Annotated in this window: 185 protein-coding genes and 3 pseudogenes (2 of these 188 only partly in view); 134 read left to right on the forward strand and 54 right to left on the reverse strand. The window is 58.4% G+C overall.

Annotation, left to right across the window (positions count from 1 at the left end; genetic code table 11):
* The 3 genes in view from benB to GDV60_RS12890 are tightly spaced (at most 10 nt apart) and all read left to right on the forward strand, a layout consistent with a single transcriptional unit that may run on beyond the window.
* Positions 1-255: the 3' portion of a benzoate 1,2-dioxygenase small subunit gene (benB, locus tag GDV60_RS12880; protein WP_070994934.1), read on the forward strand. It extends 234 nt beyond the left edge of the window; the window shows 255 of its 489 coding nt (coding positions 235-489); the start codon falls outside the window, past its left edge; it ends in the stop codon at positions 253-255.
* 10 nt (positions 256-265) lie between these two features.
* Positions 266-1,288 (forward strand): benzoate 1,2-dioxygenase electron transfer component BenC, encoded by a 1,023-nt coding sequence (gene benC / locus GDV60_RS12885; protein ID WP_159907465.1) that lies wholly within the window; start codon positions 266-268, stop codon positions 1,286-1,288.
* A 10-nt stretch (positions 1,289-1,298) separates the two neighbouring features.
* Positions 1,299-2,060 carry a 1,6-dihydroxycyclohexa-2,4-diene-1-carboxylate dehydrogenase gene (locus tag GDV60_RS12890; protein WP_159907467.1) on the forward strand — a complete coding sequence of 254 codons (762 nt, stop codon included), beginning with the start codon at positions 1,299-1,301 and terminating at the stop codon, positions 2,058-2,060.
* An 87-nt stretch (positions 2,061-2,147) separates the two neighbouring features.
* Here the strand turns inward: GDV60_RS12890 and GDV60_RS12895 are convergent, their stop codons facing one another.
* Together GDV60_RS12895 and GDV60_RS12900 are read right to left on the reverse strand one after the other, a co-directional pair.
* Complete coding sequence (locus tag GDV60_RS12895; RefSeq protein ID WP_159907469.1) at positions 2,148-7,028, reverse strand: RHS repeat domain-containing protein; 4,881 nt, start codon at positions 7,026-7,028, stop codon at positions 2,148-2,150.
* A gap of 170 nt (positions 7,029-7,198) precedes the next feature.
* Positions 7,199-8,077 carry a LysR family transcriptional regulator gene (locus GDV60_RS12900; RefSeq protein ID WP_029290644.1) on the reverse strand — a complete coding sequence of 293 codons (879 nt, stop codon included), beginning with the start codon at positions 8,075-8,077 and terminating at the stop codon, positions 7,199-7,201.
* Positions 8,078-8,208: 131 nt separating this feature from the next.
* Here GDV60_RS12900 and GDV60_RS12905 point away from each other — a divergent pair, with 131 nt between their 5' ends.
* The 13 genes from GDV60_RS12905 to GDV60_RS12965 all read left to right on the forward strand — a co-directional run bounded on the left by GDV60_RS12905 (position 8,209) and on the right by GDV60_RS12965 (position 24,014).
* Entirely contained in the window at positions 8,209-9,075 is an 867-nt protein-coding gene (locus tag GDV60_RS12905) for a hydrolase (RefSeq protein WP_070994931.1), read from the forward strand.
* A 125-nt stretch (positions 9,076-9,200) separates the two neighbouring features.
* The gene (locus tag GDV60_RS12910) at positions 9,201-10,769 is read left to right on the forward strand and encodes an ABC transporter substrate-binding protein (protein ID WP_159907471.1); all 1,569 of its coding nucleotides are present in this window, start codon (positions 9,201-9,203) and stop codon (positions 10,767-10,769) included.
* Positions 10,770-10,780: 11 nt separating this feature from the next.
* A complete protein-coding gene (locus GDV60_RS12915) occupies positions 10,781-11,722 on the forward strand; it encodes an ABC transporter permease (protein WP_070994929.1) in 942 nt (313 codons plus the stop codon).
* Positions 11,719-12,588: an ABC transporter permease gene (locus GDV60_RS12920; RefSeq protein WP_159907473.1), complete on the forward strand. Its 870-nt coding sequence runs from the start codon at positions 11,719-11,721 to the stop codon at positions 12,586-12,588. The genes GDV60_RS12915 and GDV60_RS12920 overlap by 4 nt, the downstream gene beginning before the upstream one ends.
* Positions 12,589-12,590: 2 nt before the next feature.
* Positions 12,591-14,222, forward strand: a complete 1,632-nt coding sequence (locus tag GDV60_RS12925) for an ABC transporter ATP-binding protein (protein ID WP_159907475.1) — start codon at positions 12,591-12,593, stop codon at positions 14,220-14,222.
* A gap of 129 nt (positions 14,223-14,351) precedes the next feature.
* A complete protein-coding gene (locus GDV60_RS12930; protein WP_070994926.1) occupies positions 14,352-15,632 on the forward strand; it encodes an OprD family porin in 1,281 nt (426 codons plus the stop codon).
* 67 nt (positions 15,633-15,699) lie between these two features.
* On the forward strand, positions 15,700-17,217 hold the full coding sequence (locus GDV60_RS12935; RefSeq protein WP_070994925.1) for a serine hydrolase: 1,518 nt from the start codon (positions 15,700-15,702) through the stop codon (positions 17,215-17,217).
* Positions 17,214-18,539: an aminotransferase class III-fold pyridoxal phosphate-dependent enzyme gene (locus GDV60_RS12940; protein WP_159907477.1), complete on the forward strand. Its 1,326-nt coding sequence runs from the start codon at positions 17,214-17,216 to the stop codon at positions 18,537-18,539. Before GDV60_RS12935 ends, GDV60_RS12940 begins: the two co-directional genes overlap by 4 nt.
* Positions 18,540-18,553: 14 nt before the next feature.
* The gene (locus tag GDV60_RS12945; protein WP_159907480.1) at positions 18,554-19,972 is read left to right on the forward strand and encodes an aldehyde dehydrogenase family protein; all 1,419 of its coding nucleotides are present in this window, start codon (positions 18,554-18,556) and stop codon (positions 19,970-19,972) included.
* Between the two features lie 189 nt (positions 19,973-20,161).
* Positions 20,162-21,358 (forward strand): GGDEF domain-containing protein, encoded by a 1,197-nt coding sequence (locus GDV60_RS12950; protein WP_159907483.1) that lies wholly within the window; start codon positions 20,162-20,164, stop codon positions 21,356-21,358.
* A 57-nt stretch (positions 21,359-21,415) separates the two neighbouring features.
* Entirely contained in the window at positions 21,416-22,321 is a 906-nt protein-coding gene (gene gcvA, locus GDV60_RS12955; RefSeq protein WP_159907486.1) for a transcriptional regulator GcvA, read from the forward strand.
* A gap of 74 nt (positions 22,322-22,395) precedes the next feature.
* Positions 22,396-23,223, forward strand: coding sequence for a DMT family transporter (locus GDV60_RS12960; protein WP_159907489.1), 828 nt, complete (start codon positions 22,396-22,398; stop codon positions 23,221-23,223).
* A 29-nt stretch (positions 23,224-23,252) separates the two neighbouring features.
* The gene (locus tag GDV60_RS12965) at positions 23,253-24,014 is read left to right on the forward strand and encodes an SDR family oxidoreductase (RefSeq protein ID WP_159907492.1); all 762 of its coding nucleotides are present in this window, start codon (positions 23,253-23,255) and stop codon (positions 24,012-24,014) included.
* Between the two features lie 28 nt (positions 24,015-24,042).
* Here the strand turns inward: GDV60_RS12965 and GDV60_RS12970 are convergent, their stop codons facing one another.
* The gene (locus tag GDV60_RS12970) at positions 24,043-25,011 is read right to left on the reverse strand and encodes an AraC family transcriptional regulator (protein ID WP_159907495.1); all 969 of its coding nucleotides are present in this window, start codon (positions 25,009-25,011) and stop codon (positions 24,043-24,045) included.
* A 103-nt stretch (positions 25,012-25,114) separates the two neighbouring features.
* Between GDV60_RS12970 and GDV60_RS12975 the strand changes: the two genes are divergently transcribed.
* On the forward strand, positions 25,115-26,362 hold the full coding sequence (locus GDV60_RS12975) for an MFS transporter (protein ID WP_092236614.1): 1,248 nt from the start codon (positions 25,115-25,117) through the stop codon (positions 26,360-26,362).
* A gap of 39 nt (positions 26,363-26,401) precedes the next feature.
* Here the strand turns inward: GDV60_RS12975 and GDV60_RS12980 are convergent, their stop codons facing one another.
* Positions 26,402-28,000 carry a hypothetical protein gene (locus GDV60_RS12980; RefSeq protein ID WP_092236616.1) on the reverse strand — a complete coding sequence of 533 codons (1,599 nt, stop codon included), beginning with the start codon at positions 27,998-28,000 and terminating at the stop codon, positions 26,402-26,404.
* Between the two features lie 242 nt (positions 28,001-28,242).
* Entirely contained in the window at positions 28,243-29,157 is a 915-nt protein-coding gene (locus GDV60_RS12985; protein WP_070994887.1) for a LysR substrate-binding domain-containing protein, read from the reverse strand.
* A 247-nt stretch (positions 29,158-29,404) separates the two neighbouring features.
* Here GDV60_RS12985 and GDV60_RS12990 point away from each other — a divergent pair, with 247 nt between their 5' ends.
* The 4 genes from GDV60_RS12990 to pgm all read left to right on the forward strand — a co-directional run bounded on the left by GDV60_RS12990 (position 29,405) and on the right by pgm (position 35,747).
* A complete protein-coding gene (locus GDV60_RS12990) occupies positions 29,405-30,427 on the forward strand; it encodes a zinc-dependent alcohol dehydrogenase family protein (RefSeq protein WP_070994886.1) in 1,023 nt (340 codons plus the stop codon).
* A 700-nt stretch (positions 30,428-31,127) separates the two neighbouring features.
* Complete coding sequence (locus GDV60_RS12995; RefSeq protein ID WP_256679292.1) at positions 31,128-32,540, forward strand: hypothetical protein; 1,413 nt, start codon at positions 31,128-31,130, stop codon at positions 32,538-32,540.
* Between the two features lie 43 nt (positions 32,541-32,583).
* On the forward strand, positions 32,584-33,984 hold the full coding sequence (locus GDV60_RS13000; protein ID WP_092236620.1) for a PLP-dependent aminotransferase family protein: 1,401 nt from the start codon (positions 32,584-32,586) through the stop codon (positions 33,982-33,984).
* Positions 33,985-34,097: 113 nt separating this feature from the next.
* A complete protein-coding gene (pgm, locus tag GDV60_RS13005) occupies positions 34,098-35,747 on the forward strand; it encodes a phosphoglucomutase (alpha-D-glucose-1,6-bisphosphate-dependent) (RefSeq protein WP_092236622.1) in 1,650 nt (549 codons plus the stop codon).
* 58 nt (positions 35,748-35,805) lie between these two features.
* Here the strand turns inward: pgm and GDV60_RS13010 are convergent, their stop codons facing one another.
* Entirely contained in the window at positions 35,806-36,501 is a 696-nt protein-coding gene (locus GDV60_RS13010) for a pirin family protein (protein ID WP_070994883.1), read from the reverse strand.
* Positions 36,502-36,728: 227 nt separating this feature from the next.
* On the opposite strand from GDV60_RS13010, the gene GDV60_RS13015 reads away from it, so the two are divergent.
* Positions 36,729-39,194 (forward strand): UvrD-helicase domain-containing protein, encoded by a 2,466-nt coding sequence (locus GDV60_RS13015; RefSeq protein ID WP_159907501.1) that lies wholly within the window; start codon positions 36,729-36,731, stop codon positions 39,192-39,194.
* 272 nt (positions 39,195-39,466) lie between these two features.
* On the opposite strand, the gene GDV60_RS13020 is transcribed toward GDV60_RS13015, so the two are convergent.
* Positions 39,467-39,739, reverse strand: coding sequence for a DUF1652 domain-containing protein (locus GDV60_RS13020; protein WP_159907503.1), 273 nt, complete (start codon positions 39,737-39,739; stop codon positions 39,467-39,469).
* A 257-nt stretch (positions 39,740-39,996) separates the two neighbouring features.
* On the opposite strand from GDV60_RS13020, the gene GDV60_RS13025 reads away from it, so the two are divergent.
* From GDV60_RS13025 to GDV60_RS13040, 4 genes are read left to right on the forward strand one after another with little or no spacing between them, the layout of a single operon-like run.
* Positions 39,997-40,821, forward strand: coding sequence for an AraC family transcriptional regulator (locus GDV60_RS13025; RefSeq protein WP_029299987.1), 825 nt, complete (start codon positions 39,997-39,999; stop codon positions 40,819-40,821).
* A 49-nt stretch (positions 40,822-40,870) separates the two neighbouring features.
* Positions 40,871-42,277 (forward strand): FAD-binding oxidoreductase, encoded by a 1,407-nt coding sequence (locus GDV60_RS13030; RefSeq protein WP_029299986.1) that lies wholly within the window; start codon positions 40,871-40,873, stop codon positions 42,275-42,277.
* Positions 42,278-42,304: 27 nt separating this feature from the next.
* Entirely contained in the window at positions 42,305-42,646 is a 342-nt protein-coding gene (locus tag GDV60_RS13035; RefSeq protein ID WP_029299984.1) for a cupin domain-containing protein, read from the forward strand.
* Between the two features lie 60 nt (positions 42,647-42,706).
* Positions 42,707-43,786: a polyamine ABC transporter substrate-binding protein gene (locus GDV60_RS13040; RefSeq protein WP_092236628.1), complete on the forward strand. Its 1,080-nt coding sequence runs from the start codon at positions 42,707-42,709 to the stop codon at positions 43,784-43,786.
* Between the two features lie 183 nt (positions 43,787-43,969).
* Here GDV60_RS13040 and GDV60_RS13045 read toward each other — a convergent pair whose 3' ends face one another.
* Entirely contained in the window at positions 43,970-44,764 is a 795-nt protein-coding gene (locus tag GDV60_RS13045; protein WP_092236630.1) for a helix-turn-helix transcriptional regulator, read from the reverse strand.
* Between the two features lie 297 nt (positions 44,765-45,061).
* Between GDV60_RS13045 and GDV60_RS13050 the strand changes: the two genes are divergently transcribed.
* From GDV60_RS13050 to GDV60_RS13095, 10 genes are all read left to right on the forward strand, one after another.
* On the forward strand, positions 45,062-46,426 hold the full coding sequence (locus tag GDV60_RS13050; RefSeq protein ID WP_159907505.1) for an APC family permease: 1,365 nt from the start codon (positions 45,062-45,064) through the stop codon (positions 46,424-46,426).
* Positions 46,427-46,435: 9 nt separating this feature from the next.
* The gene (locus GDV60_RS13055) at positions 46,436-47,530 is read left to right on the forward strand and encodes a P1 family peptidase (protein WP_092236632.1); all 1,095 of its coding nucleotides are present in this window, start codon (positions 46,436-46,438) and stop codon (positions 47,528-47,530) included.
* Between the two features lie 532 nt (positions 47,531-48,062).
* A complete protein-coding gene (locus GDV60_RS13060; protein ID WP_133714360.1) occupies positions 48,063-49,511 on the forward strand; it encodes a serralysin family metalloprotease in 1,449 nt (482 codons plus the stop codon).
* A gap of 216 nt (positions 49,512-49,727) precedes the next feature.
* A complete protein-coding gene (locus tag GDV60_RS13065) occupies positions 49,728-50,096 on the forward strand; it encodes an AprI/Inh family metalloprotease inhibitor (RefSeq protein WP_154905912.1) in 369 nt (122 codons plus the stop codon).
* 177 nt (positions 50,097-50,273) lie between these two features.
* Complete coding sequence (locus tag GDV60_RS13070; RefSeq protein ID WP_070994875.1) at positions 50,274-52,025, forward strand: type I secretion system permease/ATPase; 1,752 nt, start codon at positions 50,274-50,276, stop codon at positions 52,023-52,025.
* On the forward strand, positions 52,022-53,344 hold the full coding sequence (locus tag GDV60_RS13075; RefSeq protein ID WP_070994874.1) for an HlyD family type I secretion periplasmic adaptor subunit: 1,323 nt from the start codon (positions 52,022-52,024) through the stop codon (positions 53,342-53,344). The genes GDV60_RS13070 and GDV60_RS13075 overlap by 4 nt, the downstream gene beginning before the upstream one ends.
* A 2-nt stretch (positions 53,345-53,346) precedes the next feature.
* The gene (locus GDV60_RS13080; protein ID WP_159907507.1) at positions 53,347-54,684 is read left to right on the forward strand and encodes a TolC family outer membrane protein; all 1,338 of its coding nucleotides are present in this window, start codon (positions 53,347-53,349) and stop codon (positions 54,682-54,684) included.
* Positions 54,685-54,777: 93 nt separating this feature from the next.
* A complete protein-coding gene (locus GDV60_RS13085; RefSeq protein ID WP_159909219.1) occupies positions 54,778-57,702 on the forward strand; it encodes an autotransporter serine protease in 2,925 nt (974 codons plus the stop codon).
* A 115-nt stretch (positions 57,703-57,817) separates the two neighbouring features.
* Positions 57,818-60,895, forward strand: coding sequence for an autotransporter domain-containing protein (locus GDV60_RS13090; RefSeq protein ID WP_371923827.1), 3,078 nt, complete (start codon positions 57,818-57,820; stop codon positions 60,893-60,895).
* A 102-nt stretch (positions 60,896-60,997) separates the two neighbouring features.
* A complete protein-coding gene (locus GDV60_RS13095) occupies positions 60,998-62,845 on the forward strand; it encodes a polyurethanase (protein WP_159907513.1) in 1,848 nt (615 codons plus the stop codon).
* Positions 62,846-62,932: 87 nt separating this feature from the next.
* Here GDV60_RS13095 and GDV60_RS13100 read toward each other — a convergent pair whose 3' ends face one another.
* Positions 62,933-63,157 carry a YgdI/YgdR family lipoprotein gene (locus tag GDV60_RS13100; RefSeq protein ID WP_070994870.1) on the reverse strand — a complete coding sequence of 75 codons (225 nt, stop codon included), beginning with the start codon at positions 63,155-63,157 and terminating at the stop codon, positions 62,933-62,935.
* A gap of 188 nt (positions 63,158-63,345) precedes the next feature.
* On the opposite strand from GDV60_RS13100, the gene GDV60_RS13105 reads away from it, so the two are divergent.
* From GDV60_RS13105 to GDV60_RS13115, 3 genes are all read left to right on the forward strand, one after another.
* Positions 63,346-64,995 carry a VRR-NUC domain-containing protein gene (locus GDV60_RS13105; RefSeq protein ID WP_029299957.1) on the forward strand — a complete coding sequence of 550 codons (1,650 nt, stop codon included), beginning with the start codon at positions 63,346-63,348 and terminating at the stop codon, positions 64,993-64,995.
* Positions 64,992-67,244 (forward strand): ATP-dependent DNA helicase, encoded by a 2,253-nt coding sequence (locus GDV60_RS13110; RefSeq protein ID WP_159907515.1) that lies wholly within the window; start codon positions 64,992-64,994, stop codon positions 67,242-67,244. The genes GDV60_RS13105 and GDV60_RS13110 overlap by 4 nt, the downstream gene beginning before the upstream one ends.
* Positions 67,245-67,324: 80 nt before the next feature.
* The gene (locus GDV60_RS13115; protein ID WP_159907516.1) at positions 67,325-68,260 is read left to right on the forward strand and encodes an alpha/beta fold hydrolase; all 936 of its coding nucleotides are present in this window, start codon (positions 67,325-67,327) and stop codon (positions 68,258-68,260) included.
* On the opposite strand, the gene GDV60_RS13120 is transcribed toward GDV60_RS13115, so the two are convergent.
* From GDV60_RS13120 to GDV60_RS13130, 3 genes are all read right to left on the reverse strand, one after another.
* Complete coding sequence (locus GDV60_RS13120; protein WP_159907518.1) at positions 68,257-68,688, reverse strand: nuclear transport factor 2 family protein; 432 nt, start codon at positions 68,686-68,688, stop codon at positions 68,257-68,259. The genes GDV60_RS13115 and GDV60_RS13120 overlap by 4 nt on opposite strands.
* Positions 68,689-68,895: 207 nt before the next feature.
* The gene (locus tag GDV60_RS13125; protein ID WP_029299950.1) at positions 68,896-69,846 is read right to left on the reverse strand and encodes an alpha-E domain-containing protein; all 951 of its coding nucleotides are present in this window, start codon (positions 69,844-69,846) and stop codon (positions 68,896-68,898) included.
* Between the two features lie 2 nt (positions 69,847-69,848).
* Positions 69,849-71,258: a circularly permuted type 2 ATP-grasp protein gene (locus GDV60_RS13130; protein WP_092236667.1), complete on the reverse strand. Its 1,410-nt coding sequence runs from the start codon at positions 71,256-71,258 to the stop codon at positions 69,849-69,851.
* A 375-nt stretch (positions 71,259-71,633) separates the two neighbouring features.
* On the opposite strand from GDV60_RS13130, the gene GDV60_RS13135 reads away from it, so the two are divergent.
* From GDV60_RS13135 to GDV60_RS26810, 3 genes are all read left to right on the forward strand, one after another.
* Positions 71,634-72,179: a hypothetical protein gene (locus GDV60_RS13135; protein WP_029299945.1), complete on the forward strand. Its 546-nt coding sequence runs from the start codon at positions 71,634-71,636 to the stop codon at positions 72,177-72,179.
* A gap of 85 nt (positions 72,180-72,264) precedes the next feature.
* Entirely contained in the window at positions 72,265-72,483 is a 219-nt protein-coding gene (locus GDV60_RS13140) for a hypothetical protein (RefSeq protein WP_154905920.1), read from the forward strand.
* Between the two features lie 4 nt (positions 72,484-72,487).
* Complete coding sequence (locus GDV60_RS26810) at positions 72,488-72,619, forward strand: hypothetical protein (RefSeq protein ID WP_256679293.1); 132 nt, start codon at positions 72,488-72,490, stop codon at positions 72,617-72,619.
* A 2-nt stretch (positions 72,620-72,621) separates the two neighbouring features.
* Here GDV60_RS26810 and GDV60_RS13145 read toward each other — a convergent pair whose 3' ends face one another.
* The 3 genes from GDV60_RS13145 to GDV60_RS13155 form a co-directional block, all read right to left on the reverse strand.
* On the reverse strand, positions 72,622-73,851 hold the full coding sequence (locus tag GDV60_RS13145) for an alpha/beta hydrolase (protein WP_159439628.1): 1,230 nt from the start codon (positions 73,849-73,851) through the stop codon (positions 72,622-72,624).
* Positions 73,844-77,725, reverse strand: coding sequence for a CHAT domain-containing protein (locus tag GDV60_RS13150; protein ID WP_159907520.1), 3,882 nt, complete (start codon positions 77,723-77,725; stop codon positions 73,844-73,846). The genes GDV60_RS13145 and GDV60_RS13150 overlap by 8 nt, the downstream gene beginning before the upstream one ends.
* A 99-nt stretch (positions 77,726-77,824) precedes the next feature.
* Positions 77,825-78,268 carry an Lrp/AsnC family transcriptional regulator gene (locus GDV60_RS13155; protein ID WP_070994865.1) on the reverse strand — a complete coding sequence of 148 codons (444 nt, stop codon included), beginning with the start codon at positions 78,266-78,268 and terminating at the stop codon, positions 77,825-77,827.
* Positions 78,269-78,399: 131 nt separating this feature from the next.
* Between GDV60_RS13155 and GDV60_RS13160 the strand changes: the two genes are divergently transcribed.
* Positions 78,400-79,308 carry a DMT family transporter gene (locus GDV60_RS13160; RefSeq protein ID WP_159907521.1) on the forward strand — a complete coding sequence of 303 codons (909 nt, stop codon included), beginning with the start codon at positions 78,400-78,402 and terminating at the stop codon, positions 79,306-79,308.
* Between the two features lie 38 nt (positions 79,309-79,346).
* On the opposite strand, the gene GDV60_RS13165 is transcribed toward GDV60_RS13160, so the two are convergent.
* Positions 79,347-81,350: a U32 family peptidase gene (locus GDV60_RS13165; protein WP_159907522.1), complete on the reverse strand. Its 2,004-nt coding sequence runs from the start codon at positions 81,348-81,350 to the stop codon at positions 79,347-79,349.
* Between the two features lie 94 nt (positions 81,351-81,444).
* Positions 81,445-81,825, reverse strand: a complete 381-nt coding sequence (locus GDV60_RS13170; protein WP_092236676.1) for a RidA family protein — start codon at positions 81,823-81,825, stop codon at positions 81,445-81,447.
* 139 nt (positions 81,826-81,964) lie between these two features.
* On the opposite strand from GDV60_RS13170, the gene GDV60_RS13175 reads away from it, so the two are divergent.
* Together GDV60_RS13175 and GDV60_RS27090 are read left to right on the forward strand one after the other, a co-directional pair.
* Positions 81,965-82,435: a VOC family protein gene (locus GDV60_RS13175; protein WP_159907524.1), complete on the forward strand. Its 471-nt coding sequence runs from the start codon at positions 81,965-81,967 to the stop codon at positions 82,433-82,435.
* Positions 82,436-82,448: 13 nt separating this feature from the next.
* On the forward strand, positions 82,449-82,565 hold the full coding sequence (locus tag GDV60_RS27090) for a hypothetical protein (protein ID WP_371923359.1): 117 nt from the start codon (positions 82,449-82,451) through the stop codon (positions 82,563-82,565).
* Here the strand turns inward: GDV60_RS27090 and GDV60_RS13180 are convergent.
* Positions 82,519-83,178: a TetR/AcrR family transcriptional regulator gene (locus tag GDV60_RS13180; protein WP_205345767.1), complete on the reverse strand. Its 660-nt coding sequence runs from the start codon at positions 83,176-83,178 to the stop codon at positions 82,519-82,521. The two genes, GDV60_RS27090 and GDV60_RS13180, sit on opposite strands and share 47 nt — an antisense overlap.
* Before the next feature lie 114 nt (positions 83,179-83,292).
* Between GDV60_RS13180 and GDV60_RS13185 the strand changes: the two genes are divergently transcribed.
* Together GDV60_RS13185 and GDV60_RS13190 are read left to right on the forward strand one after the other, a co-directional pair.
* Complete coding sequence (locus tag GDV60_RS13185) at positions 83,293-83,673, forward strand: lysozyme inhibitor LprI family protein (RefSeq protein WP_159907525.1); 381 nt, start codon at positions 83,293-83,295, stop codon at positions 83,671-83,673.
* Positions 83,673-84,302: a dTMP kinase gene (locus GDV60_RS13190; protein WP_159909223.1), complete on the forward strand. Its 630-nt coding sequence runs from the start codon at positions 83,673-83,675 to the stop codon at positions 84,300-84,302. Before GDV60_RS13185 ends, GDV60_RS13190 begins: the two co-directional genes overlap by 1 nt.
* 932 nt (positions 84,303-85,234) lie before the next feature.
* On the opposite strand, the gene GDV60_RS13195 is transcribed toward GDV60_RS13190, so the two are convergent.
* The gene (locus GDV60_RS13195) at positions 85,235-86,146 is read right to left on the reverse strand and encodes a hypothetical protein (RefSeq protein WP_159907526.1); all 912 of its coding nucleotides are present in this window, start codon (positions 86,144-86,146) and stop codon (positions 85,235-85,237) included.
* Positions 86,147-86,388: 242 nt separating this feature from the next.
* On the opposite strand from GDV60_RS13195, the gene GDV60_RS13200 reads away from it, so the two are divergent.
* Positions 86,389-87,312, forward strand: coding sequence for an ABC transporter ATP-binding protein (locus GDV60_RS13200; RefSeq protein ID WP_159907530.1), 924 nt, complete (start codon positions 86,389-86,391; stop codon positions 87,310-87,312).
* Positions 87,309-87,683: pseudogene (locus GDV60_RS13205) on the forward strand (ABC transporter permease); the annotation flags it as partial. The gene GDV60_RS13200 and the pseudogene GDV60_RS13205, both read left to right, overlap by 4 nt.
* A 322-nt stretch (positions 87,684-88,005) precedes the next feature.
* Here the strand turns inward: GDV60_RS13205 and GDV60_RS13210 are convergent.
* The 3 genes from GDV60_RS13210 to GDV60_RS13220 all read right to left on the reverse strand — a co-directional run bounded on the left by GDV60_RS13210 (position 88,006) and on the right by GDV60_RS13220 (position 90,757).
* Positions 88,006-88,974, reverse strand: coding sequence for a DUF4145 domain-containing protein (locus tag GDV60_RS13210; protein WP_159907532.1), 969 nt, complete (start codon positions 88,972-88,974; stop codon positions 88,006-88,008).
* Between the two features lie 34 nt (positions 88,975-89,008).
* On the reverse strand, positions 89,009-89,890 hold the full coding sequence (locus GDV60_RS13215; protein ID WP_159907534.1) for a hypothetical protein: 882 nt from the start codon (positions 89,888-89,890) through the stop codon (positions 89,009-89,011).
* A 552-nt stretch (positions 89,891-90,442) separates the two neighbouring features.
* Entirely contained in the window at positions 90,443-90,757 is a 315-nt protein-coding gene (locus GDV60_RS13220; RefSeq protein ID WP_017530066.1) for a hypothetical protein, read from the reverse strand.
* Positions 90,758-91,472: 715 nt separating this feature from the next.
* Here GDV60_RS13220 and GDV60_RS13225 point away from each other — a divergent pair.
* Positions 91,473-91,772 carry a hypothetical protein gene (locus GDV60_RS13225; RefSeq protein WP_056789366.1) on the forward strand — a complete coding sequence of 100 codons (300 nt, stop codon included), beginning with the start codon at positions 91,473-91,475 and terminating at the stop codon, positions 91,770-91,772.
* 101 nt (positions 91,773-91,873) lie between these two features.
* Here the strand turns inward: GDV60_RS13225 and GDV60_RS13230 are convergent, their stop codons facing one another.
* Both GDV60_RS13230 and GDV60_RS13235 read right to left on the reverse strand, forming a co-directional pair.
* The gene (locus GDV60_RS13230) at positions 91,874-92,278 is read right to left on the reverse strand and encodes a hypothetical protein (protein ID WP_256679294.1); all 405 of its coding nucleotides are present in this window, start codon (positions 92,276-92,278) and stop codon (positions 91,874-91,876) included.
* Between the two features lie 141 nt (positions 92,279-92,419).
* On the reverse strand, positions 92,420-92,656 hold the full coding sequence (locus tag GDV60_RS13235; protein ID WP_094774137.1) for a hypothetical protein: 237 nt from the start codon (positions 92,654-92,656) through the stop codon (positions 92,420-92,422).
* Between the two features lie 213 nt (positions 92,657-92,869).
* Between GDV60_RS13235 and GDV60_RS13240 the strand changes: the two genes are divergently transcribed.
* The 3 genes from GDV60_RS13240 (at position 92,870) to GDV60_RS13250 (ending at position 96,107) form a co-directional block, all read left to right on the forward strand.
* On the forward strand, positions 92,870-93,652 hold the full coding sequence (locus GDV60_RS13240) for a DUF4253 domain-containing protein (RefSeq protein ID WP_159907539.1): 783 nt from the start codon (positions 92,870-92,872) through the stop codon (positions 93,650-93,652).
* Between the two features lie 420 nt (positions 93,653-94,072).
* Entirely contained in the window at positions 94,073-95,290 is a 1,218-nt protein-coding gene (locus GDV60_RS13245) for a DUF1444 family protein (RefSeq protein WP_159907542.1), read from the forward strand.
* 451 nt (positions 95,291-95,741) lie between these two features.
* Positions 95,742-96,107, forward strand: a complete 366-nt coding sequence (locus GDV60_RS13250) for a histone-like nucleoid-structuring protein, MvaT/MvaU family (protein ID WP_159907544.1) — start codon at positions 95,742-95,744, stop codon at positions 96,105-96,107.
* Positions 96,108-96,158: 51 nt separating this feature from the next.
* On the opposite strand, the gene GDV60_RS13255 is transcribed toward GDV60_RS13250, so the two are convergent.
* Positions 96,159-97,037: a LysR substrate-binding domain-containing protein gene (locus GDV60_RS13255; RefSeq protein ID WP_159907546.1), complete on the reverse strand. Its 879-nt coding sequence runs from the start codon at positions 97,035-97,037 to the stop codon at positions 96,159-96,161.
* A gap of 154 nt (positions 97,038-97,191) precedes the next feature.
* On the opposite strand from GDV60_RS13255, the gene GDV60_RS13260 reads away from it, so the two are divergent.
* The 10 genes from GDV60_RS13260 (at position 97,192) to GDV60_RS13305 (ending at position 104,406) form a co-directional block, all read left to right on the forward strand.
* Positions 97,192-97,617, forward strand: a complete 426-nt coding sequence (locus GDV60_RS13260) for a VOC family protein (protein WP_159909225.1) — start codon at positions 97,192-97,194, stop codon at positions 97,615-97,617.
* A 113-nt stretch (positions 97,618-97,730) separates the two neighbouring features.
* A complete protein-coding gene (locus GDV60_RS13265) occupies positions 97,731-98,990 on the forward strand; it encodes a cation:dicarboxylate symporter family transporter (RefSeq protein WP_159907549.1) in 1,260 nt (419 codons plus the stop codon).
* 98 nt (positions 98,991-99,088) lie between these two features.
* The gene (locus GDV60_RS13270; protein ID WP_159907551.1) at positions 99,089-99,670 is read left to right on the forward strand and encodes a TetR/AcrR family transcriptional regulator; all 582 of its coding nucleotides are present in this window, start codon (positions 99,089-99,091) and stop codon (positions 99,668-99,670) included.
* Between the two features lie 57 nt (positions 99,671-99,727).
* A complete protein-coding gene (locus GDV60_RS13275) occupies positions 99,728-100,834 on the forward strand; it encodes an alkene reductase (protein WP_159907553.1) in 1,107 nt (368 codons plus the stop codon).
* Positions 100,835-100,913: 79 nt separating this feature from the next.
* Positions 100,914-101,657, forward strand: a complete 744-nt coding sequence (locus GDV60_RS13280; protein WP_159907555.1) for an SDR family oxidoreductase — start codon at positions 100,914-100,916, stop codon at positions 101,655-101,657.
* 68 nt (positions 101,658-101,725) lie between these two features.
* Positions 101,726-102,106 carry a nuclear transport factor 2 family protein gene (locus GDV60_RS13285; RefSeq protein WP_159907557.1) on the forward strand — a complete coding sequence of 127 codons (381 nt, stop codon included), beginning with the start codon at positions 101,726-101,728 and terminating at the stop codon, positions 102,104-102,106.
* Positions 102,107-102,165: 59 nt separating this feature from the next.
* A complete protein-coding gene (locus tag GDV60_RS13290; protein ID WP_159907559.1) occupies positions 102,166-102,552 on the forward strand; it encodes a nuclear transport factor 2 family protein in 387 nt (128 codons plus the stop codon).
* A gap of 69 nt (positions 102,553-102,621) precedes the next feature.
* The gene (locus tag GDV60_RS13295; protein WP_159907561.1) at positions 102,622-103,290 is read left to right on the forward strand and encodes an NAD(P)-binding oxidoreductase; all 669 of its coding nucleotides are present in this window, start codon (positions 102,622-102,624) and stop codon (positions 103,288-103,290) included.
* Positions 103,287-103,916, forward strand: a complete 630-nt coding sequence (locus GDV60_RS13300; protein ID WP_159907563.1) for an NAD-dependent epimerase/dehydratase family protein — start codon at positions 103,287-103,289, stop codon at positions 103,914-103,916. Before GDV60_RS13295 ends, GDV60_RS13300 begins: the two co-directional genes overlap by 4 nt.
* Before the next feature lie 49 nt (positions 103,917-103,965).
* Positions 103,966-104,406 (forward strand): SRPBCC family protein, encoded by a 441-nt coding sequence (locus GDV60_RS13305; RefSeq protein ID WP_159907564.1) that lies wholly within the window; start codon positions 103,966-103,968, stop codon positions 104,404-104,406.
* 459 nt (positions 104,407-104,865) lie between these two features.
* Here the strand turns inward: GDV60_RS13305 and GDV60_RS13310 are convergent, their stop codons facing one another.
* Entirely contained in the window at positions 104,866-105,261 is a 396-nt protein-coding gene (locus tag GDV60_RS13310) for a helix-turn-helix domain-containing protein (RefSeq protein WP_159907566.1), read from the reverse strand.
* A gap of 112 nt (positions 105,262-105,373) precedes the next feature.
* Between GDV60_RS13310 and namA the strand changes: the two genes are divergently transcribed.
* From namA to GDV60_RS13330, 4 genes are all read left to right on the forward strand, one after another.
* A complete protein-coding gene (gene namA / locus GDV60_RS13315) occupies positions 105,374-106,414 on the forward strand; it encodes an NADPH dehydrogenase NamA (protein WP_159907569.1) in 1,041 nt (346 codons plus the stop codon).
* 73 nt (positions 106,415-106,487) lie between these two features.
* Complete coding sequence (locus tag GDV60_RS13320; protein ID WP_159907572.1) at positions 106,488-106,871, forward strand: nuclear transport factor 2 family protein; 384 nt, start codon at positions 106,488-106,490, stop codon at positions 106,869-106,871.
* A gap of 69 nt (positions 106,872-106,940) precedes the next feature.
* Complete coding sequence (locus tag GDV60_RS13325) at positions 106,941-107,960, forward strand: alpha/beta hydrolase (protein WP_159907575.1); 1,020 nt, start codon at positions 106,941-106,943, stop codon at positions 107,958-107,960.
* 287 nt (positions 107,961-108,247) lie between these two features.
* Positions 108,248-108,631: a nuclear transport factor 2 family protein gene (locus GDV60_RS13330; protein ID WP_159909227.1), complete on the forward strand. Its 384-nt coding sequence runs from the start codon at positions 108,248-108,250 to the stop codon at positions 108,629-108,631.
* A gap of 48 nt (positions 108,632-108,679) precedes the next feature.
* Here the strand turns inward: GDV60_RS13330 and GDV60_RS13335 are convergent, their stop codons facing one another.
* The 3 genes from GDV60_RS13335 to GDV60_RS13345 are packed head-to-tail and all read right to left on the reverse strand — an operon-like array spanning position 108,680 to position 109,961.
* Positions 108,680-109,225: an SH3 domain-containing protein gene (locus tag GDV60_RS13335; RefSeq protein WP_159907578.1), complete on the reverse strand. Its 546-nt coding sequence runs from the start codon at positions 109,223-109,225 to the stop codon at positions 108,680-108,682.
* A gap of 53 nt (positions 109,226-109,278) precedes the next feature.
* Complete coding sequence (locus GDV60_RS13340; RefSeq protein ID WP_159909229.1) at positions 109,279-109,755, reverse strand: hypothetical protein; 477 nt, start codon at positions 109,753-109,755, stop codon at positions 109,279-109,281.
* On the reverse strand, positions 109,752-109,961 hold the full coding sequence (locus tag GDV60_RS13345) for a hypothetical protein (RefSeq protein WP_159907580.1): 210 nt from the start codon (positions 109,959-109,961) through the stop codon (positions 109,752-109,754). Before GDV60_RS13345 ends, GDV60_RS13340 begins: the two co-directional genes overlap by 4 nt.
* A 187-nt stretch (positions 109,962-110,148) precedes the next feature.
* Between GDV60_RS13345 and GDV60_RS13350 the strand changes: the two genes are divergently transcribed.
* The 3 genes from GDV60_RS13350 (at position 110,149) to GDV60_RS13360 (ending at position 112,420) form a co-directional block, all read left to right on the forward strand.
* The gene (locus tag GDV60_RS13350; protein WP_159907583.1) at positions 110,149-110,397 is read left to right on the forward strand and encodes a CsbD family protein; all 249 of its coding nucleotides are present in this window, start codon (positions 110,149-110,151) and stop codon (positions 110,395-110,397) included.
* 428 nt (positions 110,398-110,825) lie between these two features.
* A complete protein-coding gene (hchA, locus tag GDV60_RS13355; protein ID WP_159907586.1) occupies positions 110,826-111,704 on the forward strand; it encodes a glyoxalase III HchA in 879 nt (292 codons plus the stop codon).
* A gap of 23 nt (positions 111,705-111,727) precedes the next feature.
* Entirely contained in the window at positions 111,728-112,420 is a 693-nt protein-coding gene (locus GDV60_RS13360) for a PA1136 family autoinducer-binding transcriptional regulator (RefSeq protein WP_256679296.1), read from the forward strand.
* A gap of 262 nt (positions 112,421-112,682) precedes the next feature.
* Here the strand turns inward: GDV60_RS13360 and GDV60_RS13365 are convergent, their stop codons facing one another.
* Positions 112,683-112,925, reverse strand: a complete 243-nt coding sequence (locus GDV60_RS13365; RefSeq protein ID WP_159907591.1) for a hypothetical protein — start codon at positions 112,923-112,925, stop codon at positions 112,683-112,685.
* A gap of 766 nt (positions 112,926-113,691) precedes the next feature.
* Positions 113,692-114,300: pseudogene (locus GDV60_RS13370) on the reverse strand (histidine phosphatase family protein); the annotation flags it as partial.
* Positions 114,301-114,573: 273 nt separating this feature from the next.
* Here GDV60_RS13370 and GDV60_RS13375 point away from each other — a divergent pair.
* Positions 114,574-115,578: a metallophosphoesterase gene (locus tag GDV60_RS13375; protein ID WP_159907596.1), complete on the forward strand. Its 1,005-nt coding sequence runs from the start codon at positions 114,574-114,576 to the stop codon at positions 115,576-115,578.
* Between the two features lie 440 nt (positions 115,579-116,018).
* Here GDV60_RS13375 and GDV60_RS13380 read toward each other — a convergent pair whose 3' ends face one another.
* Positions 116,019-116,843: an inositol monophosphatase family protein gene (locus GDV60_RS13380; protein WP_159907599.1), complete on the reverse strand. Its 825-nt coding sequence runs from the start codon at positions 116,841-116,843 to the stop codon at positions 116,019-116,021.
* A gap of 200 nt (positions 116,844-117,043) precedes the next feature.
* Here GDV60_RS13380 and GDV60_RS26820 point away from each other — a divergent pair, with 200 nt between their 5' ends.
* The 3 genes from GDV60_RS26820 to GDV60_RS13390 all read left to right on the forward strand — a co-directional run bounded on the left by GDV60_RS26820 (position 117,044) and on the right by GDV60_RS13390 (position 118,329).
* The gene (locus GDV60_RS26820) at positions 117,044-117,262 is read left to right on the forward strand and encodes a hypothetical protein (protein WP_256679297.1); all 219 of its coding nucleotides are present in this window, start codon (positions 117,044-117,046) and stop codon (positions 117,260-117,262) included.
* 70 nt (positions 117,263-117,332) lie between these two features.
* Entirely contained in the window at positions 117,333-117,743 is a 411-nt protein-coding gene (locus GDV60_RS13385; protein ID WP_159907602.1) for a hypothetical protein, read from the forward strand.
* Between the two features lie 67 nt (positions 117,744-117,810).
* The gene (locus tag GDV60_RS13390) at positions 117,811-118,329 is read left to right on the forward strand and encodes a hypothetical protein (protein WP_159907604.1); all 519 of its coding nucleotides are present in this window, start codon (positions 117,811-117,813) and stop codon (positions 118,327-118,329) included.
* An 869-nt stretch (positions 118,330-119,198) separates the two neighbouring features.
* On the opposite strand, the gene GDV60_RS13395 is transcribed toward GDV60_RS13390, so the two are convergent.
* Both GDV60_RS13395 and GDV60_RS13400 read right to left on the reverse strand, forming a co-directional pair.
* Positions 119,199-119,798 carry a hypothetical protein gene (locus GDV60_RS13395; RefSeq protein WP_159907607.1) on the reverse strand — a complete coding sequence of 200 codons (600 nt, stop codon included), beginning with the start codon at positions 119,796-119,798 and terminating at the stop codon, positions 119,199-119,201.
* Positions 119,795-120,115 carry a hypothetical protein gene (locus GDV60_RS13400; protein ID WP_159907610.1) on the reverse strand — a complete coding sequence of 107 codons (321 nt, stop codon included), beginning with the start codon at positions 120,113-120,115 and terminating at the stop codon, positions 119,795-119,797. The genes GDV60_RS13395 and GDV60_RS13400 overlap by 4 nt, the downstream gene beginning before the upstream one ends.
* 198 nt (positions 120,116-120,313) lie before the next feature.
* Here GDV60_RS13400 and GDV60_RS13405 point away from each other — a divergent pair, with 198 nt between their 5' ends.
* On the forward strand, positions 120,314-121,480 hold the full coding sequence (locus tag GDV60_RS13405; RefSeq protein ID WP_159909231.1) for a restriction endonuclease: 1,167 nt from the start codon (positions 120,314-120,316) through the stop codon (positions 121,478-121,480).
* Positions 121,481-121,816: 336 nt separating this feature from the next.
* On the opposite strand, the gene GDV60_RS13410 is transcribed toward GDV60_RS13405, so the two are convergent.
* Positions 121,817-122,089 carry a hypothetical protein gene (locus GDV60_RS13410; protein WP_159907612.1) on the reverse strand — a complete coding sequence of 91 codons (273 nt, stop codon included), beginning with the start codon at positions 122,087-122,089 and terminating at the stop codon, positions 121,817-121,819.
* Positions 122,090-122,323: 234 nt separating this feature from the next.
* On the opposite strand from GDV60_RS13410, the gene GDV60_RS13415 reads away from it, so the two are divergent.
* Positions 122,324-125,077: a UvrD-helicase domain-containing protein gene (locus tag GDV60_RS13415; protein WP_256679298.1), complete on the forward strand. Its 2,754-nt coding sequence runs from the start codon at positions 122,324-122,326 to the stop codon at positions 125,075-125,077.
* Positions 125,078-125,410: 333 nt separating this feature from the next.
* Positions 125,411-125,716, forward strand: a pseudogene (locus tag GDV60_RS27095) (hypothetical protein); the annotation flags it as partial.
* Here the strand turns inward: GDV60_RS27095 and GDV60_RS13420 are convergent.
* The 3 genes from GDV60_RS13420 to GDV60_RS13435 all read right to left on the reverse strand — a co-directional run bounded on the left by GDV60_RS13420 (position 125,709) and on the right by GDV60_RS13435 (position 129,764).
* Complete coding sequence (locus GDV60_RS13420; protein ID WP_159907615.1) at positions 125,709-126,776, reverse strand: hypothetical protein; 1,068 nt, start codon at positions 126,774-126,776, stop codon at positions 125,709-125,711. The pseudogene GDV60_RS27095 and the gene GDV60_RS13420 sit on opposite strands and share 8 nt — an antisense overlap.
* On the reverse strand, positions 126,773-128,401 hold the full coding sequence (locus tag GDV60_RS13425) for an AAA family ATPase (protein ID WP_159907616.1): 1,629 nt from the start codon (positions 128,399-128,401) through the stop codon (positions 126,773-126,775). The genes GDV60_RS13420 and GDV60_RS13425 overlap by 4 nt, the downstream gene beginning before the upstream one ends.
* Before the next feature lie 799 nt (positions 128,402-129,200).
* On the reverse strand, positions 129,201-129,764 hold the full coding sequence (locus GDV60_RS13435; RefSeq protein WP_159907617.1) for a hypothetical protein: 564 nt from the start codon (positions 129,762-129,764) through the stop codon (positions 129,201-129,203).
* Positions 129,765-130,705: 941 nt separating this feature from the next.
* Here GDV60_RS13435 and GDV60_RS13440 point away from each other — a divergent pair.
* A complete protein-coding gene (locus GDV60_RS13440) occupies positions 130,706-134,776 on the forward strand; it encodes a P-loop NTPase fold protein (protein ID WP_159907619.1) in 4,071 nt (1,356 codons plus the stop codon).
* Between the two features lie 287 nt (positions 134,777-135,063).
* Here GDV60_RS13440 and GDV60_RS13445 read toward each other — a convergent pair whose 3' ends face one another.
* Positions 135,064-136,011 (reverse strand): site-specific integrase, encoded by a 948-nt coding sequence (locus GDV60_RS13445; protein ID WP_159907620.1) that lies wholly within the window; start codon positions 136,009-136,011, stop codon positions 135,064-135,066.
* Between the two features lie 196 nt (positions 136,012-136,207).
* Here GDV60_RS13445 and GDV60_RS13450 point away from each other — a divergent pair, with 196 nt between their 5' ends.
* Positions 136,208-137,275 (forward strand): DNA-binding protein, encoded by a 1,068-nt coding sequence (locus GDV60_RS13450; protein ID WP_159907621.1) that lies wholly within the window; start codon positions 136,208-136,210, stop codon positions 137,273-137,275.
* Between the two features lie 296 nt (positions 137,276-137,571).
* Entirely contained in the window at positions 137,572-138,264 is a 693-nt protein-coding gene (locus GDV60_RS13455; protein WP_150635306.1) for an ImmA/IrrE family metallo-endopeptidase, read from the forward strand.
* A gap of 125 nt (positions 138,265-138,389) precedes the next feature.
* On the opposite strand, the gene GDV60_RS13460 is transcribed toward GDV60_RS13455, so the two are convergent.
* Positions 138,390-139,685: an ImmA/IrrE family metallo-endopeptidase gene (locus GDV60_RS13460; protein WP_159907623.1), complete on the reverse strand. Its 1,296-nt coding sequence runs from the start codon at positions 139,683-139,685 to the stop codon at positions 138,390-138,392.
* A 349-nt stretch (positions 139,686-140,034) separates the two neighbouring features.
* Here GDV60_RS13460 and GDV60_RS13465 point away from each other — a divergent pair, with 349 nt between their 5' ends.
* Together GDV60_RS13465 and GDV60_RS13470 are read left to right on the forward strand one after the other, a co-directional pair.
* Positions 140,035-144,621: an AAA domain-containing protein gene (locus tag GDV60_RS13465; RefSeq protein ID WP_159907625.1), complete on the forward strand. Its 4,587-nt coding sequence runs from the start codon at positions 140,035-140,037 to the stop codon at positions 144,619-144,621.
* Between the two features lie 120 nt (positions 144,622-144,741).
* Positions 144,742-145,758, forward strand: coding sequence for a hypothetical protein (locus GDV60_RS13470; RefSeq protein ID WP_159907626.1), 1,017 nt, complete (start codon positions 144,742-144,744; stop codon positions 145,756-145,758).
* Positions 145,759-145,845: 87 nt separating this feature from the next.
* Here the strand turns inward: GDV60_RS13470 and GDV60_RS13475 are convergent, their stop codons facing one another.
* Complete coding sequence (locus tag GDV60_RS13475; protein ID WP_159907628.1) at positions 145,846-146,583, reverse strand: hypothetical protein; 738 nt, start codon at positions 146,581-146,583, stop codon at positions 145,846-145,848.
* 37 nt (positions 146,584-146,620) lie between these two features.
* Complete coding sequence (locus GDV60_RS13480) at positions 146,621-147,445, reverse strand: HNH endonuclease (RefSeq protein ID WP_159907629.1); 825 nt, start codon at positions 147,443-147,445, stop codon at positions 146,621-146,623.
* A gap of 155 nt (positions 147,446-147,600) precedes the next feature.
* Between GDV60_RS13480 and GDV60_RS13485 the strand changes: the two genes are divergently transcribed.
* From GDV60_RS13485 to GDV60_RS13495, 3 genes are all read left to right on the forward strand, one after another.
* Positions 147,601-149,205, forward strand: a complete 1,605-nt coding sequence (locus GDV60_RS13485) for an ATP-dependent endonuclease (protein ID WP_159907630.1) — start codon at positions 147,601-147,603, stop codon at positions 149,203-149,205.
* Positions 149,198-150,265, forward strand: a complete 1,068-nt coding sequence (locus GDV60_RS13490) for a UvrD-helicase domain-containing protein (RefSeq protein ID WP_159907632.1) — start codon at positions 149,198-149,200, stop codon at positions 150,263-150,265. Before GDV60_RS13485 ends, GDV60_RS13490 begins: the two co-directional genes overlap by 8 nt.
* Before the next feature lie 436 nt (positions 150,266-150,701).
* Positions 150,702-151,835 carry a hypothetical protein gene (locus GDV60_RS13495; RefSeq protein WP_159907635.1) on the forward strand — a complete coding sequence of 378 codons (1,134 nt, stop codon included), beginning with the start codon at positions 150,702-150,704 and terminating at the stop codon, positions 151,833-151,835.
* Between the two features lie 215 nt (positions 151,836-152,050).
* Here GDV60_RS13495 and GDV60_RS13500 read toward each other — a convergent pair whose 3' ends face one another.
* The 3 genes from GDV60_RS13500 to GDV60_RS13510 form a co-directional block, all read right to left on the reverse strand.
* Complete coding sequence (locus tag GDV60_RS13500; RefSeq protein ID WP_159907638.1) at positions 152,051-153,094, reverse strand: hypothetical protein; 1,044 nt, start codon at positions 153,092-153,094, stop codon at positions 152,051-152,053.
* Positions 153,095-153,470: 376 nt separating this feature from the next.
* Entirely contained in the window at positions 153,471-153,905 is a 435-nt protein-coding gene (locus tag GDV60_RS13505; RefSeq protein WP_159907640.1) for a hypothetical protein, read from the reverse strand.
* 141 nt (positions 153,906-154,046) lie between these two features.
* Complete coding sequence (locus tag GDV60_RS13510) at positions 154,047-154,826, reverse strand: FadR/GntR family transcriptional regulator (RefSeq protein ID WP_029291706.1); 780 nt, start codon at positions 154,824-154,826, stop codon at positions 154,047-154,049.
* A 165-nt stretch (positions 154,827-154,991) separates the two neighbouring features.
* Between GDV60_RS13510 and GDV60_RS13515 the strand changes: the two genes are divergently transcribed.
* The 15 genes from GDV60_RS13515 (at position 154,992) to GDV60_RS13585 (ending at position 174,743) form a co-directional block, all read left to right on the forward strand.
* Positions 154,992-156,302: an MFS transporter gene (locus GDV60_RS13515; protein WP_159907643.1), complete on the forward strand. Its 1,311-nt coding sequence runs from the start codon at positions 154,992-154,994 to the stop codon at positions 156,300-156,302.
* A gap of 15 nt (positions 156,303-156,317) precedes the next feature.
* Positions 156,318-157,292, forward strand: coding sequence for a D-erythronate dehydrogenase (gene denD, locus GDV60_RS13520; protein ID WP_159907645.1), 975 nt, complete (start codon positions 156,318-156,320; stop codon positions 157,290-157,292).
* A 20-nt stretch (positions 157,293-157,312) separates the two neighbouring features.
* A complete protein-coding gene (gene otnK / locus GDV60_RS13525; protein WP_159907648.1) occupies positions 157,313-158,605 on the forward strand; it encodes a 3-oxo-tetronate kinase in 1,293 nt (430 codons plus the stop codon).
* Positions 158,602-159,240: an aldolase gene (locus GDV60_RS13530; protein ID WP_159907650.1), complete on the forward strand. Its 639-nt coding sequence runs from the start codon at positions 158,602-158,604 to the stop codon at positions 159,238-159,240. Before otnK ends, GDV60_RS13530 begins: the two co-directional genes overlap by 4 nt.
* Positions 159,241-159,279: 39 nt before the next feature.
* Entirely contained in the window at positions 159,280-160,086 is an 807-nt protein-coding gene (otnI, locus tag GDV60_RS13535; RefSeq protein ID WP_159907653.1) for a 2-oxo-tetronate isomerase, read from the forward strand.
* Positions 160,087-160,174: 88 nt separating this feature from the next.
* Positions 160,175-160,669, forward strand: coding sequence for a DUF4019 domain-containing protein (locus GDV60_RS13540; protein ID WP_092236701.1), 495 nt, complete (start codon positions 160,175-160,177; stop codon positions 160,667-160,669).
* Between the two features lie 100 nt (positions 160,670-160,769).
* Positions 160,770-161,495 carry a molecular chaperone gene (locus GDV60_RS13545; RefSeq protein WP_159907655.1) on the forward strand — a complete coding sequence of 242 codons (726 nt, stop codon included), beginning with the start codon at positions 160,770-160,772 and terminating at the stop codon, positions 161,493-161,495.
* 23 nt (positions 161,496-161,518) lie between these two features.
* The gene (locus GDV60_RS13550; protein ID WP_092236705.1) at positions 161,519-162,505 is read left to right on the forward strand and encodes a fimbrial protein; all 987 of its coding nucleotides are present in this window, start codon (positions 161,519-161,521) and stop codon (positions 162,503-162,505) included.
* Positions 162,506-162,569: 64 nt separating this feature from the next.
* Positions 162,570-165,380: an ATP-binding protein gene (locus GDV60_RS13555; RefSeq protein WP_104912387.1), complete on the forward strand. Its 2,811-nt coding sequence runs from the start codon at positions 162,570-162,572 to the stop codon at positions 165,378-165,380.
* Entirely contained in the window at positions 165,367-166,560 is a 1,194-nt protein-coding gene (locus GDV60_RS13560; RefSeq protein ID WP_029291689.1) for an EAL domain-containing protein, read from the forward strand. The genes GDV60_RS13555 and GDV60_RS13560 overlap by 14 nt, the downstream gene beginning before the upstream one ends.
* Positions 166,561-166,642: 82 nt before the next feature.
* Complete coding sequence (locus tag GDV60_RS13565) at positions 166,643-169,825, forward strand: hybrid sensor histidine kinase/response regulator (RefSeq protein ID WP_159907657.1); 3,183 nt, start codon at positions 166,643-166,645, stop codon at positions 169,823-169,825.
* Between the two features lie 40 nt (positions 169,826-169,865).
* The gene (locus GDV60_RS13570) at positions 169,866-170,513 is read left to right on the forward strand and encodes a response regulator (RefSeq protein ID WP_159907660.1); all 648 of its coding nucleotides are present in this window, start codon (positions 169,866-169,868) and stop codon (positions 170,511-170,513) included.
* A gap of 146 nt (positions 170,514-170,659) precedes the next feature.
* Complete coding sequence (locus tag GDV60_RS13575) at positions 170,660-171,265, forward strand: fimbrial protein (RefSeq protein WP_070994850.1); 606 nt, start codon at positions 170,660-170,662, stop codon at positions 171,263-171,265.
* A 74-nt stretch (positions 171,266-171,339) separates the two neighbouring features.
* Complete coding sequence (locus tag GDV60_RS13580) at positions 171,340-172,086, forward strand: molecular chaperone (RefSeq protein WP_029291681.1); 747 nt, start codon at positions 171,340-171,342, stop codon at positions 172,084-172,086.
* A gap of 89 nt (positions 172,087-172,175) precedes the next feature.
* Positions 172,176-174,743, forward strand: coding sequence for a fimbria/pilus outer membrane usher protein (locus GDV60_RS13585; RefSeq protein ID WP_159907662.1), 2,568 nt, complete (start codon positions 172,176-172,178; stop codon positions 174,741-174,743).
* A 617-nt stretch (positions 174,744-175,360) separates the two neighbouring features.
* Here GDV60_RS13585 and xerC read toward each other — a convergent pair.
* Both xerC and GDV60_RS13595 read right to left on the reverse strand, forming a co-directional pair.
* The gene (xerC, locus tag GDV60_RS13590; protein ID WP_159907665.1) at positions 175,361-176,275 is read right to left on the reverse strand and encodes a tyrosine recombinase XerC; all 915 of its coding nucleotides are present in this window, start codon (positions 176,273-176,275) and stop codon (positions 175,361-175,363) included.
* 108 nt (positions 176,276-176,383) lie between these two features.
* On the reverse strand, positions 176,384-177,178 hold the full coding sequence (locus tag GDV60_RS13595; RefSeq protein ID WP_159907667.1) for a M949_RS01915 family surface polysaccharide biosynthesis protein: 795 nt from the start codon (positions 177,176-177,178) through the stop codon (positions 176,384-176,386).
* Positions 177,179-177,631: 453 nt separating this feature from the next.
* On the opposite strand from GDV60_RS13595, the gene arnC reads away from it, so the two are divergent.
* From arnC to GDV60_RS13655, 12 genes are all read left to right on the forward strand, one after another.
* Entirely contained in the window at positions 177,632-178,666 is a 1,035-nt protein-coding gene (arnC, locus tag GDV60_RS13600) for an undecaprenyl-phosphate 4-deoxy-4-formamido-L-arabinose transferase (protein ID WP_029291673.1), read from the forward strand.
* Entirely contained in the window at positions 178,663-180,666 is a 2,004-nt protein-coding gene (gene arnA / locus GDV60_RS13605; protein WP_159907670.1) for a bifunctional UDP-4-amino-4-deoxy-L-arabinose formyltransferase/UDP-glucuronic acid oxidase ArnA, read from the forward strand. The genes arnC and arnA overlap by 4 nt, the downstream gene beginning before the upstream one ends.
* Positions 180,663-181,550 carry a 4-deoxy-4-formamido-L-arabinose-phosphoundecaprenol deformylase gene (gene arnD / locus GDV60_RS13610; RefSeq protein ID WP_371923828.1) on the forward strand — a complete coding sequence of 296 codons (888 nt, stop codon included), beginning with the start codon at positions 180,663-180,665 and terminating at the stop codon, positions 181,548-181,550. Before arnA ends, arnD begins: the two co-directional genes overlap by 4 nt.
* The gene (gene arnT, locus GDV60_RS13615) at positions 181,547-183,202 is read left to right on the forward strand and encodes a lipid IV(A) 4-amino-4-deoxy-L-arabinosyltransferase (protein ID WP_159907674.1); all 1,656 of its coding nucleotides are present in this window, start codon (positions 181,547-181,549) and stop codon (positions 183,200-183,202) included. Before arnD ends, arnT begins: the two co-directional genes overlap by 4 nt.
* The gene (gene arnE, locus GDV60_RS13620) at positions 183,199-183,546 is read left to right on the forward strand and encodes a 4-amino-4-deoxy-L-arabinose-phosphoundecaprenol flippase subunit ArnE (RefSeq protein ID WP_104912395.1); all 348 of its coding nucleotides are present in this window, start codon (positions 183,199-183,201) and stop codon (positions 183,544-183,546) included. The genes arnT and arnE overlap by 4 nt, the downstream gene beginning before the upstream one ends.
* On the forward strand, positions 183,543-183,956 hold the full coding sequence (gene arnF / locus GDV60_RS13625; RefSeq protein ID WP_070994844.1) for a 4-amino-4-deoxy-L-arabinose-phosphoundecaprenol flippase subunit ArnF: 414 nt from the start codon (positions 183,543-183,545) through the stop codon (positions 183,954-183,956). The genes arnE and arnF overlap by 4 nt, the downstream gene beginning before the upstream one ends.
* Positions 183,953-185,326, forward strand: coding sequence for a UDP-glucose 6-dehydrogenase (locus tag GDV60_RS13630; RefSeq protein ID WP_029291660.1), 1,374 nt, complete (start codon positions 183,953-183,955; stop codon positions 185,324-185,326). The genes arnF and GDV60_RS13630 overlap by 4 nt, the downstream gene beginning before the upstream one ends.
* Before the next feature lie 12 nt (positions 185,327-185,338).
* Positions 185,339-186,934, forward strand: coding sequence for a glycosyltransferase family 39 protein (locus tag GDV60_RS13635; protein ID WP_159909235.1), 1,596 nt, complete (start codon positions 185,339-185,341; stop codon positions 186,932-186,934).
* Between the two features lie 156 nt (positions 186,935-187,090).
* Positions 187,091-187,309 carry a type VI secretion system contractile sheath small subunit gene (locus tag GDV60_RS13640; protein ID WP_133714315.1) on the forward strand — a complete coding sequence of 73 codons (219 nt, stop codon included), beginning with the start codon at positions 187,091-187,093 and terminating at the stop codon, positions 187,307-187,309.
* Positions 187,310-187,533: 224 nt separating this feature from the next.
* Complete coding sequence (locus GDV60_RS13645; protein WP_029291657.1) at positions 187,534-188,238, forward strand: HPP family protein; 705 nt, start codon at positions 187,534-187,536, stop codon at positions 188,236-188,238.
* 158 nt (positions 188,239-188,396) lie between these two features.
* The gene (locus tag GDV60_RS13650) at positions 188,397-189,503 is read left to right on the forward strand and encodes an enoyl-CoA hydratase/isomerase family protein (RefSeq protein ID WP_159907677.1); all 1,107 of its coding nucleotides are present in this window, start codon (positions 188,397-188,399) and stop codon (positions 189,501-189,503) included.
* A 3-nt stretch (positions 189,504-189,506) separates the two neighbouring features.
* Complete coding sequence (locus GDV60_RS13655; protein ID WP_029291653.1) at positions 189,507-190,658, forward strand: acyl-CoA dehydrogenase family protein; 1,152 nt, start codon at positions 189,507-189,509, stop codon at positions 190,656-190,658.
* A 57-nt stretch (positions 190,659-190,715) separates the two neighbouring features.
* On the opposite strand, the gene GDV60_RS13660 is transcribed toward GDV60_RS13655, so the two are convergent.
* The gene (locus tag GDV60_RS13660) at positions 190,716-191,138 is read right to left on the reverse strand and encodes a hypothetical protein (RefSeq protein WP_133714313.1); all 423 of its coding nucleotides are present in this window, start codon (positions 191,136-191,138) and stop codon (positions 190,716-190,718) included.
* A 228-nt stretch (positions 191,139-191,366) separates the two neighbouring features.
* Here GDV60_RS13660 and GDV60_RS13665 point away from each other — a divergent pair, with 228 nt between their 5' ends.
* From GDV60_RS13665 to GDV60_RS13745, 17 genes are all read left to right on the forward strand, one after another.
* Positions 191,367-191,816, forward strand: a complete 450-nt coding sequence (locus GDV60_RS13665) for an SRPBCC family protein (protein WP_092236740.1) — start codon at positions 191,367-191,369, stop codon at positions 191,814-191,816.
* Between the two features lie 166 nt (positions 191,817-191,982).
* Positions 191,983-192,429, forward strand: a complete 447-nt coding sequence (locus GDV60_RS13670; RefSeq protein WP_029291648.1) for a DUF411 domain-containing protein — start codon at positions 191,983-191,985, stop codon at positions 192,427-192,429.
* 3 nt (positions 192,430-192,432) lie between these two features.
* A complete protein-coding gene (locus GDV60_RS13675; protein ID WP_029291646.1) occupies positions 192,433-192,864 on the forward strand; it encodes a YqaA family protein in 432 nt (143 codons plus the stop codon).
* A 64-nt stretch (positions 192,865-192,928) separates the two neighbouring features.
* Positions 192,929-193,942 carry an alpha/beta fold hydrolase gene (locus GDV60_RS13680; protein ID WP_029291643.1) on the forward strand — a complete coding sequence of 338 codons (1,014 nt, stop codon included), beginning with the start codon at positions 192,929-192,931 and terminating at the stop codon, positions 193,940-193,942.
* A gap of 26 nt (positions 193,943-193,968) precedes the next feature.
* A complete protein-coding gene (locus GDV60_RS13685; protein ID WP_159907679.1) occupies positions 193,969-194,922 on the forward strand; it encodes a D-2-hydroxyacid dehydrogenase family protein in 954 nt (317 codons plus the stop codon).
* A 560-nt stretch (positions 194,923-195,482) separates the two neighbouring features.
* Positions 195,483-197,042 carry a glycogen synthase GlgA gene (glgA, locus tag GDV60_RS13690; protein WP_070994839.1) on the forward strand — a complete coding sequence of 520 codons (1,560 nt, stop codon included), beginning with the start codon at positions 195,483-195,485 and terminating at the stop codon, positions 197,040-197,042.
* Between the two features lie 14 nt (positions 197,043-197,056).
* Entirely contained in the window at positions 197,057-198,814 is a 1,758-nt protein-coding gene (gene treZ, locus GDV60_RS13695; RefSeq protein ID WP_159907681.1) for a malto-oligosyltrehalose trehalohydrolase, read from the forward strand.
* Positions 198,811-200,895 carry a 4-alpha-glucanotransferase gene (malQ, locus tag GDV60_RS13700; RefSeq protein ID WP_159907684.1) on the forward strand — a complete coding sequence of 695 codons (2,085 nt, stop codon included), beginning with the start codon at positions 198,811-198,813 and terminating at the stop codon, positions 200,893-200,895. The genes treZ and malQ overlap by 4 nt, the downstream gene beginning before the upstream one ends.
* Complete coding sequence (locus tag GDV60_RS13705; RefSeq protein WP_159907686.1) at positions 200,892-203,639, forward strand: malto-oligosyltrehalose synthase; 2,748 nt, start codon at positions 200,892-200,894, stop codon at positions 203,637-203,639. The genes malQ and GDV60_RS13705 overlap by 4 nt, the downstream gene beginning before the upstream one ends.
* Positions 203,640-203,662: 23 nt before the next feature.
* A complete protein-coding gene (locus GDV60_RS13710; RefSeq protein WP_029291629.1) occupies positions 203,663-203,893 on the forward strand; it encodes a DUF2934 domain-containing protein in 231 nt (76 codons plus the stop codon).
* Between the two features lie 116 nt (positions 203,894-204,009).
* Positions 204,010-206,151 (forward strand): glycogen debranching protein GlgX, encoded by a 2,142-nt coding sequence (glgX, locus tag GDV60_RS13715; RefSeq protein WP_029291626.1) that lies wholly within the window; start codon positions 204,010-204,012, stop codon positions 206,149-206,151.
* A gap of 1 nt (position 206,152) precedes the next feature.
* Positions 206,153-207,154 carry an acyl-CoA dehydrogenase family protein gene (locus tag GDV60_RS13720; protein ID WP_029291623.1) on the forward strand — a complete coding sequence of 334 codons (1,002 nt, stop codon included), beginning with the start codon at positions 206,153-206,155 and terminating at the stop codon, positions 207,152-207,154.
* Positions 207,151-207,909, forward strand: a complete 759-nt coding sequence (locus tag GDV60_RS13725; RefSeq protein WP_159907688.1) for a PIG-L deacetylase family protein — start codon at positions 207,151-207,153, stop codon at positions 207,907-207,909. The genes GDV60_RS13720 and GDV60_RS13725 overlap by 4 nt, the downstream gene beginning before the upstream one ends.
* Complete coding sequence (locus GDV60_RS13730; RefSeq protein WP_092236778.1) at positions 207,906-208,505, forward strand: SAM-dependent methyltransferase; 600 nt, start codon at positions 207,906-207,908, stop codon at positions 208,503-208,505. The genes GDV60_RS13725 and GDV60_RS13730 overlap by 4 nt, the downstream gene beginning before the upstream one ends.
* A complete protein-coding gene (locus GDV60_RS13735; protein ID WP_159907690.1) occupies positions 208,502-209,161 on the forward strand; it encodes a glycosyltransferase family 2 protein in 660 nt (219 codons plus the stop codon). Before GDV60_RS13730 ends, GDV60_RS13735 begins: the two co-directional genes overlap by 4 nt.
* Before the next feature lie 174 nt (positions 209,162-209,335).
* Positions 209,336-210,097, forward strand: coding sequence for a PIG-L deacetylase family protein (locus GDV60_RS13740; protein ID WP_029291613.1), 762 nt, complete (start codon positions 209,336-209,338; stop codon positions 210,095-210,097).
* A 240-nt stretch (positions 210,098-210,337) separates the two neighbouring features.
* The gene (locus GDV60_RS13745; protein WP_159907692.1) at positions 210,338-212,914 is read left to right on the forward strand and encodes an autotransporter outer membrane beta-barrel domain-containing protein; all 2,577 of its coding nucleotides are present in this window, start codon (positions 210,338-210,340) and stop codon (positions 212,912-212,914) included.
* Positions 212,915-212,962: 48 nt separating this feature from the next.
* On the opposite strand, the gene GDV60_RS13750 is transcribed toward GDV60_RS13745, so the two are convergent.
* The 4 genes from GDV60_RS13750 to GDV60_RS13765 form a co-directional block, all read right to left on the reverse strand.
* Entirely contained in the window at positions 212,963-217,141 is a 4,179-nt protein-coding gene (locus tag GDV60_RS13750) for a hypothetical protein (protein WP_159907694.1), read from the reverse strand.
* 265 nt (positions 217,142-217,406) lie between these two features.
* On the reverse strand, positions 217,407-219,635 hold the full coding sequence (gene glgB / locus GDV60_RS13755; protein WP_159907696.1) for a 1,4-alpha-glucan branching protein GlgB: 2,229 nt from the start codon (positions 219,633-219,635) through the stop codon (positions 217,407-217,409).
* A 51-nt stretch (positions 219,636-219,686) separates the two neighbouring features.
* Positions 219,687-223,004, reverse strand: a complete 3,318-nt coding sequence (gene treS, locus GDV60_RS13760) for a maltose alpha-D-glucosyltransferase (protein WP_159907698.1) — start codon at positions 223,002-223,004, stop codon at positions 219,687-219,689.
* Between the two features lie 153 nt (positions 223,005-223,157).
* Entirely contained in the window at positions 223,158-225,131 is a 1,974-nt protein-coding gene (locus GDV60_RS13765) for an alpha-1,4-glucan--maltose-1-phosphate maltosyltransferase (protein ID WP_159907700.1), read from the reverse strand.
* A 200-nt stretch (positions 225,132-225,331) separates the two neighbouring features.
* Between GDV60_RS13765 and GDV60_RS26565 the strand changes: the two genes are divergently transcribed.
* The gene (locus GDV60_RS26565; RefSeq protein ID WP_166647845.1) at positions 225,332-225,490 is read left to right on the forward strand and encodes a hypothetical protein; all 159 of its coding nucleotides are present in this window, start codon (positions 225,332-225,334) and stop codon (positions 225,488-225,490) included.
* 9 nt (positions 225,491-225,499) lie between these two features.
* Here the strand turns inward: GDV60_RS26565 and GDV60_RS13770 are convergent, their stop codons facing one another.
* Complete coding sequence (locus GDV60_RS13770; protein WP_159907702.1) at positions 225,500-225,994, reverse strand: MgtC/SapB family protein; 495 nt, start codon at positions 225,992-225,994, stop codon at positions 225,500-225,502.
* Positions 225,995-226,114: 120 nt separating this feature from the next.
* Here GDV60_RS13770 and GDV60_RS13775 point away from each other — a divergent pair, with 120 nt between their 5' ends.
* From GDV60_RS13775 to GDV60_RS13790, 4 genes are all read left to right on the forward strand, one after another.
* Complete coding sequence (locus GDV60_RS13775) at positions 226,115-226,354, forward strand: DUF3203 family protein (RefSeq protein WP_070994825.1); 240 nt, start codon at positions 226,115-226,117, stop codon at positions 226,352-226,354.
* Positions 226,355-226,549: 195 nt separating this feature from the next.
* Entirely contained in the window at positions 226,550-227,965 is a 1,416-nt protein-coding gene (ccoG, locus tag GDV60_RS13780) for a cytochrome c oxidase accessory protein CcoG (RefSeq protein ID WP_159907704.1), read from the forward strand.
* Positions 227,966-228,098: 133 nt separating this feature from the next.
* Positions 228,099-229,508 carry a GntR family transcriptional regulator MpaR gene (mapR, locus tag GDV60_RS13785; protein ID WP_029291598.1) on the forward strand — a complete coding sequence of 470 codons (1,410 nt, stop codon included), beginning with the start codon at positions 228,099-228,101 and terminating at the stop codon, positions 229,506-229,508.
* 83 nt (positions 229,509-229,591) lie between these two features.
* Entirely contained in the window at positions 229,592-230,047 is a 456-nt protein-coding gene (locus tag GDV60_RS13790; protein ID WP_256679300.1) for a hypothetical protein, read from the forward strand.
* A 339-nt stretch (positions 230,048-230,386) separates the two neighbouring features.
* Here GDV60_RS13790 and GDV60_RS13795 read toward each other — a convergent pair whose 3' ends face one another.
* A protein-coding gene (locus GDV60_RS13795) for an SDR family oxidoreductase (protein ID WP_029291594.1) crosses the window boundary here: on the reverse strand, positions 230,387-230,686 show its final stretch. The gene runs 447 nt beyond the window's last position; the window shows 300 of its 747 coding nt (coding positions 448-747); its start codon lies off the right edge, out of view; the stop codon is at positions 230,387-230,389.

The raw sequence follows: 230,686 nt of genomic DNA on the forward strand, positions 1-230,686 counted from the left end.
TCCAGCGCCAGCACGCCCGAGCCACGCACCGTGCACATGCTGTGCAACCTCGAAGTGCTGGCCGACGATGGTGCCCAGGTCGAGCTGCGCTTCAATTGGCACACCCTCAGCCACCGCTACAAGACCACCGACAGCTACTTCGGCACCTCGTTCTATGCCTTGGATATACGCGGCGAGCAGCCGCTGATCACGCGCAAGAAGGTGGTGCTGAAAAACGATTACATCCACCAGGTCATCGACATCTACCACATCTGAGGACACCGCCATGACGTATGCCATTGCCCTGAACTTCGAAGATGGGGTGACCCGCTTCATCGACTGCAAGGTGGGAGAGAAGGTGCTCGACGCCGCCTTTCGCCAACGCATCAACCTGCCCATGGATTGCTCGGATGGCGTCTGCGGCACCTGCAAATGCCGCTGTGAAACCGGCGCCTACGACTTGGGCGACGACTATATCGAAGACGCCCTGAGCGCGGACGAAGCCCAGGAACGCCAGGTACTGACCTGCCAGATGGTGCCGCAGTCCGATTGCGTGATTGCCGTGCCCGTGCCGTCCAGTGCATGCAAGACCGGCACTACGCAGTTCGTCGCGACGCTGGCCGGCATCACCCGCCACGCCGATGCCGCACTGCAGGTGAGTTTCGAACTGGATCAGGCTCCGGTGTTTCTCCCAGGCCAGTACGTGAATATCGGCGTGCCCGACAGCGGGCAGACGCGCGCCTATTCATTCAGCAGCCGCCCTGGCGACACCCACGCCAGTTTCCTGATCAAGCATGTACCGGGCGGGTTGATGAGCGGCTGGCTGGAGCGTGCCCAGCCGGGCGATAGCGTAGCGATGACCGGGCCGTTGGGCAGTTTTTACCTGCGTGAGGTGCAGCGGCCGCTGCTGCTATTGGCCGGCGGCACCGGCCTGGCACCGTTTCTGTCGATGCTTGAAGTGCTGGCCATGGGTGGGGAAACCCGGCCGATTACGCTCATCTACGGCGTGACCCGGGATCAGGACCTGGTGCTGGTCGAGGCCCTGGAGGCCTTCTCCGCGCAGTTGCCCAACCTCACGCTTGTGACCTGCGTGGCCGACCCGCAGACCGCGCACCCGCGCCAGGGCTATGTCACCCAGCATATGGCCAGCGACGTTCTCAATGGCGGCGATGTGGACGTATACCTGTGCGGGCCGCCGCCGATGGTTGATGCGGTGCGCCAGCACTTCAAGCAGATGGGTGTGACCCCGGCCAGTTTTCATTACGAGAAATTTACCCCCAACGTTGTCGCCAGCTCTGATGCGGCCTGAGGAAATCAGCATGACTCCACGTTTTGACTCCAAGGTTGCGCTGGTCACCGGCGCCGCCCAGGGCATCGGTCGGCGCGTTGCCGAGCGTTTGCTTACGGAAGGTGCCTGGGTGGTCGCAGTCGATCGCTCGGAACTGGTGCACGAGTTGCAGCACGCCCGGGTGCTGCCCCTGACCGCCGACCTTGAGCAGCATGGCGAGTGTGCCGAGGTAATGGCCGCCGCCAAGGTACGGTTTGGGCGCATCGACATTCTGATCAACAACGTCGGCGGGACCATCTGGGCCAAGCCCTTTGAGTACTACGAGGTGGTGCAAATCGAAGCCGAAGTGCGCCGCTCGCTGTTCCCCACCCTGTGGTGCTGCCATTGCGTGCTGCCCTACATGCTGGAGCAGGGCAGCGGCGCCATCGTCAATGTGTCTTCGGTCGCCACGCGCGGGATCAATCGCGTGCCCTATGGCGCGGCCAAGGGCGGGGTGAATGCCCTGACCGCCTGCCTGGCCCTGGAAACCGCTGGCAGTGGCATTCGCGTCAACGCCACCGCGCCCGGTGGCACCGAGGCACCGCCGCGGCGCATCCCGCGCAATAACCAGCCGCAGAGCGAGCAGGAGCGCGTGTGGTACCAGCAGGTCGTCGACCAGACCCTGGATAGCAGCCTGATGAAGCGCTACGCCAACATCGACGAACAAGTGGGCGCAATCCTGTTCCTGGCCTCTGACGAAGCCTCCTATATCACCGGCGTGACTTTGCCGGTAGGCGGTGGCGACCTCGGCTGATTCGCGTTTTACCTGCAGACATTGACGCACAACACCAAGCGGGCAGGGCGTCAGGCCCTGCTCGCTTGTGTGCATCTGGGGCCTGCGTCAGCGGCCCCTGATCGTCAGCCATAACCCGCCCCAACTGCCGAAGGGCAGCCAGGTGATATCACCGACGAATGTGTCGGCCAGTTGAGCGGGTTCTGACTCCAGGAGCCCCAGATTTCCCAGGACGCCGGAGGTCACGAACGAGAGCGTATTCGCATCACCGAGGTCGAACAGTCCAGAAAGCCCCTTTTGTGACGTCAGTGAGCTTTCAATGTAGTAAGCACTCGTGGCGACGGCGGGCTTGGGCAGTACTTTTACCCAAAAGCGTTCAAGTCCCCGGCCCAGGCTGGACTGCTTCAGCGGGCTGATCACCGCCCTGGATGCCTTGCTGATCAGATCCCTGGCGACTGCCGGTAACGACCGTCCCAGGTACCCGGTCAACTGCGCTGCTTTGCCCGCCAGTGTTCCCAGGCCGCCTAATGCTCCGGTGCCCAGTGACACCCAGGCCAGGATGCTTGACGCGTCGGGGTCATTGTCTGCGACCAGCACGGAGGTGACGCCGGTCGCCAGCGAGGTCGCGGCGAGCCCGACAAGGGCCGCTGTCAGCAACAGCGAGGTACCGCCTGTCATCACTGCAGTCATCACGCCGATCCCACCCCATAGCAACGTGTTAATCAACGCTCCTTCTCCTCCCTTGAATCCCAACGGCTCTGGCAGCGTGTCCCCCCAGATCTCCCGTAGCCGCTTGTCCACGGAAAAGTGCCCAGTGGGGTCCTGATAATTCACGGGATCGCCTTCGGCACAGTAGGCATAGAGATTAGGCCCACCTTTGCCGAACGGGCTCAGTTCATCGGGGGCGTTAAAGCGCATGCTGGCGGCGTCATACCAGCGCACGCCCATCCCCAGGGGGTACTGGATGTCACGGTATTCACCGTTGAAGCCCAGCAGCGAGTCGGGCTCATCGCAAAAGTGTTCGCCATAGGCGGTGTAGGCGTGGTGCTTGAGGGTTTGTGCCTGTACGTCGTAGCTGGCCAACACGCTGCCACTCCTGTCCCGCAGTTCGAACAGTGTGCGCTCGACGCCTGAGCGCTTGACCCGTTGCGCGGTACAGGCGGTGCTGCCAGGGTTGAGGCTGCGGCTGTTGACGTTGGCCCCAGGCGAATAGTCGCCGCAGGCCTTGAGTCCGTCGTAGAGCACCTGTTGTGGGCCTGTGCCCTCATCACGGGTCATCAGGCGGCTGGCCGGATCGTAACGATAATGTGTGCTCCCGGCCCGGATCAGCCGGCCCAGCCAGTCATAGCTGTAGGTCTTGCCCGACTGGTCCTGGGTTAGCCGCCCGGCGGCGTCATAACTCAACGTGGCAGACGCGGTGTAATCCCCATGGCTGTTCATGACTTTGACCAGACGGTAGCCATTAAGCGCGTCGTAGGTGTAGGTGGCGGTGTTTTTCGCGGTGCCGAAGGTGGTCACGCAGGTGAGGACGTCACCCAGTGCATTGTAAGTAAATTCCTGCTTGTCGATGGCTTTGTGCGTGGGCGTCTTGGGCCGCCAGACGCCGGTGGTGGTACAGGAGTTGAGGCGGCCTGCGGGGGTATAGGTCAGGCTGCGCGAGCCCAACACAGTGGCGCCCTGTTTCAACTGCACCGACTTGAGTTTGTCGTCGGCGTAGTAGGTATTTTCCAGCAGCAGGTCGACTTGGCCGCTGAGGGTGAAGTGGCGGCGGGTTTCGCGCTGCTGGGAGTCGTGGGTGTACTTCACAAGAAAGGTGACGGGTGACGCGGGCGCGAGGTTATAGGGCCCAGCAATGATTTCTTCGTTAAACCGCCCCTGGTCATCGTAGGAATGACTGGTGGTGAAGTGAAAGTTGTTGGCCGCGTAGCGTTGCCCGGTCGAGCTATACGAGAACAGGGTCTGGTTGCCCAGCGCATCGGTGCTATTGAGCAGCCGCGAGCCCAGCGAGTGGGTGTAGAGCAGATCCTTGCTCTGACCAGGCGCGGTTTGCACATGCTGTCGGCTGACCCGCAGATAGAGGTCGTGGTCGTATTGCAGTAAACGGTCACCCTCGCTGGCCGTCGCGACACCTTGCGTGCCATAGGCATAGGCAAAAGACGTGTGCGCGCTGGCGTCTGCGGTGCTGGTCTTGGCCAGGCGATTGCCCAACTCCTTGATGTAGTCATGCTTCAGGGCCTGCCCATCGGCGGTCAGCGTCGTTGCCGGCACATGGCTGGTACCGTCGTAGGTATAGGTTTCGGTGCTACTGCCTCGGGTCAGCGAAGTGACACGCCCCCAGCTGTCAACGCTGCGCTTGCCGAGGATCTGCCGAGTGCCGCCCGTCTCGATCTCGATCTGCGTCGCGTCCAGCAACAGCCAATGCACTGGGTAGGTGTAGTGATAGGTGTAGACAAAGGGAAGGTCGAGCAGGCCCCGGCCTTTTTCGCTGTGTCTTTCACTCAGCAGGCGGCCGGCGCTATCGAAGGTGTAGTCGAGGGTGGTGAAACCGAACTCGTTGTCGATTTTCAGTTGCTTGACGCGCTTGGACGGAGTGTAGTCAAACGTCTGGGTCTGGTAGACCTGGCCGGCCTGGTCTTTCCATTCAATCTTTTTGATAGTCTCGTCCACGTTGTAGGACGTTACGATTGCATGCTTGTCAGTGGCCGTGCCGGTCCATTGGGCGCGAGTCAGGGCGATGGGGTCGTACAGGTTGAAGGTCTGCCGGCCATCGCTGTAACGCTGGCTGCTGACCTCGTTCCAGTCGTCATAGTGCGCTTGCTGCCAGTGCACCAGTTGGTTCCCGGCAGCGTCGTAATCGAACTCGGACCGGCGCAGTTCACGGCCCAGGCTGTCATAGGTGACGGCCTTGGTCTGCTTGCTCTGGTTACCCTGCAGCAGGTGCTCGCTGACCAATTGGTCCTGGCCGTCGTATTGGCTCAAGCGCGTCTGGCCGTTGGGGGCGGTGATCTTTATCTGGCCGGGGGCGGGATACGCATAGGTTGTGACCTGACGATAGGTGGTGCTTTGGGCGCAGACGGTCAGGGTGATCAGTTGGCCGAAGTTGTTGTAGGCATACTCAGTCCGGTTGCCGTCGGCATCGACCTGGCGCACCAGGCGCCCACTGAGGGTGCTCTGGGTTTGCGACGAGGTACGGGTTTTGCCGGTTTCATCGGTGTCGGTGATGGTGGTGGTCAACTCGGTGTTACCGGCGCCGCCCAGTACATAGCCAAAGGTACGCGCGGGGTCGGAAGCAATCGGTCGCCGGTCACGTGTCCCCAGCGTGCTGCGGGCCAGTGTCTTCACGCGGCCCTTGCGAAAGTCGTCGCCTTCGAAGTACTCGATACGCTGGCCGATCAGCGCGGCGCCAGAACGGGCTGCAAAGGTGAGGCTTCCTTGTAAAGTGCTGCTGATTTTCGACTCGCGCAAGCCTGGTATTTCTTTGTAGGCGTGATACTTGAAACTTGAGACGTTCAAAAGCTCAGGCAGTAAGCCGGGCAACAGTTCTGGAATGAGTGCCAGCAGGCCTGGGTTCTCGACGATTTCGGTGTCCAGATAAGTTGAAGTAAACAACTCATTAGGGATTAACCGAATAGGGGTCCATGAGGTGTCGACTGCTTGGTTGGTCTGCTGGGTTGACGCTGATCGGATCAAATTCAGCAAGCTGTGCAATGTAGTTTCGCTGTCTGAGGGGCCGTGACTCGAGCCCCCTGGAATCGCCACTGGGGCAGGAATGTAATCCAGTGCCGTGGTGATTCTTTCTTGCCGGTTTTTGACCAGCATGGAGTGAGCATTGAAGCGGTTTTCATTTTTTTCCTCTCTGCTTGTACCCGCCTTTGTATAGGTGGTGGAAATCGTGCGGCTAAGCAATTCTTCCTGCACCTGCATCGTGTATCTTTTTTCGGTTTTAGCCGTCCCCTGAACCAGGACTTGCGATGTGACGTCGTGTTTTGCGTTGTAGTTATAAGTCGTCGTGCGAATCGCCGGATCGCCCTCACGCACGATGGTGCGGTAGTTGTCTTCATCCTGGCGCTCATAGACATACCGGGTAATGACCGGCGTCCCGCCACCATTGGGGGTGCGGGTATGGGTGCTGACACAGGGCAGCGCCGATAACCTGGGGTTGTCCGGAAAGGTCAGGCCGTTGTCCTCGTATTGCACCTGCTCCTGGAGCCCCTCGAAGTGGGTGATTTTGGTCAACAGCCAGCCACAGGTGGGGTGATCGTCGTACTCGAAACTGCTTTTGATAGTCGCACCGAGGCTGACGGATTTGAGTGCGTAATTTTCGATGGCCAGGGCGTAGTCCAGGGTTTCACTTGCGTCATCGGGCCAGAACGTCAGGTTGGCTGCGCTGATGACCGTCGCGGCAGCGGGGTCGCCGGGGGTGTATTGCACCTTGAGCAGGCTGCGGGTGGCGTCGCGGATTTCGCTCAACTGGATCTGGTAATAGGTTTTGCCGTCAATGACATGGGGGGTATGCATCCAGCTCAGGGTCAGGCTGTTGTAACCATCGGTGGTCAGTGATTCGGGCACATAAATCCCTGTGTTCCCCACCGCCACCAACACTTCCTTGCGGCCACCTCTGCGCTGGACCGTCAACTTGCCTGCACTCCATTGCGCAATAATCGCGGACTGCTTGAGATCTTTATCTTTTTCCATTGCCAACACTTCACCGGAATGCAGCGTGAGCTTCTTGTGGTGCTCGCTGAAAGTGGTCATGCAATAGAACCAGCCGTCCCCCAGCGCGGCCTCGTTATTGACCACCGGCGTATTGTGCAGGCTCATTTCAATGACCGGTCCATTGCCGGCGTTGCCAATCACCGAGGGCAAGGGCACATAGACTTCAAATAGACCGGTGCGTGGGTCGACGACATTGCGCTTCTGGGTCGTCGCATTGAAGATCGGATCGTTTTCGTCGTCGGTTGGGTCGGTGCCCATAGGGTTATGCGCCATCATCCTCTCCTTGTGTGGGGTAGCCCTGTTTTTACCCAGAAACTACGGGCTCGGCGGCGAGGATGTAACTGTCATATTTCACAGTCGTTTATATCGTCTGGTAATAAAAGCGGGCATTTTTAAAGCTGGACTTTGGAGAGGGGGCTGCTCAGACCACCGCCCGGTCACGGTCACTTCGCCACCGCCGACATCAGCAACTTGCGAATCTCCCCGGTAATCGCGCTTTTGGTGCCTTGCTCCAAAATTCCCACCCGGCGTACCGCCAGGTCCCCTGGCAGCGGTAATACGCGCAGGCTGGGGTCTTTGTGCCAGTCAAAGTTCTTCAGCAGCGGCACGATCGCCACGCCAACTTGCTGGCGCACCAGGTCGGCGATGCCGATGATCGAGTTCAGTTCGAGGATTTCCAGCGGTTCGACCGATTCGCTCTTGATGATCGACTGCACCTTGCGGCCTACCGCGGTGGAGCGGTCATAGCGAATGAACGGCTGGGTCCTGAGCAATTCCACAGCGTCGTCGATGCCGGCGGTCTGGGCGGTGTTGGCGAGCATGACGATGGGCTCGTTGTAGAGCAGGGTCCAGCTCAATCCATCGAAGTTCTGCCGCGCCGTCTCGATCAGCAATGCCGCGTCGAGCTTGGCGGCGTGGACCAGGTTGACCACTTCGTCGGAGCGGGCGGTCATCAGGTTGACCGATATGCGCGGGTGCAGCTTTTTCAGTTGCACCAGGCAATTGGCGAGCAGGCCCATGCCGGAAGTAATGCCGCCGATGGACACTTCACCCTCCATGGCCATGCCATCGGGCGCCTCGGCAATCATTTGCTCGTAGTCCGCCAACAGGCGCTTGGCCTTGGGCAGCAATAACACGCCATCGCGGCTCAGCTTGATCTGCCGCTGGCTACGGTCGAACAGGGGGCGGCGCATCTCTTCTTCGAGGGCGCGCATTTGCTGGCCGACGGCGGCGTTGGTGAGGGCCACACGGTCGGCGGCGGCGGCAAAGCTGCCGTACTCGGCGACGGCGATAAACGTCTTGAAGAAACGAATGTTGCTCATGGGTAGGCCCGCGCTCATGGGTACGCCGGTATCGTAAAGCTTTTGTTTACTCTGGCTAAAGTTAAATTAGTTTTTCTTTTTATAGTGCTCGACCAATACTCAAGTCCGAACTGACTCGGCGAACTTTCCAAATGAGCAATCCAGATATCAGCCCTGAAGACGCAGCATTACGTGCGGCAAAAAACGTGTATCACCTCGGCGCCACCACCGTGTACTCCCACTATGAGGACAGCCGGTTTGCCTACACCCTTTATGTGCCTGAAAGCATCGAGGACCGCACCCGGCCGGTAGACCTGGTGGTTTCGCTGCACGGCTCGACCCGCGCGATGGAGATTTACCGCAATGGTTTCGCGGAATTTGGCCGCTGGAACGATTGTGTGATCCTGTCGCCGCTGTTCCCGGTCGGCGTGTTGGGCGACGGCAATGGTGATGGCTACAAGCAGATGGTCGAAGGCGATATCCGTTACGACCAAGTGCTACTCGACATGATTGCCAGCGTTGGCAAGCGCTACGGTCGCAGCTTCGATACCTTTGCACTGTTCGGCTATTCCGGTGGTGGGCAATTCACCCATCGCTTCTGCTACCTGCACCCCGAAAAACTCTGGGCGGCGTCCATCGGCGCACCGGGTTCGGTGACCCTGCTCGATGCCGATCAGGACTGGTGGGTCGGCGTGCGGGACTTTGCCACGCGCTTTGGCAAACCACTGAACCTGCCAGCCCTGCAGCGGTTGCCCGTGCATATGGTGGTGGGTGATTCAGACCTCGAAACCTGGGAAATTACCCACCGTGAAGGCGGCAAACACTTCATGGCCGGTGCCAACGCTGCCGGGCGTACGCGACCCGAGCGCCTGGCTACCTTGAAGGCCAGCTTCGAGGCCGCCGGTGTGCAGGTGCACTTTGACCTGCTGCCCAACGTCGCGCACCAGGGCATCAAGGCCATGCCGGCCGCCCAGGACTTTTTCGCCAAGGTGTTGCGCCACAAGCGCAGCCTGGGCTGATACACCGCAAGTGATGCACTCAGAACAGACCGCATAACAATAACCAAGGATTCACTCATTCTGATGCCGGTCCTGCCTTGGCTCCCGCCACTGACCGGAAAATTCCTTCAAGGAGTCTTTCTCCCGTGAATAGTTACGTAAAGACGGCATTGGCCGTCGTAATGTCGGCGTGCACCGTCTCCATGGCCGTTGCCCAGGACAAGGTCATCAGCGTTGGGATCAACGGTGATATCCGCAGCACCGACCCTGGCGTCAACCGCGACGACAACACCGACGCGGTGATGATGCATCTCGTCGAAGGGTTGGTGGCGCACCGTGAAGACACCAGCATCGCCCCGATGTTAGCCAGCGCGGTTGACGTGTCGGCGGATGGCCTGCGCTACACCTTTACCCTGCGTGACGGCGTGCACTTTCACAACGGCCAGCTATTGACGGCCAAGGATGTGCAATGGACCTGGCAGCGTTACCTGGACCCCAAGACCCAGTGGCGCTGCCTGGCGGAGTTCGATGGGCGCGGTGCGGCCAAGATCGTTGATATCGCCAGCCCCGACCCGAAAACCGTGGTGTTCACCCTGGATCAAGCCAATGGCTTGTTCCTGGCTGCCATGGCCCGCCCGGACTGCGCGGGCAGCGGCATCCTGCACCCAGACTCCCTGGCCGCCGATGGCAGTTGGCGCGCACCGATTGGCACTGGCCCGTTCACCCTGGGCAAATGGCAGAAGGGCCAGTACGTCGAACTGGATCGCTTCAAGCAATACACCCCACGTGCCGAAGACAAGGCGGACGGTTACACCGGCAACAAGCAGGCGTTTGTCGACACCGTGCGGTTTGAGGTGATCCCCGATTCGGCCTCGGCCAAGGCGGCGCTGCTGTCGGGTGGCGTGGACCTGCTGCCGGACGTGACCGCAATGGATGCCGCACAACTCAAGCAGGTCAAGAACCTGCAGATCCAGGTCAGCCCGATCATGACCATCAGCGGGCTGTTGTTCCAGACCCGCGACCCGCTGCTCAAGGACGTGCGCATCCGTCGCGCCGTGGCGTTGTCCCTGGATTACGCGCAGATGGTGGCGGCGTTGTCCGATGGTTTATCGGTGGTCAACAACTCAATCATTCCCACTGCGAGTCCGTACTACGACCGCACCGCGCACCAGGGCTATACCTACAACCTCGACGAGGCCCGGAGCCTGCTGAAGGAAGCCGGCTACCGCGGTGAAAAAATCCGCATGCTGGTCAACAAGCGCTACCCGCAGATGTTCGACATGGGCTTGCTCAGCCAGGCCATGACCCAGGCGGCAGGGCTGAACATCGAGATGGAAACCCTGGAGTGGGGCACACAGTTGGAGCGTTACCAGACCGGTAGCTACCAGATGATGTCGTTCTCCTACTCGGGACGTTTCGATGCCGCGCAAAGCTACGAGTCGGTGATCGGCGACAAGGCCAAGGAACCGCGTAAGGTCTGGGACAACCCCCAAGCCCTGGCCATATTGCGTGAGGCCCAGCGTGAAGTTGACCCAGCCAAGCGCCAGCCACTGTTCGACAAGCTGCACACGCTGATGCTCAAGGATGTGCCCATGGTGGTTATCTATAACGGCACGGCCATCGGCGCCATGGGCAAGCGCGTCGAGGGGTATCGCTCCTGGCCGGTTGCCAAGCCGCGCCTGTGGGGCGTGAAGCTGCTCGACACTTCCAAGTAAGGCGTAGCGCTATGTTTCGATTCATATTGCACAGGCTCGGCATGGCGGTGCCGACCCTGTTGCTGATCTCGGTGATTGTGTTTGCCTTGATCCGCCTGATCCCCGGCGACCCGGCACTCTTGATGCTCGGCGACATGGCCGACCCGCAAAGCCTGGCCGATATGCGCAGCAGCCTGGGGCTTGACCACTCAGTGGTGACCCAGTACCTGATCTGGATCAAGTCGGTGCTCAGTGGCGACCTCGGCGTGTCCATCAGCAGCCGCCAGCCGGTGTTGGAGTTGCTGCTCGAGCGGTTCAGCGTCAGTGCGACCGTGGTGCTGGTGGCGGTATTGCTGGCGACCCTGCTTGCAGTGCCGGTGGGTTTGCTCGCAGCCTGGAAGCAAAACAGTGCGATGGACCTGGGCCTGGTGGCGACGGCAACGTTATTGCTGTCGGTGCCCAGCTTCTGGTTGGGTTTGTTGCTGCTGTATGTCTTCGGCATTCAATTGGGCTGGTTGCCGGTGATCGGTTACGTGGGCTTTGCCACCGACCCGATGAAAGCGCTGACCTATGTGGTGCTGCCGATCATCACCCTGACGCTGGTGGAGTTCGGGGCCATTGCCCGGATGGCACGGGCCAGCACCATTGAGGTGCTACGCCTGGAGTACATCGCCCATGCCCGGGCCAAGGGGTTGTCGGAAGGCGCGGTGCTGTGCAGGCACGCCTTGCGCAACGCATTTGCACCGACCTGGACCCTGATTGGCCTGATCCTTGGCAACTTGCTGGGCGGCATTGCGGTGCTGGAAACGGTGTTCACCCTGCCAGGTATCGGCCGGTTGATGGTCGATGCGATCTTCTCCCGCGACTACCCGGTGTTGCAGGGTTGCCTGCTGCTGGTCACCTGCATTTATGTGTTGGTCAACCTGTTGGTGGATCTGCTGTATCCGCTGTTCGATCCAAGGGTGAAGCTATGAACCTCAAGACTCCTGCCTTGCCCACCGTGGCGGCGGTCCCGCCCCGGCGGCGCCGGCGTTACCCGCCGCTGAACGCCCTGATCGGCACCAGCCTGCTCGCGGCACTGGTGTTGCTGGCTTTGCTCGGCGTGGTGTGGACACCTTACGACCCGCTCAAATTGGACCTGCTCTCACGCCTGCACGCACCGAACGCCGTGCACTGGCTGGGTACCGACGAATTTGGCCGCGATGTGTTCAGCCGCCTGATCATTGGTGCGCGTACCAGCCTGTGGATCAGCCTGCTCTCGGTCAGCGTAGCGGTGATCTGCGGCACGCTGATCGGCATGCTCGCCGGTTACCTGCGTGGCTGGACCGACCGGGTGCTGATGATGCTCAACGATGCGTTGCTGGCATTCCCCGGCATCCTTATGGCCCTGGGCATTATGGCAATTGTCGGCGCCAGCCAGTACGGCATCGTGCTCGCCCTGGGTATCGCCTACACCCCTTCGGTGGTGCGGGTGGTACGCGGCAGCGTGCTGTCGCTGCGTGAGTTGGAGTTCATCGAGGCCTCGCGGGTGATCGGCAACTCCGAGCTGTACACCATGTTCCGTCACATCACCCCCAACTGCCTGGCGCCGCTGTGTGTCTTGGCCACCAGCATGTTTGGCTGGGCGTTGCTCTCGGAGAGTGCGCTGAGTTTCCTCGGCCTTGGGGTTCCACCGCCGGCCGCGACCTGGGGCAGCATGCTCTCGGCCAGCCGCACTTATATCTCGACGGCGCCGTGGCTGGGGATCTTCCCGGGCATCTTTATCAGCCTGACGTTGCTGGCTATCAATCTGTTCGGCGATGCCTTGCGTGATCGTCTCGACCCGCGCATGAGGAAATGAGCATGAGCGCTCCAGTGCCTTTACTGGCCGTTGAAAATCTACAGATTCGCGTCGGTGTGGACGGTCCGCTGGCCGTCGATGACTTCAGCTTCACCATGGCCCCCGGCGAGATCGTCGCACTGGTGGGCGAGTCGGGCAGCGGCAAGACCATGGCCGCGCGCGCTGCCATTGGTTTGCTGCCAGCACCGATGCAGGTGTGCGGTGGGCGCATCATCTTCCAGGGCCAGGCCCTGGACAGCTGCAATGCCAAAGCCATGCGTGAAGTGCGTGGTGCGCGGATCGGCATGGTGTTCCAGGAGCCGATGGTCTCGCTCAACCCCGCGCTGACCATCGGCCGGCAGATGAGCGAGGCACTCAAACTGCATACCACGCTGGATGCGGCGACGATCCGTGAGCGCTGCATCGCCATGCTGCAACGCATCGGCATCAAGGACGCCGAAAAGTGCCTGGCGTCCTACCCGCACCAATTCTCCGGTGGCATGCGCCAACGCATCATGCTGGCCTCGGTGATGTTGCTGCGTCCGGCGCTGCTGATTGCCGACGAACCCACCACGGCCCTGGACTGCCTGGCGCAACTGGACGTGATCGAGTTGATGCTGGAACTGACCCGCGAGCAGGGCACCGCGATTCTGTTTATCAGCCACGACCTGTCTTTGGTCGCGCGTTATGCCCACAAAGTCGTGGTGATGCGCTCGGGCAAGGCGGTAGAGCAGGGCCGTATCGAAGATATCCTCTTTGCCCCCAAGGCCGAATACACCCGGCAATTGCTCGAAGCGCTGCCACGGCGCGGGGAACTGGTGCCCGTGCCGGCGGTCGACAGCGCGTTGTTGCAGGTCCGGGATGTGTGTATCGAACACCCGGGGCCGCGCAGCTTCTGGGGGCGCAGCGTGCCCAAGCGCGTGGTGCACTCGGTGAACCTGAGTATCGCGCCGGGCGAGACCCTGGCCCTGGTCGGTGGCAGCGGTTCGGGCAAGACCACCCTCGGGCGTGCGGTCGTTGGCTTGGTCAACCCCTGTGCCGGGGCAATCCTGTTCCAGGGCGTGGATATCCTCAAGGCCGCCAACCGGGCACATCGCCTGCAATGCCAGATGATCTTCCAGGACCCGTATTCGTCCCTCGACCCGCGCATGACTGTGGGCCAGATCCTCGCCGAACCGCTGCGCCATGAACCCGCCCTGATGGCTGCGCAAAAGCGCCAGCGGGTCACCGACACCCTGGTCGACGTGGGCTTGCCCGAACAGTTTCGCGAGCGTTTTGCCCACCAACTTTCCGGTGGTCAGCGCCAGCGCGTGGCGATTGGCCGGGCGTTGGTGCGCCGGCCCAAGCTGGTGATTGCCGACGAGCCGATTTCGGCACTGGACATGACCATCCAGAAGCAGATCCTCGAACTGTTCGAGCGCTTGCAACGCCAATACGGCTTTGCCTGCCTGTTCATTTCCCACGATCTCTCGGCGGTGGAACGCATCGCCCACCGTGTGGCGGTGATGAACCAGGGCGAGGTGGTCGAAATGGGCCCGCGTGACAGGATTTTCGACGCCCCACAACACCCTTACACCCGTCGGCTACTCGCCGCGGCCAGCCCCTTGGAGAAACGTGCAGACGGCAGCTACCGCCTCCGTGCCAGCGTGATTTAGGTACTGCTGCACCCCAGGCCACGGCATTAAACCCAACCCTTCGCAAATCGACGATTTGCGAAGCGGGCGAAGCCATGGCCGAAGAAAACAAAAACAACCCCACTCAACCTGTCTGCCAGGAACCTACACATGAATAACCGCATCAACAAAGTTGTCGCCAGTGCCAGCGTCATGGGCGCCGGTTTCATGCCCTTGTTTGCCCAGGCCGACTTCGTCGCCGACAGCAAAGCGGCGCTGGAGTTGAAGAACTACTACTTCAACCGCGACTACCGCGAGTCCAGCGGGCAGAACAAGCGTGCCGAATGGGCGCAGGGTTTTATCCTCAAGATCGAGTCGGGCTTTACCGACGGTACCGTGGGTTTTGGCCTGGACGCGGTGGGTATGTTGGGCATCAAGCTCGATTCGAGCCCGGACAACTCCGGCACCGGGCTGCTGGCACGCTCCAGCATGGCCGAGCCAGGCTCCCCCAGCTACGCCCGCCGCGCCCATGACAACTACTCAAAACTGGGCCTCACCGGCAAGGCGCGTCTGGCCAAAAGCGAGTTGCGCGTGGGTTACATGGTGCCTGACCTGCCGACGCTGCAACCGAACCTGAGCCGCCTGTTCCCGCAGAGTTTCAGCGGTACCGCAGTCACCTCCAAGGACATCGACAAGCTGACACTGAGCGCGGGCCAACTGGACCAGGTCAAGCAGCGCGACTCAACCCATTACGAGGATATGGGGCTTACCAGCCAGTACGGCGCCTACAAAAGCAGCGCCAAGAGCGATGAGTTCCGCTACGCCGGCGGCGAGTACGCACTCACGCCGACGACTTTTGTGACCTACCAGTTCGCGCAACTGGAAAGCCTGTACCAACAGCATTACCTGGGCTTGAAAAACAGCTTCAAGTGGGGCCCGGGCACGTTCAAGACCGATATCCGCTACTTCAGCGCCAGTGAAGACGCTGCAGGCCTGGCCGGCAAGGTGGACAACCGGGCGTTGAGCACGCGCATCGGCTATGGCCTCTACGGCCACAACCTCAGCGGAGGTTACCAGGAACAGTACGGCTCGACGCCGTTCACCTATGTGGACGGCACCAACACCTACCTGTTCACCGAGTATCAACTGGCCAACTTCTCCCAGACCGGCGAGCGCGTGTGGCATGCCCGCTATGACTATGACTTCGCCTCGCTGGGCATTCCGGGCCTGCTGTTCTCGACACGTTATGCCAAGGGCGACAACGCCAAGGTCATCGGCTTCAACGGCGAAGGACGCGAGTGGGAGAGGGACTTGAGCCTCGGCTATGTGGTGCAGAGCGGCACGTTCAAGGATGTTTCGCTGCGTTGGCAGAACGCCAGCGCGACGAGCAACTTCGCCCGTGACACCAACGAAAACAGAGTGATCCTGGGCTACACCGTGGCGCTCTGGTAGCGGTAATGGCGTGCAACAGGAACAGCCTGTTGCACGCCCAAGCAGTGGAAATGAGGGGAAAGATCAGATGACGAGTTTGCCGTTGCGGCGGGCACTGCCCAGTCAACAACGCGTATCGGCGCGTGGCGTAAGTGATTTCATCGAAGCGGTGAACGCTGCGGACCTGGAGTTGCACAGCTTCATGCTGTACCGCGATGGCGCGGTGGTAGCTGAAGCGTTTTGGGCGCCTTATTGCGCCGAACGCCTGCATGTCCAGCATTCGGCGACCAAAAGCTGGGTGTCCATGGCCGTCGGGCTGTTGGTGGATGACGGCGTGCTGTCGCTGGACGCCAAGGTGGTGGATTTTTTTGCCGCCGATTGCCCGGCATCCATCAGCGCCAACCTGGCGGCCATGACCGTGCGGGATCTGCTGACCATGCGCACCGGCCATCGCCAGGGCATTTCTGGTGGCGCCTGGCGCGGGCGCAGTGACAGTTGGGTACGGTTGTTCCTCAATGAGCCGGTCGAAGACCCGCCAGGGCACCGGTTTATCTATAGCAGTGCGTCGAGCTTCATGCTCTCGGCGATTGTCAGCGTGGTCAGCGGCCAGACGGCGTTCGAGCTGTGCGACGCACGTATCTTCCAACCCATGGGCATGGGCCCCATCGAGTGGGACCTGGCTCCTGGCGGTTTCAACACCGGTGGCAATGGCCTCAGTTGCCGCACCGAAGACTTGCTCAAATTCGGCGTGTTGCACTTGCAACAGGGCAATTGGCAGGGGCAGCAATTGCTATCGCGCGAATGGGTAGCCGAAGCGACCCGTGGGCACGTTGATGATGTATGGATGGGCGCCTTCGATGGCAAGCGCTACCTGAGCCGCGACGAGTCGAGCGACGCGGCTGTCACGCGCCGCGAAGGCTATGGCTACCAATGGTGGATGACCCAGCACGGTGGGTATTACGCCTCCGGCGTGTTTGGCCAGCAGTGCATTGTGCTACCGCGCCATAACGCGGTGATTGCGTTTACCGCAGGCCTTGCCCTGGGCGAGCGGCGCTTGCACAGCTTGCTCTGGGAGCATCTTTTGCCGGCGCTGGACGTACCCAGCGAAGGCTCGGCGGATGCCGCGCTGGCGGCGCTGCTGGCCCATCAACAACGGCCGGTCATGTCTGGCGCCGCCAGCTCGCCGCGTCAGGCTGAATTCAGCGCGACGTTTGCCATGCAGGCCAACGAAGACCAGGTCAGCGAAGTGCGCCTGGAGTTCGGGCCTGAGCATTGTGACTTTTACCTCACCGACCCCCGTGGCACCCATTGCATCCGGGCCGGGCTGAGCGCCGGCATCGAAACCCAGACCAGCATGACCGGCCATTATCTGCATCACCAATACCAGCCGGCACTCACCCCGGTGGTGGCGCAGGCGCGCTGGACCGAAGACCGGGTGTTGAGCATGACCTGGCAGTTTGTCGAAACGGCGTTTTGTGATCGGGTCACCTGCCGTATCGAACACGGCACCTTGTACCTGGACCGCAGCGTCAACGTAAACGCAGGCCCGTTGCAGCGTCCGACGCTGACCGGCCATCCAACCCTCGCTTTGCAGGAGTCGCCATGAACGATCTTTCCAGCCCTTCAGTTTCCGCGCGCGGCGCGTTCTGGGCGCCATTTACCCCGATGCGCCAATTCCAGCAACAACCGATGATGTTCGCCAGCGCCGACGGTATGTACTACACCACCACCGATGGGCGCCGCGTACTCGACGCAATGGCGGGGCTATGGTGCGTGAATGCCGGGCATGGCCAGCCGAAAATCGTCGAAGCCATTCGCGAAGCGGCGGGGCGCCTGGACTTTGTCTCGTCGTTCAAGATGAGCCACCCCCAGGCCCTGGAAATGGCCGAGCGCCTGATCGACATCAGCCCCGCCGGTATGGAGCAGGTGTTCTTCACCAACTCCGGCTCTGAAGCGGTGGATACCGCGCTGAAGATCGCGCGGGCGTATCACCAGGCGCGTGGTGATTGCCGTCGGACCAAATTTATCGGGCGTGCCAAGGGCTACCATGGCATGGGCTTCGGTGGGCTGTCGGTATCCGGTATCGGCCGCCAGAAACGTGACTTTGGCCCACTGCTGGGGGAGGTCTCGCACCTGCCATTGCCCTATGACGCAAGCATGCGTTTCAGCGCCGGGCAGCCGCAGCAGGGCGCCAGTTACGCTGATGCGCTGACACAACTGCTGGATATCCAGGACCCGAGCACCGTGGCTGCGGTGATTGTCGAGCCGGTGACCGGCTCCGGCGGGGTTTATGCGCCGCCCCAAGGCTATTTGCAACGCTTGCGCGAGATTTGCACACGGCATGGCGTGCTGTTGATTTTCGACGAGGTAATCACCGGTTTTGGCCGCGTCGGCGCGCCCTTTGCCGCGCAAGCCTTTGGCGTGCTGCCGGACCTGATCACCACCGCCAAGGGCCTGACCAACGGCGCCGTGCCCATGGGCGGCGTGCTGGTCAGTGGGGCGGTGTATGAAGCGTTCATGGCCGGCCCACAGAATGTCATCGAACTGATGCACGGCTACACCTATTCAGCGCACCCATTGGCGTGTGCGGCCGGGTTGGCGACCCTCGAGGTGCATCGTGAATTGGGCATCAACCAGCACGTCAACGCGGTGAGTGGGCTGTGGCAGTCGACCGCACTCGCGCTGCAAGGTGTCGGCGCGGTGCTGGACGTACGCGCGATCGGTCTGCTTTGCGCGGTGGAACTCGAGCCGCGCCCAGGTTTCCCCGGCGCCCGTGGCAGTGAGGTTGCGCAGTGGTGCTTCGACAACGGCGTGCTGGTGCGCGGCTCGGGTGACACCATTGTGATTTCGCCGCCGCTGGTCATCAGCCCGCAGGAGATCGCCCAGGTGTTCGACACCCTGGCGAGCGCCCTGAAACACGTCGCCTGAAGGGAGCCCAAGGTATGTCGGATCTGTTTGAGTTCTACATTGACGGTGCCTGGGTCAAGCCCCACGGCACGGCCGTTGAAACCGTGGTCAACCCGTCCACCGAGCAGGCGGTTGCGCGCATCATCCTTGGCGACAGCCACGATGTGGACCGCGCAGTCGGCGCGGCCAGGCAAGCGTTTGCGGGGTTCGCCGCCAGTTCGCTGGAGGCGCGTATCGAGCTGCTGCAACGCATAATCCAGGCCTACCAGCGCCACAGCGAAGCGCTGATCGAGGCGGTTCACCTGGAAATGGGCGCGCCGCTGTCCCTGGCCCGCAGCGCCCATGTGCCGGCAGGCCTGGGCCATCTGGTGCAGGCGTTGAATGTGTTGCGCGAGTACCGCTTCGAGCGTCGTGTGGGCAATACGTTGGTGGTGCGCGAGCCGATTGGCGTGTGCGCCCTGATCACGCCCTGGAACTGGCCGCTTAATCAACTCACCTGCAAACTCGCCCCCGCGCTGGCCGTGGGTTGCACCGTGGTGCTCAAACCCAGTGAGCGGGCGCCGTTGTCAGCCCGGATCATTGCCCAGGTGCTGCATGAGGCCGAGGTGCCAGCGGGGGTGTTCAACCTGGTCAACGGCGACGGCCCAGGGGTGGGTGCCGCGTTGGCGCGCCATGCCGAGGTGGACATGGTGTCTTTTACCGGCTCAACCCGTGCCGGCGTTGCAGTGGCCAAGGCGGCGGCGGATACGGTCAAGCGTGTGTCCCAGGAACTGGGTGGTAAATCCGCGAATATCCTGCTCGACGATGCCGACCTGCCCAGCGCGGTGCGCCATGGGGTGTTGGGCTGTATGCGCAACAGCGGCCAATCGTGCAATGCCCCGACGCGGCTGTTGGTGCCGCGTGCGCAGCAACAGGCGGTGATTGAGATCGCCCGGCAAGTACTTGCGCAGGTGTGCTACGACGACAGCAACCCCATCACCGCCATCGGCCCTCTAGCCAACGCCATGCAGTGGGAGCGGGTACAGGACATGATCGCCCAGGCCATCGCCGAAGGTTCGCGGTTGATCGCCGGTGGGCTGGGGCGGCCAGCAGGCGTTGAGCGTGGTTACTATGGGCGACCGACGCTATTTGCCGACGTCACAGCGGATATGCTGGTGGCACGCGAAGAAATCTTTGGCCCGGTCTTGGCGATCATCCCGTATGACAGCGAAGCCGAGGCAATCGCCATCGCGAACGACAGCCCCTACGGCTTGTCCGGTTACGTCACCTCGGCCGACCTTGAACGCAGCCGCCAGATCGCCCGGCAACTGCGCACCGGCATGGTCCACCTCAACGGCGCCCGCGCCGACCAGGCCGCGCCGTTTGGCGGCTACAAACAGTCGGGCAACGGCCGCGAGTGGGGGGAGTCCGGGTTTGACGAGTATCTGGAGAGCAAGTCGCTGTTTGGCTACTAAGTGGTTTCAGGCATGGATTCACAGGCTGATCAGACGACGGTCTTTTAAAGACTGCCCGTCACGGAGCTCTTGAGTATCTGAACGCTGGCAGGACAGGCGCGAAGATAATGCTGCAGGTGGCTGACAAACTGACAGCCGACTCAACTAAACTCCACCAGAGCTGCTCTCGACAGCGCCTGGTGAGACGTCATGATTGCCCATACCCCCACGCTTTTTGCCTGCGTCGCCTTAGTGGCGACGATCATGGCGTTTTGTCTGATATTGGTCGGCCAGTTCAACCAGCGTGACGGCTTGCTGACCATTGGCTTTGGTTTGCTGGCACATGCCCTGGCCTACATTGGATATACCTTGTACGGCCACGCCCCGTTGTGGTTGACCTATGGGGCTGCGAACACATTGTTGGCGGTCGCGCTGGCCTTTTACGGGGCCAGCGTATTTCGGATCGTTGAGTTGCGCGTCTGCTGGTGGCAGATATTTGCACCTGCTGCATTGATGCTTGTGTTGATGGTAAGTCTGATCGACACGCTGGAGCCGCGCATGCTCGCCGCCACGCTTGTGTTGATGGTGCAGTGCGCCTTGATCATCTATTGGACGCGTCGCTACATACCCGCTCAGGGGCGTGCGCGCATGCTGTTGATCATCGGATCAAGCATCAGCCTGATCGGCCTGGGCATGCGGGTGATCGCCATCATCGGCGGAGGGGCTGCCGAGATGCGCTATGACGTCAGTAACCTTAAGCAAACCATCTCAGTCAGCATCGGCACGTTCACCGCGATGATGATCTCCCTCGGGCTGGTGCTGCTGGCCAAAGAGCGCAGTGAGTCGTTATTCCAGCGCCTGGCGTTGCGTGACGTGCTGACCGGCATCCTCAATCGCAGAGCCGTCCTCGAGCAGTTTTCCAAAGAACTGGAACGCGCGCGTCGAGACGCTTCCTACCTGGCAGTGGCGATGGTCGACATCGACCATTTCAAGCAGATCAATGATGTGTATGGGCACCTGGCGGGTGATGAGGTGATTTGCCACTGCGTCAATCAACTCACCCAGCGAATTCGTGAGTCCGACAGTATCGGGCGTTACGGTGGCGAGGAGTTTCTGGTGCTGCTTCCCCGTACCAGCCCCGAAAACGCTGTGGCGGTTCTGGACCAGTTGCGCAGGGCGGTCGCTGAGTCACCGGCTCGGTTTGGCGAGGCAAGCATCTCATTGCGCATCAGTATCGGTGTTTGCTGCGTGGTGCCAAACGAAGATGACACCACGGCCAGCCTGCTTGCCCGTGCGGATGCCGCTCTTTATGAAGCCAAGGGGTTGGGGCGCAATACCTTGTGTTTGGCACCGCCGCAGGAGCATCGCGATAACACGGCACCGCTCACGTCATTGAGCGCTAGGTGAAACATGAGCTAGCGTTCATGCATGCACCTTCCTGATAACTCGCTGGATTCTGCCCCTATGAGAGACCTGCCGCCCACTGCCACCTTGCGCGCATTTGAAGCAGCCACCCGGCACTTGACCTTTACGTCGGCCGCGCAGGAACTACATGTTACTCAAAGCGCGGTCAGTCACCAGCTCAAGCACCTTGAGGCGCTGTGGGGCGTGCAGTTGTTTGAGCGTGGCAAGGCGTTACGCCTCACGGCAGCGGGGGCTGCGCTGGCGCCGATCGTGCGGGAGTTTTTCATCAGCCTGGAGGCGACTCTGGGGGATTTGCGCGAGCAAAAAGACAGGGTTCGACTCAGCGTCAGCACCACCTATTCCTTCGCGCTCAAATGGCTGCTGCCACGCTTGCCGCGTCTCTCTCGTCAGTACCCCGAACTGCTGGTCTCGCTGGACACCACGGATAAAATAATCCACTTCTCCCACGGCCAGGCTGATGTTGCGATCAGGCTCGGCAAGGGCAACTACCCCGGTCTGCATTCTGAGTTCCTGTTTGGGGAGCAGGTGTTTCCTGTGGCCAGCCCCGAACTGTTGCGGCGCGTCGGGACTCCGCAGAGCCCCGCAGACCTGTTGCATTTCCCGCTGCTGACGCGCGATGGTGCCGAGTTGGTGCCTAAGTGGGAGGTATGGTTTCAAGCCGTCGGGCTGGCCTATTTGCCGCTCAAGGAGAGCGTCAGATTTGGCGATACCAACATGACGGTCGAGGCGGCCTTGCTCGGCCAGGGCGTTGCATTGGTGCGCAGCGGGCACGTCGAGAACGAAATCAGCGATGGCCGTTTGGTGCGGTTGTTTGATGTACCGCTTCCATCGCCATTGGCTTACTACTTCGTTTGCCCCAAGGGCATCGAATCGCAGCCGCACATCGCCAGCTTTCGCCAATGGTTGGTCGGCGAGGCACTGAAAGTCCAACGACTGGATGAGTGAATTATGAGCATCCGTTCATGCTCCGATGAGGAGACTTCGCTTTAGTCCCGGCGCGGCATTGCCTAAAGTGGCGCATGCCTATCCCTATCATCTTCCTCGTGCTTTTCGCCGCGCTCCTGCATGCCAGCTGGAATGCGCTGCTGCGTAGCGGTGCCGATCGGTTGTGGTCCATGACGGTGATGTGCATTGCCATCGCCATTACCAGTGTCGTCGCCGCAGCGTTCATGGTGCCCCCCGCGATTGAGAGCTGGGGCTACGCGGTGCTTTCGGCGTTGCTGCATGTGGGCTACAACCTGTTCCTGGTGCGCAGTTACCGGGTCGGCGACCTGGGGCAGGTCTATCCGATTTCACGGGGTTCGTCGCCGGTGCTGGTTACCTTGGGCGCCGCGGTTTTTGCTGGAGAAAGCATCACGTCTGGCGAGTTGCTGGGGATTGCGCTGGTGTCAGGCGGGATTATTTCGTTGGCCTTCAGAGGGCGCAGTCTGTCGGTTCCCAGCTTGCCCTATGCGCTGGGTACGGGCGGCTTTATCGCGGCCTACAGCGTGGTCGACGGCATCGGCGCCAGGCTCTCCGGCGCGCCGCTTGCGTACACCGTGTGGATGTGCGCCCTGTGGGGCGTGCTGATGCCAGTGGTCTACATCGGCCTGCGTGACACTCGCAGCTTGTTCTGCGTGAGGCCCGGAACAGTGACCGCTTTGGTCGGCGGGCTGGTCTCTTTGCTTGCGTATGGAATGGTCATCTACGCCATGACCGAAGCGCCCCTGGGGGCGGTATCGGCATTGCGCGAAACCAGCGTGCTGTTTGCGGTGTTGATCGGCTATGTGTTTCTCGGCGAGACGCTCAGCGCGCGCCGGATACTGGCATGCGCAGTGATCGCCAGCGGCACTCTCATCATCGGCTGATACAGCCAACGACTCAGGAGCTATATGTCATGGTCAACGTCTCGCAGGCACCGCTGATTCTGATCACGGGTGGAAGTCGTGGAGTGGGGGCAGCAACCGCCCGGCTGGCGGCCGAAAGAGGTTATGACGTGGCTATCAGCTACGTTGCCAACGAGCCCGCAGCGCGGGCGGTGGTTGCGGATATTGAAGCGTTGGGGCGCAAAGCCTTGGCGATGCGGGCAGACAGTGCGGACCCCCAGCAGGTGGCCGATTTGTTCGCGGCCATCGATCGCACGTTCGGACGCATTGACGTCCTGGTCAATAACGCCGGGATGCTGGCGCCTCAGTCACGCCTGGAAGAGCTCGGCTTCGAGCGGATGCAGCGCATCTTTGCCGTCAATGCGATTGGGCCAATTCTCTGCGCGCAACAGGCGGTAAAGCGCATGTCTTACCGTCACAACGGCCCGGGCGGCGTGGTGATCAATGTCTCATCGGCATCCGCGCGCCTTGGCAGCCCCAATGAGTACGTCGACTATGCGGCGTCAAAGGGGGCGTTGGAGACGTTCACCATTGGCTTTGCAAAGGAGGTGGCTCGGGAAGGCATACGCGTCAACTGTATTCGCCCCGGGCATATTTATACCGACATGCATGCCAGTGGCGGTGAGCCGGGGCGGGTCGATCGTGTCAAGGACTCGATCCCCATGGGGCGGGGCGGACAGCCGGAGGAAGTGGCCCGCGCGATTCTATGGTTGGCGAGCGCCGAGGCATCGTTCGTGACCGGTACATTCCTGGACGTAACGGGCGGTAAATGAGTCAGAAGCATGGATCATCGACTCGGTTTCAAGTAACAGCGGGCTGCCTCACCTTACGACTCAATCCAGGTGTTTTGCCCGTGATGCGCTTGAATGCACGACTGAAAGCGGCCTGCGATGTATAGCCCAAACGCTGCGCTACCTCTTCAATCGGTAGCCTTTCGAGGGTCAGCCACTGGCTCGCCAGCCGCATTCGCAGTTCGGTGACATAGCGCAGCGGGGCCATGCCAATCGTCAGCTGGAAGCGGTCCGCGAAGACCGAGCGTGAGGTATTGCAGTGCTCTGCCAACTGCGCAACGGTCCAGTCGCGGCCCGGTTGCTGATGGAGCGCAAGCAGCGCGCCGGCCAAGCGTGGATCGCGCAAGGCGGCGACCAGGCCTGAGGCATTGCCGCAGGCGCACTCCACCCAACCGCGAACGACCATGGCAGCCACCACGTCGGCCAAGCGCGCGAGGATACCGGCGAAGCCGATACGGGCGGCGCTAACTTCGCGTTCCATGGTGGTCAGGATTGGTACCAGGCCGGGGTAACGCTGGCCGCCAGCATCAATCAGCATCAGGCCCGGCATCAGCTTGCCAAGGCCATGGATACTGCCCAGTTCAAACTCCATACAACCACTGAACAAAATAGTGCTCGGCGTGGGGCTGGCATCGGCGCCGGTATCCACTGCGCTGACGGTGTCACCGAGCGGGGCGCCGTCTAGACGGTCGATGTCTAGAACAGGCGCGTGCGGATGTGAAAGCAGTTGATGGGCCGCGCCATGGGAGATGAACACGGCGTTGCCGGCAGACAGCTCGTAGGTGGTGCCATCCTCCATGCGCAGCACCGCATTACCGACGGCGATGAAGTGGAACCAGGCGTGCCCAGGCTTTTCCGGGAAGCCCAAACCGAAGGCGGGGCCTGCCTGGATACGCCGGTATTCGACACCACGCAGGCGCATGCCACGCAATAGCTCGTTGATGAGGTCTGAGGAGAGAGCAAACTGGTCAGCAGGCATCGTTCAGGTGTTTTAGTCAAAAAGAAGAGATTTTCAATCATAGATCATCCAGCTTACGGCGCCTAGACTTCGGTTCGTAATGAAGATTGGGAGATCCGTACAAATGACCGACTGTGTATGTAATGCCGTCCCTGACCGCCATCCTGGCGCCGACTTGGATGTTGAGCCCGCGACCCCCGCGTGGATGGCCGTCTTTTCGTTGGCGATGGGGGTGTTCGGGTTACTGACCGCTGAGTACCTTCCGGCCAGTTTGTTGACGCTGATGGCCACTGACCTGGGAGTGTCCGAAGCGCTGGCTGGCCAGGCGGTAACGGTGACAGCCGTCGTAGCGCTGTTCGCCGGCTTGTTGGTGCCAGGCCTGACCCGTGGCATCGACCGGCGTTGGGTGTTGCTGGGGTTTTCCACGTTGATGGTCGCTTCCAATCTGTTGGTCGCCGTTTCCTCCAGCTTCGCGGTGCTGTTGTTGATGCGCATCTTGCTGGGTATTGCCCTAGGCGGGTTCTGGAGCATGGCGGCGGCGGTCGCGATGCGGTTGGTGCCGAGTGCTCTATTGCCTCGGGCGCTATCGATCATTTTCAGCGGCATTGCCATCGGGACGGTCGTTGCAGTGCCGCTGGGCAGCTATCTGGGCGGGCTTTATGGCTGGCGCAGCGCGTTCTTTGCAGCGGCGGCGGTAGGCATGGTGACCCTGGCTTTTCAGTCGTTCACTCTGCCGCGCCTCGCGCCGCGTCGGCCGGCAAGACTGCGCACTGTTTTAGAGGTGTTGCAGCGCCCAGGCATCGCCATGGGGATGTTCGGTTGCGTGCTGGTGCACAGCGGGCACTTCGCGATGTTCACCTATGTGCGGCCATTCCTTGAAGGGACTACGGGTATTGGCTCGCAAGGGCTGTCACTGATGTTGCTGGGGTTCGGTGTGGCCAACTTCGTCGGCACGCTGTTGGCCGGAAGGCTGCTGGAGCGCCACCCGCTGGCCACACTGGTGTTGATGCCCGCCCTGGTCGGCGTTGCAGCACTGGCGTTGGTGCTGTTGCCGGCATCGTTGCCGGGGCAGGCGATACTCCTGGCGATCTGGGGCTTGGCCTTTGGTGGTGTGCCGGTGGCGTGGTCGAACTGGGTTGCCAGTGCGGTACCTGATCAGGCGGAAAGCGCCGGAGGCATGGTGGTGGCATCTGTGCAATCGGCCATCGCAACAGGCGCCGCCGCTGGCGGTGCAGTGTTCAGCCTCGGTGGCAGCGCAGGCGTATTCGTCGCAGCGGCTGTGCTGATGCTGCTGGCCGCGCTGTTGATTGCGCTGCGGGTCCGCGTCCCTTCTGCCCAGGGCGTTCCATCGTGGAAAGGACTCGGCCCATGACTCATGGCACAAAGAGCAGGCTGATTACGATGTAGCTCCTTATGATCGGTTCTCGCCCGCAGATAGCCGATTTATCAGGAATCTAGCCAACACTTCGGTTTCACCAATTATCCACTTCGACTTCAGTGGCAGGGTGCATTGGGGTAACAACGTCTGAGGATCTCTTACGAAATGTGGGGTGTAGCCTAGCAATCCTGCGTAAAGCGCGGCGTTGCTAACCAGGCTTTCGTAGAAGCGCTCGAATAGCTCCTCCTCTTTTCGTTCTGAAAGCAGGCGATATTGCGCTTTACTGAACGCACATAGCTGTATGTAAAAAGGGATGAACAACGGTCCCGCTCTGTGTTTGGCCTGTTCGAGCGCGGCGCCGAAGTGCACGAGCGCTCGTTTGTCGTCACCGGCATACATGGCATCCTGGGCGAATTTCCATTCGTTAAGCCAGTTCGCTACTCTCCCTGACGCGATGTGCCAGGCGCCTTGCGCAAACAGCTTGTGTTCGTTCCTATATGCGAGATCCAGGCAGCTTGGAATCTCTGCAGCGCTGTTCAGTGAGCCCGGTAAACGCCTGATACCGTCAAGCTGTGCCTGGTAACGCAGGGAAGCCTGCTGGGCAAACGCTTCATCGTCGAGGGGGTACTGGTTGAATAACAATTCGAGCCAGTCGCTACTCGGTATCGCATGACGTAGGTCAACCGGCGCTGTTTTGGAGCGGCTCCTCGCCTCACGTTCAAACGTCCCGCAATCTGCCACATGGATATTGAGGTTGTGAGCGATCATGGCCGCGAAGGCGTGCACTGCGAATGCTTTCTTATCGATCGCCTCCGGCAGCTGGCAGGTCAGCGGTTGAAGGGTTGGATAAAATATTTCCCATTTCACACGGCTAGGCTTGCGTAGTCGATCGATCACCTGTTTCGACTGAGTGTTCACGAGTTGGGAGGTGAAATCACAATTCCAAGCTTGCTCCCCGAGCGGCGCGTCTAGCTGAAACTGGTGATACTGATGAAGTTTGTGCAGCGAGATACCGGTTATGCTGCAAGCCAGGTCGGCGAAGCTCCTTAACGGCCACTGTTCGTCCTGATCCTCTGCCGGCCAAGTATTGCCATGTGACGTTGCGCGGGCGAGCACCTTCGTCAATTCAATCAAATCTTGGCTGAGAAACCACTGGTAGCTGGATGTTTGGCTGTGTGTGTTGCAAGCATATTCCCTGACAAACTCTCGGTAATGGGCAAAGGCCGACACATAAAAGTCGATCGCGAATTCGGATACATTCCAACGTGCGTAACGTTCAGCGATTAAAGTCTGGATGTATTGGCTCAACTCCAAGTATTCATCGAACGATTCAAAGTCTGATTTGGACAGGTAATTCACATAGGCTTGAATCGTTCTGCTCTTCTTAACCTTCTGCGCATCCTTTGGGGCTAGCTGGGCAGTGACGACTGCAAGGTCATCGAGAGAACCAAAGGTGCCGTTGTCTTTTTCAACTGCTTTAAAGGCCTGCCGTAACGCGGCGCGACGTTCTTTTTCGGTGGCGGATACGTGGAAGGTGAAGTCTTCGTTTTCACTGTTCCACAGGCCTAAGCAGTCGCATACGGCTTTGTGCAGGAAACCTAATGTCGGCAGTTGATCAGTGGTGGGTAGCATGGTCATTTCCTTATAGAGAGTTCATCCCGATCCTAGGGAAATGAGAGCTTCTCACTAAGTATCAAAACAGCGATACGTGCCAGAAGATGAAGTTTGTACTGACGAATGGGGGCATCCTTTTCAAACCATCCAAAGCGTGCCCTCAGATGTGCCACCAATGTAGCGATCCACTGGAGGTGAATGGAGCTCCATGGTGTGTGGAAAGGCAGAAATGATCAGATAAACAGCCTATCCGACGACGCCTAAAGACTCTCAGGATCCCCAAAGAACATCTGAATCCGCGAACGCAACCACCGTTCCCCCGGGTCATTATCCTGCGACCCTCGCCATGCCATGTGCAGTTCAAAGCTGCGCACCGGCAACGGTGGGTCTTCGGCGCGCAGGCCGCCGGCGGCGGTCAGGGCTTCGGCGGTGTAGTCCGGCACGGTCGCCAGGATGTCGGTGCCGGCCAGCAGGGTGCCCAGGCCGTTGAACTGTGGCACGGCCAGTACTACGTGGCGCTTGCGGTCGAGTTTTTCCAGCTCTTCGTCGATAAACCCGCTGAGGTCGCCAGCGAATGAGACCAGGGCGTGGGGGCGGGCGCAGAAGTCGTCCAGGCTCAGGGCGCCGGGCACACTGTCGGCGCGCAGTAGCTTGGGCAGGCTGCGCCGCAGCAGTTTGCGCTTGGCGTTGGCCGGTAGGTCGGCGGTGTAGCTGACGCCAATGGAGATTTCTCCGGAGGCCAGCAGGCCGGGCATCAGGATGTAGTTGACGCGCCGGATCACCAGCACGATGCCCGGCGCTTCGGCGCGCAGGCGTTTGAGCAGTTGTGGCAGCAGAGCGAACTCCACATCGTCCGACAGGCCGATGCGAAACACTGCGGTGCTGGTGGCTGGATCGAATTCGGCGGCGCGGCTGACGGCGGTGGAAATCGAATCCAGGGCCGGCGAAAGCAGGGCAAAAATCTCCACCGCCCGGGCTGAAGGCTCCATGCTGCGCCCCGTGCGCACGAACAGCGGATCGTCGAACAGCCCGCGCAGGCGTGACAAGGCCGCGCTGATGGCCGGCTGGCCGAGGAACAATTTCTCGGCGGCGCGGGTCACACTGCGCTCATGCATCAAGGTTTCGAATACGATCAACAGGTTCAGGTCGACACGACGCAGGTCGTTACGGTTCATCTTGTGTCCTGGCAGATTCAGCGAACTTGACGTGAGCGGCCACATGGGAACAATGGCCGGCATGAATCTTACGGGGAAAGGCTGGTACTCTGCACCGGCTAATTCAGATTTCCTACGCTGCCTGGCGTATTTTCCTAGGCGGTGGAATCAATGACAGACATGACGACTATTAATGGCGACCGGTGGCCTTGCCCCGAAAGCCCAGATAAAGTTCATGGCATTAGAGGTTACTTTGGCGAGGTTTGCGATGTCCCGCACGATCCGTTTTCACAAGTTTGGTCCGGCCGAGGTGCTCAAGTGCGAAGAGCATGAAGCCACGTTGCCCGCACCGGGCGAAGTGCAGGTGCGTGTCGAAGCGATTGGCATCAGCTGGTACGACATTCTCTGGCGGCAGAACCTGGCGTCCTCCCATGCCCGCCTGCCATCGGGCCTTGGCCATGAAATGGCTGGCGTGGTGGTGGCCGTGGGTGAGGGCGTCGACGACCTGGTGGTAGGCGACAAGGTGGCCAGCTTTCCGGCCGAAAGCCCCAATGATTACCCGGTGTATGGCGAGGTGATTGTGCTGCCTCGTTCTGCCCTGACCCGTTACCCGGACGTGTTGAGCGCGGTGCAGGCCAGCGTGCATTACACGCCGCTGTTGATTGCCTACTTTGCCTACATCGATCTGGCACGGGCCAAACCCGGGCAGTTCGCTCTGGTGACGGATGCCAGCCATTGTGCCGGGCCATCGTTCGTGCAATTGGGCAAGGCTTTGGGCGTGCGGGTGATCGCGGCCACCAAGTCGCCGGAGGAACGCGAATACCTGCTGTCCCTGGGCGCGGAAAAGGTCATCGTCACCGAAGAGCAGGATTTGCTGATGCAAATCAACAAGTTCACGGATGGGCGCGGCGTGGATGTAGTGTTCGACGGCCTGGGCGGCCCGCAGATGTCGCTGTTGGGCGATGTACTCGCGCCCCGTGGCAGCCTGGTGTTGTACGGCCTGCAAGGCGGCAACCAGACCCCGTTCCCGGCCTGTGCCGCGTTCCAGAAGAACATCCAGTTCTTTGTGCACTGCATCGGCAACTTCACCGGCAAGCCGGAGTTGGGTATTGCTCAGGATCAGGCCGCGCTGCAGCGGGCCCTGCACGAGATCAACCAGTTGACCGCAGATGGCCTGCTGGTGCCGCTCAAGACCCGGGTGTTTCCATTCAGCCAGTTCGTCGACGCCCATCGCTATATGGATGAATGCCCGTGCCGTGAGCGGGTAGCGTTGCAGGTTGAAGCCGTTTGATCTGTGGGAATGTTCGCAAACGGACATTCTGCGAGTGTTTGCCATGGGGCAAATACGCCATTTAGAAGGACTGGATCTACGTCCTTGCTGAGCCTCCTGCCGGGATTTCTTCCCTGCAAAACCTGCCCTTGATGCCGCCGCTGCCCTGAATCCCAGAGCGGCGGCGTTTTGTTTGGGCGCTGCGGTCAATCCCCGCCCACCAAACTGCACTGGTTTTTGCCCTGAGTCTGTATCTTTTAATCATCAATCAAGCGCTGATAATTGCCCGGTCACTTTCATCTCAAGGACTGAGCAATGAATACAGCAAATAACTCAAAACAACGGCTCGCCGAAACTAACAAGTCGCTTTGTATGCCGACCCAAGGATGTGGGTCTGCAGAAAGAGCCTTTAAGTGTGCGCGAACCAAATCCGATTTTTACCCTGCGCCGCATATGTCAGATCATTCTTTAATATTCGAGTTAAAGATTAGTAGGAGGTTGTAAGACCATTCCTAGGCCGGTCAGTGGGCCGCTGTAGGGGCTTTCCTCCGTAGGTGATGGCATCTTCGTCAGGATGTTCCAACTGGCGCTTTGTTGTGCGGTGCTAACATTTAGCTATCAGCCTTAATCACAACAGGCGTCAACTTTAAGTAAACGCAGATCGGACAGGCACGCCTAACTGCATGCCCGAAACTGCCAGTTAACCTCAGGTAGTAAAGCTATGAGCGCTATTCACGAACAAGCCATGAATTATGTTTATCAGCAAGTTTTGCAGCGATTGCTGGGTCACTTTTCGCGAGCGGAGCGCACGGCACTTCAGTTATTGATTCAGCGATTGATTGTGGCGGCCGGGGGCCTGGAGCAGATCGGCGACTACAAGGTACTGGTGGCTCATGGGGGCGGTAAAAGCAGCAGTTACGCATTGGCTTTCCTGCGGGCTGCCCAATTGACCATTGCGGGACGCGCGCCGAGGAGTTTCCAATTGCGCGTCGCGACCCTGCGCCATACGGGCATGACGCAAGCGGCGCTGGACAGCATTCACCGTGGTTACAGCGCGTTGTTTTTCCATGACGACCCCAGGGTCGAGTTGCTGATGGTGGAAAACCAGGAGGTTTTGCCTTTCAACCATCTGCGGCCGGCGTCCGCCGCGGGGCAGGATGCGGGACGGCGCAACATGCTGATGGTCGGGCATATGAGCTCGGGGGATATCCGCGCCAGTTTGTGCAACGACGGCTACCTGTCCCTGGGGGATTTCTACCGCCGCATCACGGCGTGGGACGGCGGGGTACACGCCTTGGCCAGCAGCGATTCACCGCGCAAGCAGAATCAATACCTGGCGTGGCTGGCCAGGACCACCCGTGCTGCGGGCATGAAAGGTCATTCCGGGCAGCCATTGGCGCTCAACGCGTTGTTCTCCCGCATGGACGATTGCAGTGCCGGTTATTACCGCAATGTGTATGGCGAGCATTACGCAGCACAGGATGCAGCCGCCGCCAAGGAGGTGCACCGTCACCTGGCCTACATTGGCGTGGCTGACCTGTTACGCGCCACGGAGCACGGCTGCACGGCCTTGCTCAATGATTTCATGGGCTACAAGCAAGATGAGTTCGCCTTTCAGTTCAGCACCCCGGCCTACGCCAACCCGTTGCTGATGGCCCACATGCATGGCCTGCATGCGCAAGTGCTGCAGGGCCTGGACTATCAGCAGGGTGTCACGCGGTTTATCGAGCAGGCCATCGGCTTCATGCGCCGTAAACAAATCCCTGACGTGCTGATTGCCCAAGCCGGGACGCGGGATGGCCGAGTATTGGCGGCGACGTATGCCCGCGAGTTCTTTGGCCTGGAGGAAAGCCAATTGGTATGCCTGCTGTTTTCACCGTTTATCCAGCAAGGGCAGCGGCTGGAAGCCTTCTTGCGCCGCTGTCATCCCGGCATGCTGGTGGCGCTGCCCGAACTGCACAAAGCCCTTGAGGGCAAACCCTCGGCAGAGTTGATCCAGCACTGGATTGTCGATACCAGTGGCTTGCCCCTGGCGCTGTTGCAGCACCTGTACGGCGCCCATGTCGCGGCCAATGCGGCCTGTATCAACAGCGAGGATGGGGCCACGGTGCCGCATGGCATACCAGGGCACTGAGGGTGATTGCGCTACGCCAGCCCGTGCTGCGGCAGCCAAGGTCATGAAGGGGGATAAGCAGGCTGACTTCGCCTATCAGGCTGTCTATCGCTACATGATCAACCTGATCAACGAAGTGGGCACTGAGGCGAGGGTCAAGCTGCCGTCCCTGCGGCACTTGGCAGAGCGTTTGAATGTGTCGATTTCCACCATTCAATACGCCTACTCGCTCCTGGAGAAGGAGGGCAGGGTGTATTCGGTGGCCAAGTCCGGCTACTACGCCCTGCCCATTGCCAGCAATACGCCATGCTGTACCGCAGGCGATCTCCTTGAGCGCCTGTATGTCGGGGCACGCAGGCCGGGGATGCTGGTGCTCAGTGCCGATGAGCCGGCCCAGTTGTTGTCCCTGGACGCGCCGTTGCTGCAATTGGAGCGTGAGCTGGTGCGCCAGTACCCGCGCCAACTGCAGCCTTATTCCCAGCCGTGCGGCATTTGGGAGCTGCGGGCGGCGCTGGCGGCGCGTTATACCCATTCGCCCACACGGTGCTGGCAGGCCGATGATGTGTATATCGGTGCTGACCTGCGGGGAGTGCTGGCCATCCTGATCGAGGTGTTGGCGCTCAGAGGGGCTGCGGTGTTGGTGGAGTCGCCATGTGACTGGCTTGTCCTGCGGTTGCTGCAAGATGCCGGGGTGCGCATGATCGAGTGGCCGTGTAACGAACAGGGCAGGCTCGACCTCGGTTACTTGCAGCAGCAACTGCGGACCGAGGGCGTGCAACTGGCAGTGCTGTCTTCGACCCCGGGCATTGGCACGGGGGCGGCCTTGAGCCTGGCGGATCAGGCGCAGGTGGCGAGGTTGCTGGAACATGCCGGTTGCTGGGTGCTGGAGAATGACATCCACGGCGGGCTGGAATTCGAGGCGGGCACCCGCTATCTGCGCGATTTGGTGAACCCTGATCGACTGATGGTGTTTTCTTCCTTCGAAAAAGTCATGGGCCCGGAAGCGCCCTACGGCTATCTGCTGTCGCGGCACCTGAGCACGCAATTGCAGCGCCAGTTCCTGTTGCGCGCGTTCCGTTTGTCCTCGATTCGCCAGCGTGCAATCGCCCGGCTGCACCACAATGGCCGTTTTGACCAGCATCTTGAGCAGTTGCGCGACTTGCTCAAGGGGCACGCCGACGCCATGCACGTGCGCCTGGAGCAGCATCTGGGCGGGCGCTTGACGTACCGTCGACCCCAGGCGGGTGCTACCTACTGGCTGCGCTCCACCGAGGCCGTCGATATGCGTCGGGTCTTTCAAAACATGCTGGCGCGCCAGGTGGTGATTGCCCCTGGCGAGTTGTTCAGCGTGAGTGGCCTGTACCAGCAACATTTTCGGTTGAGCCATGTGGCAAGCACTCATCACAGCCTGGACCTGGTGTTGGAGGAGTTGGCACAGGCACTCAAGCAGGGGCAGCACGGATGAATTGGCTTTGTGGGAAATATCGCTGATTATTGTGGGATAGATACCGGCCCGCGGCGGTCGAACACCCAGTAAACTGCATCCTTTTCCGAATCCTTCTTTTCAGAGGTTTTTGCATGACTCTCAGTCCTTTTGCGGGCAAACCGGCGCCGGCTCAGTTGCTGGTGGACATCCCGCGACTGGTAACGGCCTATTACACCGGCCAGCCCGATGCAGCCATCTCCACTCAACGCGTGGCTTTCGGTACTTCCGGGCATCGTGGCAGCTCTTTTGACTTGAGCTTCAACGAATGGCACGTGTTGGCCATCAGCCAGGCGATTTGCCTGTACCGCGCAGCACAAGGCATCACTGGCCCGCTATTCGTTGGCCTCGACACCCATGCGCTGTCCACGCCGGCGGGCGCCAGTGCGCTGGAAGTGCTGGCGGCCAACGGGGTGCATGTGATGCTTGCCGAAGGTGACGAATACACGCCGACCCCGGCGATTTCCCACGCCATCATCTGCTATAACCGTGGCCGCACTAGCGGGCTGGCCGATGGCATTGTCATCACTCCGTCCCATAACCCGCCCCAGAGCGGCGGTTATAAATACAACCCGCCCAACGGCGGCCCGGCCGACACCCACGTCACCAAATGGATCGAAGCCAAGGCCAACGAACTGCTGGCTGCCAAATTGGCCGGGGTCAAGCGCATCACCCATGCCCAGGCATTGAAAGCCGATACCACCCATCGCCATGACTACCTCAACAGCTACGTGGCCGACCTGATCAATGTCATCGACATGGACGCGATCCGCAGCGCCGACTTGCGCCTGGGCGTAGACCCGTTGGGCGGAGCAGGGGTGCGCTACTGGTCGGCGATTGCCGAGCATTACCGCCTGAACCTGGAAGTGGTGAATACCGAAGTCGACCCGACATTCCGTTTCATGAGCGTGGATTGGGACGGCCAGATTCGCATGGACCCATCCTCCAGCTATGCGATGCAAGGCCTGATCGGCCTCAAGGAACGCTTCGACGTGGCGTTTGCCTGTGACCCGGACCACGACCGCCACGGCATCGTTACCCCGTCTGGTGGGCTGTTGGCGCCGAACAACTACCTGGCCGTGTCCATCGATTACCTGTTCCAGAACCGTCCCCAGTGGCGCGCTGATGCAGCCGTGGGTAAAACCGTGGTCAGCAGTGGCTTGATCGACCGTGTGGCGGCGCGCATTGGCCGGCGCCTGTATGAAGTGCCGGTGGGCTTCAAATGGTTTGCCGATGGCCTGTTCGAAGGCTCCCTGGGCTTTGGCGGCGAAGAAAGCGCCGGGGCTTCGTTCCTGCGCAAGGACGGCAGCGTGTGGAGTACTGACAAGGACGGCCTGATCCCGGCATTGCTGGCTGCGGAAATGACCTCGCGCAAAGGCCAGGACCCAAGCCAGATCTACCGTGGCCTGACCGATGCCTTGGGCGAACCGTTCGCCATCCGTGTGGATGCCAAGGCCACCCCGGCGCAGAAGGCGCTGCTGGGCAAGCTGGCACCGGAGCAGGTCACGTCCACGCAATTGGCCGGGGAGAGCATCCAGCAGATCCTCAGCCATGCGCCAGGTAACGACCAGGCGATTGGCGGGCTGAAAGTCATGACCGAAAACGGCTGGTTCGCCGCGCGGCCGTCGGGCACCGAGGATATCTACAAGATCTATGCCGAGAGCTTTATTGGCGAAGATCACCTCAAGCGCCTGGTGGAAGAGGCGCAGGTGTTGGTGGATGGTGCGATCACCAGCCAGCCGTAAAAAGTGAGGGAGCGGCGGTGCGACCTGCTCCCACATTGGGTTTGAGCCTGGCTTGAGATCAAGCCAGGTCCACCAGCACCACTTCGCTGTCTTCGATCGCGGTCACCCGCAGTACGCGTTCATCCTGCACCGCAACACCATCCCGCGCCCGCGCCTGCAAGCCATTGACTTCGATCACCCCGGTCGCCGGCACCAGGTAAGCCCGGCGTCCTGCATCCAAGTGATACTCGGCACTTTCCCCGGCCTTCAGGTTGGCCGCCACCAGGCGCGCATCGGCACGGATGCGTAGGCTTTCATTGTCGCCAAGCTTGCCGCTGGCCAAGGTCACAAACCCTTCGCGGTCGCCCTTGGGAAAAGGCTTGGCGCCCCAGGAAGGGGGCAGGCCGGCTTCATTGGGGATGATCCAGATCTGGAAAATCTTGGTGGCCGTGGCTTCCAGGTTGTATTCGCTATGGGCAATCCCGGTGCCGGCACTCATCACCTGGACGTCGCCAGCCTCGGTACGGCCCTTGTTGCCCAGGTTGTCAGCGTGGCTGATGGCGCCTTCGCGCACATAGGTGATGATTTCCATGTCCCGGTGCGGATGCTGTGGGAAGCCTGTGCCGGGAGCGATGATGTCATCGTTCCACACCCGCAGGTTGCCCCAGTGCATGCGCTGAGGGTCATGGTACTCAGCGAACGAAAAGTGGTGATGGGCATCCAGCCAACCGTGATTGGCACCGCCCAGGGAAGTAAAAGGTCGAAGTTCAAGCATGATCGTCTCCTGTTGATGGGGCTATCATCCGCCAGGGCATAATCGATAAAAAGCGTAAAAAATACCTGATTCCCATCTGATTATACGATTGGTTTGCGCGCCGCCGAACTCGACCTGATATTCACTTCATCGTCTAACTGCATGAAGCCAAAGCAATTGGCTGGAACTGTCGCGGCATAACGGCGACCATAGGCGCTCTGTCCGCTTAACCCCCCGCAGGAGTCCGCGTGTCGCAACACACCCCCGATCTGCCCCCCGAACTGCGTCCCCTGGCGCAAATGCCGCTGTTCAAGCGCCTGGCTGCCCGGCTGTTTGGCCACGGATTGACGCGCCTGCGGGCCCAGCACCGTTTTTCGTGGCTGCATGGCCAGGCGGATGGTTTTCGCAGTGGGCATGAAGCGGGTGTGGAGTATGGCTACCAGGAAGGCAAGCGCGACGGCATCGAGGAGGGGCGCCAGGTCCTGTTGATTCGTGACTTTCGCAGTGATGAGCACCGTGCGCCCGGAATTGATGACAGCCTGTTCGACGATTGGCGCCTGCCATTGACCCCTGAGCTGAAAAAACGCATCAAGGCCGATGTGGCGCGCTTGCTACCGGCCCATGCCCAGCCCAGCGCGGCCCAGTGGAAGATGATCTTCAGCGACACCCCGTCAACCTCGGTGATTGCCGGGGCCGGGGCCGGCAAGTCCACCTCGCTGGTCCTGCGCATCCTGTTGTTGACCCATTACCTGGGCTTTGAGCTGAGCTCCATGACCGTGGTGACCTTCACCCGTGAGTCGCGCAAGGACTTCATCGGCAAACTCATGGAGATTCTCAGCCTGTGGGGCCAACCCCTTGGTTTGAAAGAGGCCCAGGCCGTGGTGCGCACCTTTCATTCACGCATCCTGCCCATGGTCCGCAGCCTGCCGGGCTTCGAGCGCTTGCAGGCCTTCGAGAACCTGCACAACGGCACCTACGATGACGACGCTGACAGCAACCCCTTCGAGCTGCGCATCAACGATGCCCAGCGCCAGCAGCTCAATGCCTGTTACCACGGGCTTTACGGCCGGCACACACGCTTTCGCGAGCTGATTGCGCCCATGGCGCGCCACGCCTTGCAGCTCAAGGAGTTGGAGCGCGACCACCCGGATGTGCAGAAGCGCATGGCGGTCACCGAGTTGGCGGCCAAGCGTGACGAAGAACTGTGCGATGTGATCGAGGACCTGTGGTTTCGCGCCGGCGCCTGGCCGATCAAGGGCATCGAGCCCAACCGTCAGAGCGTTGAAATCAATGGCGCGGCGTTCCACTGCCACGGCTACAGCGCCGAATTGGACGCTTGGGTGGTACTGGGCTTCGACGCCAGGGAAAACCCGCAGATCGCCCGCCCAGGGGCCAAGCTGTCAGTGCGCGCTGAATGGGCAGTCAAGCGCACCCTGTTTCAAGCTTTCTGTCGCAAGCCTTTGATATGGCTGGATAACTACGAGTCTTCCAAACGACTGTTGAGCAGCCTGGCGGGCGATGCCAGCTCGGGGCCGGGGTTTGATTACAAGGTCAAGGGCGAGTTGGCTTCGGCGCCGTTGCTGGACTGCTTTGTCACCGCCGCCGGGTTTATTGAAAACCTCGGCCTGGACGTACCCACGGCCGTAGGCCAGATGAGCTTTGCCAAGGATGACCCGGACCGTGGTTTCTTCGAAGCCCTGAGCATTTTCTGGAAGGCCCTGGAAGATCACCTGCTGGACCAGTCGCCGCCGATCATGACTTACAACCGCATGTTTTCGCTGTTTGGCGAGAACACCCCGGAGAACCTCAAGTTGCTCAGCGACGGGCTGTTGCGCCCGCTGTCGCACTTGATGATCGACGAGTTCCAGGACGTTTCGCCGCAGATCGTCTCGTGGATCCGCGCCAGCCTGCGCGAGATCCGCAGCCGTGGGCCGGCAATGCATGTGGGGCGCGGTGCCCAGCACTCCTCGCTGTTATGCGTGGGTGATGACTGGCAGTCGATCTATGGCTGGCGCGGCAGTTCGCCCAAGTACTTCATGGAGTTCAACAAGGAATTCCCGTCACCAAGCACCACCCGGGTAATGCTCGGGGAGAACTTCCGAAGCCACCAGCACATCATCGATGCCGCCGAGCATATCGTTAAAGCAGCACCGGCAATCAGCGGTAAAAAGGCCAAGGCCAGCGGCGCAGCCAAGGCGCTGATACCGGTGCAGGTGCTGGATCGAGATGAGGCCGCCCTGGCGCAGCAGTTGCTGGCGCACTATAAACGGGGCGAATCGGTGTTAATGCTGTATCGAAAAAGCAGCGATAAGCTGTTGATTCATGAGCATATTCAGTCAGTAGTTAACCTTGATTCTAGCTTGCCGCCTGCCCAGCGCCGTCTGAAACAACTGACCTATCACAGCGCCAAGGGACTGCAGGCGGATGCGGTGTTTTTGCTGGGCGATTGCCAGCACCTGACGCGCTCACCCTACAAGAACCAGGTGTACCGCATGGCCGGGCTTGGCAGGGACGGCGATGCCGAGCCCTATGACAATGCGCAAAAAGACGAGGTGCTGCGCCTGGCCTATGTCGGGATTACCCGGGCAGTGAGCCATTGCTACTGGTATGTCGAAGGGCAGGATGGCCAAGGCGCGAATGCGCCGAGGGCGTCGGACCGAGTGGCGGGGGGCAAAGTGTTCTTTGATGACCGCCGGGTGGCGAAGGTGAAGTAGAGGGGTTGCTGTGGCAAGTGGGCTTAGTGGGCTTAGTGGGTTTAGTGGGATTGCTGTGGCGAGCGGGCTTGCCCCGCGCTGGGCTGCGCAGCAGCCCTAGAACCGACGCCCTCGGTTTACCTGACTAAACTCCGTGAGCTTATTGGGGCTGCTGCGCAGCCCAGCGCGGGCAAGCCCGCTCGCCACAAGAAGCCCGCTCGCCACAAGAAGCCCGCTCGCCACAAGAAGCCCGCTCGCCACAGCAAGCCCGTTCACCACAATAAGCCCTGCAACTACGCCTGCCGCAACTGCGGGCGTATAAACGATTCCAGCTCTGCCTCAATCGCTTCGATAATGCGTTCCACATCCGTGGCGTTCATCACCGTGGCACAGGGAATGCCAGCAATGGCGATCAGGGTTTCGCCACTCTCTCGGTCAAACAATCGCGCAATCATGCTGCCGGGCGCGTCCATGCTGCCTTCAAAGCCTATCGGGTGAAAATGCCAGCGCATCAACTGGCAGGCATTGGGGAATGTCACTTTGTTCATGTGGCCAACCTTGTTCATTGAGCGCTTCCTTTAGCTCGCGGCAAGGGCGTCAGGTCCATCAATGGTCCTGACCGTGAAGCTTAAAAAATAGCACTCACTCGCAATAGGTATCGGGTTTTTTTCGGTCCGTTCGGCAGTTGCTTGCAAGAAGTTTGACGTGGGTCATGTCTTACAACTGCTTAGGCAAAAGGCCATTATTTGAAACTGTCACTTTGCCATTGAAGCACTCGGTAAAGTTGTGCAAGCTCCAGGCTTTAGCCGCTTGCGAGTGTTGTATGCCACAGACCGTCCCGGCCGATAGCCCGCAACAGACGCAAGCGACTGCCGACGTAGTGTTGCGCCATCACCTGTGCTGGAAGCACCGCGATCTGGACGGGGTCATGGCGCACTATCACCCAGATATCCAGTACCACGACTTCTTCCAGAACCGCGTGGTGTGCTTCGACCAACTGCGTGAGTACCTGCAAGCCAGCATGCCCCGCGACCCCGATGAGGCTATCGAGCACACTGATCGTATCCGCACCGATGGCGATACTGCATTTATCCAGTATCGCGTGACCTTGCGTGGCGGCCAGGGCCTGGTGTCGTTTCGTACCAGTGAGGCGATCACCGTGCGCGACGGTCTGATCTGGCGTGTCAACGAATACGCATCCCTGGTACACGAACCCGCCACCAGCCGCTCCCAGTCCCAGGCCACGCGACCGACCGTCAGCCGCCTGGGCTTGTCGCCCCAGCAACTGAGCTACCTGGCCAACGATTTGCAGCAGTACTTCCAGCGCCAGCAACCTTATCTCGACCCTGAACTGGACCTGCAACGGGTAGCCAAGGAGTGTGGCTACAGTCGCAACCAGATCTCCTACCTGCTCAACCAGGTACTGGGGCAGAGCTTCTACCGCTACGTCAACCAGGCCCGTCTGCAGCATTTGCTCGCGGCACTGGATGGCGCCACGCCGCCGATCCGCATTGATGAGCTGGCATTTGCCGCCGGATTCAATTCGTTATCGGCGTTCTACAGCTGTTTCCGCCAACACACCGGCCTGTCACCCAAGGCCTACGTGAAACAAATTTCTCTGCGTGCACGCGCGCAAGACGACGACTGAAGCCAGGCACTAGGATCACGCCATCGACGTTTGGTGGTGGAGTTTGGGCATGCCGGCATGGCGCAAGATCAGTTTGTGGATGGACCAGTTGCAAGAGCCGCTGGAGGCGCGCGCGTCCCTGGAGCATGACCTGGATGTCGATGTGGCCATTATTGGCGCCGGCTACACCGGGTTGTGGACTGCCTATTACCTCAAGCGCCACGCGCCGCAGCTCAAGGTGGTGATCATTGAAGCCCAGACTGCCGGTTTCGGCGCTTCCGGGCGCAATGGTGGTTGGTTGATGGGCAACCTCTTGGGCGAAGACCGCTTGCTCGCCGGTTTACCTGCCGAGCAACGCCGGGCCTCGTTTGACCTGCTGCATGGCATCCCCGATGAAGTCGGGCAGGTGCTGCAGCGCGAAGGCATCGACTGCGACTACCGCAAGGGCGGGGCGCTGCACTGTGCCGCCCGCTACCCCGAGCAAGAAGCCAGCCTGCGCGAATACCTGGCCAAGCTCCACGGCCAAGGCCTGAGCGACGCTGACTACCGCTGGCTCAGCCCCGAGCAACTGGCCGGGCAGATCCGTATCGCCTCGGCTTATGGCGCGGTCTATACCCCCCACGTTGCGACGATCCATCCGGCCAAGCTGGTGCGCGGGTTGGCGCGGGTGGTCGAGGCCATGGGCGTGGCGATCTACGAGAACAGTCCGGTCACCCACTGGCAGGCCGCCAGCCTGCGCACCGCAAAGGCCCACGTCCGGGCCTCATGGGTGGTGCCAGCGGTGGAGGGCTATGCCCCGACGCTCAAGCCCCTGGGCCGCTATCAACTGCCGGTGCAAAGCCTGATCGTGGCGACCGAACCCTTGCCTGCCAGTACCTGGGAGGAAATCGGCCTGGATCAGGGCCAGGCTTTTGGTGAAAGCAGCCGCCAGGTCACCTATGGCCAGCGCACCGCGGATAACCGCTTGGTATTCGGGGCCCGCGGTGGTTATCAGTTTGCCGGCAAGTTGCGTCACAACTTCGACCTCACCGAAAGCGAGGTGGAGTTGCGCCGCTACCTGTTCTGCGAGCTGTTCCCGCAACTGCAGCATGTGCGCGTCACCCACTCCTGGGGGGGCAACCTCGGTATGTCGCGGCGCTTTCGGCCGCACATGCTGTGCGACCAACAGAGCGGCATCGCCTTGTCGGGCGGGTACGGCGGGGAGGGCGTCGGCGCCAGCAACCTGGGCGGGCGAACCCTGGCTGACCTGATCCTGGGGCGCGACACACCGCTGGTCCAGCAACCGTGGGTGCTGCGCGATGGCGGCCTGAACGCCCTCAAGGGCTGGGAGCCGGAGCCGTGCCGGTGGCTGGGCTACAACGCGATCATCCGCAGCTTTGTCCACGAGGACCAGACCCTGGCGGATCCGAACACCGCGCCCTGGCGGCGCAAGCTGGCCAGCGGCATGGCCGGCTTCATGGAAGGTTTCATGCACTAAGTCGCTTCAATCACCACAGGTATGACCATGAGCATTACCCAGTTCAAAGACACACTTAACCGCCACCTGCCGGACTCAAGCCCGGTCGCTGTGCCCCTCGGCACCCCGATTGCCGTGGCGTCCACCCTCAGCGTGGAGCGCAGCGATGGTGTCGAAACCGGCATCTGGGAATGCACCCCAGGCCGCTGGCGGCGCCAGATCGTGGCCCAGGAGTTCTGCCACTTTATCCAGGGCCGCTGCACCTTCACCCCCGATGACGGTGAAACCCTGCAGATCGAAGCCGGTGATGCACTGATGTTGCCGGCCAACAGCACGGGGATCTGGGATATCCAGGAGACCGTGCGCAAGACCTATGTGTTGATCCTCTAATCTTTTGATCCTTGATCGCCTGCCATAAAAACAGCCCTATAACCGCCAGGAAATCGAACCATGAGACCCATTGCCCTGTTGCCCTTGATGTTGGTGGCGTCCCTGACCCAGGCCGCCGAAACGGTGAAGATCTACAACTGGTCGAGCTACATCGCGCCGGATACCACCAAGAACTTCCAGAAGGAAACCGGGATCGGTTTCAGCTACGACGTGTACGACAGCAACGAGACCCTGGATGGCAAGTTGATGACCGGCAATTCGGGTTACGACGTGGTTTTCCCGTCCAACCACTTCATGGCCCGGCAGATCCAGGGTGGGGCCCTGAAAAAGCTCGACAAGGGCCAGTTGCCGAACTGGAAGAACCTCAACCCGGTGCTGCTCAAGGCCCTGCAAACCAACGATCCGGGCAATGAACACGGCTTCCCGTACCTGTGGGGCAGCACTGGCATCGGCTACAACATCGACAAGGTCAAGGCCGTACTGGGCGACGATGCGCCGGTCGATTCCTGGGACTTGATCTTCAAGCCCGAGTACATGGAAAAACTCAGCAAATGCGGGGTGGCGATCCTCGATAACGGTCCGGAACTGCTGCCGATCGCCCTGAACTACCTGGGCCTGCCGCACCACAGCAAGAACCCTGAGGACTACAAAAAAGCCGAGGCGCTGCTGATCAAGGTGCGGCCCTACATCGCCTACTTCCACTCCTCCAAATACACCGGCGACCTGGCCAACGGCGATATCTGCGTGGCGGTAGGCTTCTCGGGTGACGTGCTGCAGGCCGAAAGCCGGGCCAAGGAAGCCAAGAATGGCGTGAAGATCGGCTACAACATCCCCAAGGAAGGCGCCGCGATCTGGTTCGACATGGTCGCCATGCCCGCCGACGCCCCGGATGAAAAAGCCGGCTATGCCTTCATGAACTACCTGCTGCGCCCGGACGTGATGGCCGGTATCACCAACTTCGTGCACTACGCCAACGGCAACAGCGCTGCCGACAGCCTGGTAGACCCGGTGATCAAGAGCGACACCAAGGTGTACCCGAGCGAAGAGATGATGGGCAAGCTGTTCGCCCTCGAAGCCATGCCCATGAAGATCGACCGCATTCGCACACGGATCTGGAACACCATCCGCACCGGGCGCTAACGTCTGCAGACGGGCTAGTTGTGGCGAGGGGGCTTGTCCCCCGCTGGGCTGCGCAGCAGCCCTAATAAGGTCCACTCAATTGCATCAGGTAAATCGAGGTGGCTGGTTTTGGGGCTGCTGCGCAGCCCAGCGGGGGACAAGCCCCCTCGCCACGAAAGCCCACGACAGGCCGTTCGCCGGGGCCTAGGGGTTATCCAGGTCGTGCCCCAGCGATTGGATAAACAGCGAAAACAACTCCGGCTGCGACGAGATATCCAGCTTGGCGTAAAGGTGGCGTCGATGCACCTTGACCGTGTCCGGCGAGATGCTCAGGCGTTCGGCCATGGCCTTGGACGAGAACCCGCGCAGGACCAGGCGGGCGATTTCCAGTTCGCGCTCGGACAGCACCCCACTGCCGAAATGGCTCAACGCATCGCGTATCTGGCTGGCCATTGCCTCGCCGGCCGGCGCGCGCCGGGTACTCTGCTGCCAATGCTGTTGCATCAACGGCAGCACCCACGCCGCCAGCAGCGACAGCAGCCCGGTTTCCGTCGCGGTAAATACCCGCTGCATCCCCAATGACAACGACAAGGTGCCCGCCCCAGGCAGTTGCAGGATGAATTGCACCTCATCCTCCAGCACGTTGTCGTGGAAGTAATTGAGGAAGTACTCGCTCTGGCGGAAATGGTCCGGCGCCACTTCTTCCAGGCGGTATACGCCACTGGCGTAGCCTTCGCGGCACGCCTGGAAGAACGGGTCGAGCAAGTACAAGCCATTGAGGTACACCAGCATCGACGCCGGTTTGCTGGTGGGCTGCGCGTCGTACTCTTCCAGCGCCTGGGGCGGGCCATCCACGGGGTAGAAGATCGCCAGGGCGTTATCAAAGGCAAGGTTCTGGTGCAGCAACAGCACCAATTGCTTCCAGAAGCGCTCGGTGCCAATTTGCGACACGGTACGGCCCAGGCCCGCATGCATGCTGATTTCCCTGAACAGGCTCATGTGATGGGTTCCGGTGGCTGAAAGATCGGCCAAGGGTTCGGTTTTTACCCAGCCCCGTCAAGGGGAGTACTCCAATAGGGGAATTGGCCGGTGCAGTGGCTACCCCTACATTCCCTGTAGGAGCGAGCTTGCTCGCGAAAAACGTCAACGCAAACGCGTGCTTGTGGGGTAACCGCCGCGCGCTCAGGTTTTTCGCGAGCAAGCTCGCTCCTACAATAAAAAAATGATCGCTCCTTCTTTTTCGTTTCTGCCTCAAACCAGCTTTCCAATAAAAAGAATAAACAAGAGGATAACGATATGAGCACCACCCCCACGCCTGATGGCGTGCTTAAACCAACCTTGAGTGTGTTCGATGTAGTGGCCATTACCGTTTCAGCGGTGACCCCGGCCAGTTCCGTGTTTGTCATTGCGCCGTTTGCCATCCAGCAAGCCGGCAGTGGGGTGTTCCTGGCGTTTGTGATGGCCGGGCTACTGGCGCTGATGTTCGCCTTTTGCTACGCCGAACTGGGGCGTGCCCATAACAGCGCGGGTGGCGAGTATGTGTACGCCAAGCGGGTGTTCGGCGGGATGGCGGGCTATGCCACCTTCCTCACCGTACTGGTAATGCTGCTGTTTATCCCGCCGGTACTGGCCACCGGCGCGGCGACCTACCTCAACAACGCCCTGGGCACGCAATTCGACTCACAAACCGTGGCTCTGGTGATCGTGGTCTGCAGTTACGCCCTGGGCATCCTCAATATCAAGCTCAATGCGTGGATCACCGGTACCTGCCTGCTGCTGGAAGTGGCGGCGTTGCTGGTAATTGTGTTTATCGGCTTTGGCAACCCGGTGCAGCCGGCCAGTGTGCTGTTCCAGCCGCAGATCGTCGAAAACGGCGTATTGCACCTGGCGCCCTGGGCCCTGGTGATCGGCGCCGTGGGCATCGGCCTGTTCTCGTTCAACGGCTACGGCCCGGCGGTGTTGTTGGCCGAAGACATGAAATGCGGCGGCAAGGGCGTGCACAAGGCGGTGCTGTGGTCCCTGGGCCTGGTGGTGGTGATCGAGTTGGTACCCATCACCGCACTGTTGATCGGCGCCCCATCCCTGCGCGAGATGATCAGCAGCCCGGACCCCATCGGTTACCTGCTGACCAGTCATGGCAATGAAACCCTGTCACGCCTGGTCAGTGCCGGGATCTTCCTCTCCGTGTTCAACGCCATCGTCGCCATCGTGATCCAGATCGGCCGGGTCGTGTTCAGCAGTGGCCGCGATGCGCTGTGGACGCCAACCATCAACAAACTCTTCACCCGCATCCACCCGCGCTGGGATTCGCCATGGCTGGCCACGCTGTTCCTGGCGATCCCTTCGGCACTGCTCAGCTTCAGCTCCAACCTGGCGGACCTGACGTCCTTCAGCGTGTTGTTGATCATGCTGGTGTACCTGATCGTCGCCCTCAGCGCGCTGATGAGCCGGGTGCTGCTGCGTGACCGCGAGCACCCGTACCGCATGCCCCTGTGGCCGGTGCCGGCCTTGCTGGCTGTGGTGGGCGCGGGCTATCTGTTGTTTACCTTGTTTATCACCGCGTCCATGCGCGACATCATGATTATCATCGGCCTGCTGGCCTTGTCGGTGATCCTGTATTGCATCAGCGGCCGGTCGAGTCCGGCGTTCCAGAAACTGTAAGGAGTGGTTATGCGTGCACGTCAATTGGGCATTACGTTGGGGTTGGGCACACCCGGCGAATTGAATGCGATTACCGATGTCCCCGGGGTTCGGGTCGGCCACAGCACGCTCAAGGAGCAGATCGATGGCAAGCAGGTTCGCACCGGGGTCACGCTGATCCAGCCGCGGGCCGGTACTGCGCGGCTGCAGCCGTGTTTTGCCGGGTATCACGTGCTCAACGGCAATGGCGACGCCACTGGCCTGGAATGGATCAGCGAGGCCGGGCTGCTGACCACGCCCCTGGCAATCACCAACACCCACAGTATTGGCATTGTGCGTGACACCCTGATTGCCCTGGAGCGCGACAGCCTGGCTGACCCGGCGGTGTACTGGTGCATGCCGGTGGTGATGGAGACCTATGACGGCCTGCTCAACGATATCTGGGGCCAGCACATCGGCCCGGAGCATGTGCTCCAGGCCATGGCCAATGCCGAATCCGGCCCGGTGCAGGAAGGCGCGGTGGGCGGCGGCACCGGGATGATCTGCCATGAGTTCAAGGGCGGCATTGGCAGCGCCTCGCGCAAGTTGCCGGCGGAGCAGGGCGGCTGGACCGTTGGCGTGCTGGTGCAGGCCAACCACGGCAAGCGCCAGGAACTGCGGGTGGATGGGTATCCGGTGGGGCGCCATTTGATGGAAATTGCCTCGCCGTTTGCCGACCGTGGCACCCCGGGCATGGGCTCCATCGTGGTGATCATCGCCACCGATGCGCCGTTGCTGCCGCACCAATGCCAGCGCCTGGCGCAACGCGCCTCCATCGGTATTGCCCGCACCGGCGGCGGCACCGAGGATTCCAGTGGCGATCTGTTCCTGGCGTTTGCCACCGGCAACCATGACCTGCCGCCTGCGGATTACGGGCGCAAGGACTTGCCCCTCAGTACGGCATTGAACATGGTCAACAATGATCATATTTCGCCATTGTTCAGTGCCGCGGCCGAGGCGGTGGAAGAGGCGATCATCAACGCGATCCTCGCCGGGGAAGACATGACCACCGCCGATGGCGTGCTGGTGCCGGGGCTGGATGGGCAGACGCTGCTGGAGGCAATGCGCCAGACGGGATGGCGCTAAAGGGTTGAGGGGCGCCTGCGTCTGTGGCGAGCAGGCTTGTTGTGGCGAGCGGGCTTGCCCCGCGCTGGGGTGCGCAGCAGCCCCAATAGGACTTCCACGGACGTTCAGGTAAACCGCAGTGCCTGCTTTTAGGGCTGCTACGCACCCCAGCGCGGGGCAAGCCCGCTCGCCACAGGATGTATTGTTTTTATTGACACGGTGACACTTTTAAAATGCAACCCAATCAAATAATTGGATCCATTCAATATTAAAACGTGACCTGTCTGGCATTTAATTATTTAGCACTATTTAATATTTAAATAACCAACTTCCCGCCAGGCAGCCCAAAACAAATAATATAAACACTTCCTCCCCAATGTTTGCAGGCGTTATTCCTTTCGAGCACTTTCCCAGCAAAAAAAATACTGGACGTGTGATTTAAGTTTGTGTCAGTTTTCTTTCGCCTTCATAAGAGGCGAGTGATAGGACGATCTCGCCAGAGAGCGTCATATCGGACAAAAACTGTTCCACTTGCAAACAAGGAAGTACGTTTATGTCGAAAGTAAAAGACAAAGCTATTGTCTCGGCAGCTCAAGCAAGTAGTGCCTATTCACAAATCGATAGCTTTAGCCATTTGTACGACCGCGGCGGCAACCTCACGGTCAATGGCAAACCTTCGTTCTCTGTCGACCAGGCAGCCGACCATTTGCTGCGCGAAAACGCGGCATACCGGGACGTTGACGGCAACGGCAGGATTGATCTGACCTACACCTTCCTGACGTCGGCCTCTTCGGCGACCATGAACAAGCATGGCATCTCCGGGTTCAGCCAGTTCAGCAACCTGCAAAAAGGCCAGGCCGTACTGGCCATGCAATCCTGGGCCGATGTGGCCAATGTCACCTTCACCGAGAGAGCCTCGGGCGGCGACTTCCACATGACCTTCGGCAACTACAGCGCCGGCCAGGATGGTGCCGCTGCCTTTGCCTACTTGCCCGGCACCAATGAGAAGTACCACACGAGCGGCACGGATGGCACCTCGTGGTACCTGATCAACAACAGCTACACCGCCAACATCAACCCGGGTCTGAACAACTACGGGCGCCAGACCCTGACCCACGAGATCGGCCATACCCTGGGCCTGGATCACCCTGGCGACTACAACGCCGGGACCGGCAACCCGTCTTACCGAGACGCGGACTACGGCCAGGACACCCGTGGCTACAGCGTGATGAGCTACTGGGGCGAAAACAACACCAACCAGAACTTCACCAAAGGCGGGGTAGAGGCTTATGCGTCCGGCCCGCTGATCGACGATATCGCGGCGATCCAGAAGCTCTACGGTGCCAACTACAACACCCGTGCCGGCGACACCACCTACGGGTTCAACTCCAACACCGGGCGTGATCACCTCAGCGCCACTTCCAATGCCGACAAGCTGGTGTTCTCGGTATGGGACGGTGGTGGCAACGACACCCTGGATTTCTCCGGCTTTACCCAGAACCAGAAAATCAACCTCAACGAGACGTCGTTCTCCGATGTGGGCGGCCTGGTGGGTAACGTGTCGATCGCCCAGGGCGTGACCGTGGAAAACGCCTTTGGTGGTTCGGGCAACGACCTGTTGATCGGCAACGCAGTGGCCAACACCCTCAAGGGCGGGGCCGGCAATGACCTGATCTACGGCGGTGGCGGGGCCGACAAACTGTGGGGCGGCGCGGGCTCGGACACCTTTGTGTTCGGTGCCAGCTCCGACTCCCGCCCAGGTGCGGCGGACCAGATCCTTGACTTCACCTCGGGTTCGGACAAGATCGACCTGACCGGCATCACCCAAGGCAGCGGCCTGCATTTCGTCAACGCCTTTACCGGCGCTGCCGGCGATGCCGTGCTGACGTACGCCTCGGGTACCAACCTGGGCACGTTGGCGGTGGACTTCGCCGGGCACGGCGTGGCGGACTTCCTCGTCACCACCGTGGGCCAGGCGGCCTACAGCGACATCGTGGCCTGATCAAGGCGTAGGACCTGTGGTGAGCGGGGCTTGCTTGTTGTGGTAGGGGCTTGTCGTGGCGAGGGGGCTTGTCCCCCGCTGGACTGCGTAGCAGTCCCATTTTTCAGGGCCGCTTCGCGCCCCAGCGCGGGGCAAGCCCGCTCGCCACAACAAGCCCGCTCGCCACAGCAGCGCTCCCAACAACAAGTGCTGCTCACCACAAACCGGGTACTGTTGATGACTATTTTTCGTAACGCAATCGCCTGGTTGATCCCGGCGTTGCTCGTGTCGGTAGGAGCCAACGCAATGGCAAGGATTCCTGTTTTACCCAGCACCGCCCAACTGGCCGGGCACTGGCAACTGCGCCAGCAAGAGCAGGTGTGCAAGCTGGATCTGATCGCTCAACCCAACAGCCTGGCTGGTGACATTGATTGTGTGCAGCAGTGGCTGGGGCAAACACCCCTGACCTGGCTGCCCACCCCGGATGGTATCTGGCTGATGAATGCCGAGGGCACCGGAATAACCCATTTGAACCGGCAGAAAGAAGGCGAATATACCGCGCGTTCTGCTACTGGGTTGGAGCTGTTACTGCAACGTACACAATAATAAAGTCATGCGGTTATAGATTTATAACCGCCGGATATAGGGGTATTTACTGGGCGTGACCTATCTCAACCTGTCACTTCCAACGTATTAAACACCTTATAAATAGTTGCCCGCCCCCTTTAGTGGGGCGCTCGGCAGACTATCGCACGTATTTCAGTCCAGGGAAGATCAGGCAACATGGCGAAGACCACTCCCACTGCACCACTGTTTAAAGCCCTCGGCGATTATAAAAGTATCCTGATCAGCGTCGGATGTTTCACTGCGCTGATCAATTTGCTGATGCTGGTGCCGTCCATTTATATGCTGCAAGTCTATGACCGGGTCCTGTCATCGCAGAACGAAACCACACTGGTGATGTTGACCCTGATGGTGGTGGGGTTCTTTGCCTTCATCGGCACCCTGGAAGTGGTGCGCAGCTTTATCGTGATCCGCATCGGCAGCCAATTGGAGCGTCGGTTCAACCTGCAGGTGTACAAGGCCGCTTTCGAGCGCAACCTGCAACGGGGTGAAGGCCACGCCGGGCAATCCTTGGGCGACTTGACCCATATCCGTCAGTTCCTCACCGGGCCGGCGTTGTTTGCGTTCTTCGATGCGCCGTGGTTCCCCATCTACTTGCTGGTGATCTTCCTGTTCAACGTGTGGCTTGGGGTGTTGGCCACGGCTGGGGCCGTGCTGTTGATCGCTCTGGCATGCCTGAACGAATACCTGACCAAAAAACCGTTGCGCGAAGCCAGCGGCTACTCGCAACAGTCCACCCAATTGGCCACCAGCCACTTGCACAACGCCGAGACCATCCAGGCCATGGGCATGCTGGGGGCGCTGCGCGCTCGTTGGTTCCAGGTGCATTCGCGGTTTCTCGGCTTGCAGAACCAGGCCAGCGACACCGGTTCGGTGATCAGCTCCCTGAGCAAGTCCTTGCGCCTGCTCCTGCAATCGCTGGTGCTGGGACTCGGTGCCTTGTTGGTGATCAAGGGCCAGATGACCGCCGGGATGATGATTGCCGGGACCATTCTGATGGGGCGGGTGCTCAGCCCGATCGACCAGTTGATCGCGGTGTGGAAGCAATGGAGCTCGGCCAAGCTGGCCTACCAGCGCCTCGATGAGCTGTTGCAGGAGTTCCCGCCGGGGGCACAGGCCATGGCGCTGCCGGCGCCCAAGGGCCAGGTGAGTTTCGAGCAGGTCAGCGCCGGCCCTCCGGGGCGGCGGGTAGCCACCTTGCACCAGGTCAGCTTCAACCTCGCGGCCGGTGAAGTGTTGGGGGTATTGGGGGCGTCCGGGTCCGGCAAATCGACCTTGGCGCGCGTGCTGGTGGGCGTGTGGCCGACCCTGGCCGGCACGGTGCGCCTGGACGGCGCCGATATCCATCGCTGGGACCGCGACGACCTTGGTCCGCACGTCGGTTACTTGCCCCAGGACATCGAGCTGTTCAGCGGCAGCATCGCCGACAACATTGCGCGTTTTCGCCAGGCAGACCCGGAGCGGGTGGTACAGGCCGCCCAGCAAGCCGGGGTGCACGACCTGATCCTGCGCTTGCCCCAGGGCTACGACACCGTGTTGGGCGACGACGGCAGCGGTTTGTCCGGTGGGCAGAAACAACGGGTGGCCCTGGCTCGCGCGCTGTATGGCGGGCCGCGCCTGATCGTGCTCGACGAGCCCAATTCCAACCTCGACACCGTGGGCGAGGCCGCTTTGGCCAGCGCCATCATGCAGATGAAAGCCCAGGGCAGCAGCGTGATCCTGGTCACCCACCGCTCTTCGGCGCTGGCCCAGGCCGACAAGCTGCTGGTGCTCAACGAAGGCCGCCTGCAAGCATTCGGCCCCAGCCAGGAGGTGCTGCGGGCGCTGTCCGGGCAAGCGGAACCACCCCGTGAAAAGGCCGGCGTCAGCCTCAGCCGTCAATATCCTGCGGCAAGGAATCCTGGCCAATGAGCACCGATAACAGCCTGCCAAACGAACAGATCTTCCCCGAGCGCGATGCGCGCTTTTTCGCCCGCCTGGGTTGGGTGATGACGGTGGTCGGCGCCGGAGGATTCTTCCTCTGGGCCAGCCTGGCGCCCCTGGACCAGGGCATTCCTGTACAGGGCACGGTGGTGGTGTCCGGCAAGCGCAAGGCCGTGCAAACCCTGAGCCCCGGCGTGGTCAGCCGGATTCTGGTGCGCGAAGGCGAGGTGGTCAAACAGGGCCAGCCGCTGTTTCGTCTCGACCAGACCCAAAGCCAGGCCGACGTGCACTCCCTGCAAGCGCAATACCGCATGGCCTGGGCCAGCGTCGCCCGCTGGCAGAGCGAGCGCGATAACTTACCGGCGGTGGTCTTTCCCGCTGAACTGAGCAGCGCCGCCGATCCTGCGCTGGCCCTGGTACTTGAAGGCCAGCGCCAACTGTTCAGCAGCCGACGTGATGCTTTTGCCCGCGAGCAATCGGGGATCCGCGCCAGTATCGAAGGCGCCAGCGCCCAACTCAACGGCATGCGCCGCGCCCGCACTGACCTGAGCGCCCAGGCGCAATCGCTACGTGATCAACTGGCCAACCTGCAACCCTTGGCCGACAACGGCTATATCCCGCGCAATCGCCTGCTGGAATACCAGCGCCAACTGTCCCAGGTGCAGCAGGACCTGGCGCAGAACACCGGTGAAAGTGGGCGTATCGAGCAAGGCATCCTCGAATCGCGCCTCAAGTTGCAACAGCACAGCGAGGAGTACCAGAAGGAAGTGCGCAGCCAACTGGCCGACGCACAGCTGCGCAGCCTGACCCTGGAGCAGCAGTTGACCTCCGCCGGCTTTGATCTGCAACACAGTGAAATCAACGCGCCGGCCGATGGCATTGCGGTGAACCTCGGGGTGCATACCGAGGGTGCGGTGGTGCGGGCGGGGGAAACCCTGCTGGAAATCGTGCCCCAGGACACGCGCCTGGAAGTGGAGGGGCGTTTGCCGGTGAACCTGGTGGACAAGGTCGGCAGCCATCTGCCGGTAGATATCCTGTTCACCGCCTTCAACCAGAGCCGCACGCCTCGGGTGCCGGGAGAAGTGAGCCTGATCTCCGCCGACCAGTTGCTCGACGAAAAAACCGGCGCGCCGTATTACGTGCTGCGCACCACCGTCAGCGATGCCTCCCTGGAAAAACTCCAGGGCTTGGTGATCAAGCCGGGCATGCCCGCCGAGATGTTTGTGCGTACCGGCGAGCGCTCGCTGCTCAACTACCTGTTCAAGCCGCTGCTCGACCGTGCCGGCTCGGCGTTGACCGAGGAATGAGCATGAAGCCCGTATTCATCGCCTTGCTCCTCGCCTGCAGCAGCGCCCAAGCGGCCATGGGCCCGTTCGATGTGTATGAACAGGCCCTGCGTAACGATCCGGTGTTCCTCGGCGCAATCAAGGAGCGTGACGCCGGCCTGGAAAACCGCACCATTGGCCGCGCCGGCCTGTTGCCGCGGCTGTCGTACAACTACAACAAGGGCCGCAACAACTCCCAGGCCAACCTGCCCGATGGCCGTGGCGGCCACTATCACGACGACCGCAACTACAACAGCTTCGGCTCGACCTTCACCCTGCAACAGCCGCTGTTCGACTACGAAGCCTATGCCAACTACCGCAAGGGCGTGGCCCAGGCGCTGTTTGCCGACGAGAGTTTCCGCGACAAGAGCCAGGCGCTATTGGTGCGGGTGCTGACGTATTACACCCAGGCCCTGTTCGCCCAGGACCAGATCGATATCGCCCGGGCAAAAAAGAAAGCCTACGAGCAACAGTTCCAGCAGAACCAGCATCTGTTCCAGCAGGGCGAGGGCACGCGCACCGACATCCTGGAGGCCGAATCCCGTTATGAACTGGCGACCGCCGAGGAGATCCAGGCGCTCGACGAGCAGGACGCGTCGCTACGCGAACTAGGGGCGTTGCTCGGCGTACAGAGTGTCGATATTGCCGACCTGGCACCGTTGAATCAGAGCTTTGCCGCTTTCACCCTGGCGCCGGCCAACTACGACAGCTGGCATGAATTGGCAATCACCAACAACCCGACCCTGGCTTCCCAGCGCCAGGCCGTGGAAGTGGCGCGTTATGAGGTGGAGCGCAACCGCGCCGGGCACTTGCCGCGGATCACCGCGTACGCCAGCTCGCGCCAGCAAGAGTCCGACAGCGGCAACACCTACAACCAGCGCTACGACACCAACACCATCGGTATTGAAGTCAGCGTGCCGCTGTATGCCGGGGGCGGCGTCTCGGCGTCGACCCGCCAGGCCGCCCGCTCCATGGAGCAGGCCGAGTACGAACTGGAGGGCAAGACCCGCGAAACCCTGATCGAGTTGCGTCGCCAGTTCAGCGCCTGCCTGTCGGGGGTGAGCAAACTGCGGGCCTATCAAAAGGCCTTGGTCTCCGCCGAGGCGCTGGTGGTGTCGACCAAGCAGAGCATCCTCGGTGGCGAGCGGGTCAACCTGGATGCCCTCAACGCCGAACAGCAGTTGTACAGCACCCGTCGCGACCTGGCCCAGGCCCGCTACGACTACCTGATGGCCTGGACGAAGTTGCACTACTACGCGGGCAATCTGCGTGACACCGACCTGGCCAAGGTCGACGAAGCCTTCGGCCCAGCCCAACGCTGACCCTGCGGGAGCCGGCTCCTACAGGGGATAACCCACACAATAAAAATGAGGAAGGTCACCGTGAATGCAAAACAACGAGGCTATCACTGCGTCATGCTGTGTGGGCTGGCCAGCCTGGGTACCGTCCAGGCCGCGCCCTACGTGGAAGCGGGCAAGCCGGGCGACGCCGCCAGTTGGCGCACGGCGGAGTTCCAGCGCGACTGGGGCCTGGGCCGCATGCAGGCCGATCAAGCCTATGCGGCCGGCATCAGCGGGGCCGGGGTGAAGATCGGCGCCCTGGACTCGGGCTTCGATGCCAGCCACCCCGAAGCCTCCCCGGCGCGCTTCCACCCGGTGACCGCCAACGGCACCTATGTGGATGGCAGCCCGTTCTCCACTACCGGTGCGCTGAACCCCAACAACGACTCCCACGGCACCCATGTCACCGGCACCATGGCCGCTGCGCGTGACGGCACCGGCATGCACGGCGTGGCCTACAACGCGCAGCTCTATGTGGGCAATACCAACGCCAACGACAGCTTTCTGTTTGGCCCGACGCCTGACCCTAAGTACTTCAAGGCGGTGTACAGCGCCATGGTTGATGCCGGGGTGCGCGCGATCAACAACAGCTGGGGCAGCCAGCCCAAGGATGTCAGCTACCAGACCCTGAATGACCTGCACGCAGCCTATGCCCAGCACTTCAACCAGGGCACCTGGCTGGACGCCGCCGCCGATGTGGCGCGGGCCGGGGTGATCAATGTGTTCAGCGCCGGTAACAGCGGCTATGCCAACGCCAGCGTGCGCTCGGCCTTGCCGTACTTTGAGCCAGAGCTGGAAGGCCACTGGCTGGCGGTCTCGGGCCTGGACCAGGCCAATAACCAGAAGTACAACCAGTGCGGCATCGCCAAGTATTGGTGCGTCTCTACCCCCGGCGCGAAGATCGACAGCACCATTCCCGGCGGCGGTTATGCGGTCAAGTCCGGCACCTCGATGTCGGCGCCCCATGCCACGGGGGCCTTGGCCCTGGTGATGGAACGCTACCCGTACCTGAACAACGAGCAAGCCTTGCAGGTGTTGCTGACAACGGCCACGCAACTGGACGGTTCACTGACCGACGCGCCGAGCGCCAAGATCGGCTGGGGCGTGCCGGACCTTGGCCGGGCGATGCATGGGCCGGGACAGTTGCTGGGCGCCATGGACGTCAATCTGGCGGCCGGGCAGGGCGATGTATGGAGCAATGGCATCTCCGACAAGGCGCTGCTGCAGCGCCAGGCCGAAGACAGCGCTGAGCACCTGGCCTGGCAACAGACCTTGCAGGACAAAGGCTGGGAAAATGGCATCGGCGCCGGCGCCAGCCAGCAGGAACAGACTGACTACGCCGTGGGCATGGCCCGGGATGCGGCCGCGGCCCAGCGCATTTACCAAGGCAGCCTGATCAAGTCCGGCGCCGGTAGCCTGGTGCTCAGCGGCGACAGCACCTATCGCGGCCCGACCACGGTCAATGGTGGGGTGTTGAAGGTCGATGGTTCGCTGGCATCGCAGGTCACGGTCAACGATGGCGGGACCTTGGGCGGTTCCGGGCGCATTGGCGCGTTGCAGGCCAACAGCGGCAGTGTGGTTGCGCCGGGCAATTCCATCGGCACCTTGAATGTGAGCGGGGATGTGAGCTTCGACGCCGGCTCCACCTATGCCGTGGAGCTGTCGGACGCCAGCAGTGATCGCATCGTTGCCGGCGGCAAGGCCAGCCTCAACGGAGGCACCGTGACCCTGGCCCTGGAAAACAGCCCGAGCCTGCTCAGCCAGCCCCAGGCGCAAAGCCTGATCGGTCGCCAGTACACCATTTTGCAGGCGGCGGGCGGGGTCACCGGCAGTTTTGGTGCGGTATTGCCCAACTACCTGTTCCTCGGTGGCGACCTCGACTACAGCGGCAACGGCGTGCAACTGGCAATCGCGCGCAATGACGCAAGCTTTGCCAGCGTCGCCGCAACCCGTAACCAGCGCGCCGTGGCGGCTGCGGCCGAGCAACTGGGCGCTGGCAACCCCGTGTATGAAAGCGTGCTGAGCAGCGACTCCAGCGGGGTTGCCCGCCAGGCCTTCCAGCAGTTATCTGGCGAGATCTACCCGGCGGTGGGCGCCATGCTGATCAACGACAGCCGCCATGTACGCGATGCCGTCGGTGAGCGCCTGCGCCATGTGCCTGTGACGGGCGAAAGCAACCTGTGGATCAAGGCCCTCGGTGCCTGGGGCAAGGCCGACAGCCAAAGCGAATATGCCGGTTACACCCGCTCTATCGGCGGGATGTTGCTGGGCGTGGATGGCCAGTGGGACGAGCAGACCCGCGTGGGTGTGATGGCGGGCTATAGCGACAGTTCGCTGAACATGGGCGATGGCACGCATTCGTCGGCCGATATCGACAGCTATCACCTGGGCACCTACGCCGGGCGTGAGCTGGGCAACTGGCGCCTTAGCGTGGGCGGTGCCTATAGCTGGCATCGCGGCGATGTGCAGCGCGACCTGCAATACGGTGACGTCAGCGCCAAGCAAAAAACCAAACTGGATGCGCGCAGCCTTCAGGTGTTCACCGAGGCGGCCTACCGCCTGGACCTGCAAGCCCTGGCCCTGGAACCGTTCGCCAACCTGGCCTACGTGCACCTGGACAGCGAGCGATTGCATGAAAAAGGCGACGGCGCTGCCCTGCAACGCGGCAGTGATCGGCGTGACGCGACCCTCGGCACCCTGGGCCTGCGCGCGCTCAAAACCCTGCCTCTGAATGACCAGCAGCAAGTGGAGCTCTCCGGTTCCCTGGGCTGGCAGCACAGCCTTACGCCGGTTGAGTCCGAGGAACATCTGGCCTTTGTCGCTGGCGGCCCCTCGTTTGCCGTGCGCAGCACACCGTTGCAGCGCGACGCCGCGCTGGTGGGCTTGAAAGCCAGCCTGGCATTGAGTGACTCCACCCGGGTCAACCTCGATTACAGCGGCCAACTGGGCTCGAAGGAGAGCAACCAAGGGGTGGGCCTGAGCCTCGACTGGCAATTCTAAACTTGCGGCAGGAGCTGGTACGCCGGCTCTTGCTGGCGGGTGAATAAGAACAACAAACGCAACAAAACTAAGGAAGGTCACCGTGAACGCAAAACAACGAGGGTTTCACTCCGCCATCCCAACAGGCCCGGGCTACCCGCTCAAAGCCTTGAGCCGCGTGCCATACGGCGCGTTGCTGTGTTGCCTGGCCAGCCTGGGTACCGCCCAGGCCGCACCCTACGTGGAAGCCGGCAAACTGGGGGATGCCGCCAGTTGGCGCAGCAATGAGTTCAAGGCCGATTGGGGCCTGGGGGCGGTCAATGCCGATGTGGCGTATGCCGCCGGTTACAGTGGCAAGGGCGTGAAGCTGGGGATTTTCGATCAGCCGGTATATGCCCAGCATCCCGAGTTCTCCAGCCCGGGCAAGGTGCAGACCCTGGTCACTGAGGGGATCCGCCAATACACCGACCCCTATATCCCGGTGAAGGCCGGTGACCCGTTCCGCTATGACGGTACACCGTCCCAGGGCTCCAACGGCAAGCTGGGCGACCACGGCACCCATGTCGGTGGCATCGCGGCTGGCGACCGCAACGGCGGGCCGATGCACGGCGTGGCCTATAACGCGCAGATCCTCAGTGCCGAGAACGGCGACCCGGGCCCCGAAGACGGCATCATCCTGGGCAACGACGGTGCGGTGTACCAGGCCGGCTGGGACAGCCTGGTGGCCAATGGCGCACGCATCATCAATAACAGCTGGGGGATCGGCATTGGCGAGCAGTTTGCCAAGGGCGGCAAAGACCCTGCGTTCGCGCATTTTGGCCTGAGCGACGCGCAGGCCCAGTTCGACCAGATCAAGCCGTTGCTGGGTACCGCGCCAGGTGGCGCCTACACCGGGGCGATCAACGCGGCGCGCAGCGGGGTGCTGACGATCTTCGCGGCCGGCAACGACTACAACCTGAACAACCCCGATGCGATTTCCGGCCTGGCTTACTTCGTACCCGAGATCACGCCCAATTGGCTGTCGGTGGCGGCACTGCAACGCAACCCGGACACCAACAGCCCCAACCCTTATGTGATCAGCACCTTCTCGTCCCGTTGCGGCTATGCCGCCAGTTTCTGTGTGTCAGCACCGGGCACGGCGATCTACAGCTCGGTGATGGTGGGCACCACGGTCGATAACATGACCCTGGGCTGGAACAATAAAAACGGCACCTCCATGGCCGCTCCCCATGTGGCAGGCGCCGCCGCCGTCTTGATGGAGCGTTTCCCGTATATGAGTGGCGAGCAGATCTCCACGCTGCTCAAGACCACCGCCACCGACCTCGGTGCACCGGGCATCGACGCGCTGTACGGCTGGGGCATGATCAACCTGGGCAAGGCGGTCAGCGGGCCGGGCATGTTGGTCACCGCCGAGGACATCCCGGCCGAGTTCCGCGTCGAGGGCGGCTACGGCAGCGGCCAGTTTGTCGCGGACTTGCCGGGGGTAGGGGCGGTGGTCGACGCCGGCAAGCCCACCGAGCGTGTATGCGACGATCTGCACTGCGGGCGGGATGTATGGAGCAACGACATTTCCGGTCATGGCGGCCTGACCAAGCAAGGCATCGGCACGCTGGTGTTGACCGGCAACAACACCTACAGCGGGCCGACCCTGGTCAATCAGGGCCTGCTGGCGGTCAATGGCTCGCTGGTATCCCAGGTCACGGTGAGCAACAGCGGCGTGTTGGGCGGCTCCGGCAGCATCGGCGCGCTGCACGCGAAAAGCGGCGGTACGGTAGCGCCGGGCAACTCCATTGGGACGTTGAACGTGGCCGGGGATGTCAACTTCGACGCCGGGTCCACCTATGCGGTAGAGCTGTCGAACAGCAGCAGTGACCGCATCGTCGCCGGCGGCAAGGCCACCCTCAACGGCGGCACTGTGACCCTGGCCCTGGAGAACAGCCCGACACTGCTCAGCCAGCCCGAGGCGCAAAGCCTGATCGGGCGCCAGTACACCATCCTGCAGGCGGCAGGGGGCGTCACCGGTAGCTTCGCACAGGTACTGCCCAACTACCTGTTTGTGGGCGGCAACCTGAACTATGGCGCCAACGGTGTGCAACTGGATGTCGCGCGCACTGCCAACAGCTTCGCCAGCGTGGCATTGACCGATAACCAGCGTGCCGTGGCGGGCGCTGCCGAACAACTGGGCGCGGGTAATGGCGTCTATGAAAGCCTGCTGTTGGCGCCGAGTGCGGCTTCGGCGCAAGGGGCGTTCCAACAGTTGTCGGGGGAAATCTACCCGGCCCTGGAAACCGCCCTGGTCAATGACAACCGCTACCTGCGCGAAGCGGTGGGCGAGCGCCTGCAGCAGGGGGCAATGGGCTCCTCGCCACAGACCATCGACACCCGCGGCAATGTCTGGGTCAAGGCGCTTGGTGCCTGGGGTAAAACCGACAGCAGCAGCGACACGGCGGGCTACACCACTTCCATCGGCGGATTGCTCGCGGGTGTGGACGGTGCGCTGGATGAAGACACGCGCCTGGGGCTGGTCGCCGGTTACAGCGATACCTCGCTGAACATGGGCGATGGCACCCACTCGCGGGCATCGGTGGACAGCTACCACTTGGGCGCCTATGCCGGGCACGAAATCGGCGCCTGGCGCCTGAGCGGTGGGGCGACCTACAGCTGGCATCGCGCCGATGTAAAGCGTGAGCTGCAATACGGCGAAGTCTCCGGCAAGCAGAAAGCCAAGGTCGATGCCCGCAGCACCCAGCTCTTCACCGAAGCGGCTTATCGCCTGCACCTGCAACCGCTGGCGCTGGAGCCATTCGCCAACCTGGCCTATGTGCACCTGGACAGCGATGGCTTCAGCGAGAAAGGCGACGCGGCGGCGCTCAAGGGCGGCGATGACACACGCGACCTGGTGCTGAGCACCCTCGGCGTGCGTGCCTTGAAGACCTTCAACCTCACCGACCATCAGGCTCTGGACGTTTCCGGCACCCTGGGGTGGCAGCACAACCTCAGCGCCACCGATTCCGCGCGCCACCTGGCGTTTGCCTCGGGCAGTAGCGCGTTCGCTGTGCAAAGCGCACCGATGGTGCGCGATGCCGCATTGGTCGGCGCACGGGCCAGCCTGGCGCTGAGCAAGGATGCGCGGTTGAACTTTGACTACAACGGCCTGCTGGCCAGCAAGGAGAAAATCCACGGCGTGGGCTTGAGCCTCGACTGGGCGTTCTGAGTTTTACCCTGTAGGCGCCGGCAAGCCGGCTCCTACAAGGGGCGGTGCGATGTTCAGGATTTTTAGCTTTCTCGACAATTCCAACAAAAGAGAGGCAATACCATGGGTGTCTATGACTACAAAAACCTAACCACTGAGGACTCCAAAGCCCTGTTCGCCGACGCCATGGCGATCACGTTGTATTCCTACCACAACCTGGATAACGGCTTTGCCGTGGGGTATCAGCAAAACGGCTTCGGCCTGGGTTTGCCGGCCACCCTGGTGCAGGCGTTGCTGGGTAGCAGCGACTCTCAGGGGGTGATTCCCGGTATCCCGTGGAACCCGGACTCGGAAAAGGCCGCCCTGGACGCCGTGCAAAAGGCCGGCTGGACGCCCATCAGCGCCAGCACCCTGGACTATGGTGGCAAGGTCGATGCGCGGGGCACCTTCTTCGGCGAGAAAACCGGCTACACCAGTGCCCAGGTCGAGGTCCTGGGCAAATACGATGACGCCGGCAAGCTGCTGGAAATCGGCATCGCCTTCCGTGGCACATCCGGCCCCAGGGAGAACCTGATTGTCGACTCTATTGGCGATGTGATCAGTGATTTACTGGCCGCGTTCGGGCCGGCGGACTATGCAAAAAACTACGCGGGCGAGGCGTTTGGCACCTTGCTTGGCAAAGTCGCCGCGTATGCCAGCGCTCAGGGGCTGAGCGGCCAGGATGTACTGGTCAGCGGCCACAGCCTCGGTGGCCTGGCGGTCAACAGCATGGCGGACTTGAGCAACCACACCTGGGCGGGGTTCTACCAGCACGCCAACTATGTGGCCTACGCCTCGCCGACCCAGAGCAGTGGCGACAAGGTGCTGAACATCGGCTACGAAAACGACTCGGTCTATCGCGCCCTCGACGGTTCGGCGTTCAATCTGTCGTCCCTGGGCGTGCACGACCAACCGCACGAATCCAGCGCCGATAACATCGCAAGCTTCAACGACCATTACGCCTCGACACTGTGGAACATCCTGCCGTTTTCCATCCTCAACCTGCCAACGTGGATTTCCCATTTACCCACGGGGTATGGCGATGGCATGAGCCGCATCCTCGATTCGAAGTTCTATGACCTGACCAGCCGCGATTCGACGATCATCGTCGCCAACCTGTCTGACCCTGCGCGTGCCACTACCTGGGTGCAGGACCTCAATCGCAACGCCGAAGCCCACCAGGGCAGCACGTTCATTATCGGCAGCGACGGCAACGACCTGATCCAGGGCGGGCGCGGCAATGACTACCTGGAAGGACGTGCCGGCAACGATACGTTCCGCGATGGCGGTGGCTACAACATCCTGCTCGGTGGCACGGGGTTCAATACCCTGGACTTGCAGCAGTCGCTGAAAAACGTCGAGGTGGCCAACGATGGCGCAGGTACCCTGTATATCCGCGACGGCCAGGGCGGCATCAGCATGACGCGCGACATGGGCGCGCTAGTGAGCAAGGAAAGCTATCTGTTGTTGTTCAGCAAGAACGTGACTCACAGCGTGACCGACAAGGGGCTGCTGGCGGGCAAGGACCTGACCGCCTACGCCGCGTCGCTCAAGGGCGATGCCGGCGCCAATGTGCTCAAGGCCGGCGATGGCGGGCAGTGGTTGTTTGGGCTGGAGGGCGATGATCACCTGATCGGCGGCAAAGGCAACGATGTGCTGGTAGGGGGTGCGGGCAATGACCTGCTCGAAGCGGGCGGCGGGCGCAATACCTTCCTGTTCGACGGCGACTTCGGCCAGGACCGGGTCCTGGGCTACCAGTCGACGGACAAGTTGGTGTTCATGGGGGTGGCGGGGGTGGGCGGGCAGTACAACTACCTCGATCATGCCAAGGCAGTGGGCAGCGATACGTTGCTGACGTTCGGCGATAATTCCGTGACGCTGGTGGGAGTGGGACTTGGCAGCCTGTCGGCAGAGGCCTTCGTCATCACCTGAAACTGTAGGAGCCGGCTTGTCGGCGATGAGGCTCTTGGTTGCTTCCAAGGCCGCCATCGCCGGCAAGCCGGCTCCTACAGTGGTTGGTCATTTTTCCTTGCGGACGGTAGCGACATCCGCCGCCTTGACCCGTACGCGCTTGCCGGCGATGTCGGTGAATTCGTAAAAACCATCAGGCGTATTGGCATTCGGCGTATCGGTGGTCAGGTACTGAGTACCGTTCTGCAAGGTCACGACGGTCGGCGTCGAGCAACCGGCCAATGCCAGAAACGTCAGTACAGCCAGCGGCAGGCCCCAGTTCTTCATGTTCATAACCTTTACTCTCATCCTTCGAAAACCCCGGGCTCAACGGCTGCGGGGCACAAATGTTACGCGGATCCACCCCCATCTGATCACTTTTATGCAAAAAGTTGCGTGTGCCACTGATCTATTAGCGATTGCAAGGCAGGCCTGGCGACGGCACTCTGTATGCATAACCAGTGTTTGCCCAAGTGCCCGTCATGTCCAACCCCCTCGAAGACCCGTTCTACTACCTGCATAACTTCCAGCAAGTGCTCGACTGGCTCGGGCAGCGCTATGCCGATGTACTGGACGATGAAGAACAGCGCTTCATTGCGCAGTTCAGCCAAGTGCCGCAACCGGCCCAAGCGTTGCTGGTGCGCATGGTGATGCGCAAAGGGGTGCATTTTCGTGCGAGCAAGCTCAACTACCTCGAGATCGGCCCAGCTGACCAGGCCGTGCAGCCATTGCTGGCCCTGGGCTGGGTCAGTGAGCAGGGCCTGCTGCCCCTGGATGAGGTGTGGGGGCAGTTGCAAAAAGGCGAGGCGCTGCAGGCGTTCAAGCCCTGGATCGAGCAGCCCAGGGGCAAGAAGTCCGATTGGCTGCCCGGTTTATCGACCCGGTTCACCGAGCCACGTACGTTTGCGCAATGGTGCCCGCAGTTGGACGAGCGTCTTTACAGCCTGGCGGTGATGGACCTGTGTGACCGCCTGCGCCTGATGTTCTTCGGCAACCTGTACCAGGACTGGTCGGAGTTTGTACTGGCGGACCTGGGGATCTACACCTACGAAAAGGTCGAGTTCTGTGCCGAGTCCCGAGGGCTGCGCCATCGTGACGATGTGTATGGCCTGCTGTTCCTGCATCAATGCCAGCAGGCCTTCGAGGCGGGCGAACCGCTGGAAGAGGTGCTGGCGCAGATTGCCACGCTGAGCACCGATAACCCCTGGCTGGAGAAGCGTCGGGCCAAGCTGCTGTTCCAGGTTGGCCAGCATTGCGAGCGGCTCGCCGAACTGGCCCTGGCCGAGGTGATCTACCGCGATTGTGCCTACCCCGGCGCCCGCGCCCGGCTGATTCGGGTGCTGGAGCGCCAGGAGGATTTCGCCCAGGCGATGGCCCTGGCCCAGGCGGCCCAGGCCGCGCCACAAAGCGCGGCCGAGCAGCAACACCTGTTGCGGGTCCTGCCGAGGTTGCGGCGCAAGCTGGGCGAACCGGCGCTGCCCAAGCCCAAACCCCAGGTGATTCAGCGCCTGGACCTGGAACTGCCGTTCCCGGAACCGGTGGCCAGCGTTGAGTTCTGCGTGCAGGCGCACCTGGGGGATGATGGGGGGCCGGTGCATTACGTCGAGAACACCCTGATCAACTCGCTGTTCGGCCTGCTGTGCTGGCCGGCGATCTTCGCGCCGTTGCCCGGTTCGTTCTTTCACCCATTCCAGCGCGGGCCGGTGGATTTGCACAGTGAAGACTTCCAGCAGCGCCGCGCCGAGCTGTTCGCCGCCTGCCTCGACCAGTTGCACGACCAGCGCTACAAAACCACGATCCGCCAGCGCTACGCCGAAAAGTGGGGGATCCAGTCACCCTTTGTGTTCTGGAATGTATTGAGCGAAACACTGCTCGAGCAGGCGCTCGATTGCCTGCCTGCCGCGCACCTGCGGCACTGGTTCGACCGGCTGTTGCTGGATATCCGCGCCAATCGCGCCGGCATGCCAGACCTGATCCAGTTCTGGCCCGCGCAAAAAACCTACCGCATGATCGAAGTCAAAGGCCCGGGGGACCGCCTGCAGGACAACCAACTGCGCTGGCTGGAGTTCTGCAGCGAGCACCAGATGCCGGTTACCGTGTGTTATGTACGCTGGGCGGAGCAGGGCGCTTGAGCTACACCGTCGCTGTACGGGCATTGTGCGAGTTCACGGCCAAGGTGGGTGACCTCGATCTGCGGTTTACCCCCTCGCCCAGTGCCCAGGAAGGCATGCTCGGCCACCGTACCGTGGCGTCCCGCCGTAGCGCGCACTACCAGAGTGAAGTGGCCCTGGAAGGCCTCTACCAGCAGTTGACCGTACGCGGCCGCGCCGATGGCTATGATCCGGATCGCAATGTGCTGGAAGAGGTCAAGACCTACCGTGGCGACCTGGATGCCCAACCGGCCAACCATCGGCAACTGCACTGGGCCCAGGCCAAGGTCTATGGCTGGCTGATGTGCAGCAAGCTGGGGTTGCCTGAGATCGCGCTGGCGCTGGTGTATTTCGATATCGTCAGCGAGCGCGAAACCGTGATCAGCCAGGTGTGTGCGGCGGATGACCTGGAGGCGTTCTTCAATCGCCAGTGTGCGTTGTTTCTCGGCTGGGCCGAGCAGCAGGCGCAACAGCGACTGGCCCGCGACGCCGCGAGCACCGCTCTGGCTTTCCCCCACGCGGCCTTTCGCCTGGGCCAGCGTACCCTCGCCGAGTCGGTGTACAAGGCCGTCAGCACCGGGCGCTGCCTGATGGCACAGGCGCCCACGGGGATCGGCAAGACCATTGGCACGGTGTTTCCGATGCTCAAGGCCATGGCGCCGCAGCAACTGGACAAGCTGTTCTTTCTGACGGCCAAGACCCCTGGCCGCAAGCTGGCGCTGGACGCGGTGCAGATACTGCACGCCAGTGCCGACCTGCCATTGCACGTACTGGAGTTGGTGGCGCGGGACAAGGCGTGCGAACACCTGGACAAGGCCTGTCACGGCGACTCCTGCCCGTTGGCCAAGGGCTTTTATGATCGCCTGCCGGCCGCGCGCGAGGCGGCAGCCAAGGTCCGGTTGCTGGACCAACGCAATCTGCGCGAGGTCGCGCTCGCCCACGGTGTATGCCCGTATTACCTGAGCCAGGAGATGGCGCGCTGGTGCGACATGGTGGTCGCCGACTACAACTATTACTTCGATTTTGGCGCAATGTTGTTTGGCCTGGCCCAACTCAACCAATGGCGGGTCGCGGTGCTGGTGGACGAAGCCCATAACCTGGTGGAGCGGGCGCGCGCGATGTACAGCGCCGACCTCGATCAATTTGCCCTCAAGACCTTGCGCGATACCGCTCCCGAACCGTTGAAAAAGCCGTTGCAGCGGCTCAACCGTGAATGGAATGCGCTGCACAAGGAGCAGGTCACGGTGTATCAGGCTTATGCCAGCAAACCGGACAAGCTGTTGCAGGCCCTGGCCCTGTGTACCAGCGCCATGGGCGAGTATTTCAACGATCACCCGCAGGCGCTCACGGGCGAGCTGCAAGGCTTTTATTTCGAGGCGTTGCAGTTCGCCAAGGTGGCGGAGCTGTTCAACGAGCAGTTTATTTTTGATATCGCTCAGCGCGACCCACAGGCCAAGCGTCGCTTCTCGCGCTTGAGCCTGCGGAACGTGGTGCCGGCCGAATTTATCCGCCCTCGCTTGACGGCGGCCCGCAGCAGCGTGCTGTTTTCCGCGACCCTGAGCCCCCGGCATTACTATGCTGACCTGCTGGGCTTGCCGGCGGACACCGCGTGGGTGGACGTGGAATCGCCCTTCGATGCCGCACAGTTGCAGGTGCACATCATCGACCGCATCTCCACGCGCTTTGTACATCGCCAGGCGTCCCTGGCGCCCATCGTGGCGTTGATCGCTGAGCAGTTTGAGCGTACGCCGGGCAACTACCTGGCGTTTTTCAGCAGCTTCGATTACCAGCAGCAAGTGGCGCAGTTGCTGGCCGAGCGGTATCCGTCGATTCCAACCTGGCATCAATCACGGGGCATGGCCGAGGCCGAGCGCCAGGCCTTCCTCGACCAGTTCACCCAGCACAGCCGGGGCGTGGGCTTTGCCGTTCTGGGCGGCGCGTTCGGCGAGGGTATCGATTTGCCCGGCGCACGCTTGATCGGGGCCTTTATCGCCACCCTGGGCCTGGCGCAACTCAACCCGGTCAACGAGCAGATGAAACTGCGCATGGGCGCGATGTTCGGTGCCGGTTATGACTACACCTACCTGTATCCCGGGATCCAAAAGGTGGTGCAGGCGGCAGGCCGGGTGATTCGCACCCAGCAGGACCAGGGGGTGGTGATGCTGATCGATGACCGTTTTGCCGAACCCAAGGTGCGGCCGCTGCTACCGCGCTGGTGGTCGGTGACCTGAGGTATTTGCCCCGTCAATGATGCTGGCGCGGGGTGCGCCGGTGGGGCAGTCTGCAGCAGTCCCCCCCAAGGAGCTGCGTGATGAGTGCTATCGAACAACAGACGATCCAGGTCAACGGCATTCAATTGAGCCTGCATATCGCCGGCCCCGAGAGCGGCCCGCCCGTGTGGCTGCTCCATGGTTTTCCCGAATGCTGGCACTCCTGGCGCCAACAGATCCCCGTGCTGGCAGCCGCCGGGTATCGCGTATTTGTGCCTGAAATGCGGGGCTATGGGCGCAGTAGCGCGCCCGCCGAGATTGCCGACTACGACCTGTTGACCCTGTGCGCGGATATCCAGGGGGCCATGGACCTGTTCGGCCATCAACGGGTAGCGATGGTCGGCCATGACTGGGGCGCGGTGGTGGCGTGGCACCTGGCCTTGCTGGAGCCTACGCGTATCAACGCGCTGGTCACGATGTCGGTGCCGTTCGCCGGTCGTTCCCGCAGGCCGGTGATCGAGATCATGCGTGAGCTGTATGCCGAACGGTTCAACTACATCCTCTACTTCCAGCAGCCCGGCGTGGCGGAGCAGGAACTGGAAGCCGATATCGAACGCACCTTGCGTCTGTTCATGCAGGACCAGGATGTATTCCTGCAGCAAAAGCCAGCCACGGCCACCTTGCTGGACGGCGTCGCGCTGCCGGGCGCCTTGCCGGCCTGGTGCAGCCAGCACGACCTGGACATCTATGTGCAGACCTTTGCCAATGGCTTTCGCGGGCCGCTGAACTGGTATCGCAACTTCGAGCGCAATTGGCAGCGCACCGAGTTCCTGGCGGGCCGGCAGGTGTTGCAACCAACGCTGTTTTTGATCGGCGACCGCGACCCGGTGGGGGTGTTTGAGGCGCATACGCTCAAACGCATGCCCGAGGTGGTGCCGCAGTTGGAGCAGCAGGTGCTGGCCAACTGCGGGCACTGGATCCAGGTGGAGCAGGGCGCGCAGGTCAACACGCTGTTGCTGGAGTTCCTGCAGCGTTAGCCCTTGGTCTTGGCCAGGAACGGTGCCAGGCGTCGGCCCATTTCCGCACCGAGGGCCTGGAGGCCGCTTAAGGGGCGGACCATCACTTCGAATTCGATGATTTGCCCCTCTTCGTTGAAGCGGATCAGGTCGATGCCCTTGAGCTGTTTGTCGCCCACGCGTGCGCTGAACTCCAGCACCACGTTGTGGCCGTCGGCGCTGGCCAGTTCTCGGTGGTATTGGAAGTCCTCAAACACAGTAAACACGGTGTTGAGGATCATCGATACGACGGGGGCGCCGGGGTAGGGGGTGTGGGCCATCGGCGAGCGAAACACCGCGTCAGGTGCCAGCAGTTCGGGCAGGGCCTTGAGGTCGGCAGTGGCCAGCATGGTGTGCCAGCGCTTCAGGGTAAGGGCGGCCCCAGGGGATAATTGCAGAGCTTCGGACATGGTCTGTACCTGTTCTTATGAGTGTTGAGCAACCATAAGAGCAGCCGTGAGGTGGGATCAATGATCCAAACTGACAGTTATATGTCTGGAGCAAACACCAGACCTGTGGGAGCGGGCTTGCCCGCGATAGCGGTGGGTCAGATGATCAATTTCCAACTGATCCACCGTTATCGCGGGCAAGCCCGCTCCTACAGGGTGATGCGACGCTTACACCACTTCCAGGTAGGAACTGTGAATCGCTCGCGCCAGCTCGCGCACGGTGTCGATGAATTCGGTCAGCCGGCTGTGCAGGCCTTCCTCCAGGATCTCGTCGATACCGGTATAACGCAGCCGCGCCTCGAATTCGGCAGCCAGGCGCTGGGCCGTGCGGCCGTAGCTACCTGGCAGGTCGGCGAGGATATGGCTCAACTCCTCGATACACGCATGCAACGAGCGCGGTACATCACTGCGTAGCAGCAGCAACTCCGACACCGAACGCGCATTCAGCGCATTGGGGTACAGCTCAGTGTAGGCCTCGAATGACGACAAGGCACGGAGCAGGGCGCTCCACTGGTAGTAGCCGCGGGCGGACAGGTCGCTGACTTCCTCGGACTCTTCGCCAAACATCTCGTAGCGCGCATCCAGCAGGCGCAAGGTGTTGTCGGCGCGCTCGACAAAGGTGCCCAGGCGGATAAAACGATAGGCGTCGTTGCGCATGATGGTGCCGGAGGTGGCGCCACGGAACAGGTGCGAGCGCTGTTTGACCCAGTCGCAGAAATGGCTGATGCCATGGCGTGCCAGGCCACCGGCGGCGATGCTGCGCATTTCCAGCCAGGTGGCGTTGAGGTTTTCCCACATGTCGGCGGTGATCCGCCCACGCACCGCATGGGCATTGCCCCGGGCAGCGCGCAGGCAGTTGTAGATACTGGCCGGGTTTTCTTCGTCGAGGGCGAAGAAGTGCAGCATGCGCTCGGCGTCCAGTTGTTGATGGCGTTCCAGATAGCTGTCCAGGGTGCCGCTGCTGAGCAGCGACATCGCCAGTTCGTCCAGGCCATCACTGCGTCCGGCCTGGGGCATCAACGACAGCGAATAGCTGACCTCCAGCATGCGCGCCAGGTTTTCCGCGCGCTCCAGGTAGCGCGACATCCAGTACAGATCTGCGGCGGTTCTACTCAGCATACTCAGCCCTCCACCACCCAGGTGTCCTTGGTTCCGCCGCCTTGCGACGAGTTGACGATCAATGAGCCTTCGCGCAGCGCCACCCGGGTCAGCCCACCCGGCACCAGGCGGGTCTCCTTGCCCGACAGCACAAAGGGCCGCAGGTCGATATGCCGTGGCGCGATGCCGTTTTCGACAAAAGTCGGGCAGGTGGACAGGCTCAAGGTCGGCTGTGCGATATAGGCGTGGGGCCGGGCCTTGATGCGTTGGCGGAAGTCCTCGATCTCGGCGGCCGAGGCGGCCGGGCCCACCAGCATGCCGTAGCCGCCGGAGCCCTGGGTTTCCTTGACCACCAGTTCGGGCAAGTGCGCCAGTACGTGGGACAGCTCAGCGGGGTTGCGGCACTGGAAGGTCGGTACGTTCTGCAGCACCGGTTCTTCATCCAGATAAAAGCGGATCATCGCCGGCACGTAGGGGTAGATGGATTTGTCGTCGGCCACGCCAGTGCCGATGGCATTGGCCAGCACCACGTTGCCAGCGCAGTAGGCCGCTACCAGGCCGGGAACGCCGAGCATGGATTCCGGGTTGAAGGCCAGCGGATCAAGGAAGGCATCGTCGATGCGCCGGTAGATCACATCCACTGCTTTGGGGCCGTCGGTGGTGCGCATGAACACCTTGAGGTCGTGCACGAACAGGTCGGCGCCTTCTACCAGCTCCACCCCCATTTCTCGGGCGAGGAACGCGTGCTCGAAGAACGCACTGTTAAAGCGCCCCGGGGTCAGCACCACGACATTGGGGTTGTCCAGGCGACTGGCGCTTTTCAGGGTCTTGAGCAGCAGGTTGGGGTAGTGATCCACTGGTGCGATGCGCTGCTTGGCAAACACTTCAGGGAACAGGCGCATCATCATTTTGCGGTCTTCGAGCATATAGCTCACACCGCTGGGTGTGCGCAAATTGTCTTCGAGCACGTAGTAGGTGCCGTCGCCATCGCGCACCAGGTCGACACCGGAGATGTGGGAATAGATACCGCGATGCAGGTCCAGGCCGACCATGGCTTTTTGATAGCCTTCATTGCCCAGCACCTGCTCGGCCGGAATGATCCCGGCCTTGATAATGCGCTGGTCGTGGTAGATATCGGCGAGGAACATGTTTAGCGCATTGACCCGCTGGATACAGCCGCGCTCGATCACGCTCCACTCACTGGCGGGGATGCTGCGCGGGATGATATCGAAGGGAATCAGGCGTTCGGTGTCTTGCTCGTCACCGTACAGGGTGAAGGTGATCCCGGCGCGGTGGAACAGCAGGTCGGCCTCGCGACGGCGTTGGGCCAGCAGTTCCGGCGGTGTGTTGGCCAGCCAGCGGGAAAAATCCTGATAGTGCGTACGGCACACGCCATTTGCGTCATTCATTTCATCAAAGAAAGATCGAGCCATTCCAATTACCTTGTCAGTGCCGGGTGAAACGTTGCAGGCACTGCCGCTTTAGAAAACGCATTGTTATGAGCCCGTGGCTTTTGGCGCCAACGGACCTTGTCCTTACTTTCTTTTGGAGTCGGCTCTGAGTCGGGGGGTAACGTTTGCTCCTGTGTTCACCTGGGCAGGCAGGGGATTTAAGGAGTAAAGCAATGGCTGTGCCGAAACTGCGTTTATAGGGATTACACAGTGTGTAAGCCCGTTATCGGAGCGGCCTGCGCAAGTGCAGTGCGCCCCAGGCATACGCCATGCTCCATTACGGTGCAGGTAATTGACCTGAACTTCGGGTATCACCGGTTCTTCTAACGGGATTACGCACCGTAAGGATCACCGATCGTGCCCCGGATCATTTCCCCCCATAGCCCCGAATCGGCGCTGACTGACCATACCGAACACAATGCCAAGATCTTTGGCTCGCCCAAGGACCGCCTGGATTTCTATCGCCGGGAAATCCAATACGAAACCACCATCCTTGCCAACCGTACCGATGCTTACCTCACCGCGCAGTCGTTTTTGGTGATTGCCTTTGTGTCCTGCATGGGCAACCTCAACCCCGAGTGGGGCAAGCTGTTTACCCTGGTGGTGCCGCTGCTGCTGTCGATGCTCGGCGTGTTCAGCTCGCTCAACGCCTGGCCCGGCATACGTGCGGCCTACGACATCATTGACCACTGGCACTTCAAGCAGAGCGAGTTGTTGCGCAGCGAACCGGTGATGGGCATGGCCTACGATGAGTCGCCGCTGTTCTGCGAGACCGAGTCGTCGCACAAGGGCTATCGCAAGTCATTGCTGTTTTCGGTGCGTACACCCTGGTTGTTCACGGTGTTCTGGATGCTGCTGGCGGCGTTTGCGTTTTATATCCAGGTGGATAATCCGGGGTCGTGACCATTGATCAGCGAGGCTCGTTTGAACTGAACTTCACCTATCTCCGTAGCGCCTTAACTGTATATCAGCTTGGAAGGAGGTCCCCATGAGCGCGAATCACAGTCAAGACCCGCAAGTCAGTGGCAGGAATGATCCGGCCATCGATGACAACACGCATAAAGTACCCGCTCCCGGTACGGCCCCCAAGGACCCGCAACCCGCGACTGATGAGGTCGCCAAGGACAACGAGTACAGCCCGGACTTCAAGCCCGAGCGCGAGCCCAAGCCAGAAACGGACGCTGACATTGATACCCCGGGCGGCTAAGGCGATGCATACCCCAGCCGAAGAGGAGCCGATCAATGATCCGGGCAACGAAGACCCGGGATCGTTGATGGATGATGCCCAGGTGCCGCTGATCGAGCAGGATGATTTGGCCGAAGAAGGCGTTGCTGATGCTTAGCGTCAGCGGCGGAACGTCCAGTACGTCTGGCCCTCGGACTGCCCGGGGAAAACGCGTTGCCTGTCGCCGGGAGGGGCGTTATTGCGGATCAGGCTATAGATATCACTGAGCAGGGCATCGGCCTGGGCGAAATAGCCATGACCGAGCATGTCTACGTCAAAGTCCGGCACGGCGACCGTGTCAATATTTGCCGCGACGGTGTAGGGAGTGAAGTAGCCGGCGCGGGGTGAATCGTGGAACTTGGCCGAAAGGTGTACAGCCTGGTCCGCATCCGAGGCATACAAGGTGACGCGTTCGGCATAGGCGCCGTACAGGGACGATAAGTCGAGGAACAGGTCGCGATCCACATCGGGGGCGGCCAGCAATATCTGGCCGAATTGCACGGTAGCACGGGTCTGCGCATTGCCGGCAATGCGCTGCAATGCGCGTAACAACCCACGATTGCCCATGCTGTGGGCGATGATATGGACTTTGTCGGCGCCACACTCTTGGGAGAATCTCACCAAAAAGTCTGTGATTGCCGCTTCACTGGCTTCGATGCTGGCCTCGTCGACGGTGTAGGCCATGGCCGAGCCCCGGGAGGGCCAACTGAAAAATGCCGTCGCGCCACTGATATTGAGGTCGACCCCCAGTTGTGCGGCGCGGATGGCGGCTTGTTCGAAGCTGGTGTTGTAGCCGTGCAGAAACACCAAGGCATGGGGCGCATCGCCGTTATCCCGGGCGGCTTGCATTTCATCGCGCAATTGGCTGAAGAACGTGCCCTGGTCCAGAGCGTCAGTCGACTGCAAGCGCAAGCGATCGTCACGTAAATCAAAGCGCCGCATACGCTGCCAGAGACTGGAGCCGGTCTCGCCGAAACGGTGGGCTTGGGGCACGTACACCAGTGCCCTGCCATAGGTCACTTGGGGGTGACGCTGACCACTGAAACCATCGCCCAAAGGTTGGCGGTTGGTTCCATACCAGACGGGATAGACCAGGTCTGCGGCGCCGCTGCGCTGTTGTTGCAAGTCGTTGAAGGTCAGCGCCGTGGGGATCTGGCCAGGCTGTTCTAACTCGTTGAGCAACGCACGCACTTGGCGCTCGATCGCGGCGCAATCGGCGGTTTCCTGCAACAAGCGTTGCTGGATTTGACGGGACAGTTCCTGGGCGCGCTCGCTATTGCCGGATCGAACCGCTTGCTGGAGGGCTGCGAGCAGTTCGGCCACGGGCAAAGCAGGTAAGGTATCAGGCATCAACGGAAGGCTCAGAAGGTGGTTGATTGGAGAGTGCCGTGTGTAACGCTTGAACCAGGGCATCTATTCGGGCTTGCAGGTCATCGAAGTCGACCTGACGTGCCTCCAGCCAGAGGCTCAGCGCGCAAAATCCGGGGGCTTTCACCAGTTCGGCGACAGTCGGCGCAGTGACGCTTGTGCCGGTATCCTTGGCGCGCAGACAGTCATAGGTATAACCGCGCATGACATCCGAAAAATCCTGCCCCATCCCGGCCTCCACGCAGTAAATGATGCCGGCCATGCGATGAAGTGCCTGGATCTGCAAATCCGCAGATCTCCCCTGGTGGGAAAGATAACTGGCCAGATTGCTATGGGATGCCGCACGGGTGCGTGGGTCTGGACCTTGTTCATGCAGAACCAACGCCCGCCTTTCCAGGGTGATGGCCTGCTTCAACTCGCCTTGATTTGCAGCCAGGTTAGCAAGCGCGGTCAGGGTTCTGGCTCGCATCCTTGGCACGTTATGGAAAATCTGGTTGCACTGTTCCAGCTCGGCCCGCGCCTCATCCAGGTGCTCAGGAAGGTGCATCAGCACGGTGGCCCTGTCGAACCGGGTTTCGGCGATATCCTCCAGTGAGCGCGACACTGACTTTTCGATCTCAAGCACCTTGTCTGCTTTTAACAGGGCTTTAGGCCAGTCCCGTTTTTGCACGTCGATACGAAGGGAGATATGCAACGCACCGATGATCGCTCGGGTCAGCATCTCGCTGCTGGGCGCCTCAGGCACTGGTAGACCGGCACTGTAGCAGTCCCACCACTGCATCAAACGCTCAAGCCGCTCTGTCACCTGATGTTCCGCTTCTTCGATGCCGCCGCTCCTGATATCCAGGTTCAACATCTGCAATTCATTGATCAGCAAGTGAATGGGCGGACGACTGCCATGTTTTTCAGCTTCGCTACTTTCGACATAACACTTGCGGGCGTTCACGAAATTACCCTGTATGGAGTACACAATTGCCCAGTTACTACAAATGACAGCGAGCTTGCCCCAGGCCTCATGAGTGTCTCCTTCGCCGTTTTCAGTGGCTGCCCGGGCTAGGATGGCCGCCTGATGATAGGCCTGCGAACTGGCTTCCAAGCTGCCGGCGGCAGATAGGGCATCGCCCAGGCAGTTCAGGAAAAACAGGCGCTGGCTGTCTTCCTGCACCGATTGTGCAGCGGTTTGCAGATGGGGAATCAACGTTTCAACCATGCCGGGCCCCAGGGCGCTGGTGACTAGGCTGCTGAGGAAATACTCCATTTGGTCCCACGCCTGCCCCTGGACGCAGTAAATCAGGGCCTGGCTGCCGGCCTGCAGCGCGGCATCCATGTCCTTGTGGCGCATCGCCAGAAAGTAGTCTTTGAGGAACTGGCCGTAGGCACGCCGGATAACATTCTCGTTCAACACTCCACGATCTTCGACAGCATGCTCCATCCACGCTTGAATACGTTCGCGAACCACCTCATGGCAAGTCAGGTGGGGCATCGGGGGGACGCACGTATGATTATCCTCGTTGACCAGCCCAACGCTGACCAGCGTGCGCAGCAATGCGCCCATTTCAGGCAACTTCAGTGCTGCGTTGACCGACTCCAATAACGCCAGGGTAATGACTTCATTGGCCAGGGAAATCACCCATAGCAATTGGCGCCGATCAACACTCAGATGCTGGATGAACTGGTCCAGTGATACGGCAAGGGCATTATCAAGGTAAACCCGTTCGTCCCTGTGATAGGGGGTGGTTGCAAAGAGATCCGGAAGTGCCGAGAAGTTTCCGGTTCTCTCCAGTGTTTCCAATGCGCTCAGCAGCTGACCATGAAATGCAGGGTCCGCAGCCAAACGCGTAAAGCGATCCATCAACAACGGGTGAAAGCGGCTGGCGTTGAGCAATCGCATGGCCAATGAGCTGATGGCCTCATCGCTGCTGTTCGCCATATGACTCAGTACCGGATGAGCGCGCAGGTACAATGCCGCCTCGCGGGCGGGTAATGGACCCAGCAACACCGAGAATGCAGTGGCGCTTGCCAAGGCTCTCAACGGCAAGCGGGTGGTGATTAATACCCGTGAGCGTGAGCCTTGCAGGCCAATCGACAGCGCCGCGAGGCAGGTGTCCCAGCTCGGATCCTGGCTGGACCAGAAGGGTTGCCCGTCGACAGGCTCGGATGTCGGCTTGAGGTTCGTCTCAAAGTTATCCAGAACCAGCAGGATTGCCTCGTGTTGCAGGGCCCTGATCAAATTGTGGATTAGCCGTTGAGTCCGCTCGGCGCCGGTGAATGTCGGTGTTGCCTCGCGATAGATCCTGTCTGCAGGACATTGCTGGACATGTGCGTTGTAGATGCCCAACTCGGCGTCCAATTTGCGATGGATATCCAGCAATGTGGCCTCAAACACCAGTGCCGAGGGTTTGCACTGGTATAGCAGGACCCATTTAAAACGATCAGCCCACAATTCGAGAGCTTCGGCCACCAGAGCGGTTTTGCCCATGCCACCCAAACCGGTGATGATCGCCACCGGTGTGACTTCGGGACCCTCACGCGAACCAATAAAGTCGGCGCCCAGGTCTGCCAGTTCCCACGTCCGACCGACAAAGTGCTCATGACTGACGCTGGTCAGCTCGGCAATCTGGTGTAGGCGGTTACTTTGGGCGAAGGTGCCGGGGCTCGGCCCCGCGGCCAACACAAGTCCGGGTTGTTCGGCACCATACAGTACCGCTGTGGCGTGATCGCCGATGGCAAAACCCAATGTGTTGGTGCGATTGGCCAGCTCCTTTCGCGCCTGATTGAGTGCCGCTGCCGCGTCCTTCGCAGATACGTCGGCCAACAGGCCGCGGTAGAACCTGATTGCCAGCTCACGCGCGTAGTCATCGTTTACCGCGAAGCGCATGGCAACTACCGAAGGTATACCGCCTTTGAGTAGCGCATACGCGATGCCGCACGCCCCTGGCGAATTGTCAGCGCTGGCTTTGATTGGTCGATCATGGCCTTGGGCGATGCTAAAAAAGTCACGCCAGTCACGGGGTTGCAAGCTGTCCCCGGACTGGCACGCGCCTAGAAACACGAGCCTGGGCAAGAAACCTCCAGCGTCGTTGAACAGCCGCACCAACTCATCGCCACTGATGCTGTTCTTGGCGCCGCCAGGGCTGGCAAGATCCAACTGGTTGAGCGTGCCGTGGCCACTCCAGTGAACAATATGGTAGCCACTGTGTTCCTGGATCTGGTCGACCAACCGTTGGCGCGTGACACCGTGGGTCAGGAAATGCGCAACGACACGCCGTTTAGGATAGATTTTCTGTTTGAACATCCGCAGCAGTTCACGTCTTTCCATGCGCGCGCCCAGTGGTTGCGAACCACGGGACTGGGCAAAAATGAACAACACGCGCAAGGCTTCGTCGGCTCGCAATGTAAGCGGTGGAGAGGGCGCGAGTGCCGTGGCGTAGGTGACGCGCACCAGCAAGTTGCGCTCCCCCAAGGGCGCCGATTGTTCATCCTGCCGGGCAATTTCCCACGCGACACGGGCCATGGCGGCAGCCAGGCTGTCCTGCTCCCCGGTGACGGTCGGCAAGTGCACGCACAGCGTACGTTGATGGTGCCCTTGCTGCAGTTCCTGGAAAATCTGCGGGCCGAGCAGGTGATGTGCGATAGCCACGCCAAGCTCGGCCATCGCCTTGGGTTGCTCGCTGGTAGACACGTACCGATCGAGGTAATCACGCAGGTCGAATATGCCCCGCTTGAGACTGGCGTCCAACGTGCGCAGATCGGCCTGGTGGTAGGCCAAATGGCCTGCGTGCTCGTTCTGGAGACGGAAGTCAACGACGTCCTTTACGGGGGTGGTGCTGATGAAAAGATTAAATTGACTAAGCAAACCGATCATCCGTGAAAAGGATTTAAGCGTAATTGCAACATGATGGCACAGCTGGCGCGGCCATCGTAGTGCAAATCAGCGGCGGCCTTTAACAGAGCGTCACTGGCCCGCCAACGGCGGCAGCCGGCGCTTGACCGGGGTTTTCTTGACGATGGCGGTGTTGGTTTCGGCGTAGGCGTTGAGACGGTCGAGCAAGGTATCCAACTGGTCCATGGTGCGTACGTGCAGTCGCGCGATAAAGCAGTCATCGCCAGTGACCTTGTCGCACTCGGTAAACTCCGGGATCGCCTGGATCTGCCGTTCCACCTCTTGTAGCTGGCCGGGCAGGGGGCGGATGCGCACTATGGCTTGCAACAGATAGCCAAAGTGCTTGGGGTCGATATCCACGGTGTAGCCCTTGAGGACTCCGCGCTCCTCCAGGCGTCGCAAACGTTCGCCCACGCTGGGCGAGGACAGGCCGGTAATGCCCGCCAGGGTCTTGAGCGAGCAGCGCGAGTCGTCCATCAGGGCGGCGATCAGTTGTTGGTCGATAACATCAATCATCCTGGGCTCCTTAAGCAGATTTGCTGTTTTGCCTAATAAGAATAGGTAAGGACCACCTTTTACCTTCTGCAGGCGCTGGAGCCTGATTGGCGCAGGTTGCCATAATTTAGCCTCATCCGAGGAGCTAAATCATGGACACATCCATACGTCGCGGCTCGTGGGAAATGGTCGGCGCAATGCTGATTTCCGGCACCATCGGCTGGTTTGTGCTGGTGTCTGGGGTGCCGGTCATCGAAGTGGTGTTCTGGCGTTGCGTCATCGGCGGCCTGACTCTGCTGCTGGTGTGCTGGCGGCTGGGGTATTTGCGGGGCGGATGGTTGAATTACTCGACACTCGGCTGGGCGATGTTGAGCGGCGTGGCCATTGTCGGTAACTGGTTGTTGCTGTTTGCGTCTTATGCCAAGGCCTCCATTGCGATCAGCACCGCGGTCTATAACGTGCAGCCGTTCATGCTGGTGATGCTCGCGGCGTTGTTTCTTGGCGAAAAGATCACCGCACAGAAGCTCGCCTGGTTGAGTGTGGCTTTCGTGGGCATGCTGGCGATCGTCAGTGCCCATGGCGAGCAGCAGGGCAGTGGTGATCATTACCTGTTGGGCGTGGTGCAGGCGATAGGCGCGGCGTTTTTGTATGCGGTCGCTGCGCTGATCATCAAACGTCTGAAGGCCGTGCCGCCGCACCTACTGGCACTGATTCAAGTGACTACCGGCGCGGTGTTGCTGGTGCCGCTGGTCTCGTGGCAAAGCCTATCGGCGCCCGTCGATGCCTGGGCCGCGCTGTTGACGCTGGGCGTGGTGCATACCGGCCTGATGTACGTGCTGCTGTATGGCGCGATTCAAAAACTGCCGACGGCCTTGACCGGGGCGCTGTCGTTCATCTACCCGGTTGCGGCGATCCTGGTTGACTGGATGGCCTACGGGCATCGCTTGGGCTGGGCACAGTGGTTGGGGGTTGCGGCGATATTGCTAGCGGCGGCGGGGTTGCAGCGGGGTTGGTGGTGGCGTGTCAAGCCAGAGTTGGCGCCATCCAAACGCCCCCTGTAGGCGCCGGCGAACCGGCACCTACAGGGACGTGGGTTTACTCAATGTGGCGCGCGGGGGATGGTCTTGAGCAGGTCGGCCGGGCTGATATGCCCCACGACCTGCTGCTGCACACCGCTGCCCGGCAACGGCAGGTCGAGGATATGCCCTTTGATCTTGCCCACCACGTGCATTTCGCAAGGCTTGCAGTCGAACTTCAGGGTCAACACCTCATCGCCATGAATCAGCTGCATCGGTGCAACCTTGGTGCGTACGCCGGTCACGCCCTTGGCCTGCTTGGGGCACAGGTTGAAGGAGAAGCGCAGGCAATGCTTGGTGATCATCACCGGCACTTCACCGGTTTCTTCGTGGGCCTCGTAGGCCGCGTCGATCAATTTCACGCCATGGCGGTGATAGAAATCGCGAGCCTTCTGGTTGTAGACGTTGGCCAGGAACGACAGGTGCGACTCCGGGTACACCGGTGGTGGCGTGGTTTCAGCCTTGCGGCCCCCACGGGGATGGGCCTCGACACGGGCCGTTGTCAGCGCTTCGATCACATCACGGCGCAGGGCCTTGAGCTGTGAGTTGGGGATGAAATACGCCTGCGGCGCATCCAGTTCGATGGCCGTGGCGTGATACTGGGTGGTACCGAGTTGGCCGAGCAGGTCGCGCAAGGTATCCAGCGCCTGTTCCGGTTTGTTGGCCACGCCGAATGGGCCGGGCAGGGTGGTGCTGGCACTCACCCCCTCTTCACTGGTGGCGGTCAGTTGCAGTTGGTCTTCGCGCAGGCAGACTTGCCAGGACACACCAATCCGGCGCTCGGCGGAGGTCTTGAGCAGCGCTTGCTGCCAGTTGTGGTCCAGGTTGCGGTTGAGCGGGTGATTGGGCCGCAACTGATGCAGGCCCGCCGGCATCTCGTTGGGCTCGACGCGGTAGCGGTAGCGCTTCTCACCGTCTTCCTCGAACTCACCCTTGGGCTCGGCGATATTGGCGCGGAAACCCACGACTTCGCGCTTGATCAGCACGTTCAAACCGTCACCGTTGGACAGCGGCTCATGGGTGATGACCTGCAAGTCGCGCTTGCCGGCCTTTTCCACCACGCCAACTGGCAGGCCGGTAAAGGTTGGGGTGTCGAAGGCACCGATATCGATCTTGCGATCACTGACGAAGTAGTCGGTACTGCCACGGTGGAAGGTCTTTTCCGGGTCCGGCAGGAAGAAATGCGCGGTGCGGCCGCTGGAGGCGCGAGCCAGGTCGGGGCGGTCCTCAAGAATCTCGTCCAGGCGCTGGCGGTAATAGGCGGTGATGTTCTTCACATAGCCCATGTCCTTGTAGCGGCCTTCGATCTTGAACGAGCGCACGCCGGCATCTACCAGGGCGCGCAGGTTGGCGCTCTGGTTGTTGTCTTTCATCGACAACAGGTGTTTTTCAAAGGCGACAACGCGACCCTGGTCGTCCTTGAGGGTGTAGGGCAGGCGGCAGGCCTGGGAGCAATCGCCACGGTTGGCGCTGCGGCCATTTTGTGCATGGGAAATATTGCACTGCCCGGAGAACGCCACGCACAACGCGCCGTGAATGAAGAACTCGATGGCGGCATCGGTTTCATCGGCGATCGCGCGGATTTCCTGCAGGTTCAGCTCGCGGGCCAGCACCAGTTGGGAGAACCCGGCCTGATCGAGGAACTTGGCCCGGGCCAGGGTGCGGATATCGGTCTGGGTGCTGGCATGCAGTTCGATGGGCGGGATATCCAGCTCCATCACACCCAGGTCCTGGACGATCAGTGCATCAACCCCTGCATCGTGCAACTGGTGGATCAGCTTGCGGGCCGGCTCCAGTTCATCGTCATGCAGGATGGTGTTGATGGTGGTGAACACCCGGGCGTGATAGCGACGGGCGAATTCCACCAGTTGGGCGATCTCGCTCACGTCGTTGCAGGCGTTGTGGCGGGCACCGAAGCTTGGGCCGCCGATGTACACGGCGTCGGCGCCGTGCAGGATAGCCTCGCGCGCGATGGAGACATCGCGGGCAGGGCTGAGCAATTCCAGATGATGCTTGGGCAAGGACATAGTTTTTTTAGTCAGGCTTGTCACGGTTGAGGTGCGCATTGTAGCCGTGAATCGCCGGGTGGGCACCCGCTGGATGCCCAATGGTGCGCAGTGCTCAGCCTTTGGCTGCCATCGCTGTGACTTCAACTCGCATGCCTTCGACCGCCAACGACGCCACGCCTACGGCCGCGCGTACTGGCCAGGGTTTGGCAAAGAACCGCTTGTACACCTCGTTGAATGCGGCGCGGTCGGCCATGTCGGTGAGGTAGATGGTCAAGTGCATGACCCGGTCCATGCTGCTGCCGGCGCGTTCGAGCGCGACCTTGAGGGCTTGCAGGGTGCATTCGCTTTGCGCGGTGATATCGCCTAGTTCCAGGCTGCCATCGGCGCGCACCGGGATTTGCGTGGAGACCAGGATGCCGTTGAAGCCGATGACGTCGGAAGAAATCGAGTCGGGGTCGAGGTCGGGGGTGAAGCTGAGGTCGTGGTTGGCCATGGGGAACCCTAGAAGAATGATCAGCGTGATAGTAAACCGTCCACACAAGTTATCGGTTGATAAATTATTCTTGAAATAAGTTATCGGATGATAAAATATGCATCTGCAACGTCTCTGATCCGTAACGCCAGGAGGGAACATGGGAGTACTAGCGCTCGACCATTTCACCATTCGCACCGAACAGTGGGGCAAGACCGCCGAGTTTTTTGAACGCGTGATTGGCTTGTCATCTGGGCCCCGTCCGGATTTTCGTTTTCCCGGCTGCTGGATGTACGCCGGTGGCCGTCCACTCCTGCATATCGCCAGTGTGGTGGGCGGTGACAAGGATCTGCAGGCTTATCTGGGTAACAAGCAGGGGGGTTACGGGTCGGGCTGTCTCGATCATGTATCGCTACGTTGCGAAGGGCTGGAAGCTGTCCAGGTCCGTCTGCAATCGATGGGCATTGCCTTTCGTGAACGGGTCATTCCACAGATGGGTGAGCACCAGCTGTTTCTCGAAGACCCCAATGGGATCACCATCGAGATGATCTTTGACTACGTGCCGGGGGCCCGGATTGTCGGCCAGGCCATGGCCAGCCTCGACATTGGCCAGTCGCAGGAAGGAAGCTGATGACCCCTCACGGATGATCTGGACCAACCCGGTCATACCCATGGATGGCTTTTGCCTGGTCTATCTGTTCGCGGAAATAGACATCACGGGAGTTGGTCGCAATGCAGGGCGCCATCGAGGAAGGCATTGACCCGCAGCGCAATCAGCTGCGGAAGATCCTCAGGGACGGGCAACTGATACACCCACTTACGCACCCCCAAGTAAAAGAAGCTGCTGTGGAAACCCCACAGCACTTCGATCTCAAGGCTCAACGCCTGCTCGTCCAGCGGGGTGTTCAGTTGCTTATGATGGCGCAGTTCTTCAATGATCGTCAGGAACACCGTTTCGTGCAGTTGCTTGAGATAGCGCTGGTTGAGTTGCGGGTCCTGCAAGCCGGCATACAGAAAGATCCGCACCCATTCATTGCTCAGAATGGTCCGGGTGTAACCGATAAAGTAATCAATCAGCCGCTCCCTTAAAGGACGCGTACGGTCCTTGAGCTGCTGCTCCAGTTCGGGGTCCCAGCGGCTCATGAACACCTGCTGGTAAACCTGCTCGATCAATAATTGCTTGCTGGGAAAGTAGCGATAGAGCAGGGGTTGGGTCACCTGCAGTCCCTCGGCCAACTCACGGGTAGTGAGTGCGAAGCCTTTCTGGGCGAAGAGGGTGATCGCCCGTTCGACCATCTGCTGCTGCCGATCGGCGGCCGTGAGATTTCTTCGGCCTGGCGTGGTCGCCTTGTTGCTAACGCTGATTTTTGCCATTGTCGACCTATGCAGTGCCACCTATAGAAAGCGTGCAAGAATCATACGCGTTGCAGCCGCCACCGTGGGCCCTTACCACGACGCTCATTCACATCCTTACAGGGACACCATTATATGCATTCAATCACCCGGGCGGCGCTGTTGTCAGTGGCCGTGCTTGCCGCAGGTTTGGCCGTCAGCGCACAAGCCCAGACCGGACCTTCGTTCAAGTGCAGCGCGAACATGGCCAGCTCCGTGGAGACACTGATTTGCAGCAGCGAAGGGCTTGCCTCCCTGGATCGCCAAATGGCGAGCACCTACAGCGCTGCACTGAAAAAGGCCGGTAGCCAGGCCAAGATGCTCAAGGCTGAACAACGTGGCTGGATCAAGGGGCGCAACGACTGCTGGAAGGCTGACGACAAACAGGCGTGCATTCGTGACAGTTACAACCAGCGCCTGACCGAACTCCAGAAGGGTTATGGCGTGGTCACGTCTACGCCCGCAAGCCAGAAATGATCAATCGTCCACTGTTTGTTTCTGTAGACGGGCCCAAGGGAACCGGCAAAACCACACTGTTGGAAGCCGTTACAACAGTACTAAGGGCAGACAACAAAAAAGTAATCCGGCTGTGCGAGAAAAAAAGCGATCCCCATCGGGGGCAAACAATGATCCTCGTTAACCAACTGGTCAGGAATCCCTCACGGAACTTGGAGTGGGAGGTGTGTGAGCGCCTCGCTGATAGCCGTGCATGGATTTCCCGGCACGTTATTGCTAAACAGCCACCTGGCAGCATTGTGTTGATTGATCGCTGGTACCCGTCCGATGCCGCGTTCCGGCGCACAATCCCGTTTGCAGAAATCCTACAGTTGAACATCGATCGGAATGTGCAAGTACCCGACCTGCATATCGGGATTGTCACCGCTCCTGATATCTCCTGGGCACGGGCAGCGGCACGACGGCGCGGCTTGAACAGCACTGTGATCCATCAGTTGGAAGAACATGTGGCATGTACCAACGCGTTCGAGCGTGCGATTGAAGATCATGGCTGGGTGTTATGCCGAAATGAAGGAACGCTCGAAAGCGCAACGGCGCAGGTGGTTTCTGAGATTTATAAGGCGCTTATATGCAGAGGGTCGGACGGTTGACTGGAGGAAGCTGGGGGCGTGGAAGTGATCGCAGGTGTCGGGTGGAGGTTGAAGTGTGTATTACGTGATTTAACAAGTGGGCGATGTCGGATGTTCATAAGTAGCTCACAGGCCCGAGATTGCTGAATAAATGTTCTCGAAATTAGCGCGATCGGTCATCGATTGTTGTTCATAGTGGATCAAAATACACGGGAGCTGAGTCAGGGGTGTGGGAGGTGAGCCGAGTGTTGACGCTGAATAAGGAGGCGGATCAAATTCGGTAGAGATGGGTTATCAAATCAACCTAGTACCGACAACGTCAAACGCGTCCGCTCCCGACCGATTTCTGCCTGTCGCCCCTCTCAGTTATGTGGCTTGAAGCTGGCGAGCAGTTAAACATTGAGAGTTGGACGGAGTGATGGTGTTAAATTCAGTTTGAGGTACGACTACCGGCCCCTAATATTTAAGGTTAAATCGACACAAACCTGTTGGGTGCCCCGTGATAAGTGAATGCGGTTTAATGCCAGGCGGGCGAGCCAAGTAAGATTACCCACTTACATCGACTTAACTGAGATCACTTCCACAAGCCTGAACTTTTTTCAGCCGTCTTAGTAGCTTCTTGCTCCGCAACTAGAGAGCTCAGCGTATCTGCCTCATGTAGCATTTCGTGCATCTCGCCTTCAAATTCATTTCCCACACGGAGCGTGACTCTCAACCTAGGTACAATCGGGAGCTGCTGGGTAACTGGCAGTCTTGGCCACTTGGGTGCCAATGACTAGCAGAAAGGCCCAGACACTCAACCCTGACCAGTTAATAGTGGCGAAAGTCGGTTGGTCACCACAGCGTTGAGCGTTCAGTTCTGGGCTTGAAGAAACAACAGGAGCAGCTAATACAGAAAAGCCCGCCACCCAAATCGTAAAATACGTCATTATCTTATCAGGAACGCATGACCTTTATGAGCGCATCAGATTGTTGATTTGTTGCTCGGCCGCTTGCAATGACCGGATATCCATTGCCAACTCATCCTCCTGCTTGGATAACGCCAGTTCCCGAATCAATAACAGACGTTCTCGTTGTTCCAATTTCTCTTGGCGGTCCTTAAGTTCTACATACTGAGCCAGTAAGGTTTCCTTGTGGTTCGTTACACTTGCGATCAGTGACTTGAGATTCGTTTCGATTTTTTTGGATATGTTCTGATCGAGGGGCTTGGCCAAATGATTACCCGTCAATGCGCTAGGGGCAGGCGCGGCTGGCTCTATAAAAGGAGCTGAAACAACGGCCGAGGCGCCGCCCGTGGCGTACATCAGCGGTTCAATTTTGTTTAATACTGGCGCGGTCGTCATGTAGTGCACTTGTGATGACGCGCAGTAGTTCGCTGTCTTCGAGGGCGAATCGTCATTTGGTATAGAGGGCGCTACAAAGTTGTTGTGCATGGACGGGGAGGCTGAAGTATCAACACTTGAGGAGGGGTGGTAGCTCAGCAGGCTTCTTAGCCATGCCTCGCTGATTTTCAAACAATGAGGAGTAGTGCCAACGCTACTCTGAATTTCTTTGTCTCCCAAATCCATCACTGCATAGGTGCTTTCTGTTTGTATGGCTTTAGTCGAGCAAGCATCGTGAATAATACTTTTGAGCACTTGTGTCGCTGTCGTCAGTATCTCGGGGGGAGCGTTACACAGGTTCAGAACACTTCCCTCATTTTTTAGGGGGGACAGATAAATCTTGATGAGATTGTCGCCCAGTTTTTCATTGAGGCTGTAAACCAGAAACTGCCTGTCGATGTACGTTGCTGTGAAGCCGCACAAGACCACGGCATTGAGTAACTGTCCGTCAGCGTCAGATACTTCGATTGTTCTTAACAGCATGGGACGTCCGGCTCCGTAGGATGAAAAGGGTCACAATTCAACGTCCATAATAGCCAGCTGCCCATCAAGGCATTATCAGATAATCCTCACTTGGCTACAGATAATTCCACGCTCGCCAAGGATAGATCGGATTATCTGTAGATGATGTATCACGCTGTGCAGGCTGCGGTTAAGGTGCGGCGCGAACGAAAAAAGCGCACCTAAAGGCGCTTCAATGTGCCTCTGCAGGTAAATCGAAAATCATGATTGAGATAACCCATTTAACCAAACGGTTCGGCAATGCTATTGCCGTAGACGATCTGTCTTTCAGGGCTGTACCGGGTGAGGTGCTCGGAGTTTTGGGGCCCAATGGCGCTGGCAAGTCCACGACGCTACGCATGCTCACTGGCTTCATGTCACCTAGCTCGGGAACGGCCATCGTGTGTGGTTTTGATATACGCCGTCAGACGCGCCTTGCCCAGCAACTCATCGGTTACGTCCCTGAATCGGGGGCTTGTTACAACGAAATGTCCGTGTCTGGCTTCTTGGGTTTTGTCGCGCAGGTGCGCGGTTTGCGTGGCCGTGAAAAGAAACTGCGGGTAATGGCCCTGCTCGAACAGTTCGAGCTGATGGAGGTCCGGGGGCAGACGATCGATACTCTTTCCAAAGGCTTTCGTCGCCGGATCAGCCTGGCGCAAGCAATTCTTCACGAACCCAAAATACTGATCCTGGATGAGCCTACCGATGGTCTTGATCCGAACCAGAAATACCGTGTGCGCGAGCAAATCAAGGACATGGCCCAAAACAAAATCGTCATTGTTTCTACGCATATCATGGAAGAGGTCACCGCGTTGTGCGGCCGTGTACTGGTCATGAATAAAGGACATTTGTTAGCTGACAGCACGCCCTGCGAACTGGAAAGTCGCTCGCGTTATCACCAAGCCGTGACGTTGTACGCCGCGCGTCCATTGGACGTGATGACACTGGCAATGCTGCCTGGTGTGGCGGGTATTGAGGCGGGGACTGAGGCCTACAGCGTTCGGGTTTTGGCGCGCCCCGGGGCTGTAATATTGCCAGCTATCAACACGCTGATAGTGAAGCAGGGCTGGGATGTGCCTCGACAGGAAGTCGAGCGCGGCTCGCTTGGAGACGTCTTCCGTCTACTGACTCGGGAGCAACGACCATGAGCCGGGTATGGCCGCTGTTCAAGCGTGAGGTATGCAGCTATTTCATTACCCCTGTTGCCTATGTATTTACTCTACTGTTGCTGGTGCTCAGCGGAGTCAGCACGTTTTATCTCGGCAGCTTTTATGAGCGCAACCAGGCGGATCTGGCACCATTTTTTGATTACCTCCCTTGGCTCTATGCATTGCTATTGCCAGCATTGGCCATGCGCATGTGGTCGCTGGAGCGACAGACGGGTTCGATTGAGCTTCTGATGTCCCTGGCGGTTAGCGCTGTGGACGCTGTTCTTGCGAAGTTCCTGGCAGCGTGGATGATCAGCGGCTTTGCACTGGCATTGACGTTTCCACTTGTGCTTACAGTCAACTATTTAGGCATTTCAGTGGACATTCCCGATGGCGCAGATGACATCGCTCGAAGAGTATGTGCGTTGCTCAAGCAGCCTCTTTGCGGGTAAGCCCGCTCCAACAAAGATCACATCTGATCTAGACGGCTGCAGTGGGTCGATTTCTGCCTGTAGCCACCGTCAGCTTTTGGCCGATTACTGCCGTTCGTGACGGGCAGCTATCGGCCAAAAGCAGCCCTTCGATGTGCCTAGGAAACTTGGGTCAACATACGGTTGCATTCATTCAAGCAAGATTGGCGTCATCGCTGATCTTACCGTCGTGTTTTAGCTAGAAATTTCTTCATCAAGTAATTTAGCTTTTGGGGGTGATAAATGTCTCAAAGTACCAAGTCGCTGACATCCCCTGATGATTAAGTATCGAATAAATGCTGGCAAATATTGTGTCGCCCTCGATCAGTTCCAGTTCTTGAATTTTTTTGATGTCTTCATCAATTAGGTCAATTGTGGTGTAAGTTCCTAGTGGGATGTGATGCAGTGTAATTTCCTTGGGCGTGACTTCAAAATCTATTTCTTCTATTCGAAATAAATCTGTTTGCGTCACTTTATCTCCAGGATTTGAAATGGCAACATCTATTTGAAGCTCTTCAGCCATAAAATAGCGGAGCTTCATAGTAAACTCCTCTTGATTCAAAGTGTCGCCAAATGAAGTTTTGTAGACCTGCTGGTGAGCAAAATCCTCGATTATTTTTGTGATAATTTCTCCGGATTTGTACTGTGAGTTTGACGGTGAGAATAGATTTTTGTAAATCGCCTTTAAGCTATTAATGCAGTTAAGCGCTTCAGCGCCTAAGGTGTTTTGATCACGGGTTTTAAAATCATCGTTGAAATGGAGGCAGTCGTTCCGAATGATCCGAATAGCATCAAATGCCTTGTGCGTGTCCTCAGATAGCTCTCCTCGCTCTTTCAGTTTCTGGAGGCGAACGTGCTGCGTGGCGTTTTGCAGATCGATGTGACTCATTTTTTTTGCAAAGTACTTGCAGAGATCTTCACTCGCAATTCCAGTTAGAGCAATAGTGCTATAGAATGCTCCCAGTGCGTAAGTAAGTTCCGCCTCTTTGATAAGGCGAATAAAGTCCCCTGTCTCTTCCACCACGCCGATGTTGTCAATCTGCCACTTTCGCTCAGTTATTTTTTCAATTTCATCGTTGATCCAGGTGGTGAATGAGTATTTGTAGGCGGATTTATCTCGTTCTACAAGTGCTGTAATATCTTCCCCTGCAACGTTTTTGTAGTCAAACCTTGTACAGTCAAAATAGCGCACGCTTCTTTCCTTTCTCTAATATAGTAATTTCGAGCTATAAATAATATGGTGTTTCGGCGTTTTCGCTGAAAGTCGGAATTTGTAATGCCTCCCTCAACTCAAGTAATACGGCCTGTGACTTATCGACCATTTCGCGACTAACGACAGGCTCCGCGCCATGAATGATTGCATTTCTAAGCGTAATTAGATCTTTTAATTGAGCGAAAAGATGATGCTTAATTTTTCTTCCTCGCCAGAGCATCTCTGCGAGGCGAGTATTAGAGGTGCGCTTATATTTAGGCGACCACTCCAGTGCTTCAATGAAAGGCTTCAGTGAACCAGTAGCCTCAACCAAAATCCTTTCGATTTCATTATATGTTCGCAAGAAATTTTCTAGGCTGCCTTCAGTGTCCTGAAGGCTATGGCCTGGGTCGATTTCGTTTTGAATCGCTTGGCTGGCCGCCTCTACGTTATGCGGAGTTACCACATCTAAAACAAAAATGGAGATTGCTGCAAACGAAATAGCAAAGCTTGTCTGCGCTGTGTTCATCAGCGCCGTTAGAAGTAGGGTGCTCTTAGCTCCTTCTTGAACTATGACCAAATTAGTTAAAATAATGGTAAGTCCCACCAATAGCGTGATTACTACTAGCTGCTTGAGGTAGCGGCCTTCCACTTTCTCAATGGAGACTGCTCGGGTTTCATCGTTTCGAGCCTCGCGAAGTAGTTCGCTTCGGAAGAATAAGTATCCAGTAAGAGTCAGCCCATAAACTGCCGCAATTACCTGGGCGGAGGTCGAATACAAGTACATGATTTGATTTTCGTTGAGTACGAACCATGCGTTACTAAGCGCCACAATAGTCGATAGAATGCTTATCGTAATCAACGCCGTCGCTGTAGATAATGCTACGGCAGTGCTAGATATGGAATGCAAACGCATATGACTCATCCCTGATTCGGTTTCCTGGCTTACAGGCGCTAGCCTGAAACTAGCACTCCGAGATTTCGCTGAGCAGGCATTATGCCATCATCGATCCCTTGTTGCTAAGGGGTTGTGATGTGCTTCAAAGCCGTTAGGTGCTTAGAAATCCAGACCCTGTTTGCACAATATTCCGGTTTCCTATTCATCATGGCTCAATCCTGTGCTACCCCTATCGAGGGATCAAGGGTAAACGATACGATTTTCGAAGCAGACCCAAGATTGGCCGCAAAGGTGGTTTCTATCATGTGCGTTTTCTGCGCGGCATCAGGGTAAGGCTCGCAGCTTTCCCCGCCAGAGATGCTGGCGCAGTCGAAAGCTTAAGACCGGCGCTCTGCAAGGCCAATGACAACACTCGGGCGGGAAGACTCTGAATCACACCATCTTGGGGTCATTCGATCGTCTGCTTTGGGTCGGAAGCAGTCAGTCGCATGTACCTATAAATACTTGGGCCAATTCACCCTAAAGAGTTCAATGCCGACTCCCTCAATACCGTGCGACGCCTTTATGGCTTCATTGCGCCGACTCACAGGCCTTCAACGGCTCCTTCGGGTGCAATGCACAGATGTCGAAACCGTCACGCCGGGTATAGCCCGCACGCTTCATACATACAAATCGCTGGGCCATCTCTTGGAAGCTGGCATTAGGATCGATGCCGGAGCCATTTTTCTCACCGCAAGCTAGCATGGACGCCAAGACATCATTCCTGCTCGCTCCCGGCTTCTCCCATAAGTCAGCATCAGCCGTAGGGGGCTGAAAAGGCTCGCTGAAACATGCGGTGACGAGGGGGCAAATCAACAGCGCAAATGCCACATTTTTGAGCCACATGATCAATCTCCTTATTTTCTGGTGCTGACGGGCATCAGCGCGGGCTCGCCTTCCGGCTAATAATCTTGCACAGGTTCGTGTATCACTTTCATAACAGCTGTGCATAGTCGTGACACCGATGAAGATGTTACCCAACTCCTTTAACAAGCTACTGCCCTCAGGTAGCACGCTGAATCGTCCAAAATTTCGTAGGGACGACTGACCGCTTTTGGCCGAGGCTGTGTAAAAACAGTTTTGAGCGCGACCGCTACTCAAAACCGAACTGAAAATCGCGTTTCTACGCGAAATCCACATCTGCTGACGTGCCGATAAATTTCAGATTTAACGTAGACGCGCACACTTCAATTTTGGCGAAGCGTTTTTACACACTCTGGGCCGATAGCTGTCAGTCGTTCCATAGGCAGCACGCCGTCGTGAACTGTGCCGGAATGCGTCTGAAGCCAGTGCTTTTCTTCCGTGCTGTGCTGATTATTGAGCTGGCAGTATTGGACAGGGGAGGGTGGGTTAAGGTTTATCCAAGCGCGGCCATCTGCATGTAAAACCAGGCGGGTCAGTCATGGGATTCCCCTTGTCTGTTCGTACTTGCGCCTTCAATTGTCCGACGTTGATCCGGGGCGTACTTTCCACCATTGGCGCGGTTGAGCTGCAGACGCTTGGAACGACCCGCTATGCCTGTATGTCTACCTGTGTCTACTCACGGGTAAGGTACAGTGCAATGGATAAGACAATCACCGTCGATCAACTGGCGACCACTGACCTGAGATCAATCAACGAGATATGGCTCGGCGGGACTCATACCCAGCTATGCCTATGGCGTGGCGAACAGGTCTTCACCCACGAGATGATGAGCGAGGGCACCCACGATCAGAATGTCAGACGTCTTTGCGTGAAGGTGGTCAACCCTGGCGATCACGCTGCTGTGGCCAACGTTGAGTTGATGGTGCGCGAAAGGCTGGAAAAGATGGGGAAGGAAGGCGAGTTTTATCCGGCTGAGGAGACGGACACTCATCGATAGCACACATCAGCTCTGGTAAAAAACAGGGTATAGGCTAGTCGTGAGTGCCTCAGTACGCTAGGTGAGGATGTGTTGCGATTTCGGCTTTATGGGCAATTGCACTAATTCTGTGTTTTGGCGCTCCTGTATTGTTCGTTCCACCAGGTGACAAGCTCAGCATGTTGCTCGTGAGTGATCCATGCGAAATTTGTTTTGTCCGCCGGGTCGCCCCCAAAGACTAAGGGCTTGGTATACCACTTGATTCTGCCAGCGAAACGCTCGTCCGGTTCAAGGGAAATAGGCTGGGGAAGGGCAAACGGCACGGCATAGGACGCATCGAGTGGCAGCGTCGGAATAGTAAACATTACTCCGGAAGAGTTGATGACGATAATGTCGTCCCATCCTCTTAGACCTAATAGCGTGTACCCCGGAAGATGATGATCAAATCCGTAGGCCTTCATGGCAGCTAAGCTCTCATCCTCCGTGAAGATGATGAAATAGTCGTCGTTTTGCCAACCTTCGTTCATGAGGGGATGACTCACTTTTGGCAGATAGGGAGGTACTCGGTGTGCTACCAGCGTCTCGTGGCCGACAGAGAGCAACGGTTGCCTACAGTCGGATGATTGTCTGATCACAGAAGGGCTGCATTGTTTTGGTACAGGCGAAAATCACTGGGAGCGTAGACGTTGCCATTCATTCCAGCAGTCCTCCGCGACGATGTCTGGATAACCACGATCTTCTTCCATTGCCAAGGCTGCGCTAAAAGGCAAAGCGATGCAGGTGGATCTGTCTCGGATTTCACACACCTCAATCTCGGTAAGCGGCTGGCCCTTTTTATCTTCGGCGGCTTGCAGCACTGCCGCCAGAGCCGGCACAAAGACTAGACATAACGGATCTGTAGTCATCAGTTTCTTCCCTGAGTCGATTAGAAATTGCATGGTAGGCCAGTTTCGGACATCAACATTACCTCGAAGTGCGAACGTCAAAGTTAGCGTAGCGCGCTGCTATGTGGTGGCAGGAAGACTTATTGTCGCTTGGCGGCAGACCTTCAATGATGATCCTGAAACGCTTAGGATTACTCACTCAATTCAGTACCAAAATGGAGCAGGCCACGGTTTATGGATATCGAATTTCGCGGTAACGGCAAGCGTGATAATCCGTCTGTAGGTACATGCGATGAGTACGGCGTGAGCGGGATTACCAGCTTTGACGATCTGACCGAAGCTCGTCGTAAGATTGCTGAGGCGCATCCAGGCTTTAAACCTCTGTTCTCGCTCGATGATCTGCACCAAGCCCGCTACACCTCGGGACATGTGCGCAATAATTTAGGGATGGACGATGCATCGGAGCAGGACATAGCGGGCTTGCCTCCAGAGTGCTTTGAGAATGGTGAATACATAGGCTATCCGACTACGAAAGAGGAGTTCGCAATCTGTCTTCGCAATTTCATGACCCTGGTTGCAGCCACGTCTTTCGAGGATGCTTGTACTCATGGTTTGACGCTAGATCAGCAGGCCCTCCAGGAGTGGATCGGTTACCAGAACAACCCTATCTCTCTTCTAGAGCAGCCTCTTTCAGCGCTCCTAGTACCCGTTCAGCAGTCCTGCCAGGCACTCGCGGCTTTTCCGAATGGCTATTTCACTTCGGATCTGGATCCCGCGAAAAACTTTGCCGTTGCGCGTCATTTTTCAGAAGCGCATGGCTATGAGTTGATGGGCGTAGGTGCTTCTTACATCGGCTTCATTCGTGCTGAACAGCCTGATACATCACTTGCTAACGTCGTAGCCAAAGACTTCTGTGCGCTCTATAACACTAGCGATGAAAACCTACAGGGACGTGTTTCCAAAGTTGCGCAGGCGATCTCCGGTCGGACGCATCTTTGGCTCCGTTACGTGGAGTGAGCTTCGTCGCATCCAAAGTCCGGCTGAATAGTTAACAAAGCTTGTGAGAGGTCTGGAGCTTTTTGCCGCCTTGTAGGAGGGCAGTTGCTTTGCACGTTGTGTTCTCCGCACGATGGTGGCGCTACTGAGTAAGCGTATGGTTAACACACCTTCGAGTAACCGTTTGGCGACGTCACCCATTCAATTTCCTAGGTAGCACGCGTCGAAACCCTCAGTCATGATGCCTTGACTCTTACAATCGGTATCCACACATCCACTACAATCAGGCACATGATTGGCACTGCTCCTTTTCCGCTACGTAACCTCAATTTCGTCTGATAGCTGTCGATATGGAGAGCAGCCGTCCCAAGCTCTGAACAAGTTTAAGCCTGCCCAATTCCCGCTGTTTACAATTGCCTGCTGACAAAAAGGATTCTGTACATGCTTTTTTCCCTGCTCGACAAATTCTTCAATCGACCGCTAACTGATGAAGCATTTGCCAAAAAATTTATGGATTCGACTCGTAAAGCTGGCTTCAGCGAGAATCTGAATTTTGAGAAGAACGAGTTCCGCATCCGCCATGGGGATGGATCGTACTTCAATCTCCATAATGCCTTTCGCGACTATCAAAATGCAGACAAAGCACAGAAATCCGCCGTTCTGACCGGATACGTATCGACGCTGTTAGAGGCGGGTAGAAAAACCGAGACAGTGTTTGATAATGTCAAAGCACAGCTGCGTCCGGTGATTCGCAACCTTGCCATGCTTGAAGAAATTCGACTGGAGCACGCCCGTAAAAATGGCGACAAGCAGTACGATTATGTTTCACAGCCTTTGGGCCGAGACTGCGTTATTCTGCTTGCTGTCGATTCGCCCGAGTCCACTGCCACCCTTACCAATGGCCCCGAAGCACATTGGGGTGTGACGATGGAAGAGGCGGTAAAGATCTCCATCGAGAACCTGCGTGATACGACAAACGAAGCCTTCGGGGAGATTATTCCAGGCCTATACTCTGGGGAGTGGGCGGATGGGTACGACACCAGCAGGGTGTTGTTGCCAGATGTCCTTCAGCGCGTGCCAGTTAAAGGTCGGCCAGTGTTCATGGTGCCCAGTCGAGACGTCCTGATGGTCACTGGAGACAAGGACGAACAGGGAATTCGTCAGATGGTAGAGCTTGCTTTCCAGGCTCTTGAAAGGGGGCGTGCTGTCTCTACCGATATTTACACCTACGAAGGTCGCGATATCATACCGTTTAACTGTGATGATGAAGGGGTCAGCAGTCGGTTGGTTACACTGGAGCATTTGCTGCTGCAGAGTAATTATGCCAATCAGAAAGAGTTGCTCGACAAGCTCAATCTGGAAAAGGGCATCGACATCTTCGTCGCCTCCTACAACCTCTTCCAAATGGCTGACCAACCAAACCAGACGGTATCGATGAGCGCCTGGACAAAAGGTGTGCTGACGCTGTTGCCCAAGACAGATCGCGTCGCGTTGGTTGAACCTGTTGAGGGTGGGGAAGCGACAGTCAAAACCGTCTCCTGGAGTGAACTTGAATCCGAGCTTGGCGATCTGCTGGCTACAGAAGCGGGCTATCCACGTCGCTATCGGACACTGGGATTTCCTTCGGTTGAGCAGCTTAATCGCCTGACTACCTTGTGATCAGTGCTCTACTACTCTGGCGCACTGCAATGGAGGTATCGCTGAGCTGGCAAAGCAGCAGTCGCAATTTATCATTACGATACAGTCCACATTTTGATTGCTTATCCTGGTGGGAGAATTTGGGAGTTTACCGATGTGGGGTTGGTGGCTTCTCTAGCGCTACTGAGTCGGGCCGCAAGATCTGACTGACTTACTTCAGTTGGCGAGCCGCTGTGCGCGGGCAGGCTGTGGCGAACCGAGCTCCCGCGTCCCGCCGTATCTCGGCCCTGCGGGCGTCCATCCTTCACGCCTTCGGCTGTGCCAGCCTGCGCGCTCCGCTTGCGCCGGTAACTCAGCGCTTTCCGACGTTCTGTACCCGAGCAGTTTATAGAATCTAAACATTGATACTTCTGCTTCATTCAAGTGTCTATTCTATTGTGACTTGACAGTACCAATTGCTTAGGAAGCTCCCATGTCCAAACTCGCAGAATTCCGCCAGCTTGAAAAACATCTTGCCGTACAGCTCCAAGCGCTTGAAGCCTTGAAGGGTGACGTCGGTCTCAAGAAAGAAATTGAATTCGAAACTAAGCTGCGTGATTTGCTCGCAAAATACGGCTACAGCTTAAAAGATGTGGTCAATCTGCTTGATCCGCAAGCCGGTCGACGTGCTCCTGTAGCCGCGCCAAAAGCCGGCACGCGCAAAGCCCGCCAAGTGAAAGTCTACAAGAACCCGCACACCGGCGAGATTATCGAAACGAAAGGCGGCAATCACAAAGGTTTGAAAGAGTGGAAAAGTGAACACGGCTCAGCGACTGTAGAGTCTTGGCTTAGCAAGTGATTCTGATTTGAGCACAAAGGGCCGTAAAGGGCCCTTTTTGCTTGGAGGCTGTTATTTGGAAACGGCTATTACCTGATCACTTATAAGCTGAGCCAAAATTCGCACAGGCTCCGTAAAACTCTGTCGAGACCGATGTACCAGCCCGATATCTCGGTGAAAGGTGTGTTGTCCTAAATCGATCGCTCGTACACCTGCGGGCCATTCCTGATGGGGTTCTGTCTGTGGCACCAGCGCTATGCCTACACCTTTTTCAACCAGCTTGATGATGGCCTCCAATTCATCCAGTTCGCAAACTTCCTGCAAGGTGAAATGCATCTGCCGTAGGAAACGATCGACCTGCCTGCCGCCGAAGGATGATCGGTCATAGCGAATGAATGGCTGGCTGGCTAGCAGTTTCGACCAGTCTTCTCCTTCGAGCTCGCGCGGCACGATCAGTCGGTAGGGCTCTAGCGCCAACGTCGTCCAGCGCAGGTCACTTTGAAGGGAGAAGGGCGGGCGAATGATGACGGCCATGTCGATTTCGCCCGCGTCTACGAGGTTCACCATCTCCATTGAAAGCCCTGGAATGACGCGTGTGCGGCACTGCGGACACTGTTGGTGAAACTTCGCCAGGGCATCAGGCAAATAGGAACGCTGAACGGATGCGATCGCACCAATGTTGACCAGCACGCTGGGAGGTTCGCCCAGCGTAGTGGAGCCAAGATTGTCGTAAAGCCTGAGCAGCTCCTGCGCCTGCAGAAGTATCTGATGACCCATTTTGTTGAGATGGGCTGAGCGTCCTTTCCTATCGAAAATTTCAAACCCGAGCTCGGTTTCCAGGCGCTGGATTTGCGCGCTTACGGCGGCCTGAGTCAGGCCGATCTTGTTGCCGGCAGCGGCGAATGTGCCTTCCCGCGCCACAGCAATGAGTGTTTTCAATTCTTTAATCATTCACAAATATTAATTGTGTTTCTAAGAAATATATATTGATTTTTATGTTTTATTTTCCGTCCTACGATGTTCCCCATCCCCGGCAACGGCTGAATCCAGAGAGCCAATGACGGTGGAAATGTTCGCCAACCAACAAAAAATATTTGGAGTTCTGATGAGCCTCTCGCCATTCCACCTCGCAATCCCTGTTTACAACTTGGCTGCGGCGCGCACCTTTTACGGTGAGGTCTTTGGTCTTGAAGAAGGGCGTTCCAGCACGCAATGGGTCGATTTCGATTTTTATGGTCACCAACTGGTGATTCACGAACATCCAAAAACCGCTTCCCAGGAAAGCGTCCATAGCAACCCTGTAGACGGGCACGATGTCCCTGTTCCGCACTTCGGCATCATTTTAGGTTGGGAACAGTGGGAGGCACTGGCCGAGCGTCTGAAGTCGTTTGGTACCGAATTCGTGATTGAACCGTACATTCGATTCAAAGGCCAAGTGGGCGAGCAAGCCACCATGTTTCTCTTTGATCCGTGCGGCAACGCTCTTGAGTTCAAGGCTTTCAAGGATATGAGCCAGCTCTTCGCCAAGTAACAACACCCATGGCACAACCGCGTTGTGCCATTTGATTTCAAGTGAGCTGGAAGCTCATGACTCTAGCAGCTGCGAATAGACGCAGACCTTTCATTCCAACAAGAAGGCTAGACATGAAACGTATTCCCTTGGTGTGGCAAATCGTTGCCGGGCTGTTGCTTGGCGTGCTTGTAGGTTGGTACTTCAATACGCATCCGCACTATCAGACATGGGTGAGTGCGGAGATCCTCAAACCGCTCGGTGACATCTTTATCAAGATGATGAAGATGGTGGTTGTACCGATCGTGTTCTGTTGCATGATCCTGGGCATTGCAGGCGGTGGCGATAACAAGTCGTTTGGCCGTATGGGAATAAAATCGCTGGGTTACTTTTTTGCGATTACGGCCTTGGCCATTGTCATCGGCTTGTGTTTCGCCAACGTTTTCGAGCCGGGCACGGGCACCGACATTTCCGGTATCTCGCACGGTACCGCAGCGATCACTCTGGAGCCGTCCAAAGGCGCACTGGTCATCTTGCAGAACATCGTTCCTGACAATGTGTTGGTTGCTATGTCAGAAGCGAAGTTGCTGTCCGTGCTGTTTTTCGCCGTGCTGTTAGGCATGGCATTGAACACTCTGCCGAAGGACAAAAGCGCACCGTTCATTGCACTGGTTCAGAGCCTTTCCGATGCGATGTTCAAGGTCGTCTCAATCGTAATGGCTTACGCGCCGATCGGTGTGTTTGGGATGATCGGCGCGACCGTGGCGACGTTTGGTTTCGCCTCGTTGTTGCCGTTGCTCAAGTTGATCGGGGTGGTCTACCTGGCGCTGATTGTTTTCGCGTTGGTGATACTCGGCGGTATTTGCTACTTGATTGGTGAAAATATCTTCAAGTTGATCCGCTACTTTCGCAATGAGTTGATCCTGGCATTTTCGAGTGCCGCCTCAGCCGCCGTCATGCCGCAATTAATGACGCGGTTGGAGAGCTACGGTGTACCGCGTCGTATCGTCAGTTTTGTGGTGCCGGTGGGGTATGCATTCAATCTGGATGGTGCATCGATTTTCCTGGGCGTTGCGACGATTTTTGTCGCTCAGCTTTATGGAATTGATCTGTCGTTGTCTCAGCAGATCTTGCTGGTGGTCACAATGGTGCTGACTTCCAAAGGTGCTGCTGGGGTGCCTGGATTCGCCATCATTATCTTATCTGCGACGTTGGCTTCTGCCGGCCTTCCATTGGAAGGGGTCGCACTTATCGCGGGGATCTTCAGGATTATCGATAGCGGAACCACCACGCTGAACGTGCTGGGTAATGCCATTGCACCGTTAGTTATCGCCAAGTGGGAGAGGGCGGCCCTTGAGCCTTCACAAGTCAATCAGGTCGCGCAAAAAGCGTAGCAATCCACGACAAGGAAATACGAAGGCTAAGCCTGTTCATCGGGTGTGGGTGAGAGTTACTAGACGACCGGTCTAGTTTTGTGTAGGCTGCCTTCCCTATGAAGAAACCTATGCAAGACATGCGACAGCACATCATCGATGTGGCCAAGTCGCTGATGACCAACAAGGGTTACACCGCCGTGGGGTTGTCAGAAGTGCTGACAACCGCAGGCGTACCAAAAGGGTCGTTCTATCATTACTTCCGCTCGAAAGAGGAATTCGGCCAGGCGCTGCTCGAAGAATATTTTCAGGAGTACATCGGGCGCGTCGATATCGTGATGGCCGCAGAGGGAACCGGAGCCGAGCGGCTGCTGGGCTATCTGCACTACTGGGCAAAGACACAAGCGTTCGATCATCCCGAGGAGAAATGCCTGGTGGTGAAGCTGGGCGCTGAAGTTTGCGACTTGTCGGAAGACATGCGAACGGTGCTGGAGGAAGGCACCGCGCTGATCATTCAGCGGATCATGCGTTGCGTCGAGCAGGGCATGGCCGATGGTTCCATTTCGCAGGGCCAGGACGCGGCTACGTTAGCCGAATCGCTGTATCAGCTATGGCTTGGTGCCTCGCTGTTGGTCAAGGTCAAGAAGACCACGGCCCCCTTTGAAACCGCGCTGATCACAAGTAAACGCCTGCTGAGCTAGGGGCGTTTTTTTTGATTAGTCTACTAGACGACCGGTCTATTATTTGAGGTATTTAGCATGATTGATAACAGTCATAACACCGACCTTTTTTCGCCTACGCAAATGGGCGCCTTGCAACTGGCCAACCGTATTGTCATGGCTCCAGTGACACGCAGCCGGATGGCAGAAGATGGGGTGCCGAATGAACTGCACGCCACCTATTACGCCCAGCGAGCAGGCGCAGGATTGATCATCGCCGAGGCCACGAACATTTCTGCCCAGGGGCGCGGTTATGCGATGACGCCGGGGATCTGGTCGGAAGAACAGGTAGCCGGCTGGAAGAAAGTCACTGACGCGGTACACGCTGCAGGCGGCAAGATCGTCAGTCAACTATGGCACGTAGGTCGCTTCTCCAGCGTTGAGTTGCAGCCAAACGGCGAAGCGCCGGTGGCACCCTCGGCAATCAAGGCCGAAGGTACCACCTACACCAACAATGGCATGGTCGAAGTGTCCATGCCTCGGGCGCTTGAGACTTCAGAGATCCCGGGGATCATCGAGCAGTACAGGCATGCGGCAGAAAATGCCAAGCGAGCCGGTTTCGACGGTGTGGAAGTCCATTCTGCCAACAGCTATCTGCTCGACCAGTTCCTGCGTGATTCCACCAACCAGCGGACTGACCAGTACGGCGGCTCCATCGAGAACCGGACACGATTGACACTTGAAGTCACCGAAGCCGTGGTAGCGATTTGGGGCAGTGACCGGGTCGGTATCCGCCTTTCACCAGTAACCCCTGATGCAGGTAACACGCCTCCAGACAGCAACGTCATGGCGACCTACGGTCACCTCATTCAGCAGCTGAACAGATTCAACTTGGCCTATCTGCATTTCGTTGAAGGCGCCACCGCCACCTCTCGAACCGTTCCCGAGGGGGTGGATCTGGACGCGCTGAGTGCACAGTTCGAAGGGCCGTACATTGGCAACAACAACTATGACCTGGAAATGGCGCTGGAGCGCAGGGCGCAAGGGCGGATTGATGCCGTGGCGTTTGGTCGTTTGTTCATTGCTAACCCCGACCTGGTAGAGCGCCTGCGTCGCGGTGTCGAGCTGACCATCGCTCCGCGCGAGAGTTACTACGGCGGAGGCGCCAAGGGCTACATCGATTGGCCAACGGCCAACTCCAAGTAATTAGAGGTTCCCTTTGCGTCAGTTCGGCGCGGGGAGGCTCCGTCGCGAAAGCATTTCGCCGCACAAGAGGTACTTAAATATGAATTATCTGCAAAACAAGGTTGCCATTGTCACTGGCGCGTCTTCCGGCATTGGTGCTGCCACCACCCGCGCATTGGCCGCACAGGGCGTTCGCGTCGTGGCAGCAGCACTCGATCAGAACGGGTTGGAAGCGTTTGTTGCCGAGCTGCGTGAGGCAGGGAGCGACGTAGTCGCTTTCACCACAGACGTTACCCATCTGGATCAAACCAAAGCGTTGGCGAAGTTTGCACAAGACACCTACGGCGCCGTGGACATCTTGGTCAACAACGCCGGCCTGATGCTCTTTTCCAACTGGGTCGATCTGGCCGTGCAGGATTGGGAAAAGATGATCGATGTGAACATCAAGGGCTACCTCAACACTATTGCGGCTGTATTGCCATTCATGCTTGAACAAAAATCCGGGCAGATTCTCAACATGGACTCCGTTGCAGGACACCAGGTTGGGCCGGCGGCGGGTGTTTACAGCGCTACCAAATTCTTCGTCCAGGCCATGACCGAATCCATGCGAAAGGAATTGGGCGTGCAGCATGGCATCCGCGTCAACACCGTCAGCCCTGGCGTGATCAATACCGGCTGGGCGGACAAGGTCAGCGATCCTGAAGGGCGTAAGGCTGCCCAAGAGCTGAACCGGATTGCCATTGCGCCTGACGATATCGCCCGCGCTGTGATTTACGCGCTCAACCAACCGGAAAATGTCACCGTCAACGATCTGATCATCTCGCCGACTCGCCAGGATTGGTAATTGTCGTTTGAGTTTCCCGTGTCCGATTGACCAAAAGGTCACCGGCAACATGCAACCAGGAGTACATCATGAGCAATCCAACTTACGTCCAGGAATACGACGCGATCGTTGCTGTTCTGAGTCAGTACAACGAAGGTGGTGCCAAGGCTGACAGCACTTTGATGAAGCCCGCGTTCAACGAGCAAGCAACCATGTTTGGCGTCGACGGCGACAAGCTCGTCGGCGGCGCGATCCAGAGTCTGTACGACGTCATCGACAACTCTTTCCGCCCATCTCCCGAAGCCAAAGCCGCGATCGTTCGCATCGACATCGTGGGCACTGCCGCCAGTGCTCGCGTCGATACCGACAACGTATCGGGATTTCGTTTCACCGACTTCTTCAATCTGCTGAAGGTAGAAGGCAAGTGGACGATCGTCAGCAAGATTTACCACACCCACCCGACCGCGTGATCCCTCGATCGCCTCTGGCGAGGTGTGTTGTACCTCGCCCTTAATGAAAGGACAGAACCATGTCAAAGAACATCAAGGCTGTACCGACTTCCGAGTACAACGCTGTCATCGCCACCGCGAATCAATACGTTGAAGGTCTGCGTGTGGGCAGTGCAGAAAGCGTTGCGCAAGCGTTCCATAAAGACGCTGTGATGTACGGTTTTACAAACGGTGAGCTGCTTGGTGGCTCGATCAAAAATCTTTTTGATTTCGTTCAGAAGAACGGCAGCGCCCCAGAAATTACCACTCGGCTCGACATACTGGCGATCACCCCCACGACCGCCGTGGTGCGTGTCGATATGGAAAAGGATGCGATCGGTGCCGACTACAACGACTACCTGACTCTGATCAAAATCGACGGCACCTGGAAAGTAATCGCCAAGGTTTATCACCAATTCGAAGGTTAATCGTTCATCGATCTCGGTTGAATCAATGCCGGGATCGGAGCTCGTTCATCGTCAAATGGAGAAGCGATCATGAGTAAGGTTTTCATCATCGGTGCAGCTGGCAAAGTCGGGCGGCGATTGGTTAAACAGCTAGTTGGACGAGGTCACGAAGCGATCGGACTCCATCGGAACCCGGAGCAAGGAAGTGAGCTTGCGGCTCTGGGCGCGACGCCTGTTAAAGGCAATTTGCTTGAGGTTGATCCTGGGCAATTGGCGCGACTTATGTCGGGAAGTGATGCCGTGATCTTCACGGCAGGGGCAGGCGGCGCAGGTGTGGATCTGACCAAAGCGATTGATGGGCGGGGATTAGAGTTGGCAGTGGCCGCAACCATTCAAGCAGGCGTCCGGCGTTTCATTCTGGTCTCTGCCTTCCCCGATGCACTCCGTGGTAGCCCGATATCCGAAGGTTTCGAAAATTACATTGCCGTGAAAAAACGAGCTGATGCTCACTTGGTTGGGACAGGTTTGGATTGGGTGATAGTGCGCCCAGGAACGCTTCTGGATGACACCGGCACTGGCAAAATCCGTGCTGACGTCGCTATTCCTTACGGTGAAGTTTCAAGAGATGACGTGGCAGCGACACTTGCCGAGTTGATCGAACAGCCCACGGTGAGTCGAGTCATTATCGAGCTTACTCAGGGTGATACGCCCGTCTCCGACGCGGTTCGCAGGCTTGATCGTGGGCGTTGCTCGCAATGAAATTGCTATTGGTTGGCGCTACCGGTCTTGTTGGCAGCGAGGTATTGAGACAGGCGCTCGATGATCCGCGAATCAGTCAGGTGGTTGCACCGACTCGCTGTGCGCTTGCTGTGCATCCCAAGTTACATGCACCTCTAACAGACTTCGACAATCTACTGAAGACAGTCGACTGGTGGCGGGCTGATTCCGTGATTTGCACATTGGGTACGACGATGCGGCGCGCTGGATCGAAAGACAGTTTTCGACTTGTTGATTACGAGTACCCGTTGCGTGTGGCGCGCTTGGCCAGGATGAATGGCACCTCCGCATACGTTCTCAATTCGGCCACCGGAGCGAACCCAAACTCGAGCTTTTTCTACAACCGGGTAAAGGGCGAGTTGGAAACATCTCTTACAGGTCTTGGTTTTGAATCACTCACCTATGTGAGGCCCGGCGTCATCAGTGGGAAGCGCAATGAGCTGCGGCTCGGCGAGCGTGCACTGGTGTTTGCGCTCGGCTTGGCAGGAAGACTTTTACCCGCTCGGTGGCAACTTAACCCCGCGTCGCGAATCGCCCAGCTGCTCCTCGAGTCCGCCCTCGAGCACAGGCCAGGTGTCCACATCATCACCTCCGAGCGCTGTATTTGATCCGGAGTTAGCTGTTTTCAAAAATAGTTCATTTGAAGGGAGGTACACGATGCCGATGGTTGAGTTTTCTGCTGTCTTGGACAGCAATACAGGACACGCTTGGAGCGTGTTGAAAAAATTTGGAGAGATTCATAAATGGCATCCGTCGATTGTCGAAAGCAGCATTGAGGACAATCAACCTGATGGATTGGTCGGCTGCATTCGCAGACTCACGCTGGCCGATGGCGCAGTTGTCAGGGAGCGTCTGCTATCGGTGGATGATCACAATACAACGCTATCCTACCGCTTCGAGGAGGCTCCGTTACCTCTGGACAACTATGTTGCCACGGTGAAATTGGCCTCTCTCACTGGACAGTCCAAGACGTTCATCAATTGGTCTGCAAGCTTTGACCTGCAAGATTTGAATACAGCAGACCACTACAAGGAACTCATCCAAAAACTGATCGTGGATGGTCACAATAGTTTTCAGTTGTTTCTAATCCGGCATTGAAAAACTCAAGGAATTGACACGTCCAGTGCTGGCTAGGCAAGCATTTTTAAACTTACATGCAAAAGGGCCCTTGGACGCTGATGACATTCAGCTAAGTTAACTAACTGCGGCCATCGCTGAACACCCGGATTTCGACACGGGTGTTTTATTTAATCAAGTGCATCGCTGGAACTCTGGCGGGCCATAGCCTTCGTAACGTCAGTACAAGGATTAAAAACTCAGACCACTCGTTCGGCTGGCGGGGTATGCACGCTCGGCTGGGGCGTTAGGGTCACATAAAGCGACGCCTGAGTATGTTGTGCGCTGGGTTAAGGCGCCATCGCTTGGGCAGCAGAGGCCCATCGTGCCCAAGATGCCACCAGCAATCGCTTGGCAAGGCGGAATTTATTGCGATGGTCGCCGATCACGCCATGGCGTATTAAGGCTAAGGCTGCGCTAAGGCCCGACGCTCGCGCGAGATCAAATGCTGGAACAGGAGGCGACCGAACTTACCGGCACCGCAGAGCGCCTGAGTTCCAAAATTTTACGCTCATGCACCGCTCCCCATTCCCGCATGGCACTCACCAAAGGCGCGAGAGAGCTACCTAATTCTGTCAGCGAATACTCCACCTTTGGAGGCACCTCGCGATAGATTTCGCGATGAATAATCCCATCAACCTCCAGCTCTCTTAGCTGGAGTGTCAGCATCCTCTGAGTGATATCTGGTATTAGGCGTCGCACTTCGTTAAACCGCTTCGTTCCTGACATCAGGTGAAACAGTATGAGCGATTTCCATTTTCCACCAATGACATCGACAGTAAACGCGACGGGACAAGCGAAGGCTTCAATTTCATCCTGAGGGTTACATTTTTTCACTGTTATCACCATGGTATAAAAAGTGTGCCTACAGCACAAAATTGTGCGTACTTACGCGCAAGTGGTGCGTAAGTTAGCATGATTCCATATTAACCAGTATGGAATCCGCCTGATGAGCTTGCTGCTTTCGCCGCACGAAATTAAAGGTCTTAAACTAAAAAACCGCGTCGTTATGTCCCCTATGTGCATGCACATGGCAGCGGATGATGGCTTTATCACTGAATGGCACCGCGTTCATTATGGAGCTCGTGCTCTGGGTCAGGCGGCGCTGATTTTTCCCGAAACGTTGGCTATTCAGGCTGACGGTCGTATCGGAGCCGGCGACCTCGGTATTTGGAGCGATGAACACGTTGTCGGCTTGAAAGCGCTGACTGAACTGCTTCACAGTTTTGGTGCAAAAGCCGGCGCTCAGATCGGCCATGCAGGGCGCAATGCCGATCTGCCCAACCTTGTTCATATCGCACCTTCGGCGATTCCGTTCACGGATACCAGCCCTGTGCCTCGCGCACTCTTGGCTGCCGAAATTCCGGGTTTGGTAAAGCTCTATGGTGATGCCGCACGACGCGCCAGTGAAGCGGGCTTCGATGTGCTTGAGATCCATGCCGCACATGGTTATTTGCTGAGTGAGTTCCTCTCTCCACTCGCGAATACCCGCGACGACGAATACGGTGGTGATGCCCAGCGTCGCTATCGCTTCCTGCGCGAAGTGCTGGAGGAGGTCAAAACGCATTGGGGCGATCGCCCTTTGTTTGTTCGGATCTCCAGCTCTGATTACGCCGAAGGGGGAAATACGCCTGAGTCATTCCTTGAATACGGTCGCTGGATGAAAGAGCAGGGCGTCGATCTGATCGACTGCAGCTCCGGCGGGATCAAGATGATCAAGGTTCAGACCTTTCCAGGTTACCAAGTCCCGGCTGCTGAGTTGCTGCGTAAGGAATTGCATATTGCTACCGGTGCCGTGGGTGTAATCCAGAGTGGTCGTCAAGCCGAAGAAATCCTACAGAACGGTCGAGCTGACTTGGTGTTTGTCGGGCGGCAAATGCTGCGTGACCCATTCTGGGTACGCACTGCAGCAGATGATTTGAAAGAAATCATCGAGATTCCTGAAGCCTACACGCGTTATGGCTCTGTATGGCTTGATACCAAAGCCTAAATTTGTCCGCGTCGTCAGCAGGCGGCTGGAAGGTACTAATCCTCAATCCAATCCAATGAAGCAGGAGTACACCATGAGCAAACCTACTTACGTACAAGAATACCAAGCAATCACCGAGGTACTGAACAAGTACATCGAGGGCTGCAAGCAAGCGAAAAGCAGCATCATGAAGCCTGCTTTCAATGATCAAGCAACGATGTTTAGCGTAGATGGCGACGGTAAGCTGGCCGGCGGCGCGATTCCGATCCTGTTTGAGGGTATCGACAAGCGTTTTCGCCCATCCCCTGACGCACCGGCAGCCATTGTCCGCATCGAGATCGTTGGCACTGCGGCGAGCGCTCGCATTGACGCCAACGACATGTCGTGCATCTCCTTCACCGACTTTTTCCACCTGTTGAAAGTCGATGGCAAGTGGACGGTCGTCAGCAAGATCTTTCACACCCACGTCGCGCCCTGAACCTCTATCGCCCATGGGGCTGCTGTAGTTGAGTGTTTCCCAACACTTAGCCATACAAATGGAAATGTCATGAAAACCCTTACATCTGCTCTCGCTCCTACGGTCGTTACTCTTGCGCCCGGTACTGCCTCCGCAACCACATACCCGGGAGTTGAGCACAACACGGCGAAACTCTTGCAATCGCTTGAAGGTGGCCAGACGCTCGACTCCATGACGCCCGTCGATGCCCGTGCCGCGCTGGCGGGTGCCCAGGCTGCCCCCCAAGTGGCCTTGCCGGCAGCTGATGTCAGCGAGATGACGATACGCGTCAACGGCAGCGATCTGAAGCTGACCATCGTGCGCCCGGCCGGCAGCAAAGAGAAAATTCTGCCCGCGTTCATGTACTTTCATGGCGGCGGCTGGGTGTTGGGGGATTTTCCGACCCACGAACGGCTGGTGCGTGACCTGGTGGTAGGCTCGGGTACAGTTGCCGTATTCGTGAACTACAGCCTCTCGCCTGAGGCGGGATACGGCGTCGCCACCGAGCAAGCCTATGCCGCGACAAAATGGGTGGCCGAGCACGGCAGAGAGATCAAGGTAGACGGCACGCGCCTCGCCGTAGCTGGCAACAGCGCAGGTGGAAACATTGCCGCCGTGGTTGCATTGATGGCCAACGAGAAGGGTGAGCCCGCACTGCGCTCGCAAGTGTTGCTGTGCCCGGTGACAGATGCCAATTTCGACACGCAGTCCTACAAGGAGTTTGCCAACGGCTATTTCCTGACGAAGGATTTGATGGTGTGGTTCTGGGACAATTACACGCGCGACGCCGAGGCACGCAAACAGATTTACGCTTCACCTTTGCAGGCTACGACCGAGCAGCTGAAGGGTTTGCCGCCGACGCTGATCCAGACCGCCGAATTCGATGTTCTGCGCGATGAAGCTGAAGCTTACGGCCGCAAGCTCGACGCTGCAGGTGTACCTGTGAAGACGGTTCGCTACAACGGCATGATTCACGATTTTGCGCTATCGAACGCATTCAGCCATCTGCCGGCGCCTCGCACCGCCATCGAGCAGGCATCTCAAGAGCTCAAAACCAGTCTGAAAGAGTAGTTTCAAGAAAAAATCCGCAGGTTACGGTCAATCTGTAGAAATCATTATTGAAACACATCGTTGGTTTCCACCGCGAAGCTGCAGAAGCATCAAAGTTTTTCGGAGCGCCCGCTGTGTTTTTGCAGTTGAGCAAAAATTAATAATCGAATTACTCAATAAATTAAGAGTTAAAAATGAAAATTACTGTTCTCAAAGGTTTGTTTTTTGTCGCCTTGATTTCGAGCTTTTGCGCGATTGCTCAAGCAGAAAACCTACTGGGCGACCCACAAGTTATCAGTAATAAAGAATTGAAAAAGCCTACGTACGTAGACGAATACCAAGCTATCACTGAGGTTTTGAATAAGTACATAGAGGGCTGCAGGCAGGCCAAGAGCAGCATCATGAAGTCAGCATTCAGCGAAAAAGCAACGATGTATAGCGTCGGTGCCGATGGCGAGTTGTCCGGCGGAGCAATTCAAGTCTTGTTCGATGGGATCGACAAGGGTTTTCGCCCATCTCCTGACGCAAAGGCTGCTATCACTCGGATAGAGATCGTTGGTACTGCCGCTAGTGCTCGAATTGACGCCAACGATATGTCAGGCATCTCTTTCACCGACTTCTTCCATTTGCTGAAAGTCGATGGCAAGTGGACTGTGATTAGCAAGATTTTCCAAACGCATGTAGCGCCTTAATTATCCATTCGAAGAGCATCATTCTCGCTCGCACGACGCGGCATTCGCTCAAACACCGTAGCGCTTGTTCCCACCTGATGTAATGCAGTACCTACCGCCCCGTGGCCCTATGCAGACTGTTCCAGATGAACAAGGGCAGGAGGATCCGTAGCTTGGGGTTTGCCGAGGTATCGGCTGAGGTGAAAGGCGTGCAGGACGAGTTGTTTCCGGCCTGGAGATTACGTAGCAATGTACCGCGTCGCAGAGGCTTTTGGATGACAGCCATCTGGCTGGTTGGCCATCCGGGCTGACACGAGCCCAATCATCCCTCCATCCAAAGACTTGTATCTTGTCTCCACGCTTCAAGGTTGAAATTACCTTCCCTGCCGGCTCATTCCGCAGGTTCAGTCTATCCGCATTCACAAACCGATAAATCGGGGAGGCCTGTATAGGTTGAGCCGCATGGAGAGGAGTTGACACCAGGGAGTTAGCGGGAGGAGGTGGGTTGGGTCTAACTTGGCTTGGAGGTGTTTCGTTCTTCCCCATTGCCCATAAGACGGCGATAAGAATCAGAAGCGGGACAAGCCACGGTTGAGATTTTTTGCGCATATCCATTGCCCTCTTTGAGCTCGCCCTATGCGGGCTGCATTCCTATTGCTCCATAGACGTTACTGCGAGCTGAGCCAAAGCTCCACCTTTTCCAGTTTTCCTATTCGTTGAAGCTTTGACTTCCCAGTATCCAGGAGATCAAGGAGTCGTTGCTTTTCGTCTGCTGACGGAAACCACTCTGCCAATTCGATATTGCAGTGCTTGGACTCACTCAGCGCCCACTTCATGACCATGTCGGCTGCAGCTCGGTAGTGATCGGCCATGAAGAGGATTTGAACCTCGGTCATCCATCCCCATTTAGCGAAAAGGTCAGTAGCATTGATGATGCCTTGCTCGCCGAAAAAAACTGTCGTGTCAGGATAGTGAATACCCGCGAGCAATACCTTGGCTACGCCAGACACTCGGCCAAAGTAGGACATGTAATGCCCACCACCTGTTGTGCATCCTGAATGCGGAAAGTTGATGGCTGCTTTCTCTGTGATGTAGTGCTCGGATGAGACACGTTTGAGATCGAAATCGAATAGCGGGGGCATTATGGGAGCTTGCTGAGACGCGCAAAGCCCTGTTTGATATGGCCCGCGTTCTCGCCGATTGTCTCCAAGGCGCCCCGGACGTTATCTCCCACATCAGCATGACCGTGCGCTTCGACGTGGAGGGTCAACTCCATTAATGCTGCCTCCAAGGCGAGCTGGTTTTGATACATTCTTTCCAGCAAATCCGACAGCGAGTATTCCTTTGGCATTGACGTGTTCTCCTTAGGGGACGCTCAGCATAGCGCAGCACGAGAAATGGTTAGGTGTCTTGCGGATGAATCCAGAGGTTCATCAACTTTGAACTAATCATTGAGCGCATCTCCCTAACTCTGTGCAGGTTGCCTCAAGCCCAGGCTTCTCCTGGGCTACCCAATTACAGACGAAGGTTTTGTTATCATGAAGAGCGAACAGGTCGAAGGTGTTGTAGAGAAGGTTGCAGGCAAGGCTCAGAGCGCCGTAGGCAAATTGTTGGGTGATTCAAAGATTGAAGCTGAAGGTGCTGGACGCCAAGCTGCAGGTCAGCTGACGCAAACCTACGGCGATGCACTGGACAGCGTGTCTACGTTCGTCAAAGAGAAGCCAGTTGCTGCACTGGCAATCGGTGCTGTTGCTCTACTCGTGCTCAAGAGGTTGCTGAGTCGCTGAACATCAGTAGCTTGAGTTAAGTTTCCCTCGTACTCCTTGGCGTTCCGTTAGCGAGGAGTAAGAGGGTGTCAAGTCGACGGTCTTTCGAGCTGTCATCAGCTCCTGTTATTAACCCCTCATTAGCAGCAATCACCATCAAAAAAAGTGGCCATTTGCGTGGTGTTTTGTCGCTCAGTGAAGGCCCTAGGACACTTAATCCTTCATATAGATCGAACAATCGTGGGGGCAGAGGTTGCAAGTCCGATCATCCAATGTGATTACGATTCGCCAATCGCAATGGCCTCACCTCAGCCTACACAGCCTATTTATTTGATTTGATCCTTGAGGAAGTCGGATGACGGGTGAGTTTTAGGGGAATTCCCTCATTGCGAGCTCTACATCGCGCTACTAGGATTGAATTCAATATTTGGCCGAATCGAGGACAGACCATGGCTACATCGCAGAGTGACGACAAACGCCCGACGCCGGATCATGCGGAGGACAACGCCTTTTTCCCATCTCCATATTCGCTAAGCCAGTTCACTTCCCCGAAATCTGATCTCAGTGGTGCTGACTATCCCAACGCTTACAAAGGTGGGCGGTGGAAGATCCTGCTGATTGGCGCGGATGAGCGTTATTTGCTGACAGATAACGGGGCGATGTTCTCTACAGGCAATCATCCTGTTGAAACCTTGCTGCCGATGTATCACCTCGACAAAGCTGGTTTCGCATTTGATGTTGCCACGCTGTCTGGCAATCCAGTGAAATTTGAATTTTGGGCCATGCCTTCAGAAGATACTGAGGTGAAGGATTTCTACGCTAGATACCGCGAGCAGTTCAAACAACCTTTGAAGCTGGCTGACGTAATCGAGACAGCGCTGGGTGATGACTCAGACTACATAGGCGTCTTCATACCCGGCGGTCACGGGGCTCTAATTGGGCTGCCGGAAAGCACTGAAGTGAAACGTGTCCTGCAATGGGCCGTCGCTAATGACAAGTTCGTGATTTCCCTATGCCACGGCCCAGCAGCGCTGCTAGCTGCGGGCCTTGGGGAGTCTAAGTCCTCCTATATTTTCAACGGCTACAAGATGTGCGCTTTTCCCGACTCTCTTGACGCGAAGACACCTGAAATCGGCTACATGCCTGGGCATCTGACCTGGAAGTTTGGCGAGCAGTTAAAGGCGCTAGGGGTCGAGATCGTCAATGAGGGGATTTCCGGAGCTACGTTCAAAGACCGTAAATTGCTTACCGGTGACAGCCCTCTGGCGGGGAATAACTTGGGCAAATTAGCGGCGGACGCTCTTCTGAAAGAGGTTGAGGCGGGTTGAATAATGCGCCTATAGAGGCAACATTGCTCGCCGCTCTCGAAATTGAGGCGGCGCGCGATCTTGGGACAATCCAAGACGTCGTCCGGCGGATTGCTAAGCCCTATGGATATGATCGGTTTGTACTCTTTTCGGCGTCTTCCGCAAACGAAGATGTTGTCGAACGCCTTTATTGGGTCGAGGGGGATTGGTTTGGCGAAGGCCAAGGGGTTGATGCTGAGACGTACGTAAGACGCTGCCCGGTTACTCGTCATATTCTGAGTGCTCGTGAAGCCTTTTTCTGGAAGAAAGAGCACGTGCATGGCGAAGAGTGCTATCAGGTCATACGCTCACCTAGCGGGCCGGGCGTACAGGGATTGCAGGTACCCATATTCGGGCCGTTGGGGCTTGAAGGTGCCATGAGCTTAGGCGGTGAAAAGATAAATGGTTCGACGCGAGTACGGCTTGGATTGAGTATCGTCGCGACGGCGGCTTTTTTCTCCGCTCGGCGTTTACTCGAGGCCCCGGCGGGTGAGGTAGTTAAAAACCTTTCACGGCGAGAGCGTGAAGTTCTGGCTTGGATATCAGCAGGACGCCGACAAGCGGATATAGCTGCAACTCTTGGTTTATCTGAGCGCACTGTAGAGAATCACCTACGCCTGGCGCGCCGACGTCTTGGAGTCGCCACAACTGCACAAGCGGTAAAGTTAGCGATTCGAACAGGTCAAATCGAAGGTTAAGGCCGTAATCATGAACAGCGAATATTCTGTATTTTCCGGCTGAGCAACAGCGTTGGTACATGACTTGGGGAGAAGAAAAATTCTTCCCCAAATAGCATCCTGGATTACGTCTTGTCTTGGATACCTACCTCAATGACAGGTCGCGTCTTTTCGGCCTCTTGATTGATTGCATGGATTTTGAATCTGTGTTGCTCTCGGAACCTCCTAATTGGCCTCAGTTCAAATCAAAGAGGTGTCTACGAACCCCAGAGCGATTCATGTCTTAAGACAAACCCAAACTCAGTACCTTGAGTCTGTTCTCAGTTGCGTGGTCAAAATACTCGTACAGCGCCTCGCCCTGTTCTGCGGTTATACCTCCTGCACACACCAACCCCAGCACAAACCCGTTAGCTCGCGCGCCACTTTTGACGGCCAGAATCATTGATCCCGCGCACTCAATATCGGAGATGATTTTCTTAACCTGCCTTCGGACGACCTCAGGTAAATCATTGGTAGCGTTGTTCATAGTCGGCTCCGCTTGCTTCGCTACCGCACCCCATCGGCGGTTTTGGTTTGAATGTCATGTGAAATACATGACCGGGGTCGCGGCGCAGAGGTTCAAACACATAGCCAATGGCCCGACGCATTGAGGCCATAGGATATGAAAGCGTCCCCCGCGTGAGCCATCTTTACACCTGTGGAGGTTGAGAATTTGCTTTGGATTCACCGTATTTTATTAGAAATTTTCTGCGTGTAGCCAACGGCAGCCATGCACAACTCACGATCTTCCAAGCAGAGGGTTCAATCACGATGAGGACATTGGCCTACAAAACTCATAGATCGGTGAAGGAGGATCTATCGCAAGCGGAGCGCGCAGGCGGGAGGATGAAAGCCCGCAGGGCCAAGACTCGACAACGGCGAGACTTGGTTTACGAAAGCCGTCCTCGCAGAGGCCCGCTCAACCTTGGCTTTCCCTAGAGCGCCTTTAGGAGACGTTCAAGCGTCTGATGTTCCCAAGTGCTGAGCAACGCAATAGGGTCAGTTCCAAATCGATCCCCAGCGCTAAACGACCATCGCCGTCCTTCTGGACTCACGCATTCCTCGCAGTAGTCGAGCGTGTCACAGTCGTTGTAGATCGATATCCGCCAACCCTCGACGCTCACCACGAAATGGCCCGCATGAATCTGATCCCAAGACGCCTGACTCATCTTTGTCATCGTCCGTCGCTCGAAGGTAACCTCTCGCAATACCTGGCATACCTCTCTTGCTGAGAGCTCAGCGTTATCTGCACTTACTTTCCAGCCAGTGCCGTCCGGGTGCTTGGTCAGCGTATAGCCAGAGCAGTTAGGTACGTGGTTGGTGATCTCGTACTCGCGCCACTCGGCCATTGCCTGGCCATCGATTGTCTGCGGGTTACGCTCAATCAGCCAAGCCACGGCATTAATGAATTGCCCATGTGAAAAAACACAGCTGTGATGAGCAGGATGCTCTGCAATTCCGTTTAAGAAAGACTGGGCTCGAGATATGAATTCTAAAAATGACTCCGCGCCGTCCCCATCAATGAATGCGGGGTCAGCCTTAGCCCAATATGCCTCCACCCAACTTCGTCTCTGGGCAACCGTCGTGTTAATACACCGTGCAGGTTCAAGGTAGGTGAACTCTTGGATTGGCCATATTTCGAACGGTACTGAAGGGAACTCAGCCACTGTCTGCATCGCAGTTGCTTGAGCTCTGGAAAACGGAGAAGCGACAATCAGATCTGGGGCATGGGTGAATGATTGTGCCACTAGGCTTGCTTGCTCCACACCCTTGGCCGTAAGAGGAATGGTTGCGTGATCCAAGCTGGCTTCGCCTGCGTTCGCGGCACTTTCTCCGTGGCGGATGAGTCTGGCGTGCTTCATAGCTGCTTACACTGACAGGCTAGTGTGTGTCGTGGAGCATCCATTCGCGGGTTCCTAAGAGGTCATGACTTATAGCTGTTGGAAAACTGCTCCAACGATATCAGACCGCGATGACCATCGGTGCTGCTCGCAAGTGAGGAGGGGAATTTAACGCCTGTCTGGAGCAGTCCTGTGGTGATCAGCAATGTACAACCGCCTTCCTACACTAGGAGTGAGTACAATAGAGTCATATCAGCCTATCAATTGGCCAACGCTCCGGGGTAACGATTCCAAATGACGCAGGCGGTTTTGCGACTCCCCAAGAATGAAGTGGGCCGAGACTTTGTAGTCGGGGATATCCACTTCAAAACCATCGAACTCCATAAGGGGCTTCGTGCGCTTGGCTTTGACAGCACGATTGATCGCGTTATCGCTGTAGGCGATCTGATCGACCGTGGGCCCGGGATGCTAGATGGCCTAAAGCTGCTCGGCGAACCTTGGTTCTTTTGTGTCCAAGGCAATCACGAGCAGATGCTGATAAACGCTTACCGCGAGAACCCACTAGCACGCTACAGCTCCCACGGTGCGGGATGGTGGCCAACCATCGCCGATGAGTCGAAAGGGATGGTGATCGAGAAGCTGGAACAGCTTCCCACCGCCATAGAAATTCAGTCCGCACGTGGCCTGGTCGGTGTCGTTCACGCCGATGTGCCCGCAGGGATTTCTTGGCAGGAGTTCGTTGGGTGCCTAGACAATGCTCAGATTGAAGAGATCGCTCTATGGGGCAGGGAACGGATCATCAAGCATTATCGCGATGGTGTTCCAGGCATCTGGAGAGTTTGCACGGGCCATACGTGGATTCCGAAACCGCTGAGACTGGGGAATTTTCTCGCGCTTGACTGCACGGGAGGAGGGGACGGCCCATTGGCAATCTATTGTGTCCAAGAAGACACTATCTATGTTGATGGGCGTCCTATGTCGCTTGATAGCGCAGAGAGCATTTCAGAGCAACTGCAGGAGCTCGAGCACGTCACCAGTCAGCTTAAGACAGAAGTAAATGGCAACAGGTTGATTGAATCGCAGAGCCTTAGCGGTAAGGCTGAAGCCTTGGCTAAGCAAGTGAACTCATCGTGGATCATCATGAGAGATGAGGACGCTGAATCAGAGAAGCTCATTAACGCGTTGCACGGGCTTAGCTTACTTACTGGCGAGCGCAGAGGTGCCAAGCTTGATGAGCTGAAGGCAAGGTACAGTGGAACGCAGACGGAGCAGCTGCTTCAGCGGCTTTTCGGCGCCTGATTTACTGCTCTGGGCATCACAAAATGGATATTCAGGATGCTCTCGTCACACAAACCGAAAATATATTTCCCCCGCCCCCTTGAAAGTAAAATTTCAAACCGGAGACCTTATATTTGAAAACAAACAAAAAGCGACGTTCTCCAAAAGTCTCCCGTTTTTTAGCCTGCCTTGGGCTGTGGGGCAATCGACCCGATTGCCTTGCTGTTGCTCTAAGGGTTTGCGCTCCTTTTGCTTGTAATCTTTTGGCTTCTGTTTTCCGGTTTCTCTGCGTTGGAATGCTTGATGAAGGGCGGCGAAGCCAGTGTTGTGTATGCTGATCGCACCTTTGCGACGTTAGTCGCGGCTACTTTTTGATTCCAAAAGACATCAATTTTTGTCGAAAAAAACCGGCCTTATGCCATCTCCAATGTGTAGGTGATGATCCCGCTTTTTAAAGCGCCTTAGTTCGCCGACGTCTCAAAGACTTTGGCCCAATCACGCCTCACCAATTCCGCGCAAACACCAGGAGCTCCGCCAAAGCATTGTTGGCAAACCCTCAACATTTCCACCTCAGTACGATACTGAATAGGGTTTCCGGATTCGTCGACCAAAACGCCTCTGGCACCAATCAGCAATGCGTGCCCCGCGACTACGTCATGGGCTGACACTGGATACAGAGACAGGCCACAGGCTCCGTCACCAGCAGCGACCTTGGCCAGCCTGTATGCAATTGATGGCATCGGGTAAAAACCTGCCGGCGCACAGAGCTCGCGATTGGTCTGCGGTTTGTTGGCGGCTGCAGCGCTCACCATCACCAAGCTTCCGTCCGTAAGCTCCTGCTTCGAGAGGTCTACATAGACAGGAATTCCATTTCTAAAAAGGTGATCCATACCTTGCGCCCAACTGATGCTGTCTGGACGTCCGCCAGGTGTAACTGGGGCATGTACTACGCCCAAAATGGGATGATTGTTGTTAAGCAATCCTACTGAAATTGCTGATCCATCTAGTCCTTTGAGGAAATCACTGGTGCCGTCGTTCGGGTCAACAACCCAGCAGAAGGAGTTGCCGGAAAGTACGTGGCCGGTCTCTTCACCCCACCAATCGCATGGCAAAATTCTCAGCAATTCCTCACGGAGAAATACCTCGATTTCGACGTCGATTTCAGCTTTATCACCGTACCCCCTGCGGCCTCCCGGACGGACGCATTCCTTTGCCAATAAAATGCCTGCCCGCTCCACAACCTTGATCACCTGGGGAAGAATCTGCTGCATTTGGGTGTTGATCATGGCGACCTGGTGAGCTAATAGGCGGAGGAGTGAAGGGCGATGCCTTGTCCCTAAGCAAATAGGCAAGGTTCCTACCATCTTACAGGAGCTGCGATCCACTGCTGCATTCGGTTCGTAAGACATAGCACTCCCAACGAGGCTTGATTGCAGAACCGGTACATACCAACATCAGGGTTTCAGCTTCGTAGTGCGGAGGATTTATGAGTCGTGATGACAAAGACACGGTGTACTGCAATGTTCAAATGCCGATGGCCAAGGGGAGGGAGCTTTCGCGATTAGTAGCGGAGCTTAGAAAGTCAGGTGCTCATCCCGAGCTAGACTCAGTCTTTGAAGAAATACATCACGAGCTGAGCTCGTCAATCGAGTTCGTGGAGGAGCAACTGTCCGGCGCTGGCGGATTTGGCCGGCGGTCACATTGAAATAGCTCAGCCAACGAAGCCCGCGACCTTAAGAAGAGGTCAGGGTGTTCGCATTAAGGAGGTGAATCTAATGTATAGCGGTGCTGTTGATCAGAATCTGCGTGATAGTGAGAAGCTCAGGAGGAAAACGCTGTGGGCGCTATCTCAACTTCAGCCAGGCGATCCCAAGGCTATTCCAGTCGTATCCGTGCTTGACGATATCGATCATCAGTATGAGGCCGACACGTTAATGACCCCCGTGGTGAAGGTAGAAGCTCTTCGCAGCCTTGTCATCACCGACTTTCACTCGAGCAACCTACAAATTGTTCGGGAGGCCAGCATTCCCGAACCGTGGCGGGAACGATTTCTACAAGCGAGTATCGGTTCGACTCGACTCGAAGCGGGGCCTTATCTTCACGACTTGGAGAAATTCGTCCATCTCTGGACGCAGGAGATTCAGCACCTGGAAGCTCATCGCTCTGCCATCGATAAATATCTTTAGAAAGTATCTCAAGTTTTTCGAAACGCATCCGTTTGTATTTACAAGAGCATACATAAAGGGCGTTTCAATGAAGCTTCATCCTACTTCAAAAGCATCTTCTGATTTTCGTCTTTGTAGAGAGTTCGTCTGCTGGCGAGGCCTAGATTTTGACGAGAAATACAAATGCGCAATCGAAGTGCTGCCGTCGGCGCGGATCATGATCGAGCTGGACATTGTGAGTTGCAGTGTCACCCTCGAAGTCGCTCGAGAAATCGCAGAATGTGTGAAAGAAGCACTGGCTATTTCTGTCGACGATGATGGCTACCAAGTTGAAGTCAAAAAACGGCCAAATGGCCTGTTCAAAATTCGTAGCCTTGCTGGAATGCGCGGCATGCAGTACGCAGCGTTTGGCGAAATCGATGTTGAAGACGCGAGCGGAGATTTTTTTGAGGATTTATCTTCTGGCACGACATCAATTGTGGTCGCCACTATCCAAGATGGGGGGTACGAGTTCATTTTTCCCTTCATGGGCTACTCTTTCACGAGAGCTGATGCAGCCTGGCTAAGCGAGGCGTTGTTCAAAGCCTGCGGGTCATCTATCACCTGAATTAGCGACGATCCTTTTCCAATGAGACCCATGCATTGCTCGCAGCAACGGCCGACACTCGTGCTTTGCCAAGGCTCGATTCGCGACAGCCTTTCCCCGTAGGTGGATGCGCCAATGCTGTCTCGGGGGACTTGGAGCCGACAGCTAGATAAGCGGAGAGAAATCCCGAGGGGGTTACAGGCGATGACGAAAGAGTGGATCGGGACGATCTAACGTCCTTGCCGCGGGGTGGGAAGCAGCAGGTGAGCACACTGAGCGAGTCGTAAGCCTGTCCGACGCTAAATAGGGTCTTTGTGCGCATGCTGGGGAGCTCGTAACCTCAATCAAGTCGTTGAAAATTTAACTACATGAAGCCCTAGCTGCCAGTGAATAAATCTCCTTCGGACACCTCTGCTCTGCCTTCAGAAGTCTTAGCTACGCAGGTTGACTCTCCCATCTGCTTGACTCTCACGCACCGCTATCTCTTCACCAGATCTTTGTACAGCTCTCGTGCCGCCAAGATCTGATCTCTGAGTTCCTCAGGGTCAATCCGCATCCCACCGCGAGGCGTTGTCTGCAGAGTTTTCAAACCGTTGGCTGCCTTGATGAAGGCTCGCTCCTCTGCCTGAACCCATTCAGGACGTTTGTCTTTCCAAAATGACCACGCCATTCGATGAGCCTCGTTCCTTAGTGGATGAGGCTAGTATGTGGCAGCTGAAAGAAATGTCCAAGCTAGGTGGTGACCTTGGTCATTATGTAAGCGGAGCGCGCAAACCAGGAAGGTCGAAGGCATGAGGATGGAAGCCCGCAGGGCCAAGACCTGTCGATAGACGAGGTTTGGTTTACGACAGCCATCCCCAGAGGGGCATGCCCGAAAAATAAAATCTAGGTTATCGAACCGCACGCTGTTCGTTCGTACGAGGAACGACACCCATGGCGTAAAGATCATAAGTCTTTCGCAACAACAATTCGTCATCAGACGATACATGCACATGCATGAAGACTGTCGACAAGAAACGCTTCCGTTCGCCATTGCCAATCTCAGACCAAACCCTAGGTTGCCCTTGAGCATCTGGGACTGCCAAGCGATCAAGAAGGTACTCCTCAAGGCTATGCAACCGCTGCAAGCCATCGATCAAAATATCGCTGCTCTCAGCCATTGCTAGGCCCGAACCCGAATCACACCACTCATTAGTGAGATAGCTTCCGAGATCCCCTCCAGACCACACAGAAACGATGAACCGAGCTTTTTGACCCAGATTCCATACTACTGGGCGATGCCAAGACGGAACTGGAATGCCCATTACGAACCCCGCAGCCCAAGGGTACTTCTCGTGAGCAACAGATGGCTCGACCAAGTGTTTTTCCCAGCGAGAAACGAGGATATCAATCGGATATTGGTTGGTGCTGGTTGCCAAAATTTGACGTGGCATTCGGAGGCTGGGATCTGAAATTTCGTCGTCCGCGTAGCGCTGAAATTTGGAAGTCATGAATGTCCTTGGAGGAGGGGAGTGCTAAAGGTGGACGAACCAATGGTGCAGATGAAGTTTCGCCGCCACTCATCAACGATTGAGATGATCAGTAAGTCACGCTCTGTTGAGATTTCGATCTGCTCACCATCAACGAGCGCTTGCGCATAGCCCTCAGCGAAGGCTGCAGCTCTGTCAAAGTCGGAAGAGGAGTCAGAGGACGCAATGTAGCTGACCAAGCGCTCCCACGCCCTGCGTTGACGATGACCCAGGATGGTCTCGGCAAACGGCACGGCGTCTTTCAGGGAGCGTGCAAATACGATCGTTGGTAGGTTCAAAACCGGTTTCTCTAGATGTCATAGATATGAAAAACGGTTCGTTTTGAGAAACCTTGAGCCGTATAGGAATTTTTTTTGTGCCGACGCAAACAGGCGCTAACCGGACGCGAACGCGTGGACGTGCTAATGGCACTCAGATATTGTCGCAAGCTTGATTACGCGCTAGCCGCGTGACGACTCATGAAAGGGATAGACGCGATGATTTACCAATGCAACGGATGCAACAGGACTACCTTCGAGATCGCATGCCCGTGGTGCATGGGCTCTCAGGTCTCGCCGTCATCAGAGCTCACGTTGCGACACCTTACGCCGCTGGATCCTTCGTTTTATCCCGACTTTCAATACAGATCTAAAGGCTTGATTCAAGATTTCTTCGGGAAGAAGAAGGAGCAAGCCCAGCTCAACGATCTCCTGAATAACGTGTTAAGAAAGTACGCAGAGCTGAAGCAGCCATACTTCACGAACTTCATTCACACAACGCGCGAAAGCGCAGGTAGCAGCGATGACGCAGGCGTACCTGGGCCACGATTGGATGGTGTGTACAGCGAAAGGGAATTGTTCAGAGAAGTCCTGATTCGCAAAGGCTTTGACGAGCTTGAAGGGCTTCCATCTCTCTTGGACAAGCTGCTGCAGACCACAGCTTTCAACTCTGACTATATGGGGTTCTCCAGAGAGCTGACCCGCCACATTCGAACTGATCTTGCCGACACCTTACGTTCTTGGATTGAAGAGGCAGGAACGACGTTCAGGTCTGACTTGGCTTTGTTCTATTACTACCTGTGGGAAAATGACGTTGCTTTCCCCAATGTTCAATTCAATCCCCAGGCGGCTTCTACATCTGGTGTTCCACTCCTCCCGATACAGGTTTTCCGGAATGGCCTGAGCCTCTGCGAAGAGATTTATTTCGATATTCTCGTCGAGCGTCTGGGATCTCAGCTGGAGCATTTCAATCCGAATCAGTTCATCACCATGTACCTGGTGGATGCTATGGACGGATTTCAGTTTGAAGCTTTCCTGGTTGAGATCTTCCAGACCATTGGCTACGACGTTAAGGAAACTAAGAAAACTGCTGATCAGGGCGCCGATCTTTTCGTTACCCGGTTCGGTAAAAATATGGTCATCCAGGCTAAGAACTATTCGGGCTCCGTAGGCAATGCGGCTGTGCAGCAAGCCATCTCCGCAAAAGCTTTCTATGGGTGCGACGAGGCAATGGTAGTCACGAACTCCTACTACACGAAATCCGCCAAAGAGCTGGCCAGCACAGCAGGCGTCCGGCTGATCGACCGGGACGGGCTTCAGAGCTATTTGGATGACTACAACCAGAAGCTCATCGAGGTTTTTCAGGCCGAGGAAGAAAGTGCTTAAAGTAGGGTGACCTTCGAGGTAAAACTTTAACCGCGCACGTCGGTGCGGTTTCGGAATCCCTGACTAGAAAGACCATACTCAACCGACTGAGCAGCAAGCGGAGCGCGCAAGCCGATACGGCTGGAGGCGTGAGGATGGAAGCCCGGCAGGGCCGAGACTTGGCACCGCTAGGCTCGGTTCACGACAGCCATCCCCGTAGGGGCACGCACAGAGTCAAGCCGGTAAATCGTGCGATCGCTATCTCCACAGTAAGGATTTACTGGTTTCCGGCCCGTAATGATAACGCTCCATGATGAAGGCCTCACAGAGCGGATTGCACAGAGCAGAGGCGGGAACTCATCCGTCGTTTCTCGAGAGGTCAGTAAGTGCTGATGCTAACGCCGTCGCCTGCTTAGGCGTGAACCTAAAGCGCGACTCATCGATTTTGATAGAAATTACGCCATTGGATTCTGTATCCAGAAGAACTGCGTAGCTGTTGTCATCGTCTATGACTTCACCCTCGGCAATGCCGGGCCGAGTGAAGATGGCGAGCCTAACTTCGTCCAACTCACCCACGGGCGAACCATCCTTGAAGGTGAAGAATCTGTTTGGCGGCAGTTTTGTGCTCATGGTTTCAATTTGCCTCAAAAAATACGTTGCATGAGTAACTAAACGGAGCGGAAATTAGAAACTTGAGCGGGAGAAGAAAATCTTGGCCCTGAATGGTTAACCTTGGATGCCCAGTTCACTCCTTGCGTTGAGTAGTGTGCTCAGGGAGGAGGTTTCATGAGCAAGCAGGTATGTGTCGAGTGCCTCATTGATGGGTAAACTACCTGTTTTTTGCGGTGTGATTGGCGGATAACAATGGAGTGGCAACCTTCTTTTCTCTCGCGGCTATTCAGAAGGGCGGCATCATGGCGTCTGAAGATCGAGAATGATCAATTCAGCGTCACGTTGAATGAGAAAACGTATCCGATACCTCTCGAAGCGTTTTCCTCACTGCGCTTTCGCGATGGCCTGTTATGGACGAACGTCACTGTCTGGGTTGGTAACGAGATTCATCTCGTCGGCTTGCGAAAGTCGGCTCGTCACACGCTGAGTAACCAGCTTCGAGCCGTCACAAGCAGGCAGAATTTCCGTACTTATTACGCCAAGATCATGGGTTGGCTGAAATTGGTCGATCAAGTGGCGCTGACGGTAGACGCAGAACATCGATGGCTGACACACGACATGCAGCATGAGCTTCTTTCCGAGAAGGATGCTTTGAAAATCGACGATGCTGATCTCAAGGCACTGTTTGATTCTCCAGTTATCCAAACTGCATTGGGAGACAATAAGACACGCGTTTTAGGGCGGTTGCGGCAATGGTCTCAGGATTGGCCAACGCATTGGCAGACTCGTAACAAAGCGCACATGATCCGCGAGCTGGATGCTTGCTCAGATCTTCTGGATAACGTCGAGTCCCGTGAGCTCAATGATGAGCAAGCAAAAGCCGTGGTTTGCTTCGACAATCGGGTTCAGCTTATTGCCTCCGCCGGCTCCGGCAAGACCTCTACGATGGTTGCCAAGGCGATTTACGCAGTTCATCGCGGTTTTGTGGCACCATCCGAGATCATCATGCTGGCCTTTAACAAAGATGCTGCACAGGAGCTGCAGGAAAGGGGCGCTCAGTCTCTCGGAAGGCTAGGTATGGCCGGTGTCACGATCAATGCACTGACGTTTCATTCACTGGGCCTAAAAATCATTGGCGGTGCGACAGGCAAAAAACCTAGCGTCCCCAAGTGGGCTACCAAGGCGGATCTTGGGCTTGAGAAACTTGGTGTGATCGTTGACTCGCTTAAAGACAGGTCAGATGAGTTTCGCACCAAGTGGGATCTTTTCCGCTTGGTATTCGGGCGGGATCACTCCACTGCGCCATTGAGAGATGTGGCGGAAGCTTTCGACAGGGAAGGGGAGGCTCGGCTAATCACACTCAATGGTGAGCATGTCGCGAGTCAGGAAGAGCGCTTGATTGCCAACTGGCTTTTCTACAACGGCGTCGAGTACGCCTATGAGCGGCCCTACGAACACGACACTGCAACTGCCGATCACCGCCAATATGCGCCCGACTTTTATTATCCGCAGCTGAACCTCTATCACGAGCACTTTGCCTTCGATGCAGAGGGCCAGGCACCTGCGCATTTCGTGAATTATGCGGAAGGGGCCGATTGGAAGCGGAAGGCCCATGCCAGCTACGGTACGCAGCTGATCGAGTCGACTTCACACCAATTGCGGACGGGTGAAATCTTCGCTCATCTCTCTCAAGAGCTGACGTCGCGGGGCGTGGAGCTAGATCCAAACCCCGACCGTCCGATCCCGGACTCCGGCCTAGTACCACTAGAACATATTGACTTGGTGAAGGTGCTCCGATCGTTCATCTCTCACTACAAAAGTAATAGCCTGACGGCGGCGATGCTGCACGAACGGTACGACGCTCTTCCGATCAGCGTTTTCAAGTTCCGGTACAAAATGTTCCTGGAGCTCGCGATTCCGGTGATCGAAGGCTGGGATGCCGCCCTGAAAGAAGACCGTGGGATCGATTTTGAGGACATGATTAACCTGGCCGCAGATTGCCTAGAGCGTGGCTACCAGTCGCCTTATCGCTTGGTCATGGCTGACGAATACCAAGATGCCTCGCGCGCACGTGCGCGGCTTTGCCGGGCGTTGGTTCAAGAGCCCCATAGTCACCTGTTCGCGGTGGGTGATGACTGGCAGTCAATCAATCGATTCGCCGGCGCGGATGTGAGTGTGATGACTGGTTTCGTGGAATGGTATGGCCACGGTGAGGTATTCCGATTAGAGAAGACTTACCGGTGCCCTCAGGCTATCTGTGATGCTTCCAGTCAGTTTGTGGCTAAAAACCCTGCTCAGCTGCAGAAGACCGTGATTTCTGTGACGGAGCCGATCGGCCCCGCATTTCTGGCATTCCAGCTATCTAGTAGGGATCAGGTTCAGAATGGCTTGCGGCAGTATCTGGACGATCTTCACCAGCAGCTTTCGACCGGTGTAGTCCCCGGGGCAAGTGATCGGCTGATAACAGTCTTCGTTCTTGGACGCTACAAAGCCGATGCGCAATTCATACCCCATGGGTGGGAGCAACGCTACGGCAACAAACTTGAGATCAGATTCAAAACCATTCACACCTCAAAGGGTGATCAGGCCGACTACATTTTGCTCCCCGGGATGATGGCTGGAGGATTCCCGAGCATGAAAGGGGACGATCCGGTCTTCGGCCTAGTTATGCCCGAAGGAGACACCTACCTGCATGGCGAGGAACGCCGACTTTTCTATGTAGCGTTGACCCGGGCTCGTAGGTCTGTCGTGATGTTCACTGTGACTGCCAGAAACTCACCGTTCCTCACAGAGCTGGTAAACGACGGGGTGGTAATAGTTACAGACATCAAGGGTGAACCAATCCAGGAGGAACGATGCCCTGTGTGCCAACATGGGGTCGTGCTTCATCGCACCGGTAAGTTCGGTGATTTCAAATCCTGCTCAAGCTTTCCTCGTTGCAAGTACAAGCCCGGAAAACCAAGACGCCAAGATACTCGGCAGGCAAAACTGACTCGGCGACGTTAAGGGCGTCAGTACCAGCCAGCCCCGCACCCGGATAGCGCAAAGCCTTAATATGTGGCATTTAGCCTCTAACGAAGTGGCGTGTAGGTTGTCATTGTGACTACGTCAACGCGTGTATTGAAGGCGATTGCGGCGGAGCGCTGGGCGGCGGGCCGAGAATCAGGATCAGGAAATGTCAGGGAAAATCGTACTCGGCGCCAGCCGCTGTTGGTGGGCGCTAGTCGCCGGTGGACGTGCAGCCCGGCGATCATTCGCAGCTTGGCAAAGTGAAGATGGGCTCTATTTCGAGCCCTTGTCTCCCATTCTGGTGGAGGAGCGGCAAGATATGAGTGTGAACTCTTGCGGGCACTGCAAAGCGATGAAGTACTCAACATAGCAATTACCGGTGGCTATGGGGCAGGTAAAAGCAGTGTCCTGAAGACGTTTTTCGAACATCACCGTAGCTTCAAACATACTTTCGTATCGTTGGCCACATTCACCAAGGCGAACGCTCACACCACTGCCTCACCAAAGCCGATTGACGAGTCATCTGAGCCAAGGCTGCTCGAAGCACCTCGGCCTGCAGCATTTGACGTCATCGACGATCGGAGCGCCCACCGCCGCCGAGCAATCAACTCCGCGCCGCCTATCGATATTAGCTAATATTTAATACATTTTTTACATCGAACATTTTGACGATGTCTCTATTATATTTTCCGTATGGCGAGGATAGAATGCGCTCTTTTTTCTGCACCACACCAAATGCCTTAATCAATTCTATTAGCGCCTTAAATTCAGCGGGCGCGCAGGTAGGGTCATCAAGTAAGTGAAGCCGCTTACTGAGAATATCAATGAGATCTTCTGTGCGTGCCAGTTTTGTACTACAGTTGTACCGATCTTCCAAACATAGATTGCTAGCGAGCTGATCTTGGAATGAACTCACGTTCACAAGGTTGATTTTTTCGAGCGGATGACTTTTAAGAATCGAGTGATTCGCCTCGAACCTGTAAATAGAGTCAAAGCATAGTTGATAAGGATGTATATGTGTGTTAGTGCGGAATATTTTGCCCTCCTTTAAGGTTTGGTTGCATATTTTGCAGGAGGGTATGTGATTGTAAAACGATAACGCCAGGTAAGGGAAGGCATGTTTTGGGTAAAAGTGATCGATATCATAAAGCATCATGATTTTGCTTGCACCTGCAGGCTTCTCGACCTTTATAATAGTTGCTGTGCCGTAATTGCAATATGGACAGGTCGCCTCCTTAAAAAGTAATTTCTGATAACGCATATAGCAATGATCACTGCCGCGATAAGAAACATAATTAAATGCTTTTAGAAGAAGCTTTCCAAACGGGCGTGATTGGGCTTTACCCCTATGCATTACAAATAGGTCATCTTCTTGTAAGATTTCTTGGGCCGTCACGGTTATTGAATTGAGCTGGGTGGGTCTAGCGGTAATGATATGCTTGAGATAAGTGGAGTCCTCTAGCAACTGAACATACTCCAAATGCCTTGCCTGCGCATCACCACCAACCTGTTTCATGTGCTCTTGGCTTGAAACTTTCTCTTTAAGATTTCCGACCTTTGAAATGAGAGCATGCTTGATCGGATCCCCAACTTTATTAACAGGGTTTAGATCCGCCCACATTTCTTCGACGATATCATCGAGAAACTTAGGGATATCGGTGTGCATGGTGGATAAATGGCTGTTAATGCTAATCATTCTGCACCAACCCGTTTGTGAATATGAAACTTAATAACGTCATCATCAACCACTGATAACGCTAGCCTAAGGCTCTCGATATCCTGTTGACTCAAGGGCGACTTGTCGAGCAGTTCAAATACCTCTTTCATATATTCAGATGAGAGGTTTCCGCTTCTTTTATGGTTCAGGCCAAATGAATATTGGTAGATATCGTAGAGGTTGGCCGCAAATGTTTTATGTCTTACTACCCCCAGAGCGCTGATTTTTCCATTACCCTCTTGCTCCTGCTTGAGAACGACCACGCATTGGTGAGGTAGGTCGCTAATGAGAATGGGAGAGTGGGTCGTGAAAACGATCTGCACTGTACCTTCAGATAGCTCGGGAAGACACTTTATGAGTCGCTCTACAAACTCCAACTGCCATTCTGGATGGAGATATAAGTCGCCTTCATCAATGCATATCAAGGCTGCATGCTTTCTATCTTTTCTTAACCTATCTACACCAGTCCATATTGAGCTAAATAAATTTAGATAGGCTTTCTGCCCTGAACTAAGTCCTGTCCAGGTGATCGAGCCAAACCTAAGCGACTGAATGATGCAGGCGAGGTGTTTGTACCAAAAGGATTCCTTAAGCTCAAAGTCAACTGTGAACAAAAACTTTGGCCCCTTTAAAGTCTCGTCAATATCAAAATTCATTTCACCCAGAAAACTCTCCAGCTTAAATAATACTGTTAGCGTTTCATACAAGAGAAAATTGGAGTTCAATGGATTCGTATCGTTATTCTCAGAATAGCACTCTCGAAGTTCGCCAATGAACTCATCCAGTTCTTGGGGTGGGTTGTTGTGCACAATACCCATCATGTGAGAGACAAGTCGCTGATCTGGAATATCTCTCTCAAGCACGGCCTTCAAAAAGCCCATTTGCATGGTCTGCCTGATTAAATAAAGCTTGCCCCTACCCCTGGTTTTTTTTCGGATTTCTGCCAAATAACTCAGTACTGGCGCAACGGCAGATTGTGTAGCAGTTTGGTTATGTCGAGTAATGAATTTTTCTATTTTTATTTCAATCTTTGGCGGTGCTAACAAATCAAGATTTCTAAATTCTCTTGACTGGAAAAACTCAACGTCATTTATAAAATCGGACTGTCTTGAATCCCAATTCCTAGCGATAGTTCTGGGGTTGTTTTTATTGTTCACGGAAACATCGGCAACGCCGTCTCCGAAGTCGATATAGTTTTTATCGAAGACGTTGGAGAAGAATACTGTATCCATCCCCTCGATCTGATCTCGACTTATAGAGTCGCCAACTTGAAAATCAGCAGAAACGGAGGTCTTTAGATTGGTTGACTGATAAAAAACGCCATCAACACAAAAAACCATCAAATATTCGTGCCTTAGGTTCTCGCCCCCATTCGCTATTCGGCATATCAATTCCAGCAAATTGGTTTTACCTGCCCCGTTTATGCCAAGCACTCCTGTGATGCTCGTTATATTGTCACCGAACAAATGAGGCATGGGTTTTTTTTCAAACCGCTGCAGAAAATTTCTTGAGCTATCAAATTTGAAATCAAACTTATTAGAAAGGGTGACGCCAAAGTCTTTAAGATTCTTAAATCTTTTTACCCATATGAAACAAAGCTGCATTTTAAACTCCTTATGACTTGTGATTCCATATTTGACTTGGAGCAGCCCGTATGAAAGATAAGCGGCGTAATGCCACGCATTAAATAATTCTACATGACCTAGAAAATCGGTGCAGCAGGATCTGCTGATAGAGATCGCATGTTGTGCTATCGCGCTTCGGTCGATTTATTGAAGTGTCATTCTTAAGCGTACATCGCTCCAAAGGTACCTTGGCTGACTACGTGGTCTTGCCATCAATGGTGAGCATGAAGCGTGGCCGCAGCTTCCCCAGCACCATGACTGACGACCCAGTCCTTGGTCTCGTCATGCCCAATCGGGATTCTTATCCGTTCGCAGAAGAGCGTCGCCTCTTTTAGGTTGCGTTGACCCGGGCTAGACGCACAGTGGTGATATACACCGTTGCGAGCAAGATCTCGATTTTCATAAAGGAACTGGCGATCGACAGTGCGCTTCAGGTTGAGGACGTACACGGAGCCCCGGTCAGGCTCCATCCATGCCCCCGTTGCTGCGTCGGCGACTTGGTAGTGCAGGAGAGCAAGAACGGCCCGTTCGTTCGATGCACCAACTTCCGGGAGTGCGATTACAAGCCTCCAAAGAAAAGCCTGTGAAGAAAGCTCGGTATACAGGCAATCGATACGGCAAAAAAAGGTTCCGCGTATAGCTAGTTCGTGAGCTGGACAAGTTGATGAAGCAGACTGCCTCAGGGGTGCAGCACTCCGGGGACTCTGTAGGGGATTCCTGCCTGAGCGTATCTATTAGCTTGCGCAGCCCTGGAGGCATCTGCCGACGCCAAAGGTAGTTATTTCCATAGTGAAAGCAACCAGACTGAAAAGATGCCTGCTGCTGCGCTGATTCCAATCCATGTCTTGTCGATAAGGCCCGAATGCCACACTTTGGCTGAGAGCACAGCGAAACTGATGACTCCCGTCAGCCACTTGAACCGCTGGAGCGTGGAAGCAAACTTGCGACCGGTCAGTACAAGCCCCAACAGCCAAAGCTGCAGGAATGCTGGGAGGCGGCGATAAATTCGGCCTGCTTTCGTCGTCTTGCATACGCTGACCCATATATAGGAGTCACTGCCAAGCCCGTTGCCTGGAATGACATTAGGAACGCAGACTGAACGTATCAATAAAAGCGTATGAGCCAGGTCGAAAGCGATCTGCCGCCTTTCATTGAATGCTTGAGCAATCCGCTGTTCTTGATGTTTGACAGGTTTTTCCAAAACCTCGATGCCCATTACCTCAACGCAGTCGCCTTTGAGTCTTTCCCAGAAAGTGTATTTCGTAAGGCGTTGCTCAGCCGCCTCATCGATGAGTCTGTTCAAGAGGTAGTGCTTGATCCTGAGCGTAAACTGTTCTTTCATGAAGCTTCTCTAAACCTGATTTCAGTGGGTGGCCAACGTTTGGATGACTCGCGTCCGACACGGTTGTTGCTCGCTGGAAGTTACCCCTCACGCACAAGCTGCACCGGAATAGTGCTCAGCAAACATTCGTAGCTCTTCCCCCAATCTTTTGATAGTTTCGGGCGCCGTCAACGTCTGTTTGTTGAAGGCACCTCAGCCTCTTACAGAAGTCGGTGAGGATGGGAGAAGTACTGCAATTCATCGACGATCTCAAAATTTTCTAGATCGATCACTACCGGCCCGATTTCAATCGTCTCCATTTGCTCGGGGACGACTGCAAGCGACCTTGTGATTCCGACTCGCCAACCTAATCACAGGTTGCCTCCAAGTTTACACAATACAAATAACGGTATGGGGCGAGGAGGTTTTGGATGGTTTGGAGATGAAGATGTTTTGCTTCGAAGCTCATGTCAGGGTAGACCTTGCTTGTAGTTTATTCAGATTGTACGAATCATCCACCGCGGCGACTTTGACGCAGGCGCAGCGTAGGCGTTCCGGGAACACGCCTTGCGAACTCCAGCATTAAGGGGCGGGTAGTTTCCGCATTTATTCAAGCGACGTGATCACCCTAATCGCCGGAATTTGCATGCGCCAACGAATCTCTTTCCCTCAACGTTGGACTATGCCGTTCTTTACCTTGAAGACCTGGGGCTGGCGCAAGAGTTTACGCCCCACATCAATCGTGTCTTTTCGGAGCGCCGGTATGCTGGCAGTACACTTTGAGAGTCGAGGCAGCGACAGCTACGCAGACCGTCACCGCGACTGGGTTAAGGCTGAAGCACACTGCCGCTGTCCGGCTCATGCTGTCAGATGACGGCGTTATTGTGTAGCCGCGTATTCATCCATTAGGCTTAGGCATAGTGGCAGCCCGCCAGTAACACGTTGATGAAGGAACGCAACGAATGCCTGAACCCTATCAGCCGATGCCGGCAGTGCTTGATCGGCAAATTGAAAACGAAACGCAGGATGCGTTCGGGCACAGACACTTTGCTCAGGCGTTGCAAAGTCTGGTGGAGGCCGAGCACCACAAACCACCGTTTAGTATTGGTTTGCTTGGTGGCTGGGGTACAGGTAAAAGCTCAATCAAAGAGCTCTATACCCGTGGGCTTGCTGATGGTGCATCTGACGGCACGGGGCAACCATCGCGTCGAGATCGCATCAAAAGCATCACTTTTAACGCTTGGCGATTCGGCGGGAAGGATCAGGACATTAAGCGAGCGCTGCTGCGCCACGTGTTCTTGGAGTTGGGCGGCGACGAGCAAGCTCTTCACGACAAGCTTTTTCGAAGTATCACGCAGGTCGAAATCCAGTGGAAAGGGTGGAGACAATATGCAGTGCAGCTTTGGCGAGCATGGTCACTTCCATTGCCGGCGTTCATTGGCGCAATGCTGCTACTGTTTGGCCTGGTATGGGCCGGACTCGCCATCCTTCCGTGGAGCAACCCCATTGTCCAATCGACGTTCATCTTGGCAATCAGCGGTGCCTACAGCTATTTGTTGAAGAACTTGAAACCTTCGAAGGTCGATAGCTACCGATCTATCACGAAAGTTTCGCTGCCAAGTGCAAGCGCCGAGCAGTATGAGGAAATGCTGCTTGAGCAGCTTAAAGTGTTCAAGGGCCCTGCAGCGGGTATATTCACCAAACCCGATCCCTGTGAGCGCCTGGTGATATTCGTAGACGACCTGGATCGGCTTTCGGCCGAAGAAATGGTGCTGGGCCTCGACGCAGTTCGTGCCTTCATGGAAATCCCTCCCGAGAAACTTCCATTGGGTCTTGGCCTCGTCTTCGTTATCTCTTGTGACGAAGCTAAGGTAGCCGATGCCCTGGCTCGCGGCCGCGGCAATCCTGAACAACCCGGTACCGTCTTTACCCATATGGACGCTCGTAGGTACCTCGACCGTATTTTCCAGTTCCGCTTGGAAATTCCGCCTGCACCCAGGGGGGATATGAGGCAGTTCGCGCTGAAGCATCTGTCGTCGTTTATGGATATTGTGAAAGATCTGAACGCGGGGGGTGCAAGCCCAGAAGAAGTGATTGACCGGATGATTCACGTGAACGTTGTCGATCCGCGCAATGCACTTCAGATCGTGAACGCATTTGCTCAGTCCTGGTGGCTCGCAAAGCGAAGAGAATATGAAGGAAGTTCAGGTGAGCGGCCTGGTGGCCTTCATGAAGGTGCGGTGACTAGCCATCCGATCTCGCTGGGAGCGCTGAGTGCTGCCCGTGTGAGTTTTCCTGATTTCTATCGCGATCTTCAGGATGACCCATTACTGCTTGGCCGCCTGACGGAGTTGCTTGTACATGAAGGGGAGCTCTCGGATCAGCCCGTTGAGGCGCGGGCCCTGTTGGTCAAGCGTTACGTCATCGAAGACAAGGAAGGAAAGACTACAATGCGAGAGGGCTGTCGAGACCTGCGTCAGTTCTTGTCTAGCCTAGTAGGGGTGCGCTGGCCAGATTCTCTGCAAAGCTTGCTTTTGCTATCCGAGGATCCAATAAGTCGAAAATTCGGCGCTGGCACGAGCACGCTCTACAACATGCTGGTGTCCGGTGATACGCGAGGGCTGATTGAGCGACTGTCCACTCGCACCGACAAAGTCGCGCTAAGCGAGGATCAAGCACAGCTGCTTCATGAACTGATTAGCGATTTGCACCTGGAAACAGAGTCGCGACGGCACAACGCAATGCGCGTCATAGCGAACTTGCTTGATCATCTCCCACCACGAACGGTGCGATTGATGCTCGGAAAACTCTGCAATGCGTTGACCGCATCATTGGATCTTCGGTCGATGGTTGGGCTGGATAAAATCAACAGTGTTGTGCTGCTCGCCAATGCTCAGGAGCAACGGCAGATAGCGGCTGAGTTGGTTGACGACCTGCTGACTACGCAGCATCAAATTGAATTCCGGTTAGAAACTATGCAGACCCCAAGCTTGGACGAAGCAAAGGCGATGGTGGTCAAGGCTTGTGAAATCGTCCTCAACGTTCGATCGGTGCATGGGTTGCCTGCCGCACAAGAGCGCAAGCTTATCGAATGGCTGAAGGTGAGAGACGTAAGCATAGGCAAATCCTCCTTCCATTTCGATTTCAATACACTTGAACAGTGGATAGGCAGGCACGAGGAGATGCTGCTCACGATGCTAGGGACTGACTACAGCTCGCTTGTTGCAGATGAAGTTGAAGCGGGTAGGTCGCAAGCATTGGAGCTGTCGACCGTTTCAGGCAGGGTTGATCGATTGTTTGGGAGTCTTGCTGCGAAAGGGGAAGAAAGTCGCGCAGACCTATGGAAGCTTGTTGATCGCTATCTGAAGCTTTCACCGCTCGAATTGCAGTCCTGTGCGCTCACTACATTGGAGCAATCTCACCAATTGGCTGGCTCCCAGCCGCTGTCCGCATGCTTGGTCACCATTGTGCGAAACCTCATTGAACACCCCAGCCCCGCGGTCGATTACGAGCGGGGATTCCGCTGGGTTCTATCGACTGCGTCTGCCCGTTTTGGAGAACTTACGAAAGAAGCCAAGTCCAGCCTTGCTGACCTGGGTGGCAATTTATCCGGCGGAGAATTCTACCAGGCGGATGCCGTTGCTCTCTTCGAACAGATCATTCAGCGTGAACCTGGAATGTTGGCGCAGGTGAGCGCGAATTGGGTTGAGAGTTTTGCTGAAGGCCTGCCTCTTGAGTGCTGCGCTTCACTGCTGAAAGCTTATGGGGATTTACCGGAAGACGTGCAGAGCAAGGTCATCGCGTATTTTGATACAGGATTTACGGCCACAGCTATGCCCGATCGTTTCGGAGAACTCTATGCCCTCGCCGCGGCGAACATTTCAAGCAAGTCCTGGGGTTCTGGTCTAATGCACGACCATCTAGATCGATCGTTGAGCAGGCTTCCCTCAAGAGTCTCTAGGCCGGTAGAGGAACTGGATGACTTGCTGGGCGGGCTCTCAAAAGTATATCTCCACGGTTCACCGGCGACGATCGCAACCTGTTTGCGAGATACTTTTTCAAGCGCCGCCAGCTATCCGGCTCAACATGAACGACTTCATCAGTATCTCGCCGGCACTTGGCCGTCTACCGATGTGGTGCAGCCCGGTTATGCGCCGGACACCATATTCTCTGACGCGATCAATGTGGGCCGACGAAGCCCAAAAGATGCTGGGCGCGGGCTGCTTAGCTCTCTTGATTCCATGGTCGAGTTGGGGATCGTAGGTCTGGAACGAGACGCGGAACTGATTGAGTTGGCATGTTTAATCTGGCAAGCGCACCCAGTGGAGGCGCAGGAGTTCTTCACTCGCGATTCTAGAAGACTAACACCTAGCCAAATCGCCCAGCTACCTGGCGCCATAAGCTGGGAGTCCCCTGAGGAAGTAGGTTGGCTCAGGAGCGCCTGGGGAAAAACCATATCTGAGCTCGACGCATCGGAACGAACCGCAACGACCTTGCTAGTGCTCGCGCTGGGGCCAGTCGGTAACGCTCAATTACCAGACCAAGCTCTATCCTTATGGATAAATTGCCTCGGTAACGGCGGCTTTCAAGGACTGGTACAAGCGTTGATGTCTAACGAAGCCAGCGATGACGGCCGTCGTCGCCTCTGGCGCCAGGTAGACTCGCTGAACCCAGCCCCAACGCCAACTGAACTGATCAACCTGAGCATTCGGGTTTTACCAATGGCAGCAGCACCTGAGACTGCTGCAGCTGTGAACAACGACCTGGAGTCCATCTGCACTCGTTTGGGCGACCAAGAGAGCCGGCTAGCCACCGCAAAGCTTCTGCTGGCGACGATCCCAAGCTGCTCATCAGTCACGATCAAAACCAATCTCGCTCGGCTAGCCTTTGGTCTTGGCACGCACGCCGCCTTATCCGCGGTTGATGAGTCAACGCTGAGTGATGATGACCTACAGGTCATCGCAGATACTTTCGGAAAAGGGCGGGAACTGACCAAGCTCAAATCGCGTTTTGAGAAGCTTGAACGCTCATAGCTTCGCGACGACCAATGTTGAATGGAGAGGGCCGTTGTATCCGAAGGGGAGGCCATCTCCATGGCATTGAATTACAACCTGAAACGCTTACGAGGTGCTTGGGATGATGCCTTCCCAGAAATCTAAATTTTGCGCTACACCAAATCAGGAGTTTCTCATAGACCGCAAAAATGCCAGCTAATCCAGCATGGGCGGGGTTGAATTCTCTGTTGAGTAATGTCGGATATCCATGTGCGTGTTTACCTCAATACGTCCGTCGGTTGCAGCGTGGATGCTTCTATCTGCACTCAGAAGGCCTCCAGTTGCGGTGTGCCTGAATTAGCTTTAAGACCTCCGAAGGAGATAACTGCATCCACGTAGCGCATTGCAGACTTCATATCCTTCCAGCCCACATAGCTCATCAGCCCCTTGATGTCCCAGCCATTGGCAGACGCCCAGGTTGCAAAGCCGCGCCGCATTGAGTGGCTGCTATACAGTTCAGCTGGTAATCCTGCCTCTTTGAAAATGCGCCGCAGCACAGGGATCAGGCTATGCGGCTGCATAGCTTTGCCTGAAAGATTGCCCCACCGATCTATCCGCTGGAACACCGGGCCTTTTGCGATCCCGGCGACTTTTATCCAGTTGATGTAGGCCTCCACGGGGCAGAGCATTGTAAGTGCCGGCGTCTGGAAAGTAGTTCCTTCATGCTGGCGGTCACCCTTGGTGTACGGCAGGAAAAAGGTAATGCCTTCACCACTTATGGCTTGGGTATCCTCGACCATTAGCCTGGCTAACTCATCGCCACGAAAGCCACGCCAAAACCCAATCAAGATAATCGCCACCGAGCGGCGATGACGCACCAGCGATTTGTAATCTCCCTGTTCAATCGCAGCTGCAGCTTCCCCTTCAAGCCATGTGACTGCCTGCTCTAGATGCTTCAGCAGCAGCGGGGCGGCCTGCTTGACCTTTGCAGGATGCACGACCCTGATGCCCTTGATCATCTGGCGAACATCAGGCGTCTTGGTTGGATCGGGGAAGCCCTGGGTGATGTGCCATTGCGCTAGGGCCGCCAAGCGCTGCTTCAGAGTGTTGATGGAGAGTTTGTCGGCGTACTCCGCCAAGTAGCGAACGACGCCCGCTCCGGTCGTGGGTAGGTACCCGCCCCAAGTCACTTCGAAGTGCTCGATCGCCGCCCGGTAACTCTTTCGCGTGTTCTCCCGGGTACCGGCCCTGAGGTACCGATCTGCCTTTTCCATCGTGCTTTGCCTTCAAAGTCAGAACGTTTTGCTTTCCCTGCGCTACGAGGAGGTTTTCTGGGAGCCATAAAAAGTCAAGAAGCCATAAAGCACTATTATAGCTTTTTAATTGTTTGACTTTACATCCACAAAATTGGTGTTAGCGTGTCACGTAATTACATGACACGTAACACAGAACGAAATCGTAGGAGTTCACATGGCTCGTGGCGGCATTAACAAGGCGGTGGTGCAAAAAGCAAGGCAGTCTCTGCTCGCTAGGGGCACATACCCAAGCATTGATGCCGTGCGTGTGGAACTGGGGAATACCGGGTCGAAGACAACAATTGCCCGGTACCTGAAGGAGATCGAATCCTACGATCCACGCCCACTATCGTCCCGCGAACGCATGGGTGAAGAACTTTCGGCAATGGTGGAAAGCCTTCTGGATCGACTCATGGAGGAGGGTAACGAGTCGATCGAACAGTCCCGATCAGCCTTTGATATTGAGCGTGTAGAGCTCCAGGCGCAGATCGACAGCCTGCAAACTGAACTGACCGCAGCGCGTAGGCAACTCGACACTCAGCAAGCAGCGATTGAGGCTCAAACTGCTGACTTAAAAACCACGCAGTCCTCACTCCAGGCAGAGCTGACACGCAATGCCGGACTTAATCAACGCTGTACTGACCTAGAAGCCTTGGTCAGTGACCGGGATAAACAGATCCACTCCCTAGAGGAAAAGCATGTTCACGCGCGCGGGGCATTGGAGCACTACCGGGAGTCTGTAAAAGAGCAGCGTGAACAAGATCAACGACGGCATGAATCCCAACTCCACGAGACCCAAATGGAGAAGCGCAAGCTGCAGGAAACGTTGGTGCTGAAACAGGATGAACTAACTCGTTTAAATCGTGACAACGAGCGGTTGCTTGGAGAGTCCAGGCAGCAGGTGAAACTGCTACACGGCCATGAGGCGCACACACAGACACTGACTGGCGAGATCCAAGGTCTGAAACTGGCGGAAGCGAGATCCGCCGGAGTTGCTGAGCAGCTCCAGGAACAGATCGCCACGCTTCGACAAGACGCCACGGCACTGAATGAAGCAGCAGCCAAGAGCGGCGAGCGCGAGCTGGAGGCAAGACTGCTGCTTGTCGCTGCCCAATCGGAGAATGAGCGACTCCGGCGATTGCAGGCTACCGAGGCTGAGACAGATGGAAGCGATTCGAACACCACATTTGCGCCTGCATCCGAGAAGCCAAAGACAGCACCCACAAAACCTTCGAGGAAGTGAGCATGAACAAAGCCCCGCTCAAACCGATAGGCCCTAATGAAGAATGCTCCGCGCTTCAGTGGGCTCATCAGCGACTCACTTTTATGCTGGCGAACAGCACATTACCGCCAGCCTTCATACAGCTCGACACCCGCACTCGATTGGAAACCCGAGCTAAGCCAGGTATCGAGGCGGCTGACTCGAGTAAAGCAAATTAGCAGCAGTGTGCCGAGCACCGCCAGCGCATGTTTGAAAGACTTGAAAGCCCTACATATTGGGTTATTATCAAGTCATGAGCACTACATGCGGTGATTTGCATGCACATGCCAAGTATCGAACAAGAAGCATCCGAGCTGCTGCGCATGCTCTGGCGCGACCGATATCACCTGTGGGGCGATCAAGATATCACCCCGCTTCAGGCGCGTGATCCGAGAAAGGCGGCGTTAGCGTACGGCTTTGAATATCGGGAGCTTCCGAATCTCGGTGACCCCAAATTCATCCAAGGCGGCTCCGGCCCTAAGATTGCAGGTCTGATCGATCGCCAAGCGAACCGCATCGCCATCTCCCAAGAATTCTCACCTACAGTAAAACTGTTCACGGGTGCTCATGAGATCGGCCACCTTGCCCTACATAAAGGTGAGGTTATGCATAGGGATCGGGCGTTAGATGGCCGTCCAGTCGGCGGGCCGCGAAACCCTGAAGAACGGGAGGCTGATTTCTTTGCAGCGTGTTTTTTGATGCCTGCGAAACTGGTCGCTGACCGCTTCAGGCGTCTATTCCTATGTGGAGACCAGCTTCACTTTAACGATACGGTCGCATATCACCTCGATGCGCATAACATCGAAGGTTTGTTGTATGCCTCATCAGACTCCTTGGAACGAGAGCTTGCTCTGGCGCGGTGCCAACGCTTCAATAATCTCAACGTCGTATCACTTGCTACGCAGTTTGGAGTATCCGATTCGGCAATGGCGTTACGGCTCAAGGAGCTAGGTTTAGTACGCTGGCCTTAGCTTGGCGTTTGAAACTGGGCGCTAGGTATCGATCGGAATGAAAGAGAGTGGCGGGGTGATATAGGACTGTACGCTCAAGCACCGCCCGACCATGCGACATAAACTTCCCGTCAGATGCTGATCAATCAATACTGCCGACCTACCTCGACCAGCAGCTCCAGCGCCCTCATGCGCAAATGGATCGCTGTCTTCGAAACGTTAAAATATTCGCTCAGGGAATTGCACACAGCATGAAACTGGATGACATTGTCCCTCTGACTGTCCAGGTACAGATGGCCGTGACCACGGTTTCGGATGCCAAGATGCTGTAGTAACAACCCAAACGCAGCCTGAAAGTCCTCTTTAGGCATCAAGAGACATGAAGCAAACGTATTTGCTTGCCACTCCAACCGCTCGACTTCCCCTTTAGGGATGGTGATCAGCTGGCTCTGGTAAATGTCCTGCGCTCGGATGGCTTCTCGTGTCATGTAGCGCTTATGCCCTAGAAAGTGATGCCCCAACTCATGGGCGAGTGTGAATCGGGCCAAGTGGGATTGGCTATCTGCCCCGAAGATTTTGATCTCAAGCGGGTTGAACGTGATACTGCCGAGGGCTGAGCCCGAGTCCTCAATGAAGCTCACGGACAGTCCACTGACCTCAGCTTCTCTGGACACTAGCTTAGTCAGATCGACCTCTCCCCGGATGTATGAAATGGATTTCAAAGCCTGCTGCGCCAAGCGATCTATTCTGTCCCGCGAAATGAACGCGACCCTGGGTGTTTCGATAAGCGTGGGCTGACGAATCAGACTCAGATCGCTCTCTTTAAAAGCACTCTCAAGGTCGAGGCCTTTCCAGATGCCTTCCCAACCATCAGTAAAGCCGGCAGGAGTTACGGCATAGGCGCTATAAACGGTAGGCCGAAAATCCATCTGGGTTAGGGCGTATTCGATCTCCGCGCGCTTACGGGCTCTAGCGCTCCGCGCCCCGGTCAGCAGGGCGCGAGGAAGCTCCCATCGAAACTCAGATTGATCAAAGTAACGCAAGACACCGAAGCCTCGGTTCCGAGCAATGTTGAACGTTCCGGACTGAAACGCACTGGCGGACGCAAAAATACCCTTGGCATTGAAGCCGGCCACCTGACTTATCTTTGAACCGAATTCTTCGATGTCCCCCACGGGCACTTTGCCGCTGTAGTTCTTACATTCGATGAGCACAAGCAATGATGGGGTTTCGAAACCAGGCAGGAATACTTCGACAGAAATATCAAAAATGATGAAGTCCTCTCGGTCACGCGAGAAGTAACCCTTCTTCCTGAAAATTTTGCAGCACTCAGGTTGGAACGCATAGAAGCGACCTTCATTGATCTCACGAGACAGGAACTCAAAGACCTGCTCCTCGAATCGGTCGCCCTTGGCATAGGTGCTGAGCGCTTCAATTTCCATATGTAGGGCGGACTCCTTGGTAACGGATCAGAATGTCAGTCGTGCGTGAATAGATAGCGCTCGAGAAAAGGATTACCAACGGGCACGCTGGCTCTCAGCTCGGTACCATGATGGTCTTTTTTCCTACTTTTATGTCAATGACCAAAGGTTAACGCCCAGACAACCGCTGACGACATTGATAGTTTGGCCCGCCCACGTCATCTGCGTATCGCTAGATTTGGCTCCGCCTGATTCTTAAGGACACTCGTCAGGAAGCGATTATTTCAAAACCACACCTAGAGGCAATATGGCATCCTTGACTCTATATTGACTGTTGAAGTCGCACCCCCTGAATTATCGGAGTATTAACATGCAACGGACGCCTAACGAGCTCCTCAGCCGACTATTCGAGTACGCAGAGGAAAGCCTCAAGGAGCTTGATCCGTCGCGCTATCAACTATCGAGCTCTGTTAATGACGTGTATCCACCGACAGACCTTCTAGGTATTCCTGGGCTGCACTTTGATCTCCAGTTCCCAGGCGACAATGTCTGGCTGCAAATCGAACGGCTCGAAGAGTCACGTGCTCCAGCACCAGTTTATGGAAGCTATAGCTCCGTCATCAAAGCCAGTGACAATCCCTCCAAGCCACCATTGCTCTCTGAGCAGGTGCTCCTGCAGTTAATCCGCGAACAGCAAGACAAAGATCCGGGTGGGGATATCGCAGCAGTGGAGTCCGAAGTACGCGCGCAAGCTTCGGCTGCTCTTACGGCGCATCTTATCCTGTGGCACGAATGGGCTGAGCTTGAGAAACCACGTCGCAAGACCATTAGCCTCTATGGCGACATGTTTGCATTGATGCAGCAGATGGAGACGGGAAAATCTGCTCGCGAGCTGGTATGGGGCGTGGGCGTTAGCGCTTGGACGTTAACGATCAACGATGCGCAGCACGGATTCAATTATCCATTGTTGACCCAAGCCCTCGATATCTCTTTGAACGAGGAGAGCATGGCGGTCGAAGTTCGCCCACGTGCCACAGAGCCCATGATCGAGTTCGATGCGCTGATCAACGCCAATATCCCTGGCGCCAGCGAGTGCGAAAGAGCTATTCGCGATCATCTAGGCAGACATGTCGACTCCCCTTTGAACCCATTCTTGCCATCGACCTTTGCTGATGTGCTCAAGCTATCGGCCAGAAGCCTCGACAGCAAAGGCAAATATTTGGAGGTAATGGGAGATGGAGCCCAGGCCTTCCCAGAACCAGGTGACACGCTCCAGATAAGCGATGCGTGGGTGGTGTTTGCTCGCCCCAAACCCAGCAACTGGCTGATCAACGACCTTCGCAAGATCCGGGAGAAGCTTAAGGAATGTCTCGAGCTTCCTGCCGGCCCACTTGCGTTGGTGACCCCGGCCTCGAACATTGCAATCGATTACCAGCACGTTAACTTCCGCGGACTTTCCAGCCGAAGCATGGATGGATCTAGAGCTGAACCCAAGGAACTGTATTTCCCCCTTCCATACAATGACGAGCAGGTCACTATCGTTCAGCGTCTGGAGCACGCACCAGGGGTTGCCGTTCAGGGCCCTCCTGGTACCGGCAAAACCCATACGATCGCCAACATCATTTGCCACTATCTGGCGACTGGCAAACGTGTCCTAGTTACCTCTCGTGGCGAGCAGGCCCTGAAGGTACTCCAGTCGAAAATACCGGCTGAGGTTCGGCCTCTGACGGTTGCGCTGCTGACCAGTGACCGCGAGGGTATCCGGCAATTCCAAGGCTCGATTGAGGCTATCCAACACCAAGTTTCGCAAATCAATCCATCACTTGCTCGGAGTGAGATTGATCGCCTGCACCAGTCCATTGATCTTGCTCATACCGAGCTGGTGAGGCTTGATCGACGCGTCAATGAGATTGCCCTGAGTCAGCTTTCCGAAATCAAAGTAGGCGATGCCAAGTATCGTGCGGAAGAGCTTGCTGAGCTTCTGATGAAGGGCGGCGACCAGTACGCCTGGTTTGACGACGAACTTTCGTTGTCTCCCGAACACTCGCTGCCTTTTGACGATGAGTTCGGTAGGGGCTTAAGACAGGCTCGTCGCGACCTCGGGCGTGACCTTGTCTACATCAATTCCAGTCTGCCTGAAGCTGAGCTATTACCGGCAGCTGCGGAGATCGGCAAGCTCCACGGCTCACTCTGCCAGCTAAAGTCGCTCGAATATGCTCTAGGTCAGGGGGATCTCATACCCCTGAAATCCGACAGTGAAGCCGTTGTCACTGCAGCCAAGAATCTAGATTTGGAGCTGGGTCATTGCGAAGAAAAGCTTGTGGCGCTGCACGACGACGGGGACTGCGAAATTCTTTGGTCGCAGGAGCTGCGACTCAAGGCGGCAGGTGGACGGTACGACAGTGAAATCTCAGTCCTAATAGGCATGCTTCCAGCCGCCCAGGCCTTGATGCAACGGCGCAAGGTCATGCTGGAAAACTTTGTTGAATTCCCAGAGGAAGCCTTGGATTGCGAGAAAACATCTGAGGCCGTGGATAGAGCTACCGAAACAGGAAAGCCTTTTGGTCTGATGAGCTTCGGAGCATCCCAAGCCAAGACACACGTCAGCAATGTCCGGATCAATGGCTCAGCGCCAAAGTCTGCCGAGCAGTGGAAGATCGTCCAGGACTACCTGAAGCTTTACGCAGACGTGAGATCCTTCACTGCGCGCTGGAACCCTCTGGCCGAGACACTGGGGATTCCGCGACTTCAAGCGGGAACGGCACATCTGCGGCAACTGGAGATCACCGTTAGTACAGTTCAGGCTGCGCTCGAGCTCACCTCACTGTACGCCGAAAAGGTACAGCCACTCTGCGATGCGGTCTTCGCAGATGCGCCCGATAACATGCATAGGCTGACAATCGTCGAGATTCGTCGCCTGCGGGATCACCTCACTCAAAACCTTGCTCGATTAGATCTCAGCATGGCGGGCGCCTCACTCGCAATTCTGCAGGCCAAAGTCGCGGGCGACAGCCCAATCTCCTGCCGGCTTCGTACATTCATTCTGGAGTGCCTGGGCAGCCCGGATCAGGATACGCATCGGGTCGTGTCCCAGTATGTCGACCTGCTGACAGAACTACAGCGGATCAGAGAACTCGGTGGCCTCCTGAATTATGTCAGGGAGGGCGCGCATCGGGTGATGACAGCTGGAGCGGAAAATCTTTCCGGTCGGTTGCTGACCGTTCCTGTTGAAAACGGAGCTGAAGACCTGGCTTTCCCAAGTAGTTGGAAGGAGGCGTGGCAGCATGCGCAAATACGCTCTCACCTGCAAAGCATCGAAGCGCGTCATGAGCTCGTCGAGCTAAATGGCAAGCGAGTAAAACTCGAAGCTGGCCTGGCACGTATGTATCGGGAAGTGGTGAGCCGAGCGGCTTGGCTGTCTACTAAAGCCAATGCCAGCCCGATGGTACTGCAAGCATTAGCCGGCTACTCGACAGCGATACGCAAGATAGGGCAGGGGACAGGGCCGAACGCGGAGCGTTATCGCCGCGATGCTCAGCAGTGCATGCAGGATGCTGCCGGTGCCGTGCCATGCTGGATCATGAGTCACGCCAAGATTTCTGAGTCCATGCCGGCGGAAATAGGCGCCTTCGACCTGGTGATTGTGGATGAGGCGAGCCAGTCAGACTTATGGGCTTTGCCGGCTATCGTCAGGGCCAAAAAGGTACTGGTAGTAGGGGATGACAAGCAAGTTTCTCCCGATGGTGGCTTCAAATCCGGCAAGAGGATAGGCGAGCTTCGTAACCGGTTCCTGAATGACCAGCCCTATGGCGCCGACATGACGCCGGATAAATCTCTTTACGATTTGGCATCGCGAGTCTTCGCTGGCCATATGGTTATGTTGCGTGAGCACTTCCGCTGCGTTCCTCCCATCATTTCCTATTCCAACCAGTTCTACGGCGGTGCGATCCAGCCCCTTCGAATCCCTCGACCATCCGAGCGCCTCGATCCACCTCTAGTGGACATTTATGTCAAAGACGGAGTGAGGAACAAGAAGGGCTGCAACAGGCTTGAGGCAGAAGCCATCGTTGAAGAAATCCAGGCACTTATCAAGGATGACAAGTATGCGGGTCGCACGATTGGTGTGGTAACGCTGTTAGGGGGCATGGAACAAGCCAAATTCATCGATTCGCTAGTACGTGAACGATGCCGGGCCGTTGAGCTCCACGCTCGCGAATTTGCGTGTGGTGACGCCAGCACCTTCCAGGGAAGCGAGCGCGACATCATCTTCATTTCCATGGTCGCAGATCCAGAGAACTGCCATCCGCTTTCAGGCATTGCTGCTGAACAGCGATTTAACGTAGCCGCAAGCCGTGCACGCGATAGGATGTATCTGATTCGATCGGTGACCCTGGATCACCTTTCCCTGAAAGATGTTCGTCGTACACTCCTGGAGTACTTCAGCAAACCACTCACAGAGCAGGAGGTCGATCAGGATGGCCTCATCAAGCTTTGCGAGTCTGGATTTGAGCAGCAGGTCTTCAGCAGACTGGTTGAGCGGGGCTACCGCGTGATCCCGCAGGTGAAGAGTGGGGCATTCAGGCTCGACATGGTCGTCGAGGGAGCCAACGATAATCGTCTGGCAATCGAGTGTGATGGAGATGCCTTCCATGGCCCCGATCGCTGGGAGGCAGACATGAATCGCCAACGCATCCTCGAACGTGCAGGCTGGACGTTTTGGCGGTGCTTCGCTTCGTCATGGAGCATGCATAAGGAGGAAATCTTCGGAGAACTTCTGCAGCGCCTGGCTGAGCTCGGGATCGAACCGACTAATGCGCTGGAAAAACTCCCGGCTGTTGTAGAGCTACGGGAGTGGGCATCCGCGGTTAGCACATCCATGGAGGAAGATGACGAGGACATCGGCGAGCTGACAGTGCCACCGGCTACCGGCGAGGAGCAGCAAGTCCTAACGATCTGAAGAGTTGGAAAGACTGCGCGCGAGATGACTTGCGAGCGGCAGTCCCAAAACAAAATTTCCAACTGGAGCTCAAAGGGCACTCACGCCCGCGACTGCGGCCGAATACCCTAGGATGCAGATATGTCATTCGCAAACGCGCATCAGGCAGTCATGAAGCGGCAAAGCAAGAAGGGGCGCTGCCTGCATTTCACTGATGGAATTCAATGCAATGAGATTATCTCGGCCCACTCCATACAGAAGCGGGGTCAACTGGGACTGATTGCTGAAGCCGGTCATGTTTACCGACTCAATGCCGACCTGTCGACCCTGAAGGAAACGGGAGGCAAACCACTACCAAAAAAAATTGGGGTGAATCGCGCGTCGACGTTCCCAGGGATGTGCAAACAGCATGACAACAAGCTTTTCTCACCCATCGATGATCGGCCCCTTTCGGTCGATCCACACCAGGTGGCTTTGTACGCATACCGCAGTATCTGCCGAGAATATTTTGTCAAAGAGAACGCATCGAAGACTCTCACTGAGATGCTCGAGCACACAGGACTGACACGTGACCAGCGCCGCTTTCTGATCGGAGCGGCCTATGGACAGTCCCTTGGTTTTGAGCGGCTTAAGCGCCACAAGCTCATATACGATGATTGCCTAGCTGCCAACGATTTCACCGAGCTAAAATTCGTCATCTTTGGCTCGACGTCTCGATGCTCGCTACAGGCCTCGGGGCTGATATTTCCTGACTTTGATTTTCAAGGGCACCAACTACAGAACTTGGGGCCCGAAACCAGCGATCTGGATCTTCTGGTCTTCTTTACAGCTCCGACCGAATACGGTTGGGCGTTTGTTCTGGCATGGCATGAATCAAGCAATCTGAGCTGCCAGCGACTCGTTCACTCCTTAGCGAAATCAGGACGCAGTGGAGCAAAAATTGAGGACATGCTGCTCAGATTCTCACTCGCGTGTTGCGAGAACCACGCGATCCGGATCTCCTGGTGGAACTCGCTACCTGCAGTAGCGAAAAATCAGGCCTTAGATTTCATGGCGTTCATGGCGGATCCTACATTGGGGATACGCGCTGACTACCTAATGACGGGTTGCGAGGGGCTGGCGGATTGGTCGTTTGACAACGTTCGAGATGTAAGTTGAACCGTACAAATTGTCAGAAAATACATCAGTCATGGGCCGACGTTTCGCTTCTAACCCGATCAGAGCTCGCAGAGGAAGGGGCGACCCTCACGGATAGCCGAGCATTAATGAAAGGCTGCCAAGGAGAAACATCAAGATGATGCCTACGACGGTGATCAAAAAGCTCAGCCCTTTATGCCCTCCGTAAAGCGCGCGCAACCCTTCATTACTATTCCGAGTTGCCAAGTGCAGCAGTCCACCCAAAGCACAAAGAACGGTTAAGTGTAACAACGGCTCGGTCAAGTTACTGGCGTCCGGCGCATATGTAGGTTTTCCTGCACTGACCCACCATTTGATCGCTTGAAACAGCCCATATATGTATATGGCAAGCCACAGCCCCCATCCCGACGTATTGACGACAAAGAAAAGGCAGTGCGGCATGCTGATAGTGGGAAACCATCTCCTCAGCAACTGGATCGCAGCGCAGTGGAATCCCCAACGTAGAGCGCTGATGCTATATAGCAGGATTGCAGTCGAAGCGGTCACCAACACCCAGGCCATATTCTTGAGGCGACCGACGATTTTCAATGCCTCGGCAACCGACACTCCAGGCCCCACAGAACTTCCATAAGCCCACTCCAGGCTGAAGCCGGCTATCGCCGCCCACACCCCAGCAACAACTACTGGCAATCCCCAGAGCCCCTTCAGCCGCAAATGGATCGGCCTTCTGGTAGGGGTGAAATCCAACGGTTTTACAACGACAGGAGCTATCAGGAGTAGGGCGTACTTACTAACCTGATGGTCGCGAATTTTAGACCAGGCGAACCTTAAAACGGACAACGACATCATTACCTCGGGCGGAACCAGTGGCGGAGTTACATTCCTAAAATCCCTGTGCAGGGGTAGGGCTAGGCGGCGTATTACTGGGTGCTAAAAGCTCAGGCATTCCCCCATTTGCCGCGGCTAAGCATCCTTTGAGCTTATCTATACTCAAGACTTCGGCGCCACGATGTACGACTGCATGGCAGTTCGGGCACAGCGGTATCAAATCGGTTATTGGATCGAGCTTGTATTCCGCGCCGATCGTGCTCAGGGGTACGATGTGATGAACATGGATAAGCCCTTTGGCGATCTCGCCGTAGACCGAGCCGAAGTCGAATTTACAAGCTGCACACACGGCCTTGTGATGCCGAATGCATGCTTCCCGGGCCTGAGCATTGCGCTCGTATGCGTTGACCTTCACCTCTCTCAGTGCCCCCTCCAGGTAGAGCTCAGGATGACTGACTTCTTCGGGAATTACTGGGATAGGTACTTCTTCACACGCGTACCATCTACCTTCTTGCTGAAGCAGCCATTTGCGAGTGATAAATCGTTCAAAACCTTTGATCTTTGCAGGGCCCACGCCGTCCTCGTCCTGGAGTTCGTCCGAGTGCGTAATCTTGAATGTGTAAAGCTCGTATCCCTGCTCGGCGACTAACCTGAGATGCTCAACGCTCTGCGCGTAGCCATTGTTGCGACGTCCCTTCTTTATCTCCCACCCCTCGCAAAGTATGAGTGTGCGGTCGCCGTCCACATGAATGTCCCAAGCACCGAATATGACTTTGCGCTCTAGGTGATTCACAAACGACCAACTCCAAGTCCAGTTTTTACACGTGGCTCCCAAGGATTCGATAAATGCTTTACGGTTTGGGTAGTGAAGGATGGTCATGCGAAATCCTGTGCGTTCGGTTGTCTGGCGGAGCTGCGAAAGAAGAGGGGACAACAGAAAGTGACAGAGTCGACAACGTACCGCTTCGCTTATAGCATCAGGCAACCCGGCCATCAAAGCGCCATATAGTAACAACTCGCCAAGGAACGTCGAACGTGATCACCAAGATCCGCATCCGTGGGTACCGCATCTACAAAGATTTCCTGCTGAATCCCAACCCGGGCATGAACATCCTGGTCGGAGACAACGACGCCGGTAAATCCACCTTAATGGAGGCGATCTCACTGGCGCTCAACGCGCGGATCGGTGGCAGAGGAATACTGGAGGAGCTGAATCCTCACTGGTTCAACACCGAGATGGTGGCTGAGTTTCTTGCACTTAGAAGGGCTGGAATGAAACCGGCACTCCCTCAGATTCTCATCGAGCTCTATCTGCAGGACTCGGATGACCTCCAAGGACTGCTGGGCGCAGTGAATGCCGACGTTCCAACGAACGCTTGTCCTGGTGTCTTTCTCTCCGTATTCCCCAACGAGGAGTACAAGGATGAGCTGGATGAATGGCTTAAAAATCCATCTTCGCTACTCCCCGTTGAGTACTACACCTACGAATGGCGGTCGTTCGCTGATAATGAACTCACGCGACGGCCGCGGGCGCTCTCGGTGGCCACCATCGACTCCCGTACGGTCAAATCCGCCGCCGGCGTCGACTACCATCTTCGCCAAATCCTAAGCGATCACTTGGAGTCATCCGAGAAAGCAGAGATTTCGCTGGACTACCGCAATATCAAAGCGTCCATGACAGATGGCGCGCTGGCCCCTGTGAACAAGCGACTTTCGGGTCTAGGCGCAGCGCTCCAGGAAGAGCCCATGGCGCTGGCCATGGATCAGACATCCCGCACATCTTGGGAAAGCGTGGTCACTCCACACGTCGACGGGCTACCGTTTGCGATGGCGGGCCAGGGTCAACAGGCTGCGATCAAGATCTCTCTCGCAATGAAGCGTCATTCCTCTCGGGCGAATATCGTGATGATCGAGGAGCCCGAAAACCATCTATCTCACACGAGCTTGACGACACTACTGAATCGTATCGAAGATCTGGCCACGGAAGAGCAGCAGCTATTCATTTCGACTCACAGCACATACGTTTTGAACCGCCTCGGCCTCGACGCATTGTTACTTCTTCACCGCAACAGCGCGTCCAAAATTACAGAACTTCAACCAGATACAGTGAGCTATTTCCAAAGACTGCCTGGCTACGACACCCTCCGCCTAGTGCTAGCGAAAAAGGTCGTCTTGGTCGAAGGCCCATCTGATGAAATCATCTTCGAACGCGTCTATGAGGATTGCTTCAGCGCACGCCCGATGGCTCACGGTATAGATGTCATCAGCATGCGTGGACTGGCTTTGGCGCGGTGCTTGGAGCTTTGCGCAGCGATCAACAAACCCGTAGCTGTGATGCGCGACAACGACGGCGTTGAACCAGCCGAGCTACGTGAACCGATTGAAAAGTGGCTGGACGCGAAGCGAAGAGAGCTGTTCATTGGCTTAGTCGCCGACGGTACCACACTCGAACCACAACTCATTACGGCGAATGGCGAGCCTCACTTGCGCAGGATGCTCGGCATCACTGCGGCAGCGACGTTATTAACCTGGATGGCACGAGAGAAAACGGAAGGAGCAATTCGACTAGCTGAGTCGGATGAGGTACTTAGCCCACCGGCCTACATGAAGGCCGCAGCGGAGTTCATCCACTATGCCTAGCATTCTGACCTTGGCTGTCGCTGGTGGCAGAAAGACTCAAGGACTGGTCGATCACTGCAAAGACATGTCTATCGAACGTCGGGTGCTCGTTGTCACTTTCACCCAGACCAATCAGCAGGAACTGATCCATCGCCTCGGTTCCCAAGCTGGCGATCGCCACAACATCGAAGTTCTTGGCTGGTACACATTCTTGCTTCGCCATTTTGCAAAGCCATTCCTGCCGTTCAAATTTCCAGGCGAGCGGGTAGGGGGCTTCAACTTCGAGGGACGTCCCAGTATGTTTGCGAAGGACAGGCAAAGGTTTATGGATGGTAGCAACCAAATCTACGCAAGCGAACTCGGCCGCCTCTCGCGGGAGCTTATGGCAGCCACCCCAGCGCTGATACGCAGACTGGAGTGTCTCTACGACGAAATTCTGATCGACGAGGTACAGGATCTCAGTGGCTACGATTGGGAAATCGTCCATGAATTACTTGAGTCCCGGATCGACGTCCGCATGGTTGGTGACGTGCGCCAAGCGGTGCTCTCAACAAACCCTCGGGGACAAAAAAATAAACAATATGGGTATGCAGGTGCACTTGAATGGTTCCTTGCACGCGAAAAAGAAGGGCTGCTTAGCATTGACTATGCGACCACGACATACCGCTGCAGAATCGAGATTGCGGCGTTCTCTGACACCATTTTTGATGAGTCATGGGGTTTCCCAGAAACCACATCTGAGAACCACGTGGTGTCTGAACATGATGGCGTTTACCTAGTGCACTCAAAATATGTCGACCAATACGTCGAGCGATACCGACCTCAGTGCCTCCGCAGCACCATAGCTTCTGGTAAGGAGTTCGCTTTGGACTTCATGAATTTTAAGGTATCAAAAGGCGCCACATTTGAGCGTGTGCTGATCATGCCAACGGCGCCGATCAAGGCTTTCATTCAGAAGCAGATTTTCCTGGAATCAACGCCGGGGGCTGCCTTTTATGTTGCAGCTACCCGAGCCAAGCAAAGCTTAGCGATCATCATCGACAAACCTGGAAACTCCAAGCTGCCAGTGTGGGTACCGTAGTTGAAAATAGGAGGGGCTGCTATCGATCGGAGAGCTCTATGCTTATGAACAGCACAGCACAGCACAGCACAGCACAGCGGAGCGCGCGGGCGTGAGAGGGGGCCTTCAAGGTCAAGACCGACGTATTACGGGCGACTTGATTCGCGACCTACAGGCTCGGAGAACAACGCCTAGGGACTACAGTTAGGGCGAATATTAGAAAAGTTAGCGACCGCCTAATTTTTAGTTAGGCATTGGCTAATTTAATTAAACGATTTTGCCGTTCATCACCGTTATTGGAAAAGTCAGGCCTAATCGACTAAAGTTTTGATTGGCTGCCTCGCCTAAGCTCTGGTCGACTTAAATGAGGTGCGTCAGTCGTCGATTCGACATCTTCTAATTTCCTCATCTGCTGAAGATAAAGCGACCAGCATCAGCAGAACCGGAGATTCGGAAGATGAAAAGCATTCTTAGCCCTGTATCGCTGTATGCCCAAGCTTTATTGAGCGCAAAAGGCATTGAAATTAAACACTCCACTTTACTTCAAATCCTCGCAGCACTCCTTGGGTACGAAACTTACGCTGCACTTAAGCATGAGGAGGACGATCAAAACCTTGATTTTCATCTTATGGATGCCGATTTTTTCATTCTGAACATTTCATTGGGTGAAACTCGTGCTTCTCGGCTTTGCGATTCCCCAGAGAAAGTAGTAGTTGAATGCATCGAAGCGCTGAAGCGTATGTTACCGGCTCCCGTTTTCACCAGCATTGAATCTTTCTACTCGAAACACGGCAATGATGCTGTTGCTGCGGCATTCGATGATCGAGACCTTCTTACAAAACAAGTCGGTTCAACGTGGAGCCCTAAGGGAAAACTGGTAATCACAGGAAACTTTACCTGCGATGAAACGGTGTGGACTGCGAGGGAAATTTGGACACTTAAAGGCGAAGCTTTTTGGGAGTCTGATGGCAAACTTTCCGCTAATGGAAATACACCGATTGGGATCGTAGTTTACAGGAAGGCCGGACGGGGAGGGTTAATCTCAAACACAAGTGATGAACGGTTGGCGGCAGCTAAGGACGTTGAGGTAACTTTCGGTTTGTATCGCCCTGATGTTCTGGTGCTTTCGTCCGACGGTTCAACGACCCGCCCTTGGCTAGCATTCCTGGTTGATAATCCAAGTAGGATGGTACTCGGAAAGGCAATAGCTATCGATGGCAACATTCACCAATTATTAGACAGGTTGGTTATTGAAGCTATCGACGAAACGCTTGGATATCGGATTACGAGCATTGAAATCGATTCCAGCATCGAGAGTGTCAAGCTCAGTGAACTGCTTCGCAGTAAAAATATCGTGTCTCGCCGCTTGAACAGGCAACGCCAAGGATCCATGGAGCGGTTGATTTATCAGATCACGCGCATCTTAACCCTGCATATTGAAGAAGGCGATGGACTATTACCTGAACTCACTGCCGATGAATTCAAAAATCGTCTGCAGATGCAGATTGCGCAATACAACTGCTCAATTACCCCCTCCGGGACGAGTCCACTTGATCAAGCTTATAATTGTTTAGAACCTCGATTAAAATAAATTCAATAACTTAAAATTCATAAAGATTGAATGCTTAACGTGCTGCCGTCTGGCAGCACGATCAAAGCCAACCGCTGTTAATTCCCTGACCTTGGGTGCCAAGCCTGAGCATTGTCAATATCCATAAAAGTCCGTAATTTTGCCCTCCAGCCCATTACATAAAGCGATGAGCGATCCGAAATATCTTTGTGTCGAGGAGAATTAGCAGCCTTGCACTAGGATGTTGACGATCTACGCATGGAGGAAAATGTAAGGAATCGGAATTTATTTGCAGCCTCTCTAATTTGGACATCCTCAGATGCAAGAGCCATTCTGACCAATTCTGCCCTGCATTTTCGCGCAAATTTACTATCAGGCGATGTCGCGAACAGCCTATGCGGGGGTATCGGCATTTCAGAATCCAGTCCCAAATGTCTCAGATAACGTTCAAACATAAGAGTGAATTCATTACCTAAGACCCTGAATTCACCTCTGGGGAGTAATTCTCCCCATTCGCCCTCAGAATTCTTTGAAAATTGGTTGAGCAATCCAGGATTGCTCGACGTGCCCACTAACCGCCGTCGCGTGCGCCTTGAACTCCTAGCGAGTGCAAAATATACGAGCGTGCTTATTTTGTAAGACTCACCGTAAGGTAGGTCTTGAAGATTGCTCACATACCAGTCCATTTCATAATCTGTCAATTTCGGCGAATTCTTCGAATGCAGGGACTTACCTTTTAGGATTGGTACGGGTCGGTTTGAGGAAATCTCATGATAATAAAAGTCATAGAACTTATTCAGAACGGCCTGCGCGAGACCAAGTTGGCGTGATGCATCACGAGATAACGAAAGGAACGGCCGCCAGTCAGGGTTGATCATCCAGTTCTGGTAACGATCCAATGGATCCGCGAGGAATTTTGAACACGCTTTAGGAGCGCACCAGTCAGGCCGCGGATTGCAAAAAAAGGACGCGTACTGAAGGAGCGCCTTGGAATCTAAATCCAACAATGAAAAGCCTTGAGAGAAGCTCCAGTTTAGAAGGCGCTCGAGGTGAGTGGTTTCAAAATAGTAAGCCTCAGAAGCTTGCTCAGGACTCCAGCTATGGGCCAACCAAGCCAGATATCGTTGGCAGTACCAGACGCTGAAAAATGGAAAGCTGGAAGCTGAGACGGCCTCTAAGTTAGCGATCACATCGGCATTTTGTGGAAATTGACTGAGGCCTGATGGACGCCATTCAGCGTAAGGGCAGAAAATTGGGAAAGAGACAAACGGTGACGCCATGTGGACACCAGCATCGTAATATCGAATTTGTTAGCGGTGAGTGTAGACGTTGAATGGTAAGCGGGACACGACACTGATTAGTGGAAGGTAAGTCTAGGCTAGCTGAGAGGAATGTAAGGTAAGGCCATGAATTCTAACGCGACAGAGGTTTTTGGAAGAATAGTCACAGGATCGTGAAAATGGACACTCATGAGCATTTCTAACATGGCATCTGGTTTAACATAATATACATTATGCGAACCAAGCAGACTGTCCTGCAGGGGCTCTTTCGGTGCATTTCACTAAGCGACATAGAACCAACCGCACCCCAGATTCAAAAGCAGCCACCGTCGCCCTCGCTGACCTGCCTTCGTTTGACCCTTGGGCCATCGGACGTTTACGGCGAGTCAGCACACCGTTCACCAACGCTGTGGTGAAATCGATAACGTTGCCCGTCGTAACGCAGTACTGGGAAACAAAAGCCCGGGCCGCCGACTTCGATATCAGGCCAGCCATTACTGCCTTTGCTAGCGAGAAACTCAGCGACGCCGCTTTCTTTAAGCATGAGTTTCCAGTGACCGTCAGGTTGCTGGCTGACTAGATAAAATCCAGTACCTGCTTGCCCATAACAGTCAGTGCTGCCTTCGGTAATCAAGGCATCCGGCCGACCGTCACCGTTCAGGTCTTCAACCAACTCCATGGTTGCCGGCGTGTAGCTACCTGTTGTTTCGATTTCGCACTCCGACGTCTCTTGGTTAAATCCAGCAGCGCGGAACGCTTTTATCTGCTCGCTACGCGGCAATTCATCCGCCAGCGCCGTGGCGCTGGTCACGAAACATGCCACCCATAGACCTGACGTAAGCCTTCCCCACATATAGACCGCCCCCTTATAATATAAACAATAAATATAACTAAACTAAATGACTGTTTAGTTTAGTTATAAAAAAACCGCTCACATTCCCAAGCTCAAACACTAAACCTTCCTCGCCCCTGGACTCTGCCAAAACGACGGATCCGCACTTTTAAGTCGCTCTACCGCATTATTGATATGCTCCAGCGCCGCTTGCCGTGCGCCTTCTGGATCACGCGCGGCAATGGCCGCGTACACGGCAAAGTGCTCGGCCCGGACGGTCTTGGCCAGGTCTCGGCGCCGCTCTTCGTTGGAGCGTGTGATGCGGATCGCCTCTTTGATGAATTGCGCGATGAATTCGTGCAATGACGGGTACAACGGATTGCCGGTCGCCTTGGAGATGGAGTGATGAAACGCCAAGTCTTCCTCAACCCCATCGCGGCTCCCCTGCTCCGCTGCATCAATGGCCTTGAGCGCATGGTGGATGGCTTCCAGTTGCGCCGGTGAGTGTCGCTGGGCCGCCAATGCCGCCGCCTCGCCTTCGATGCCGCGGCGCAGTTCGGTGACTCTCAATACCGCCTCGATCGACCCGCCGACATCCAGGTCAATCGTGAATGCCTTGATGTGTGCCCCTTCGCTGACCACCGTACCGCTGCCCTGGCGGACCTCGACCAGGCCGGCCGACTTCAGGCGCGAAATGGCCTCGCGGATGACGGTGCGGCTGACGCCAAAACGCTGCGAAAGTACCGGTTCGGTGGGCAGGCGATGGCCTGGCAGCGCTTCGCCGCTGGCGATATAGGCCTTGAGGGCCGCCGTCACCTGATCGGACAGTGTGCCCTTGGCGGAGTCCTTCAGGGTACCCAGCGTATCGGCACTACAGGAGGATTTGTCAGGAGTGGGCATAGACGACTCTGGCTCAAATCTGTGAAAGGTACTGCATTTTAGACCCGCCGTCCTCTCTGGATTTAGTCGTTGAATTCGTATGACGTATTATGATAAAAAACGCCCCATCATGTAATCCGACACAAACAACGCCACCCACTATAAAAATAAGGATGGGGGAAACACATGACTGAATCAGTGATTCAAACCAGTGCCGTCGTACCCGCAGATCGCTTCGAGAACCTGGCGTATCGCAAAGTGGCGTGGCGGATCATGCCGCTGTTGTTGCTGTGCTACCTGGTCGCCTACCTGGATCGGGTAAACGTCGGTTTCGCCAAGTTGCAGATGTCTGACGATCTGCAATTTTCCGAAGCTGTCTATGGCCTCGGCGCAGGGATTTTCTTCATTGCCTACTTCCTCGTCGAGGTGCCCAGCAACCTGATCCTGCATCGTGTCGGCGCGCGGTTGTGGATCGCACGCATCATGATCACCTGGGGCATCATCTCCTCGGCCATGGCCCTGGTGACGACGCCGACATCCTTCTACATCATGCGTTTCCTGCTCGGGATCGCCGAGGCCGGGTTCTATCCGGGGGTCATCCTCTATCTGTCCTACTGGTTCCCGACCCACCGCCGCGGCAAGATGTACGCGCTGTTCGCCACCGCCGTGCCGCTGTCCGGGCTGATAGGCGCGCCGTTGTCCGGCTGGATCATGAGCGCCTTCAACGGGGCTCATGGATATGCGGGCTGGCAATGGTTGTTTTTCCTCGAAGGGCTACCCTCGATTGCTGTCGGCTTCCTGGTGGTTTTCTGCCTCAGCGACCGTATCTCCAGCGCTGGCTGGCTCACCCGTGAAGAAAAAACCCTGCTGCAGGCGCGCATTGACGCAGAAGCCGTCGGCCACCAGAAACACAGCCTCAAAGAGGTGTTCCTGCAGCCGCGTATCTGGCTGTTGACGGCCATCTACTTCTGCATGATCGCCGGTTTCTACACGGTCGGTTTCTGGTTGCCGACCCTTATCCGCCAGGCCGGTGTCAGCGATGTGTTCGAGGTGGGCATGCTCACCGCCATCCCTTACGCCGCCGCTGCTCTGACCATGATCCTGGTTTCGCGCAGTGCCGACCGGTTGCGCGAACGGCGCTGGCACCTGGCGCTGACCGCCGTGCTCGGGGGCATCGGCCTGTTCATCTCTGCGACCTGGAGCGACAACTTCACGGTGTCGATGATCGGCCTGACCCTGGGTTCGATGGGCGCCATGAGCACCCTGCCGCTGTTCTGGAGCCTGCCGACTGCGTTCCTTGGCGGTACGGCGGCGGCTGCCGGGATCGCCTTGATCAACTCCTGGGGCAACCTGGCGGGCTTCGTCTCGCCCTACCTGATGGGCTTCCTCAAGGACCTGACCCACAGCACCACAATCGGCATGTATGTGATGGCAAGCGCACTGTTCCTCGGCGCCCTGCTGGTCTTCAGAATTCCCGGAAAACTCGTCAACCGCTGACGTTTGGAGTAACTCATGAATATTCTCGTGACCGGTGCAGCCGGCTTCCTTGGCCGCCGCCTGATCGAAGCGCTGCTGCTGCGTGGTTCGCTCACCGACCGCATGGGCCAGTCCCGGCCCATCGGGCAGATTGTCGCGTTCGACATGGTCGAACTGACGGGGATCAATGACCCCCGGGTAAAAGTGGTGTGTGGCGATATCGCCAACGCCCACGTGCTGGAGCGCCTGATCGATGCCAATACCGACAGCATTTTCCATCTGGCTGCGGTGGTTTCCAGCCAGGCCGAAGCCGATTTCGAACTGGGCATGCGCATCAACTTCAGTGCAACCCAGCACATGTTGGAGCGCGTGCGCCAGCTTGGCACATGCCCAAAATGGGTGATGACCAGCTCCGTCGCGGTGTTCGGCGGGCAGTTGCCGGAACAGGTGCCAGATAACCAGGTATGGGCGCCACAAAGCTCCTACGGCACACAAAAAGCCATGAACGACCTGCTACTTGCCGATTACAGCCGGCGTGCGTTCGTCGACGGTCGCAGCCTGCGCATGCCGACCATCGTCGTGCGCCCGGGCAAGCCAAACCTTGCAGCCTCCAGCTTCGCCAGCGGTATCATCCGCGAACCGCTCAGCGGCCAGACCAGCGTCTGCCCGGTACCACTGGACACCCGGCTCTGGCTGATGTCGCCTGCACAGGCCATTCGCAACCTGATCCATGGCCATGAACTGGGGAGCGAGCAGTTGACGCAGGGCCGAGTGATCAACATGCCGGGCCTGTCGATCACGGTAGAGCGCATGATCGACGCCCTGCGCCAGACAGCCGGCGCGCAAGTGGCCGAACGCATTCGCCTGGAACCCAATCAGGCGATTGAGCGCATCGTCGGTTCCTGGCCGGGCGCGTTTTGTGCCACCTACTCCCGGGACCTGGGCTTCACCGCGGATGAGCGTTTCACCGATGTGATCGAGCAGTTCATCCATGAATACCAGCCCGGTTAAACCCGCTTGAGGAGTTCGACATGTTGAATGCCCCTGCCCGGCCGCTGCTGGGTTGCATCGCCGATGACTTCACCGGTGCCACCGACCTTGCCAACATGCTGGTACGCGGCGGCATGCGCACGGTGCAAAGCATCGGCATTCCCGCTGCCGATGTTGCCGACCAACTCGATGCCGACGCGATTGTCATCGCCCTGAAATCGCGCACGGTACCGGCCGCCGATGCCGTCGAGGAATCACTCCAAGCGCTGCACTGGCTGCGTGAACGTGGCTGTGAACAGATATTCTTCAAATACTGTTCAACCTTCGACTCAACGGCGGCCGGCAATATCGGCCAGGTCAGCGAAGCCTTGCTGCAGGCCCTTGGCAGCGATTTCACCCTTGCCTGCCCCGCCTTCCCGGAAAACGGCCGCACGGTGTTTCGTGGGCATTTGTTCGTTCAAGACCAATTGCTCAGCGAGTCGGGCATGCAGCATCACCCATTGACGCCCATGACAGACGCAAACCTGGTTCGCGTGCTGCAAGCGCAGACCCAAGGCAAGGTTGGCCTGTTGCGCCACGACAGCGTTTCCGCCGGCGTGGAGAGCATACGCACGCGCATTGCTCAACTGCGCGCCGACGGTGTCAGCATGGCTGTCGCCGACGCCCTGTGTGATACCGATCTCTATCTACTGGGCGAAGCCTGTGCGGACTTGCCGCTGCTCACCGGCGGTTCCGGGTTGGCGCTGGGCCTGCCGGGCAACTTCCGGCGTGCCGGCAAGCTGCGCGACCTCGACGCCGCGCACGTGCCCGTGGTCCAAGGCGCGGCGGTGGTACTTGCGGGGAGCGCTTCCCAGGCCACCCTGGGCCAGATCGCGAACTGGCTGCAGGCAGGTCGTCCGGCGATGCGGGTCGACCCGCTGGCGTTGGCGGCGGGAAAGCCGGTGGTTGAGGACGCACTGGCCTTCGCTGCCGACCATGCGCAAACTGTGCTGATCTACGCCACCAACACGGCCGACGAGGTCAAGGCGGTCCAGCGCGAGCTGGGCGCCGAGCGTGCGGGGCATTTGGTCGAGCAAGCCATGGGGCGGATCGCCAGCGGTCTGCGCGAGGCCGGCGTACGGCGCTTTGTGGTCGCCGGCGGGGAAACCTCGGGCGCCGTGGTCCAGGCGCTGAATATCCAGCTATTGCAGATTGGCGCGCAAATCGACCCTGGAGTACCCGCCTGCGTCAGCACGCCCGGGGAACCGCTGGCGCTGGCACTCAAGTCGGGCAATTTCGGTGGTGTGGACTTCTTCGACAAGGCTCTCAAGCAACTGGCAGGAGTTCCGGCATGAGCAACGAAAACACCCTGCGTGAAGAGATCTGTGAGGTTGGCGCTTCGTTGTATACCCGTGGCTACACGGTGGGCAGCGCCGGCAACATCAGTGCGCGGTTGGACGACGGCTGGCTGATCACCCCCACGGACGCCTGCCTGGGGCGCCTCGACCCGGCGGCGATAGCCAAGGTCAGCCTGGCCGGGGACTGGGTCAGCGGTGACAAACCTTCCAAGACGCTGGCGCTGCACCGTCAAGTCTACGATCGCAACCCCGGGGTTGGCGGCGTGGTCCACACCCACTCCACTCACCTGGTGGCGCTGACCCTGGCCGGCGTCTGGCAGGACGATATGATCCTGCCGCCGTTGACGCCTTATCAAGTGATGAAAGTCGGGCGCATTCCGCAGATCGCCTATGAACGTCCCGGCTCCCCCAAGGTCGCCGAGCGCGTGGCGCAGTTGGCTAACCTGGTGCGCGGTGTAATGCTTGAACGCCTGGGGCCGGTGATCTGGGAAAGCTCAGTGTCCAAGGCCAGCTACGCCCTGGAAGAGCTGGAAGAAACCGCACGCCTGTGGTTGATGAACCAGCCACGACCGACTCCCCTACCTCAGTCGGCACTGGATGAGTTGCACGAGGTCTTTGGGGTTCAGTGGTAACCCAGGCCATACGATTGATTTTTCACCGCAGGAGTCTTCATGCCTCGTTTCGCTGCCAACCTCAGCATGCTTTACCCCGAACATGATTTTCTCGACCGCTTTGCCGCCGCCGCTAGCGACGGTTTCCGCGCCGTGGAATACATGTTCCCCTACGCTTATCCCGCGCAGCAACTCAAGCAGCGGCTTGACGACAATGGCTTGGTCCAGGCCCTGTTCAACGCGCCGCCCGGCGATATCGCGGCAGGGGAAAAAGGCACCGCATCCTTGCCCGGCCGCGAACCGGAGTTTCGCGCAGGTTTCGATCAGGCCCTGGAATATGCCGCCGTCCTGGGCAACGACCGCATTCACGTAATGGCCGGGCTGCTGGCAGACGAGGCCGATCGCGCCAGGCACCAGCAGACCTACCTGGAGAACCTCGACTACGCAGCAACCCAGGCCGCCAAAATGGGTGTCACCGTATTGCTGGAGCCGATCAATACCCGGGACATCCCGGGCTTTTTCCTCAACCACCAGCATCAGGCGCACGCCATCTGCAAAGCGGTCGGCCACGCCAACCTGAAAGTCCAATTCGATATCTACCATTGCCAGATCGTCGAAGGCGACGTGGCGACGACGCTGCGCCGGGATTTCGCCGGTATCGGCCATATCCAGATTGCGGGCGTGCCGGATCGCCACGAGCCGGACCTGCACAACGAGTTGAACTACCCCTATGTGTTCGAGCTGATTGACCAGTTGGGCTACACCGGCTGGGTGGGTTGCGAATACCGGCCACGGGGCAACACATCCCAAGGTTTGCAATGGCTGCGCGATTGGCAGGCGCGCTCGATTCAAGGCAGCCCAAGCTGAGATCGGTTTTTTAACCCGGCCCATGGCAACGCGTCCAAAGCTCGTCTTTACTCGTCCCAACGGATGAAGGCGCCCCTGGAGGTTTTGCATGAAGCTGTTGGCGATTGTGCTGTGCAGTGTGGTGCTGCTTGGCGGCTGCGATATCAGTTTCAACAACAGCACGCCCAAGGTCATGGCGTCCGATCCGGGGACACCGCAACAGCAACAGCAGGTATTGGATACTGCAGTGGTGTTTCTGGAGCTACTGGATGCGGGTAAGGCCGACCGGACCTGGCCAGCCGTCAGCCCGGTGCTGCAGGCGAAAACCTCCGAGTTGGTATGGGTCAATGGGCTCAAGGCCCTGCGCCTTGGTTTGGGGACACTGCACAAACGGGAACCGGCTGCCATTGGCTTTACCGAGCAGATGCCTGATGCGCCCGCCGGTAAATACGCGCTTATCGAGTTCGCCTCGACGTTCTCCACCACCACCGTCCGGGAAAAGGTGGTGTTTCGCAACGATGACCAGCAATGGCGTGTGGTGGGGTATTTCTTTAACAAGAGCGTCACTTTCGGTGGCGACCAGCAGAAAGCGTCCCAGCCCTGATTTTGGCTTTTAAGAATCGCCTGAGAGAATCCCCAGCCCCCACCTCCTACCATGCACCCCGAAGCCACTGCGAACATACCCAGGAAAGCTACGGGCCCTCATGTCACCACTCAACCACTGGCCATTGTGCCGTCCCTTGCTCTGGATCAGCGCGCTGGTTGCAGCGCTGCTGGCCCTGGCGCCCTGCGCGCAGGCGGCGGTCAAGATTGAAGGCACGCGCCTGATCTACTTTGGCCAATTCAAAGAAGCCAGCATCAATATCGTCAATCAGTCCCCCAGCGAATTGGTGGTGCAAAGCTGGGTCACTCGGGACAACGATGATGCAACCCAGGCGGTGCCTTTTGCCGTGGTCCAGCCGCTGGTTCGCCTGGATGCTCAACAGCATCACCTGCTGCGCATTCTGTACGCCGGCGAAGGCTTGCCCGGCAACGTGGAGTCGATGTTCCTGCTCAACGTCATGGAAATCCCGCTGAAACCGGAAACCGCCGACAGTGTGCAATTTGCCGTGCGCCAGCGTCTCAAGCTGTTCTATCGCCCGCCAGGGCTTGCAGGAAGTTCGTCCGAGGCCGTGCAGCAATTGGTGTGGAGCCGCACCGATGCGCAATCGGTAACCGTCACCAATCCCAGTGCGTTTCATCTGTCCCTGGTGGATGTGCAGAGCGATTCCGGCGGCCAGGTTCAAGCGTTGGAGGACTACGTATTGCTCAAGCCCGGGGAACGCAAGGTCTTCAGCACCAAGGCCCCCATCAGCGCCGGGAGCCAAATCAACTTTACCGAAATCACCGATATCGGCTTGCAGGCCCGCCATCGCGCGGCCCTCAAGTGATGGATCGCGGGGAATACCGACCTATGTCACCTCTTAAATACCTGCTCGTGGCCACCCTGTTTGCCTGCGCCGCCCTCCCCGCTACCAGCTACGCGCTGGCCTGCCGGGTGGACGGTAGCGGCTCGATCGCCGACACCGCTCCCCTGGGCACCGCATTGGCCGTGGCGGCCGATGCGCCAGATGGCACGATTATCTGGGAGTCCGGCCCTCGCTCGGTCAATGTGATCTGCGCAGACGACTACTTGCATGGGCGCGAGGAAGTGTATTTCTACTTGAACCCGGCAAGCGTCAGCATCGGCCAGGGTATTCGCGCCGGGATTCGCTATAACTCGGTGCCCATCACCCAAAGCAGCGGCAAGTACGGTACTGGGTTCTACTCCGACCGCGGTTGCACCCTGGCAAGTTGCGTGGGTTGGGACAAGGCCCGGTTCACCCTCAACTTCAGCGTATTTATCGAGAAGTTTGGTACCACCCCACAAAACGGCCAGGCCAGTACCCTGTCGCAATACCGGGTGTTTCAACTGGACGGTATTACCGGTCTCAACAACCGCCCCAACAGCAACCTCAACTACATCGTCACCGGCGTGAACGACATACGCTTCGTGCCCTGCACGCCTGACCTGACGATTACGCCCAATGTGGTGAGCTTCCCCAAGCCCTCGCGCAAGGCGCAGATCGGTGAAGTGGCCAGCACCGCAGCCTTCAGCTTGAGCCTGCGCAAAGCCTGCGATACCCCGTATACGGTGAGCGCGCGCTTCGCCACCACCCCGGGCGGCGGGAACGTGGTCAATGGCTTGTTGGTGCCCACCAACAACAGTTCCGTGGGCATCGCGTTGTCCTGGGACTATACGAACCAGAACCTGCCCTTCAATGAATGGTTCCCCCTGGCCCAGATGAAGGGGGCCAACCAGACCACCCGCCAGGACTTCAGGGCGGACCTGAAGTGGCGCACCCTGCCCGTTCCCGGCGCGTTCGATGCGGCGGTCGTGGTCGATATGTTCTACAAGTAGATACGTGGCTGCTTTTAAGGATCGTCTTATGCCCAGGCGCTGGGTGGCCGATTAAAATCCGCCGATGCGATTTAAAAGTTATCTGCTGCAGATCAATCCCGTCCTTTCCCGCCCCGAAGCAGCCAGAAGGCTGCTTCGTCTTTTCGCCGCCGTGTTATTGGTCGGCATCTTGAGCGGTGTCTACACGTTCCTGCTGTCCACCTTCAACAATGACATCTCCCAGCGGCGTGGCTATATGAGTAGCGCCATTGCCGAGGCTCATACCTTCTTCACTACCCGTGAAGCACTGCTCGAAAGCCTGAGCCTGTCAGCGGTACGCAAATCCACCCAGGCCAAGGCCCAGGCTTACCCGGCCTCCAGCGAAGAGCAGCGCCTGCAGCTGGGCAATGCCCCAGGCCATCAGTGGAGCATCTGGCTGACTTCGCGCATGCGCAGTTACCTGAAGACCAAGCAGGTCAACCTGCTCTACGTAACCGCCGGCCCCGATCCGCAACTGACCCGGCTCTATGACTCGACGCCGCAGGTACTGCCGTTTTCCAAGTGCATGCTCAACCGCCTCCGGGCGTTGAAGCAACACAACCCACTGGACCCCGGCGAACTCTGGCTCAGCGACCAAACCGAGGGGCACTCCCACCTCTACCTGTTCATTTTGCTGGATGAGCGCGATCCCGACTCCGGGTGGCTGGGCCTGGAGATGGAAAGCCAGGAAGTCTCCACAACCCTCAATGACCAGAGCGCGGGCGAGTTCATGATGCTCAACTCCCAGGGCATGCTGGTATTTACCAATAGCCATGACCCACGGCTGGACCAGTCCCTGCTCAAGCCCAAGGGCGAGAATTTTTTCGGCTTTGTCGGCGATGGCCTGGTGCCGGATCACCTGGTGATTCGCAAGCAACTGAAATCGTCGGACTGGCAACTGATGTACACGATCAACCTGCGCGATGTGGTGCGGGGGTTGTGGCGCGAGCTGCTCGGGTCGCTGGTGTTTTGCCTGTTCAGCGTCACGCTGATCTGGCTGGTGATGCGCCGGGTCAATCAACGCTTCATCATCCCGTCAATCAATGGCATCCAGGCGCTGATTGAAAGCGAAGCCTTCGGGCGCGATGTGATCCAGACCGCGCCGGTGGCCCTGTGTGTGCTGCGGCGCACCGACGGCCAGGTGGTACTGGAAAACACCCTGGCCCAGCAGTGGCTGGGCACCGGCCTGGAGCGTGAAACCCTCTGCGCCGGCTGGATCCGCCAGGCATTCGATGGTGAGCCCTCCGGGCACTGTGACTACTTCGAGACCCTCGACGGCCGCCACCTTTACCTCAGCAGTGCACCCACCCGCTATAGAGGCGAGGATGTGCTGTTTTGCGCATTCAGCGACATCAGCGCGCGCAAGCAGGTGGAAGCGGCCCTGGAAGAAGCCCGGCAATCGGCCGACGCTGCGAATGCCGCGAAAACCCTGTTCCTGGCGACCATGAGTCACGAAATCCGCACACCGCTGTACGGCGTGCTGGGCACCCTGGAACTGTTGGCCCGCACCCAGCTCGATGCCCAGCAAAAAGACTATCTGCATGCCATAGAGGGTTCTTCGGCCACCTTGCTGCAACTGATCTGCGATGTGCTGGATGTATCGAAGATCGAGGCCGGGCAATTGGCACTGGAACTGAGCGAGTTCTCGCCCCTGGACCTGGTCAATGAAATCATCCAGGGCTACGCCGCGGCCGCAATGGGCAAGGGGTTGCAGCTGTACGCCTGCTTTGACCCCAAGTTACCCGAGCGGCTGAGGGGCGATGTCACCCGCCTGCGGCAGATCCTCAACAACCTGTTGAGCAACGCGGTGAAGTTCACCGACTACGGGCGCGTGGTGCTGCGGGTCAAGTTGCTTGACCGCGACGACGAGCGCTCCAGTGTGTTGTGGCAAGTGTCCGACACCGGCAAAGGCATTGCCCAGGAAGACCAGGCGATGATTTTCGAGCCGTTCTATCAAAGCGAAGGCAACACCAACGTCGTCGCCGGTACCGGGCTCGGCTTGCCGATTTGCCAGCGCCTGACGCAATTGATGAATGGGCATATCCGCATGGTCAGCGAACTGGGCCTGGGCAGCAGTTTCAGCCTCACCCTGCCGCTCGAAGTGGCGCCCTGCGCGCCCATGAGCAGCTTGCTCGCCGAGACCGTCTACGTGGTTTCGCCCATTCCCGAACTCGCTCAATCCATCAGCGGTTGGCTGCGTCGCTGGGGCGCCCGGGCCCAGACCGGCCAGCCCACCCACCCCGACGGGCAACTGCTGCTGGAGCTGCATCCCGGCACTATCGAACAGCCCCTGGTGCCCGACTGGCCGGGGCCGGTGATCCTGGTCAGTGGCAACAGCAGCAATGGCCAGCATGCCGAGACCGGCGTGTGGCATGCCAACCTCAACCAGTTGAGCGCCATTCACCAGGCGGTCAGCCAGGCCCAGGGATTGTGGGTCGCCCGGGTCGACGAGCAGGTGCAAAAGCGTGAGTTGCGCAAGCTCGACCTGCATGTGCTGGTGGCTGAGGACAACGTTATCAATCAACTGATTTTGCGTGACCAGCTTGAGGAACTTGGGTGCACCGTGGAGTTGGCCTGCGATGGTCATGAAGCGCTGCAGTTGTGCAAGGCCTCACACTTCGACGTGGTACTGACGGATGTGAATATGCCCAGAGTCAACGGCTATGAATTAGCCAGGGAGTTGCGCAGCCAAGGTTGCGCGCTGCCTATCATCGGCGCAACCGCCAACGCCATGCGCGGCGAGGCAGACTTGTGCCTGGCCGCCGGAATGAACCATTGCCTGGTCAAACCCTTTGCGTTGCGGGCCCTCTTCAACTACCTGGAGCCCTACACACGGATCCCCCATGAAGCCCTATAGTATTTTGATCGTCGAGGACCATCCCCTGCAGCACCTGTACCTGCAGAACCTGCTCAATGAATTGGGCGACTTCATGCTGGAGTCCGCCCAGGATGGAAACGAAGCACTGGAGCGCTTGCGCCAGCGTGATTTCGACCTGGTGCTGACCGATCTGCTGATGCCGGGCATGGACGGTGTGCAATTTATCCAGAGCCTGGCGACCCTGCGTTGCAAGCCTGCCCTGGCCATCATGAGTGCCGCCTCCCGGCGTATGTTGATGGCGGCCAGCCTGGTGGCGAAAAATCTCGATGTGAAAGTCATCGGCCTGATTTCCAAGCCGGTCGCAGCCGACGCCTTGCGCAGCCTGGTCAGCCAGCTCAACCACAAAGACCGCAGCCCCTCCCCCGCGCCTGCCACGCCGCCGGCGATTGACCGGCACACACTCCTCCAGGCCATGGGCAACGGGCAGATCCAGGCCTGGTTCCAACCGAAAAAATCCTTGGCCAACGGCCGGATTGTCGCCGCTGAAGCGCTGGTGCGGTGGATGAACCCCGAGCAAGGGGTGATGTTGCCCGCCGCGTTTCTGCCGGCGATCAAGACCTTCGACCTGGAAGAACGCCTGCTATGGCTGGTGCTCAAACAGGCGATCCTGGCCCAGGAACGCTGGCGCCAGCGCGGGTATGAGATTCCGGTGTCGATCAATTTGCCGACCCACCTGCTCAATAGCCATGACTTGGCAGACCGCCTGCTGGCGTTCGTCCTCGACCACCAAGGCATCCCAGGGATGATCTGCTTCGAGCTGATGGAATGCTCGGTGCCCCAGGACATCAGCAACTTCTACGCCGGCGCCTGCCGCCTGCGTATCAAGGGTTTCGGCCTGTCCCAGGACGATTTCGGCAAGGGCTACAGCTCTTACCTGAACCTGGTCTCGACCCCGTTTACCGAACTCAAGATCGACCAGGCGCTGGTGCAGGGCTGCCATGACAACGAAGGCATGACTTCGGCCCTGGCGAGCATCATCGCACTGGGCCGCAAACTCGGGCTGACCGTGGTGGCCGAAGGTGTGGAGACGCCCCAGCAACTGGCGTTGCTACGCAAAATCGACTGCACCCAGGTGCAGGGTTTTCTGATCTCCCACGCGGTCTCCTCAGAACAATTTCAACAACTGTTGAACAATGATGGCCCAGCGACATCTCATTAGCCCCCGGCTCGGATTTGTCTAACCTGTATAAGGAGTAAACTCCATCCAGCGCCGATTTCTCAGCCGCCTGCGAAAACCATCAATGAAGCACAACAACGCGATCCTGGAAGCATTCACCCGCAGCTCACTGCGCTTGAACAAAGGGCTGATGGGCGTGCTCGGCGTCGCGTTGTTGCTGGCAGGCACCAGTTACTGGGCGTTGCAGCGGATCATCGATGAGCAGCACGCCGCGGTGGGGTTTCATTTTGCCCGGCTGATGGAAAATATCCAGGAACAGGAAACCTTCCTCCGGACCCTGGCGCAGCCGGCGATCCAACGGGACTTGATCAGCGACAAGAACACCCAGGCCAGCCTCCAGAGCCATCGCCTGGACATGCACAACACCCGCTATGAAGGTCGTGAGTTCGCCTTTTCGGTGCCCTTCAGTGCACAGTTCGAGGCGCAACGGGTCACGCCTGGCGAGCAGCAGAAAATCTTTGCCCTGGGGGTGCATCTGGCCAGTTACTACAGCGCGTACTGGTCATCGTCGCCCTACGCATCGCCCCACGTCTTTATCCTCAACCGCCTGGTCAACTACCACATTGCGGTGCCTGCGGTCGGCTACCAGCGTGGCGGCAAAACCCCGTTCAACGGCCCCACGGCCGAACAGGCCGACGCGGTGCAGCAAAGGCTCGAGCAGTTGCCCCGGGTAGACGACAGACTTTACTGGGAAACCTATACCCCAACCGGGAAGGCCTCCGGGGCTCCGCAGTTGTTGGCGTATATCGGCATCCCCCTGAACCCTCAGGTTTTGCGCGCGGGTCAAGGCACTAACCAGGTGATGGTTGCCACGCTGCTGGATATGGCACATGTCAACGATGTGGAACGCACCATGGAGTCGTCCATCTACGATCGATTCACCCTGATCTCCCCTGCCGGGCAGACGCTGACGGGGCCTCAGGTCCGCGCCTCTGCCTTGGGTGAAGGGCTGAATATTCGCGCCAACGGGCTGGAGTTCAAAATCACCCACGACGCCCAGTCGCAGTGGACCGCAATCTACGGGATCAGCTACAAGCATTTTTTCCGCTATGCCCTGTGGCCACTGACCAGCCTGGTGCTGTTTCTGTGTGCCGTACTGGCGATTGTCTGGGCCGGCAGCCGCTGGTACCGCAAGCAAGTGATCCGTCCGGCGCGCCAGGCCCATGAGCGGATTGCCGAAAGCGTGGCATTCAGTCGGGTGATTATTGACACCGCGCCTACCGGCCTGTGTGTGGTGGGCCGCGCGGATGGGCAGGTGCTGATCGAGAACCAGCGCGCCCAACAATGGCCCGGCACCGCCAGGTTGGTGGCGGCCCTCAGCCGCTTCCAGGACAGCGCCGACAGTGGCGAAACCCACCTGGAAATCGAAGGCCGGCACCTGCAGGTCGGTTTCGTGTCGACCCGTTATCAAGGCCAGGATGTGCGGCTTTATGCGTTCAACGACGTGACCCGGCATATTGAAGACGCCCTGGCCCTGGAAGATGCCCGGCGCGCCGCCGATGCGGCCAATGAAGCCAAGACGCTGTTCCTGGCAACCATGAGCCATGAAATCCGCACACCGTTGTACGGCGTGCTCGGCACCCTGGAATTGCTCGGGTTGACGACCCTGGACCCGCGCCAGAAAACCTACCTGCACACCATCCAACGCTCATCTGCCACGTTGTTCCAACTGATCAGTGATGTGCTCGACGTGTCGAAAATCGAATCCGGGCAGATGGCAATCGAGTCCATCGAGTTTTGCCCCCTGGACATGCTCGAAGACACCTTGCACACCTACGCCGCCTTCGCCCAGCGCAAGGGCCTGCAACTGTATGGCTGCATCGATGCGCAGTTGCCCGACTGTGTGGTCGGCGACCCGATGCGGATCCGCCAGATCCTCAACAACCTGGTGAGCAATGCGCTCAAATTTACTGACATAGGACGCGTGGTGATTCGGGCCCGGGCGCTTCGCCGGGGGGCCGATAAGGTGGACCTGGAGTGGCAAGTGACCGACTCTGGCGTGGGCATCAGCCAGGCGCAGCAAGCCAAGCTGTTCGACTTGTTCTACCAGGCACCGGACACCGCTGGCCAAGGCGGTGCCGGGCTGGGCCTGCCGATATGCCGCTGGCTCGCCGAAATGATGGATGGCCAGATCAAGGTCGTCAGCGAGCCCGGCCTGGGTAGCAGTTTCACCTTGAAAATGAGCTTGCCGGTAGGCCGTGGCGAGCTGCCCGGACTTCCCCTTCTTGAGCCGAGCGCGACGCCGGTCTATGTACAGGCGCCGGTGCGCGAGTTGGCCGAATCCCTGTGCGACTGGCTCGGGCGCCTGGGTATCCAGGCCTCGGTGGCAACGCTGCCCCTGGCCTCACAGAATGCGCAGGCCGTACTGGTCGACATGTTGCCCGCCGGGCCACGATTGTCCTGGGCCGGGCCGCGCGTCTTGTGTGTGCCGGGTGCACACAGCCCACCGCTGTATACGGCCCAGGGCTGGGAAGTGGATATGCATGATGTGCGTGCCATTGCGTCGGTGGTCTCGCTGGCGCAGCAGGGTAAGCAGGAAGCCGTGCAGCACGCCGAACAACAGAGCGCCGGGCAGTTGCAACTGCGCATTCTGGTGGCCGAGGACAACCCGGTAAACCAGGCCATCATCCAGGAGCAACTGGAAGCGCTGGGCTGTACGGTTACCTTGGCAGACAATGGCGAGCAGGCCATGCACCTGTGGCAACCCCAGGCCTTCGACCTGGTGCTGACCGACGTCAACATGCCCTTGATGAATGGCTACGAACTGGCCCGCACCCTCAGGGAGCATGACCCACAGTTACCGATCATCGGTGTCACCGCCAATGCCATGCGCGAAGAAGGCATGCGTTGCCTGGCAGTCGGGATGAATGCGTGGCTGGTCAAGCCCTTGAGCCTGCAAACCCTGCGCGCGCAACTGATCAAGCTGTGCCGGCCGACGGTACGCGTCTTGCCGGCGGTGATCGACACGGTGCAGATGTCAGAAAAAATGCGCCCGCTGTTTGTCAGCAGCGTACAGCACGATCTGCAGCGCATCAGCGCCGCACTTGAGCAACGCGATTGCCGGCGCCTGGCCGAAACCTTGCACTCGGTGGCCGGGGCCTTGGGCGCGGTGCAGGCGCTGGACCTGGCCCAGGCGTGTGTCGAACTGGAAAGCCAGTTGGCCAGCGGCCGGCTCAATCCCGCGCTGGAAATGCGCATAAACCAGGTCAGCAGTAGGCTTTCAGCCTTGCTCAGCGTGCAGCCATGAGCCCTCCTCACTCACTGAACCAGCATTACGGGCAACCCTTATGAAAACCTTCACTGTGGTTATTGCGGATGATCACCCTATCGTGCTTTTGGGCGTGCGAGAACTCGTCGAGCGAGACGCGCGCTTTCAAGTAGTGGGCGAAGCGATCTGTTCGGCAGGCCTCATCGGGCTGCTTGAACAGCAGCCTATCGACATCGTGATTACCGATTACAACATGCCCGGCGATTCACCCTACGGCGATGGTTTGAAACTGGTGGAATACCTTAAGCGGCATTTCCCCCAGGTGCAGATTCTGATCCTGACCATGATCTCCAATCATCTGATCCTGACCCGTCTGCAAGAGATGGGCGTGGTGGGCGTGATCCAGAAAAGCCAGTTGCACACCGAAATCCAGGTGGCCCTCAAGTCTATTGTGCAGCAGGCGCTGTATCGCAGCCTGGAGCCCGCCAAGACTTCGGTGGTCGAGTCGGTGACGGCTATCGATGCGCGTTTCTCGACCCTGTCGCCGAAGGAATTCGAGATACTGCGTTTGTTTATTTCAGGCAAAAGTGTCAGTGATATAGCGCGCAGCCAGAATAGAAGTTCAAAGACTATCAGTGCGCAAAAGATTTCGGCCATGCGCAAACTTGAAGTCAGTAGTGATCAAGACTTGTTGGCTTATTGCCTGGCGCAAAATATCTTCAACTAATTCGTGCCTTATCAACTAATCTCCTCCTTAACTAACTTGCCTTGCAGTGCTTTATAAGAATCGTCTTATTCTCTCTAAGGCCTAAAATCACTATTGTTCGTTGGCAGTTTCAACCCTCTCTACAACCAACACTAACGGACATCATCATGAAGAAGTTTTCCCTGGCCCTTATCGCTGTGTCAGTTATTGCCGCCAGCAGCAGTGCATTTGCCGAAGATCCCGTTGCGCCGACCCCGACCCTGGGTGGCAGCGGCAAAATCACTTTCACCGGCGTGATCAACAACGACGCGTGCTCGGTCGACGGCGCCAACTCCGATCGCGTGATCTCGGTGGACATGGGCTCGGTATCGATCAAAGACATGGGCACCGCTGAAAACCCGGCCTCGGGCCGTGTGACAGCCAAAGACTTCAACCTCAACGTGAACTGCAACCTGGGCACCAAAGTGGCCATGATCTTTGACGCCAACAGCGGCGGCTCGGGCCTGGTCACCGGCAAGAAAGTCCTCGCCCTGACCCCGGGCAACGGCAGCGCAAGCAACGTCGGCATCGCCCTGCTCGACAGCAAAGGCGCACTGATCGACCTCAGCTCCCCGGCCAGCGCCCGCATCGAAAGCAGCATGCACGGCCAAGGCACCGAAGGCGGCGATGCAACCTTGAGCTTTGCCGCAGCCTACGTCACCACCGGTGCAGCCGGCGCCTCCACTGCGGGTCGTGGTGACGCCACCCTGCCGTTCATCCTGCAATACGAATAACCCCCAAGGCTGTAAATGCCACGCGCGAGGCCCCAGGGCCTCGCCATTTATCCGACCCATAAACGGTAGACATCATGTTGCCTCGTTCCATTGCCGCAGGCCTGGGGTTGTTGACCCTGCTGATGGCGACCCAGGCTGGCGCCAGCATTTCATTGAGTGCCACGCGTATCGTCTTCGATGGCGAGCATAAAGAAGCCAATATCACCGTGCGCAACGGTAACCAGGATGTATTGATTCAATCCTGGGTCGATACCAGCGATGCGCAAGCCAGTGCTGCACCGTTCGCCGTGACCCCGCCACTGGCACGGATATTTGCCAAGGAGCAGCAATTGCTGCGCATTCTTTACCAGGGCAGCGGTATGCCGGCGGATCGTGAATCCGTGATCTGGCTCAATGTGCAAGAGATCCCGCAGGCCGCCGCCTCCGACAACACGTTGCAACTGGCGGTGCGCCAGCGCATCAAGATATTTTTCCGGCCAGCCGGTTTGCCAGGTAGCGCACTGTCGGCGCCGGCGCAACTGGAATGGCAACTGCAAAAGCGTGGCGCCGAGTCGTGGCTGAGCGTAAAAAACCCGACGCTGTATCACGTGTCCATGGCCGATATAAAACTTCAGGCCGGGCAACAAACGGAACTGGCTGCCGATTCGACAATGATTGCCCCGGGCGCCGAAAAACAGTTCAGCGTTAAACAACTCGGTGGTTACGAAACAGTGCAGTTGTCTTTTTCCAGCATTAACGACTATGGCGCACAAGATAAATACACCGCACAACTTTCCACGCGCCTGACGGCCAAGGCCACTGAGGCGCGCACCCGGCAATAAGCGTTTCCCTTAAACCCTCCAGGTTCGATTCGAGTGCGTACTCGCGTGCCTCGCCTGTCCGATAAACAGGGATGATATAGGTTCTTTGCATGTTTTTTATTTTAGGCAGCAGGCCCAATCATTACATATCAAGCGAGCGCACTTCACGCGTGTCTACAACGTGCACATCTCTGAAGTTGAGTACGCTGTCATTGGCCATTCTTGCCGGCTCGCCCGTTTGGGCCGTTGCCGATGAGCCGTCCCTGGAAGTGTTCAACACCACCTTTTTGCAGGGCGCTCAATCGTCGGTAGACCTGCAGCAACTGCTGTCGGCCAACAGCGTGCTGCCCGGTAACTACCGAGTCGACTTGTATAGCAATGAGGTCCTGGTGGGCCGTCGCGACATCGACTTCAAGCGCAACCCGCAGACCGGCCGGGTCGATCCGTGCCTGACCCTGGACTTGCTCAAGCAACTGGGGATCGACCTGACCCTCTTGCAAGCCCAAGGCAAGCTCGACGCCAGCCAACCCCAGGCCTGCTACGACCTACCGACGCTGATCGACCAGGCCACCCTGCGCTATGACGCCAGTCGCCTGCGCCTGGCGGCGAGCATTCCACAGGTTGCGATGCAACGGGGCATGCGCGGTTATGTCGACCCCCAGTTATGGGACGACGGCGTGCCCGCAGCGTTTATCAACTATCAACTCAATAGCAGCCGCACCGCCGGCGACTATGAAACCCGCATCAACAACAACTTGGGGCTGCGCAACGGCATCAACCTGGGCGCATGGCGCTTGCGTAACGAATCGAACCTGAGCAATGGCACGGGGCGGCCGAGCAACTTCACCAGCAACCGCAGCTATGTGCAGCATGACGTGACGACGGTCAAGGGCCAGTTCAGTGCCGGGGAGATTTTTTCCGATACCGACCTGTTCGACAGCGTGCGTTACCGAGGCGTGAAACTGGCGTCCGACGAAGGCATGCGCGCCGACAGCGAGCGCGGTTATGCGCCGGTGATTCGTGGCGTGGCACAGACCAACGCCACGGTAGAAATCCGCCAGAACGACTACATCCTCTACACCGCCAACGTCGCGCCCGGGCCTTTCGAGATCAACGATATCTACCCCAGCGGCTCGAACGGCGACCTGGAAATCACCATCATCGAGGCCGACGGCCGTCGGCGCGTGACCACCCAGGCGTTCTCCAGCCTGCCGATCATGGTGCGTGAAGGCCAGGTCAAATACAGCGTTTCAGCCGGTAAATTCAGCAGCAATGCTGACGGCTTGGCGAGCCCGCAATTTGTCAGCAGCACCCTTGCCTACGGTCTCACCAGTAACCTCAGCGCGATTGTCGGCCTGCAAGTGAGCGAAGACTACAAGGCACTCTCCCTGGGGGTTGGCAAAAACACGTCGCTGGGCGCGGTGTCGATGGACGTCACTCACTCCTCAAGCGCCGCCCAAGGGCAAACGACCCAGGGCAACAGCGTGCGTGCGTTGTATGCCAAGACCTTTGCCGGCACCGACACCAACTTCACCCTGGCCGCCTATCGTTACTCGACCGAGGGCTACCGCACCCTGACCGACCACGTCGAGGACACCAGTGAGGGTGCCGTCAAGCGTACGGGCAACTCGAAAACCCGCACCGACCTGACGATCAACCAAAGCATCGGGCGCAACCGCGAGTTCGGCAGCCTTTACTTGAACGCCACCGACCAGCGCTATTGGAACCGTGGCGGCTCCCAGAGCTTTTCGGCGGGGTACAACAACAACTGGGGCGACCTGAGCTACAACCTGGGGGTGACACGCACCAAACAGATTGCCAGTTGGGGCGCACCGGACTCCGATACGCAGTTCAACCTGTCCTTTTCGTTCCCCTTGGGCAGCCAGCCCCGGGCGCCGCGTGCATTCGTCACCACCAGCACCCAGCAAGGCGATACCAGCACCCAGGCGGGTATCAACGGTTATGTGGCCGATACCAGCGATGTGTTCTATTCGGTCCAGGCCGGGCATAGCCGAACGGGTGGCCAATCGGGATCGGCCAACATCAATAGCCGCACATCCATGGCCGATATCAGCCTGGGGTATAGCCAGGGCCGTGGGTACGACGCACAAAACCTTAACGTTGCCGGCTCAGTGGTGGCGCACGCCGGTGGCATCAACCTGGGGCAGACCGTCAGCGAAACCTTTGCCTTGGTTCAGGTGCCGGGTATCAGCGGGGCTAAAGTCAGCAGCTACAGCGGGGTTGAAACCGGGCGCAACGGCTATGCCGTGGTGCCCTCGGCACAGCCTTATCGGGTGAACTGGATCAGCCTCGACACCCGCGACCTGGGCGGCGATGTTGAAATCACCCAGGCCACGCAGCAGTTAGTACCGCGCCGCGGTGCGGTGGTATTGGCCCGCTACAGCGGCAAAACCGGGCGGCGCGTGCTGTTTGAGCTGTTTGATGCGCAGCACCAGCGCATGGCGTTCGGCGCCTCACTGGAAGACGCCAGCGGCAAACAGTTGGCCATCGCCGATCCCAGCGGCAATGCCTTGGTACTGGTCGAAGAGGACCAAGGCAGCCTGACGATCAAGTGGGGTGACCAGCAATGTACTGCGCCGTATGCGCTGCCTGCACAAAACAAGGCGCTGAACTACGAGCGCCAGGCGTTGGTGTGTCACAGCGTTCAAGGTCTTTAAAAAGCAGCTTTTGGCTCATGGTTAAATGGGAACGCTGTGGCAGAACTGGGTGAGGCTATTGGGGCGGCTCCACCACCCAGCGCGGGGCAAGCCCGCTCGCCACAAAAAGCTAGCGGTCGACAAAGCTCCCCCTTGTGGCGAGGGGGCTTGTCCCCCGATGGGCTGCGCAGCAGCCCCAAAACCAGCCACCTCGGTGTACCTGGCAGAACTGGGTGAGGCTATTGGGGCGGCTTCGCCACCCAGCGCGGGGCAAGCCCGCTCGCCACAAAAAGCTAGCGGTCGACAAAGCTCCCCCTTGTGGCGAGGGGGCTTGTCCCCCGATGGGCTGCGCAGCAGCCCCAAAACCAGCCACCTCGGTGTACCTGGCAGAACTGGGTGAGGCTATTGGGGCGGCTTCGCCACCCAGCGCGGGGCAAGCCCGCTCGCCACAAAAAGCTAGCGGTCGACAAAGCTCCCCCTTGTGGCGAGGGGGCTTGTCCCCCGATGGGCTGCGCAGCAGCCCCAAAACCAGCCACTTCGGTGTACCTGGCAGAACGGGGTGAGGCTATTGGGGTGGCTTCGCCACCCAGCGCGGGGCAAGCCCGCTCGCCACAAGGGGGGTGTTCACTCTCCAGCGATCAAAGGTCAAACCGGTCAATCGCCCGCCGCCGCTCGTTATCATCACGCACATCGTAGCTGGCGGTGGTCTGGATATTGGTGTGGTGCGCCAGTTTCTGTGCAATCGACAAGTCATGCTCCTCGATCACCCGAGTAATAAACGAGCGCCGGAAATCATGGGGCATGATTTTCACACCCACCTGTTCGCCGCGTTGGCGGGCGATGTAGTAAATCGCATGTTTGGTAATGCGTTCGCGGGTGATATGGCTGCCCCGGCGGATACGGTTGAACAGGAAGCTATCGTCCTGCTCCCCTTCCTTCAAGTGCTCGCGGCGAAACTCCAGCCAGGCCTGCAACTTGGCAAACGCCCAGGCCGGTGCGTACTTGATCAACTCTTTATTGCCCTTGCCCATCACCCGCAAGCTGCGCTCTGCAAAGTTGACCTGGGCCAGGTCGAGGTTGACCGATTCTGACTTGCGCATCCCCGAGCCATACAGGATCCCGATGACTGCCGCATCCCGCAGCCCTTGCGGCCTTGGGTCGGCGGCGCAGACGTCCATCAATTCGCGGATCAAGGTGCGACGCAGGTTACGCCCCTGGCTCAAGCGCGTGCCGGCGGTGGCTTTGACCGAGCGCATCTTCAGCAAGTGTTCCTGGCTGATCAGGCTGATGCGCCAGGCTTCGTTCATCACCCCGCGCACCGCGTTGACATACAGCGACGATGTGTTGGGCGCATACCCGTCTTCACGCAGCACGGCGACCAAAGCCATCACGTGCTCCGGTTGCAGCAGGTGCCAGTCGATATCTTCGAGGTTGATCTCTTCGAAACCCAGGCGGTCGGCCGCATCTTGCAGCACATAGCGCATGGTCAGTTGGCTAGAGGGCGCCAGGCGCGCGAGATACAGGGTCAGGGGATTGCGGGAAATCTCGGTCAAAATAGATCAGCCTTGAGATTAAATATCGAGACTAAGCCTATGTTTAATCTCGGTATTTAGTGGTTTGGCGAGCGCCGAGTCTAACGCAGGTCGGCGCCGCATACCAAACTAGGGCTCATCCTCTGCGGGTGCCGGGCTTTGCTGCTGGCCCCAGTCCCCGTCCTGTTTTTGCATCAGCGCAAACCACTGCTGGCGCATGAAAGCCAACAGCGTGGCGGGTGCCTTGGCGAAGTCATGCTCGTCGTTGTAGCAGCCTGGCAATGGCAGATCGGTGCCCTGCTCCTTGTACTGACTGACCAACGCCTGCTGCCCGGCAACGCTGCAATCGGTGGGCAGCGGCATACCGCGCAGCGCACCGGCCTCTTCGTCCCACCAACTGGCTCCGTAGCGGTCGACACCACGCAGCCCGTATTTGTGCGACTTGCCGATGTGCATGATCAGCTTGAACTCCCGGGGGCTGACATCGCTGGTGCATGTACGCGAGTAGCCCACGGTCACTTGGCTCAGGCCGTCACCCAGCAGGTCGGTGACGCGGGTCGCGGCGTTATCAAAGTGCAGGCTGGCGTCGAATTCGCAGCGCTGCACATCGTCATGCAGCATCCACAGGCGCTTGGGGCGATCCCCCTCTAGCAGGTACTGGGCGGCATAGATTGACGCCGACTGCGTCCCGTCATCATCACGCTCGCCGGCTTCCTGCTCGGCCAACACCAGCAGGTTACGGCCCTGGCGATCATCCCAGCTATACGCGGCCACCTGCTTGCCCCGGACCTCGATCCCGAGCGGAACCTGGCTCAGCGGCGTCAGCTTCATTTCCTCGGCCGCCACAGCTGCATGGGCTGCCCCGAGCGCCATCACCATCAAGACCGGCCGTAACTGGCCGCGTAAAAACTGCACGCTATTCATCCGACTACCCAGGCAAGAGATCGCTTACTTTACCGGGACTTGCAGGGGGATGCAGAGAAGATTCGTCAGGCGGGACTGAGTGCAAACCCGGTTAATTCACCGTACATACGCACTAAAGCACTTACAGACTGGGACTACAGCGCAAACAGTTATCGTTTGTCTGGGTTCTTTATTGTCTAGCTGAACACTCGCTGTCTGCCCAACAAATAAACGAGTTTTTCATCCGCCTTTCATATTCGCTGGACACATTTGCGCTTAATCTTGGCCGCAGTACTTGGGGCAAACCGCGTTTTGCTGACTAACCCTTTGATAATGCTTTACCTTTGGTCGTTATGGGCTTTACTCAGGATGGCTATGCACACGGCTGTTTTTTATTCAGTTGCCCGCACTTTCATCCGCTGTTTGTTGTCATCTCTACGCTTGAAGTTGCTCTAAAACCGAGGTCATGAATCTTTGAAACCCTACCCTATTCATTGCGTGTCGATCGTTATCCCGGTCTACAACGAAGAACAGAGCCTGCCCGAACTGTTGCGCCGTACCCGTGCTGCGTGTGAGCAGTTGGCCTACGAATACGAAATCATCCTGGTGGACGACGGCAGCCGCGACAGTTCCGCGCAATTGCTGGAAGACGCCGCAGGCGAACCAGGCAGCCACGTGGTGGCCGTGATCCTGAACCGCAACTACGGCCAGCATGCGGCAATCATGGCCGGTTTCGAGCAATGCCGGGGCGAGGTGGTGATTACCCTCGACGCCGACCTGCAAAACCCGCCCGAAGAGATCCCACGCCTGGTCGAGCAAGCTGCCTTGGGCTACGACGTGGTTGCCACCGTGCGCAACAACCGCCAGGACTCGGCCTTCCGCCGCTGGCCTTCGCGCCTGATCAACCTGGCCGTGCAACGCTCCACCGGCGTGGCCATGAGCGATTACGGCTGCATGCTGCGCGCTTACCGGCGCACCATTGTCGACGCCATGCTCGCCTGCCGTGAGCGCAGCACCTTTATCCCGATCCTGGCCAACGGTTTTGCGCGCCACACCACCGAGATCCCGGTGCACCACGCCGAGCGCGAACACGGCGAATCCAAGTACAGCGCCATGCGCCTGATCAGCCTGATGTTCGACTTGCTGACCTGCATGACCACCACGCCCCTGCGCCTGCTGTCCATCGTCGGCTTCAGCCTGGCGGCCCTGGGCATGCTGTTTGCGTTCGCCCTGATCGTCATGCGCCTGGCCTTTGGTGCCGATTGGGCCGGTGATGGCCTGTTCGTGCTGTTCGCCGTGCTGTTTGTGTTTACCGGCGGCCAGTTCATCGGCATGGGCCTGTTGGGCGAGTACCTGGGGCGCATGTACAGCGATGTGCGCGCGCGCCCACGCTTCTTTATTGAAAAGGTGCTGCGCAACGAGCCAGCAGCGCCCGCGCCGGTGGTCATCGTCGATGGCCTGCCCTCTTCCCAGCCTTCCACTTCACCTTCCAATCAGGTTCCGTCATGAGTTCAAAAGCTGTTGTCTTCGCTTACCACGACATTGGCTGTGCAGGCATTGAAGCCCTGCTCGCTGCGGGTTACGACATTGCTGCAGTGTTCACCCATGCCGACGACCCCAAGGAAAACACCTTCTACGGCTCGGTCGCCCAGTTGTGCGCACGCCACGGCATCCCGGTGCACGCGCCGGAAGACGCCAACCACCCCCTGTGGGTCGAGCGTGTCGCCAAGCTGAACCCGGATTTCATCTTCTCGTTCTACTACCGCAACCTGCTGGGCGAGGCACTGCTGGCCACCGCGCGCCAGGGCGCATTCAACCTGCACGGCTCCCTGCTGCCCAAGTACCGTGGCCGCGCGCCGGCCAACTGGGTGCTGGTCAACGGTGAAACCGAAACCGGCGTGACCCTGCACCGCATGGTCAAGCGTGCCGATGCCGGCGCGATCCTCGCCCAGCAAAAGGTCATGATCGAGCGCAGCGACACCGGCCTGACGCTCCACGCCAAGTTGCGCGAGGCCGCCACCCAGCTGCTGCGTGATGCGCTGCCGCAACTGGCCAAGGGCACGTTGAGCGAAACTGCCCAGGACGAAAGCCAGGCCACCTGCTTCGGCCGCCGCACCGCGGCAGACGGCAAGCTGGTGTGGAGCAAGCCTGCTGAGACGCTGTACAACCTGGTACGCGCCGTGACCCAGCCCTACCCCGGCGCCTTCTGTGCCGTGGGCGAGCACAAGCTGATCGTGTGGCAAGCCGAGGTGGTCAAGGGCAACGAAGGCCAGGCACCCGGCCGCGTGATCAGCGTCAACCCGCTGCGCATTGCCTGCGGTGAAGACTCCCTGGTGATCAACTACGGCCAGCGCAACGACCACGGCCTGTACCTCACAGGCCCGGCCCTGGCCGATGAGCTGGGGCTGGTGGATGGCTCGGTGCTGCGTGGCGCCGAGTCGGGCCGCAAGCCACGGCGGACCCGTGTGCTGATCCTGGGTGTCAACGGTTTTATCGGCAACCACCTGTCCGAGCGGCTGTTGCGCGATGATCGCTACGAAGTCTACGGCCTGGATATTGGCTCTGACGCTATCGAACGCCTGCGCAGCCACCCCAACTTCCATTATGTGGAAGGCGATATCAGCATTCACTCCGAGTGGATCGAGTACCACATCAAGAAGTGCGACGTGGTCCTGCCGCTGGTGGCCATCGCCACGCCAATCGAATACACCCGTAACCCGTTGCGCGTGTTCGAGCTGGATTTCGAAGAAAACCTCAAGCTGGTGCGCTACTGCGTCAAGTACAACAAGCGCGTGATCTTCCCATCGACCTCCGAAGTCTATGGCATGTGCCAGGACCAGAATTTTGACGAAGACACCTCCAACCTGGTGGTGGGGCCGATCAACAAGCAGCGCTGGATCTACTCGGTATCCAAGCAACTGCTGGACCGGGTGATCTGGGCCTATGGCGCCAAGGGCCTGAATTTCACCCTGTTCCGCCCGTTCAACTGGATGGGCCCGCGCCTGGATCGCCTGGACTCGGCGCGTATCGGCAGCTCCCGGGCGATCACCCAGTTGATCCTCAACCTGGTGGAAGGTACGCCGATCCGCCTGTTTGACGGTGGCGAGCAAAAACGCTGCTTCACCGATATCGCCGACGGCATCGAGGCCCTGGCGCGGATCATCGACAACGATAACGACGCGTGCAACGGCCAGATCATCAACATCGGCAACCCGGACAACGAAGCCAGCATCCGCCAGTTGGGCGAAGAGCTGCTGCGCCAGTTCGAGGCCCACCCGCTGCGTGGCAACTTCCCACCGTTCGCCGGCTTTCGCGAAGTGGAGAGCAAGGCGTTCTACGGCGCCGGGTATCAGGACGTGGCGCACCGCAAGCCAAGCATTGCCAACGCCAAGCGCCTGCTTAACTGGGAGCCGAGCGTGGAAATGAGCGAAACCATCGGCAACACCCTGGATTTCTTCCTGCGTGAAGCGATGCTGGAAATCGCCCAGTCCAGCGAAGCAGGCAAATAATGAAGGCAGGTCTGCGCATTGACGTCGACACCTACCGAGGCACCCGTGATGGGGTGCCAAGGTTGCTGGAGTTGCTGGATGAGGCCGGCATCAAGGCGACGTTTTTCTTCAGTGTCGGCCCGGACAATATGGGCCGGCATCTGTGGCGCCTGATCCGCCCGCAGTTCCTGTGGAAGATGCTGCGCTCCAACGCGGCCGGGCTGTACGGCTGGGACATCCTGCTGGCCGGCACCGCCTGGCCGGGCAAGCCGATTGGCCGCGACCTGGGGCACTTGATGCGCCAGGCCAGAGCCGCCGGGCACGAAGTGGGCCTGCACGCCTGGGATCACCATGGCTGGCAGGCCAATGCCGGCCGTTGGAGCAACGCGCAACTGGTGGAACAGATGCGCCGTGGGCTCGACACCCTGAGCGACATTCTTGGCCAGCCCGTGGACTGTTCCGCCGCCGCCGGCTGGCGCGCCGACGAGCGTGTGGTGCAGGCCAAACAAGGCTTTGGCCTGCGCTACAACAGCGATTGTCGCGGCAGCAGCGTGTTTCGCCCGACGCTCGCCGACGGCAGTGCCGGCACCCCACAGATCCCGGTGGACTTGCCGACCTTCGACGAAGTGGTCGGGCCACAGGTTGCGGCCAAGGACTTCAACGGCTTCATTCTTGATCGGTTCACCGAATCGACACTCAACGTCTATACGATCCACGCAGAAGTAGAAGGGATTCTGATGGCCAATGAATTTCGCCAGTTGCTTGCCCAGGCACGGCAGCGCGGCATTCAATTCCAGCCCTTGGGCAACTTGTTGCCGGCCGATCCGGCGAGCCTGCCCCAGGCGCATCTGACACGCGGCGTACTCGGCGGCCGCGAAGGCTGGCTGGGAGTGCAAAAGGCATGATCCGACGTTGGGCGCTGCCCTTGCTCCTGTTGGTCTTCGGCCTGTGTTACCTGTTGCCGATGGCCACCCATGGCCTGTGGATTCCGGATGAAAGCCGCTACGCGCAGATCAGCCAGGAAATGCTGCTGACGGGCAAATGGGCGTCCCCGCACTTTATGGGCCTGCGTTACTTCGAAAAACCGGCGGCCGGTTACTGGATGATCGCCCTGGGCCAGGCCGTGTTCGGGCAGAACCTGTTCGGTGTGCGGGTGGCCTCGGCGCTGGCCACGGGCTTGAGCATCCTGTTGGTGTACTTCATGGCCCGGCGCCTGTGGAACGATCCACGCAAGAGCCTGGCCAGCGCTGTGCTGTACATGAGTTTTGTCAGCGTGGCGATGTCTGGTGGCTACGCTAACCTCGACCCGCAGTTCAGCTTCTGGGTCAACCTCAGCGGCGTGGCGCTGTGGCTATGTATCGACAGCCACGGCCGGCGCGCGCGCCTGGGCGCCTGGGCATTGCTGGGACTGGCCTGCGCCATGGGCTTCATGACCAAGGGCTTTTTGGCGTGGCTGCTGCCGGTGCTAGTCGCCCTGCCCTACATGGTCTGGCAAAAACGCTTTCGTGAGTTGCTGACCTATGGCGTGGTCGCGGTGGTGGTGGCAATTGTGGTCAGCCTGCCTTGGGCGCTGATGGTGCATGCCCAGGAACCGGACTACTGGAACTTCTTTTTCTGGCACGAACACATCCAGCGTTTTGCCGGTGAAGATGCCCAGCACGAAGAGGCCTGGTGGTACTACTTGCCGTTGCTGGCCGCGTTCAGCCTACCGTGGCTGGCGCTGTTGCCCTCCACCCTGAAGCAGGCGTGGCAACAAAAGCGTACGTACAAGACCGGCTTCCTATTGTTGTGGCTGCTGATGCCCCTGGCGTTTTTCAGCCTGAGCAAGGGCAAGCTGCCGGCTTACATCCTGCCGTGCCTGCTGCCTTTGGCATTGCTGATGGGCAACACCCTGGCGGACAAACTGGCCCAGGCCCGTGGCCGAGTGTTGCAAATCAACGGCGGGCTCAACCTGATCCTTGGCGTACTGGGCCTGCTGGCCATCGTGTATTTCCAGTTGAAGAAGCCGATTTTTGCCCACCAGCAGGAACTGCTGAGCCTGGTGCTGGTGTTTATCGTGCTGTTGGGCTGGATCATCGCCAACCTGCTACAGGTGGCACGCCCGTTGCGCCTGTGGGCGGCGCCTGCCCTGGGCAGCTGGTTGCTGGTGGCCCTGGTGCCGGCGGCGTTGCCGCACTCGGTGGTTTATAACAAGACCCCGGACCAGTTCATCATTGACCACGTCGAAGAGCTGGCAGGCACCCAACGCTTGCTGAGCAACGACCTGGGCGCCGCCTCGTCCCTGGCGTGGCGGCTCAAGCGCCCGGACGTGACGCTGTACGACACTCTGGGCGAAGTCAAATATGGCCTTGCCTACGCCGATGCGGCCAATCGCCGGGTCGACACCACGCAAGTCCAGCAATGGATGACCGAGGCCCGCAAACAGGGCTCGGTGGGCGTGGTGATGCGCGTCAAGGGCGAGAGTGAAGTACGCGAGGTCGAGTTGCTGCCCAAAGATGGCAAACGCTACGAGCAAGGCAACATGGTGATCCTGGTATTCCCACAGGTGGCGCCTTGATCACCCTGCTGCTGCTTCTGGCCGCGTGCCTGCTGACCTGCATGGGCCAGATCGCCCAAAAGTATGCCGTCGAAGGCTGGCGCGACCAGCCCGCGGGCTGGGCCTTGAAACTGCGCTCGCCCTGGCTGTGGCTGGCCCTGTTGTGTCTGGGCCTGGGCCTGCTGGTGTGGCTGCTGGTACTGCAACGCCTGGAGGTGGGGATTGCCTACCCGATGCTCAGCCTGAACTTTGTCTTGATTACCCTGGTGGCGCGCTTTGTGTTCCATGAGCCGGTGGATCGCCGCCACTGGTTTGGCGTGGCCCTGGTGATGGCGGGTGTGCTGTTGCTGGGGGGCCAGGTATGAGCCGGTTACGTGGTTTTACCTTGGCGTTATCCAGCGTCGCGCTGGTGAGCGCTGCCCAGTTGGGCATGCGCTGGAGCATGACGCGCCTGCCCTTGCCCGCCGACTGGCTCACGGCACTCGGTAACGCCACGGTGGATCCGCTGGCGTTGGGCGTAGTGATCATGGCGATTGTTGCCTATGCGCTGTCGATGCTCTGCTGGCTCGGCGCACTGCAGTACTTGCCCCTGGGGCGCGCCTATTCGTTGCTGAGTATCAGCTACGTGCTGGTGTACCTGTTGGCAGCCAGCCTGCCGGGCTTCAACGAACCCTTTTCCCTGTCGCGAACCTTGGGGGTGGCACTGGTCATCCTCGGCGTCCTGACAATCAACTCCCGTCGTATCGGCAACACAAGCCCCAGGAATGCCCCATGAAAATCAGCGTATTTGGTAGTGGTTACGTTGGCCTGGTACAGGCCACCGTATTGGCCGAGGTCGGTCACGATGTGATCTGCATGGACGTTGACGAAAACAAGGTGCGCCTGCTGCAACAGGGCCATGTGAGCATTTTCGAGCCGGGGCTTGCCAGCCTGGTGCGGGAAAACCTGGAAAACGGCCGGTTGACCTTTACCAGCCAGGAAAAACTCGCGGTCGAGCATGGTGAAGTGCTGTTTATTGCGGTCGGCACACCCTCGGACGAGGACGGCTCGGCCGATTTGAAGTACGTGCTGTCGGTGGGCGATGCGGTGGCCCGTCATCGCGTCGAACCGGTGATCCTGGTGGAGAAGTCCACGGTCCCGGTGGGTACCGGCGACACCTTGCGCGCGCACATCGACAAGGCGTTGGCCGGGCGCAGCCTGGTGTTCGATATCGTCTCCAACCCGGAATTCCTCAAGGAAGGCTCTGCCGTGGCCGACTGCCGCCGCCCCGACCGGATCATCATCGGCTGCGAGCGCGAAGAGGTGCGCGAGGTAATGCGCGACTTGTACGCGCCGTTCAACCGCAACCATGACCGCATCATCTTCATGGATGTGCGTAGTGCCGAGCTGACCAAATACGCCGCCAACTGCATGCTGGCCACGAAAATCAGCTTTATCAACCAGATCGCCGAACTGGCCGAGCACCTGGGCGCCGATATCGAGTCGGTGCGCCTGGGCATCGGTGCCGATTCGCGGATCGGCTACCACTTTATCTACCCTGGCTGCGGCTACGGTGGCTCGTGCTTCCCCAAGGACATGCGCGCGCTGATCCACAGCGCCCGCCAAGCCAATTGCTCGAGTGATTTGCTCGAAGCGGTGGAAGCCATCAACCAGCGGCAGAAAAGCAAACTGTTCGAACGGATCCGCGCGTTCTACAAAGGCGACCTGCGCGGCAAGACCTTCGCCTTGTGGGGCCTGGCGTTCAAGCCCAACACCGACGACATGCGCGACGCACCGAGCCGGGTGCTGATGGAGTCGCTATGGGCCGCCGGCGCCAACGTGCGGGCCTTCGACCCCGAGGCCATGCAGGAAACCCAGAGGCTATACGGCGATGACCCGCGCCTGATGCTGATGGGCACCCCGGAATCAACCCTGGGCGGGGCCGACGCCTTGATCATCTGCACCGAGTGGCAGCAATTCAAGGCGCCGGACTTCGACCTGCTGCACGCACGCCTCAAGGCACCGGTGATCTTTGACGGGCGCAACCTGTATGACGCCGAGCGCCTGGCGCGCAAGGGCTTCCATTACTTCCCCATGGGCCGTGGGCAATCCTGCGACCTGCCGATCCCCCAGCAACAGTGGCTGCCACGGTTGCTGGAGGCCTGAGGCGTGGACAACATGCTCGGCGCAACCTTGCGCCGCCAGTCCTGGGGTATAGGGCTGCTGGCGCTGCTGCTGTTTATCGCCGGCAACTGGGACCATGCAATTATCGGTTTCGACTCGCGCTTTGTGCTGTTCGCCCAGGAAATGCTGCGCCATGGGCCGGGATTTTTCCCCTCGACCTATGGCCAGCCGTATGCCGACTACCTGTCGACCTCAACCTTGTTGACCTGGCTGTTGTCGCTGCCCCTGGGGCGCGTCACCAGCCTCAGCGCCTGGCTGCCGACGGCCATTGCGTCGGCAGTGATCGTCGCCCTGGTCTACCGCCTGACCGCGCCCTACTCGCGGCGCTGGGCGTTGCTGAGTGTTGCGTTGCTGTTGCTGAGCAGTACGTTTATCAGCGAAACCCGCTCGGTGTCCCTGGACCAGATGTTGGCGGCGGTGACGCTGGCAGTGTTTTACCTGGGCTACGCCCACGATCACTTCGCCAGCCCCCGGCGCCTGCCGTGGCTATTGCTCCTGTTATTGCTCGGCTTTGCGATTCGCGGGCCCATCGGCCTGGTGATCCCTGCCGGCGTGTTGTGCAGCTTTTACCTGCTCAATCGCCAGTGGCGCCCGTTGTTCAGCTTCGGCCTGCTGGCCCTGGCGTTGCTGGTGGCCTGCATAGGGTTGCTGTTGTTGCTGGCCAAGGTCAGTGGCGGCGAGGCCTTTATGCAGGACGTGATCCGCATGCAGTTCCTCGGGCGCATGGATGGCCGCGAAGGATCAAGCAGCGTGTTGTATTACTTCACCAGCTCCCTGGGCAACTACGCCCTGGCATACCCGTTGGCCCTGCTGGCGCTGCTTGCGGTGCTGCTCAATGGCCGGCGTATGTCTGACAGTGGTTGGCAGTTGCTGCTGGGCTGTACGGCGGCGGGCTTGATCGTGATGCTCGGCCTGTCGATCCCCGAGGCGAAGAAAGCCCGCTATCTGTTGCCCATGATGCCCATGGTGGCGATCATCGCCGCGTACCCGTTCCATCCGGCAGATGGCCGTCTGTTCAAGGCGCTGCGAGGCTTGATGCTGGCGTTATGGGCAGTGAGCCCGGGGCTGTTGATGGGGGCGCTAGTGGTGGCGCGCCATCGCTTTGGTGCGCAGTTGGAGCATTTCCAGGGCGTGGTTGGCCTGTTGATTGGCTTGCAGGTCGTTGTCGCCGGGATGCTCCTCAAGTGGCACTGGCGCCCGGTCGGGCCGGCGTTTTGCGCGGTGCTGGCGGTGTGGAGCGTATATATCCTGGTGGTCGAACCCCTGGAACGGCGCCTGTATGACACCCGCACCTTTGCCCGCGAGGCTCATGCCCTCATCCGGCAGCACCCGGCGCCCCTGGTATTGCATGGCCTGGGTAAAGACGCCAAGGCCATCAAATTCATGGTCAATGTGGAATGTGACCGGGTGCCATTGTTCACCCAAGCCCCTGGCGACCTGGCAGCAGTGCCGGTGCCTGCATGGCTGGTGATGGACAAGGCGGATTTCATGCGTCTGGGCGAGCCACGCTGGCATGGCATGACGCCGGTTCTCACAGGGCAGTTCGATAAAAATACCTATGTGTTGCTGCATCTGGGTACGGGTGACTGAGTGGGGGGCTTTTATCAAGAAAGCTCCTACGTTTGTATCCGTAAATACCGGTAGCGGCGCCTCTACCGGCCCTATGACCCCAGCGTTACACTCGCTGCACATTGCGCTATTTAGTTACCGCCTGCGTTCAAAAACACCCCTCAGAGGACCGCTGCCGTGCCTGACGAGTCATTGCCTATCGAGCCGGTACACGTCGGCTATATCCCCCTGCCCACCCTGGCTCGGCTAATGGGGCTGCGCGACGCCCTTGTCGCCCTCAAGGGGCCCTTGGCCAGCGACCCACGGTTGCGGGAGAGCGTGCAGCAGTCGCTGAACAGCAGCGCCAACCACGACCGCGTACTGGGCAAGGTGAGCCCGGGGCTTGAGCGGTTTTGATGCAAAATTACTGCACTTAAGCTGCATTAATATGCATTGGCGACAGTTTTGTTTGAACGGCACACTGCGCCGGTTCCTCCCCCAAATGTTGGAACTTTCGAAGGGCTTTGCGGCAAACCGCAAAGCCCTTTTTTTGCCCGATGTCACTCAGTTCTGCACAAACCTGCAGGTGTAGCTGAGCGGCATTGTTTTGTGATCGCCTTTCAAGATTGGACTGCCCCGCAATGCTCGCTCGCTGGTTACCCGCTGCCATCAACACCCGCCCCGCCGAATGGAGCCGTGCCGCCATCGGCATGGCCCTGGGCACTCTATTGACCGTATGGCTCTGCTCCCAGGTGTATGGCCTGGAAGTGGCCATGCACCTGTTGGGCCCGCTGGGCGCCTCCGCCGTGCTGTTATTTGCCGTGTCATCGGGTGCCCTCGCCCAACCGTGGTCGATCATTGGCAGCTACCTGTGCGCCACTGTGGTGGCTTTGCTGGTGGCCCGCGTATTGGGGCGCACCCTGGGCAGCGCCTGCCTCGCAGCAGGCATGGCCTTGATCCTGATGTGCTGGCTGCGCTGCCTGCACCCGCCTTCGGGGGGCCTGGCGATGACCCTGGTGCTGGCGGACCCGGCCACCATCGCCCTGGGCTGGCAGGAAGTCGCGCCGGTCATGTTGGGCGCCGCCACGTTGTTGCTCTCGGCCCTGGCCTATAACAACCTGACGCGCACCCGCTACCCCAAGGGCCCAGCCGAAGCGCCGGTCATGGTGCCGTCTGCGGCGCCGCAGGTAGATCCAAAAATCACCGCTGTGGACCTGGAGCAAGCGCTGGCGCAAATGGAGCAGTTTTTCGACGTCACCCCCACTGAGCTCGAAGAGCTGATCCATATCGCCGAAGACCACGCTCGCCGCCGCAGCATTGGCCAAGTACTGGCCAGTCGGGTCTAAGCACGCCTGCCCTGGTTTTTTATCGAACACCCCCTGCATAAATGCAAAGATGACCTGCAGGATTCCGGGTTGTACTGGGCAAATTTGCACTGGTACGATCCGGTGATGGTTCGCCCGCGAACATTTTGATAAAGAACAATAAAAGCAGGGAGTTACAGATGACTGCTCAGGCTCAGTCCCAGGCGACATGCATCACCGAGTCCCCCCAGGACAGCGTCCTGGCCGAGGTACGCAACCATATCGGCCACCTGACCCTCAACCGCCCCGCCGGCCTCAACGCCATCACTCTGGACATGGTCCGCAGCCTGTCGGCGCATTTGCACGCCTGGGCCGCTGATCCCCAGGTGCACGCGGTGGTTCTGCGCGGCGCCGGTGAAAAGGCCTTCTGCGCCGGGGGCGATATCCGCTCGCTGTACGACAGTTTCAAGAGCGGCGACACGCTGCATGAAGACTTCTTCGTCGAAGAATACGCCCTCGACCTGGCCATTCATCACTACCGCAAACCGGTCCTTGCCCTGATGGACGGCTTTGTCCTGGGCGGTGGCATGGGCCTGGTCCAGGGGGCCGACCTGCGGGTGGTGACCGAGCGCAGTCGCCTGGCCATGCCGGAAGTGGCCATCGGTTATTTCCCGGATGTAGGCGGCAGCTATTTCCTGCCGCGCATTCCCGGTGAGCTGGGGATTTACCTGGGCGTGACCGGGGTGCAGATCCGCGCCGCCGACGCCCTGTATTGCGGGCTCGCCGACTGGTACCTGGACAGCGCCAGGTTGGCCGAACTGGATCAGAAACTCGACCACCTGCAGTGGCAAGACTCACCGCTCAAGGATCTGCAAGGCCTGCTGGCCAAGCTTGCGGTGCAACAACTGCCGGATGCGCCGCTGGCGGCCCTGCGCCCGGCCATCGATCACTTCTTTGCCCAGCCGGACGTGCCGAGCATTGTCGAGCAGTTGCAGCAAGTGACCGTCGCCGACAGCCATGAATGGGCCGTGACTACCGCCCAGTTGATGCAGACTCGCTCGCCCTTGGCCATGGCCGTCACCCTGCAGATGCTGCGACGTGGCCGGCACCTGGCGCTGGAGGACTGCTTTGCTCTGGAACTGCACCTGGACCGCCAGTGGTTTGCCCGTGGCGACCTGATCGAAGGCGTGCGTGCGCTGTTGATCGACAAGGACAAATCCCCGCGCTGGAACCCGCCAACGTTAGCGGCACTGGACCAGAGCCACGTCGACAGCTTCTTCCAAGACTTCGCAAAGAGCGGGAGATAACTCATGCAAGATATTGAATTTACAGAAGAACAGGTAATGATTCGCGACATGGCGCGCGACTTTGCCCGCGGTGAAATCGCCCCCCATGCCCAGGCCTGGGAGAAAGCCGGCTGGATCGATGACGCCCTGGTGGCCAAGATGGGTGAACTGGGCCTGCTGGGTATGGTGGTGCCGGAAGAATGGGGTGGCACCTACGTCGACTACGTGGCCTACGCCTTGGCCGTGGAGGAAATTTCTGCGGGTGACGGTGCGGTAGGCGCGCTGATGAGTATCCATAATTCAGTGGGTTGCGGCCCTATCCTCAACTACGGCACACCCGCACAGAAAGAGACCTGGCTGGCCGAACTCGCCAGTGGCCAGGCCATCGGTTGCTTCTGCCTGACCGAACCCCAGGCCGGTTCCGAAGCCCACAACCTGCGCACCCGCGCCGAACTGCGCGATGGCCAGTGGGTGATCAACGGCGCCAAACAGTTTGTCAGCAACGGCAAGCGCGCCAAGTTGGCAATCGTGTTTGCGGTCACCGACCCGGAGTTGGGCAAGAAAGGTATTTCGGCGTTCCTGGTGCCCACTGATACGCCCGGCTTTACCGTGGACCGCACGGAACACAAGATGGGCATCCGCGCCTCCGACACCTGCGCGGTGACCCTCAACCAGTGCAGCATCCCCGAAGCCAACCTGCTGGGCGAACGCGGCAAGGGCCTGGCCATTGCCCTCTCCAACCTGGAAGGTGGGCGCATCGGCATCGCCGCCCAGGCCCTGGGCATCGCTCGCGCGGCCTTTGAAGCCGCGTTGGCCTACGCCCGTGACCGGGTGCAGTTTGACAAGGCCATTATTGAGCACCAGAGCGTGGCCAACCTGCTGGCCGACATGCAGACCCGCCTCAATGCCGCGCGCCTGCTGATCCTCCATGCCGCCCGTTTGCGCAGTGCCGGCAAGCCGTGCCTGTCCGAAGCGTCCCAGGCCAAGCTGTTCGCTTCGGAAATGGCCGAGAAGGTCTGTTCTTCGGCCATGCAGATCCATGGTGGCTATGGCTACCTGGAAGACTACCCGGTGGAACGCTACTACCGCGATGCGCGGATCACCCAGATCTATGAGGGAACCAGTGAGATCCAACGGCTGGTGATTGCCCGGGAATTGAAGAACTATCAGATCTGATCAAAAGTGATGATTGTTCTCTTGATCGAGAACAATCATCAAATACGTTGTCGTTGATTAGTTAGTGATGTCGAAATTCACCGTTGCGTCCAGTTTTTGAACTCCACGCTCGCACAAAACTTGTAAGGTCCCGGTAGCACGCTTGCCCTCTTCATCAAAACTGATATTGACGCCACCACCTGTCACCTTCCATAGAGCTCCGTCACGCGGAGGGTAATAGTCCAGAGCGGTGATTGGCTCTTTGCCAAATGTATACGCGCCAGATGGCGTCCCCGGCCTTAACGATACGGCGATAACTGTGCTTTCCTGCGACTCCCCTTGACTACCGTATATCTGGATGACGGAGGCATTATTAACGTAAAGAACAACATCCGCCTTGAATGCATGGCTATAAATTTCGTCGATGAAAATTTCACCGTCCATGGTTCCCGTCGATTTAACGTCGCCGATGTTCATGTCTGTATGCACGTCATTAGGCATTTTTCTCACCATTTCATGATTGTTAATTTTAGGGGGCTTTGCACTTATTATTAGAAGGCCAATCATTGGAAAAAGAACCTGTCAGATATAACAGTCTAAACGGGGCGTTTTTAATTTCGGCTTACTCACACAGGCTTCAATCGGCGACACATCTTTGCGCGCACTGTCGCCAAGTACGACTATTCTGACAGCTCCTAATGCTCCGTCTCACCACACAGGAGGTGTGTCATGAACGCTGTCGAGCACCAGGCCCACGTCAGGCAGATTAGCCAGGAACGCTATATCCAAGCCCCCATCGAAGCCGTCTACGACTACGTCACCCAACCGGACCGCTGGCACGAATGGCACCCCACATCCCTGAGCGCCGACACCGGCACCAGCGGCTCGCTGCCTGCCGGCCAGCGGTTTACCGAGATGATCGACTTGCTCGGGGTACGTGTGCCCATGAGCTACCGGGTGCAGATTGCCGAGCCGCCGCGGGAGTTCAAGACGGTTTTTACCTCGCTCGCGGTAGATGGCTGCATTCACTACTATCTACAATCTCGCGGCAGCGGCACCTTGTTCACTCGCGTGCTCAGCTACGAGACCGAACTGAAGCTCAACACCTTGGAAGCGCGCATGGTAGAGCTGTCGAATCAGGCCATGGACCAGCTCAAGCAGCGCCTGGAATCATCCTGAACTGACAAATTTGTCATCTTCCTCTCAGTTTGCTGAAAGCTGCGGACGATAAGCTTCGGGGTTGTGGCGTGCTCGTATAATTTCGAAACATAACCACCTCACCTGATGCGCAAAAGCGCGGACAATGCGCCCTCTTTGCGCACTCCGTAACCCATGGGACCTGTCGATGAAAACCACCCTGCGCCTGACTTTACTGTCCGCCCTGTTCATGACCACCCTGGCCCAGGCCGCCGAACTGATCCCGATTGACGTGCACCGTGATGCCAATTGCGGCTGCTGCAAAAAATGGATCAGCCACCTCGAAAGCAACGGCTTCAAGGTCAACGACCATGTTGAAGCCGACATGAGCTCGGTCAAACAGCGACTGGGCGTAGCACCCCGCCTGGCGTCTTGCCATACCGCCGTGATCGACGGCAAATTCGTCGAAGGCCACGTACCCGCCGATCAGGTACTGGCCTTGCGCAAGCGTGATGACCTGCTGGGCATCGCCGCACCGGGCATGCCCATGGGCTCGCCAGGCATGGAAATGGATGGGATGAGCGACGCCTATCAAGTCATTGGCCTGACCCGTGCCGGCAAAGATGTGGTGGTAGCCGAATACCCGGCTCACTGAGCAATGCTTGCAGGCTATGCGGGGCTGTTTCTCAGCGCTTTTGGGGCGGCCACCCTGTTGCCGCTGCAATCGGAAGCGGTGCTGGTCGCGCTGCTGCTCAATGACAGCTACTCGGTAGGGCTGCTGCTGGGGATCGCGACCCTGGGCAACGTGTTGGGCTCCTGGGTCAACTGGTTACTAGGCCGCTCGGTGGAACTGTTCAAGGATCGCCGCTGGTTTCCAGTGAGCGCCGCGCAGTTGGAAAAGTCCCGCCGCCATTATTCACGTTGGGGCCATTGGTCCCTGCTGCTCAGTTGGCTGCCGATTATTGGCGATCCACTGACCCTGGTGGCCGGGGTGATGAAGGAGCCGCTTTGGCGTTTTTTGTTAATCGTCAGCCTGGCCAAGGCGGCTCGTTATGCCGTGGTGGCAATGCTGACGCTGCACTGGATGTAACAGGTTAATCCCCGCTTAATCCACCCGCCACAGCATCCGGGAGCATCGCCCCTGGAGCTTTCCCATGCCATTGACACGCTCGTTTGTCCTTACCGGTCTGCTGGCCGCTTGCGCCCTGCCTGCCTTGGCCGCCACGCAAAGCCCAAGCTATGGCCCGCAGTTGCAAGGTTTCCAGTACCCCTATCCGGTCGAACATTTCGACTTCCAGTCCCAGGGCCAATCCGTGCAAATGGGTTATATGGACGTGCCCGCCAAAAGCCCTGCCAATGGCCGCAATGTGGTGTTGATGCACGGCAAGAACTTCTGCGGCGCGACCTGGGAGGCGTCGATCAAGGCCCTGAGCGAAGCCGGCTACCGGGTGATCGCGCCGGACCAGATCGGCTTCTGCACCTCCAGCAAGCCTGAGCACTATCAGTACAGCTTCCAGCAGTTGGCAATCAACACTCATCAGTTGCTGCAAAAGCTCGGTATCTCCACGGCCACCCTTGTTGGCCATTCCACCGGTGGCATGCTGGCTACCCGCTATGCCCTGCTCTACCCCACGCAAACCGAGCAACTGGCGCTGGTCAACCCGATCGGCCTGGAGGACTGGAAAGCCCTGGGCGTGCCCTATCGCAGCGTCGACCAATGGTATGAGCGCGAGTTGAAACTGAACGCCGACGGCGTGCGTGATTATGAGCGCAAGACCTACTACGACGGGCGCTGGAAGCCGGAATACGAGCGCTGGGTCGACATGCTTGTCGGCTTGAACCAGGGCCCTGGCCACAAACGGGTGGCGTGGAACTCGGCGTTGATTTACGACATGATCTTCACCCAGCCGGTGTACTACGAGTTCAAGGACCTGCAGATGCCCACCTTGCTGCTGATTGGTACGTCTGATATCACCGCCATCGGGAGTGATAACGCACCGCCCGAGGTCAAGGCCAGGATCGGCCGCTACAACGAACTGGGCAAGCAGGTGGCCAAGCTCATCCCCCATTCAACCCTGGTGGAGTTCCCAGGCCTGGGCCATGCCCCGCAGATGGAAGAACCCGCGCGCTTTCACCAGGCGCTGTTGCAAGGACTCAAGGCGCTCTAATTCCACTTAACCCGAGGCAGGTGTGTATGTCAGTACAGATCGCAGTCATTGACGATTGGCAAAATGTGGCACGTGGCGTTGTGGATTGGTCCGCCCTGCAAGCGATCGGCAAGGTGCACTTCCTGCATGACTATCCCGCCGACACCGCGACCCTGATCGAGCGTTTGCAGGGTTTTGAGGTGATTTGCCTGATGCGTGAGCGCACAACCTTCGACAAGGCGCTGTTGCAGGGGCTGCCGGCCCTTGAATTGCTGGTTACCGGCGGCATGCGCAATGCCGCCATCGACCTTGTCGCCGCCAAGGCCCTGGGCATCCAGGTGTGCGGTACCGACAGCTACAAACACGCGGCGCCCGAGCTGACCTGGGCATTGATCATGGCATCCACCCGCAATCTGCTGGCCGAAGCGAACTCCCTGCGCGCCGGCCAGTGGCAGCAAGGGCTGGGCGGCGATCTGCATGGCAAGACCCTGGGCATCCTCGGGTTGGGCAGCATCGGCCAGCGGGTGGCGCAGTTTGGCCAGGTGTTTGGTATGTCGGTGATCGCGTGGAGTGAAAACCTCACCGCAGAGCGAGCCGCCGCAGTGGGTGTGACCCGGGTCAGCAAGCGCGAACTGTTCGAGCAGGCCGATGTACTGTCGATTCACTTGGTACTCAGCGAGCGCAGCCGTGGCCTGGTGGATGCCCAGGCCCTGGGCTGGATGAAACCCGATGCGCGACTGGTCAACACCGCACGGGGGCCGATCGTCGATGAGGTGGCGTTGGTCGATGCGCTGCGCCATGGACGATTGGCGGGCGCGGCCCTGGATGTGTTCGGCCAGGAGCCGTTGCCGGTCGATCACCCGTTTCGCCATCTGCCCAATGTTCTGGCGACGCCCCATGTGGGTTATGTCAGCGAGCAGAACTACCGGCAGTTCTATGGGCAGATGATCGAAGACATCCAGGCGTGGGCCAGTGGGCAGACCTTGCGCAGCCTTATCTGATTATTTACTTCACGTATTGCGTATAAAGTATTGATTTATATAGATATCAACTCTTAACAAATCACTTTAAGTAGCCGGCTGCACTCCTATCGAGCAGCCCAGCCACGATGCCCCACGAAGAGGCACTCGCCCCGTAGGAGCCGGCTTGCCGGCGATGAGGCCCTGGGCAACGCGGCATTTCTCAAGGCCGCCATCGCCGGCAAGCCAGCTTCTACAAGGGAAGCGTCTGGCCGAAAAATATAATTGTCCTACAAAATTTTCCTACAACCCTTGCAGGCTCTGGGCTCTGTCCTAGACTCATGACCGATGGGTCACGATCAGAACAAAAGCCCCCGCAATAAATCGAAACTTTCCAACTCTGCCGTAGGTCAGGTTTAAGGTAGGACGCACGCCACCGGCGCCAGCCGGACGTCCGCCCATCCAATCTATTTATCAGTTCGGTGCAATTGGCATAAGCCTTGCCAGTCTGTGCAGTGCTAGTGCGCGTGACCGCAGGACGCGGTTGACTTTCGCTGAGGGCGCCAGGCCCTCAGCTGACCAACACATGGGAGAGAATAATTATGATCAGTGCCGCTTCGGGAATTCAGGGACAGCGTTTCAGTCAGCCGGTCGATGGGCCAACCGCCTTGGTTGACCTTCCCGGCGCAGTGCGGCCGGTCTCGTCTCAAAACCCCAATCGCAAGAAAGTCCTGTTTGTGACCTCGGAACTGGCCGACCTGGTGAAAACCGGTGGCCTGGGAGATGTGTCCGCCGCCTTGCCCCGTGCCATGGCGCACCTGCACGATGTACGGGTGTTGATTCCCGGCTACCGCCAGGTGCTCGACAGCGACAACCCGATCCATATCATCGGCGAACTGGGCGGCCATGCCGCGCTGCCGCCGTGCAAGATCGGGCGCATGGACCTCAAGGATGGCTTGGTCATCTATGTACTGATCTGCCCCGAACTGTACGAGCGTGAAGGCACGCCCTATGGCGCCAACAACGGTCGCGACTGGCCTGACAACCATATCCGCTTCGCCCGCCTGGGCCTGGCAGCCGCCGATATTGCCGCCAACCTCGCGCAAATCCACTGGTGCCCGGACCTGGTGCACGCCCATGACTGGCCGGCTGGCCTGGCGCCAGCCTATATGCACTGGCGTGGGTCACGCACCCCCACCCTGTTCACCATTCATAACCTGGCTTACCAGGGTGTGGTGAGCCTGGCCTCGTGCCCGGAGCTAGGGATTCCCGAACATGCCTTGCAACAGGAGGGCATGGAGTTCTACGGCAAGATGTCCTTCCTCAAGGCCGGCATGGCGTATTCCAGCCATATCACCACGGTCAGCGCCACCTACGCCCGGGAGATCACCACCCCCGAGTTCGGTTGCGGCCTGGATGGCTTCCTTGCCAGCAAGACCCAGCAAGGCCTGCTCAGTGGTATTCCCAACGGCATCGATGAAAGCTGGGAGTCGTCCACCGACCCGCACCTGGATCACCCGTTCAATATCGGCGATTGGCAAGGCAAGGCGGTCAACGCCAGCCACGTGCGCAAGTTGTTCGGCCTGGACGAGTCCACCGGCCCGTTGTTCGCCGTAGTGTCGCGCCTGGTGTACCAGAAAGGCCTGGACCTGACGGAAGCGGTCGCCGGCTTTATCGTGGAAAACGGCGGGCAGATCGCGATTATCGGCCGTGGCGAGCCGGAAGAAGAACAGGCCATGCGCGCCCTGGCCCTGCGGTTCCCCGGGCGCATCGGGGTGCGGATCGGCTTTAACGAAACCGATGCCCGCCGCATGTTTGCCGGCAGCGACTTTTTGTTGATGCCCTCACGCTACGAGCCCTGCGGCCTGAGCCAGATGTACGCCCAGCGCTTCGGCTCGTTGCCGGTGGCGCGTAATACCGGAGGCCTGGCAGACACCATCGAAGACGGCGTGACCGGCTTTTTGTTCGACGAATCCACCGTGCAGAGCTACGAAGCCGCCCTCGCCCGCGCCTTCAAGGTGTTTGCCTTCCCCGGCCTGCTCAACGCCATGCGCTGCAGGGCCATGGCCGCGCCGTTCAACTGGTGCCAGGCGGTGGAACCCTACGCCGAACTTTACGAACAACTGGTAGCGAAAGCGCTGGGAAAATCAGGGAAAGCATAAAGAGGTTGGGATAGATGCCGTTACGGACTCTGGAAACATGGCCCCACGGCGCGATCATGCAGGATGCGCAACATACCCGCTTCGCCCTGTGGGCGCCTGACGCGTCTGATGTCAGCGTCGAGCTGCACAATGGTCAGTCAGTGCCCATGCTGCCCCAGGCAGAGGGCTGGTTTGTCGCCCATGTACGCTGTGGGGCCGGCACCCGCTACCACTACACCATTGATGGTGAGCAGAAGGTGCCGGACCCTGCCTCACGCCTGCAACATGCCGATGTGCATGGCGACAGCGTGGTGGTCGACCCCCTGGCCTACCCTTGGCGCCACGCCACCTGGCAAGGCCGGCCCTGGCATGAAGCGGTGATCTACGAACTGCATGTGGGGATACTGGGTGGTTACGCCGCAGTCGAGCAGCACCTGCCGCGCCTGGCAGAGCTGGGCGTTACCGCCATCGAGCTGATGCCCTTGGCCCAGTGCCCCGGCGAACGCAACTGGGGCTACGACGGGGTCTTGCCCTACGCACCGCAGGCATCCCTGGGCACCCCCGAGCAGTTGCAACACCTGATCGACACGGCCCACGAGCATGGCCTGGCGGTGATTCTCGATGTGGTCTACAACCACTTTGGCCCCGATGGCAATTACCTGGGCCAGTATGCCAAAGGCTTTTTCCGCGAAGACAGCCACACCCCCTGGGGCGCCGGGATCGACTTTCGCCGCCGCGAAGTGCGCGACTTCTTTATCGATAACGCCCTGATGTGGCTCAACGAATACCGCTTCGACGGCCTGCGCCTGGACGCGGTGCATGCCATCAACGAGCCGGCGTTCCTCAAGGAGCTGGCGCAGCGGGTGCGTGAGCAGGTAGCGCCGGGGCGCCACGTGTGGCTGGTGCTGGAAAACGAATTCAACCAGGCCGACCTGTTACAGCAGGGCTTCGATGCGCAATGGAACGATGACGGGCATAACGCCCTGCATGTGCTGTTGACCGGCGAGACCGACGCCTACTACGCCGATTTTGCCGATGATCCCACCGCCAAACTCGCCCGCTGCCTGGGCGAAGGCTTTGTGTATCAGGGCGAGACCACCCGCCACGGTACTCGGCGCGGCGAGCCCAGCGCTCATTTGCCGCCCAGCGCCTTTGTGCTGTTTTTGCAGAATCACGACCAGATCGGCAACCGCGCCCTCGGTGAGCGCCTGCACCAACTGTGTTCGCCCCAGGCGTTGCAGGCGGCGACCACGCTGTTATTGATGTCGCCGATGATCCCGCTGCTGTTCATGGGCGATGAAGTCAACGCCGAACAGCCGTTTCTGTTCTTCACCGACCATCACGGCGAACTGGCCGAGGCCGTGCGCGAAGGCCGGCGCAATGAATTTGCTGACTTCGCCGCCTTCAGTGACCCCGCACGCCGCGCGCAGATTCCCGACCCCAACGCGCTGCAGACCTTTGAGCGCTCTATTCCGCAATTTACCCAGGCGCCGGCCGCGCGGTACCGCCAACTGCTGGGCCTGCGCCAACAGCACATCGTGCCCCACCTGCCCGGCAGCACTGCCCTCGGCGCGCAAATCCTGGGCCAGGGCGCGGTGTCTGCACGCTGGCGCCTGGGCAACGGCAGCCTATTGCAGATCGATCTCAACCTGAGCCCGGCCACCCTGCATCACCCGGCCGGCCTCCACGAACTGTTCAGTACCAGCAGCGACCTTAAGTCACTTACGCCCTTCTCTGCCCGCGTCAGCCTGACGCCGGGTGACACCTCATCATCTGTTGGAGAGCACTCTTGAGCGAAGCGCAATTGGAAATACTCGCCAGCCGTGCGGGCCTGGCGGTGGACTGGATCGACGCCAACGGCCGCCCGCAGCATGTCAGCGCCGACGCGTTGCGCGCCGTGCTACAAGGCCTCGGCCACCCCGCCGACACCGACGCGGCCATCGCCGCCAGCCTGCAAGAACTGGAGCGGGTGCAGCAAGACAGGCACCTGGCGCCGCTGTTGACCGTGGACGTGGGCACCGGCCTTGACCTGGCCGCCTACTTCGCCCCTGGTACGGCATGCCAGGTTCACCTGGAGGACGGCAGCACCCAAGGCCTGGCGCTGGATGCCGACGCCAGCCTGCCCGGCGTCCTGCCCGTGGGCTACCACCGGGTGCAGATCGCCGACCAGTCCTTCACCCTGGCCGTTGCCCCCCATCAGTGTTTCAGCGTTGCCGAGGCAGTGGATAGCCAGCCCGCCCGCGCCTGGGGCCTGAGTGCCCAGCTATATGCCTTGCGCCGCGCCGGCGATGGTGGGTTCGGTGACACCCAGGCCCTGGAACAACTGGCTCGCGCTGCCGCGGAACGGGGCGTTGACGCCCTGGCGATCAGCCCGATGCACGCAATGTTCAGTGCCGATACCGAGCATTTCAGCCCTTATTCACCGTCCAGCCGCCTGTTCCTCAATAGCCTGTATGCCTCTCCCGGTTGCATCCTCGGCGAGCGCGCACTGCGCAGCGCCATCGAGTCCACCGGGCTGGCCGATGAACTGCAAGAGCTGGAACAACAAAGCCTGATCGACTGGCCCGCCGCCGCCAAGGCCAAGCAACGCTTGCTGCGGGCGCTGTACGAGGATTTCCGCCAGGGTGAACACCCGCAGCAGGCTGACTTCATAAGTTTCCGTCAGGCCGGTGGCGAGGCCCTGGAAAACCACTGCCGCTTTGAAGCCGTGCAAGCCGCGCGCGCCGCCAACGGTGAAAGCCTCGACTGGCGCCAGTGGCCCGAGGACTGGCGCGACCCGGGCAGCGCCGCGCTGGCACACTTCGCCGCCGAACAGGCCGAAGCCATTGGTTTTTATGCCTTCAACCAATGGTTGATCGCCCGCTGCCTCGAGCGCGCACAACAAGCCGCACGCGGCAGTGGCATGGGCATCGGCCTGATTGCCGACCTGGCCGTGGGCGCCGATGGCGGCGGCAGCCAGGCCTGGAGCCGTCAGGATGAACTGCTGGCCGACCTGACCGTGGGTGCGCCACCGGATATCCTCAACCGTGCAGGCCAAGGCTGGGGCATCTCCGCGTTCTCCCCCGAAGGCCTCAAGCGCAATGGTTTTCGGGCGTTCATCGAAATGCTGCGGGCCAACTTCGCCCATGCCGGCGGTTTGCGTATCGACCATGTGATGGGCCTGCAACGGCTGTGGGTCATCCCCAAGGACGCCTCGCCCAAACAAGGCGCGTACCTGTATTACCCGGTGGATGACCTGCTGCGCCTGCTGGCCCTGGAATCCAGCCGGCACCAGGCGATTGTGCTGGGCGAAGACCTGGGCACGGTGCCCGATGGCCTGCGGGAAAAACTCAGCGCCCGCGCCATGCTTGGCATGCGCGTGCTGTTGTTTGAGCAGGACCATGGCGGGTGCTTCACGCCGATCCTCGACTGGCCAGACAACGCCCTGGCCACCACCAGCACCCATGACCTGCCGACACTCAACGGCTGGTGGCACAGCCGCGATATCGACTGGAATGTGCAACTGGGGCTGATCGATGCGCCCACCGTGGAGCAATGGAGCGAGCACCGCCAGGGTGAGCGCGAGGCGCTGCACCGGGCCCTGGCGCAAGACCCGCAGAATTTTCGCGATGAGTGGCGCAACGAAACCGACCATATACTCGATGCCAGCGTGCGTTACCTCGGCCACACCCGCGCACCGCTGGTCATACTGCCCCTGGAAGACGCCCTGGGCGTCGAAGAACAAGCCAACCTGCCCGGCACCATCGACACCCATCCCAATTGGCGCCGGCGCCTGCCGGGGGACGCTGCGCAATTGCTCGACAATGAGAACGCCGCCCGCCGCCTGGAGTTGCTGGCGGTGGCGCGCAGTCAGGCCTTCGAGCGTGACCGATGAACGCCGTCTTGCTACGGGCCACCCAACGCCTGCAATTCCATAAGGGCTTTACCCTCGATGATGCGGTGCCGCTGGTGCCCTATTTCGCCAGCCTGGGCATCAGCCACCTGTACGCCTCGCCCTTGCTCAAGGCCCGCGCCGGCTCGATGCATGGCTACGATGTCGTCGATCCGACCACGGTCAACCCCGAGCTGGGCGGCGAACCGGCGCTACGTCGCCTGGTGGCGGCCTTGCGCGCGCACGACATGGGCCTGATTCTGGATATCGTGTCCAACCACATGGCCGTCGGCGGCAGCGACAACCCCTGGTGGCTGGACCTGCTGGAATGGGGGCGCCTGAGCCCCTACAGCGAATTCTTCGATATCCAGTGGCACTCGCCGGACCCCCTGCTCAAGGGCCAACTGTTGATGCCCTTCCTCGGTAGCGACTACGGCGAAGCCTTGCAAAGCGGTACGCTGCCCCTGCGTTTTGACCCGGCCCAGGGTAGTTTTTTTGTCGAACACTACGAACACCGCTTCCCGATCTGCCCCAGTGACTACGGCGATATCCTGCGCGCCCATCCCCCCCTCAAAGACCTGGCCGACCGCTTCAGCGCCCTGGCGTATCAGGCCGATGCCTGGCCTCAAGCCGCGAGCCTGAAACAGGCACTGGCGCAGCGCGCGCAGGACCCACTGACCCTGGCGGCCATCGAACACGCCCTGGAAGTGTTTGATGCGCGCCAACCTCAAGGTTTTGCCCGCCTGCATCAGTTGCTCGAACAGCAAGCCTATCGCTTGGCCTGTTGGCGCACGGCAGCGGATGACATCAACTGGCGGCGCTTCTTCGACGTCAACGAGCTCGGCGGCCTGCGGGTGGAGCGCACCACCGTGTTCGAGGCCACCCATAGCAAGATCTTCCAACTGATCAGCGAGGGCCTGGTGGACGGCCTGCGCATTGACCATATCGACGGCCTGGCCGATCCACGGGGTTACTGCCGCAAGTTGCGGCGGCGCGTGGATGGACTGTCGCCAAACCGCCACTTGCCGATCTTTGTCGAGAAGATCCTCGGCGCCGGCGAAACCCTGCGCGAAGACTGGCGGGTAGATGGCACCACCGGCTATGAGTTCATGAACCAGGTGTCGCTGGTGCAGCACGACCCCGAAGGGTTCGAGACCTTGGCCCGGCTCTGGCGCGAGGCCACTGAACGGCCTTCGGCATTTATCGAGGAAGCCTGGCTGGCCCGGCAACAGATCCTCAACGGCTCCCTGGCCGGGGATTTTGAAAGCGTGGCCCAGGCCCTGCTGCAAGTAGCCCGCGCCGACGTGATGAGCCGCGACCTGACCCTGGGCGCGATCCGCCGTGCATTGCAGGAGCTGGTCGTGCACTTCCCGGTGTATCGCACCTATATCAGCGCCCGTGGCCGCAGCGCCGCTGACGATGGCGTGTTCCAACAGGCCCTGGCCGGCGCCCGAGGGACCGTGAGCGAAGCCGACTGGCCAGTGCTCGACTACCTGCAACAATGGCTCGGTGGCCAAGCCTGGCGCGAGCGTCCCGTGGGGCAACCGCGCAAGATCCTCAAGCACGCCTGCGTGCGTTTCCAGCAATTGACCTCGCCCGCAGCCGCCAAGGCCGTGGAAGACACCGCCTTCTACCGCTCGGCGGTATTGCTCTCGCGCAATGACGTAGGCTTTTGCACCGAACAGTTCAGCGCGCCCCTGGCTGACTTTCATGCCGCCAACCAGCAACGCCTGCAGACCTTCCCCGATAACCTGCTGGCCACCGCCACCCATGACCACAAGCGCGGCGAAGACAGCCGCGCGCGCCTGGCGGTACTCAGTGAATGTGCGCCGTGGTATGTCGAGCAGGTGCAGCACTGGCGCCGGCTGGCCATGCCGTTGCGTGATGATCCGGGCATTCCCTCGGCCGGCGATGAGTTGATCCTCTACCAGGTGCTACTGGGCAGTTGGCCCCTGGACCTGCACGACATCGACGACTACCAGCAACGCCTCTGGCAATGGCAACAAAAAGCCCTGCGCGAAGCCAAATTGCACAGCAGTTGGAGTGCGCCCAACGACCTCTATGAGCAGGGTGTCGAAGCGTTCCTCACGCGCCTGCTGCTCGACCCGGTCGGCCTGCCCTTGCGCACGGCGATCCACGCTGCCGCCGAGGCCATCGCCCCCGCCGGGGCCCTGAACGGGCTGGCGCAATCCTTGCTGCGCAACACCGTGCCCGGCGTGCCGGACCTGTACCAGGGCGACGAATTCTGGGACTTGAGCCTGGTGGATCCGGACAACCGGCGGGCGGTGGATTTCAGCGCCCGGCAACGGGCCCTGGCGGCAGCACCGGGCGCCTTGCTTGAGCGCTGGCGTGACGGGCACCTGAAGCAGGCGTTGATTGCCCAGGTGTTGAACCTGCGCAAGGCCCACCCGTTGCTGTTTGCCAGGGGCCGCTATGAACCGCTGCAAGTGCTGGGCAAGCATGCCCAGCGGGTGGTGGCTTTCAGTCGCGAGTATCAAGGCCAATGGCTGTTGGTGGTGGTGCCGCGCTGGACCCACGCCCTGCTTGAAAACAGCGCCCAACCCCGGGTAGATGCGCAAGTTTGGGGCGATACCCGGATCAAATTACCGTTCGACGCCACGATGCAAAATTGGAAGGGACTTTTGCAAACAGGCGCAGTCACACCCAACAAGGAGCTACTGATCAGCGCTGCCCTGGGGGATGTCCCGGTGAATGTCTTTATCCATTCTGACGATCAAGAAAGCTGAAATTTTCTGTGAGGAGCATTGCGATGAGCACCGAAGACAAGCGCGTCCGTGAATTCGCGTATCAGATCTGGGAGTCCGAAGGTAAGCCCGAAGGCCAGGAAGCCCGCCATTGGGAAATGGCCCGCAAACTGGCCGAAGCCGAGGCCCTGACACCCAGCAAACCCAAGGCCAAACCGGCGGCCAAGGCAAAGCCGCCTGCGGAAAAACCCGCCGCCGCCAAAAAGCCCCGAGCCCCACGCAAGCCCGTCGGCTGACCCCACCTTCCTGTAGGAGCCGGCTCGCCGGCGCCTACAAAACAGCTCAACGATTGATCTGACCTGATGTCAGCACGGCCCCGTTCGGCCCGGAAAAACTTTGCAGGAGCAACACTATGAGCAAGACACCCGATACCGAGCCATCGCGGATTCGTGAAGGCTTGCCCTTCCCCCTCGGCGCGACCTGGGACGGTCTGGGGGTCAATTTCGCACTGTTCTCGGCCAATGCCACCAAGGTCGAGCTGTGCCTGTTCGACGATACCGGCGAAGTAGAACTGGAGCGCATCGAACTGCCGGAATACACCGACGAGACGTTCCACGGCTACTTGCCCGACGCCCACCCCGGGCTGATCTATGGCTACCGCGTCTACGGCGCCTACGATCCTGCCAATGGCCATCGTTTCAACCATCACAAATTGTTGATCGACCCCTATGCCAAGCAACTGGTGGGCGAGCTCAAGTGGTCCGAAGCCCTGTTTGGCTACACCATCGGCCACCCGGATGCCGACCTGAGCTTTGATGAGCGCGACAGCGCGCCCTTCGTGCCCAAATGCAAAGTCATCGACCCGGCCCACACCTGGGGCAACGACCAGCCGGTGCGCACGCCCTGGGATCGCACGATCATCTACGAGACCCACCTGCGCGGCATCAGCATGCGCCATCCTTCGGTCCCTGAGGCGGTGCGCGGCACCTGCGCCGGGCTGATGGTCGACGACGTGCTCAAGCACATTCGCCAGCTGGGCGTGTCATCGGTGGAACTGCTGCCGATCCACGCCTTCGTCAATGACCAGCACCTGCTGCAAAAAGGCATGACCAACTACTGGGGCTACAACAGCATCGCCTTCTTTGCCCCCGACCCGCGCTACCTGGCCAGTGGCAAGATCGCCGAATTCAAGGAAATGGTCGCGCACCTGCACGAAGCCAAGCTGGAGGTGATCCTCGATGTGGTCTACAACCACACCGCCGAAGGCAACGAGCAGGGCCCGACGCTGTCCATGCGCGGCATCGACAATGCCTCCTACTACCGCCTGATGCCCGACGACAAGCGCTTCTACATCAACGATTCCGGGACCGGCAACACCCTGGACCTGAGCCACCCCTGCGTGCTGCAAATGGTCACCGACTCCCTGCGCTACTGGGCCACGGAAATGCATGTGGATGGTTTCCGCTTCGACCTGGCGACCATTCTCGGGCGCTACCACGACGGTTTCGACGAGCGCCACAGCTTCCTGGTCGCCTGCCGGCAGGACCCGGTGCTGCGCCAGGTGAAAATGATCGCCGAACCCTGGGATGTGGGCCCCGGTGGTTATCAGGTGGGCAACTTCCCGCCAGGCTGGGTGGAATGGAATGACCGTTTCCGCGACACCGTGCGCGCGTTCTGGAAAGGCGATGATGGGCAACTGGCCGACTTTGCCGGGCGCATGACCGCTTCCGGCGAAATGTTCAACCAGCGCGGGCGCCGCCCCTACAGTTCGGTGAACTTCATCACCGCCCACGATGGCTTCACCCTCCACGACCTGGTGTCCTACAACGACAAGCACAACGAAGCCAACGACGAGAACAACCAGGACGGCAGCAATAACAACCTGTCGTGGAACCACGGCGTCGAAGGCCCCACCGAAGACCCCGAGATCAACGCGCTGCGCCTGCGCCAGATGCGTAACTTCTTCGCCACCCTATTGCTGGCCCAGGGCACGCCGATGCTGGTGGCCGGGGACGAGTTCGCACGTACCCAGCACGGCAACAACAACGCCTATTGCCAGGACAGTGAAATCGGCTGGGTCAACTGGGAGCTGGATGAAGACGGCAAGTCCTTGCTCAAGTTCGTCAAGCGCCTGATCAAGCTGCGCCTGGCCTACCCCATCCTGCGTCGCGGGCGCTTCCTGGTGGGCGACTACAACGAAGACATCGGGGTCAAGGACGTGACCTGGCTGGCCCCCGATGGCAACGAAATGTCCATCGAACAATGGGAAGACAGCCAGGGCCGTTGCCTGGGGATGTTGATGGACGGACGCGCCCAGGAAACCGGGATTCGCCGGCCAGGGGCCGATGCTACGCTGCTGCTGGTGGTGAACGCGCACCATGACCTGGTGAATTTCCGTTTGCCCCAGGTGCCGGATGGCGGCTTCTGGACCTGCATGGTCGACACCAACCAGCCGGCCGTACGCGGTCAGGAGCGTTTTGACTTTGACCACGAATATGCCGTGACCGGGCGCTCGCTGCTACTGTTCGAGCTGCAGCATGAGGAAGAGGTGTGAAATGGCATTGCACGATTTTCTACAACTCAACCGCCACCCACTGGCTGAAATCGAGGGCCTTGGCCTGACCCTCAAGGCCCTGGTGGACGCTGGCCTGGACCAGTTGCCGCGCCCCGGTGGCGGGCAGACACTGGTGCGTTTCAGCCAGTTGGCCCAGGTGGCCGGCCACGACTTGAGCCTGTGCAAGTTGTACGAAGGGCACACTGACGCGCTGGCAATCATGGCCGAACTCGGCAGCCAGGCCCCGCCTGCGGGCAGCACTTGGGGCATGTGGGCCGCCGAACCGCCGGCGGCCCGGGTGCAGGTCAGACGTGCCGGCAGCCAGCTGCTGTTGGTGGGCCGCAAGGCCTGGTGCTCCGGCGCTGCGGTGGTCAGTCATGGATTACTGACTGCCTGGGATGAGCAGCAACGCCAACAGCTGGTCGCGGTGGCGATGGCTCAGCCGGGTGTCGAAGTGACCGGCGACGGCTGGCGAGCCGTGGGTATGCAAGCCTGTGCAAGTGTCGAGGTGGTTTTCGACAACGCCGTTGCAGTAGCGGTCGGCGGTCCAGGGGATTACCTGCAACGCCCGGGTTTCTGGCAAGGCGGGGTTGGTATCGCCGCCTGTTGGTACGGCGCGGCGCAACGTTTGGCCGAGGCCCTGCGCGAACACTGTGGCCGCCGCGAAGAACCCCATGCCCTGGCCCACCTGGGCGCGGTGGACATGGCGTTGCATGCTGGCGCCATGGTGTTGCGCAGCGCTGCACGGCAGATCGATGAGCAACCTCAGGCCAATGCCCAACTGCTCGCCCGCCGGGCGCGGGCAGTCATTGAGGCAACGGCCAACGAGGTCATCCATCACGTTGGCCGGGCCATGGGCGCCGGGCCGTATTGCCAGGATCCGCACTTTGCCCGGCTGATCGCCGACTTGCCGGTGTACTTGCGCCAAAGCCACGCCGAGCGTGACCTGGCGGCCCTCGGCCAGCAGCTGTCGCAGCAATCACCAGGGACGTGGCAGCTGTGAACGCCAACCCGATTGTCGGCCAAGGCACTTCGCTGCGCGCCTGGCAAGGCTCCACTCGGGTCGCCGGCCTGCCCCTGATCAGCATCGCGCAACTGGTGCCGGCTGGCTGTCGCGCGGTGATTATCGCGCCCCACCCAGACGATGAAGTACTGGGCTGTGGTGGCCTGTTGCAAGGCTTGGCGGCACTGGACCGCGAGTTGCTGCTGGTCTCGGTGACCGATGGTTGCGCCAGTCATCCCGGCTCGGCCCGCTGGCCGCGCCAGCGTTTACGCGAGGTGCGCCCCCAGGAGTCGGCCGAGGCGCTGCACCGCCTGGGCTGGTCGCCGCAACGGCTGAGCTGGCTGCGTGGTGGTTTTTCCGACAGCCAGGTACAGGCGCGGGAACCGGCACTGGTTGAATTTATCCAGCAACACTTGCACCCCCACGACGTGGTGTTCACCACCTGGCGCGAAGACGGCCATTGCGACCACGAAGCCGTAGGCCGCGCCAGTGCCCAGGCGGTCCGGGCCGTAGGCGCGCAGTTGATCGAGTTGCCGGTATGGACCTGGCACTGGGCAACCCCAGAGGACACGCGGGTGCCCTGGCACCGTGCGCACAAGATCGCCCTGACGCCCGCTGCCGTAGCGCGCAAGCGCCACGCCCTGCACGCGTTCACCAGCCAGTTGGAGGGTGATCCGCAGATCGGCTTGCCGCCCGTATTGCCGCCCCATGTGCTGGAGCGGCTACTGCAACCTTTTGAAGTGGTGTTTGTATGAGTGTTGCCACCGCCTATTTCGATCAGCTGTTTGTCGACAATGACGACCCTTGGGCCTTTCGCCAGCGCTGGTACGAGCAGCGCAAACGGGCCTTGACCCTGGGGTTGCTGAGCAAACCGCGCTACTCCTCGATTTTCGAGCCCGGCTGCGCCAATGGCGAATTAAGCGCCGAACTGGCGCCGCGCTGTGACCAGCTGGTGTGTTGCGACACCGCGGCCAAGGCGGTGGCCTTGGCCCAGGCGCGCCTGCAGGGTTTTGCCCACGCCCAGGTGTGCCAGAGCCGCTTGCCGGCACAGTGGCCGCAGGGCCGGTTCGAACTGATCGTGCTCAGCGAGTGGTGCTATTACCTCGACCAGGATGACCTGTGCGTGTTGATCGAGCGGGCCCTGGCCGCGTTGACCCACGACGGTCAGGTGCTGGCCTGCCACTGGCGCCCGCCTATCAAGGGCTGCCCGCAGACGGCGGAACAGGTCCACCAGTTGTTGCACGAGCGCCTGGGCATGCCGCGCGTGGCGCAAGTGGCTGACAGTGATTTCCTACTCGACCTGTGGTCTCGCGAAAGCGCCTCGGTCGCCCACCTTGAGGGGCTGCGATGATCGGCATTCTGATCCCGGTGCACAACGAAGAGGCGCTGCTGCCCGAGTGCTTGAAGGCTGCGATGATCGCCGCCAGCCATCCGGGCTTGCTCGGTGAAGAGGTGCAGATCCTGGTGGTCCTCGACAGCTGCACCGACCGCAGCAGCGCCATTGCCCAGGCATTCGGGGTGCACAGCCTGAACGTAGAGGCGCGCAACGTCGGCCAGGTGCGTGGAATAGGCGCACGGCATCTGTTGAACCAGGGCGCGCGCTGGATTTCCTGCACCGACGCCGACAGCCGCGTGGCGAGTGATTGGCTGGTGGCGCAACTGGCCCTGGGCGTGGACGCGGTATGCGGCACGGTCACGGTAGATGCCTGGAGCGAAGGTTTCGATGAGGCCGCGCAGATCCGCTACAACCAGGCCTATCGGGCTTGTGACGGGCATCGGCACATCCATGGGGCCAACCTGGGCGTCAGCGCCGGTGCCTATGTACGTGCCGGCGGCTTCGAACCCCTGGCCTGTCATGAAGATGTGCAACTGGTGCGCCAACTGGAGCGATGCGGCGCAACCATTGCCTGGAGCCATGCGCCCCAGGTCATCACCAGTGCGCGGCTGGACTGCCGTGCACAGGGCGGTTTTGGCGATTATTTGAAGGGCCTGATGCAGCCTTCCTGAAAAAGTTGCAACTTTACCCGGCGAAATCCGGGTGATGAACAATACTCAAGCTTGGCAATCCAGGATTCGGATTGCCCGTGTGCCGCACAGGCCTTGGCGCCTGCGCGATAAAAAAGGAGAGTCGACCCGTCCACGGGGCACGACCTGCATCATCAGGACAAGGATGTGACATTGATCAAACCCGCCACTCTCAACGACGGTCGCCATACGCCGGCGCAAATCTGGAACAGCGCACCACAATTGGCACAAATCCCCACCATCAGCCCTTCCCTCCTGGTGCCTGCCGGCTCGCGGGTGGTGGTCGTTGCCCCGCACCCGGGCGACGAAGTGCTGGCCTGCGGTGGTTTGCTGCAACTGCTCAGCGCCCTTGACCACCCCTTGAAGCTGATCTCGATCACTGACGGCAGTGCCAGTCATCCGGGTTCCAACCAATGGTCGGCGCAGCGCCTGAGCGTGTTTCGCCCCCAGGAAAGTGTCGAGGCCCTGCGCCGCCTCGGCTTGCCCCTGCATAGCCTGAAGTGGATTCGCGGCGGTTTTTGCGACAACGACCTGGCCGCTCGCGAACAGCTATTGAGCCCCTTTATCGCCCGCTACCTGCAACCCGGTGATGTGGTGTTTACCACCTGGCGCAATGATGGCAATGCCGACCACGACGCCGTCGGCCGCGCCACGGCCATTGCCTGTGCGCTGACTGGCGCGCGCCTTCTTGAATTGCCGATCTGGGCCTGGCATCGCCCCGCCCGTGAAGCCGGGCGCATGCCCTGGCAGTGCGCGCGCAAGGTGCGCCTCGACACCTGGAGTGTGGCGCGCAAACGCCACGCCGCCCATGCCTACGCCAGTCAACTGCTTGGCGACCCGCTGATCGGCCTGGCGCCGATGCTGCCACCGGTACTGCTGGAACGGATGCGCGAACCCTACGAGATTGTGTTCTTGTAACTGGTCTGTACCTGTTAATTCTGACAGTGGCGGCCCTTTGCGGCTGTTGCTAACGTGGAACAAGCACTGCACCGGTTCAGGTGCAGTCGAGAAAGCCATGCCAACCCCTTGCATTGGCGATGTTTTACGAAACGGAACCAGCCGTCCCCTATCGTTATCGTGCTTCTCGTTGCCATGGTCCGTACCGCGCCTGCCCGTGCAGGCGACGGGATGTCAGTTGCCATCGAGTGAGGATGGATCATGAGCACACGGCGATATTCTCTGCTGCACCTGAGCGCCTGGACGGCCGGCGCAACCCTGATGACCACCCTCTCGCTACCGGCCTACGCGGCCTGTACACCGGTGGTCACGGCGGGCGACGACACCACCACCTGCGACAGCGGCACCACGCCCGGCTTTACCGACCTCAACGGCAATAACACCCTCAACCTGCCTACCGGTGGCAATGGCGCAATCACCAGCGCCGTGACATTTGGCGACGGCCACGATCTGGTGCAAGCGCAATCGGGCAGCATGGGCGCGCTGAACATGGGCAATGGGGCGAATATTTTCCGTGTGGAGCTGGATGCTGTCGTGGGGGCGGTGACCCAGGGCGACGGCGCCGATAGCATCCAAATCAGCGGCGGCAGCGTTGGCGCGATCAACCAGGGTGATGGCATCGATGCCTACGCGCAAAGCGGCGGTCGTGTCGCCAGTTTGGCCCAGGGCGACGGGCGGGATACGTTCAACATGAGTGGCGGCGAGATCGTCGGGGCGTTCGAAGATGGCGATGTTGCCACCCAATCGGCGGGCACGATCGGGCGGGTCGACATGAAGCTCGACAACAACTTCTACACCCTGCTGGGCGGGCGGATCAACGGCAACCTGGTGACCGGGTTTGGCTTGGACACCATCAGCATTTCCGGGGGGTATATCGGCGGTAACGTCAGTGTCAGCGGCGGCAATGATTTGTTTACCCTGACTGGCGGCGTGGTCAACGGCCAGGTGCTCATGAGCTTTGGCAACGATCAGTTCAACTGGATCGGCGCCGGCACGATCAACTCTGCGGTCAATATGGGCCCGGATAACGACACCGCACTCCTGCAGAACCTGACGCAAGCCACCCTCGCCGCCACCCCCTTGATCGATGGCGGCCTGGGCAACGATACCCTGACGTTTGACAACACCCAGGCGACCAATGCCGAGCGCTACGCCAACTGGGAAACGGTCAACCTGGACAATGGCTCGCGTTTTAGCCTGGCCGGGGATTTCAAACTCGGTGATACAGGTACCGGCACTGGCACCTTGAATGTCGACGGCAGCAGCGTGCTGTTGGTCAGCCAGGGCAGCGTCAGCCCCCTCACTGCCGGCCAGTTGGCCACCCTCCATAACAGCGGCCTGATTGATATGACCAGTGCCAGCAGCAGCGCCACCGACAGCCTGACGGTCAATGGCAACTACGTCGGCAACAATGGCCAGATGGCGCTGCAAAGTGTATTGGGCGGTGATGGCTCGGCCAGTGACAGACTGGTGGTGAACCAGGGCACGCTTCAGGGCAGCACGACCCTCATCGTCAGCAACCTTGGGGGGGCTGGCGCCGAAACCCTGAGCGATGGCATTCAGGTGGTCCAAGCGCTCAACGGCGCGACCGGCAGTGACCAGGCCTTCAGCCTGGCGGGGGGCTCGGTGTCGGCCGGGGCGTTCGAGTACTTCCTGTTCAAGGGCGGTGTCAGCGCAGACTCCCAGCAGCAGTGGTACCTGCGCTCGGCCGTGGTGGCGCCGCCGCTGCCCGCCCCGGAGGGCCCCGTGGAACCGCTGCCGGTGCCGATTCCCGCCGAAGGCACACCGGTGGACTTGCCTGCGCCGGTGGCCGGTGAAGCGCCGATCCCGATCTATCGCCCCGAAGTACCCGTGTATTCGGCGCTGTTCCCCGCGGCGCAGCAGACGGTGCGGGCCATGCTCGGCACCTACCATGAGCGCATGGGCGACCAGGCACGCCAGGCCAGCAGCGGCTCATTCCCGGCGGGCTGGGGCCGGGTGTACGGCAACAGCAGCCGCCAGGCCTATGCCGGCACGGTCAGCCCGCGGTTGGACAGTTCGGTCACCGGTTTCCAGGTGGGCAGCGACGTGCATGCCTGGACCACCGCCAACGGGCAGACCCAACGTGTGGGCTTCTTCGTCGGTCATAGCCGCCTGCGGGGCAATGTCGACGGCTTCAATCGCGGCTGGCAGCACCTGGATGCCGGCAACACCACCTTGCGTGGCGACAGCCTGGGCCTGTACTGGACCTTGATCGACCCGTATGGCTGGTACGTCGATGCTGTGCTGATGGGCACCCGCCTCAATGGCAGCAGCGAGTCTGATCGCGGGCTCAAGACCAAGGGCCACGATGTGCTGGGCTCGGTGGAAGCCGGCGTACCGCTGCCCGTCGCGCCAAACTGGGTGCTGGAGCCGCAATTGCAGTTGATCGTCAATAAAACCCGGCTCGATCGCCAGAATGACGGGGTTTCCGACGTTTCGTTTTCCGCCGATACCGCCATCACCACGCGGCTCGGCGCCAGGCTGCGGGGCAGCTATACCGTAGCGTCGATGCCAGTCCAGCCGTATCTGCGCGCCAATGTCTGGCATGCCTCGGCCGGCACCAATCGGGTGCGTTTCAACGGGGTCACGGATATCGACACCGAGCAGAAATCCACCACCCTGGACCTGAGTGCCGGTGCAACCCTGCAGATGTCCAGCAGCGTCAGCCTGTATGGCGATCTGGGTTATGAACGCAACCTCGATAGCAATGCGCTGGATGGGCGCAAAGGCACTGGGGGCGTCAGGGTGGAGTTCTGAAAACCCTAGGGGCGTGGGTGTTTTCTGTCGCGGGCGATGCGCCCGGGACTATTGGAACACCTGAGCCTCGCCATCGACGGTCGCCGCTATCCAGCGTGGTTCCAAGGGGTCACTCCACACTGAACGGGGTGGCGTCGCCCCATCGCTGATCAGGATGCGCCGGCCCGACTGGCTCCACTCTTGCATTCGCGCCTTGAACAACGCGGGGTAATCCGCAGCTCGGCAGGTGATACCGGCCCAGGGATCAACGACCCAGGCGTCATCCCACTCCGGCCCCACAAACCCTTTGCTGCGAGGCTGCCCTGGTGGGCCGCCGATGATAGCGAAAGTATGCCGCTTGACTTGCGCGATACGCGCATGGCCGCCACTGGTATTGATGGTATCAACGGCCACCTTGGCCATCTGGTCGCAATTGCCGGCACCGGTCTTCAGGACTATTTCGCTATAGTTGGGGGCGCCTGTTCGTGTGTAAAGCCAGCCCACCATTTCCGTGGCGGTGTTGCTACGTGCGACCTCACCGGCAAGACCTGGAACCTGTTGATTGGCTGACCGGATGCCAGTGGCCTGGAATTGCTCGTCGACGGCTTTTCTCGCCCCTTCTGCATACAAGCGGTTCTGCTGCTCTGCCGGCAGTTGGGCAAAGTCAGCCGGTTTCTTGATCGGCGCCAGTCGCACCGGCTTTGCCGCGACTACCACATGGCCGGGGTTGCTCCCCGCGGCGTACACCCCCATCAATACTTCACGCTGTTTTTCGGGGGGCAGTCCTTGCAATACGCTGGCAAGATGGTTGATTTCCTTAGGCGTCATGGGTTCGTCAGCGACGATCTTCTTGACCAGGCTATCCATAGTCGGCAGCACCACCAACGGGTTGTCCGGCAGGCCCTGGGCGGCAAAGCCATAGATATCCTTATGCTGGTCGTACAGTTTGATAAATTCAACGTCCAGTGGATCCTTGCGGGTCATGCGGTGAAATTCCAGTGGGCCATTGCCGTTCAGCTCAGCGTAGTAGTGCACACCGGTATCGGCCTCGACCACCACGTACTGCCGGCCGTCATGATTGACCTTCAGGCCCCTGACGACGCGCTGGTCATTACTCAGATCGCTGATCGCATCCATCTTGACTACAACCGTTTGCTGGTTGACCGCCCGAGGCACACCAAAGTCGTCATAACCAAAGTCCGGTTCATTGACTACGGTCCCCGTGGTACGGCCCTTGTACGTCACAGGCTGTGAACTGGCCATTGGTAGTAGCTCTTGGTTTCCCGCTTCATTGACGCGGTAACGACGATGCTCGTGAATGACCGTGCGCGGACCTTTCGCCTGCCCTACCCCCGGAATCAGGCGACGATGCTCCAGGGCCTGGGCGTCCTGGAACACTGGGGTGCCGCCAGGTTCGATCTGTTTGGTGTAACACAGGTCGTCGAGATCTCGCTTGTGACGGCGCCCTCCGGCGCCACAGGTCATCACAAACCCTTCAAGCGTCCCTATATCCTCAGGCCCGCCTAGTTTGACCAGGCTTTCGGGTTTGCCCGGGTTATAGCGATAGACGTCATCGCCGACCATCACATCGCTGTATTTATTGCGTTTCACCACCCGTGCCTGCTCACTGGAAATACCTTCGGCCACCCGCAAGGTCTGTCCTTGGGCAACGGGCCTGGGGGTCAGGTCAATTGTTGGAGAGAGGTCGTAACGCCCTCGGCCGGGCAGTTTAAGCACGGCAGATTTTTTGAACTGTGCAATGCCAGCTTGAACATTTTGCAGGTGCGCGCCGCCGAACTTCAGCAGCCTGTTGCCACTGCTACTCAGTGCAGGCATCACGGGGTCAAGGGGGTTGAGATTGCGCACCACAGAAACCGTAAACTGCTTTACCAACGAGCCAAACTTAGGCAGTAGCGCGCGCACTCCGATCTTGCCTGCACGCGAAACCAAACGCACCGAGCCCGCGGCAAACTTGCCCATAGGGCCCGCTAACGCTGACAGCCCATCGTTAACCAGATCCAACACACCCTGTTTGGTGTCGCCCTTGACGAGACTTTCAATGCCGCTCCAGAGCGGAACCACCATCTGCGCGGTACCTTTGACGCGCTCCCAGAACGCCTCATCTTTTTTCTGTGCGGCACTTTCTCGCTCAGGATCGGACTCGGCCCACTCCTTCAGCCTGTCTGTATCGACGTAGAACAGATCATCTGTAGCGGTCTTTGCGATAGCCTCAGACCGTTCGGAAGTGAGGGTTTGTGGCACGGCTCGTGTAGAGGGGGCGGCAGATGATGGAAAGTGGGCGAGTTGTTGAGGGACAACGATAGAAAAACTGGGAGGTTTGGGGCCTTTGCCTGACTTATAGCTCGCCCACTTTTTCTGGAACTCAGCCCTGCCACCTGCACGAGCGTCGCGCACAACCAATTCTTCAGAAGGCACACCGTCAGCGGAGTGTTCGATCGAGATGAAGTCTTTGCCATAGTTTTTATCGGCCGGGTTGTAGGACTCCAGAATCGGTTTCAAGTCGTCACGACGCCGAGCGATACCTTTGACAGGATTGATCTCGTAGTAGGTTGTCTGCCCCTCATGTACCGCCTTGAGAATAAATGCCGGGCGTGTGATTGCTGCCTTTTTATCGTCATCAGTTTCCTTGGCTGAGTCGGGTTTGGTCCTAAGTGCGTAAACCGTGACATCTCCCTGTTCAATGGCCCTGCGGTCTTTTAACGGGAGTTGGGACAACTGGTCGGTGATCAGTTTTGCATAGGCTGACTTTGTATCCTTAAGGTACTTGTCGAACGCCGTTTTGAACGTGGCTTGATCATAGACAGGGTATTTATAGCTGACCTCGGCCGGCGTGATTTTCTCGCCATTGAGACGCCTGTACAGAAGAAACAACGGGCTGAACAGGCTCAGCACTTCGGTGCGTGAAGTACCCCGCGCCATACGCTCGAAATAATCCTTGCGCATCGGCACATCCGCTGACAATTGCTGGGCTGCCGACACCACCTTATCGACGTGGGCATCCAATGCGGCGACTGCTGTATTGATCTCCTCCTGGGAGTAGTCCTGTTTTTGTGGGAGCAGCCCTTGTGCCACGGCCCAATCCAACGTCGCCGGGATACGGGTCGACGCGATAGCCGCCCACTGCTCGTCCGTCGTCGCTTGCTCGCTGAACTTGGCTGGCAGGTCAACCAGCTCCTGAACACTCATGTGCCGTGAAGAGCCTGGTTTTATCGCTTCGGCCAGGCTGACGCCGTGCTTGAAGTTCACCCACGCCGCCGATCCCTGGTAAGGCAGTTCTGCCGGTGTATCACGTACGGCAAAGTCGGCCGGGAATTGGGGTTTGAGGATATAGGCCGCCAGATAGGCCTGGTCGTTGGATAACTGCCTTGTGCTGACCAAGTGTTGCCTGAACTCGGACTTGATGGCTGGGTAGCTTTGGTTCCAATGCTCACTCGACGCCAGGTCAAAGCCGGCGATATGCCCCGGCTTTTGGCCTTGCACCGGGTCCAGGCTCAAGGTCAGGGCCTTGAGCAACAATTTGATCTTGACCTCACGGGTAATGACGCCATCCAGTGGGAATTCAGCCCCGCCCAGGGTCTTGAGCAGCTGTTGAATCAGCTCATTGGCTTTGGGTGACTTAAGTATCAGTTCCAGTACCGCGGCAGGTGTGTCCTTGGCTTTTTCAAGGGCCTGTGGCGAGATTCCCTCAGTCAACAGACTGAGCAAAGGCCGCTTGTGCTTGGCCTCCTGCTCGGTGACCCATGCAGAGATAGCCGGCTCGTTAGTCTTGTGCAACAAGCCATCGGCATTACTGGAAGTATTATCCAGACCCAGGGCGATTTCGCTGCGGGCATCTGCCACGGCATAAATGGCTGCTTGCAGTTGCTCCGGTGTCTTTGGATCAGATGGCACGATGCCATAAAACTTGAGCATGTTCTCCAGCCGGTTGGTACCCGGCTCGGTGGAACCGTTCGGCGGTATCAACGGTGAGTCTTTGTTCAGGAACACGCTTTTGTTCACGGGGGTATCGGCGTTTTTCGAGGCTGCAAGCTCCCTCAGAGTCTTCAGCATTTCGTCCAGATCCCCCAGTTTGCCTCGCACCTCGGCCTGTTGCGAACCGGCAGGTGGCTCTGCCATTGGCAGCGCGGCCAGGCTGGATTTGCCCTGGGCCGCAGGTGGTGCATCAACTGGCGGGGCCACCTGAGGCGAAAGAGTGGCATGTCGGGTATTCAAGCTTGCTGGGGGCATGGTGTTTGCGTCTCTGGCAGTGATACACAGGGACAGCGACGAAACGAGGTGAACGGAGATCCTACGCCTGATCGCTGACAGCCTTGTGTGGATCACACGTAAGAAATTGTTCCAGAGGAATTGGTAACGGCGCTCGTCAGGGCAACGGCGCGGGCCGTTTTCAGGCGTCGGCTTGGCGGCGATGGCGGCCGATAAACGCTGCGGGGTGTCTGGTACCCAACATCAGCGTTATCGTCCATCGCCGGCAGGCCGGCTCCTACGGTTATTACTCCTGGCGCAGAATCAACACGGCCAAGGGCGGCAAATTCAACGACAGTGATACGGCCTGCCCATGGAGCGGCTCGTCCTGGGTAAAGGCTTCGCCGCCATTGCCGTAGTTGGAGCCGGAATAGGTGTCGGCATCGCTGTTGATCAGCTCCTTCCAGCGGCCGGCCAAGGGCACGCCGACCTTGTACGCCTCTCGGGGGACCGGGGTGAAGTTGGCAACGACCAGCACCGGCTTGCCGCTTTTACCCCAGCGCAGCCACGCATACACGCTGTTGATGGCATCGTCACCAATCAACCACTGGAAGCCCTGCGGCGCATCGTCCTGCTCATGCAACGCCGGCTCTTCGCGGTACAGGCGATTGAGGTCGCCCACCAGTTTCTGCACGCCGCGGTGTTCCGGGTACTGCAGCAGGTACCAGTCCAGTTGCTGGTCATGATTCCATTCGCGCCATTGGCCGAACTCACAGCCCATGAACAGCAGTTTTTTGCCCGGATGCATCCACATAAAGCTCAGGTACGCACGCAGGTTGGCGAATTTCTGCCAGCGATCACCGGGCATTTTGTCGATCAGCGAGTGTTTGCCATGCACCACTTCATCATGGGAAATCGGCAGCACAAAGCGCTCGGACCAGGCATACACCAGGCCGAAACTCAGTTCGTTGTGATGGTGGGCGCGGTACACCGGGTCTTGCTGGATGTAATGCAGCGAATCGTGCATCCAGCCCATGTTCCACTTGTAGTTGAAGCCCAGGCCGCCCTGCTGGGTCGGCTGGCTGACACCGGGCCAGGCCGTGGATTCCTCGGCAATCACCAGGGCACCAGGGGCCTCCAGTGCCACCACATCGTTCAAATGGCGCAGGAAGTCGATGGCCTCCAGGTTCTCGCGCCCGCCGTGGCGATTGGGCACCCACTCGCCGGCCTTGCGCGAATAGTCGCGATACAGCATCGACGCCACCGCATCCACCCGCAGGCCATCGATATGGAAATGCTTGAGCCAGTGCAACGCCGAGGCCAGCATAAAACCGTGAACCTCGGTGCGCCCCAGGTTGTAGATCAGGGTGTCCCAGTCCTGGTGGAAGCCTTCGAGCGGGTTGCCATATTCGTACAGTGCGGTGCCGTCGAACTGCGCCAGGCCGTGGGTATCGGTGGGGAAATGCGCGGGTACCCAGTCGAGGATAATGCCGATATCCGCCTGATGGCAGGCGTTGACGAACGCGCCGAAGTCATCGGGCGAGCCGAAGCGCGCGCTGGGCGCAAACTGCGACAGCGGCTGATAGCCCCAGGAACCGCCGAAAGGGTGCTCCATGATCGGCATCAACTCGATATGGGTAAACCCCAGTTGCTGCACATAGGGAATCAGCCGCTCACCCAGCTCGCGCCAGCCGTATTGGCGCGCCACTTCGCCCAACTCGTCGAGTTCGCATTGCCAGGAGCCGACGTGCAGTTCGTAGATCGACAGCGGCGCGCTGGCCGCCTGGCGCTTGCCCCGGGCTTGCATCCACGCCTCGTCTGCCCACTCCACCTGCAACGGCGCGGCGACTTTCGACGCGGTGTCGGGCGGCAGTTGTGTAGCCAGGGCCATGGGATCGGCCTTGAGCGGCAGGATCCCGGTGGCGCCGAGGATTTCGTATTTATAGGCCGCCCCCGGTTGCAGGCGAGGGATAAAGATCTCCCAGACCCCTGCCGGATGACGCAGGCGCATCGGGTGGCGGCGCCCGTCCCAGATATTGAAATCACCCACCACCGAGACTCGCCGCGCATTCGGCGCCCACACCGCAAAGCGCACGCCCTGGATGCCGTCAACACTCATCACCTGGGCGCCGAGGCAGTTGCTCAGGTCGCGGTGATTGCCTTCGGCAAACAGGTACAGGTCCATTTCCCCGAGCAACTGCCCGAAGCTATAGGGGTCTTCGGTGATCTGCTCGCCGCCCGCCCACTGGATCTTCAGCAGATAGCCCTGGCGTGTGGCGAAATGCCCAATGAATAAGCCTGGGACCGGCGTGGCGTCGAGGCTGCCGAGCACCTCGTGACTGCCACGGGCCAGGACCTCGACGCTCAAGGCCTCGGGCAAAAACGCGCGGATGACCTGACCGCCTGCCTCGTCCTCATGGGGCCCGAGGATCGCGAACGGATCCGTGTGCTCGGCTCGCACCAGGGCTTCGATATCCTTGGGGGCAGGCATGATCTTGAACGTCGATTGCAGCGGTTCTTTGTGTGTAAAACTCATGATTTCTCCCACTGCTTGTGGTTTTGAATAAGGTCAGACACAGCAAACCCCCTAAATGTGGCCGGCCAACAACCCGTGCAAACCACGCAATGGCACCGCCAGCCAGGTCGGGCGGTTCTGCGCTTCGTAGGTCACTTCGTACGCAGCCTTCTCCAGGCTGAACAACGCCAGTGCCGCCTGCGCCCCTTTGGCATCCTGCCAGTCATGCGCCAGTGTAGACGTAGCCTGTTGATACGCCTGGATAAATGCCTGTCGCGCTTCACTCAGGTAACGATCGGCGACCCGCTGGCGTGCCGCATCAGCATCAGCCGAGTGATCCAGGCCTTGTGCTTGCACATTCAGGGCCATGGCGGCGGCATAGTCGAACGAACGCAACACGCCGCTGACGTCCTTGTACGGGCTGTGCTTGCCCCGGCGCTCGTGCAGCGGCCGTGCGGGTTCGCCTTCGAAGTCGATCAGGTAGGCATCGCCCTTGACCACCAGCACCTGGCCCAGGTGCAAATCCCCATGCACACGGATGCGCAAACCGCCCAGGGTGGCTTTTGCCAACTCCTGCACATGGCTGGCGATGGGCTTTTTCTGCGCCAGCAGTTGAGTGACCAACGCCTGATCGTCAGGGTTCAATTCACTTTGATGCTGTTTGAGCAACTGCAGGGCGCGCTCGACCTGGGCCCCCACTTGCTTGGCCCACCCCTGGCAGTCCTTGGCCGAGGTGACTTCAGGCTGGAAGTCCGGATTGCTCGTAGGCGCGGCCAGGACGTTGTGCATCTCCCCGAGCCGCTGCCCCAGCAGCCCGGCGAAATCGGCCAGTTCACCGAGGGCGTTGTAGTGTTGTTCCTGTTCGGAAATGGCTTGGGCCAGTTCGTCGCGGATCGCCCGCTCCAGGTTGTTCTGGGTCCAGCTCCAGGCATCGCCCTGGTTGCTGAGATAGCCCTGGGCGATCATCAACAGATTGTCCTGGCCCTCGGCATCGCGACGGATCACCGAACCCAGCAAGGGCGAGATATGCGCGTAGCCGGCGGCGGTCAGGTAGGCGCCCATTTCCAGTTCCGGGTGGACCCCGGCGCTGACTTTGCGAATCAACTTCAGCACCAGGCTTTCGCCCACCACCACGGAACTGTTGGATTGTTCTGCCGCCAGGTAGCGCACTTGCAACTCGTCCCCCACCGGCAGGTTGGCCAATTGCGGGGTCGGCTCGAAACGGATCTCGCCGTCACTGCTGCTGAGCACGGTCTGCGCACGCAGGCCCTCGATGACCGCGCGGATATAGCTGTCGAGGCTGAAGGCATCGGTGATCAAGCCCACCTGGCGCACCCGCCGCACCCGCGCCAAGGCCAGTTGTTGCGGCAAGGCGCTGGTGAACTGGTCTTCGCCTAGCAGGCCGAAGGGCAATTGGTAACGGCTGGTCTGCCCGCCGCTGGTCACTTCTATCTCGCTGAGCAACACCGGGTGCTGCGCATCGCCAAACCGTACGCCATAGGCAATGTGCACACTGTCGATGGCCGCGTCCTTATTGGCAAACCAGCGCCGCTTGGGCAGCCAGGTGGGTAACGAGGTTTGCTCCAGGGTGGTGCGCGATGGCGCTTCGAGCAACTCTTCGAGGCGTTTTTTCAGGACCAGGGTGGTGAAGTCCGGCATGCTTTGGGCCGGTTCCACATGCCAGCTGGGCATTTGGTTTTCGGTGGCCAGTACGAACCAGTAGAAGCCATAGGGCGCCAGGGTCAGCAGGAAATTCAGCTGGCCAATGGGCGGGAATGCATTGCCACCGAGCATTTCCACCGGAACCATGCCGGCGAAGGCCGACAGGTCCAGCTCCGCCGCCTGGGCGGTGCGCGACACGTTGGCCACGCACAGGATGATTTCGTGCTTGCCGTCGGCGCCGGTGTATTCGCGGGTATAGGCCAGGATCCGGCGATTGCTGGGCGAGAGCATTTTCAGGCTGCCACGGCCAAATGCCTTGGACTGCTTGCGGATCGCCAGCATGCGCCGGGTCCAGTTCAGCAGTGAGTGTGGGTCCTGGGCCTGGGTTTCGACGTTGACCGACTGGTAACCGTAGAGCGGGTCCATGATCGGCGGCAGCACCAGGCTGGCCGGATCGGCGCGGGAAAACCCGCCATTGCGGTCGATGGACCACTGCATCGGCGTACGCACGCCGTCGCGGTCACCCAGGTAGATGTTGTCGCCCATACCGATTTCATCCCCGTAGTACAGGGTCGGCGTGCCGGGCATGGACAACAGCAGACTGTTGAGCAGCTCGATGCGCCGGCGGTCGCGTTCCATCAGTGGTGCCAGGCGCCGGCGAATACCCAGGTTGATACGCGCGCGGCGGTCGGCGGCGTAGTAGTTCCACAGGTAATCGCGCTCCTTGTCGGTGACCATTTCCAGGGTCAGCTCATCATGGTTGCGCAGGAAAATCGCCCATTGGCAGTTGGCGGGGATTTCCGGGGTCTGGCGCAGAATGTCGGTGATCGGGAAGCGATCTTCCTGGGCCAGGGCCATATACATGCGCGGCATCAACGGAAAATGGAAGGCCATGTGGCACTCATCGCCGTCATCGCCTTTCTGGTCGCCAAAGTACAGCTGGGTATCTTCCGGCCACTGGTTGGCTTCGGCCAGCAGCATGCGGTCGGGGTAATTGGCGTCGATCTCGGCGCGGATCTGCTTGAGTACATCGTGGGTTTCGGGGAGGTTTTCGTTGTTGGTGCCGTCGCGCTCGATCAGGTAGGGAATCGCGTCCAGGCGCAGGCCGTCGATGCCCATGTCCAGCCAGTAGCGCATCACCGACAGCACGGCTTTCATGACTTGCGGGTTATCGAAGTTGAGGTCCGGCTGGTGGGAGTAGAAACGGTGCCAGAAGTACTGGCCGGCCACCGGGTCCCAGGTCCAGTTGGACTTTTCGGTGTCGAGGAAGATGATGCGGGTGCCATCGTATTTCTGGTCGTCATCGGACCACACGTAGAAATCCCGCGCACTGGAACCGGGCTTGGCTTTGCGTGCCCGCTGGAACCAGGGGTGCTGGTCGGACGTGTGGTTGATCACCAGTTCCGTGATCACCCGCAGGCCACGCTTGTGCGCCTCGGCGATAAAGCGCTTGGCGTCGGCCATGGTCCCGTAGTCGCTGTGTACACCCCGGTATTCGGCGATGTCATAGCCGTCGTCACGCCGTGGCGAAGGATAGAACGGCAGCAGCCAGATGGTATTCACGCCCAGGTCGGCGATGTAGTCGAGTTTGGCGATCAGCCCGGGGAAGTCACCGATGCCGTCGTTGTTGGAGTCGAAATAGGATTTGACGTGAACCTGGTAAATCACCGCGTCCTTGTACCAGAGCGGGTCTTTGATAAAGGTGGCAGCCTTGGGTTTCTTCGCCATTGGAAACTCCTGAATAAATACTGTGGTTAATGTGGGAGCTGGCTTGCCTGCGATAGCGATGGATCAGCAAAGATGCTTTTCACTGACCCACCGCTATCGCAGGCAAGCCAGCTCCCACATTGGATCCTCAGGGTTCTGAAGACCGTGTTCGACTTAAGAATGGGTTATGCGCCAGATGCCAAACGGCATGTGAGGCTCGATGCGCATCCATTGGGTCTTGCCGTACCAGGTCCAGCGATGGCCATTCATCAGGTCTTCGCCCTGGACCTGGGCGTCGTCCGGCAAGCCCATCTCCCACAGCGGCAACTCGAAATGGGCCTCCTGGGCGTTGAACGGGTCGAGGCTGACGGCGATCAGGATGAAGTTGCTGCCATCTTCGCTGCGCTTGCCGAAGTACAGGATGTTGTCGTTGAAGGCGTTGTAGAGCGTCAGGCCCAGGTGTGTCTGCAGCGCCGGGTTTTGCCGGCGGATGCGGTTGAGCTGGGCGATCTCGGCAATGATGTTGCCGGGGGCGCTGAAGTCCCGGGGGCGGATCTCGTACTTTTCCGAGTCCAGGTACTCTTCCTTGCCCGGCACTGGCGCGCTTTCACACAGTTCAAAGCCCGAGTACATGCCCCACAGGCCCGAGCCCATGGTGGCCAGCGCGGCGCGGATCAAAAAGCCCGGGCGGCCGGACTCATGCAAGAAGCCTGGGTTGATGTCCGGTGTATTGACGAAAAAGTTCGGCCGGTAGCATTCGCGCCAGGGCGACTGGTTCAGTTGGGTGAAGTACTCGCTGAGTTCGGCCTTGGTGTTGCGCCAGGTGAAATAGGTGTAGCTCTGGGAATAACCGACCTTGCCCAGGCGCGCCATCATCGCCGGGGTGGTGAAGGCTTCGGCGAGGAAGATCACCTCCGGGTGTTGGGCCCTTACGTCACTGATCAGCCATTGCCAAAATGGCAGCGGCTTGGTGTGGGGGTTGTCGACGCGGAAGGTCTTGACCCCCTCCTCGACCCAACCCAGCACAATGTCGCGCAGCTCCAGCCACAGGCTGGGGATCGCATCGGCGGCATAGAAGTCGACGTTGACGATGTCCTGATATTTTTTCGGCGGGTTTTCCGCGTATTTGATCGTGCCGTCCGGACGCCAGTTGAACCAGCCGGGGTGTTGTTTGAGCCACGGGTGGTCCTGGGAGCACTGGATGGCAAAGTCCAGGGCGATTTCCAGGCCATGCTCGGCGGCGGCGGCTACCAGGCGCCGGAAATCCTCGCGGGTGCCCAGTTGCGAATGGATTGCATCGTGGCCGCCCTCCTCGCTGCCGATCGCATAGGGGCTGCCGGGATCATCGGGGCCGGCGCTCAGTGAGTTGTTCTTGCCCTTGCGATGGCTACGGCCAATGGGATGAATCGGGGGGAAATACAGGACGTCAAAGCCCATGTCGTGGATCATCGCCAGGCGCGAATGCACGTCATTGAAGGTGCCGTGGCGCGCCGGATCGTCGGTGATCGAGCGCGGGAACAGCTCGTACCAACTGGCAAACAGCGCCTGGGGGCGCTCCACATCCAGTGGGTACAGCGGGCTGATACTCAGGTAGGGGCGCAAATCAGCCTGGGCCATCAGCTGTGCACTGTCTTCGTGCAGAAACAGCGCGACCTGCTCGGTTTCCAGCAGCCCGGACAATTGCTGGTGCAACTGCTGCAAGCGCTTCTGCAGCTCGCCTTCGCTACGTTCGGCAGCCTGCAGCACCTGGTTGCGACCTTCCTGCAGCTCCAGGCTGACAGGAACCCCGGCCGTGTGTTTCTTGCCCAATTCGTAGCAGAAGCTGGCGAAATGATCGATCCACGCTTCGACGCAATACTGGTGGGGGCCTTGCTCGGTCACGCTGAACGCGCCCTGCCAGGCATTGTTGCCCTGGTCACTCATGGGCACGCTGTGCCAGCTGTCTTCACCCAAGGCCTGCCAACGGATCAAGACGGCCAACTGGTCATGGCCATCGGCAAAGACATTGCTCGCCACCTGGATGCGCTGGCCTTGCACGGCCTTGACCGCAAAGGCCCCGGCGTCGATCACAGGTGTGGTGTCTTCAATGGCGATCCTGGGCAGCAACAGTGCCTGGGACAGTGGTAGTGCGGGTCTTTCAGCAGTCATCGAGCATCTCCCCTTACGCCCCATGGACGCTCTTGTGCTTGATTGTCAGTGCTGCAAGCGGGCTCTCCCTGAGCCGGCCACATAAGGTCCGAGCCCGGGCGCGTTGGAAAAGTTCAGGTGGATGTACCGCCATCGGGCGGGAATCAAACGGCCATGACGGTTGTCCACCGGTTGAGCAAAGCACAAACGAGGCCACCGCGATGAACATCCCCATTCCTGCTGAAACCCCAGACCCGAATATCGACAAACCCACCCTGCCGCCGACCGAACCGGAGCCGATTCCCGAGCAGGAACCTCCGGAAAGCGTGCCACCGGCAAAGGAAGAACCGCCGACGACGATGCCGCCGGTTATCGTGTAGGAGCCGCGGCTAAGGCTTGTCCAACAGCTTCACAATCCTTGGCATCACGCTGAACACGGCAAGGGCGAGCACGGTGCTCAGCACCGCCGTGGACTCCTTGCCCAGCCCCGCCGCCACCCCGATGGCGGCGGTCATCCACAAGCCGGCCGCAGTGGTCAGCCCCTTGACGTGCTGCCCGGCCTCCTCTTCCTTGCCCTTGAGGATGGTGCCCGCGCCCAAAAAACCGATCCCGGCGATCACCCCTTGCACCACCCGGCTCATGGCATCGGCCTGGGCACCGCCGATCTGCGGGACCAGCACAAACAACGCTGCGCCCATCGCCACCAGCATATGGGTGCGCACCCCCGCGGCCTTGCCCTTTTGTTCACGTTCAAAGCCGAGGATGCCACCGAGGATCGCTGCAATCAGCAGGCGTACGGTGATTTGCGTCATTTGCCGCGCATCGCCGATATCGGCGAATTCGCTTTGCAGGGTTTGCCAGACTTCTTGCCACCAGGCGTCCATGGTCCTGTCCTTTTCATGGGGGGATAGAAGATGGACAGCAACGACCGCCAGTCAGTTGCGCCGAACCATTGGCAAGGGCGCGACACCTAACCAACAGGACTGTGCAACCAGGAGAACACCATGCCCGTACGTATCGAAAACCAGAGCTGCTATTTCAAGATTGACGACAGCGGCGAAGAGCAGCGTTGCAGTGTGTTGGAGGTAACGGTGATTACCGACAGCGATAAAGCCATGTCGGCGGTGGAGATCGACGGCCAGCGGATTTACATCACCGAGGCGCAAGCCGACGCCTTGACCGTGGCCGGCGCCATCGATGGGCGTAAGCACCTCAAGGCCACTGACGGTGATTCGGTGATTTGATTGATCTGGATCAGCATGCCGTGGGCACGGTTGATCCAGGCATCGGCCCCACGGCTTGCGGGGTGCTGCACATTGTCGCAGGGCGGGCGCCAAAACCCATCTGATCCGCTTTTTATCGATTTACCTGAGTCTGTTATGCAAACAGATCGCGGCCCATAGTTCATCCGCCTGATGGAGGCTGATGAGCGAAAGACCATGAGCGATAGAATCCCCGTCCGATTAGTAGAAAATTTCGAGCCTGCACATCCAAAGAAGATGAAGGCCAAATCCAGCGACAACCTGATCCACACCCGCAGTTTCACCGGCCTGTTCCGCACCTTGCGCATCAGTGGCGCAGGCTTTTTGTTCCTGGCGTTTTTTGGCACCGTGTGGCTGAACTGGGACTCACGCCAGGCAGTGTTGTGGGACCTGGCGGAAAGTAAGTTCCATATTTTTGGCGCGACCTTCTGGCCCCAGGACTTCATCCTGTTGTCGGCGTTGTTGATCATCTGTGCCTTCGGGCTGTTTGCGATCACCGTCTTTGCCGGCCGCATCTGGTGTGGCTACACCTGCCCGCAAAGCTCGTTTACCTGGTTGTTCATGTGGTGCGAGAAAGTCACCGAAGGCGAGCGCAACCAGCGGATCAAGCTGCAGGCTGCGCCCTGGGGCGTGAACAAGCTGGCGCGCCGTGCGGCCAAGCACACGCTGTGGCTGGCGATCAGCGTGCTGACCGGTTTGACCTTTGTCGGCTACTTCACCCCGATCCGGCCGTTGGCCGAAGAACTGCTGACCTGGCAGATGGGCGGCGTCAGCCTGTTCTGGGTGCTGTTCTTTACCGGCGCCACCTACATCAATGCCGGCTGGCTGCGTGAAGCGGTGTGCATGCATATGTGCCCGTATGCACGGTTCCAGAGCGTGATGTTCGACAAGGACACCCTGACCATTTCCTACGACGCCTCCCGTGGCGAAAGCCGTGGCCCGCGCAAGCGTGATGTGAACCCGGCCGAGGTCGGCCTGGGCGACTGCATCGACTGCCACTTGTGCGTACAGGTATGCCCCACCGGCATCGATATCCGCGACGGCCTGCAGATGGAATGCATCGGCTGCGCAGCCTGCATCGACGCCTGTGATTCGATCATGGACAAGATGGGCTATGCGCGGGGCTTGGTGAGCTACACCTCCGAGCATCAGATGCAGGGCGGCAAGACCCACCTGCTGCGACCGCGATTGATCGGCTACAGTGCGGTGCTGCTGGTGATGATCGCTGCGTTGGTGATGGCGCTGGTGCAGCGGCCAATGGTCTCGCTGGACGTGACCAAGGACCGTGGGATGTTCCGGGAAAACAGCCAGGGGCTGATCGAGAATATCTACAGCCTGAAGATCATCAACAAGACCCAACAGCGCCAGGATTACCGCGTGGAGCTGCTGGATGGCGAGGGCTTCGAGCTGCAGGGCAAGACCGAGGTCAGCCTGGCGCCGGGGGAAATTACCGACTTGCCGGTTTCTGTGGCGTTGACCCGTGACAAACCGACCAGTAGCTCGCAAACCATCCGCTTCAAGGTGACGGATAAGGATGAGCCAAGTGTTTATAGTGTCGCCGACAGCCGTTTTGTGGCGCCGCTGAACCGCTGACCCACGCAACCTCCCTTGTAGGAGCGGGCTTGCCCGCGATAGCGGTGCGTCAGTCGAAATATCTGCTACTGACACACCGTAATCGCGGGCAAGCCCGCTCCCACACTTTGACCTGTGTAGACCTAGGATCACGATGAAACGCTACGAGAAATTTGCCGACGACATCGCTGAACTGATCCGCTCCGGCGTCCTCGGCCCCGGCCAGCGTGTGCCGTCGGTGCGCTATGCCAGCCAAACGTATGGCGTCAGCCCATCCACGGTGTTCCAGGCCTATTACCTGCTGGAGCGCCGTGGCCTGATCCGTGCGCGCCCGCGCTCCGGGTATTTCGTCAATACCCATGCCCCCAGCCCGTTTTCCGAGCCTGCGGTCAGCGCCCATGTGCACGAGTCCACTGAAGTGGACGTCAGCGAGCTGGTGTTTTCGGTACTCGATTCGATCAAGGACCCGCAGACCGTACCGTTTGGCTCGGCCTTCCCCAGCCCGATGCTGTTCCCCCTGCAACGCCTGGCCCGCTCCCTGGCCAGCGCCAGCCGCGAGATGGATCCGCGCATGGTGGTCACCGACATGTCGCCGGGCAACCCGCAACTGCGCCGGCAAATTGCCCTGCGCTACATGGTCGGCGGCTTGATGCTGCCCATGGAGGAGTTGCTGATCACCAACGGCGCCCTCGAAGCGCTGAACCTGTGCCTGCAGGCGGTGACCGAGCCGGGAGACCTGGTGGCCATCGAGGCCCCGGCGTTTTATGCCTGCCTGCAAGTGCTCGAGCGCTTGAAACTCAAGGCCGTGGAAATCCCCGTGCACCCGCGCGATGGCATCGACCTCCAAGTGCTGGCCCAGACCCTGGAGCGCTACCCGATCAAGGCCTGCTGGTGCATGACCAGTTTCCAGAACCCCATGGGCGCAACCATGCCCGAGGCCAAGAAGCAGGCGTTGGTTGAGTTGTTGCGCGGGCATCAGGTGCCGCTGATCGAGGACGACGTGTACGCCGAGTTGTATTACGGCCAGCAGGCGCCCAAGCCCGCCAAGGCCTTCGACACCGAAGGCCTGGTGATGCACTGCGGTTCTTTCGCCAAGAGCCTGGCCCCTGGCTATCGCGTAGGCTGGGTGGCCGCTGGCCGTTATGCGCAAAAGATCGAACGCCTGAAGCTGATGACCTCGCTTTGTGCCTCGATGCCCGCCCAGGCGGCGATTGCCGATTACCTGCAACACGGCGGCTACGACCGGCACCTGCGTAAATTGCGCTATGCCCTGGAAGAGCAGCAAAGTGCCATGCTCGCCGCCATCGGCCGCTACTTTCCGGCGCAAACCCGGGTCAGCCAACCGGCCGGCGGCTATTTCCTGTGGCTGGAACTGCCAGAACAGACCGACTCGTTGAAACTGTTCCAGATGGCCTTGGCCCAAGGTATCAGCATCGCGCCGGGGCCGATTTTTTCGCCGACCCAACGCTTTCGTAACTGCATTCGCTTGAACTACGGCAGCCCCTGGGATGAGGCGGCGGAAAAGGCCATGGAAACGTTGGGGCGCATTGTGCGTTCGTTTTAAGGGGCTGCGCTTGAAAGGGAACCAAACACTGAAACGTGCCACGTAGGGGAGGTCCATTTTCTCCATTGCTCAGGAAACGTTTGATGCGAGGTGTACTGCCGCCCTTCTTCCATCTTCCGCTCCCACCCAACTACATGCGGGTGGCCGAACGGCGCGAAGTTCGCCAGTTGAACGGGCCAGCCGGGCGCCCGGCGGGTGACCATCGTTCGGCAGAAAGGATTATCGAACAGAGCCCGGTACTCAAGGACTTCCTGGAAGGCAATGATCGCTTTCAGGTCGATGTGGACCTCAAGCGCCATCTGGGGGATTGGACACAGTCCAACACAGACCCCGAGGCCCGCGCCGATGCGATCTACAACCTGGAAAAAGTGCTGCGCTTCATTGATAACCTGGACGAAGACAAGCTCAAGGGCAGCGAGGAACGTAATGGCAAGATCGACGGGTTTTCCGACTTGGGCGTCACCATCCTGCATGACTCGGAGGCAGATCGCCTGGACCAGTTTGCGCGTCGGGGGTATCAGGCGTTAGGCACTTTCTGACACGGGTTCGTGTCGGTGGCTGGCAGAACGTGGTGAGGCGATTGGGGCGGCTTCGCCACCCAGCGCGGGGCAAGCCCGCTCGCCACAGAAAATCTGCGATCCACAGTAAGTTCCTAGCTGCCGCAACGCCCCCCCTGTGGCGAGGGGGCTTGTCCCCCGTTGGGCTGCGCCAGCAGCCCCAAAACCAGCCACCTCGGTATATCTGGCACAACGTGGTGAGGCGATTGGGGCGGCTTCGCCACCCAGCGCGGGCGATGCGGCGTTCCGACAAGCCCGCTCGCCACGAAAAGCCAGGGAGCCCCGCCCCTTTGTGGGGGGGCTCTCAGCACCCAGGCAGGATCAACGCCCGCCGCCAAGATCCAGAAATGTCCCGGTGGTGTACGAGGCCTTGTCCGATAACAACCAGACAATCGCTTCCGCCACTTCATCAGGGCGCCCGCCTCGGGCCATGGGAATGCCCGGCTCAAGCTTGCTGACCCGGTCCGGGTCGCCGCTCAAGGCGTGGAATTCAGTGAAGATATAACCCGGGCGCACCGCGTTGACCCGGATCCCCTCGCCCGCCACTTCCTTGGACAAGCCAATGGTAAAGGTGTCCAGCGCGCCCTTGGACGCCGCGTAGTCCACGTACTCACCGGGCGA

It is taken from the genome of Pseudomonas sp. DTU12.1, from assembly GCF_009873475.1.
Taxonomy (GTDB): Bacteria; Pseudomonadota; Gammaproteobacteria; order Pseudomonadales; family Pseudomonadaceae; genus Aquipseudomonas; species Aquipseudomonas proteolytica.

Bases quoted from the DNA above. Each gene is read 5' to 3' on its own strand.
- benC (WP_159907465.1), top strand. From the start codon at position 266: ATGACGTATGCCATTGCCCTGAACTTCGAAGATGGGGTGACCCGCTTC.
- GDV60_RS12890 (WP_159907467.1), top strand. From the start codon at position 1,299: ATGACTCCACGTTTTGACTCCAAGGTTGCGCTGGTCACCGGCGCCGCC.
- GDV60_RS12895 (WP_159907469.1), bottom strand. From the start codon at position 7,028: ATGGCGCATAACCCTATGGGCACCGACCCAACCGACGACGAAAACGAT.
- GDV60_RS12900 (WP_029290644.1), bottom strand. From the start codon at position 8,077: ATGAGCAACATTCGTTTCTTCAAGACGTTTATCGCCGTCGCCGAGTAC.
- GDV60_RS12905 (WP_070994931.1), top strand. From the start codon at position 8,209: ATGAGCAATCCAGATATCAGCCCTGAAGACGCAGCATTACGTGCGGCA.
- GDV60_RS12915 (WP_070994929.1), top strand. From the start codon at position 10,781: ATGTTTCGATTCATATTGCACAGGCTCGGCATGGCGGTGCCGACCCTG.
- GDV60_RS12920 (WP_159907473.1), top strand. From the start codon at position 11,719: ATGAACCTCAAGACTCCTGCCTTGCCCACCGTGGCGGCGGTCCCGCCC.
- GDV60_RS12925 (WP_159907475.1), top strand. From the start codon at position 12,591: ATGAGCGCTCCAGTGCCTTTACTGGCCGTTGAAAATCTACAGATTCGC.
- GDV60_RS12930 (WP_070994926.1), top strand. From the start codon at position 14,352: ATGAATAACCGCATCAACAAAGTTGTCGCCAGTGCCAGCGTCATGGGC.
- GDV60_RS12935 (WP_070994925.1), top strand. From the start codon at position 15,700: ATGACGAGTTTGCCGTTGCGGCGGGCACTGCCCAGTCAACAACGCGTA.
- GDV60_RS12940 (WP_159907477.1), top strand. From the start codon at position 17,214: ATGAACGATCTTTCCAGCCCTTCAGTTTCCGCGCGCGGCGCGTTCTGG.
- GDV60_RS12945 (WP_159907480.1), top strand. From the start codon at position 18,554: ATGTCGGATCTGTTTGAGTTCTACATTGACGGTGCCTGGGTCAAGCCC.
- GDV60_RS12950 (WP_159907483.1), top strand. From the start codon at position 20,162: ATGATTGCCCATACCCCCACGCTTTTTGCCTGCGTCGCCTTAGTGGCG.
- gcvA (WP_159907486.1), top strand. From the start codon at position 21,416: ATGAGAGACCTGCCGCCCACTGCCACCTTGCGCGCATTTGAAGCAGCC.
- GDV60_RS12960 (WP_159907489.1), top strand. From the start codon at position 22,396: ATGCCTATCCCTATCATCTTCCTCGTGCTTTTCGCCGCGCTCCTGCAT.
- GDV60_RS12965 (WP_159907492.1), top strand. From the start codon at position 23,253: ATGGTCAACGTCTCGCAGGCACCGCTGATTCTGATCACGGGTGGAAGT.
- GDV60_RS12970 (WP_159907495.1), bottom strand. From the start codon at position 25,011: ATGCCTGCTGACCAGTTTGCTCTCTCCTCAGACCTCATCAACGAGCTA.
- GDV60_RS12975 (WP_092236614.1), top strand. From the start codon at position 25,115: ATGACCGACTGTGTATGTAATGCCGTCCCTGACCGCCATCCTGGCGCC.
- GDV60_RS12980 (WP_092236616.1), bottom strand. From the start codon at position 28,000: ATGCTACCCACCACTGATCAACTGCCGACATTAGGTTTCCTGCACAAA.
- GDV60_RS12985 (WP_070994887.1), bottom strand. From the start codon at position 29,157: ATGAACCGTAACGACCTGCGTCGTGTCGACCTGAACCTGTTGATCGTA.
- GDV60_RS12990 (WP_070994886.1), top strand. From the start codon at position 29,405: ATGTCCCGCACGATCCGTTTTCACAAGTTTGGTCCGGCCGAGGTGCTC.
- GDV60_RS12995 (WP_256679292.1), top strand. From the start codon at position 31,128: ATGAGCGCTATTCACGAACAAGCCATGAATTATGTTTATCAGCAAGTT.
- GDV60_RS13000 (WP_092236620.1), top strand. From the start codon at position 32,584: ATGAAGGGGGATAAGCAGGCTGACTTCGCCTATCAGGCTGTCTATCGC.
- pgm (WP_092236622.1), top strand. From the start codon at position 34,098: ATGACTCTCAGTCCTTTTGCGGGCAAACCGGCGCCGGCTCAGTTGCTG.
- GDV60_RS13010 (WP_070994883.1), bottom strand. From the start codon at position 36,501: ATGCTTGAACTTCGACCTTTTACTTCCCTGGGCGGTGCCAATCACGGT.
- GDV60_RS13020 (WP_159907503.1), bottom strand. From the start codon at position 39,739: ATGAACAAGGTTGGCCACATGAACAAAGTGACATTCCCCAATGCCTGC.
- GDV60_RS13025 (WP_029299987.1), top strand. From the start codon at position 39,997: ATGCCACAGACCGTCCCGGCCGATAGCCCGCAACAGACGCAAGCGACT.
- GDV60_RS13030 (WP_029299986.1), top strand. From the start codon at position 40,871: ATGCCGGCATGGCGCAAGATCAGTTTGTGGATGGACCAGTTGCAAGAG.
- GDV60_RS13035 (WP_029299984.1), top strand. From the start codon at position 42,305: ATGAGCATTACCCAGTTCAAAGACACACTTAACCGCCACCTGCCGGAC.
- GDV60_RS13040 (WP_092236628.1), top strand. From the start codon at position 42,707: ATGAGACCCATTGCCCTGTTGCCCTTGATGTTGGTGGCGTCCCTGACC.
- GDV60_RS13045 (WP_092236630.1), bottom strand. From the start codon at position 44,764: ATGAGCCTGTTCAGGGAAATCAGCATGCATGCGGGCCTGGGCCGTACC.
- GDV60_RS13050 (WP_159907505.1), top strand. From the start codon at position 45,062: ATGAGCACCACCCCCACGCCTGATGGCGTGCTTAAACCAACCTTGAGT.
- GDV60_RS13055 (WP_092236632.1), top strand. From the start codon at position 46,436: ATGCGTGCACGTCAATTGGGCATTACGTTGGGGTTGGGCACACCCGGC.
- GDV60_RS13060 (WP_133714360.1), top strand. From the start codon at position 48,063: ATGTCGAAAGTAAAAGACAAAGCTATTGTCTCGGCAGCTCAAGCAAGT.
- GDV60_RS13065 (WP_154905912.1), top strand. From the start codon at position 49,728: ATGACTATTTTTCGTAACGCAATCGCCTGGTTGATCCCGGCGTTGCTC.
- GDV60_RS13070 (WP_070994875.1), top strand. From the start codon at position 50,274: ATGGCGAAGACCACTCCCACTGCACCACTGTTTAAAGCCCTCGGCGAT.
- GDV60_RS13075 (WP_070994874.1), top strand. From the start codon at position 52,022: ATGAGCACCGATAACAGCCTGCCAAACGAACAGATCTTCCCCGAGCGC.
- GDV60_RS13080 (WP_159907507.1), top strand. From the start codon at position 53,347: ATGAAGCCCGTATTCATCGCCTTGCTCCTCGCCTGCAGCAGCGCCCAA.
- GDV60_RS13085 (WP_159909219.1), top strand. From the start codon at position 54,778: ATGCTGTGTGGGCTGGCCAGCCTGGGTACCGTCCAGGCCGCGCCCTAC.
- GDV60_RS13095 (WP_159907513.1), top strand. From the start codon at position 60,998: ATGGGTGTCTATGACTACAAAAACCTAACCACTGAGGACTCCAAAGCC.
- GDV60_RS13100 (WP_070994870.1), bottom strand. From the start codon at position 63,157: ATGAACATGAAGAACTGGGGCCTGCCGCTGGCTGTACTGACGTTTCTG.
- GDV60_RS13105 (WP_029299957.1), top strand. From the start codon at position 63,346: ATGTCCAACCCCCTCGAAGACCCGTTCTACTACCTGCATAACTTCCAG.
- GDV60_RS13115 (WP_159907516.1), top strand. From the start codon at position 67,325: ATGAGTGCTATCGAACAACAGACGATCCAGGTCAACGGCATTCAATTG.
- GDV60_RS13120 (WP_159907518.1), bottom strand. From the start codon at position 68,688: ATGTCCGAAGCTCTGCAATTATCCCCTGGGGCCGCCCTTACCCTGAAG.
- GDV60_RS13125 (WP_029299950.1), bottom strand. From the start codon at position 69,846: ATGCTGAGTAGAACCGCCGCAGATCTGTACTGGATGTCGCGCTACCTG.
- GDV60_RS13130 (WP_092236667.1), bottom strand. From the start codon at position 71,258: ATGGCTCGATCTTTCTTTGATGAAATGAATGACGCAAATGGCGTGTGC.
- GDV60_RS13140 (WP_154905920.1), top strand. From the start codon at position 72,265: ATGAGCGCGAATCACAGTCAAGACCCGCAAGTCAGTGGCAGGAATGAT.
- GDV60_RS26810 (WP_256679293.1), top strand. From the start codon at position 72,488: ATGCATACCCCAGCCGAAGAGGAGCCGATCAATGATCCGGGCAACGAA.
- GDV60_RS13145 (WP_159439628.1), bottom strand. From the start codon at position 73,851: ATGCCTGATACCTTACCTGCTTTGCCCGTGGCCGAACTGCTCGCAGCC.
- GDV60_RS13155 (WP_070994865.1), bottom strand. From the start codon at position 78,268: ATGATTGATGTTATCGACCAACAACTGATCGCCGCCCTGATGGACGAC.
- GDV60_RS13160 (WP_159907521.1), top strand. From the start codon at position 78,400: ATGGACACATCCATACGTCGCGGCTCGTGGGAAATGGTCGGCGCAATG.
- GDV60_RS13165 (WP_159907522.1), bottom strand. From the start codon at position 81,350: ATGTCCTTGCCCAAGCATCATCTGGAATTGCTCAGCCCTGCCCGCGAT.
- GDV60_RS13170 (WP_092236676.1), bottom strand. From the start codon at position 81,825: ATGGCCAACCACGACCTCAGCTTCACCCCCGACCTCGACCCCGACTCG.
- GDV60_RS13175 (WP_159907524.1), top strand. From the start codon at position 81,965: ATGGGAGTACTAGCGCTCGACCATTTCACCATTCGCACCGAACAGTGG.
- GDV60_RS27090 (WP_371923359.1), top strand. From the start codon at position 82,449: ATGATCTGGACCAACCCGGTCATACCCATGGATGGCTTTTGCCTGGTC.
- GDV60_RS13180 (WP_205345767.1), bottom strand. From the start codon at position 83,178: ATGGCAAAAATCAGCGTTAGCAACAAGGCGACCACGCCAGGCCGAAGA.
- GDV60_RS13185 (WP_159907525.1), top strand. From the start codon at position 83,293: ATGCATTCAATCACCCGGGCGGCGCTGTTGTCAGTGGCCGTGCTTGCC.
- GDV60_RS13195 (WP_159907526.1), bottom strand. From the start codon at position 86,146: ATGCTGTTAAGAACAATCGAAGTATCTGACGCTGACGGACAGTTACTC.
- GDV60_RS13200 (WP_159907530.1), top strand. From the start codon at position 86,389: ATGATTGAGATAACCCATTTAACCAAACGGTTCGGCAATGCTATTGCC.
- GDV60_RS13215 (WP_159907534.1), bottom strand. From the start codon at position 89,890: ATGCGTTTGCATTCCATATCTAGCACTGCCGTAGCATTATCTACAGCG.
- GDV60_RS13220 (WP_017530066.1), bottom strand. From the start codon at position 90,757: ATGTGGCTCAAAAATGTGGCATTTGCGCTGTTGATTTGCCCCCTCGTC.
- GDV60_RS13225 (WP_056789366.1), top strand. From the start codon at position 91,473: ATGGATAAGACAATCACCGTCGATCAACTGGCGACCACTGACCTGAGA.
- GDV60_RS13230 (WP_256679294.1), bottom strand. From the start codon at position 92,278: ATGAACGAAGGTTGGCAAAACGACGACTATTTCATCATCTTCACGGAG.
- GDV60_RS13235 (WP_094774137.1), bottom strand. From the start codon at position 92,656: ATGACTACAGATCCGTTATGTCTAGTCTTTGTGCCGGCTCTGGCGGCA.
- GDV60_RS13240 (WP_159907539.1), top strand. From the start codon at position 92,870: ATGGATATCGAATTTCGCGGTAACGGCAAGCGTGATAATCCGTCTGTA.
- GDV60_RS13245 (WP_159907542.1), top strand. From the start codon at position 94,073: ATGCTTTTTTCCCTGCTCGACAAATTCTTCAATCGACCGCTAACTGAT.
- GDV60_RS13250 (WP_159907544.1), top strand. From the start codon at position 95,742: ATGTCCAAACTCGCAGAATTCCGCCAGCTTGAAAAACATCTTGCCGTA.
- GDV60_RS13255 (WP_159907546.1), bottom strand. From the start codon at position 97,037: ATGATTAAAGAATTGAAAACACTCATTGCTGTGGCGCGGGAAGGCACA.
- GDV60_RS13260 (WP_159909225.1), top strand. From the start codon at position 97,192: ATGAGCCTCTCGCCATTCCACCTCGCAATCCCTGTTTACAACTTGGCT.
- GDV60_RS13265 (WP_159907549.1), top strand. From the start codon at position 97,731: ATGAAACGTATTCCCTTGGTGTGGCAAATCGTTGCCGGGCTGTTGCTT.
- GDV60_RS13270 (WP_159907551.1), top strand. From the start codon at position 99,089: ATGAAGAAACCTATGCAAGACATGCGACAGCACATCATCGATGTGGCC.
- GDV60_RS13275 (WP_159907553.1), top strand. From the start codon at position 99,728: ATGATTGATAACAGTCATAACACCGACCTTTTTTCGCCTACGCAAATG.
- GDV60_RS13280 (WP_159907555.1), top strand. From the start codon at position 100,914: ATGAATTATCTGCAAAACAAGGTTGCCATTGTCACTGGCGCGTCTTCC.
- GDV60_RS13285 (WP_159907557.1), top strand. From the start codon at position 101,726: ATGAGCAATCCAACTTACGTCCAGGAATACGACGCGATCGTTGCTGTT.
- GDV60_RS13290 (WP_159907559.1), top strand. From the start codon at position 102,166: ATGTCAAAGAACATCAAGGCTGTACCGACTTCCGAGTACAACGCTGTC.
- GDV60_RS13295 (WP_159907561.1), top strand. From the start codon at position 102,622: ATGAGTAAGGTTTTCATCATCGGTGCAGCTGGCAAAGTCGGGCGGCGA.
- GDV60_RS13300 (WP_159907563.1), top strand. From the start codon at position 103,287: ATGAAATTGCTATTGGTTGGCGCTACCGGTCTTGTTGGCAGCGAGGTA.
- GDV60_RS13305 (WP_159907564.1), top strand. From the start codon at position 103,966: ATGCCGATGGTTGAGTTTTCTGCTGTCTTGGACAGCAATACAGGACAC.
- namA (WP_159907569.1), top strand. From the start codon at position 105,374: ATGAGCTTGCTGCTTTCGCCGCACGAAATTAAAGGTCTTAAACTAAAA.
- GDV60_RS13320 (WP_159907572.1), top strand. From the start codon at position 106,488: ATGAGCAAACCTACTTACGTACAAGAATACCAAGCAATCACCGAGGTA.
- GDV60_RS13325 (WP_159907575.1), top strand. From the start codon at position 106,941: ATGAAAACCCTTACATCTGCTCTCGCTCCTACGGTCGTTACTCTTGCG.
- GDV60_RS13335 (WP_159907578.1), bottom strand. From the start codon at position 109,225: ATGGATATGCGCAAAAAATCTCAACCGTGGCTTGTCCCGCTTCTGATT.
- GDV60_RS13345 (WP_159907580.1), bottom strand. From the start codon at position 109,961: ATGCCAAAGGAATACTCGCTGTCGGATTTGCTGGAAAGAATGTATCAA.
- GDV60_RS13350 (WP_159907583.1), top strand. From the start codon at position 110,149: ATGAAGAGCGAACAGGTCGAAGGTGTTGTAGAGAAGGTTGCAGGCAAG.
- hchA (WP_159907586.1), top strand. From the start codon at position 110,826: ATGGCTACATCGCAGAGTGACGACAAACGCCCGACGCCGGATCATGCG.
- GDV60_RS13365 (WP_159907591.1), bottom strand. From the start codon at position 112,925: ATGAACAACGCTACCAATGATTTACCTGAGGTCGTCCGAAGGCAGGTT.
- GDV60_RS13375 (WP_159907596.1), top strand. From the start codon at position 114,574: ATGACGCAGGCGGTTTTGCGACTCCCCAAGAATGAAGTGGGCCGAGAC.
- GDV60_RS13380 (WP_159907599.1), bottom strand. From the start codon at position 116,843: ATGATCAACACCCAAATGCAGCAGATTCTTCCCCAGGTGATCAAGGTT.
- GDV60_RS26820 (WP_256679297.1), top strand. From the start codon at position 117,044: ATGAGTCGTGATGACAAAGACACGGTGTACTGCAATGTTCAAATGCCG.
- GDV60_RS13385 (WP_159907602.1), top strand. From the start codon at position 117,333: ATGTATAGCGGTGCTGTTGATCAGAATCTGCGTGATAGTGAGAAGCTC.
- GDV60_RS13390 (WP_159907604.1), top strand. From the start codon at position 117,811: ATGAAGCTTCATCCTACTTCAAAAGCATCTTCTGATTTTCGTCTTTGT.
- GDV60_RS13395 (WP_159907607.1), bottom strand. From the start codon at position 119,798: ATGACTTCCAAATTTCAGCGCTACGCGGACGACGAAATTTCAGATCCC.
- GDV60_RS13405 (WP_159909231.1), top strand. From the start codon at position 120,314: ATGATTTACCAATGCAACGGATGCAACAGGACTACCTTCGAGATCGCA.
- GDV60_RS13410 (WP_159907612.1), bottom strand. From the start codon at position 122,089: ATGAGCACAAAACTGCCGCCAAACAGATTCTTCACCTTCAAGGATGGT.
- GDV60_RS13415 (WP_256679298.1), top strand. From the start codon at position 122,324: ATGGAGTGGCAACCTTCTTTTCTCTCGCGGCTATTCAGAAGGGCGGCA.
- GDV60_RS13420 (WP_159907615.1), bottom strand. From the start codon at position 126,776: ATGATTAGCATTAACAGCCATTTATCCACCATGCACACCGATATCCCT.
- GDV60_RS13425 (WP_159907616.1), bottom strand. From the start codon at position 128,401: ATGCAGCTTTGTTTCATATGGGTAAAAAGATTTAAGAATCTTAAAGAC.
- GDV60_RS13435 (WP_159907617.1), bottom strand. From the start codon at position 129,764: ATGAAAGAACAGTTTACGCTCAGGATCAAGCACTACCTCTTGAACAGA.
- GDV60_RS13440 (WP_159907619.1), top strand. From the start codon at position 130,706: ATGCCTGAACCCTATCAGCCGATGCCGGCAGTGCTTGATCGGCAAATT.
- GDV60_RS13445 (WP_159907620.1), bottom strand. From the start codon at position 136,011: ATGGAAAAGGCAGATCGGTACCTCAGGGCCGGTACCCGGGAGAACACG.
- GDV60_RS13450 (WP_159907621.1), top strand. From the start codon at position 136,208: ATGGCTCGTGGCGGCATTAACAAGGCGGTGGTGCAAAAAGCAAGGCAG.
- GDV60_RS13455 (WP_150635306.1), top strand. From the start codon at position 137,572: ATGCACATGCCAAGTATCGAACAAGAAGCATCCGAGCTGCTGCGCATG.
- GDV60_RS13460 (WP_159907623.1), bottom strand. From the start codon at position 139,685: ATGGAAATTGAAGCGCTCAGCACCTATGCCAAGGGCGACCGATTCGAG.
- GDV60_RS13465 (WP_159907625.1), top strand. From the start codon at position 140,035: ATGCAACGGACGCCTAACGAGCTCCTCAGCCGACTATTCGAGTACGCA.
- GDV60_RS13470 (WP_159907626.1), top strand. From the start codon at position 144,742: ATGTCATTCGCAAACGCGCATCAGGCAGTCATGAAGCGGCAAAGCAAG.
- GDV60_RS13475 (WP_159907628.1), bottom strand. From the start codon at position 146,583: ATGTCGTTGTCCGTTTTAAGGTTCGCCTGGTCTAAAATTCGCGACCAT.
- GDV60_RS13480 (WP_159907629.1), bottom strand. From the start codon at position 147,445: ATGACCATCCTTCACTACCCAAACCGTAAAGCATTTATCGAATCCTTG.
- GDV60_RS13490 (WP_159907632.1), top strand. From the start codon at position 149,198: ATGCCTAGCATTCTGACCTTGGCTGTCGCTGGTGGCAGAAAGACTCAA.
- GDV60_RS13495 (WP_159907635.1), top strand. From the start codon at position 150,702: ATGAAAAGCATTCTTAGCCCTGTATCGCTGTATGCCCAAGCTTTATTG.
- GDV60_RS13500 (WP_159907638.1), bottom strand. From the start codon at position 153,094: ATGGCGTCACCGTTTGTCTCTTTCCCAATTTTCTGCCCTTACGCTGAA.
- GDV60_RS13510 (WP_029291706.1), bottom strand. From the start codon at position 154,826: ATGCCCACTCCTGACAAATCCTCCTGTAGTGCCGATACGCTGGGTACC.
- GDV60_RS13515 (WP_159907643.1), top strand. From the start codon at position 154,992: ATGACTGAATCAGTGATTCAAACCAGTGCCGTCGTACCCGCAGATCGC.
- denD (WP_159907645.1), top strand. From the start codon at position 156,318: ATGAATATTCTCGTGACCGGTGCAGCCGGCTTCCTTGGCCGCCGCCTG.
- otnK (WP_159907648.1), top strand. From the start codon at position 157,313: ATGTTGAATGCCCCTGCCCGGCCGCTGCTGGGTTGCATCGCCGATGAC.
- GDV60_RS13530 (WP_159907650.1), top strand. From the start codon at position 158,602: ATGAGCAACGAAAACACCCTGCGTGAAGAGATCTGTGAGGTTGGCGCT.
- otnI (WP_159907653.1), top strand. From the start codon at position 159,280: ATGCCTCGTTTCGCTGCCAACCTCAGCATGCTTTACCCCGAACATGAT.
- GDV60_RS13540 (WP_092236701.1), top strand. From the start codon at position 160,175: ATGAAGCTGTTGGCGATTGTGCTGTGCAGTGTGGTGCTGCTTGGCGGC.
- GDV60_RS13545 (WP_159907655.1), top strand. From the start codon at position 160,770: ATGTCACCACTCAACCACTGGCCATTGTGCCGTCCCTTGCTCTGGATC.
- GDV60_RS13550 (WP_092236705.1), top strand. From the start codon at position 161,519: ATGTCACCTCTTAAATACCTGCTCGTGGCCACCCTGTTTGCCTGCGCC.
- GDV60_RS13555 (WP_104912387.1), top strand. From the start codon at position 162,570: ATGCGATTTAAAAGTTATCTGCTGCAGATCAATCCCGTCCTTTCCCGC.
- GDV60_RS13560 (WP_029291689.1), top strand. From the start codon at position 165,367: ATGAAGCCCTATAGTATTTTGATCGTCGAGGACCATCCCCTGCAGCAC.
- GDV60_RS13565 (WP_159907657.1), top strand. From the start codon at position 166,643: ATGAAGCACAACAACGCGATCCTGGAAGCATTCACCCGCAGCTCACTG.
- GDV60_RS13570 (WP_159907660.1), top strand. From the start codon at position 169,866: ATGAAAACCTTCACTGTGGTTATTGCGGATGATCACCCTATCGTGCTT.
- GDV60_RS13575 (WP_070994850.1), top strand. From the start codon at position 170,660: ATGAAGAAGTTTTCCCTGGCCCTTATCGCTGTGTCAGTTATTGCCGCC.
- GDV60_RS13580 (WP_029291681.1), top strand. From the start codon at position 171,340: ATGTTGCCTCGTTCCATTGCCGCAGGCCTGGGGTTGTTGACCCTGCTG.
- GDV60_RS13585 (WP_159907662.1), top strand. From the start codon at position 172,176: ATGTTTTTTATTTTAGGCAGCAGGCCCAATCATTACATATCAAGCGAG.
- GDV60_RS13595 (WP_159907667.1), bottom strand. From the start codon at position 177,178: ATGAATAGCGTGCAGTTTTTACGCGGCCAGTTACGGCCGGTCTTGATG.
- arnA (WP_159907670.1), top strand. From the start codon at position 178,663: ATGAGTTCAAAAGCTGTTGTCTTCGCTTACCACGACATTGGCTGTGCA.
- arnT (WP_159907674.1), top strand. From the start codon at position 181,547: ATGATCCGACGTTGGGCGCTGCCCTTGCTCCTGTTGGTCTTCGGCCTG.
- arnF (WP_070994844.1), top strand. From the start codon at position 183,543: ATGAGCCGGTTACGTGGTTTTACCTTGGCGTTATCCAGCGTCGCGCTG.
- GDV60_RS13630 (WP_029291660.1), top strand. From the start codon at position 183,953: ATGAAAATCAGCGTATTTGGTAGTGGTTACGTTGGCCTGGTACAGGCC.
- GDV60_RS13635 (WP_159909235.1), top strand. From the start codon at position 185,339: ATGCTCGGCGCAACCTTGCGCCGCCAGTCCTGGGGTATAGGGCTGCTG.
- GDV60_RS13645 (WP_029291657.1), top strand. From the start codon at position 187,534: ATGCTCGCTCGCTGGTTACCCGCTGCCATCAACACCCGCCCCGCCGAA.
- GDV60_RS13650 (WP_159907677.1), top strand. From the start codon at position 188,397: ATGACTGCTCAGGCTCAGTCCCAGGCGACATGCATCACCGAGTCCCCC.
- GDV60_RS13655 (WP_029291653.1), top strand. From the start codon at position 189,507: ATGCAAGATATTGAATTTACAGAAGAACAGGTAATGATTCGCGACATG.
- GDV60_RS13660 (WP_133714313.1), bottom strand. From the start codon at position 191,138: ATGCCTAATGACGTGCATACAGACATGAACATCGGCGACGTTAAATCG.
- GDV60_RS13665 (WP_092236740.1), top strand. From the start codon at position 191,367: ATGAACGCTGTCGAGCACCAGGCCCACGTCAGGCAGATTAGCCAGGAA.
- GDV60_RS13670 (WP_029291648.1), top strand. From the start codon at position 191,983: ATGAAAACCACCCTGCGCCTGACTTTACTGTCCGCCCTGTTCATGACC.
- GDV60_RS13675 (WP_029291646.1), top strand. From the start codon at position 192,433: ATGCTTGCAGGCTATGCGGGGCTGTTTCTCAGCGCTTTTGGGGCGGCC.
- GDV60_RS13680 (WP_029291643.1), top strand. From the start codon at position 192,929: ATGCCATTGACACGCTCGTTTGTCCTTACCGGTCTGCTGGCCGCTTGC.
- GDV60_RS13685 (WP_159907679.1), top strand. From the start codon at position 193,969: ATGTCAGTACAGATCGCAGTCATTGACGATTGGCAAAATGTGGCACGT.
- glgA (WP_070994839.1), top strand. From the start codon at position 195,483: ATGATCAGTGCCGCTTCGGGAATTCAGGGACAGCGTTTCAGTCAGCCG.
- treZ (WP_159907681.1), top strand. From the start codon at position 197,057: ATGCCGTTACGGACTCTGGAAACATGGCCCCACGGCGCGATCATGCAG.
- GDV60_RS13705 (WP_159907686.1), top strand. From the start codon at position 200,892: ATGAACGCCGTCTTGCTACGGGCCACCCAACGCCTGCAATTCCATAAG.
- GDV60_RS13710 (WP_029291629.1), top strand. From the start codon at position 203,663: ATGAGCACCGAAGACAAGCGCGTCCGTGAATTCGCGTATCAGATCTGG.
- glgX (WP_029291626.1), top strand. From the start codon at position 204,010: ATGAGCAAGACACCCGATACCGAGCCATCGCGGATTCGTGAAGGCTTG.
- GDV60_RS13720 (WP_029291623.1), top strand. From the start codon at position 206,153: ATGGCATTGCACGATTTTCTACAACTCAACCGCCACCCACTGGCTGAA.
- GDV60_RS13730 (WP_092236778.1), top strand. From the start codon at position 207,906: ATGAGTGTTGCCACCGCCTATTTCGATCAGCTGTTTGTCGACAATGAC.
- GDV60_RS13735 (WP_159907690.1), top strand. From the start codon at position 208,502: ATGATCGGCATTCTGATCCCGGTGCACAACGAAGAGGCGCTGCTGCCC.
- GDV60_RS13745 (WP_159907692.1), top strand. From the start codon at position 210,338: ATGAGCACACGGCGATATTCTCTGCTGCACCTGAGCGCCTGGACGGCC.
- GDV60_RS13750 (WP_159907694.1), bottom strand. From the start codon at position 217,141: ATGCCCCCAGCAAGCTTGAATACCCGACATGCCACTCTTTCGCCTCAG.
- glgB (WP_159907696.1), bottom strand. From the start codon at position 219,635: ATGAGTTTTACACACAAAGAACCGCTGCAATCGACGTTCAAGATCATG.
- treS (WP_159907698.1), bottom strand. From the start codon at position 223,004: ATGGCGAAGAAACCCAAGGCTGCCACCTTTATCAAAGACCCGCTCTGG.
- GDV60_RS13765 (WP_159907700.1), bottom strand. From the start codon at position 225,131: ATGACTGCTGAAAGACCCGCACTACCACTGTCCCAGGCACTGTTGCTG.
- GDV60_RS26565 (WP_166647845.1), top strand. From the start codon at position 225,332: ATGAACATCCCCATTCCTGCTGAAACCCCAGACCCGAATATCGACAAA.
- GDV60_RS13770 (WP_159907702.1), bottom strand. From the start codon at position 225,994: ATGGACGCCTGGTGGCAAGAAGTCTGGCAAACCCTGCAAAGCGAATTC.
- GDV60_RS13775 (WP_070994825.1), top strand. From the start codon at position 226,115: ATGCCCGTACGTATCGAAAACCAGAGCTGCTATTTCAAGATTGACGAC.
- ccoG (WP_159907704.1), top strand. From the start codon at position 226,550: ATGAGCGATAGAATCCCCGTCCGATTAGTAGAAAATTTCGAGCCTGCA.
- mapR (WP_029291598.1), top strand. From the start codon at position 228,099: ATGAAACGCTACGAGAAATTTGCCGACGACATCGCTGAACTGATCCGC.
- GDV60_RS13790 (WP_256679300.1), top strand. From the start codon at position 229,592: ATGCGAGGTGTACTGCCGCCCTTCTTCCATCTTCCGCTCCCACCCAAC.